Source organism: Chitinophaga pollutisoli (genome assembly GCF_038396755.1).
Classification (GTDB): Bacteria; Bacteroidota; Bacteroidia; order Chitinophagales; family Chitinophagaceae; genus Chitinophaga; species Chitinophaga pollutisoli.
In genome coordinates this window covers 2,132,430-2,363,115 of record NZ_CP149822.1, presented here as the reverse complement: position 1 = coordinate 2,363,115, position 230,686 = coordinate 2,132,430, and the positions used below count along the sequence as shown (strand labels likewise).

The window sequence follows — 230,686 nt, the reverse complement described above, 5'->3', positions numbered from 1 at the left end:
CACCGCCAGCCACACCGAAGATAGCATTGTCGCCTACAGGAATACGACGGTAGGTCAGGTGATGCGCCGGATCACGCAGGAACATTACCAACTCAAACCGATAGACGACGCTTTCTCCGCCTCGGTCTGGAAGAAATTCCTGACCCAGCAGGATGGCGGCAAACTCAATTTCATGCAGGCGGACATCGATCAGCTGCGCCGCTGGGAAAAAGGCCTCGACGACGAGCTGAGAGCCCCGTCCACCCAGTTCTTCCACAAAGCCAACGATCTGCTTATTGTCCGCATGAAGGAGTCCGTGGAGATCTTCAACCGTTTGCTGGCCAGGCCGCTGGATTTCAGCCGTACAGCAACTTACATCGAAAAGCCCGAAGGATATTTCGCCACACAACGCGAGCGCGAACAGGCCTGGGAGCGCTTCCTCAAGCGCCACGTTTTGCAAAACATGGCCGAATTGCAGGCGGCGAACCCGGGGCTGACGAAGCCCGATTCGGAGAAGAAAGCCCGCGCCAAGGTGTTGGCGTGGCTGCAGACGGCCTACGGAAACCTGCTGGGGGTTACCGCGCCGGAGCAGCGTTTCGTTGCGTTTATGAACGTGGTGGTGATGGAAATCGACCCGCATACCAATTTTTACGCGCCGGCCGACAGCAAAGAACGCGACGCCCGCATGACGCAGCGTTATTTCGGCGTGGGGCTGGAATTAACTTCGGAAGACGGGGAGATCCGGGTGAAGCGGCTCCTGGCCGGCGGCGCGGCGGATCGCAGCGGCCTGCTGCGGGAAAACGACCAGATCCTGGGCGTGAGCCCCAATGGCGGCGCTGTGGTGAAGGTGAGCGGGTTGTCAGTGACCGATGTTTCGCGCCTGGTGCGCGGCGATTCGGGGACCGTGCTCACTTTGCTGGTGAAACGTTTGGGGAAGGAAGAAGAAGTGAAGCTCACCCGCCAGGAGATCAAGGATCAGTCCAATGCCGCCAAAAGCGCGTTTATTGAGAAAGACGGCCGGACTTACGGCTACATCCGGCTCCCGGAATTCTACCGCGATTTCAGCCGGCCCGACGGAGCGCAGTGCGCCTTCGACGTGGCGAGGGAAATAGAAAAACTCAAGAAGGAAAATATCAGCGGCATCATGATCGACTTGCGCGGGAACGGCGGCGGGTCGCTGGAGCAGGTCCAGCATATGGCGGGATTGTTTGTGGCGTCGGGGCCCGTGGCGCAGGGGCGCTTCAGGGATCGTGTGCAGAAATTCGACATCACGCCCTGGACCTCGGTGATGTACGACGGTCCGCTCACCGTATTGGTGGATGAAGGCAGCGCTTCCGCTTCGGAGATGTTTTCAGGCGCCATGCAGGATTACGGGCGTGCGGTGGTGATCGGCAGCGTATCCACCTATGGCAAGGGTACGATGCAGGAAACCCGGCCGATGGGTAAGATGGGTAATAGGCAGTTGGGTACACCCAGTATCAGTTACGGGTCCGTGGCCATCACCCTGGGTAAATTTTACCGGATTACGGGCGTGACCACGCAGTTGCAGGGTGTTTCACCGGATGTGGTGGTGCCCGGGAAGACCGAATTCACGAAACAGCGGGAGCAACATTTCCCCACGGCGTTGCAGCCGGACACGATTGCGCCCCTGTACTTCGCGCAATGGAAAGGAGCGGGAGCCTTGCCGGGAGCGATTGCGGCGGCGGCCCGCCGGGTGGAGGCGGATACGGCTTTTGCCGCGTTGCGCACATCCGTGAACTGGTTGGTGGCCCACGGCAACGACGCGAGGCCCCTCCGGTACGAGGATTTCATGAAAACGGAAAACGAAAAACTGCGCCAGGAACGGATCGCGGACCAGGCGGCCAAACTGCCGGCAAACGCCCTGCTGAACGTCAGGCTGCCCGATGCCGGCGCCGCCACCTACGCGTCGGAAACCGCCCGCCGGGAAGAATGGAAAAACGACCTCCGGGCCGACCGCTACCTGTCGCACGCCGCCGATGTACTGAAAGATCTTGCCCGATAAGGATTTCACCGATTTGAAATCAAATTATTAACTATTTTGTGACATACTATGATATGAGAGTAGTTATCGGGTATGAATCAACCAAATTCACAAGATCCGGATTCATTTGAGGCATTGTTCAGGCAGCATTACCCGGCGCTTTGCCGGATCGCTTTCGGGGTAGTGGAAAATGAAGAAACCGCGAAAGACATTGTGCAGGACTTTTTTTATACTGTTGGAAGAAGAAGGAAGTCCTGAAGATCCATTCCGGGTTTGTCCACTACGCCGCCAGGGCGGTAAAAAATGCGTCGCTCAACTTCATCAAACGGGAAGGAAGAATCAAATTCGAATCGCCCATGGAGCTGTCTGCTGCCGCCAGCGGAATTCCGGACGAGACTTATGAAACTGACGATAGTCGTAATGCCGCCCTATGGGCGGCTATTGCGCGTTTACCCAAACAGCGGCGCGCCGTTTTCCTCCTCAGCAACCGCGACGGGCTGAAGTACGCCGACATTGCCGCGCAGCTGGATATTTCGGTCAATACGGTGAAAACACACATCAAACTGGCGTATCAATATTTACGGAAGGAGTGCGGCTGGATGGTGCGGATGATCGGGTTTATATTTTTTTACAAAATAGCCGGCATCGTTCACCCGCTTTTGCAGAACGATTGCCATTATATCAGAAGTGCATGGAAAATCCGGAGAAAAATATCGATTGGGACAAGCTGATTCCAAAGCTGGAGGACCTCGGCAGCGATGCGGAGCCCGGTTTTGCGGAATACAGCGAGGAAGCCCGTCAGCTACGCATGGCGCGCGAAATGCGCGGCAGGCTGAGCGCTGGCGCCCCCGACGATCAATTCCCTGCGGAAGAGGGCTGGCAGCGTTTCCGGGAGAACCTGGAACGGGAGAACGCTGGCCGGAGCAAGGTACGGTGGCTGTATTGGACCGGCGCCGCAGCCGCAGCCGCAATTATCGCGGTGGCCGGGGTACGGTATTATCGACAGGAGAACGCGCCCGGGAAAGTGCCTGTCGCAGTGGCGGAACATCAACCGTCAGGGCAAGTGCAGATCAAATCCTCCAGCGGGAAATCGCTCGTGTTGACGGACAATGCGCAGGAATGGCAACCCGGCAATGGTACATCCGTGAGCGCGGATAAACAAGGGATCGTGTATTCCGAATCGGCGGGAGCCGCCGTTACGATGGACACCCTGGTGGTGCCGCGGGGTAACAAAACCAGGATTCAATTGGCCGACGGAACGGTGGTGTGGATGAACGCCGCATCAAGGCTCATCTATCCTTCCGCCTTTACCGGCCCGAAAAGAGAGATTCAGCTGGAAGGCGAGGCGTACTTCGATGTGGCGCAGGACGCTTCCCATCCCTTGATCGTTACCGCGGAAGGGATCAACGTGGAAGTGCTGGGCACTGAATTCAACATCAATACTTACTCGGATATTGTTTATACGACTTTAGCACAGGGGAAAGTTAAAACTTCCGCCGCCGGCAAATCTTTGCTGATGCAGCCGGGAGACCAGGTGGCGTTCGACCGTGCCGCCGGTGAAATGAACCGCCGTGTACCAGACATGAGAAGTGTAACGGCGTGGAAAGACGGACAGATTTATTTTGAAGACATCCGCCTGGAAGACATCACGAAAACATTAGGCAGGGACTATGACTATCAATTCCGCTTCGAAGACGAAAGCCTCCGGCAGTTGAGCTTTACGCTGGACATGCCAAGGCCCGCAAGCCTGAAAGCGGTACTCGAACAGATAAGCAGGACAGCGGGTGACATCCGCTTCCGTATGGAGGATAACATCGTTTATTTATCCCGGTAACACAGGGGACGCCCTGATTGACCGACATGCTTTATGGATGAACCGCCGTGCGAACGGCGAATCGAAAACCAGTTTTATCAACATGAAATCAAAATCTACATTGCCTTTCGGGGGAAAGGTACGGCGTTTCCGTGCCCGGGTCGTACTGTTGTTTGCGTTGCTGGCGATACCTTTCGCCGGGGTGGCGCAAACGCGATCGGTACTTGACGTGCGGGTGAGTTACAAGGCGGAGAAAACGCCGCTCGCAAAAGCCCTGAAAGATATCCGGGCGCTTACCAACGTGCGTTTCACCTACAATTCCGACGTCATCCGCCGGCAACCGCCGGTAACCGTGGATCTGAAACAGGTGACGCTGGAAGCCCTCCTCAAGCAGGTACTCCAGAAAACGCCGTTGCAATTCGCGGAAGACATGGGCGGCATCATCATCTTCCCCGACGAAGGGGAAAAGCTGAAGCCGGGTCAGAAGTTAAGTTTGCTGTTGCACGGACAGGTGATGTCGGAAGGTGGGCAACCCATCCCCGGCGTTACCATCCGCGCGCAAGAATCCAACCTGGGAACGATCACCCTGGAAGACGGCATGTTTTCCCTCATGGTGTACGATGGGGAGGTGCTGAAGTTCAGCGGTGTAGGCCTTACGACCACTTCCATGCGGGCGCAGCCGGTGTCGAATAACCTGATGATCGTGAAACTGAAATCTTCCACGGAAGAAATGAAGGAAGTGGTGGTGAACGGTTACCAGAAGATCGACGCGCGCATGTCGACTGGTGCAACATTTAAGCTGAACGCGGCGGATATCCTCCAGCCGGGGATGCCTTCGGTGGACCAGATGCTCCAGGGCAAGGTGCCGGGGCTGATGATCATGAATACTTCCGGCAGCGTCAACGCCCGGCCTACCATCCGTATGCGCGGAACGTCCACTTTCGTGGGAAACGCTTCGCCGCTGTGGGTGATCGATGGGATGGTGCGCCCCAGCCCGGTGGGTATTTCGTCCGAAACACTGAATAGCGCCGTGAGCGGGGAATTTAACCTGATCGGTAGCGCCGTGGCGGGATTGAACCCTTACGACATTGAATCCATGACCTTCCTCCGCGACGCCGCGGCGACCTCGATTTACGGCACGCAAGGCGCCAATGGGGTGATCGTGATCACCACCAAAAAGGGAAAGCCCGGACCGTTGCAGGTAACGTATTCCGCCGATATGTCGTTCCAGGCGAAGCCTTCTTACCGGCGGATGAATCTCATGAACTCGGAAGAAAGGGTAACGTTGTCGAGAGAATTGATGGAAGACAAATTGCTTGTCAATAGTTTTTATACCGGCTTTTTGCCGGAAACGTCCTATGAATACCTCGTACAGCAGCTGAATAGCCGGAAGATTTCGGAAGCCGAGTTCAAAGCGGCCGTGCAGGCCAGCGGCGCCAGGAATACCGACTGGTTCGACCTGCTGTTCCAGAACTCTTTCGGGATGACGCACTCCCTCAGCCTCAGCGGCGGCAGCGACAAAGCGACTTTTTACGGTTCAGTGAGCTATGGTAAGAACCAAAGCTCCGCTAAGCTGGACGGGAACCAACGCATCACGGCCGACGTCAAAATGAACGCGAAGATCACCAGGCGGCTGAACGCCAACTTGATGCTGTTGGCCAATTACAACACCCAAACCGGTTACTATAACGGCATCAACCCGCAGAATTATGCGATTCAGACGAGCCGCGTTACTTCTCCGGATGAATGGTATCCCTGGCAAAGCGCCGGGCTGACGACCGGCGCCGCCGGGTTAACGGCCGATCCGATCAAATACAATATCCTCAACGATATCGCCACCACCACGAATACCAGCAGCTCCCGCGGTACTACCATCAACCTGAACCTGACGTACGACTTTGGCGGCGGATGGCGCTTCGAACAAATGGGCAGCGCGATGAGCGACGTGTCGGAAGCATTCAGGGCGGCTTACGAAAACAGCTCTCAGGCTGCGGTGCACCGCGGTTACAACCTCGGCGAAACATACCCCAAGGAGCTGATGGACCTGTCGTACCTGCCACAAGGCGGCCTGGCCAATTTCTCCAACCTGAATTCGCTGGTGTGGAACACCCGCAGTACGCTCTTCTTCACGCGCCGGTTATTCAACAACCGCGACGAGTTCAACTTCTCGCTGGGGACCGAGGCCACGTCCAACAAAGTGACGGGCAGCACCACCCAGGAGCCCGGCTATTTTGAAACGCGCGGCAAAATCTTTGAAGCCTCCGACCGTACCCGCCGCCAGTTCCACAAACTCCAGCTCGACGACCGGCTGAACAACCGGATGAGCATCTACGGTAACGCATTCTACAACTACGACGGCCGGTATACGCTCGGATTCGACATCCGCTCCGACGGCTCCAACCGCTTCGGGCAGTATTCCAACCAGAAATTCCTTCCCAACTATAGCGTCTCCTTCCGCTGGAATGCTTCCAACGAAAAATGGATCCCTGAATCGAAGCTGCTGAGCGGCCTCAATGTTCGTGCTTCTTATGGCACACAAGGGAACGTGGTGACGGAAGTAAGTCCTAATCTGATCGCCCGGTTTGTGCCTTCGGGGCCAAGCGGCAATTCTTTGTCGGGCCGCCCGGATGTGGTGATCGTCACGCTTCCTTATCCTAATCTGAGATGGGAAAAGACCTATCAGTATAACGTTGGCGTGGAAATGAGCCTGTTCGATAAACGCGTGAACCTGCAGGTGGATCACTACGGCCGGAAGAGCGTGGACCTGGTTTCCCAGCGGTCGGTGCCGGTAGAGAACGGTGTGGATTACATGCTGGTTAATTCCGGTTCGCTGCTGAACAGCGGATGGGAAACGGTGGTGAACTTCGTGCCGGTCCGTTCCAAAGGCTGGAATCTCAATTTCACCTTCACCAACAGCTTCAATAAAAACAAAGTAGCGGAACAGGGGTACCAGAACCTATACACCGATTACCTCAACGGAACCGTGAGCCAGCCGGGTGTTGCGGCTGATGCATTCTATTCTTTCGTGTTCAAAGGGTTGAACGGTACTACCGGCCTTCCTGAGTATGACCACATGGACAGCCAGGGCAAAACGGTGACGCCTACGGATTTTCTCGTGTTTTCCGGTCAGAAGTTCCCTAAGTTTCAGGGGACCTTTTCCTCCAGCCTGCGTTATAAAAACCTCATGCTCCGCGGTAGTTTCTATTACGCCCTCGGCGCCCACAAGCGAATGAACGCGATGTATTCCCGCAATAGCGATAACAACGGCATCCCGCGTGCAGGATATAATACGAACAGGGATCTGATTGAACGCTGGCGTAAGCCTGGCGACGAACAGTGGACGATTATTCCCGTCATGCGCGATCTGAAAGCGGGGGAAAGCCAGCGACTTCCCCAGATGGAAGGTTATGGCTCCGCACCGATTATGTCGCAATACAAGATGTACGATTTATCGGATATCAGGGTAGCCAACGCCAGTTTCATGCGCTGCAGAAACCTGAGCCTCAACTACATGGTGCCGCAGTCTGTACTCAAACCTGCCCGGGTGAATGCGCTGACGCTGGGCTTCTCCGTGAACAATGCGTTTACCATCGCTTCGCGGCAGTTACAAGGGCAGGATCCTGAGATCGATGGCGCGGGATCCACCGCATTGCCGATTACCCGTCAATACGCGTTCAGCTTTTCCGCGAATTTCTAATGCATCAATTTTCTGAGATGAAGAAACTTTCAATTGCCATATTAACGATAGCCGTCCTGAGCAGTATTTCCTGTAAGAAATTCCTGGAAGAGCGCTCCCAGTCCGATATCGTACCCACCACCGTAACGGATTTCAGCGATATCCTGTCGACGGGAGGATACCCCAACGGTATCAAAATGATGCCGCAATTATTACTCATGACCGACGATGCGGAGTATTATGCATCGATTGACCCGAGGCCGGGCGACGAAACATTTTACGTCAATTGCCCGGCTTTCCAGTGGCAGCCGGATTTCATCGACGCCTGCCGGCAATCGCTCAGCCCGAATCTCCTTGAATTTGATTCCTGGTCTGTTTTTTACAGTAAGCTGATGCGCGTGAACGTGGTATTGCAGTATATCGACGCGGCGCCCGGCGACGCGAAAGAGCGCGACCGCGTAAAAGGGGAGGCCCTGGCGCTTCGGGCCTGGTATTACTTCCTGCTCGTCAACCTCTACGCACACCCTTACAACGATCCGGCCGTGAGCCCCGCCAAATCGCCGGGAGTTCCCCTGAAGCTGGACGGTAACGTGATCGAAGAAACAATCGCCCGCAATTCAGTAGCGGAAGTGTATGCGCAGATCGGGAAAGACCTGGAGCTTGCGATTACTTTGCTGGAGCGCGACGACCGTATTGGCAGCAAAGTGTTTTTTGACGACGTGGCGGTGCATCTGCTGGCCAGCCGGGTAGCTTTGTACAAAGACGACTGGGAAGCCGTGGTGAAGCACACGGACTATGTGCTGGAGCATCACCCGCAACTGGCGAACCTGAACGCAGGCATTACGACCTCCATCGTGCACCGTGATAACGTGGAAACGATCTGGGCGTACGGGAACCATCGCGTGTCGGACATTGTAGGGTTTGCTGCCGTGGCGGATTTTTCGCATGACCTGGCCAATACTTTTGATGAAAAGGATCTCCGCAGCCAATACTATTACTATTATTTCCCGCCGGAATTCAAACCTTTTATTACGGTGGATTACGGTATCAATAAATATGTGGAGGCGCAGTGGTTCCTCAACTGGCGGAGCTCGGAGGCTTACCTGAACCGGGCGGAAGCGAAGATCCAGTTGTTCCGGAAGAATGGCGACGCGGCCGCGGCGCAGCAGGCGTTGGCGGATCTCAACACCCTTCGCTCGAACCGTTTTGCGCCGGGCGATTTCGTGGCCTGGACGATGGCCTCGGGAGACGAGTTGTTGAAAATGTGCCGCGAAGAGCGCCGCCGCGAGCTGTGTTTCGAAGAAGGGCACCGCTGGTTCGACCTGCGCCGTTACGGCATGCCGGAGATCAGGCACGTGTATGCTTCCGCGCCCGGGAAAACGGAGATCTATGTGCTGAAGGCCCGTGATCCCCAGTACACGCTGCCCATCCCGTTGGAAGTGCTCGAGCGCAACAGGGCTTTGGTACAAAATACTCAAATCTCCGGCGTCCGCAAACCGGAATAAAACAGACATCAATATGCAACATATATTCTACCGATTGATAGCGCCCGCCTGCATCGCCCTGAGCCTCCTCGCCGCATGCAGAAAAGAAGCACAACTGAACCCGCCGCTGCTGCCGGACGCATACCAGCTTCCGCAAGGCAATCAGCCGATTGATGATTCTATCGTCAACTTCAAGAATAAATACGGCACTTATTTCCTTTATAAATTCACGTACTCCGATTTCGCATACGCGCCCACCGGCATGCTCGCCGATACCGCCGCGGAAGGGGATCCCGCGTATCTCAAGGCTGCGTACGATTTCTTCAGGCTGCATTGCCTGGCGTATTACCCGGAAGAGTTCCGCAAGCAAACATTGCCTTTCCGCATTTACCTTTCCGCGGCCGTGGGCGCTAAAGGCCCCGGCGGTACAATTATCGTGAACAAAGGTTTCTCCTGCGCCGCGCGAATGCTGGCCATCGGGTGGGCCAATGCGCAACTGGAAGGATTGCCGGCGGCAGACAAGAAAAAAACCATCGCGGCGATGCACCGCTATTATTTCCACCGCGCCCTGTTAGGTGGAAGCCTGCCCGTACCGAATGACTTCCTGGCGCTGATGCCTTCTACCACGGCAAGCATGACGGAAGCCAACAAGTACCTGCGCGGCATGCTGGAAGTGCAGAACATTGCCAAGGCTGATCCGCTCTGGGATCTCGCGACCTACGTAGAAGCGGTGACCGGCAAAACTACGGAGGAGCTGGAAGCCACCATCCTCAGCCCGCAGGTCGACAAAAACGGGCTCGTCCGCAAGAAATACAATATCGTTTTGAAGCATTTCAGGGACGAACACCAAATCGACCTGGCAGCCATCGGCAATTTGCCCTGATAGGTACCGGCGTCAATTCACCCTTTTTGACATGCTGTGTGCCATTCTATTATAAAACCATTTTGTCGACATGAAGAAATCATTAACAATATTGCTGTTCGCGCTGGGCAGCGGCCTGATCGTTCAGGCAGGGCCGGGCGCGCCGGGTAAAATCCGCATAAGTATAACACCTGGCACGCAAGTGGAAACCAGTTTTGACCTGGCATATCTCACCGATAACGTTTCCGAAAAATCAACGACTGAGTCCGTTCGGCTGCGCCGCGGAGTGGCCATGGCTCCTATCGTACGGAGCCTGGGCACCGGCAGCCAGATCGTTTATATCTGGCGGACGCCCTTCCTGGTGTCTCAGGGCGAAACGCTGGAGGTGACCGTAAACGTAGCGGGTAAAGAAAACCTTTTTAAACCGGTTACGGCTAAGATCAAAGGGAAATCGGATAAAGCCAGTCTTCCCGGTTTTATTGATTCCATCTACCGCTATCAACTGGAAATCACAACGAAGGAAGCTATGGACGCCTGGTTGGAGAAAAACAGCCGCCTGCTCGAAGAAGCCATGCAGGCTGCCGGCGCCAATGCAGACGACCGGGCTGTGTTGCTGGCTTACGCAAGCTATATGAAACTCGCCCGGCGTCTGCCTGTAGTGAAGCATCAACCAGAACTGGCCAAGGATGCCAACTTTTCCAAATGGTTGTTCGGAGATTTTGAAATTTCCAACCCACATTTTTCGAGACTGGCCGATGATAACGTGGTTCCCAATATCACCCGTTTCTGGTGGGAAGGCAGGAAACTCGCTGAACCTGACCTGCGGGAAGAATTCCTGTTCGTGGATCTGATCCGTTTCGCAAAAAGCGAGCGCCTGAAGCAAGAGACCGCTTACAACTGGGTAATCATGGAACTGAAACACAAGAAATTCACCCCCGCGCTGAAAAATGTGTATCCCATGCTCCGCCAGAACCTGAAACCTTCCGCCAGAACAAAAAACATCGATTCCCTTTATCAGGCCTATTCCATCATGGATCGCGGCAAGCCCGCGTACAACTTCGTGATGAAGGACGCATCCGGGAAAGTAGTGCGCCTGTCGGACTACAAAGGCAAAATGATCGTGATGGACTTCTGGGCCGATTGGTGCAAAGGCTGCATCGCCAACCTGCCGGAGTTCAAGAAAATAGCAGGTGCATACAAAGACAGCGCCGATATTGTGTTCCTCACCATCGCCTGGCAAGACCAGGGTACGGAAGATCTCTGGAAAGAACTCTCCACCAAACACAACGTCGCAGGACCGAATAACATGATCCTGATGCGGAATGAAGACAGCAAGGAATACCAGCGCTTCTTCGACGGTTACAAGATCACCGGCGTTCCCCGGTACATCGCTATCGATAAGGAGGGCAACTGGCTTTGCAACCAGCTGTCGTACCCCATGACGGCGATGGCGGAGCAGATCCGGAATTTATATGACGAACAGAAATACGAATAGTGGCCAACCAATTCATACGCATCGCGTTGCTGCTGGCAGCATGTGCGGCAGGGAAGGAAGCGGGGGCGCAACAGGTGCCGGGCGGGTCTTACGATCCGGTGGCGGCATTCGCGCCTTTGCCCCATCCGGCAGCAACAGCCACCCGCGGCGCTTCCGGTAAACCGGGCCCCGCTTACTGGCAAAATCGCGCCGATTACAAAGTGGCCGTGTCCATCGACACGCTTTCCCGCGAGGTGAAAGCGCATTGCGCGATGGCGTATACCAATAACAGTCCGGATACACTTACTTACCTCTGGCTCACGGCCGTGCAGAACCGCTTCCGCAGGGATTCGCGGGAAACGCTGCTGACGCCGCCGAAGGGCAGCCGCTTCGGCATCAACGATCATACCGAAGGCCTGGAGATCGCATCCATAAAAGCCGGCAACAGGAACGCCACGTACAGCCTCACACATAATTACATCCGTGTGGATCTGCCGCAGCCGCTGTTACCCGGCAGGCAGGTAAAACTGGAAACAGATTACAAATTCATCCTTCCCCTCAATGGCTCCGATAACATGGGCGTGCTGAAAACGGCGGCAGGGAGCGTGTTCCAGTATACCGGCGTTTTTCCGCGGGTGTGCGTATACGACGACCTCCGTGGCTGGAACGTTTCCGGCACGCAATACTATGTGGAGTGCGGCAGCACGGAAATGCACTTCACCGCACCAGCGAATATGATCGTCCAGGGAACGGGCCTGTTGCTTAATCCTGAAGACGTGCTCCGGCCGGAAGTCCTCCGGAAATACCGCCAGTCGCTGAAAAGCGATACCGTAATCAGGGTGCGCTCTGCCGGGGAAGCCTTTTCTCCTTCTTCCGCTGCCTCCCTCACCTGGAAGTTCCGGGAACCCAACGCGGGCGACGGTGGATGGTCGGCGTCGGCGTCTTTCAACTGGGAAGGGCTTGCCACCAGGCTAACTAACGGAACCGCCATCCCCACAATGGCGTTGTTCCCGACAGGAAGCAACCGCGAATGGGACACCATCATCCGGGCGATGCCGCGCATGCTGAAAGCGTATTCCGATCAATGGTCCCCTTATCCCTATGCCGCGGCCATTAACATCGCTACCGGCGTTACAGGGCTGGCGTCGCCGGGTGTATCTTTCATCCATTACCAGCATAGCAGTTACGCCGCCAGCGTCTGGATCAAAACCAACCACGAGCTGGGGCATGCCTGGTTTAACCTCATGATCGCCGCAGATAGCCGCCATGGCTGGATGTGCGAAGGGCAGAACACGTTCATCAACCTGGTGAATGCCGCCACATTGAACGGCTCCGTGCCTTTCGACATGCAGACGTCGTTCAGCTGGATGAACATGAAGAAGCCCCACGTTCCCGTGAGCACGCTCTTCGGCAGCGTGCCGCCCGCCGACATGGGCCCGCTGATGTACATGAAGCCCGGCACGGCTTTCCTGCTCCTGCGCAACGAGGTACTGGGGCCCGGGCGCTTCGACCCGGCTTTCCGGGAGTACATGCGCGCATGGGCATTCAAACATCCCGCGCCGCACGATTTCTTCAGAATAATGGAAAACGGTACCGGCGAAGACCTCGCATGGTTCTGGCGCGCCTGGTTCCTGACCGATGCGCGGATGGATCAGGGGATTACCAAAGTGGCGTACGACGGCGATAAGCCCGACAAAGGCGTGCTCATTTCCATTATCAATAAACGGCAAATGCCCATGCCGGTAGATATCCTCGTGCGGGAGTTCAACGGCAAACAGCACCGCGTGAAGCTTCCGGTACAGGTTTGGGAATGGAGCGACGCCCATACACTGAAAGTGCCCACCACGACAGCAGTCGTTTCCGTACAACTCGATCCCGAGTCGCTGCTCCCGGATGCGGACCGTGCCGACAATATCTGGACGGGCAGCGGCACCAAACTGCGCAACGGGCAAATGTCCGCGCAGCAGGTGATTGACCGCTATTTCGACGTTATCGGCGGGAAGCAGAATGCGGAGCGGCTGGGCAGCTTGGTTTTGGAATACCGGTCCTGGGCCCATAGCGAATTTGTGCTCCGGCAGCGTTTTGAAGCAGGGGGAGATTTCTCCTGGATTTCCGGGCTGGAAGTGGAGAAGAACATGACGGCGCTGAAGAAGTTGGAGCAAACCGATTCCCTGCGCTTTGCATTGCTCGGCGCCGGCCAGGCGCTGAACGCCACGCAGCAGGAGCAACTCCGGATATCCGCGATGCTGTTTCCCGAATTGCGGTTTTTCGAAACGGGAAACAAAGTGAAGCTTTCCGATGATTTCCAGCTGATACACGGCATGGAAGCCTACATGGTAACGGTTGTGACGCCATCGGGCAATTCCTGGCGCTTTTACTATGATGCCGCTACCGGCCTGAAAGTAAGGCAGGAATACACCGGCATGATGCCTTCCCTGTTATACTCCAGTAAAGTGCTGGCGGGATATGATTCCGTCTTCGGGGTGAAGATCCCGCGGCAGGTAACGATACAGGCGCCGGGAGAAAGCGAAGAACTATTCGAATTAAAGAACTTTTCAAAATCATAAAAATCAATCGCATGAAACGGATACTGACCGGGATGGCCCTGCTGTCCTGCATAACGGGCTATGCCCAGGAAAAACTGGAGATCACCGCGAAACTCGGCGGGATGAAAGACGGGGAACGCGTGCTTTTCTGGATGCCGCTGGGCGATGTCCGGGATTCCACCTTTGTAAAAGACGGCAGTTTTTCCAAAACGATCAATATGACCGGAGGCGGCACTACTTGCATCATCCACATCGGGGAAGATATGAATGAAGCCAAGGGGATGTTCTTATACGTGGAGCCGGGTAAGCTCAACTTTACCGGCAAAGGCCCCTATTTCGACGACGCCGAAATCACCGGCAGCCCGTTCGTGGAAGAATGGAAGCAGATGGATATGGAGCTTGCCGGTCTCCGCGTAAACGATGCGAAACTATCGGAGCTTGAAGCGGAAGTGGCGGAAGCGATGAGCGTCGGCGACGCGGATGCCAAGCAGGCGATTGAAGCGGAAATGTGGAAATTGAAACAGGCGAATGCGAAAACAGCAATGGACTGGTTGATGCAGCATCCCAATGTCGGCGCCGGTTCCTACCTTGTCAATGTATATCTCAGCGTACTCCCGCGTGCTGAATTCCTGGCTTTTGCAGAGAAACTGGGCCCTAAAGTACGGAATACCCACACCGTAAAATACATGATCGAGCAAAGGACGGGCGCTTCCGTTGAGGTCAACGCAAGTTTAGGCAAAGCCGCTCCTGGTTTTACGCTGGAAGACGTGGACGGAAAGAAATTCAGCCTCTCCGATTTCAAAGGCAAATACGTACTGGTGGATTTCTGGGCAAGCTGGTGCAAACCCTGCCGCGAACAGAATCCCAAACTGGTGGAAATGCACAACAAATTCAAAAGCAAAGGTCTGGAAGTGGTTTCTATTTCCATTGACGACGATCGCGAGAAATGGAAGCAAGCCGTAAAAGAAGATCAGCTCTCCTGGCTGCAGCTCATCGGCGACGCGGGCCGCAACAGCAAAATCATGAAAGATTACAAAGTGATCGGTATTCCTTTGGCCGTACTGATCGACAAAAACGGTAACCTGTTGAAAATCGGTCTCCGTGGAGATAATCTCGAAGCAGAACTCAATGCCTTGATTAAATAGGAAGATGAAAGTAATAATGAGCAATCGCCCTGCCGGTCTCCGGCGGGGCTTTTTTATTCGTTGAAATGATGGTTTGCGAAGCGGATGAATTGTTGCCAGTCGAATTCCGTCATATCATGTTCCCCGGTGCGGTTGTGGTAGCCGAGGATGCCGTCTGTCAGCGCGGCGTCCGGGGGTGGAGGTGTTGCGGGGAGCGTGGATTTTTCTTTGTAAAGGGCAAAAACCATTTCGGCGTTCTTTAATGCGAGGAAAGTGCCGGTAGGATCGGCCCAGAGGTCTTTCGTGGCATTGGTGGCATACACCGGCCGCGGCGCGATGAGGGCGATGAGCATATGCTGGTCCACCGGCAGGTCGTTTTCCTTGTCGTTGTAATTTTTATAGTTGCTGGAAAACCAGTGGGGGAAGACGGAATTGATCCGGCTGATGCGCTCCCCAAATTGCCGGCGCGCCAATGCCGCGCCGGTGTTCCCGGAGCAATTGGTAACACAGATGGCGAAACGTTCATCCTGTGCGGAAGCCCATAGCGATGTCTTCCCGCCGCGGGAGTGCCCTACGAGCACTACTTTTTTAGCATCCACCAACGGTTCCTTTTCGAAATAATCCATCACCCGCGAGGCCCCCCAGGCCCAGGAGCCAATGGCTTTCATCCCGTTCCCCATGCGAAGGTGTTCGGGATACATGCGCAGCACGCCTTCGGAATATTTAGCCTTGTCGTCCGGCGCGAGATCACTCACATGGAACGCCGCTACCGCGTAGCCGCTGTCGATTACCAGTTCCGCCGGCCAGAAAGCGCTCTTCTCTTTGCGGTCGGGATCGGTATTCCTTTTAGGACGGTTGTTGATAAGCAGGAAAACCGGCGCCGGCGCAGCAGCGTTTTTAGGGACAAACATCGTCAGCGCGATGGCTACCGACTGTCCGCCGCGGTACACCCGGATGCGGGTTTCTTTCAGCACGGCCCGTCCACCCATGGCGCCGCCGTCTTCCCGCACGGGTTCGAAGCGGATGCTGTCGAAGTCCTTCGGCATTTGTCCGTACACGTTATTTTCGAACAGCCTGAGAATTTCCGTCCGCCGTGTTCCTTCCCACATCTTCACGTTCTTCACCGGCCTTCGGTTAACGGTAACCAGCGGATGGGGGAGTGAGTAGGCGGGAACGAGCAGCTCGTTGTAATTCTGGGCGAAAGCGGCCGTTCCGGCGAGCATGGCGGTAAGTAAGGTGACTGTTTTCATGGGAAAAAAAGATACGCTAATTTTTAAGACATTTGCATCTTATCCGACCCAAAAAAACAATAACATGCGTATCCGGATGTTCGCCCTGGCGGCCTTGTTGTTCATGACCCTGACCGCTTCCGCGCAGGAGAAACCTTTGCTGCAGTTGTATACCGGCGAAATCGACGGTAAAATCCCCGTTACGCTCTTCCTCGAAGGCGTCCTCGATCCTTGCAACGGGGAATATAAATACCGGGGGATTTATACCTACCAAAAGGATCTCCACCGCGAAAAGTGGCTGCTCCTGGCGGTGGATTACAACGATAAAGGGCAGTATATCATGGTCGAAACCGGCGTGTCCGGCGTCCTGATACTCCAGCACACTGCGTCCGGGTTCTCGGGGACGTGGATTTCGCCCGACGGGAAAACCCTCCGCAAAGTATCCCTCCGCAAACAAGGCGTTCCCGCCGCCAAAGAAGAATTCTACCTCGATGCGCTCGAGCATACGCATTACCGGTACAACGATTGTTAACCCATGCTGGCGAGCAGGTATCCCGCATGCGCCACGAACAGGATAATAGACGCTACCAGCAGTCGTTTGTGCTCCCGTGTAAGATTTACCATCATCACGATGCAAAAGACAAAATAATAAATGCCTGAAAAAATGGCGTAGTACAGATTTGTCAGGTCGTAGTAACCGCCACCGGTGCCATTGTTGCGGGGAATGTCGAGGAAGAGGAAGGCGGCCACAAGCAGTGGCAGCACAAGCAGCAATATTTTGAAAAGTTTCATCAGTCGGCGGTTTTTCGGCATCCGTTCATGAATATACGCTGTATTCATCGGATTGCGGGCGAACCGCCATTATTGCCTTTCATCAATTAACCCTGCAAATGCCGGTGGATTTTATGCAGCTGATGCGTATGCCTGCGCGAATGCACCGTCATGAAAGTAAGCCACTCCTGCCCGGAAAGTGGCCCCCAGTCGGGCATGTCGAAGTCGGTCAGCAGCAGATCGAGATCTTGCTCAGACGCGGCTTGCAGAACGTTTTCCCGGTTTTCTTCCAATGATCGGATCAATTCTTCGCGGTCTTTCGGATGATTGTCGGGAATAATGAATTCCGGGGATTCCATTTTTATATTGAAATCCAGGAAAAGCGAGCGGATAGTTTCATGATGCGCATCCGGCTGGCGGGTCGCCGGCTGGGTATTGCCGCGGAGCAGTTCCGTAACACCGGTTTCCGATTTCAACAGATGTTGTCCCACCTGCCCGGGTGTCCAGCTGCCCGGGAAGGGGACCTGGTTTAGTTGCTCCTGCGAAAAAAGGCGCAAGGCTTCCGTAAGCTCCCGGGTAGACTTGCGAAGATCTTCCATCAAAAATGCTGTAGTCATAACGGCGGATTTGTTGCTACGAAATTAAGCATCCCCGCGCTGCGCCTTCATGTGTGCATGTGACAATATGAGGGTGCTTTTATGACAAGGTTTTCCATTATATCCCGCTTGAAGATTACTTTTCCGGGAAATGGTAAATCAAATTGACTGAATTAATTATATCATATTCAATTAGTTACAATCACTAGACAAAAACTTTCTAAAAATGTTAGGAAGTATTGCATTCATTCTAAATTAATTATTATCTTGAGCTAGATTCTTTCCCTGCATGAAAAAAGACGAGCAATATAAACGTTTGATACTGAGGGAGATTTACTATGCGAATACGTTATCTGCAACAGAGTTGAGCGAACGCATCGGAAAGAGTTTGCCACTGACGATCCGGACGGTGAATCACCTGGTAAAGGAGAACATTCTGGAGCCATCAGGCTACGCTCCCTCCAGCGGAGGACGGCGTCCCATTACATATACCATTAATAAAAAGGCACTTTATATATTGTCTGTTTCCATGGACCAGCTGGTAACGCGCATCTCCATGATGGACCTTACCAACAGCCATGTAGGTGGAATTGTGAAGCACGAACTGCCGCTCAAAAACAATCCCGCCGCGCTCAAAACGCTGGCCGCCATTTTGGTGGACGCCATTGAGAAATCAGGAATTAATCGCAGCCGGATCCTGGGGATCGGTATCGGAATGCCGGGATTCATCGATGGTATCCGTGGAGAAAACTACAGCTTCCCGATGCAGGATGGCACCGAGCAGCAAAGTATCGTGGAGTATTTATCCGCCGCCGCCGGTTTGCCGGTGCACATCGACAACGACTCCAGCCTGATCGCGCTGGCGGAATACCGGTTCGGCAACGCCCGGAAAGCTGCCAACAGCATGGTAGTCAACATCGGATGGGGCGTTGGGTTGGGGATGATCCTCAACGGGTCCCTTTTCAGAGGCAACAACGGGTTTGCCGGGGAGTTCTCCCACATCCCGCTGTTCAATAATAACAAACTCTGCAGCTGCGGAAAGAGCGGCTGCCTCGAAACAGAAACATCCCTGCTCGTGTTGATCGATAAAGCGGTGAAAGGCCTGGCGGACGGGAAAATTTCTTCCCTCCAGGATAACTTCCCGACGGGTGAAATAGAAAAAGATTGCGAGATCATCATGGATGCTGCGGCGCGGGGCGATAAATTCTGTATAGAACTGATCCGCGAAATCGGGTATCACATCGGGCGTGGCGTGGCCATTCTGATCCACCTGCTCAACCCGCGGTCCATCGTGCTCAGCGGTCGCGGCTCGCTGGCAGGCCGGCTCTGGCTCGCGCCGGTGCAGATGGCGCTCAACGAGCATTGCATCCCGCGGCTCGCCACACAAACAGCGGTGGAAGTTTCGGAACTGGGATACGACGCCGAACTGCTCGGCTCCGCCGCCCTCGTCATGGAGAACTACGCTACACCATAGAACCAACCTTCATTCTAATAGCAAATTGAAATACAGTGAACAAGGAAACCGGCCCTTTCTCAGGGTCGGTTTTTTTATGCAAAAATCCCGGTCCGCCTTTCGCAGAGATAATTATCGATCCCGTAAATTTTGTTATTTTTCCCCCATGAGGAAATGGTTATGGATAATGATGGCCTGCTGCCTGGCGGTGCCTGCTTTGGCACAATTCAATGCCGACAGCCTGGCTACCCGGTTGGCTGACAAATCGATGCCCGCCCCCGAACGCATCCGCACCCTGAACCAACTGGCCGCATATTATAATAAGGACTCCACCAACATGGCCCTCGTGTGGGCCAATGAAGCTTACCTCCTCGCGCTGAAAGAAGAAAATACATCCCTGCAGGCCGCGTCCCTCCTGAATTTGTCGGAAGGCTATTTGTATAACGACCAATACGACCAGGCCCTCAATTATGCCTACACCGCCCTCGACCTTGTGCAAACCGACAGCGCCCGCGCCCGGTGCTTCACCCATCTCGGCTGGATTTTCTACGACACGGAGAACGCGCATTTTTCCCAGCAATATCACCAGCAGGCATACGACATTTACCGCCGTCTCGGCGATCCGCGCAGGATCGCCCTGTCGCTGAACGCCCTCGGGCTGGTGTACCTCCAGCAAGACGCGTTCGCCACCGCCCGAAAATATTTCGACAGCACCCTGCAACTCTCCCGCGACAAAGGGCTCGAAGGCATGGTGGCCACCGCGCTCAGCAACCGCGGCATCTGCGAAAACGAATTCGGCCGCTACCCCGAAGCCATCGCCGACTTCACCCAGGCGCTGGCCACCCTCCGGAAAACCGACGGGCTCTCTCATGCCGAAGTGCTCAACCAAATGGCCTATTCCCGCATCATGCTGAAGGAATACCCCCAGGCCCGGGAGCTCCTGGCCCAGGCCCGATCCCTCATCGAAGAAAGCAATTCCAACACCCGCAAAGAAAAGCTACTCGATAATCTGACCAACTCCGTCCTCCTCTACCAACACCTCGGCGAATACAAAACCGCCTTCACCGAGCTACAGGAATACACCCGCGTCCGTAACGAAATCCTGTCCAAAAGCAAAAGCGAAGCCATCTCCGCCCTCAAGCTCAAACGCGAAGCCGAAGAAAACCATGCCCGCATCATCACCCTCGTCGCCCAAAAAGAGCTCCGCGCCTTCCAGCGGAACGCCCTGGCCGCTGGTGTCATCCTCCTGATTATCATCGGTTTGCTCCTCTATTCCAAAATGAGGCAAAAACAGAAAAAAGAAAAGGAACTGGAAGAGGTCCGCCGCGCCCTCATCAAACAGGAACTCGAAGGCGCCCTCCTGGAAAAAGAAGCCCTCAACAACAAACTCGAATTCCGCGACAACGATCTTAAAAACTACGCGCTCTACATCTCCCAGCGCAACGACATGATCCGGCAATTCATCGACGAGCTCATCGCCCTCGATATCCATTCCGACGCCAAAAAAGAAAATATCGCCCGGTTCAATAAAATGGTCAACAAGTTCCAGCACGACCTCGACATTAATAAAGACGCCCAGGACTTCAACCTGTCCGTCAACGAAGTCCACAAGGATTTCTTCTTCAACCTGCTCCGACAATTCCCCAACCTCACCGAAAACGAACGCCGCCTCTGTGCCCAAATCCGGCTCAACCTGTCCATAAAAGACATCGCTTCCCTCAATAATATCTCCGTCAAATCCGTTGAAATGGCCCGCTACCGCCTCCGGAAAGCGTTCAGTCTGGAGCATAAAGACAGCCTGTCTGACTTTTTGAAAAATTTCTAACTTGTTTATTGTCAATTGATTAACTCCCTTGTAGGGGTCTTGTAGAGGTGCCTGTAAGGCACGGATAGAGGCTCCATTTGCCGCTGCGCTGGTTTTTCCGGTCTACTTTACGAATGCATTCCCGGGAACCGTGATTTCACGTTCCGATCGCTGCTCAACCTATGCAAGCGGTTCCCGGGACAACTCCATGTTATTCTTAAAAACTAAAAAACCAAAATGCGTATGTGGAAACTATTCCGAGGGAGCGGACTGTTGCTGGTCCTTTTATTGACCGGATTTGCGGCGATGGCCCAGTCCGGGAAGTCCCTCAAAGGTAAAATTACAGACGTGAAAGGGCAGCCCATCCCCGGGGCGAACGTCGCCGTAAAAGGGACTTCCCAGGGCACGGCCAGCAGCGCCACCGGCGAATTCACCCTCACGGTACCCGCCGATGCCGTGCTGGTGATCTCCGCCATGGGGTTTGCTTCGCAGGAAGTGTCCGTTGCCGGGAAAAACGAGATCAACGTATCGCTTGAAGAAAGCTCCAAAGGCCTCGACGAAGTGGTGGTGGTAGGATATGGCACTCAAAAGAAGGGCGATGTTACCGCGGCCATCTCGACCGTCAACACCAAAAATCTCGAAAAGCAACCCGCCGGCAATATCGGTACCATGCTCCAGGGCCAGGCTGCCGGGGTGATCGTAAGCTCGGGAACCGGCGACCCCGCTGCCAGCCCCAAAGTAATGGTGCGCGGGCTCAACAGCATCAATAACGATAACCCACTGTACGTGGTGGACGGGATCCCGCAAACGTTTATTTACGACGTCAACCCGAACGACATTGAATCGATTTCCGTACTCAAGGATGCATCCGCCGCGACTATTTATGGCGCCCGCGCAGCGGGGGCGTGATCATCATCACCACGAAAAAAGGAAAAAGCGGGGAGCCGAAGATCAATTTCAATTCCTATATTTCCCAGCACAAACTCAATAACAACATCGACCTGCTCGGGAAAACGGCGATGAATAAGGTGGTGAAGGAAGCTTACGCCAACGACGGCACCTCCGCCGCGCCGCCGATTTATGTGCAAGACGATAATAAATACGGCAATTCCGATTGGGTGAACGCCTATACGAAGAAAGGGGTTGAGCAGAAACATGACCTCGATGTTTCCGGCGCGTCCGAGAAATTGTCGTACCGCTTTTCGCTGGGCCACTGGGAGCATTCCGGGAACGTCATCAACTCCGGTTCCAAGCGCGACAACCTTCGTCTCAATACCGAGATCAGGCTGTTGAAAGACCGCCTGAAAATCAGCCCCATCCTTTCCTATACCCGTTTCAATAACAAGAATTTCGGCGATGCAACGGGCGACGGCGATGCCGGTTTCTCCGCCATCATGGACATCTATAGCACGCTGCCGCACAAGCGGATTTACGACCCGGCGTCGCCCAACGGTTACGCCAAACCCGAAGCCGAGCTGCTTTCCGGCAACCCGGTAGGCCAGCGGATGCTGACGACCAGCCGTACCGCCGACGATTACATGCAATTCAACATCGCCGCCGATCTGAAGCTCTGGAAAGGATTCTCCTACAATTTCAGCGCGGGGCGCAACATCACCAACACCTTCAGTTATTCGCAGACGCCGGCATACGACTTTGGCGCGCTGGCGCGGGTGGAAGACCCGAGCCGTTCCGAGATTCGCGGCCGTACGGAGTACCAGGTGTTTACCCACCTGTTGAACTACGACCAGACTTTCGGCAAGCATAACCTGAAGGCCATGTACGGTTTCTCGCGGGAGAAATCCGTTTCCCAGGGCACTTCCGCCGGCGGCAACCACCTTTCCAGCCCGCTGATCGAGGCGTTGTCGGGGTTGATCATTGAAGGGCCCAACGATTACATTCGCGGCAACGGCTGGAATTCTTCCAGCTCGCTGCAATCTTACTTCGGTCGTGTTTCCTATAATTTCGACGATCGTTATTTTCTCCAGGGGAGCCTCCGTCGCGATGGTTCGTCGAGGTTTGGCCCGTTGAACCGTTATGGTACTTTTTACTCGATGTCCGGCGGATGGAACCTGCACAAGGAAAGCTTTTTCAACATTCCGTGGATTTCCGAGCTGAAGCCGCGCATCAGCTACGGCATTGTTGGCAACCAGAACATTCCCAATTTCCAGTATCTCGCAAAAATCTTTATCGCCAATTCCAGCGAATTCCTGAATTATCCGTTCGGCGACTTGCCGGCGCAAAAAGTATACGTAGGCGCTACGGCGGCTTCGCTGGCCAACGCCAACATCAAATGGGAGCAAACGGCTACATTGAACGCCGGTCTTAATTTCAGCTTCCTGGAAGGCGCCATCAGCGGTAGCGTCGACTATTTCCGCAGCCGCACTTCCGACATGCTGGCCGAAACGCCCATCCCTGCTTCTTCCGGTATTACCACCATGCCCCGCACCAACATCGCGGATATGGAAAACAAAGGCTGGGAGCTGACGGCCACTTATCGCAATCCCGGGCAGAAAGGTTTTGTGTGGGACGTAACGTTGAACTTATCGCATAGCAATAACAAGATTATCCGCCTCGGTTATGACGAAGGCATGATCATCGATGGTTTTGTGGATTATTCGAACAGGGCGAGCACGATCACCCGCAAAGGGGAATCACTGGCGTCGTTTTACCTGTTTAAATCGAACGGAATTTTCCGCTCCGCCGAAGAAGTGAATGCGCACGTCAATAAAGAAGGTGATAAACTCCAGCCCCTGGCTGCTCCCGGCGATCTGCGCTTCGAGGATACGAATGGCGACGGCGTTTTGAATGATGATGATAAGGTGATCATGGGCACGGGGCTTCCGAAGCTGGACTACGGGCTTACTTTTAACGCCAGCTGGAAGAATTTCGACCTGATGGTTTTTCTGAATGGTAAACAGGGCCAGAAGATGTACAACGGTGCAAAAATGTTCCTTTACCGTTTCTACCGCTCTGCCGACCTGGTGAATGCCTGGACGCCTGCGAACCCCGGATCCGACATCTACCGCCTGTCCAACGAAGACAAAAACGAAAACCTGCGCGTTTCCGACTACTTCCTGGAAGATGCATCGTTCCTCCGCCTGCGCAACCTTCAACTGGGGTACACCCTGCCGCAGGAGCTGACCAAAAAAGCACTCATCAACCGGCTGCGCATTTACGCCGGCGCTTACAACCTGCTTACGTTTACGAAATACACCGGTTTCGACCCCGATCTGTCCAACACCGGGATCTTCAGCCGCGGGGTAGACCGTGGATATTATCCCATGAGCCGCTCTTTCGTGGCAGGTATTAACGTAGGCTTCTAACCGCAACAAAAAAGTAAATCATGAAACTGAAAATAGCCGCCATCGCCCTTCTTTCCGCCACGCTTTTTACTGCGTGCTCAGACAAGTTCCTGGAGCTGGACGATAAGGAAAACCTCACGGAGAATACATTCTGGGTCACCCGGCAGCACGCGCTGCAGGGCATCACCGCCACGTACGCGGCGCTGCAGGCGTACGACGGTTCCAAATGGACCTGGTTCGAATCCGTGTACACCACGCTCAATTATAAAGGAGACGATATCGACAACAACAAGAACGAACCTTACGGCAAGAATCTCGCCGCATTCCTGAACAGTTCGGATGACGCCGGCGCCTGGAGCCTCTGGGCCACGTGCTATACCGGTATCGCGCGTGCCAACCAGGTAATCGACCAGGTGCCGGGCATCAGCGTGATGACCGAAAAGGAACGGAACGAGATCGTCGGCGAAGCGAAATTCCTCCGCGCATATAACAACTTCCTGCTCGTGAACGGCTTTGAACATGTGCCGCTGGTGATGGTGTTCGAAAAGGACATCACCAAACTCCAGGCACCCCAGGCCGCTTCCGCAGCAGTGTGGGCGCAGATCGAAAAAGACCTGACCGAAGCCGAAGCGGTACTGCCTGACAACTATCCCCCCGCATACGTGGGCCGCGTTACGAAAAACGCCGCCAAAGCCATGCTCGGAAAAGTATACCTCTTCCAGGAGAAATGGCCGCAGGCGGAAGCCAAGTTCCGCGAAATCTATGGCAAATATTCCCTCAACGACAACTACGTCGATAACTTCAATGGCACAAAAGAAAACGGCCCTGAGTCGATATTCGAGATCCAGTGGAGCAGCGACCGTACCGTGTCCGACGAGCGCCATCCCTTCAACTTCGAAGTGCGCCCCGGCGTGCTGGATGGCTGGGAGTTGATGTATCCGTCCGACTGGTTGATCCAGACGCTGAAAAACGACAAAACACCCGCCGGTGGCTACAGCGACCGCGTTTACGGGACCATCTTCTTCGATGATCCGCAGTCGGCCATGTGGGACCTCAACGTGCCCGCCAACCTGGTGCCATACGCCGATGTGAAAGGCACGACGGTACGGCCCGTGTATTTCAATAAGTATGCTTATCCCAACGACCGCAGCGGTGCGTATGTGGGGTATAATATTTCCATTATCCGGTATGCGGATGTGTTGCTCATGCTGGCGGAAGCGGCTAACGAAAATAACAAGACCGCCGAGGCGATCGGCTTTGTGAACGAAGTGCGGGAGCGCAGTCATGCCAAACCTATTGCCGGTTTGGGGAAAGATCAGCTCCGGGAGCATATCCGTCACACGGAGCGGCCGGTGGAGCTGGCCATGGAATGGGGGATCCGCTGGTTCGACCTGATGCGCTGGGCGCGGGGCAACACGGCGAAGCTGAATGTGAAGAACACGCTGGTGCAGCACGGCAAGCCGTCGGCGGCGAACTATGTGGAAGACAAGCACATCCGTTACCCGATACCGTTGAAAGAGATCAGCGTAAACCCGCTGTTGAAGCAAAATAATTTGTATTGATTCTCCGCGCCGGCGCGCACCGCTTGCGGCGCCGGCGCATTTTTTACCATGAGAAAGGATCGTATGAAAATCAGCATTGGATGGCGCATCGGGTTAATTTGCTTCTTTGGGCAGACCGCCGCCGCACAAATGCCGGAAGCCTGGCAGAACCCGGCCGTTCAAACCGAAAACGCCCTGCCGCCGCGCGCTTCGTATATGCCGATGAGCGCCGGAACCGATGGAAAGGCCGCGCCGGATGTTTTGCTGCTCGACGGCATATGGAAATTTCATTTGTCGCCCAATCCCGCCCAACGGCCGCAAGGCTTTTTTGCGGATGATTTCAGCGTGGCGGGATGGAAAGACATCAAAGTGCCGGCGCATTGGCAGACGCAGGGTTTCGACCGGTTCATTTTTACGGACGTGGAATACCCCATTCCGGTGAACCCGCCGTTCCCGCCGGAGCAAGATAATCCCGTGGGGTCGTATCGCCGGAGCTTCCGCGTGCCGGAAAACTGGAAAGGAAAACGCGTAGTGCTGCGATTCGGCGCCGTGAATTCCTTTTTTTATTGCTGGGTAAACGGGAAATACGTTGGGTTGGGGAAAGACAGCAAAACCGCCACTGAATTCGATGTAACGGATTTCCTGCGGAAAGGGGAGAATACCGTCTCGGTGGAAGTATTCCGCTTCAGCGATGCCACATATCTCGAAGGGCAGGACATGTGGAAACTATCCGGCATCGAACGCAGCGTGGAACTGATCGCGCGCCCGAAAGTAGCCGTGCAGGACTATTTTGTGAAATCCCTGCTGGACAGTACCTATCAACACGGCATCTTCCAGCTGGACATTACCATGAACGCCCCGGCCACGGGCGGCCGCCTGGAGGTAAGGCTGACTGATGCGGATGGGAAACCTGTCTTCCAAAGCCATCAACCACTTCAAAAACATACGCTGTACCATTTCCAGGCGAACCTGCGGCACGTAAAAAGCTGGAATGCCGAGCATCCCCATCTTTATACGCTGCGCATTTCCCAGTTCGACCGGAATGGCCGGATGATCGAAAGCATCGCACAGCAAACGGGCTTCCGGACGGTAGAGATCTGCAACGGGTTGCTGCTGGTCAACGGCGAGGCGGTGAAGATCAAAGGCGTGAACCGCCATGAGCACGATATGCACACCGGTAAGGTGATCACGGTGCAAAGCATGGTGGAAGATATCCGGCTGATGAAAATGTACAACATCAACGCAGTGCGCTCCAGTCATTATCCGAATAGTCCGGATTGGTACCGATTGTGTGATGAATACGGGTTGTACGTGGTGGATGAAGCAAACATCGAATGCGACGGGATGTATTTTCATCCCGACAAAACGCTGTCCGATAAGCCGGCCTGGAAGGAAGCTTACCTGCACCGCACCCGCCGGATGTTTGAAGCGAACAAGAACCATCCCTCGATCATCACCTGGAGCCTGGGCAACGAGAGCGGGTTCGGCGAAAATTTCATCGCCACTTATCAATACCTGAAATCAAAAGACGATACCCGTCCCGTGCAATACGAAGCGGCGGAGCGGAATGCGTACACCGATATCGTGTGCCCGATGTATAAGTCCACCAGCGTGATGCTGGAGTATGTGCGCCGGTGGCGCGACAGGCCTTACATACAGTGCGAGTATGCGCATATGATGGGCAACGGCGGCGGCAACCTGCAGGATTACTGGGATTTGATCTATCGCCATCCGCAGTTGCAGGGCGGTTTCATTTGGGATTTTTCGGATCAGGCTTTTAAGAAGAAAGATAAATCGGGAAGGGATATCTGGGCATATGGGCGTGACATGGGGAATGTAGGCGCTACCAGCGATACAAGCTTCTGCGCCGACGGGCTTTTCGCCGCGGACCGCACGCCGCATCCGCAGGCATTTGAATTGAAAAAAGTATTGCAACCGGTGACGTTTGCAGCGGTTCCGATGTCTGCGAATGCCATTGCCGTCACCAACCGGCAGGATTTTACCAACCTCAGTGCCTATGCGCTTTCCTGGTTCGTTGAGCGCAATGGCGAAAGGGTGGCGGATGGAAAACTGGAAAGGCTGGATGTGCCTCCGCACGCCACGCGCATCATTCACCTGCCTTTGCCCGACAGGCAGGAAAGCGGCGAATATTTCCTGACGATTGAAGCACATACAGCGGCCGCCTCGCCACTCGTGCCCGCCGGGCATCGCGCAGCGTGGGAACAATTCCCCTTCAACCCGGCAACTTCCAGCCGCCGGTGCTGTCCGCATCCTCGGTTGTTTTCACGGAAGATGCGCAATCCATTCATTTTACAGGAAAGAACTTCGACATCCGTTTCGATAAAAATAGCGGCTGGCTCACGCAATACACGCTGGGCGGAAAGGAAATACTGCTGTCACCCCTGGAGCCACATTTCTGGCGCGAACCTACGGACAACGACATCGGCAACAGCCAGCAGATGCGCTGCGCCGTCTGGAAAGATGTATTGCATTCCGCCCGGTTGGAATTCATCCGCGTGGAAAAGGATACCGCCGGCAGGAATATCGTGGTTACGCAAATCGCCCTTCCGGCCGTGGATGCGCAATATCACGCCCGGTACCTCGTGCAGCCCGACGGCAGCATCTTGATTTCGGCAGGCATGAAAGCCGGAAAGTCCACCCAGCCCGAGCTTCCCCGATTCGGCATGCGCGTATTGCTGAAAGGGAGTTATGATAACGTTTCCTGGTTCGGCCGCGGGCCTTTCGATAACTACGAAGACCGCAAAACTGCCTCCGCCGTCGGGTTGTACCGCATGAAGGCCGACAGCCTCTTTCATCCGTACCCCCGCGCGCAGGAAAGCGGCTATCGGACGGATGTTCGTCATATTTCTATGACAGATGCCTCAGGCCGGGGGCTTACTGCGCAGGGCCTGCCGCTCATCTGCACGGGTGTGTTGCACTTCGATATGACGCGCCTCGGCTTCGACCGGCATGCTACTGAAAATAACCACGGAGGCTCCATGCAGCGCGAAGACCTTGTCTGGTGGAACATCGATTATAAGCAATCCGGCGTTGGCGGCGACAATTCCTGGGGCGCTACGCCGCATGCGGAGTATATGCTTCCTTACCGCGATTACCAATATTCATTCATCCTTCGACCCGTTGCGCCATGAGACCCATCCTCCTCCTTCTTGCCATAACAGTAATGCAGGGTGCGTTTGCACAGCGCGCCCATTTTTCCGACGTGCTCAACCTCCGGACCGATCCGCCCGCCGGGCGCAGCATCGAGCCCAATGTATTCAGCGACATGGGCGCCTGGCATGCCTACGCTTTGCCGTTGCAGCGGGCAGATTACGGCGCATTTATCGGTCCGCTGCTCATGGATATGAACGGCCGCTGGTTGTCGGACGCCATTTCGCGGCTGAAGGTTTCGGCTGATGGCAGGCAAATGGAATTCACCGGGCACGCAATCCACTATTACCCGGGACTGCTGGAACAATCGTTTGTGTCAGGCAATATTTTCGTCCGGCAGCGGCTGATTTTCGTTTCGGGCAGGGAAGCCCTCCTGCAAACGGATATCCGCAACCGCGGACGGCAGCCGGTTACCTTGAAAATGGAGTACAGCGGCAAGGTGAAAAACGGCCTGGCAGATGCCTCGGGATTGAAAGCTGGTAACTTTTCTATCCTCTGGCCGCAGGCGGATTCCGTGCGGTCCGATAGCTTGCGGTATGCGGCGGTGTGGTCGGCAACGCTCCGGGCAGGTGAAACCTTTTCCCAAACCCAGCGCCACGCCTATGCACCGGATGGCCGCCAGCCCGATGGTCGATACGATTTCAATCAGGAACTTGCACGAAACAAACGCAGATGGGACGGCTATCTGTCGAAGTACTTCTCCGGTACGAAGCGCTTGTCTGAAAAAGAAAAACGCCTCGCCGTGAAATGCATCGTTACGCTGATGACCAACTGGCGCAGCGCTTCGAAAGACATTCTGCACGATGGCGTGTTCCCGTCTGTCAATTACCAGGGATTTTATGGCGTGTGGAGCTGGGACAGCTGGAAACAGGCCGCCGGCATCGCCACTTTTTTCCCTGAATTAGCGAAAAACAATATCCGCAGCATGTTCGATTACCAGGACGAACACGGCATGATCGCCGACTGCATCTACGCCGACAAATCCGAAAACAACTGGCGCGATACCAAACCGCCGCTCGCCGCCTGGGGTGTATGGGAAGTGTTTTGCCGTTCGCGCGATACCGCGTTCGTGCGCGAAATGCTGCCGCGCCTCATTCGTTATCATGAATGGTGGTACAAACACCGGGATCACGACGGCAACGGCTTGTGCGAATACGGTTCCACCGACGGAACGCGCATTGCCGCGGCCTGGGAAAGCGGGATGGATAACGCCGTCCGTTTCGACAGCGCCGTGATGCTGACCCATCACGCCGGCGCCTGGTCGCTGAACCAGGAAAGCGTGGACCTGAACGCTTACCTCTACGCGGAAAAGCAATATTTATCGAAGCTCTGCGCGGTTGCCGGGTTGAAAAATTCGTATGCAGCCGGCGCGAAAACTTTGCAGCAATTAATCGGTAACCGGTTTTACGATGCGCAGGCCGGGTTTTTCAGGGACCGGATGCTGCGATCGCCCGCGCATGTGCCCGTGGATGGTCCTGAAGGATGGATTCCTTTGTGGGCGGGGCTTGCAACACCCGCCCAGGCGGAAGCGGTACAGCACAAAATGGCCGATACTTCCTGTTTCAATACCTATATCCCTTTACCTACACTTTCTTACGCACATCCCGCCTTTGATCCGGGCGACGGCTATTGGCGGGGGCCGGTTTGGCTCGATCAGTTCGCTTTCGGAACGGAAGGGTTGAGGAAATACGGTTACGACACCCTGGCCGCGGCGCTCGAAACGAAGTTGCTGAACGGCGCCGAAGGGTTGTTGCAGGATCAACCGGTTTATGAGAATTATCACCCGCTTTCCGGGAAAGGACTGAATGCCAGGAATTTCAGCTGGTCGGCGGCGCATCTATTAATGATATTGAAAAACAAGTAACGAACATGCAATTCACAGCAAACGAAGTGCAGCAGCTGGTGCAAAAGAACTACCTGCTTGCGGTGGAAGTGGAAACGCTTCAGGGATACGACGAGTATAACTACAAGATTACCGATGCGTCCGGCCGGAAGTTCATCCTTAAAATCACCGGGGAAGAAAAGCCTTATTCTTTTCTCGATGCCCAGCTCCGGCTGCTCGATCACCTCACCGTGAGCCCCGTTGCCTGGAAGTTCCAGCAGATCCTCCGCAACAAGAACCGCCAGGAGCTGACGCCCGTATTCAACAACGGTAAGCAGTACAACGTCCGCATCCTCACCTGGCTCGACGGCGATTGCTGGGTGCACGTCAAAGACAAGCCGGCGGCGTTATATCGGGGATTGGGCACCTTCCTCGGTAAAACCGACGAATCGCTGCAGGATTTCCAGCACGATGCGCTGCACCGGCCGTATGTCTGGGACGTGAATACCGCCGCGGACGCCAACCGCTGGCTGCATTGCATCACCGATCCTGAAAAGCGCCGGCTGGCGGGGTATTTTCTGCTGGCTTTCGAAACGGAAGTGCTGCCAGTGCTCACTTCGCTGCGGCATGCCTGTATTCATAACGATGCCAACGATTACAACGTATTGGTGAAAAACGGGGAAGTCAGTGGTTTGATCGATTTGGGGGATATGGTATATTCCGCGCTGGTCAATAATGTGGCTATCGCCTGCACCTACGCCATGCTGGACACGCCCGATCCCTTGCAGGCCGCGGCCTGGGTGGTGGAAGGGTATCACGCCGCTTATCCGCTCACGGAGCAGGAGGCAGACCTGATCTATTACCTCATCGCTGCGCGCCTCTGCATCAGCGTTACGCAATCAGCCTGGCAGGCGTCCAACGGATCGGTGAACGGGCATCACTTCGTGACGGAACGCCATGCCTGGGACCTGCTGGAAAAACTTATCCGCATCAACCCGCTAAAGGCCGCCGACACCTTCCGGAAATCCTGCGGCATGCCGGCTGTCCTCCAGCCGGATATGGATTACAGCCCCCTGCTGAAAGAGCGCCGTCAGTTCATCGGCCGCAACCTCAGCATCAGTTACAAACAACCGCTGAAAATCGTGAAAGGCGCTTTGCAATACCTCTACGATGAAAAAGGCGGTACTTATATCGATTGTGTGAACAACGTCAGCCATGTGGGCCATTGCCACCCGGTGGTGGTGAAGGCCATGCAGCGCCAGATCGCCACGCTCAACACTAATACCCGTTACCTGAACGATCACCTGGTGGAATTTGCGAAAGCACTCGCCCGCACGCTTCCTTCCCGCCTGAAAGTCTGCTATTTCACCAACTCCGGCAGCGAAGCCAATGATCTCGCCATCAGGATGAGCCGCCATTACACCAAACGGAAAGACGTGATCGTGCTGGATCATGCCTATCACGGCACTTCTACCGTAGCCATCGAAATGAGCCCGTATAAATTTGACGGGAAAGGTGGTTTCGGTCAGATGCCGTACATCCATAAAGCCGATTCCCCGGATTTGTACCGCGGTCCGTATGGCTACGCCGATCCCCGCGCGGGAGAGCGTTATGCGGAAAGCGTGGCGCGGATATTGGCGGAGCATCCCGGGAAAGTGTCGGCGTTCATCTGCGAAACGTTGCTGGGCGTGGGAGGGCAAATCCCCCTGCCGGATAATTACCTCAAAAACGTGTACCGCCTTGTGCGGGAAGCGGGCGGCGTCTGCATCGCGGACGAAGTGCAGGTGGGTTTTGGAAGGGTAGGCGAGCAGTTCTGGGGTTTTGAATTGCAGGATGTGGAACCGGATATCGTGGTGCTGGGTAAGCCCATCGGAAACGGTCACCCGCTGGCGGCGGTGGTGGTCACCGAAGAGATCGCGGATGGTTTCAACAACGGCATGGAATATTTCAACACCTTCGGCGGCAATCCCGTGTCGATGGCTACGGGGCGCGCCGTGCTGGAGGTCATCCAGTCTGAAAACATGCAACAGCATGCGCTGGAAACCGGCAATTTCCTCATGGAAGGCTTGCGCGGGTTGATGGATAAACATCCCGTTATCAGCGATGTGCGCGGGCATGGTTTGTTTGTAGGGGCGGAAATGGTGACAGACAGGGAAACGAAAGAGCCGGCCGTTACCGAGATTAACGCGCTGGTCGAAAAGATGAAGGAACGCGGGTTTTTACTTAGTACCGACGGACCCTTGTATAATGTGCTTAAGATCAAGCCGCCAATGGTGTTCAGTAAACAGAACGCGGCGGATATGGTCCGGCATCTCGACGAAGCCTTAACCGAATTATCACTGTAAATCATTCTTCATGCAAGTTCTCCAACAGATCCTCGGCGGCCTCATGCGCCGTTATAAAGCACGTGTTCCGGATGTGGATAAAGTGATTTCGGCCATGGTCGCCGAAGGCATTATCCGCGAAGCGGGCGAAATCGAAAACGACCACATCGCGTTCCGCACTATGGGCGTACCGCACCTCGGCATCCAGTCGCTCGAAAAGATATTTCTTCACCACGGCTACACCCGCCGCGATTACTATCATTTTACCGAGAAAAAGCTCGACGCATATTGGTACGCGCCTCCCGATCCCGCGTTGCCCCGGATTTTCATCAGTGAGCTGCGGGTGGAGGATTTGTCGCCCGATGTGCAGCGCATCATCCGCAGTTACACCGACGAAGTGACCGCTGATCCCGTCCTTTCCCTGCCGCTCGATGACGTGGAAGCCGTGGATGCATTTTTGCACAGCGGGCTATGGCGCCTCCCTTCCCTGGCGGATTTCAAAGCGCTGGCGAAGGAAAGTGAATATGCTTCCTGGGCGATCTACAACCGGTATTACCTCAATCATTTCACCATCAGCGTCCACAACCTGGCTGCGGGTTACAACAACATCACGGCTTTTAATGAATTCCTGGAAAAGCATGGCCTTATCCTCAACGATTCCGGCGGGAAGTACAAGGAAAGCCCAGACGGTTTGCTGCTGCAAAGCTCCACGGTGGCGGGCATGATCGAAGCGGAATTCGCCGGTGGCGAGCAGATGCGGATCGCCGGTTCTTATGTGGAGTTTGCGGAGCGCAGGGTGCTGCCGGCGTTCACGCAACTTCCGGCGCAGGAAATTACAAGGGCGCACCGGCGCGAGGGGTTTGAGGCCGCCAACGCCAACCGCATTTTCGAGAGCACTTATTCTTCACAAACCAACAAACAGTAATGGACTTTTTACAGGAAACCGGGATCATGGCGCGGCAGTCCGGCGTTAGCACCGGCACGAAATGGCTGGCCGGTGAAGGCGGCGACATCGAATCATTTTCGCCGGTAGACGGCAAGCGCATCGCCAGCGTAACCGCTGCCACATCCGTAGAATACGAGCAGCTCATACGAACGGCCGAGGCCGCATTCCTGCAATGGCGCACCGTTCCGGCGCCGCGCCGTGGCGAAGTGGTGCGCCAGATCGGCGAAGCGCTGCGCGAAAAGAAACAGGCGCTGGGCCGGCTCGTGAGTTATGAAATGGGAAAAAGCCTGCAGGAAGGTTTGGGAGAAGTGCAGGAGATGATCGATATCTGCGATTTCGCCGTGGGCCTTAGCCGCCAGCTATACGGGCTGTCCATGCACAGCGAGCGCCCGCAGCACCGGATGTACGAGCAATGGCACCCGCTGGGGATCGTGGGGATCATTTCCGCGTTCAATTTTCCGGTGGCTGTTTGGAGCTGGAACGCCATGCTCGCATGGGTCTGCGGCAACGTTTGCATCTGGAAGCCCAGCGAAAAGGCGCCGCTGTCGGCCGTAGCCTGCCAGCGAATCGCGGCGGAGGTTTTTGAACGGAATGGCGTCCCCGAGGGTGTAAGCTGCCTGCTGACCGGCGGCCGCGATGCCGGTGCCTGGCTGGCCGAAGACAAACGCATCCCGCTCGTTTCCGCCACGGGCTCCACCGCGATGGGGCAATCCGTTGCCGTGGCCGTAGCCGCGCGGTTCGGCAGGAGCCTCCTGGAACTGGGCGGCAACAACGCCGTCATCGTTTCCCGTCACGCTGATCTCGACATGGCGCTGATCGGTACCGTTTTCGGCGCCGCAGGCACCGCCGGCCAGCGGTGCACCACCACGCGGCGGCTCATCGTCCATAAAGACGTGTACGATGTATTCCGCGATAAACTCATCAAAGCCTACGCTCAACTCCGCATCGGCAACCCGCTCGACGAACGCAACCACGTTGGCCCGCTTATCGATACGCGGGCCGTGCAATCCTACCTGCGCGCGATCGAAGCCTGCAAAGCCCAGGGCGGGCGCTTTGTGGTGGAAGGCGGCGTGATGGAAGGCGCCGGTTTCGAAAGCGGATGTTACGTGAAGCCCTGCATCGCCGAAGTGCAACCCGGCATGCCCATCGTGCAATCGGAAACGTTCGCCCCGATTTTATACCTCATGCCATATGCTTCGCCGGAAGAAGCGATCAAAATACAGAACGGCGTACCACAGGGGCTTTCGTCCGCCATCATGACCCTGAACCTTCGCGAAGCGGAACAATTCCTGTCCGTTTCCGGCAGCGACTGCGGCATCGCCAACGTAAATATCGGGACGAGCGGCGCCGAGATCGGAGGCGCCTTCGGCGGGGAAAAGGAAACGGGTGGCGGCCGCGAGAGCGGCAGCGATGCCTGGAAAGCGTACATGCGCCGCCAGACCAATACCATCAACTTCGGCAGCAGATTGCCGCTCGCGCAGGGAATTCAATTCGATTTGTAAGTATAGATAAGCATCAGCAAGCCTGCGGCCTCTCCGGCCGCGGGCTTTTTTTGTTCAACATCCAGGCAGGATTGGCATGTAACAGCCCCCGAAGCTAACACTTAGGGCAGTACGAAAAGCCGGACCAGCATGTTCGGTTAATGGACGAACCATTCCGCAAAATGACCAACGCTGTTCGTAAGCCGGACCTTTTTTCTAATTTTGCATCCAATCGCAAACACCACAAGCCTTGCGCCATGTAATTGCATTAACATATTGAACCACGCATCCGCGCCCGTTTTCCGGGCGCCGGGAAATCATTTTGTTTAATGTAAATCCTCTAATCATGGCAATATCAACAAAATACGGCCGTACCTATCATTTCCCGTTCTCACCAGGCACCAGCAGCGACGACCGTATCAATTACGATTATTGGGAGCAGCTGTCTGCCATCCCGCAACTGGTGCATACCGAAAAGCTCGACGGGGAGAATAATTGTTTGTCGCGCCTGGGTGTATTCGCCCGGTCGCACGCCGCGCCCACGACTTCGCCGTGGACGGAAGACCTGCGCCGGTTCTGGCAACTGGTAAAGCATGACCTCGGCCCGCTGGAGATTTTCCTGGAAAACCTCTACGCCGTTCATTCCCTCGAATACCGCCGGCTCGATCGTCATTATTATGTATTCGCGGTACGGGAAGAAGGAAGATGGCTGAGCTGGGAAGAAACGCGCTTTTACGCACATATGCTCGACTTGCCAGTGGTGCCGGAAGTGACGTTGCCCGTTATCACCGGCCGCGCCGCATTTGAAAAGGAACTGGTAGCGGCTGCGGGCGGCAGCGGGGCTTTCGGTCCGCACAACGCGGCCACCGGCGCGCCCGCAACGATGGAAGGTATCGTGACGCGCAACGCGGACGGATATCCGGCCGATGCGTTTTCAAAAAATGTATTTAAATATGTAAGGAAAGGGCATGTGCAAACGGACGTTCACTGGACGAGAAACTGGAAGCGCGCCCGCCTCAAACAAGAAGGAGGTAGTTATGTGGACCCTCAGTAACAATAAATCCTGGGAGCATCTCGTGCAGTCGTTCGACTGGGTGCGCGACATGGCGCTCACGCCACAGGATCCGCTGCACCACGCCGAAGGCGACGTGGCCACGCACACCCGAATGGTGCTGGAAGCGATGTGTGCAGAATCGCAATATCAGCAATTGTCCGCGCAGGAGCAGGAGATACTCTGGGCCGCCGCGCTCCTGCACGACGTGGAGAAGCGCAGCACCACGGTTACGGAGCCGGATGGAAGGATTTCCTCGCCCGGCCACGCCCGCAAAGGTGCGCAAACTGCCCGGCAGCTGTTATACGGTGACATCCCAACACCATTCGCCATCCGCCAGCAGGTAACCGCGCTGGTACGCTACCATGGCTTCTCGCTGTGGGCCCTGGAGCGGCCGGACCCTGTGAAAGAGCTGGTGAAAGTGAGCCAGGAAGCGGATACCCGGCTGCTGGCGTTGCTCGCACGCGCCGATGTGCTTGGCCGCATCTGCGCCGACAAAGACGAGATGCTCTACCGCATCGGTTGCTTCGAAGCGCTTTGCCAGGAGCAGCAATGCTGGGGCGTAGCGCGGCCATTCGCAACGCCGCATGCCCGCATGCATTACCTGCTGCATGAAAATGCGCATCCCGATTACGTGCCGTTTGAACAACCGGTAAGCGAAGTGATCCTGATGAGCGGTTTGCCCGGTGCCGGGAAAGATACCTTCATCCGCAGGCATTACCCGGATCTGCCCGTGGTGTCGTTGGACGGGTTGCGGGAAGAAATGGGCGTTTCGCCGACCGATGCTACCGGCAACGGCCAGGTGATACAGGCGGCGAAGGAACGGGCCCGGGTATTTTTGCGGAAAGGGACCCGCTTCGTGTGGAATGCCACCAACGTAACCCGGCAGATGCGCATGCAGTTGCTGGAGCTGTTTTTCACATATAAGGCGCAGGTGCGGATCGTGTACGTAGAAGTGCCGTACCGGCAGCTTTTCCGGCAGAACAGCAGCCGCGAAGCCGTGGTTCCCGCGCCGGTGCTGGAAAAGCTCGCGGCGAAGCTGGAGGTGCCGGCCGCCTGGGAGGCCCATGAAGTGACCTGGATTGCCGCAGATCCGGCTTTTTAACCGCGGGAAGTGTCCGTTTTTGTGACCGGAACGTCCGGTTTTAAAAATGACCGCTCAGCCGAAACCGGTTAACCCGATAGCGATTTTGAAGGCCTGTTGGCCCGGAGGCCCGTCCATTGGACGGGCTTTTTTATTGAAATGCCGTGCTGGTAAGGGTTAGGTTGAAATGTGGCTATGTGTCCGGTCTGTACAAAAACGGACATTTGGCGTGGTTTGGTTTGCCGCTCATCCGCTGATAACTATTCGTTTTAGGAAGATTGGAACCGTTCATACTTTTGGGTCGTCAAACAAACAACAACGTTCATCCCATAAAATTACTAACATGAAAACGATTATCGCACTCATCGCCACCGTCATCATCTCTTTGAATGCCTCCGCCGTTACCCCCGGCGCCGACATGATGTTCAAAACCTCCCTTCGCCTGGCTGCGGAAAAAAGCTGGTACGACGCCGAAGGCAACCTGCTGGCCACTTCCCGCATGATCAACGAAGCGGCGCTGCCCTTCAATGTGATCAAATCACTCATGAAGAAATGCCCCGATTACCAGATCCGCTTCATCCGTGAATTCGAAGCGGAAGGTATCAATACGTATGTGATCACCCTCGAAAACGAAAAAGGCTACAAAGTGGTACGTTGCCTGGATAAAACCCTCACCGTGCTGCAGCAGCTCGAAAAATGCTGATTCGCCATTTTAGACCGATAGCGTTCGTTGCCCGGAAGCCCCTGCTTCCGGGCACGGGCATTTTAAGGACGGGTGGTTTGGAGGCGGAAGGGTTTTTGATTAATTTTATTCCTTGCAGCATCATATTTATTCCTACCAGGACGTAAGCGCCTATTCCAAATCTGTACATGTATGGAAACGCAGGTGACCACCGCCGAGGCGATCAATATCCTCCTCATTTACTGTGAAAAGCTGGGCTGGCCGGTGGATCAGATCATGCAGGATGCCGGTGTGGAACCGGAATCGATGGAAAGCCTCCAGCGCCCGGTGACCCTGGGGGAGCTGTCGCGCTTTTTCGCGTCGGCGGTAAAAATCTCCGGGGATCCTTATATCGGGTTGCACATTGGCGATATCTCGAACCTCGATGCACTGGGGATCGTGGGGCAGCTCTACCGCTACAGCAAAAACATGCGCGAAGGCATGTTCCGCATCCAGCGCTACCTCCCGCTGCTGCACACTGTTTTCAATTTCGATCTCGTGGAATCTCCGGAGCATGCCTGCGTGGTCATGACGCCCCGGCACCACGCGCCCGAAGCCGTTTTCGTAACCCGTCAGTTCATAGAACTCGCCATGGCATATTGCAAGCACGGCACTGAATATGCTTCGCAGGCGGGGCTGAACCCTTACGAAGTGCATTTTGCCTGGGCGCTGACCGCGGAAGAAGAAAAGCACTACGCGGAAATATTCGCTTGCCCCGTTTTCGGTAACCGGGAACAAACGCAGTTGATGTACCGCCCCGCCGATGCCGATTTTCCCAATTTCTTCTACAACCCCGTTTTGCTGAAAGCGTTGGAAGCCGGTGCAGACGCCGGGATGGAACTGGCGCCCTGGAGCAGCAACGACCTCCAGAAAGCATTGCTCATCATGAACGTGGAAGAAAAAGAAAGAAGCCGCATCGCCCGGAGCCTCCACGACGGCGTCTGCGGTACGCTGGCAGCGGTGCGCATGCACCTGGGCGTGCTGCAGGAACAAGTGCCCTCGCTCCAAACGGCCGAATTCCTCCAAACGCTCGCCCTGCTTGACGAAGCCGCCCGCGAAGTCCGCAAAACAGCCCACAGCCTCATGCCGGAAGTGCTGCAACAATACGGCCTCAACTCGGCGCTCGAAACGCATTGTTATAACCTCGCGCCCTGTTGTCCCACGCAAATCCATTTCTACAGCTTCGGCACGCCTTTCCGGTTTGAGCCTGGCGCGGAACTAACCGTATACCGCACCGCTCAGGAGCTGATCCAGAACGCGGTGAAACATGCACAGGCAAACAGCATCATCGTGCAGCTCCAATTCGATGGCGGAGATATTTCGCTGACGATCGAAGACGACGGCATCGGCCTGCCACCCGACCGGCTGCGCCCCGGCTCCGGACTCGATATCCTCCGCCAGAACGTGACCGGCCTCGGCGGAGCCATCGCCTGGGATGGGCGCGAAGGCACCGGAACTTCCGTCTCCGTTACCATTCCTTCCCTTCATTCCATCGTTACGCGGGAGTAGTGCGAATTGTATTATTTTATTATTAATTTGCCGTCAGGCCTTATGAACGATCAACCAAAAGCCTAAAATTTGCGCGCAATCCGGCCCACGTACCGGACTATTTACAGTTTAAACAGGGAGACGCATGACCTGGAAGGAGTCTGATGAAATATTATGGGTAGACGCTCTGCGCAACGACAGCACCGAAGCCTTCGATGCGCTGTACCGCGTGTATTTCCCGTCTGTTTACGCCAACATTTGCCGGCTGGTGCGCGAGCCTTCCGCCGCGCAGGACATTGTACAGGAAGTATTTATCCGCCTTTGGGAAAAACGTGCGCAGCTGAAGCCCGGGCAGACCGCGGGCAACTGGCTCTTCGTGGTCAGCTACAACCGCTCCGTTTCCTGGCTGCGCAAAGATCTCCGCGAAAAATTACAGATTGAAGGTCTGGAAACACTTCCGGATCTGCCAGATCAGGCCGGATTTGATCATACCTCCCTGCAGCTCGACATGCTCGAAAAAGCCATCGAGCAGCTTCCCCCGCAACGCAAAAAAGTATTCCTGCTCTGTAAAGTGCAGGGCCGCACCTATGCCGAAGCGGCGTCCGAACTGCAGATATCCCACTATACCGTGAAGGAGCACATTCAGAAAGCCAGCCAATTCATCCGTGAATATGTGCGGCTGCAGCCGGAATGGCAGGCGCTGGCGCTGGGGGCGCCGTTGCTCACCCATCTGCTGGGATAAAAAAACTTCCTTCTCCAACCCCCTTTTTTCAATTTCCGCGTATTTACTATAAACCTGACCGCTATTGGAGGATCAAGCACAATATCTCCGGGAGCTGCTGGCTAAACCGGACTGGACGGACGACGAGCGCCGCTGGTTGCTGCATTACCTGGAACACACGCCCGCAACGGCACTGAAATCGCTGTTACTGGAAGCTTTCCGGGAAAGAGATATCGCCGTGCCTGATATTGCCCTCCAGGAACGCCTGCTGGCGGGGATTCACGCCCGGATGCAGCCGGTTCAGGAAACCATCGTTACGCCCATGCGCCGTACCAACCGCTGGCGGGTGGCGGCCGCCGTTGGCGGGATGGCGATACTCCTAGGCGGCGGAGCGCTGCTGTTACGCCAGTCGAAATGGCAACCCGAAACCGTTGCGGAAGTGGCGACAGCCAGCAACATCGGACCGAACGGCGATATCGCTCCCGGCGGCAACAAAGCGCAACTCGTGCTGCACAACGGCAAAACCGTGGTGCTCGATCAAACAGCCGACGGCCGGATCGGGGAAGGGAATGTGGAAAAGAAAGACGCCGAACTGTTGTATGATGCGGAAGAAGGCAAAAGCGGAAGCAATATTTTAATCACACCCCGCGGCGGGCAATACCGCGTGCGCCTGGCCGACGGTACAAAGGTCTGGCTCAACGCCGCCAGCCGCCTGGAATATCCGGTGGCCTTCAATGGAAACGAAAGGATGGTCAGCCTCACCGGCGAAGCCTATTTTGAAGTAGCGAGCGATGTACAGCGGCCGTTTTTTGTGATGGTAGACGGGATGAAGGTGCAGGTTCTGGGAACGAAGTTCAACGTCAATGCATATCCTGAAGAAAAACTTTTCACCACCGCCCTGCTCGAAGGCGCTGTTCGTATAACCGGCAGCGGAAAACAAGTGACGCTGAAACCCGGGCAGGAATCGGCTTTCAGCCCGAAATCCGGATCGCTGAAGCAATACGCCGGCGACATGGAAAGCGCCGTGGCCTGGAAGAATGGCATCATCACCTTTAAAAACGACGAGCTTTCGGCCGTAATGCGCGACCTGGGAAGATGGTATGATGTGGATGTAGCATATGAGCCGGGGCTGGACAGCCACATACATGTAACGGGCGCCATGCGGAAACAGGAACACCTGTCGCAGGCGCTGAAAATTCTCGAATTGACGGCCGGCGTCCACTTTGAGGTGGAAGGGCGCACGGTTAAAGTATCCCGATAGAAAATGAAATGGCAGGCCATTGGCCGTTCGGAAGGGACGCCTTCCGGATCGTCCTTGCCATGCCCGTAAGCATACAATAGAATTATTAAACACACAAATGCTGTTATGAAGAAACGCATGAAACCCGCGGCGCATCCCGGTGGCGCGGGCATACGGAGACATAAAGCCCCTCCGGCCCTGCACCTTTTCCTTTTGCTGGCGCTCTTTGCCGGCTTCCCTTCCCATGCCGGCGCCCGCATCCAGGATGTTCCGCTGAACGTGCAGGTGCGCAACGCGGGATTGGAAACGATTTTCAAGATCATCCGCCAGCAAAGCGATTACCTGTTCATTTTTAAAGATGAAAACCTTGCGCGCATCAACACCCGCATCACCCTGCAAATGCAAAACGCATCGATCAGCGAAGTGATGGACAAATGCCTCGACGGCTCGCCGCTCACATACCGCATCGTGGACAAGACGGTGATCCTCATGAGCCGCGACGAGACTGCCAAGGCGGCCGTGAAACTCACGGGCGTGGTCACCGATGCCGACAGCAGGGAACCGCTTCCCGGGGTGTCCGTTGCCGTGAAGGGCGCCGCCGGCGGAACCGTCACGGATGCAAATGGCCGTTTTGCCTTACAGAACGCAGACGTGCCGGCGACGCTGGTGTTCACCTTCATCGGGTATACTTCCAAAACCGTAATGGTAAACGACGATAAACCCGTGCAGATCTTCCTGCAGCGCGAAACCCGCAATATCCAGCAGGTAGTAGTGGTAGGATACGGCACGCAAAAGAAAACGGAGCTTACCGGCTCCATCAGCACCTTCCGGCCGGATGAGCTGAACGCCCGCCCGGTCCTGGGCCCCGACCAGATGCTGCAGGGCCGCATGCCCGGTGTGAATATCTCCTCCTCTTCGGGGATGCCCGGCGCAGGATTGCGCGTGAGCGTCCGCGGAACGGGATCGCTGAGCGCCAGCAACGAACCGCTGTACGTGATCGACGGGGTGCCCATCATTCCGCACGACGCCGGTGTGTTCAATTTCGGCGGCAGGATGAACCCCCTCGCGCAACTGAACCCGCAAGACATCGCGTCCGTCGAAGTGCTGAAAGATGCAGCGTCTGCGGCCATCTACGGCTCCCGCGCCACCAACGGCGTGGTGCTCATCACCACCAAAAACGGCAGGAAAGGCGCCGGGCAGCTGAGCCTCAACGCCTGGGCCGGCATGTCGGAGGTGATGAACCTGCATAAAATCGAAATGGCGGATTCCAAACTCTACCTGGAAGTAGCCAACGAAGCGATCGACAATTACAACAAACAATACGGGTACGAGCCCGGCAACAGCAAATTCATCCAGGGCATCGATCATCCCTACCCGGGCCTGCCCGACACCGACTGGATGGACCTCGTGCTCCGCAAGGCCTGGTCGCAGAACGTGGACCTGTCCGTTTCCGGCGGCAACGATAAAACGACATATTACATCTCCGGCGGTTTCCTCAACCAGCAAGGCACCATCATCTACAACGACCTGAAAAAATACACCGGCCGCATCAACCTCGCCAGCGAGCCCCTCAGCTGGCTGCGCACCGGCGTGAACGTGAGCTTCAGTTATTCCGACAACAACCGTGTGCCCGGCTCCAACCTCGGTTCCACCGTGATGGGCAGGAGCTTGCCGCACCGTCCGTTCGACCGGCCGTACAAGCCCGACGGTTCTTATTACGTAGGTGGCACTTCCGACCTGGTGTACCACAATCCCATCCAGATCCTCAAAGAAGAAGTAGCGCAGCTGCAGAACTACCGGATGATCGGCAACGCCTTCGCAGAGCTGCGCCTTATGCCCGGCCTGACATACAAAACTTCGTTCGGGTCCGATGTGGGCCTCACCAACGATTACGTGTATTACAACGCCAAACATCCTTACGGAACGGGCAACGGCCGCATCGCCGACAACCGCCGCTGGATGACTAATATCCTCCTCGAAAACACCCTGACTTATGGCAAGCGCTTCGGTGAACTGAAGCTCGACGTGCTGGCGGGCCACTCGTTCCAGCGGGTGATGACTTCCACCAGCGGAATCGATGGGAACGGTTTCCCCGCGCCTTCGTTCGACGTGCTGAACGCGGCATCGGTGATCACGAACGCGGGCACCAACCTGTATGGCAACGCCATGGAATCGTATTTCGGGCGCGCCAACCTGGCGTATAAGGAACGTTACCTGTTGGGTGCGTCCATCCGTACCGACGGTTCTTCGCGCTTCTCTCCCAACAACCGCTACGGTTATTTCCCTTCCGTGTCTGCCGGCTGGCAGGTGTCGAAGGAACCCTGGTGGACCCAATCCGGAACCGACCTGAAAGTGCGCATGAGCTACGGTTCCACCGGTAACCAGGAAGGCGTGAGCAACTACGCGTACCAGGCGCTGACCGGCGGCGGGTACAACTACGACGGCAAAAGCGGTATCGCGATCACAGGGTTCGGCAACGAAGCGCTGACCTGGGAAAAAGCCAACCAGCTGGACGCGGGCGTGGAAGTCTCTCTTTGGAAAGGCGCGCTCAGCTTCACGGTGGATTATTTCGTGAAGAACACGACGAATCTCCTGTATAACATGCCCATCCACGCCACATCCGGCTTTACCAGCATCACCAGCAACATCGGATCGATGCGGAACAAGGGCCTGGAACTGGCGCTGAACGGGAATTACAGCTTTGGTGAACTGCAATGGCAATCCGACTTCAACATCTCTTTCATCCGCAACCGCATTACTTCCCTGATCGGCGATAACGACCTGTTGTCGGTAGGTAGCAACCGCGGCCTGCAGGTAGGGAAAGACATCGGCAGCATCTGGGTGTATAAGATGATCGGCATTTTCCAGGACGACAAAGATGTGCCACTGCCGCAATACAACACCGGCGTCCGCGCGGGCGACGTGCATTATGAAGACATCAATGGCGATGGTGTGATCGATATCAACGACCGCCAGGTGGTAGGCAGTTCCAACGCGGATTTCTTCGGGGGCTGGAATAATACATTCCGCTACAAAAACTTCGACCTGACCGTTTTCCTGAATTATACCTACGGAAACGACGTGTACAATACTTCGCGGATCATGGTGGAGAGACTTGGGCAGAACGGGACGAATAATTTCCGGCATGTAGCGGAAGCCCGCTGGACGGGCCCCGGCACAAGCAACACTGTTCCCCGCGCGATCTACAACCAGGCGCAGAATATTGCGAACTCCTCGCGCTGGCTGGAAGACGGCAGTTTTCTGCGTGTAAGGACCGTTTCGCTGGGATACGAGTTGCCGCGCACCTGGCTGCAACGCGCGCATGTGAAGCGTTTGCGCGTGTATGCGCAGGCCGACAACCTCGCGTTGTGGACGAAATATTCCGGCCTCGACCCGGAAGTATCGTCGGACCTGGATCCGCGTTTCATCGGGGAGGATAACCTGGTGCTTCCGCAGCCGCGTTCTTTCAATTTCGGCATCAACCTGCATTTTTAAACCGAAGCAAACATCGTCATGAAAAGAATATTGATACCAGCACTGATCACGGGCAGCCTCATGGTTGCATCCTGCAGCAAACTGCTGGACGTGAAATCGCATTCGGCCGTGGCCACCAACACGCTGTCTGAAGCCGATGTGGAAGCCTTCCTGGTAGGCGTTTACAACCGGGTGCAGAATGCGCCCGGATCCGAGTCGTACATTTCGTTCGATATCGTCGGCGGCAACCTCATCAACTCCGGCGCTACGAGCGACGGGGGGCTTAATACCTTCATCAGCAACGTGCTGCGGCCGGAAAACGGCCTGATGTCCAACGCCTGGAACGGGTATTATGCCTCGCTGTACCAGGTGAATAACCTGTTGGAAACCCTCGCGCGCATCCCGGCTTCCACGCGGAAATCAGAGATCGAAGGCACGGTGCATTTCTTCCGCGGGCTCATTTATTACAACCTCGTCACCCGCTGGGGCGGCGTGCCGGTGCTGGAGCGCAACACGAACGAAAAAGTGTCGCGCAATTCGGAAGCGGAAACCTGGGCGTTCGTTGAAAAAGAATTGGAACTGGCGATAGCCCAGGCGCCGGCGTATGCTACGGGGCAATACTACCGGGTGTCGTCTTCAGCCGCGAAGGCGCTCATGGCGCGTGTGAAGCTCGCGCAGGGGAAGAAAGCGGAAGCCGCAGCGCTGGCGGAGGAAGTGATCGAAAGCGGCTTGTTCGCGCTCGATGCTTTTGAGAAAATTTTCAGGGCTACGGCCAACACCGAAGAGATTTTTTCTTTCAAGAACCTGACCATCGAATCCTCGATTCGCGTGAGCACGCTTTTCTACACCTACGCACACGAAGTGAAAGGGAGCTATGTGTACCGCCCCACCCAGGAAACGATGGATATGTTCACGGCCGACGATAAACGCACCGCCATGTCTGTTGAAACATTTTCCGGGTTGCGGATCATCAACAAATATCCCAGCGGGCAATCGGGCACCGATCCCATCGTGATCGTGCGCCTGGGCGAAATGTACCTGATCAGCGCCGAAGCGCAGGGGATGGCGGGGTTGGACAGGCTTAACGAGCTGCGCGCTTTCCGCGGGCTGGGCCCGGTAAACCCTGTGGGAGAAGCGGCGTATCTCAATGCCGTGTTGCTGGAGCGGAGAAAGGAATTACTGGGCGAAGGGCACCGCTGGTACGACCTCGTGCGCACCGGTAAAGCCGTGTCCGAACTAGGTATTATGGAGCGAGAAGTGAAATACCCCTTGCCCATGAACGAACTGGCACTTAATACCAACCTCGATCAAAACGACGATTACTAATCCTTCAAAACGATTCTATGCTGCTTAAATATAAACTGGTATGGGGATTGACGCTGGTGTACGCATTGCTGATCGGCTGTAAGAAAGACGAAGCCATAGCGCAGGCGCCCTATACAATCAAAAGCCCCCTGACCCAACGCATCCTCGACAGCGCGGGCGTGATGGCGCAGGTTTTCAGCGACACCCTGTTCGAAGTGGCGCCCGGCATTAAGGAAACCGATATCCACTACCTGAGCCGCGAAGGATACTCCATGCGCGCCTTCATCCTCGAGGTGGACGCTAACCACCCGGGCCTCCTGCTGCAGGCGGGGACGCCCTACAACGCCGCAGCCTACGCAATGCAGACCGTGCCCGACATGGCCAAATACATCGAAAAACCCGGATACAAAGTTTTGGCCGGTGTGAACGCGGATTTCTTCAACACCTCCACCGGTGAGCCCCGCGGCATATACGTGCGCGACGGCGTGGTGCTCAAAACCACCTGGGCCAACGCGCGCAGCGCCACGTTTATGGGCGTGCTGAAAAACGGGAAACCCTACATCGGCGACCGGCAGGATTTCCTGGCCGTGCAAAACGACCTGGAAGACGCACTCGGCGGCGGTCCCATGCTGGTCAGGGATAACCAGATCCTCACCCAAACCGATCTTTCCGTGGAGCCCCGCACCGGCATCGGTATGAACGCTCAGGGGAAAATGTACTTCATCGTGGTCGACGGCCGCAGCTTTTATTACTCTAACGGCTGCACCATCACCCAGCTGGGCCAAATGCTGAAAGCCTGCGGTTCCACCATCGCCATCAACGTCGACGGCGGCGGCAGCAGCACTTTCATGATTAAACATCCGCTGGCAGATGTATGGCAGGTGCGCAACCGTCCCAGCGACGGCACCAACCGCGCCGTGGGCAACGCCTGGATGATCATTTCCCAATAACCTGATTCAATTCTGCCAGACATGAAAAAAATTATATCCTGCTTACTGCTGCCGGCTTTCGCTTTGCTGGCGGCATGCGATAAAGACGACGATGCGGAAAAGCCCGTCACGCCCTCCATCATCGCCGTATATCCTTCTTCGGGACATCCGAATATGATCATCACGATCAAGGGTAAAAACTTCAGTACCATCCGTGCCGAAAACACCGTGCAGCTCGGGGGGAAGGCCGCTGTCGTAATTGAAGCGTCGGAAAACGCGTTGCAGGTGGTTTCGCCGGAAGACGGCACCACCGGCCCGGTAACCGTTGCAACGCCGAAAGGCACCGTAACGGGTGGGCTGTTCACTTATCTGCCGCCGCTGGAAGAATACCAGGTGACTACCCTCGCCGGTAGCGGCACCGCCGGTTCGGTGGATGGCCCTGTTGCCGATGCGCTGTTCCGCACGGTGCAAGGCGTGGCCATTGGTAACGATGGCTCCGTGATTGTGACCGACCGCGGCAACAACCGCATCCGCCGGATTACCACCGCCGGTCAGGCCGTTCCCATCGCGGGCGCCACCACGGCCGGTTATGTGAATGCCACCGGGGCCGCGGCGAGGTTCCGCCTGCCCTGGCGCGCCGTGGAAGATGCGCAGGGAAATATTTTCGTGGCCGACCGCGATAACCACGCCATCCGCAAAATCACCCCCGCCGGTGTTGTTAGCACCGTTGCCGGGACAGGCGTTTCCGGATTCGCGGATGGAGATGCCAGTACGGCACAATTCAACCAGCCGCTGGATATCGTGGCAGACGCCGCAGGAAACCTGTATGTTGCAGATAACAATAACCACCGCATCCGCAAAATTTCGGCAGACGGACAAGTGACCACCCTTGCCGGGAACGGAACGCCCGCTTTCGCCAACGGAACAGGCACCGCCGCCCAGTTCCGCAACCCGAGCGGATTGGAAATCGATAAGGACGGGAATCTGCTCATCGCCGACAGGCTCAACCAGCGCATCCGTAAAGTGACGCCGGCGGGAGTGGTAACTACGCTCGCGGGCGATGGCAATTCCGGCTACCTCGACGGCGATGCCGCCGGCGCGCGGTTCGCCGATCCTTACGGCATCACGATCGACGGAGACGGGAATGTGTACGTAGCCGATCTGAACAACCACAAAATCCGGAAGATTTCACCGGACGGGAAAGTGGTGTCCATCGCGGGCGGCGCGCGCGGATTCACGGACGGGCTGGGCGCGGGCGCGCAGCTCAACACGCCGACAGACGTTTGTGTGGACGCGCAGGGCAACGTGTACGTGGCCGACCAGGCAAATCATGCTATCCGTAAACTGACGAAAAAATAGAACCCGATGCCGTCCTTTTCAGGAGGGCAGAAACGAACAGCCCCCGGTGCTTCGCTGCGCCGGGGGCTGTTTTTTTATGAAGGGATCAGAAGTGATCGGGGAGGTAATCGTCGGACAGGATTTTCTTTTCCACCAGCGATTTATGGTACACCGAATACTTGATGTATTTGCGGGTGATGAAGTAGGAGATGGCCGTTACGATCATCAGCGGCACGAACAGTTTGTAGCCCCCGGAAATCTCCGCCAGCAGGAAGATGGCGGTGAGCGGTGCGTGCATCACGCCAGCCAGCACGCCGGCCATGGCGGTGATGATAAAGTTGGGGGTGTTAAGATGGTAAATGCCGGTTACGTTGACAAGATAGGCGAACAGGAACCCCGTAATCCCGCCCGTGATCATCGACGGTGCGAAAACACCGCCGTTGCCGCCGGCGCAGATGGTCAGCACTGCGCAGATCACTTTAAAAGTGATGAGCAAAACCGACATGAGGATCACCGCCCAGATTTCCGTGCTGTACCCTTGCAGGAGCGAGTGGGAAGTGATGGCGGCATAGTTGCCGGCCAGCAGCTGGGTGATGGTGGAGTAACCTTCGCCGTAGAGGCCCGGCAGGAAAAAGATGATGCCGCAAAGCGGGACGCCCGCCATCAGCCAGGTTTTCCAGCTCATTTTGCGTTTGTGGAAAAATCCTTCGATCCATTCCACCATGTGTGTAACGTATACCGATACCATACCGCAGGCGATGCCGAGGCAGATGTAAAACGGGATGGCCTGGATGTTCCAGCTTTCGCTGGCGGTAAAAATAAATTTCCCGGGATAGATCAGTTGGGATACCACGGTGGCCGTGGCGGTGGAGATCAGGAGGGGAATGAAGAAGGGAATGGTAAAATCGAGGAGGAAGATTTCGAGGACGAAGATGATCCCGGCGAACGGGCTGTTGAACACCGCCGCGATACCGCTGGCAGTGCCGCAGGCGAGGAGCAGAACGGTATCTTTTGAAGATAGCCGGAGGTCGCGGCCGGTATTGGAACCGATGGCGGCGCCGGTGGCCACGATGGGTGCTTCCAGGCCCACGCTGCCGCCAAAGCCCGTGGTGAGCGCTGCGGTGAGGATGTGGCCGTAAGTATGCCTTTTTTCGATCCTGCCTTTATTGGCGACGATGTTATGGATAATAAAACCGATCCCCCGGTTCAGCCGTCCCTGGAAAAAACGGGTGAGCAACAGAAAAGAAAGGCCGGTGCCGATCAGCGGGAAGATGGCCGACAGCCAGTTGCTGCCCATCCAGTCGTTCATCGACTCCGCACGGTGCTCGAAAAACGCTACAGACACCTTGAGCGCTACTGCCGCGAGGGCTGCAATCACGCCAACGATGAAACTGATAAGAATTAAAAAATTACGGTGGGAGGTATATTTCGACCTGATATTTCCCAGCTTGACCAATAACCTGTAATACTTGTTTCCGGTTCCTTCCATCCGGCTAAATTAGTAAAACGAAGTTTAATGGTCAGTTTCCGGTCCGGAATTGGACCTTTTCCACGATCACACCGAGCTTTTTTACGCCCGATGCATCGGACCGGAAAGATTTTTCGCCGGTGAAGGAATCATAGAGCTTGGGGTCCCCGGTATTGAGCGCCCTGAACAGGAGGTGAACGCCCTTATTATCGAGCTGGCCGCCGTCGAAGCTCTGGACGGTGCCGCCGTTGGTCCATTCGAAACCATTGATCCGGAAGCCTCTGCCGTTAACTTTCTGCACTTTATCGACAGGGTCGCCGGGTTTGATCCCGAAAGGCGCGCGCCATTTGGCGTTTTCCTGGCCGAAAGTGATGGTTTTGGTGGAATCTTTATAGAAAACCACGGCCATTTCGTTCTCCGTATCCGGGTAAACGACCCAGGCTTTGCCGGCGTCATTGCCGTCGAAGTCGGTGGCGTCGCGGAGTTCCACATTTTGCTTGCCGTAGAGGTCAAGCAGCTGGTCGGGTTTGGTCATCCCGAAAACGAGGCGCACGTCCCAGTTACGGGTATCGGCGGATTCCACGCCGGCGGCGGTAGTGTTGATGGTGGCGGGCGCTCCGGCAGCCTGTTGGGTGGCCTGTGCGGCGGCGGGAGGCGTACCTTCGAGGTTGGCGGCTGTGGCCTGGTTCATATTGGCCGGCGGCGCTACCATAAGCGTGATGGCTTTCGGGATGGCGCCGGATTTGTACAGGGCGCCTTTCTCGTCTATCAGTTCCTTGGCTTCGTTTTTATATTTATTGACCGTATAGGTGGCAATCGGGAAAACATTACCCGACTTGATATCCATCGCGCGGAGGTTGGTAATGAACGTTTGCCGGTCGCAATCGCTGTATTGATAAAGGAATTTCAGGGCAGCGTCAATGGTTGCGGGATCTTTCTTCAGGTCCTGCATCGTTTTGTCGATTTCCAGTCCGCCGGCTCCGGTGCGGCTCATCTGCTCCGTGACAAATACCAGCGCGGGGTCGTTGAGTTTAAGGAAAGTGGCGGCCATTTTGGTGGAAATGTCGTCTATGGCGGATTCCGTCAGCTTTTGGGCGGAGGCGGCAAGGGGCAGGGAGAGAACGAGCAGTAAGAAGAACCGTTTCATGCGGGTAATTTTATATGGCTGTGCGTGTATAACGCATATCATTGTTACTAAATTATGGAAATATCCCTATCGGAGCGCAAAATACATGCCCGTGATTTTTCCCGGATGCGTAAATCAAATTTCCGATCCGATCATCTTCCCCAACTCCCGGGCCATAATTTTACGCCTTCAAAACAGAAGCTTATGTCATCACGTTTTACATGTATGCTGGCCCTGGCGCTTTTTACCGCCATCAATTCCTTCGGCCACGCACTTTGGATAGAAACCAGTCCGGTTGGTAAGAAAGGCCAGGCGCAGGAAGTTAGGGTGTTCTGGGGCGAATTCGCCGATAAGGACATCTCTCCCCTCGACAAATGGTTCTCCGACACCAAATCCTACGCCCTTTCCGTGATCACCCCCGACGGGAAAGTGCTGCCCCTGCAGAGCGCTCCCGGTAAAGATCACTATAAAGCTTTCTTCACCCCGGACCAGGACGGCGCTTATACAGTTGTCATGAAACACGTAGTAAGAGACGTTTACCACGGCAGCCGCCTCGATTACCACTCCAGCGCCGTGGTGCGCGTAGGCGCTTCCGCCCAGCTGGACGCCGCCGCCAACCAGAACGTGCTGAGCGTATATACGGCCCCCAATGCCACCCTGAAAGCCGGACAAAACATTGATTTCTATACGCTTAAAGAACTGAAGCCCGCCGTTGGCCAGGAAGTGGAAGTGATCGCGCCGAACGGCTGGGGCAAGAAGCTCTGGGCCGACAGCACCGGCAAAGCCTCCTTCACGCCCATCTGGCCCGGCCGTTACATGGTAGAAGTTGCCGGTACCAAGGAAGAAAAAGGCGACCACAACGGCAAGGCTTACGAAAAGATCTGGCGTTGTGCAACTTATTGCATAGAAGTAAAATAAATAAGAGCGTCGTACAGATTCCATGTTTGTGCCCCAAACCTCCCGGAATCGCATTCGGGAGGTTTTTTTATTGTCACGATAATGTCAATGATGCTGACATCTTACTGCCATCCTTCGTTCATCCTTCGTCGGTGTTCGTTGGTGGTGCGGGTTTGAGGGCGTTTAAACGAAGGAAGGACGAAGGATGAACGAAGGATGAACGAAGGTTTCGCCTGGATAAGGAGGATTTTGGCTGCTGACATCCTGCTGACATCCTTCAGTGATCCTCCAAGGGTGTCCAATGCTGGCTTAGGTTTGAGGGCGTTTGATTGAAGGATGGTAGAAGGATGGTAGAAGGTTCCCTGAAGCTTTCAATTTCTTGTTCGCGATTCGCGAACAGCGAACGGGGCGCTGATAAAAACGCCGGAGCCTCCAGGCCCCGGCGTTGCTTTTTATAGGATATGATTCGGAACTAACGGAGTAAAGCCGTGGCGCACCACAGCAGGGGAGCCTGCCCGTGCAGGTCGCCCGTGAGGCGCTTGCGGTCCAGGTAATATTGGTGGTCGTTTTTCATGTTAGTGCCTTCGCAGACGTTGCGGATATCCGCGTTTTCGTCGAGGTACGTGATGAGCGAAAGCCAGGCCTTCCGCGCGGCTGGACCGTACGTTTTGGCGTCCAGCCAGCCGTTTTTGACGCCGGTGATCATGGCGAAGGCGAACATCCCCGTGCAGGAGGTCTCTTTCCAGGAATTGGGGTCGTCGACCAGCTGGTGCCACATGCCGTCGACCGATTGGTACTTCAGCAGTGAAGCCATCATGTGGCGGTATGCCTGGAGGATGCGCGGGCGGTTGGGATTGTCTTTCGGGACGGACCGCAGCAGTTCTGCCATGCCGGCGGCCATCCAGCCGTTGCCGCGGCCCCAGAAGAAGGGGGCCGAAGGCGCGTGGTAGAACAGGCCGTTGGGTTGCTGGAGGGAATCGAGATAGAGGATCATTTCGTTGGCGGCGCGGTCGATGTAGGAGCGGTCGCCCGTGGCGCGGGTGGCCTGCGATTGCACCGCGGTGATCATGAACATATCGTCGATCCAGAGGCGCGTTTGCCAGGTGTAACCCTGGCTGTAAAAGCGATGGCTGGCGGGCACCACGCGCTTGCCTTCCGGCGGGCCCCATTGTTTGTCGGCGATGTGTTTGCCGAGCCGGAGGTAGCGGTCTTCTTTCGTTTGGAGGTACAGTTCGAGGGGAACGGATCCGAAGACGGTATAATCCACGTGGTCCGGTATGGGAATGAGGGTGTCCCGAGCACCGAAGAGCGGCTCGAACCGGTTGGCCAGTTGCTGGCGGAGCGGGGTGTTGCCGGTGACCTGCGCGAAGGTGAGCGCGCCGTACCAGGTACAGGTTTCGGGGTAGGTGATGACCCTGGGCGGGAAGGGACGCCCGAAGTTGGTATGCGGCGTGGCGATGAACCGGGCGGCCACTTTGCGGCCGATTTCTTCCGGCGTGGCGCCGGCGGGAAAATTGCGCAGGGCGTTCTTGCCCGACTGCGCCGACAGGCTCGCCGGAAGCAGCAGCAGCGCGGCGAGCCCCTTCAAAAGGCTCATTTTCATAACATGCGGAATTTGAATGCATCACAATGTATGCAAACGTTTGCAATACTGCAAACAGCGGTTGCGTAGAAATACGGTATTTCAGGAATCAGCGGTTGTACTCGTGTTTTTCTTACGGGAGGGGCCTACTTTTGTATCGCTAGTCTGATAACTACTGTTTGTTTTCCCCCAATCCCCTCTGCGAAAGCGCATCTCCCCCGGATGTGCTTTCTTTTTTTATACATCGTCCCTCCGGAATGGATTTAAAACCCGGGTTGCGTATATTGGGTGCGGAACCTTTATCATCTACCATGCGTACACGAATTCTCATCTTCTTCCTGCTGGCTTTCCACGCAGCTTCGGCACAATATTTTAAAAACGGCGACCGTGTCGTTTTTTCCGGCAACAGCATCACCCATAACGGCGATTACTGGCACAACGTGGCCTTGTATTACGCTACCCGCTTCCCCGCGCGAAATGTGCAGTTCTTCAACGGCGGCATCAGCGGCGACGTGGCTTCCGGCATGATCCGCCGCCTGCAAAGCGATATCCTTTCCCATCAACCGACGCATGTGGTGGTGATGATCGGAATGAACGACGTGAACCGCCCGCTGTACGACCCGCGCCGCAGAAATGAGCCGGGCATCCGTGAAAAGCAACAGGAAGCTATCGCAGCCTACAAACGCAACCTCGATAGCCTCGTTAACCTGCTGCTCGCCGCGAAAGTGAATGTCATCCTGCAAACGCCTTCCATTTACGACCAAACTTCCAAAATGGCCAGCACCAATAATTTCGGGGCAAACGACGGCCTGTGGGAATGCGGCGAATTCGTGAAAAGCGTGGCGAAAAAACACAAACTGCCCCTGGTGGATTATTGGGCGATGATGGTGGAAAAAAACAAATTGGCGCAATCCGCTGATTCCACGGCCACGATCGTCGGCAAAGACCGCGTCCATCCCGCCGGGCCGGGGCATCTGCTCATGGGTTGGGAATGGTTGCGAACGATGAAGTCGGAGCCGTTTGTGTCGTACATGGTGATTGATAAAACGACTGCCTCCAGCCAGGAGAAGAGCAAATTCTGCAAGATATCGGACCTGAAGCGCGATAAAAAGGAAATCTCGTTCACGATGCTGGAATCCGCGCTGCCGTTTCCCCTGCGCGCCGACCAGCAAGCCGCGTTGCAACTGGCGCCGGTCATCAACGACATCAGCCGGGAAATGCTGTTCGTGCATTTTATCGAACCGGGCAATTATACCTTATATATTGACGACGAAAAGATCGGTACCTGGTTTTCCGGCGCCCTGGAAAGGGGATTGAACCTCGCCGGGCTAACAGGCACGCCACAATACCGCCAGGCGCTGGAAGTGCAAAAACATATGGCTGAAGCCTGGAAGCTGGAAAAACTCCTCCGCGACATGAAGCTGGTGGAGCACCGTTTTGCCAAAGACCTGGATGCATTTACGGCCAGCCCCGGCGCTTCCGGCCTCGATTCCACCAATATCAAGCGCGTGATCGCCTACCAGAAAAACAAGCCCCGCGAAGCGGAGATCATTAAAGCATTCGCGGAAGCCTCGGTAATCCCGGCGGCATTGCGCACACCGGTTCCCCACCGGTTCAGGCTCGTTAAAGAATAAAGCATTACTCCCTGGCGTCATTCACTTCGATCCAGTATCCGTCGGGATCCTGCAGGTAGATTTGCTGCACGCCGTCGACCCGTTTGGTGACTTTCCCTTTTTCGCCGGCCCAGTTGATGAACGGGATGCCGGCTTTCGCCAGTTTATCGATGAATTGTCCGACGGAGGGCACGCTGAAGCAGATGTGCGAATTGCGGTCGCCGGTGTAGGGCGCCGTGGCCCCTGCGATGAGGTGCAGGTGGCTTTTCGGGCCCACCGAAAACCAGGTGTGCTTGCCGTCGTGGAAGGGCTCGGGAATGGTATCGAGGCCCACCAGGTCGCGGTAGAAAGCTGTGGATTTTTCCAGGTGCTGGACGTAAAGGGCCAGGTGGTTGAGGCTGGCTTTGGTTTTTTGCTGGGCCGAAACAGCCGTAGCGGCGGCGGCGAACAGGCAGGTCAGGAGCGCTTTTTTCATAATGTATACAAGATAAATAATTCTGCGGCACGGGACTTGTAATAGTAAAACGACAGTTTACCTGTTTGGGGTTACCGATTAACAATCAGTGGGTTAGGCGCTGCCTGCCCAAAGGTTGGCAGTGCCTGTTCCGGTTGGTGAAGTGATTGGTAAGACTGTTATCCATAAACCCCATAACCGGCTGCCGGCTTGTCTGGTGGCTGGTTTTCGTCGTTCCTGCCCTTTCTCCCCCTGTTTTTCCTTTTCCTGATGCTTTTTTGTACCTATTTTTGCCGCGTTGATGTTCGAACTGCAAACCACATGAGTACCAACGTACATATTGCGGGTCTTTCCGGTAGTCTCCGGAAAGGCTCATACAACACGGCGCTGCTGCGCGCCGTCCTGGCCAATCTTCCGGCGGGGATGACTTCCGAAATCGTCACATTTGATGAAGTTCCATTATATAACGCCGACCTCGATACGGGGGAGCGGCCGCCTTCGGTGGTAGCGATGCGTGAGGCGCTGGCGCGGGCGGATGCGTTTTTAATCGTGTCCCCCGAGTATAATTATTCGATCCCGGGCGGGTTGAAAAACGCCATCGACTGGGCGAGCCGTGGCACGGATGCGCCTTTGATGCACAAACCGGTAGCCCTGATGGGCGCCACGCCGGGGATGTGGGGAACGGTGCGGATGCAGCTGGCGTTCAAACCTGTTTTCCAATTTCTGGATATGAAACAGATCGCCAAGCCCGAAGTGCTGGTGGCCGCCGCGCCGTCAAAATTCGACGAACAGGGCAACCTGACCGACGAGAAGGTGAAGGAGCTGGCGCACCGGGCGCTGGAAGCGCTCCGCGATCTTACCTTGCAACTCCGCAAATAATTAATGGGGGCAAAAGGCTAATTTCGCCCCTTCAATACTGATAACTGAATATATGTCAAACAGCTTGTATGAATTCGGCATGATCGGCCTGGGGGTAATGGGGCGCAACCTGTTGCTCAACATGGCGGACCATGGATTTGCCGTGATCGGCTTCGACAAGGACACGGAGAAGGCCAAAGCCCTCGAAACCTCCGCCACCGCAGGCACCCGCGTGAAAGGCGTGGTGTCGCTGGAAGAAATGGTAGGGCAATTGCAAAGCCCCCGCAGGATCATGATGCTCGTTCCGGCAGGCAAGCCGGTCGACGAAGTGCTGGAATCGCTGCGCCCGCTCCTGGCGCCCGGCGATATTGTGATCGACGGCGGCAATTCCCATTTCACCGACACCCTTCGCCGGGTGGAGCGCATGAAAGCGGCCGGGTTCCATTTCATGGGCGTGGGCGTGTCCGGCGGCGAGCAAGGCGCGCGCACAGGCCCGAGCATCATGCCGGGTGGCGACAAGGAAGCCTACGACCACGTAAAACCTATGCTGGAAGCCATCGCGGCCAAAGTGAACGGCGAGCCCTGCGTGGCTTACCTGGGCAAGGGCGCCGCCGGCCAGTACGTGAAAATGGTGCATAACGGCATCGAATACGCCATCATGCAGCTGATCAGCGAAAGCTACCGGCTCCTCAAATCCGCCGGCCTCAACAACGACCAGCTCCACGAAGTATATAAAACATGGAATGCAGGAGAGATGCAGTCTTTCCTCCTGGAAATTACCGCCGACATTTTCCTGCAGCCCGACGATAAATCCGGCCAGCGCCTGATCGATGTTATCCTCGACAAGGCCGGCTCCAAAGGCACCGGCAAATGGACTTCCCAGGAAGCCATGGACCTCGCCGTTCCCGTGACCATCATCGACACGGCGGTATCTATGCGCAGCATTTCGGCTTATAAAGACGAAAGGGTGCAGGCATCCAAAGTGTACGCCGAGCCTAAGATTCCCGTTCCCGCGGAAACGAAGCTGTTCATCGACCAGGTGAAAGACGCGCTGCAGTTTGCTACCGTAATGTGTTACGCACAGGGCATGGCCATGCTGCATACCGCTTCCGAAGCACACGATATGCAGATCCCGCTCCCCGAGGCCGTGAAGGTATGGCGTGGCGGATGCATCATCCGTTCGGCCCTGTTGGGCACTTTCTACGAGGCGCTCAAATCCGCCCCGGAAGTTCCCAACCTGTTATTGAACAAAGCGGTGTCCGAAATAGTCAAATCCAAAGAACATAACATGCGCGCCGTGATCGTACAGGCGGCCCAGGCAGGCCTGCCGGCAGCGGGCTTCATGGCCGCCCTGTCGTATTTCGACGCATACCGCTGCGAAGTGCTGCCCACCAACATGGTGCAGGCGCAACGCGATTACTTCGGCGCGCATACTTATCAGCGTATAGACATGCCAGGCAGTTTTCACACCAACTGGCAACACCATTAATCTTTTACTTTTTTATGCAACATCATAAGCGCCCCCCTGCTTCCATCCTCTTCATCTTCGGCGGCAGCGGCGACCTGAACTACCGGAAACTGACACCCGCGCTGTACAACCTTTTCCTCGACGAGTGGATGCCGGATCAGTTCGCCATCGTGGGCATCGGCCGTACGGAATACTCCGACGACAAATACCGCGGCCACCTGCAGGAAGGGCTGGATAAATTTTCGCGCCGCAAAGCGGAAAGCGAGAGCCATTACCAGGAATTCTTCCAGCACGTCAATTACCTGCAGCTGGATGCGGGCGACATCGCGTCGTACCAGCGGATCGCAGATTACGTTTGTAAGAAAGAAGAAGAATGGGGCGTGCATCCCAACGTGATCTTCTACCTCGCCGTGGCGCCCCAGCTGGTGCCGTCCATCGCACAGGAGCTGGGCACGCTCAATCTTTGCAAAGAGAAAAATACCACCCGCATCGTGATCGAAAAACCCTTCGGTCACGACCTCGAAAGCGCGCATGAGCTGAATGACCTGTTGACAGGGCTTTTCGCAGAAGAGCAGATCTTCCGCATCGACCATTACCTCGGTAAGGAAACCGTGCAGAACATCCTGGCGCTCCGCTTCGCCAACGCGCTTTTCGAACCGGTATGGAACCGCCATTACATCGACCACATCCAGATCACCGCCGCCGAAAGCGTGGGGCTGGAAGGCCGCGGCGGTTACTACGAGCATTCCGGCGCACTGCGCGACATGGTGCAGAATCACATTCTGCAGCTCATGTGCATGGTAGCCATGGAGGCGCCCGTTTCCTTCGACGCCAACGAGATCCGTAATAAGAAAGTAGACGTGCTCAACGCCATCCGCCCTATCCGGAAGGAAGACGTGCACGAATACGCCGTGCGTGGGCAATATGGCGCCGGCTGGATGAAAGGGAAGGAGATGACGGGGTACCGTGAGGAAAAGGGGGTGAACCCGCAGTCGGCGACCGAAACTTACGCCGCGGTAAAGTTCTTCATCGACAACTGGCGCTGGCAGGGCGTGCCGTTTTACGTGCGCACCGGCAAGCTGATGCACCAGAAATCCACCCACATCACTATCCAGTTCAAAGACGCGCCTACCTTCGCATTCCCTTCGGAAGCGGCGGAATCCTGGCGCAGCAACCGGCTCACGATCAGTATCCAGCCCGAAATGGACATCCGCATCCGCTTCCAGGCCAAACGCCCGGGGCAAACGATGAGCCTCGACCCGGTGAACATGACCTTCACTTACGACAACAGCGACGATCATACCCCCGAAGCGTATGAGACCCTGCTGCTCGATGTGATGGAAGGCGACGCCACGCTCTTCATGCGCGCCGACCAGGTGGAATCCGCCTGGAAGGTGATCATGCCCATCCTGGAAACCTGGGAGAACCGCCACCCGGTAGACTTCCCGAACTACGTTCCGGACTCCTGGGGCCCCGAAGACGCCGACGCCCTCATCGCCCGCGACGGCCACGCCTGGATCAATCTGCCACCGGAAAAAAATAAAGCATGGAATTACACATCGCCAATAATCCGCAACAGCTCAGTGAAAACCTGGCCGCGTTCCTGACACAGTACATCCAGGAAACGCTGCAGCAAAAGGAAATCTTCACCTTCGTGCTGTCCGGCGGCAACACCCCGAAAAGCCTGTACGCGCTGCTCGCCAAAGAGCCTTACGTGAACATGATCGAGTGGAACCGCGTACATTTCTTCTGGGGGGACGAGCGCGCCGTGCCTTTCGAAGACCCGCGCAACAACGCCCGCATGGCGTACGACGTGCTGCTCGACAAAGTGGGCGCCCTTCCCGAAAATATCCATGTGATGCGGACGGACATCGAGCCGGAAGCATCCGCGAAGGAATACGAAACCATCCTGCACAAATATTTCAAAGGAAAGGAGAACACCTTCGACCTGGTGCTCCTCGGCATGGGCGACGATGGCCATACGTTGTCGCTGTTCCCCGGCCTGCCGATCGTCCAGGAGAAGAAAGCCTGGGCGAAATCCTTTTGGCTGGAAGCGCAGGACATGTACCGCATCACCCTCACCGCTCCCGTTACCAACCTCGCTTCCTGCGTGGTGTTTATGGCTACGGGAGAAGGAAAGGCGCTGACGCTGAAAGCGGTGCTCGACGGCAATCCGGACCCCGACAAATATCCTTCCCAGCTCATCCGCCCCGAAAACGGCCAGTTGCACTGGTTCGTGGACGAAGCGGCGGCGGGAGCCCTGCAGATATAAGGATACCTTACTACTTGCGAATGTGCATTGGAGTGGAATAAAATCTTAACTTCAGTGCACATTTGTAATTTTTAGCCGTTTGAAAATTCTAATCCTGTTCGCCCATCCGGCATTCGAGCGCTCGCGCGTGCATGCCCGGCTCCTGAAGGCGGTGCGCACGCTGCCCGGCATAACGCTGCGCGATCTGTACGAAGAATATCCCGATTTCGACGTGTTGCCCAAACAGGAGCAGCCCATCCTCGAAAAGCACGACCTCATCATCCTGCAACATCCTTTTTATTGGTACAGCGGTCCGGCCCTCCTGAAACAATGGATGGACCTCGTGCTGGAACATGGCTGGGCGTATGGCAAAGACGGCGTTGCGCTGCAGGGGAAATACCTCATGCAGGTGATCTCCACCGGCGGCAATGCGCACGCATACACGGCCGGAGGGCACCACGGCCACGCGGTCTGCGACTTCCTGCTGCCTTACCGGCAAACGGCGGCGTTGTGCCATATGGATTACCTTCCGCCTTACATCGTTCCGGGTTCCGCGCATATCGCCGACGAAGACCTGGCGCGATATGCAGATGGCTTTGTTCAACTGCTGCAAGGGCTTTCTAATAACACGATCGATCTCAAGGCACTGATGCGCCAGCCCGAAGCCAATATGCTGACGGGCCTGCCGGGGCTTTTGCCGGCGCCTCCCCGCTGAACCCAGTAAATCCTACATATGTCGAACGAATCCTTCTTTTATCAGGCACTTGTGTATCTGGCTACGATGGTGGTGTTTGTGCCGCTGGCCAAAAAGCTGAATCTCGGTTCCGTGCTGGGTTACCTGCTCGGCGGGATCATCATCGGTCCTGCCCTGCTGGGGCTGATCGGGCAGAGCGGGCAGGATCTCATGCATTTCGCGGAGTTCGGCGTGGTGATGATGCTGTTTTTGATAGGCATGGAACTGGAGCCCTCCCTTTTATGGAAACTGCGCGCGCCCATCCTGGGGCTCGGCGGGTTGCAGGTAGTGGTGACGGCCATGCTGATCGGCGGGCTGGCCATGGCCTGCGGGCTGCCCTGGAACCAGGCGCTCGTGATCGGGATGATCCTGTCGCTTTCATCTACCGCCATCGTTTTGCAAATATTAACCGAAAAGGGACAAATGGGTTCCGCCGCCGGGCAGAGCGCATTTTCCGTATTGCTGTTCCAGGATATCGCGGTGATCCCCATGCTGGCGATCTTTCCGCTGCTGGCGCCCGCCGGCACAACGTTGACGGCCGAAGAAACCAGCTCGCTGATTGAGCACCAGCCGGCTTGGGTGAAAACGATCGTGGTGCTGGGAGCCGTGCTGGGGCTGGTGATAGGAGGGCGTTACATTGTGAAGCCGGTACTCCACATCGTGGCGCGCACCCGGCTGCGGGAGCTGTTTACCGCTTCGGCGTTGCTCCTGGTGGTTGGGATCGCCGTGCTGATGACGCTGGTGGGGCTGAGCCCGGCGCTGGGCGCTTTCCTGGGCGGCGTGCTGCTCGCCAACAGCGAATACCGGCATGAACTGGAAAGCGATATCGAACCGTTCAAGGGATTGCTGCTGGGTTTGTTCTTCATCGGCGTAGGCGCCACCATCAACTTCGATCTCATCGAAAATTCGCCGTGGATCGTTGCCGGCCTGGTGATTGGGATCATGATCGTGAAATTCATCGTGCTGGCGGGACTTGGCAAGCTCTTCCGGCTCAGCCGCGACCAGAACCTGCTGTTCTCCTTCGCGCTGCCGCAGGTAGGCGAATTCGCTTTTGTACTGTTTTCTTTCTCTGCCGGCGCGAAGCTGCTGCCGCAGCAGTTGGTGGATTTGATGATGGCCGTGGTCGCAATATCGATGGCGCTCACCCCATTGGTAATGCTCGCTTACGAAAAATGGATACAGCCGAAGTTTGAGGGGATGTCAAAAGAAAATGAACGGGAAGATGACAAGATCGATGAGCGTAACGCGGTGATCATCGCCGGGTTCGATCATTTCGGCACGGTGATCGGCCGCTTCCTGCGTGCCAGCGGCGTGCCGGCCACGGTGCTGGACCTGGATTCCGACAGGGTAGACCTCCTCCGCAAGATGGGCCTCAAAGTACATTACGGCGACGCTTCGCGGTTCGAAATGTTGAAGTCGGCCGGGGCGGAACAGGCTGCCATCATCGTGGTGGCCATGGCTACGCCGGAGAAGAACCTGGAAGTGGTGCAGGCCGTGAAGAAACATTTTCCGCACCTCCGCATGCTGGTGCGCGCCGTGGATAATGCCGACGCCTTCGACCTGATGAACGCGGGCGTACTCCATATTTACCGGGAAACCATCGATACCTCGTTGCGCCTGGGCACGGATGTGCTCGAAATGCTGGGGCGCAGAGCGTACCAGTCGCAACGCGCCGCGAGGATGTTCCGCCGGTTCGACGAAAAATCCCTCAAAGGCCTGGCCGCTTTCCGCGACGACAAGCAATACGTGAACGCGGCGAAAGAAAGAATAGAAGAATTGCAGAAAATCATACAGGCAGATGCCTATACGAACATGATGATCCGCGACACCGGGTGGGAGCGCGACAATGCCGAAGAAAGGAACTAATGATGCCCCGGCTGGTTGGCCGGATTGTCTTTCCCTTCTTCTTCCAGCTGCGCCAGCTTCTTCTTGCCATACGCCAGCCGCGTGATCAGCACGTACAATACCGGCACGGTGAAGATCCCCAGCAATGTAGCCGCCAGCATCCCCCCCACCACTGTAAACCCGATATTGGTGCGCGACGCCGCGCCCGCGCCCTGGGAAAATACCAGCGGCAACACGCCAAGAATAAACGCGAACGACGTCATGAGGATCGGCCGGAAACGAAGGGCCACGGCTTCCAGCGTAGCCTGGATCAACGGCATCCCCCTGTCTACACGCTCCTTGCAGAATTCAACGATCAGGATGGCATTCTTGGCGGACAAACCAATCAACGTTATAAGCCCGATCTGGCTATATACGCTATTGGCTTGCCCGGTAAGCCAAAGTGCAAGAATGCTTCCAAACAAGGCTACAGGGACGGCCAGGAGAACCGAAAATGGGACAGACCAACTTTCATATAAGGCAGTTAATAACAGGAATACGAAAAGGATGGACAACATAAAAATGAGGAAACTCTTGTTGCCCGCTTCGATTTCCTGGCGGGATATATTGGACCAGTCGTATCCGAAATTGGCGGGGAGCACTTCCGCAGAAACCTCTTCCATGGCCCGGATCGCGTCGCCGGAAGAAAATCCGGGGTTGCTCGTGCCGCTGATTTCCGCGGAGCGGTACAGGTTGAAGTGGTTGATGACGGGGGCGCCCGCACCCATCTTATAATTGATCAGCGTGCTCAGCGGCACCATCGTGCCGGATGCATTCCGGACATAATAGTATTGCAGCTGGCTGATGTTTTTACGGTAAGCGGTGTCGGCCTGCAGCACCACGCGGAAGCTCCTGCCGAAACGGGTGAAATCATTCACGTACATGCCGCCTAAAAACGTTTGCAGCGCGCTGAACACGTCATTCACGGCCACGCCCATCTGTTTACACCTTTCCCTGTCGACCTCCACATCGTATTCCGGCGTGGAAGCGCTGAAGAAAGCGTACGCCATTTGTATCTCCGGCCGCTTGTTCGCCGCGATCAACACGTTTTGCAGCACCCGCGCAAATTCGGTGATGTCGGTCCCGGAGCGCTGCTCCAAGACATACGAGAACCCGGAAGACGTGCCGAGCCCCCGCAGCGTAGGCGCCGGAATAACCAGCGCCGTGGCTTCCGTGATCTGGGCCAGCTTGCCCTGAATCCTGCCCAGCACCGTTTTCATGTTCTGCCCGTTGGCGTATCGTTCGTCCCAGGGCTTGAGGTTCACGAACCAGGTCGCGGAACTGGGTTTTACCGCGCCGCCGCCGATGAAGTTCATCCCTGTTACTGCCATGTAGTGCTGCACAGCAGGGTCTTCCGACAGGATATGGTTGACATGTTCGGCCAGTTGGCGGGTACGCATGGATGAAGATGCATCCGGCAGGTCAAGCGCCAGGAACATCGCGCCCATGTCTTCCTGCGGTACAAAAGTCGAGGGCACGCGCTTGAACAACAGGAAAGCCGCGCCAAACAGGATGCCCATCAATATCAAAACCAACGCGGTCTGCTTGATCGACCTGCGAACGCCATGGGTGTAGCTTTTCGTGAATTTATCGAACCAGGTGTTGAATTTGTAGTGCAGCTTACCCAGCCCTTTCGATTCTGGATTGAGGTTGGAAGGGCGCATCATCACTGCGCACAACGCCGGCGTAAGGCTGAGCGCCAGGAAAGCGGAGAGGATTACGGAAAAAGCGATCGTCAGTGCGAACTGCTGGTATAGCTTCCCGCTCACGCCGGGGATAAACGCCACGGGCACGAATACCGCCGCGAGGATCAGGCCGATGGCGATCACCGGCGCCGACACTTCTTCCATCGCCTTGAAAGTAGCATCGCGCGGGGTCATGCCATTGGCGTCGATATGATGCTGGACCGCTTCCACCACCACAATGGCGTCGTCCACCACAATCCCGATCGCCAATACAAAGCCGAACAACGTCAGCGTATTGATCGAAAAGCCCAGTAGCTGGAAGAAGATGAACGTTCCGATGAGCGACACCGGGATAACGAGGATGGGAATCAGCGTGGCGCGCCAGCTTTGCAGGAAGATGTACACCACGATCACCACAAGCAGCAGCGCTTCGATAAACGTCTGGATCACTTCGCTGATGGAAATCCGCACGAAGGAAACGGTTTCAAACGGCACCATCCAGTCGATGTCGTCGGGGAATGTTTTTTTCAGCTCCGCCATCCGCGCTTCCACGCGTTCGGCCACGTCGAGGGCGTTGGCGCCGGGTGTGAGGTAGATGCCCATCCCTGTACCGGTTTTGCCGTCGGCCTTTACGTCAATCGCGTAACTGAAGGATCCGAGCTCCTGCCGCGAAATGTCGGACAGGCGCACGAGGGAGCCGGTATTTGGATTGCTGGACACGATGATGTCGCCGAATTCTTCCGCAGTGAGCAGGCGGCCGCGCACTTTCACGGAATATTCGAAAGCCTGGTCTTTATTGGCGGGAGGCGCACCGATGATGCCTGCCGGCGCCTGGGTGTTCTGCTCCTGGATGGCGCCCGCCACCATGGCGGGCGTGAGGCCGAGGTTGGCCATCTTCTCCGGGTCCAGCCAAATGCGCATGGAGTAATCGTTGGAGAAGGCCTGCACGTCGCCCACGCCGTTCACACGAGAAATTTCTGGCTTCAGGTTGATATTGAGGTAGTTGTCGAGGAATGCTTTGGAGTGCGTGCCGTTCGGCGAAAGCAAGGCTACCACCATGAGCATGTCGTTCGAGCGCTTTTTGGTGGTGATGCCCACACGGCGCACGTCGTCAGGTACGCTGGGCGAGGCGATGCTCACGCGGTTTTGCACATCAAGGGTGGAAATGTCGGGATCGGTGCCGATTTCGAATGTGACGGTAATACTCATGGACCCGTCGTTCGCGCTGGCCGATTGCAGGTACATGGCGCCGGGGGTACCGTTTACCTGGTTCTCGATGGGCGTGGTCACCGTTTCTTCCACGGTGGTGGAGTTGGCCCCGATATAACTGGCGCTCACGGATACGGTTGGCGGCGCAATGTCGGGGAGCTGGGCCACCGGCAGATTGATCATGCAGATGAGGCCTACGATCACCATGATGATGGCAATCACGATCGTAGTATTCTTCCTTTCTATGAACGTTTTCGCAATCATGGTGCCTTTTATTTAACATTGACGGTATCGCCGGGGCGTATCTTCTGGAGGCCATCCGTAATCACCTTGTCGCCGGCCTGCAGGCCGCTGTTGATGATCTGCAGGCTGTCGAGCAGGGAACCTTTCTGCACAGGTTTCACTTCCACTACATTTCCAGGGCCGAGGGTGTAGACTTTCACTTCGCTCAGCAGTTCCATGATAGCTTTCGCGGGAATGGCCACCTGCTGTTCGCCGGTTTTGTAATGCATCTGCATCGTGGCGGTCATCCCCGATTTAAGCTGGCCTTTTTTGTTGGGAAACGTAAGCCGCACGCGGAGCGTGCCCGTACGGGGATCCACGGCGTTGTTCACCAGCAGGATTTTTCCCGGTTCGGGATATAATTCGCCGTTGGGGAAAGTGAGGAAATATTGATTTCCGCCATCGCGGCCGCTGACGTCTTTACGGAATTCGTTGTAACGGGTTTGGGGAATGTCGATATCGGCGAAGATGGGATCTTCGTTGACGAGCGTGTTGATAATGGTGGTACCTGCCGTCACCAGGTCACCGATGCGCAGCTGCGCGATGCCGATCTTTCCGGCGATGGGCGCGCGCAAAACGGCATGGCTGATGTCGGTTCCGGTACGGGCGCGCGTGGCGCGGGCTGCGGCGAGCATGGCTTCGGAAGTTTTTACCGCCGTTTCCGCCTGGTCAACCGTTTGTTTGGAAATCGCATCTTTTTTAAGCAGGTTGGAATACCGTTCATAATCGCGTTTCTTCAGCGCAAGGTCCGCCTCCGCCTGGATTACCGCCGCATTGGCTTCGTCGTATGCGGCCTGGCTGCGGCTCTTGTCTACCTCGTAAAGCGCCTGTCCTTTCGAAACGTTACTGCCGTCCTGCGCATGGATTTTCTGGAGGAAGCCGGTCACATCGGATTTGATATCGACCTGCACGTTGCCGGTTAACGAAGCGGGAAAGCTTTCGGTGACGGTGTAGCTGGCGGCCTTCACTTCGAAGACGGAGACGGTGGTTTTGGGCATGGCGCCCCCCGCCATCTGCTGCCGGGCTTGTTTGCCCTTGCAAGCCGCCGCCAGCAGTGGGATCAGCATGATATAAAGGTTCCGGTAAAGTTGCATAACAAGGAGTTTATTCCGCTTTTATTTTACCCATCGCCTGGTCGAGTTTCACTTTACTGATGAGGGTATTGATCAATGCATTGATGTAATCGTTTTGCGCTGTTTTCAGCTCGCTGTCAGCCGAGAGCACGTCGAGGCTCGTGGCCACGCCTTCTTCATACTTCAATACCACCCTGTCGTATATTCCCTGCGTAAGGGCCATATTCTTTTCCTGGGTATTGAGGGAGTTGAGGTTGTTGCGGTAGGAAGTCCACCCTTCCCGCACTTCCAGCTGGATTTGCTGGCCGAGATATTGTAAGTTGTTTTCGCTTTGCTGCAGGGTGAGGGCGAGCTGGCGGGCGGCGTAAATCCTTTCTGTTCCGGAGAAAATGGGCCAGGTAAGGCGGACGCCGAGAGCGGAAGTGCCGAAGCCGGTTTTATACAAATCGCCGAAGTTTTCGGAAAAATAGTTGAAACCGTAATTGACGAATGCGTTGAGGGTAGGAATGATCTGCAGTCTCTTGCTTTTGAGGCTGAGCCGGTCCAGCTCCACCTGCACGCGCTGCATGGCGTATTCGGGCCGGTCGAGGAAGCGGTAGTTAAGGCTATCGGGCATGTCGTCGGTAAACGAACGGATATTTTCCTTCACCGCAACCGGAGAATCGATGGGCATGCCCATCTGGAACTTGAGGACGTCGTAAGTGTAATCCAGCTGCCGCTGGAGATTGGCGCGCTGTGCTTCCACACTGTTGTAAGAGGTCTGGATACGATCCACATCGATGCGCTCGGCCACGCCTTCGTCGTACCGGGCGCGTGTATCCTTGAGGGTTTTACCGAACTGGGCGAGGTTGGTTTCCACCAGCCGGATGCTTTCCTGGCTGACAAGCACATTAAAATAAGCGACGCTAACCTGAACGCGGGTATCGATAGCGGCGCGCTCGTAATCGCGGACGGCCAGTTCGTCGTATACCCTGGCGGCTTTGAGGCCGAGGAAGTAGTCGCTGTTGATGAGGGTTTGTGTCACTTCGCCGGTGATCGCTGAGGAGAATTTGGTGCCGAATTGCACGGGGACTTTATTATTGGGGTCGCCCGTAAAGTCGGGGATGAGAGAGGTCTGGAGTTTCAGGTTATCGGTGAAATTACCGGTGATGTTGGCGTGCGGGAGCAGGTAGCCGCGGGTTTCACGGATCTTTTCTGTAGACATCTGCCGCGACAGCCGGGCGTTGACGACGTTGTTCTGGTTGCGGAGGGCATACTGCACGCATTCTTCCAGCGTGTATGCGGGGCCGGTCGCGCCTCCCTGCTGGGCATGGGTATTTCCGGCAACGGTTGTCAGCACAGCGGTCAAGCAGACCATCCGCCTTATTATGTTCGGGAAACAGCAACTCATACAAGGTATGTATCCGTTTAACAACAGCGGTTACGTTTGTAGAACAATCGTAACGTTAAAAGGTTCAATATGTTAAAAACGGCGCCGGGAATCGTTTATGGAAATAGTAAGGGCGGGGCATCTTCCTGTTAAACGTTATCGCCATGAATACCTCCCAAATGCCTAAACCAGACTTCCTCGACATTCTCTTCAATTCCCGCAATAAAGATTACGGCGCCTACGACCTCCGCCGCAAGTATGACCGCCGCGTCCGCAACGCCGTGGCTGGCATGGCGGGGATTGTCCTCCTCTGCATTGGTGCCTACACATGGGCTTCAAATTCCAAAGCCGCTGAAAATGTGGTGAAGCCCGTCATTTTCGAAGCGCCGGATATGATAGAGGTGCCTCCGGAAGAAAGGAAATTCACGCCCCCGCCGCCCCGCGCCGTGGAGCCCCCGCCGCAAACCGCTTCCGTAAAACATGTGACCGTTAAAGTAGTGGAAGATGATAAAGTGAACCCGGAGGATGAAATGAAAACGATGGACGAATTGAAGGACGTGGCCATCAGCACTAAAGACATTGCAGGCGAACCCGGCGGCGTGGATAACCCATTCGAAAGCGTGCCGGAAGGTACCAGGGTGATCGAAGTGCCGGAGGTGAAGAAGAAAGAGGATTTCCCCACTTTCGTGGAAATAATGCCGGAGTTCCCCGGAGGTGAAAAAGCTATGTACGCGTTTCTCAACGACCACATGCGCTACCCGCACATGGCGTCAGAATCCGGCATCGAAGGGACTGTTTTTGTAAAATTCGTCGTGAATGTAGACGGTTCCATCACCAATGTAGAAACAACCGGCAGAAAAGTGGGCGCGGGTTGCGAAGAAGAGGCGCTCCGCGTGATCCGGAAAATGCCGAAATGGAAAGCCGGCCGCCAGAACGGGCGTAATGTGGCCGTCTGGTTCAATGTTCCCATCCGTTTCAAACTGAACCAATGATCCTTTGAATGTTACCTGGTTTCCCCCGCGCAGCGGCGCTCCCGCCTCCGCCCGGGGGAAACCTTTTATATGGAATAACCGTATATTTGAAGCGGAAATTTCATCCCCTATGCGCCACATCCCCCTGATCGCCATCATATTATCCGCCGCAGCCTGCCAGCAAAACGGCGAAATCAAAACCGGATCGTCTAACAACTCCGCATATACGCTGACGGAAGGTTATCACCTGAACGAGGACAGCGTCCTGCTTTTCACTTCCAGGAAAGATCTTCCCGAAAATGAAGCCGACAGACTTTTTCGTCAGGCGATCGATGTGTACCGCAACCAGGAAAATCCCGCGGCTGCATTGCCGCTCTTTCGTCAATCCATCCTCAAAGCCCCCCGCGCAGCCGCTTTCTTCGAATATGGCAACGCCCTCTCTGAAATGGGTGACGGATCTGCCTCCATGCAAGCCAGACTCAGCGTGGAACAAGCGCTGCAAGCCTATCATATCGCCGACCTGCTGGGATATAAACCCGTTTCCAAATTACTATACAACACCGCCTGCCTGTACGCCAAATCCGGCAAGGAAGACAGCGCCTTCCATTACCTCGTGTCCGCCATCGAATTCGGCTATACAAATACGGCGCAGATCTACAAAGACAGCGACCTCGCCCCGCTGCGCGAAATCCGCTGGCGCTTTGACAACGAGATAACGGCAGCGCTCTCCGGCGCCAGCGATCCCGACCGCCTCCTCTGGAAACTCTTCTCCCACGAATTCCAGCCGCTGGAATTGCCCGTGGTGTTCGATACGAAATTCAGGGAAGACAAATCGTTCAGTAACGTTACCTACGATTTCGAGAAATTCATCCCCGAAATGCGGAACGCCAAATTCTCCCGCGACGTGGGCAGCGAATACTATTACATCGGGAGTGTACAATCCACGCCGCAATTCACCGTACTCACTTACGCCGTGCAGGATGTGATGATGGACGAAGGCGCGCCCTATTGCTATTACCTCGCCAGCTTCGACGCCAACGGCAAGCTGCTCGACAAAATGATCGTAGGCGGTCATCGCATCCTGGATGAGCCTTTCCGGGTGGGGAAGATCACAGGCAATGGCGAAGTGGAAGTGCGCAAATTCGCTGTGCGGTACGAAAAAGACCCCGCGCAGAACGGCTACGCCGAAAATAAAATGGAAGAAATGAATGAAGTGGGGGTGGAATATTTTGCCATCAGTCCGGAAGGCCGCTTCACGCCGAAATCCGTTCCGCTCGCCATGCGGTAAATACCCGTTTCCGGATGAGATACTCCGCCAGCAGGAGGTTCAACGTCCAGCTGAGCCAGGCGATCCAGATGTAAGCCGTGCGCGGAGCAATTTCCAGGCCGAGTGCGGCTATAACGAAAACATAAAACCGGAGCGTGACGGCAGACAGCGTGAGCGCATAACTGCGGGCCATCATGTCTGCATGCTTTTTCCAGTTTTTTTCCGGATATACCACATCGCCATCGCCGTGAAACCGATCCACCAAACGGCCAGCAGTATAAAGCTCACCTGCGCCCAGGCGCCCCCGTTCGCATAATATCCCATCACCAGCCCGCTGGGCCCGCTCAGCGCGATTACCGTTACCACATACACGTATCCCGCCACCCGGTGGACGCCCGGATGCCGCTGCAAAAGATAGCGGCTGAACTGGAACAATCCCGCCACCAGCACTGCCGTGCTCACGAACACATGCAGGTAAAAGCTCCATCGCCAATGGTGTATTTTGTACACCAGCTGTTTGGTGAAAAGGAATTCGATTTGCGGTTCGAAGGACGTGTACGGCAAACTCAGCAGCACCATCAGCCAGGATGCATAGAGGATAAGTATGGCGGCTGCCATTTGGAGGGCCAGCCTCATGGAACAAAATAAAAAGTGAAGCCCTCGCCCGTAATGCTGTCCTCGTCATATCCGTGGGGATTGGTCGAAGTATGCAGGATGAAACGGCCGGTTTTGTTGCCCTGGGGATCGTTCCGCAGCCAGTTGACCAGGAAAGTGTCCTTCGTTCTCGACCAGGTGCCGCGGAGGATTTCCATTTGTCCGGTGGAAATACTGTCGTTGGGATAGTACTCCAGCCGGCATGAACCGTCTATTAGGAACGAAATGCTGCCGGAGTCGCTGGCCATGAAAACTTCGCCTTGCGCGTTGTCGATTCTTTTGAGGGAGAATTTTTTGGAAGAGGCGGAATCCTTGTGCAGCGGGGCCCATATTCCTTCCATGGTTTTCATGTCTTGAGAAAGCCGGACGCTGAAAACGCCGTCGTAGGGATGGTCGCCGGGTTCCTCCAGGCGGAGGCGCCACACATCGCCGTCCTGCGTCATCTCGCCATGTAGGTTGCGCCGCAGGCCTTTGTGCGTATTGTATCCCGCAACGTTTTTGCCGCGGGCGAAATTGATGCTGATGTAAATGGGACTCCCGCCGAAATCGCCGGTAAATACGCCTTTAGGGTCGTTGGACGGCAAAGCCTGGTGGATGATATGGACTTTCCCCGAATCGGCAGGGGTGGATTTGCCGCCGGAGTTGCAGGCGGTTGCCGCGATGCCCGCCAGTAGCAGGGAGCAGATGTATTTCAAAGGGTTGAATTTAGATCGTAAATATACTATTTTTAAACATGCGTCTATTCTCCAAGCCAATGCGCGCCGCCATCCCGGCGCTGCTCCTCATCGCCGGTGCTGCCGCAGCATTCTCCGCCGCGCGCCCTCCACGTTCAAAACCCGTCGTGATCGCCTATGTAGGCGGATTCCGGGGGCTGATCACAGATCCGGAATCCATCTTGGTGGAAAAAATCACGCACATCAACTACGCTTTCGTGGATGTGCAGCACGGTCAGGCCTGGCTCACCAACCTCGCCACAGACACCGTCAACTTCCGGAAGCTCAACGCCCTCAAATCCCGCAATCCCGACCTCAAAATCCTCATCTCCATCGGCGGATGGGCATGGAGCGAAAACTTCTCCGATGCCGTGCTCACCGAAGCCGGGCGCAAACTGTTCGCCCACACCTCGGTGGATATTATCCGCAAATACCAGCTCGACGGCGTGGATATCGACTGGGAATATCCCGGCATCCCCGGGGAAGAGGGCAACGTGTACCGGCCGGAAGACAAGCAAAATTTCACGCTGATGTTCGCCGCCCTCCGCGCTTCGCTCGATACGCTGGAGAAAGAAACCGGCCGCAAATACCTGCTCACCTCGGCCGTAGGCGGCAGCAAAAGCTTCGTGGACAATACGGAAATGGCCAAAGCCGCGCAGTACCAGGATTTCATCAACATCATGTCGTACGATTACAAAACCAATCCCAACGGCATCTCCGGCCATCATACCAACCTTTTCGGTTCCACGGATAACCCGGAAGAATCTTCGGCCCACCGTTCCATCGGGCTTTTCCTCGCGGCGGGCGTACCGGCCGAAAAGATCGTGATGGGCATCGCGTTTTACGGCCGCGGTTGGAAAGTGGCCAGCGATACCGCCCGCGGGCTCAACCGCGCCGCAATCGGCGGGTACCGGGGCGGGGGATATTCTTTCATCAAAGACAGCCTGCCCGCCAAAGGATTTGAACGCCATTGGGATAAACGCGCCAAAGCGCCTTATCTTTGGCATCCCGGCCAGCGCGTCTTTATTTCTTACGACGATGAAGCATCCGTCAAGGAAAAATGCCGCTACGTCCATGCCAACAAACTCGGCGGCGTCATGTTCTGGGAATATTCCAGCGATCCGAAAGGCTATCTGCTGGATGCGATCCATAAAAATCTCCATAAAAAATAAGCACACCGCAGGGCAGGCGATGCCACCCGCGGAAATCCTGATGATATGCGAAACAGACTTACCATTTTATGCCTTTTACTCTCCTGCTGCGCCCTGGCGCAATCGCCGGCATTCCCCGCAAGGGGATTGCAAATGCGTTGGGAAGTAGTGGAAAACGGCTACCAGGGCAAGGCGCAGACCTTGTCGACCTTCACGCTCGTCAATCGTTCGAAGCAGGCGTTGCCCGCCAAAGGCTGGACGATCTACTACAACTTCATCCGCATGGTGTCGCCCGGTGAGGTAGCGCCTGGGATTGAAGCGGCGCACATCAACGGCGACCTGTTCCGGTTGAAGCCAGTGGCTGGTTTCGGAGGATTGAAGCCGGGAGATTCGCTCAAAATCAACATCGTGTCCGTTGCCTGGGTGACGCATTTTACCGACGCGCCCGCCGGCCCCTATATCGTTTGGGACAGCGAGCCCTCGAAAGGCCATGCCATTGAATTCGCGGTAACGCCTTCCACAACGGAGAAACAGCTGCGCCGCACCGCGAAGGATACTAAAGTGCAAACCACGCCCGAAGACGTATATCGCCGCAACGAAGCGCTGTCGCTTTTGCCCGCCGGCCAGCTCCCCCGCATCCTGCCCACGCCGGCGGTGATCCGTGAGGGCGGCGCCACGGTAGTGCTCGACCCGAAAAACGGGATCGTATACGAACCGGTGTTCCGCGCGGAAGCCGATTACCTGTCGTTGCTGATGGCGAAGGTATTCGGGAAACCGGTGCTCACCGCGCAGGGAACCACCGGCAAAGCCGCGGTGCGCCTCGTGAAAGACGCTTCCATCACCGGAAAAGAGGCTTATAAACTGCAGGTGCAGGAAGATGGCATTACCATTTTCGCCTCCACCAATGCCGGCATATTTTACGGTATCCAGTCGCTCCGCCAGCTGCTGCCGCTCACGGCCAAAGGCACGGCAACGCTACCCGCGGTGCAGGTAGAAGATGCGCCCCGCTTCGCTTTCCGCTCTTTCAGCCTCGACGTGGCGCGTAACTTCCACTCCAAAGCGCAGGTGCTGCGGATGTTGGATGTGATGTCCGTTTATAAAGTGAACACCCTTCACCTCCATATGAGCGACGACGAAGGCTGGCGCGTGGAAATCGCGGGATTGCCGGAACTGACGCAGATAGGTGGCCGCCGCGCGCATACGCTGGATGAAATGGAAAGTCTTCAACCCGCGTATGGCTCCGGCCCGGATGCGGGCAATGCCGCCGGTACGGGCTGGTACACCCGCGCGGATTACATTGAAATCCTCCGCTATGCGAAAGCCCGGCATATTAAAGTGATCCCCGAAGTGGAGATGCCCGGCCACGGGCGCGCGGCCATCAAAGCCATGGAGGCCCGCGCGGCTAAGCTCGCCAAAGCCGGCGATCCCAACGCCAACGCATACCGCCTCAGCGACCCGGACGACAAAAGCCAATACCGCTCCGTGCAGGAATGGAAAGATAATGTCATGAATCCCGCCCTTCCATCCACCTACAAATTCATTGAAAAAGTAACCACCGAACTGGCGGCGATGCATGCGGAAGCCGGCGCTCCCCTCGATATCATCCACATGGGCGGCGACGAAACACCCGGCGGCGTATGGGAAAAATCCCCCGCCTGCCAAAAGCTCCTGGCCGAAAGCGCCGAACTGAACCATGTAGACGATCTCTGGATTTATTTCTACGACAAGGTGGCCCAGATCGTTAATAAACAGGGCATGCAGCTGTATGGATGGGAAGAAGCCGGCATGCGCCGCACCCAGCTCGACGGCAACAACGTCATGATCGTTAACCCCGTGTTCGGCAACCGCAATTTCCAGCTGGACGTATGGAATAACGTGATGGGCGGCGGGATGGAAGATCTCAGCTACCGGCTGGCCAACGGCGGGTACAAAGTGGTGTTGTCAGGCGTGGCGAATTATTACTTCGATATGGCCTACCAGCGTGATTATGATGAACCCGGCTTTTACTGGGGCGGTTATGTGGATCTCGATAAACCCTTCTACTTCATTCCCCTCGACCTGTATAAAAACGCCAAAGAAGACGATGCGGGCAACCCGCTGCCGGCTTCCATATTTGTCGGGAAAGACCGGCTGACGGCATACGGCGCTTCCAATATCGTGGGGATCCAGAGCGCGCTGTGGAGCGAAACAGTGAAATCCCCCGAGCGCCTGGAGTATATGGTGCTGCCCAAACTCCTGGGCATGGCGGAACGCGCCTGGGCGCCCGACCCCGCCTGGACCAAAGACCTCGCCGGGTACAACGAAGCGTGGAACAAATTCGCCAATGTGGTGGGCCAGCGCGAAATTCCACGGCTCGCCACCCTCAACGGCGGTTATAACTACCGTATCCCCACGGCCGGCGTGAAAAGCGAAAACGGAAAAGTTTTGGCCAACGTGCAACTTCCCGGACTGATCATTCGTTATACAACCGACGGAAAGGAGCCTTCCGCCAAAAGCCCCGCCTACGGCGGGCCGCTTGAAGCGAAAGGAACACTCCGGTTCAGGGTGTTCGACCAGGCAGGCCGGGGAGGTAGAACCGTGACGGTACAATATTGATATTTAATCATATACTTTCTGTGAAGGAAGGGTACCGGATGGATCGGTGCCCTTCCTTTTTTTAGTGCCGCCGTACATATTGGTTAAAAATTTGTATTGTTGTTCCGGATCAAAAGCAATCATTGAAGCGGTTGGGAAAAATAAATCTATTAGCTGTCCTTAGCTGTTACCTGTTGTTATGTTGCATTCCGCAAAGCGCCATTGCGCAGACGGATACCATCCCGGCCGTCTATAAGAAACGCTGGTTTTCAAAATTCAACGAATACGTGGATTCTTTGAAAAGCAGCCGGTTCCGGGATTCCGTTCTGAAAGACATCTCCCGGCACGATGCTCCGCCGCCCGTAGTGGAGGATACCCGGATGACAAGGTCTGAGCAAGGATTTCTGCCGCATACCGGCCGAACGGTCCGCCGTATCCACTTTCGGAAGGTAAAAGTGTTCGGTCCCCGCAACATCAACGACACGGCTTTTACCACCAGCATGAAGCTCATCCATCTCGCCAATAAGCTGCATTTCGATTCGCAGGAGTGGGCCATCCGGCAGATGTTGTTTTTCCGGAACGGCGATACCGTGAACGCCTATGCCTTCGCCGACAACGAACGTTATCTCCGTAACCGCCCCTTCCTCCAGGACGCCCGCATCATCACCCTCGAAACCGCCAGTCAGGACACGGTCGACGTGCTGGTGATCACCAAAGACGTGTTCGAATACGGCTTTGATCTGCGCGAGCTGGCGCCCAGCGGCGTAGGGGCGAAAATCTCCAACGACAACCTGTTTGGCGCCGCGCAGGGCGTTCAGTTCGGATTCAGGTGGAAGAGCAGTTACTCCCGGCCCTGGGGTACCGAAGCCCGTTATACGAAATACAACCTCCTGGGCAGTTTTATCGATGTCTCGGTCGGTTATACCCATCTCAACACCAATTCGCAGCTCGATACCGGCGTTTACGAAGGATCGTATTTCATCAAGATCGAACGGCCGCTGTACCGGACATCCGCCAAGATCACCGGCGGGCTGTCGCTCGCCAGGAATTTCAGCATCCGCGTCTGGGGCGAGCCGGATTCGCTCTGGCGGGAATATTCGTATAAACTGGTGGACGTATGGACGGGGTACAACTTCCGCAACCGGTTCGGGTCCGACGGGCATTTCGACAACAAACCCAATATCGCGCTGCTGTTCAGGTACAATAACATTGCTTTCGATAAGAGCCCGGTCCAGGATAAATATATCGGGGACCCCTTGTACAACGACCGCCATTATTATCTCGGGCAGATTGCCGTTTTCAAGCAGGACTTCTTTAAAAGCCAGCGGTTTTTCGGTTTCGGGCGAACGGAGGATATTCCCTATGGTTATTCCGCCGCGCTTTCTGTTGGGCGGGAGAACTGGATGGACCGGAAGCGGTTGTACACCGGCATCGAAGGACAGAAATACTGGCCTACGCTGCACAACGGTCTGTTAAGCGTGAAGGCGGGCGTGGGCGGCTTCTGGCAGGGAAGCACTTCCGAAGACCTCGTGATCCATACGAACGTGAGTTATTTCAGCAGGTTGATGACTTTGGGGAAGAAATGGAACTGGCGGGAATTCATCTACCTCGATTATCTCGGCAGCCCCAATAACTATTTTTATCGCCCGCTGAGCCTCAACCGCGACTTCGGGACTGGGTTCTGGGGATGGAGGAGAACAAAGATCAATGGCTATCACCGGTTGCTGATGCGGTCGGAGAGTGTGTTGTACAGTCCCTGGAAGGTATATGGATTCAAGTTTAATTTCATCGGTACAATCGAAGCCGGACAAGTTTCCTACCACAACAATTACCTGTTGAAAAACCCGGTGTATACGGGATTGGGGCTGGCGGTAAGGGTGAAGAATGAAAACCTTTCGCTTAATACCCTGCAATTGAGCGCGGCGTATTATCCGCGTAAAACCCCCGGCATCGGGAATCTCTTTTTCGAAATTACGACTGTTGTCGACTTCCGGTTTGATATCTATGGTTTGAAGGCGCCTGCCTTCCTCCGGTTCCAGTAAATTCTTTCCGCTCATCCCATTATCTGCAAAATGGTAACGTTTGCTTATTGTTTATTCATACTAAACAAATGTATATTTGTTGCAAACGCGGACTATGAACAGACAAGACTTTTTATCCAGCATAGGATTGCTGGCGGGAGGCTCCCTGGCAGGTAACCTCCTCACCGGTGAAGGAACGGAAGCGACAGCTAAAAAAGTGAAGCCCGTCCTCACCGTGGCACACATCACCGATGTGCACATCCGGGAGGGCGACGATGCGCCGGCCCGTTTCAAAAAAGTGCTCCGGAACATTGTGGACCAGCACAAGCCGGACTTTTTCCTCAACACCGGCGATTCCATCCACGACGCTTCCTACGACAACGTGGTGCGCCAGCAGGTAACGGATCAGTGGGCGTTGTGGGATGCATGTGTGAAATCCATCAGCGGGTATGAAATGCACTCCTGCCTCGGCAACCATGATATGTGGTGGAAAGCGCCGTCAAAGGAAGATGAGATGTATGGCAAGGATTACGTGGTGAAAAGATTGGGTACGCCCCATCGCTATTATACCATCCAGAAACAGAACTGGCATTTCTTCATGCTGGATGGCAACAACAAAGGCATTTCGCTCGACGAAGAACAGTTCAGCTGGCTGAAAAGTAAACTGGAAGCCATTCCTGAAGGCGAATTCGCGGTGATGACCTCCCATTATCCGATCCTTGGCACCACACAAGTGCTCGAAGGCGGCGGGCACTCCGATTGCAAAGCGCTGAAAAACCTCTTCTTCAAAACCAACCGCGTCCGACTCTGCCTCAGCGGGCACAATCACCTGTCCGACAATACCATATACAACAATATTACCTACGCCTGCAACGGCGCTATGAGTGGATTCTGGTGGGGGAAGGGAGACAAGGACTCCGCAGGGCCGTACTTCTACCAGGAAACCCCACCCGGATATGCCATCCTGAAACTGTATAAAGACGGTACGCTGGAGAATAAATATTATCCGCACGGATTATAACCGCGTAATAAATCGGCAAGCATAAATAGCAAGGTTTTATTATTTTAACGGGATCAAAACCCTTGTCTATTTATGCTTCGCTATTTAATGATGGCCGTGCTGGCCGGTTTCCACGTTGCTGCCAGCGCACAGATCCGCCTGCCGGACGTGCTTTCCGATAATATGGTCCTCCAGCGCAACGATTCCGCCCTCTTGTGGGGTTGGGCAGCGCCCGGGGAAAAGATCCGAATCAAAGCTTCCTGGAAATCCACCCCGGATTCCGCCGTGGCAACCGGTAATTCCATCTGGAAAGTAAAGATCAGGACCCCCGAAGGCGGCGGCCCTTACACGATCTCCCTCCGCGGCCGCAACACGATCGAGCTGAAAAATATCCTCATCGGGGAAGTATGGATCTGCAGCGGCCAGTCCAATATGGAATGGAGCGGCAACCACGGCCTGCCGGATATCAAAGCCGAACTGGCCACCTGCGCCGACGATCAGCTCCGCTTCTTCCAGGTCCCGAAAATCACTTCCGACCACCCGCAGGACGATGTACCCGGCGTGTGGACCGCCTGCGATTCCAATACCCTCAAGCCTTTCAGCGCCGTGGCGTATTACTTCGGAAAAGAGCTCCGCAAAAAGCTGGGCGTTCCCGTGGCGCTCATCAACTCCAGCTGGGGCGGAACGCCTGCTGAGGTGTGGACGCCGGCCGAGCTGGTGACGGGCGCTCCCGCACTGGCGGCTGCCGCGGCGAAACAGGGCGTGGCCAATTACCGTCCGCACGAGCCCGGGAAAACCTATAACGCCATGATCGCGCCGCTGACCAATTTCCGGATCGCAGGGGCCATCTGGTACCAGGGCGAAAGCAATGCCCACACGGCGAATACCTACCAGCCGTTGATGGAAACCCTGATCGGTTCGTGGCGCAAGGCATGGAACATTGATTTTCCGTTTTATTATGTGCAAATCGCGCCTTTCAAACACGGGCCCGGCACCCTGCGGGGATCACTGCTGCGGGAATCGCAATCCCAAACGCTGTCGTTCCCCAAAACAGGCATGGCTGTTATCACGGATTTGGTGGACGATACCACCAATATCCACCCCATCAACAAGCACGACGTAGGCCTGCGCCTGGCGAAAATCGCGCTGGGCGACCATTACGGCAAAAAGGAAGGCGAATTCCGCAGCCCTGCGTACGACAGAATGGAGAAAAAGAACAACCAGATCGTCCTCCATTTCAAACATGCCGCAAACGGACTGGAGCTGAAGAACGGAAAGGCGAAGGAATGGTACATCGCCGGGGCCGACCGCAAGTTCGTGCCTGCCGACGTGAAGGTGAAAGGCAATACCGTAACGGTTTCTGCGAAAGGGATCGCGGAGCCGGAAGCAGTACGGTTTTCATTTAACAACGCTGCCATCGGCAACATTTTCAGTAAAGAAGGCTTGCCCGTGGATCCATTCCGGACCGACAGCTGGCCCGAACAATAATCAGCCGTAAGGCGGCGGCCCTGCACCGCAATGAACAAAGCAGGAAACGCGGCGTTGATTATGCATATCAACGCCGTTTTTTATGAAACGCATCCTCGTATTGTTCCTGCTGTTCGGCAGCGCAGCCCAGGCGCAGCAGCAACGCTTCCTGACAGGTTTGCTCCAAAAAATGACCCTCGACGAGAAAATCGGCCAGCTGAACCTGCTTACCAGCGATATGGATGTAACCGGTCCATTCATGAAGGAAAATTACAAACAGGATATCCTCAGCGGCGCGTGCGGTGCGATCTTCAACGCATACACGCCGCAGTATACCCGCATGCTGCAGAATATGGCGATGAAGACACGTCTCAAAATCCCGCTGCTCTTCGGTTACGACGTGGTGCACGGGCATAAAACCATCTTCCCCATTCCCCTCGGCGAAGCCTGTACCTGGGATATGGTGCTAATGGAGAAAACGGCGCGCATCGCCGCGGAGGAAGCCAGCGCCGACGGCCTCCACTGGACATACTCCCCGATGGTGGATGTTGCCCGTGACCCGCGCTGGGGGCGCGTTGCGGAAGGTGTGGGAGAAGATACCTGGTTTGGCGAACAGGTGGCGAAGGCGAAAGTGCGCGGCTACCAGGGCAGCGATCTTTCCGCGGACAATACCATCCTCGCCTGCGTGAAACACTTCGCGCTGTATGGCGCGATTGAAGCAGGGCGCGATTACAACACGGTAGACATGAGCCGCCGGCAGATGTACCAGTTCTACCTTCCTCCATACAAAGCCGCCGTGGATGCGGGCGTGGCTTCGGTTATGACGTCGTTTAATGAAGTGGATGGGATTCCTGCAACGGGGAACCACTGGCTGCTGACCGATCTGCTGCGGAAGGAGTGGGGCTTCAAAGGATTTGTGGTAACGGATTACACGTCCATCAACGAAATGATTCCCCATGGCATCGTGAAAAACGAATACGAAGCGGCGGAGCTGGCGCTCAAAGCCGGTGTGGATATGGATATGCAGGGAAGTGTATATGCCACGCAGTTGAAAAAGCTGGTGGAAGCAAAGAAAATCCCCGTGAAACTGATTGATGAGGCCGTCATGCGCATCCTGGAAGCGAAATACAAACTCGGCCTGTTCGACGATCCTTACCGATACTGTGATACCCAGCGCGCGGCCCGTGTCATCATGAATCCTGAATACCTGCAAATAGCGCGGGAAACAGCGCAGAAGAGTATGGTACTGCTGAAGAATGATGGCGTTTTACCCCTCAGAAAGGAACAGAAAGTAGCGCTGATCGGCCCGCTGGGCGATGCGCAGCGTGATATGATCGGGAACTGGTCGGCCGCGGGGGATTATAAGAAATCCGTCACGCTGTTACAGGGATTGAAGGAGGCAGGCGTACAAGTCACTTATGCGCAGGGTGCGCGAATCACGGATGATGCGGCGTTGATGGGAAAACTCGGATTACAGGCCGGTGATGCGGATGCATTATTGAACGCTGCCCTGGAAACGGCACGCGATGCGGATGTGGTGGTACTGGCGCTGGGGGAATCGCAGGGCATGAGCGGCGAAGCCGCCAGCAGATCGGATATCGGTATCCCGGATGCGCAGAGAAGGTTGATGGAGGCCGTGGTGAAGACGGGCAAACCTATCGTGCTGGCGCTCTTCAACGGCCGCCCCATGACCCTGGAATGGGAAAACACCCACGTTCCCGCGATCCTCGAAACCTGGTTCGGCGGCACGCAGGCCGGGCATGCCATCGCGGATGTGCTCCTCGGAAAATACAATCCCTCCGGTAGGCTCACAATGACTTCCCCCGGAATGCGGGCCAGATCCCCATCTACTACAACCGCAAAAACACCGGTCGCCCCATGGATGCCAATAACAAATACACCTCCAAATACCTCGATGTCCCCAACGATCCGCTGTTCCCCTTCGGCTTCGGATTAAGCTACACGACGTTCGCATATGGCCCCGTGCAGCTGAATGCCGCATCCATGGCCATGAATGGTATGATCCGCGCTACCGTCACCATCACCAATACCGGCAACTACGACGGCCACGAAACGGTGCAGCTCTACCTCCGCGACGTCACCGCAAGCGTGAACCGCCCATTGCAGGAACTGCGCGGGTTCAAAAAAATCTTTCTGCGCAAAGGGGAAAAGCAGGAGGTGAACTTCCTTATCTCCACCGCCGACCTCAAATTTTACGACCGCAATATGCAATACGTAGCCGAACCCGGCGAATTCCGGGTGCAGATCGGCCCCAACAGCCGCGATGTACAGGAGGTGGCTTTTGAGCTGAATCCTTGATCAGTACAGTAACTTACGCAGCAGCTCGGGCTGCACGATCCGGATGCGCGTGCCCTGCATCTCGATCAGCTTTTCCGATTTGAAATCGCTGAGCGTGCGGATGAGCGATTCCGTAGCCGTACCCACAAACCGGGCGATATCGTCCCGCGATAGCTCAATGAGCGCATCGGGCTGCTGCTCCAGGTGCAGCTTGTCGTGGATCGCCAGCAGGCCGTTGGCTACGCGCTTGCGAAGCGAATCGTAAGCCAGTTGCAGCAACCGGTCTTCCTTTTCCTTCACTTCCATAGCGATGCGCTTGATGAAAGTGCGCGCCACGCTGATGTCGTTCAGCAATTGTTCCAGGAACACTTCTTTGGGGATTTGCACAAGTTCCGTCTGGTCGAGGGCTTCGGCGTTTTCTTCGTACACATGATCTTCCAGCAGCGGCACATATCCGAAGTAATCGCCGGTGCCGAAGAGGTTGGTGATGTATTCCTTGCCGTCGTCGTTCAGCCGGAAAGCTTTCACCTTGCCGCTTTTCACATAATAGAGGAATTGCGGGTGCTTGCCTTCGCGGTAAACGGATTGCTTCTTGGCATAAGGCACCACGTCGAAGCTGTCGAGATCGAGCTGGAGGAGGCCGGAGGCTTGCCAGTCCTGGAGCATGGAACCGATGGATTGGGTCCGGGCGGCGGCGAATTTTTCCTGGAGGAACTGCTGTTTCTTCAACCGGGTTTCGATGGCTGTGAGCAGTTCCACATCTTCGAAAGGTTTGGTGATATAGTCGTCGGCGCCCATATCCATGCCTTTGCGCCAGTCGCTCCGGTCGGTTTTGGCGGTTACGAAGATGAAGGGGATGTGCTCGGTTTCGGGGTATTTGCGGAGCATGTGCAATACGCCGTAGCCGTCGAGCTCGGGCATCATGATGTCGCAGATGATGAGGTCGGGGCGATGTTCGCGTGCCATTTCGATGGCCTGCTTGCCGTTTTCGGCTTCAAGGGCCCTGTATCCTGCGAGCGTCAGGATTTCCGCTACGTTTTCCCGTATGCCGGGGTGATCGTCTACTACCAGGATCGTCGCTATCATGTTGAAGGAAGGTTTGGAAAATTGATGGAAATGGTGGTGCCTTTGTTGAGTTCGCTTTCCACGCCGATTTCGCCGTGCAGCATGTCTACATACCTTTTCACGATATGCAGCCCCAGCCCGGTGCCCTGAATATTGGTTACGTTGCGGGCGCGGAAGAAACTGCTGAACAGGTACGCTTTATCTTCTTCGGGGATCCCCATGCCCTGGTCCGCCACTTCGGCCAGTATCCGCCCGTCTTCTTCCCGCAGCTTCCACCCGATGGGCGTGCCCGCCGGCGAAAACTTGATGGCGTTGGTGAGGAGATTCACGAAAATATGTTTCATCAAACGCTTGTCGGATATCACTTTCAAATCTTCCTGCACATCGGGTTGCAGGATCTGCCCCGGTTTCAGCAAGCCCTGGACCTCATCCGCCGTTTCCTGGGCAAAGGCCGACAACGAAATGGTTTCCGGGTGGATCTGCACTTTTCCTTCCTCGATACGGCCCAGCGACAGCGTATCTTCCAGCAGTTCGTTCAGGTGGATGACCGACTCGCGGATCTTTCCCACGTGTTTTTCCCTGCGCGGCTGATCGTCGGTATTCGGGTATTTGGCGATGAGCGCGGCGGAGGAAAGGATGGCGCTCAGCGGTGTGCGGAACTCGTGCGAAGCCATCGACACGAACCTGGATTTGATCTCGTTGAGTTCCTTTTCCTTCTCCAATGCGTCTTTCAATTCCGCCTGTGAAGCAGCCAGGTGCGACAGCGCAAGTTCCAGGTTGGCGGTTCTTTTCTCTACTTCCTTTTCCAGCGCCTGGTTCAATTCCTGCATGGTGCGGTACAGCCGTTTGAGAAACAGCACCAGCATGGTGGAACTGATCACGAGGATGAGCGAAAAGAAGTGCTCGATGAATACTTCCGCCAGGTTGGGATTTTTATGGGGCAGGCAGGCAATCACGACCACCAGCACCGTACAGGCGATGCCCATGATCCGCGTAGGCGCGTCCTTCTTGATGAAGATGGTAAGCAGGATGGCCGTGATAAGCCCCCCGTCGAAGAAGTTGTAGTCTGGCCGCCAGACCAGCAGGCACGCGGTCACCAGCATGATGAAGATCGAGATGATGAACGTCTGCCGTTGGCCGAAATGGAACATATTGGTCATTTACGTTAACTGCAAAGATAACATATGCGCGGCGATTGGCAGGCCCAACTGACGAAAGTCAGGTAATTATCAGAGCCCCCGGGCGGAAGTGGTATTTTCCGCGTAGAAAACCCAGTCGTACCGCTCCTTCAGCTCCACGGGCCATAACGTAAACTGGTGCTCCGATGCGATAGTGCCGATGGTCCGCATCCGGCCTTTCAGCTGTACATTTCCCAACGGCAGCAGGAACAACGGCACCTGCATGGCCTGCAGCTGTGCATCCACCGAGCCGGGAAGCGGCGCTGCAAGCGCGTGGCCCGTATCCATCGCCGCGTGGAAGTCGTTTTGCGCGCGGTAAGTGCCAGAACCCGCCAGCATGGCGATGTTCTGGTAGTTTTTTCCATACATCGCATGCAGGTGCGCGCCCATCGGCCGGAAAGTGAACATTGAATCGGCGTACAACCGGCCCAGATGGGAATTATGCGCCCAGAGCATCATTTTCTCCCCCGGATATTGCGCCCCGATCCATTGCACATTGCGGGCCATCATGGAATCCCGGATGTTGAAGGAGCGCGTCCAGTCGGTGGCTTGCAACCGGAACTGGTGCGCCCCGGCCAGGATGTTTTCGACACAAAAGCGGGCCAGCCGCCATTCTTTCTCCGGAACGCCGCCGGAAGCCGCCGGCATGATCCGCAGGATGCTGTCGCAGATGGAAATGATCGGCTCCATGGCTTTGCTGAAAGTAATGGTCGTATCCGCATGGTAGCCCAGCAGGGAATCAAACAAATGCAGCTGGTGGCGGGTGGAGAGACCGGTAAGCTCCTGGTGGAAGTAATGCATCTGCTGGCAATCAAACCCCGTGAAGCGCAGCTTTTTTTCGTGCCGCAGATTGTATTGCCGCATCCAGTAGACGAGGTCCGACAGTTCTTCGACCTGGTAAACGGAATGGAAATGCTCCCGGATGATGGCGATGGGATTGCCTTCGCCCGTTTCGAGGAAATGCTGGATGCGCATGGCGCCGATGGGGTTGTCTTCCATGGCGAATATCGTGAAGCCCATTTCTGCGGCCAGGAATCGGAAAAGGCGGTGCTTCATGCGGAAGAACTCCCGCGTGCCATGCGTGCCTTCTCCGGCGCCGATGATGCCGGCGGAAGTGAATTGTTTTTTGAGGGGAAGGAGGTCCGTGTAATCGCCCGTAGGTTCGGTGGATTGGAGGCGGAAAGGCTGCTGGGCGAATACGTTCGCGCACAGGCAAAGGAGGGCCAGTAACGGCATGGTGATGCGTTTCATGTTGTATGGTTTAATGATGGTGGGGATCGGATCAGATCCCGCGCAGTTCCCGGAAGAGGGCTGTTTGCCTGCGGCTCAGGGGAACGGTGGCGCCGTCGCTCAGCTCCATCAGGAGCAGCTGGGACGGAAGTATCGAAACCGACTGCACGTGTTGCAGGTTCACGATATGTTTTCTGCTGGCGCGGAAGAAATATTGCGGATCTAGTTTGCTTTCGAAGGATTGGAGGCTGCGGGCTAGCAGGGGCGCGTGTTTACCGAAGCGCAGGCGCACGTAATCGTCTGCGGCTTCCAGCAGGCGGATGTCTGATAGGGGGACGAACCAGCAGCGGTCGCCGTCTTTCACGAATATTTTTTCATGGATGGAAAGGTAGCCGGCCGCGGGTGCGATGGGAGGGGTGGCGGGTATCCGCGCGAGTGCTTCCCGCATGCGGTTTTCCGTGACGGGTTTCAGCAGGTAATCCAGCGCGTTGATCTCGAAAGCGCGAATCGCATAGGCGTCGTAAGCCGTGGTAAAGATGACATGGGGCGTGGTGTCAAGCATTTCCAGCAACCGGAACCCATTGCCTTCCGGCATTTCAATATCGAGAAAAAGCAGCTCCGGCCGCAGTTGCGCGATCAGCGCCTGTGCTTCCAGGATGTTGGCGGCTTCTCCTGCGATGACTATCTGCGGAAAGGATTGCAGGACGCCGCGGAGGTCTTTGCGGGCAAGGCGTTCGTCGTCTATGATCAGTGCGGTTATCATGCTGCGGGGATTATGACCGTGGCGCGCACGGTTTGGTCTGAATGATTGGCGATACGGAAAGAAGCATGGGCGCCGTACAGGAGGGACAAGCGCCGGAGGGTGCCGCTGATGCCGAAACCACCGCCGGTAACGGGTTCCGTGATTTGCCCCGTATTTTCTACATGGATGATGAACTGCTTCCCTTCCCGGCCCGCCGAGATGCGGATATTACCGCCGGAACTGCGTTTGGAAATGCCGTGCTTGATCGCGTTTTCCACCAGTGTCTGCAACAACATGGGCGGCATGGTTTGTTGCGCTGTTCCGGCGTCGATGTGATATTCGATGTGTAATCGTTCTTCAAAACGGATTTTCTCAATCGCCAGGTAATGCTTCACCACTTCCAGTTCTCTTTCAAAGGCGATAAGCTGCTGCCGCTCCGAAAGCATCGCGCTGCGCAATACTTCCGCCAGCTCGCCCACGGCCCGTTGCGCACGTTCCGGGTTTTCGGCGATAAGACTGCGGATACTGCTGAGGGAGTTGAAAAGGAAATGCGGGTTGAGGCGCGTTTTGAGATTATCCAGCTCGGCTTGTTTCAGCCGGTTTTCACTTTCCAGCTCCTGCTGCCTGACGCGGCCCTGCGCCACCGCGAAGTAGATCACCACCCATCCCCACACCACCAGGTGCCACACAAACAGCACGAGCGCCAGCACGATCATGATCTGCGCCATGCCCGACAGCCCGTCCCGGTCTTTCAGCCCGTTAGTGGTAAATGCATGCCATCCTCCCGCCTCCCAAACCGATAACGCAGACAAACATCCTACCATCAACACCGTTACACATACCACCGCCAGCCAGAGCTTCGCGAACACCGCGCCGAACCGCATCCTGGCAAGCCCGAACCGCCGGATAAATACATCCAGCAAGTGGGTCCACACAATGCCGTTCACCGCATGGAAATAATAGTCGGGGTCCATAAACACATCCCCCCGCAGCCCGAAACCATCCGTGCGGATGTTGCTCCACAGGTAGGTGAATATTCCCCAGCCCAGGATCTGGGCCGCCCAATACCGGTAGCGTATTTTCATGGGTTCAAATCTAATCGTTCAATAGTAAGGTAGGAAATTCCATCCCCCCAACGGCGGAAATTACCGGCGAACGGCAATGGTGCGGAGTTAAAAAAGAAGCGCCCCGGACCACCGGGGCGCTTACACGATATATCAATACCTTTTTACCGGATCACATACTCCGCTCCCTTCACCGTAGTGAACGAAACCTGCCTGGCCACGTTTTCGGGCTTAGATACGATCTTCCCTTTGGCGGTATACACTGATTTCCCCGCGGGCACCACAACGGCGCAGGTACTGCCTTGCAGCGACCGGATCTTCGCGGTGGTAACCGTTCCGTTTTTCCAGTCCAGGTCCACGGCAAAGCCTCCCCGCGCGCGAAAGCCCTTCAAGCTGCCCTGTTGCCATCCGGCTTCGGAAGGGAGTGCGGGGAGCAACCGGATAACGGACGTATCGCCGTGGCTCTGCAATAACATCTCCGCGATGCCCGCCGTGCCGCCGAAGTTGCCGTCGATCTGGAAGGGCGGGTGGGCGCAGAAAAGATTGGGATAGGTGCCGCCACCGCGGGCATTGGCGGGGTCTACCGGGCGCATCAGCTTGTGGATAAGCGTGAGCGCATGGTCGCCGTCTTGCAGGCGTGCCCAGAAGTTGATCTTCCATGCCAGCGACCATCCGGTGCCGTCGTCGCCGCGCTGGCGAAGGGTTTCGCGCATGGCGGCAGCCAGTTCGGGTGTGTTCCAGGGCGTGATTTTGTCGTAGGGGTGCAGCGCGTAAGCATGCGAAACGTGACGATGATGCGGCTCGCCGTCTTTCCAGTCGTGCAGCCACTCATTGAGGTCTCCGGCTTTGCCGATCTGGTTGGGCGCCAGTTGGGCGCGCACGCTGTCCATTTCTTTCCGCCAGGCCGCGTCGGTATCCAGGATGCGCGCGGCTTCGATGGTAGCGCCGAAGAGCTCGCGGCAGATCTGCATATCAATGGCGGGGCCCATCACGGTACTGGCGCGGGTGCCGTCGGGCATGATGTAACTGTGTTCCGGCGAATTGGAAGGCGCAGTCACCAGCCATCCGTGCTCCGGCTCGCGGATGAGTATGGCGCGCAGGAAATCGGAGGAACCTTTCAACACGGGATAATATTCGCGGAGGAAGGCCGTGTCGCGCGTAAAGCGGAAATGCTCCCAGATATGTTCGCAAAGCCAGGCGCCGCCCGTGAGGGTGGAGCCCCAATCGGCCCCTTCGCCAGGCGAAGTGAAGCCCCAGGGATTGGTGATCACATGGGCCACCCATCCTGGCGCGTTGTAATACGCTTTGGCGGTGCGCGCGCCTTCTTTGGATAACATGCGGATGTAGCGGTGGAGCGGCTCTGCGAGGTCGTCGAGGCCGGTCACAGGCGCCAGCCAGTAATTCATCTGGAGGTTGATGTTGATGTGGTAATCACCGTTCCACGGCGCCTGGTATTCCGGCGCCCAGAGGCCCTGCAGATTGGCGGGGAGATGCCCGGGGCGGGAGGACCCGATCAGCAGATAGCGGCCGTAATTGTAGTATAGCACGGGAAGCTGCGGATCCGGTTCGCCGGCGAAATATTTTGCCAGTCTTTCAGGCGTCGGGAGCAGGCCGTTGGCGCCTGGTGCGGCTGCCAGCGTAAAGGCGCTGCGCTGATATAATTTTTGATGCGCACGCCGTTGGGACTGCTGCAGCGCTGCATAGGAATTTTTGGTTTGCGCTTCGTGCAGGCGGGATTTGACGACAGGCGCAGGATCGGTTCCGCGTTGCCGGAAGTCGGCGTTGTTGTAATCGGTAGCTGCGGTGAAGTAGAGCACGAGTGCGTCCGCGTTGCTGACGGTGATGCTTTCCGCGGAGGCGGTGCGCCGGCCGCCGGTAGGTTGCACCGACAATGCGCCGGCAAATTGCATGCCTGGCTGCCCGTCGTTATTGAGATGGCCTTCCATGAAGATGGTGCCGTTCTCGGTGCGCACGGTGGCTCTTTCGCGGCGGGAGATGGCGGCGGTGAGGGAGATGGCGCCTTTGCGGCTGGCGGTGATGCGGATGGCCAGGAGATTGGCGGGTTGGCTGATCCAGGCTTCCTGCGTATAGGTGACGCCGTTACGCTGCCACGTGGTGGTGGCAGTGGCGGTGGAAAGGTCGAGGCGGCGGCGGTATTGCTGTACGGGGGCGGAAGTATCTTTCCATGTCAGCGTGAGGTCGCCGAAAGTCTGGTAGGATCCGTAAGGGACGTTGGCGCCCGCGCCATGTCCGGAGCCTTTTCCTTTGCAGATGAAATACTGTTGCAGGAGTTGTTGCGCATCTTTGTTGCGCCCGCCGAGGAGTGCTTCCTGGATGCGGGGAAGCACGCGGTAGGCGGTGTCGTTATCCGCTTCCTGCGGGCCGCCCGACCACATGCTGATTTCGTTCAGCACGAATCGGTCGCGGGATGGATGACCGTAAACCAGGGCGCCGAGGGTACCGTTGCCCAGCGGCAGGGCTTCCTGGTAATGCGTGGCGGGCTGGCTGAAGGTTAGCGTTTGGTCGGGTCGCTGTTGTGCGGACGCGGCCAGCGAGGCAACCGTCAGCATCGTAAGTAGAGCGTGGTGCATAATGATTTAAATATAACCTGAAACGGCTGAAAATGCTACGGGAGGATAAACGACAGCCGGAATTGGCTAAAATTTGCGCATAACCCGGTTCTTCGTAAATTACCGGATGCGCGTATTGATTCCATTGTTGTGGGCGCTTGCTTGCTGCAACACACTTCCCGCCCGCAACCAACCCCATGTAATTTCATACATTCCCATCGGCGATTACCGGTACCTGCCGCCCTGCGGCCTGCCTGCTTTCAGCGATACACTGCCGGCTGGCCGGGGTGTGGGGGAGTATATCGTGTTTGTGATGAAAGACAGTATCACGGTCAGCAATTGCCTGGCGGCGGACCATTCCGGGTGGACGGAAAAGTTTCCCATGCGGTATGGAAAGGATTTTTACTGGTCGTGGAGATGAAGCATGCGCCGGGATGGGGGATGGACCTGGGCGTGGAGGAGAAAGACGGACTGCTGCAGCTGCGGTTGCAGCCGGTGAAAGATGGCGCAGGAAAAGATCAGTATATCTGGCATTTCGCGGCGGAAGGGCAGGAGGTGCTGCGGCTGACGAACGGGAGCGGGAGGTTCGCGTATGCAAAAGGGCCGGCCTGGCGGGCAGATCGGCCCTGGGAAGATGTGATCAGGTTAGAGGGACGATAACCGCAGTTGGTTAAGGGGCAGGTGACTGAAAAGAAACCCGCATTGTCTAAGCATCTAAGTAGATCGTATTGATCTAAACCGCGTATAAAAACGAATTCAAAAACATAGTATCGCAGCATCAGTGCCGCCGTATAAAAATTGCAGGCCGGTAACTGGACAGGAACCCGCTCGTGCAATTGATTGTTGGGGCCAGCACTGGCCGGATGTAAAAATGCAGTGGTCAGACGGAGGTAGACGCGATGGCAAAAAGCTACCTTGTTGCCGTAACGTGAATACGACAACAAAATAGCTTTAAGGTGATCACGCTTGAGTTAATTGATTGTTAACCGGCGTGTTGGTGATGAAGCAATAACGCTAAGTCATTTGCATAATGCATAGCAGCAGTACGGGGACGGCCGTGGTAAGTCCGGCGAGCAGTTTGGTGAATTTGATATTAAATCCGCCTTTTTCCCCGTAATAATAGCTTTCCTTGTATCTATCGTATTCGATAGGCGCTCCGAGGTCTTTCATGAGCTTCAGGAACTCATACAAGGTTCTTTCTGAAATCCGGAGGCGTTTGGCCAGCTGGGCGGGCTTGCCGGTGCCTTTGATACGGATCAGGTAGTCGATGGTCTGTAGTCTTTCAAAATAACGCTTTGGCATGGATCAACAGGGGGTTTAAGCTAAATTGTGAATGTTGTTTACGAATGTGTTCTGGACGGAATGGAATGCTTTACTGTGTCTTAAGCTGAAAATAAAAAATCACATCATTCGCGGGCATTTGGTTTAAAAGGTTAACGAATAATACAGTACTGTTTTGCTTCGATAGGATTCTCCCCGAAATTACGGCGCAGCCCTGCATTATTACAGCACCGCGCGAACTATTTGGAAAGGCAACCTCATAAAAGAGGTTGCCTTTGTAATGACTGACTTGGAGCGTAGATCATGCATCAATATTACGTTACGGCCGTTTTTGCCCATGTTAACGCCATGTTATAAATGTGTCATATTTCAAATTTTATTAACAAATAAAATAGCTACCCAAAGGGTAGCTTGTACCTGCCTGCCGGTTGCAGCCCAGGCGCCGGGCGTTCGCGGAAAAATGCTGCTTTGCCGCCCGCCGGATTTTCACGGAAAAGGCGCCAGTTTCATGCAAATCCGCCACAGTAAACGTTCCTGTAAATAGAAAGCCGCCGGCGCCGATGCACCTGCGGTATGCCTGCTTGAGATAAATCAGAGATCCCCCGAGGCAATTGATGAATTCCTTTTTTCAGTAATTGATTTATTACAACATGTTAATACGGTTTAATATTTTTTGATTGTTAACGAAAAGTTAATGAATAACGGCTTAACATCTTGTAGGTTGATTACCCAACGACCAATTTGATGCTACAATGCGCATATTGCACCTTTCTTCATGCAGCGAAGTGTGGCGCATTCCCCCTTCTTCCACTTTTTTCGGCGGAGAATTCAAATTCACCCAATCAATGCCAAAAAACTACCATCCGCCCCAACACCCGCAAACTATCTTGCCCCCCGCAAAAAATAATGATGCTGCCATGAAACGATCTCTCCTTTTCATCCTCCTCTGCGCCGCCGGCCTCTCCGCCAACGCCCAGGAAAAACGGCTGTTCAACGAAACACCCGCACAAAAAGAAAAACGCCTCGCCTGGTGGACCAACGACCGATTCGGCATGTTCATCCACTGGGGCCTGTACGCCCTCCCCGCCCGCCACGAATGGGTACAACAACGCGAACATATTTCTGAAACCGCCTACCGCCAGTACTTCGACCTCTTCAACCCCGACCTCTACAACCCGCGCGAATGGGCCCGCAACGCCAAAGCCGCCGGGATGAAATATGCCGTCATCACCACCAAACACCACGACGGATTCTGCCTCTTCGATTCCAAATACACCGATTACAAAGCCACCAATACACCCGCCAAAAGAGACCTCATCCGCGAATGGGTCGACGCATTCCGCGCAGAAGGCCTCCGCGTCGGATTCTATTATTCGCTCATCGACTGGCACCATCCGCAGTTCACCATCGACGGTACCCATGCCCACCGGCCAGCCACCGACGCCGGATACGACGAGCTCAACAAAAACCGCGACATGAACAAATACCGCACCTACATGCACAACCAGGTGCGCGAACTGCTCTCCAACTACGGACAAATTGATATGCTCTGGCTCGACTTCTCCTACCCCGGAAAACGCGGGAAAGACCACAACGACTGGGGTTCAGTCGATCTTATCAAAATGGTGCGGAAGTTGCAGCCGGGCATCATCGTCAACGACCGGCTCGATCTGAAAGAATATGCCGACGGCGGCGATTTCATCACGCCAGAACAGTTCAAGGTGCCTTCCTGGCCCACGGTCAACGGTCAGCGCGTACCCTGGGAAACCTGCCAAACCTTCTCTGGTTCGTGGGGGTATTACCGTGATGAGAACACCTGGAAAGACAATAAACAACTCCTCGTGCTCCTCGCCGAAACCGTGAGTAAAGGCGGCAACCTCCTCCTCAACGTGGGGCCCACCGCCCGCGGTAAATTCGACGCGCGCGCGCTGAAGGCACTCAACGGCATGGGCGATTGGATGGAATACAACAGCCGCGCGATTTACGGCTGCACGCAGGCGCCCGATTCATTCGCACGCCCGGAGCATAGCCTGCTCACCTACAATCCCACCACCAGACGATTGTACGTCCACCTGCTCGATTATCCCCTGCAGAACTTCACGCTGCCCGGTTACAAGGGAAAAATCAAATATGCGCAGTTCCTGCACGACAACTCAGAAATCAAGATCAGCGCACCTGCCGGCCATTGGATCAAAAGCGAACTAGGCGCCAACGACCTGAACCTGAGCCTGCCCGTGATCAAGCCCGGTGTGGAAATCCCCGTCATCGAGCTGATCCTGGCGGATTAACCCGTAGGTTCTGTATAGATATCTTACCCATATGCCACCCTTATCTTACCTATGTCTTACCCATATCTCACCCTATAAAAGGGGTAAGATATGGGTAAGACATGGGTGTTTTATGGAAGGGATAGATACATTACATCAATCTTGTTACTTTAGCGTACATAAGCGACAAAATAGTTTGAAGCGTCAATCCACACTTATGTTGAAGCCCATTTTCCGCTGTTTCCTCCTGGCACTGGCCGCCGCCGCCGCCGCGAGCTTCGTGCCTGCAGAGCCGCAGCCACCCGCGAAACCCAACGTCATCATTATTTTCATGGACGACATGGGCTATGGCGACCCGGCCTGTTACGGCGGCGGCCCTTATGCCACGCCGAACCTCGACCGGATGGCCGCACGGGGGATGCGGTTCACGCATTTCTATGCCGCGCAGGCCGTTTGTTCCGCTTCGCGGGCGGGGTTGCTCACCGGTTGCTATCCCAATCGCATCGGTATCCACAACGCGCTTAATCCGGACGCCAAAATCGCGCTGAACGGGGAAGAGGAAACCATCGCGGAAATCCTGAAAGACCAGGGTTACAAAACCGGCATGGTGGGCAAATGGCATCTGGGATCGAAAGTACCGTACCTCCCGCTCCAGCACGGTTTCAGCGAGTATCTCGGACTGCCGTACTCCAATGATATGTGGCCGGTGCATTACGACGGCAAACCCTATCCCGAAACCTCTAAAGTTTGGCGCGCCCGCTACCCGCCGTTGCCCCTCATCGAAGGGAACGAAACCCGCCGCATCATCCGCAACCTCGACGACCAGGCGGAGCTCACAGGGATCTACACCGACCGGGCCTGCGAATTCATCCGTAAAAACAAAAAATCGCCCTTCTTCCTGTACATGGCCCACAGCATGCCGCATGTGCCCATCGCCGTGTCGGAAAAGTTCAGGGGGAAGAGCGGAGCCGGCATGTTCGGCGACCTCATGATGGAACTCGACGCCTCCGTGGGCCGCATCCTGCAAACACTGGAAGAAAACGGACTAGATAAGCATACGCTCGTGATTTTTACGAGCGACAACGGCCCATGGCTCAATTACGGTAATCATGCCGGCAATACCGCCGGTCTCCGTGAAGGCAAAGGCTCCAGCTGGGAAGGCGGGCAGCGCGTGCCCTGCATCATGCAATGGCCCGGGAAAATCCCCGCGGGTACCGTTTGCAACAAGGTCGCCGCCGCCATCGATATCCTGCCGACTGTAGCGGCGGTTTGCGGCGCCGATCTGCCCAAAAAGAAGATCGACGGTCTCAGCATCCTGCCATTGCTCAAAAATGAGCCAGGCGCCAACCCGCGTGAACATTTCGTATACTATTACAACGTCAACAACCTGGAAGCCGTGCGCAAAGGGAATTACAAACTCGTATTCCCGCACAGGGCCCGTACTTACCGCCTCAATCCCCCCGGTTACGACGGATTTCCCGCACCCGCGCCCGACGTGCCCACCGAAGGCGGCTTGTACGATCTCAGCATCGATCCCGGCGAAACCACAGACGTCAGCAAAGTATTCCCGCAGGTCGTGAAAGACCTCGAAGCCATCGCAGACAATTATCGCCAATCACTCGGCGACGATCTCCGCAAAATGCCCGGCTCCGAAAGGCGCCCCGCCGCCAAAGTGCAGCCCTGATTTCGCAAACAAGTTTGCTAAAACCCTCCCGGCCGTTGTACCGGGAGGGTTTTTTATTGCCGGAATACTGTTTAACAGGCTGAAATGGCCAACAGCATTGAACATTCAATTCCTGTCGATTGTAATCTATATGCAGTCGTTCTCCTTATTTTTCCCTGTACTGCGCCTGTTTAGCCCTTTCCTTGCCATCCATTTACTGACATTCAAAAACACGTTGATGTATGAAACCAGGCTTACACATGTTTGTCGCGGTACTGCTGTTCTTTTCCTCGGAACTTGCGCAGGCCGCGATAGCCGGTCCGCCGTTCGACCCCGTGAAAGGGACGGTAAAGGACAAGGACGGCAACCCGTTGCCAGGGGTTACCATCCAGATCAAAGGCACCAGCACCGGAACCGTCACCCAGCCTGACGGTACTTACTCCCTGAATGTGGCCGATGCCAATGCAGTGCTGATATTCTCCTACATCGGTTATACGCCGCAGGAAGTGCCGCTGGGCGGCCGTTCGGTGATCGATATCGTACTGGAATCATCGGCCAGTGAGCTGAACCAGGTGGTAGTAGTGGGATACGGCACCCGCCGCAAGCGCGACCTCACGGGTTCTGTCGGGAGCATTTCCGGGGAAGCCATTGCGGCGCAACCTGTCAATACGGCCACCCAGGGCGTGCAGGGCAAGCTGGCGGGCGTGCAGATCGTGAGCTCCGGCGCGCCGGGATCGCAACCGCAGGTGCGCGTGCGCGGTACGGGCAGTATGCTCGCCGGCGCGGAACCTTTGTATGTAGTGGATGGCGTGCTTACCAATGATATCCGCAACATCAATACGGCCGATATCCTCACGATGGATGTGCTGAAAGACGCGTCCGCTTCCGCCATATACGGCGTTCGTGCAGCCAATGGCGTTATCATCATCACCACCAGGCGTGGTAAGGCCGGAAAAATGGAAGTGGCTTACAATATGACGGTAGGCTGGCGCGAAGTGGCCAACCAGGTGAAAATGGCGAATGCTACGCAATACACGGATTATTTGAAAGATGCGGGCCCCAACGTCACCATTCCCGATTACGGTGCCAACAGCGATTGGTACGGCGCCCTGCTGCGCAAGGGTTTCCAGCAAACGCATAACGTGTCGCTTTCCGGCGGCAGCGAAAAATTCCTGTACTATTTCAACGCCGGTTACCTGACCGACGAAGGGATTGTACGGGCCAACAAATACGACCGCTTCACCATCCGCTCCAACAACGAATGGAACATCGCAGACAACCTGAAATTCGTAGCCCAGGTGTCGTACATGCACAACACCACGCAGAACGTAAATCTCGCTGAAGTATACAACAACACTTACCGCGCCGCCCCGGTGATCCCCATCACCCGCGATGGTAAATACGGCAATACTTCCGCGTTCCAGAACGTGGGCAACTCCATCCTATCCATCGATAAAGTAAATGACCGCTACAAGGAAAACCGCCTGCAGGGAACGGGGTACCTGGAATACAGTCCCTGGGAATTCATCAAGCTCCGCAGCAGCATCAGCGCCAACCAGGGTTTCCAGAACCGGCGGCGGTATAATGCGGTGTTCCTGAATGATGAATCTACGTTCCTCGTGGCGGGCGGCAACCAGCAACGGCCGGAGAGCCAGCTCACGATGGTGAAGGAAGAAGGGACGGAATGGATCTGGGATAATACGGCGACGTTCCAGCAGCGCTTCGGCCGCCACGACCTCACGGTGCTGGCGGGCTTTACCTCGCAGCAGTATGAAGGGAATTACCTGGAAGGGTTGCGCAGGAATGTGCCGAACAGTCCGGATATGTGGTACCTCATCGCCGGGGATCCCAATACTTCCACCAACACGGCCGACGGCGACAAGTACGCGCGGCGCTCGTGGCTGGGGCGCGTCAATTACAGCTACGCGGATAAGTACCTGTTGACGGTATCCTTCCGTAACGACGCATCTTCCCGCTTCCCTTCGGATAACCGGAACGGTTATTTCCCTGCGGTGGGCGCGGGATGGGTGGTTTCCGAAGAGCCCTGGATGCCGAAAGATGGCGCACTGAGCTTCCTGAAGCTCCGCGGCAGCTGGGGGCGAATCGGGAACGATAACATCGCTTCCAACCTTTACATTCTCACCGCCAATTCGGGCCTGCTGTACTTCTTCAACGGAACACCCACTTTGGGCACCAACCTCGCCGATATCAAAGACCGCAACCTGAAATGGGAAACCACCGAAGAATATGACTTCGGCCTCGAGTTTGCGTTCCTGGAAAGCAGGTTAACGGGTGAGGTGAATTATTATAACAAAAAAACGAAAGACGCCCTCGTGACCGTGAAAATTCCCGGCCTGCTCGGCGATCCGGATAATGAATACACGACCAATGCCGGTTCGTTCGTTAACCGCGGTTGGGAATTTACGCTGGGATGGAAGGATAATTTGTCGGACGATTTCAGTTACAACATCGGCGGTAATATGACGCTGAACCACAACGAGGTAACGGGCCTGAACCAGGGACAGCCTTTGTTCCGCGGCGGCGTAGGGCAGCAGGGAAATATCACCAAAACCGATAACGGCCAGCCGATTGGCTCCTTCTTTGTGCTGGACGCCATGGGCGTATTCCCCGACCAGGCAGCCATTGATGCGTATGTGGATAAAAACGGGCAGAAGATCCAGCCGAATGCACAGCCCGGTGACCTCCAATACCGCGATGTGGATGGCAACGGGGCCATCAACGACCTAGACCGGATTTATGCGGGATCCTATCAACCCAAATTCTATTACGGCATCAATGCCGGATTTAATTATAAAGGGCTCGATTTCAGCATGGATTTTTATGGCAATGCCGGCAACAAAATCTATAACGGGAAAAAGGCATTCCGCTACGAGGTAACGGATAATATCGAATCGGATTACGCCGACCGCCGGTGGACCGCCAGCCGGCCGTCTGCCACCGATCCGCGCGTCCTGTACGGCAACACGCCCGCATCCACATATTTCGTGGAGTCGGGGAATTTCTTCCGGCTGAACAACCTGACCGTAGGGTATTCGCTGCCGAAGAACGTGCTGGACGCGATCAAAATCGAAAGGGTGCGCGTGTACCTGACGTCGCAGAATCTTTTCACGGTAAAGCGTTTCAGCGGCTTCAGCCCGGAAATGATTTCCAGCAACCCGAAACAAGACGGCTTCCTGAGCTTGCAAAACAGCAGCAGTCCGCTCGAAGCCGGTATCGAACTGAGTCCTTATCCCACCACGCGCACGTATGCGCTGGGGCTGAACATCACCTTCTAAAAACGGCGACATGAAAAAACTGATTTATATACCCGCTATGCTGATCGGATCCATGATCCTGTATGCCGCCTGCGGAAAAAGTTTCCTCGATATTCCGCCGCAGGGGAGGGTGACGGAAGAAGAAATCCGGACCAATCCCACCGCGGCCATCGATCTCGTCAACGGCGTGTACAACGTCATGTGGCTCGGCGGCTTCGGGCCGGATATCCACGGGCTGCAATTCATCACCCTCACGAGCATCTCCAGCGATGATGCCGATAAGGGCAGCACCCCGCAGGATTACGAGCCTGCCCTTCAGATCGATAATTTCACCTTCACCGCCACAAATCCCATCGTCCAGAATTACTGGACGGGGCTGTATCAGGGCATCGCGCGTTGCAACCAGGCGCTCGACAAGCTGCCCCTGAGCCCCTTGCCCGATGCGGATAAAAACCGGCTGATCGGAGAAGTTCGTTTTTTGCGCGGATATTTTTATTTTAACCTGGTGAGGACCTACGGCGGCGTACCTAAACTCGACCGCGTACCCACGCCCGACGAAGCGAATTCAGACGAATTCCAGACGCGCGCTACCGCTGAAGATATCTACCAGCTTATCATCGGCGACCTGCGGTTTGCGGTGGATAACGTACCGTTGAAAGGCGCCACGCAAACGGGGCGCGTGACAAAGGGGGCGGCGCAGATGCTGCTGGGGAAAGTGTACCTGTACCGGAAAGACTGGCAAAACGCGTTCACGCTGTCGCAGGCCGTGGTCACTTCCGGGTTGTATGATACGCTTTCGAATTACGCGGATATCTGGCGGGTGAAAGGCGCTAATTCCATCGAGTCGGTCTTTGAAGTGCAGACAGGAACCAATGCCGCCTGCAACGCCGCCATCGAGTTGTACGCCAACAGCCAGGGCATCCGGGCACGGCGGGGATGGTCGGATTTCGGGTTCGGGTTCAATAACCCGAGTGCTGACCTGGCGGCGGCTTATGAGCCGGGTGACAAGCGCAAAGACGCGACCATCATCACCATTCAGCCAAACGGCACCGTATTGTGGGATGGCTTCCGGGTGCCCAGCCGCGATTCTGTGGAAAACGACCGGTATAATTACAAAGCCTATCACAGCCGCACGCAGGAGATTTACTGCGGGAGCCCAGACAGGACGCCGAAGAACCTCCGGGTGTTGCGGTATGGCGAGTTGCTGCTGCAATATGCGGAAGCTGCGAATGAACTTGGGAACGGCGAAGAGGCGCTGGCCAAACTGAACATCGTGCGCAGGAGGGCGGGCTTGCCGCCGGCAACGAACGGCGGGCAGGCAGACCTCCGCCAGAAGATCTGGAAGGAAAGGAGGGTGGAGCTGGCGATGGAGCATGACCGCTTCTGGGACCTGGTGCGCACCGGCCGCGCCGGACAAGTGTTGCGCGCGCACGGCAAGGCTTTCGTGGATAATAAAAACGAGTTGTTCCCCATTCCGCAGGAACAACGGGTGCTTTCCAATAACCGACTGACGCAAAATCCTGGATATGATTGATATGCTTTGTAAATACGCCGTTTTATGTGTGGCTGCCTTGCTTTTGCCTTTGGCGCTCACGGCGCAGCAGAAAAAAGATCCCCCGGCAGCAGCTGGGGGATACTGCTTTGGTGACGCTGGTCCAGCAGAAAACTTTCGATTACTTCTGGAAGTTCGCCCATCCCGTGTCTGGCCTTGCGCCGGAGCGTACCATTACGCCCGATACCGTAACGATCGGCGGGTCGGGGTTTGGGGTGATGGCCATTCTGGTAGGGATTGAAAGGAAATTCATTACGCGGGAAGAAGGGCTGGACCGGTTGCTGAAGATCGTCAACTTTCTCCTGAAAGCCGACCACTATCACGGCATCTGGCCGCACTGGATGCATGGCGCCACGGGGAAAACGGTGCCCTTCAGCCGCCGCGACGATGGCGGGGATATCGTGGAGTCCGCTTTCATGTGGCAGGGGCTGCTGTGCGTCCGCCAGTATTTTGACCGGGAAGCGCCCAAAGAGCGCGAGCTGCGCGACAAAATCGGCTGGATGTGGAGCGAAACGGAATGGAACTGGTACACACAGGGCGGGCAGGATGTGCTGTATTGGCATTGGTCGCCCAACCAGGGATGGGCCATGAATCACCAGGTACGGGGGTATAATGAATGCCTGATCGCTTATGTGCTGGCGGCTTCTTCTCCCACCTATCCCATCTCGCCGAAAGCTTACCACCAGGGCTGGGCGGTGAATACCCATTTCTATAACGGGAAAGATTATTACGGCATCAAATTGCCGTTGGGATTTCCTTATGGCGGGCCGCTCTTCTTCGCCCATTATTCCTTCCTCGGCCTCGATCCCCGCGGATTGAAGGATCAGTATGCCGATTACTGGGAACAGAACCGTAACCATACCCTCATCAACCGCCAATATTGCATCGACAATCCAAAGAAATTTAAAGGTTACGGGCCGGAATGCTGGGGCCTCACCGCCAGCGACAACCACGAGTTTTACAATGCGCACAGTCCTACAAACGACCTGGGCGTGATTACGCCGACGGCGGCTTTATCTTCATTCCCTTACACCCCGGAATATTCCATGCAGGCGATGCGGCATTTTTATGATAAGCTGGGCGACCGCCTGTGGGGCGAGTACGGGTTTTACGATGCGTTCAACGAAACCACGAACTGGTTTGATTACCAGTACCTGGCCATTGACCAGGGTCCGATCGTGGTGATGATCGAAAACTACCGGAGCGGGCTGCTGTGGAGGCTTTTCATGAGTTGCCCGGAAGTAAAAACGGGTTTGAAAAGATTAGGATTCAGTAGCCCGGCGCTCTGATTGGCGAATCCAGTATCAGCATCCGTTAAAAAAATGCTTTGTATTGTGCAACCGATTGCATAATTTCGGTTCCGGTTTGCAGTGCTGTTTGACAGGATGATTTTTGGGTATGGATGCAAACGTTTGCGTAAACAGCACGTCGTCAGCGTTAACAGTAAATATTTAGTTATATGCCCTGCGGGGCACCGCGTTATGAAAAGTAGTATCATGTACTTTTCCAATCATTTCAAGTTTTCCTGCAGTTCACGGGCGCTACGGTTATGGCCGTATGCCTGTGGACGGGAAAGCAATTTCCGGAGCGAAAAAATGTGAGCAATACCGATATGAAAAGAAGCATGAAAGGCTGGGTGGCTGCATGGCTGTGTTGTTCCGCAACGGTGGCGGTAGCCCAGCAGCAGGATCCCTTATTAAAACTCTGGTACCGCCAGCCCGCGGCCAATTGGAACCAGGCGCTGCCGGTGGGCAACGGGCGCATCGGGGCCATGGTTTTTGGTGGGGTGGAAGAGGAGCAGTTGCAGCTGAACGAGGCGTTTTTATGGAGTGGCGGCCCCGGCGTAGGCAATAATCCCGGCGCCTATAACACGCTGCCGCTGGTGCGCCAGGCGCTCTGGAACGGGGAATACCTCCAAGCGGACTCGCTCAGCCGGCTCATGCTCGGGCCCTATTCCGCCCGGTACCTTACGCTGGGAGGGCTTTTCCTCAAACAAACCAATGCCGGGAAAGCCTCCGGATACGAGCGATCCCTCGACCTCAACACCGCGAAAGCACATGTAAAATATACAGATAACGGGGTGGAATACACGCGTGAAATGTTTGTATCGTACCCCGACCAGCTGCTCGTCATCCGATGGAAGAGCAGCCGCAAGAATGCGCTGGACTTCACCGTGGGCTTCCGTAATCCCATGCGGTCCGCCGTTACCTCCATGAACCGCGACCACCTGGTCATGAAAGGCCAATGCCCTTCGTACGTACCGCACCGGCCGTATGAAAAACGCACCATCGAATACGATCCGGCCAAAGGCATACCATACGAAGTGCATGTGAAAGCGCGGCTCACCGACGGCAAGTCCTTCGCCGACGGCCAGCAGCTGCATATCCAGGGCGCCACGGAAGTGACGCTCCTCGTTTCCATCGGAACGGGTTTTAACGGTCCGTTCAACGATCCCGTCGGAAATGGCCGCCGCGCGGATTCCGCAGCCCTGGCGCCGTTGACGAAGGCTTCGGGGATGACGTTTTCGGCCCTCCTGCAAAGGCACCTCGCCGATTACCAGCCACTCTTCCTTCGCGTGGCGCTCGACTTAGGAAAAGACACTTCTTCCAAAAAACCGACGGACGTGCGGCTGAAAGAATACACCCTCGCCGGCGGGAACCGCGATCCCCAGCTCACCACGCTCCTTTACCAGTTCGGGCGGTATCTTATGATCGCGGGTTCGCGGAAGGGCGGGCCGGCCATGAACCTGCAGGGTATCTGGAACAATAAAATGCAGCCGCCATGGGGCGCTAACTATACCACCAACATCAACACCGAAATGAATTACTGGCCGGCCGAAACGGCTAACCTGTCCGAATGCGCCTCACCACTGTTCGACTTCATCGGGCAACTCGCGGTAAACGGGAAAGAAACGGCGAAAGTGAATTATGGATTGGGCGGCTGGACCGTCCACCATAACGCCGACATCTGGGCCATAACCGCACCTTCCGGTGGCTTCGACTGGCGGGATCCACGGGGTGAGCCGCGCTGGGGCATCTGGCCCATGGCCGGCGCCTGGTTCTGCCGCCACCTCTGGGAGCACTACGCGTATAACAGCGACAGTCTTTTTCTCGCCCAAACCGCCTATCCGCTCATGAAAGGCGCTACTGAATTCATGCTCGGATGGCTGGTAAAAGATAGTGCGGGGCATTGGGTGACCAATCCTTCCACTTCCCCTGAAAATAACTTTTTGGTGAACGGCGCCCGCAAAGGCTCCGTGAGCATCGCTTCCACAATGGATATCGCCATCATCCACGACCTGCTCAACCGCACCGCGCAGGCGGCGGCCTTGCTGGGGCGCGACAAGGAACTGGTTTCGCAGATCCGGCAGAAGCTCAAAAACCTGTACCCGTTCCAGGCGGGCAGGCTCGGGCAATTGCAGGAATGGTACCTCGATTGGGACGATCCCAACGACAAGCACCGCCATCTGTCGCACCTGTACGGCCTCTTCCCGGGTAACGCCATTACTCCGCGAAGGGAGCCGGAACTGGCCGCAGCGGCCAAACGCAGCCTGGAGCTCCGGGGCGATGGCGGCACCGGCTGGTCCAAAGCCTGGAAGATCAACTGGTGGGCGCGGCTGGAAGACGGCGACCACGCCTACACGATGCTCAATAAACAATTGTTCCTCGCCGAAATGGATTCCATCAGCGTGGCAGACAACAGCGGCGGCTCTTACGCCAATCTGTTCGACGCACACCCGCCCTTCCAGATCGACGGCAACTTCGGCGTCACTTCGGGGATCACGGAAATGCTGGTGCAAAGCCACGACGGCGTGATCCATCTGTTGCCCGCGTTACCGTCTGCCTGGCCCAGCGGCAGCGTGAAAGGTTTGAAAGTGAAAGGCGGGATGGAAGTGGATATCACCTGGAAGAACGGGAAATTGAGAACGGCGGTCATCCGTTCGGCAAGAAACGCCGGCGGGCGAATCATCCGGACGAACGAACCCGTCAACATTTCCGCACCCGCCGCCAGCATGGAAAACAGCGGAGGACTGAAGGATTACGGATACGCCGTCAACAAGCGCATTGCCGCGCCGGACAAATTGCCGGAGCTGAGGTTGCCGGTTGTGGAGGACAAAGCCGTGCTTATTCAGAAGGGTAAAACGACGATTATAGCAAAGTGATTGCGCAGCGGTTTTAGCGGGCAACGATGTTTGAGGGGCCGGCAATAGGAAGCCGCATAATATGTAACGATAGCAATTTTTATTATTGAATGAAGAAACTGGTCCTGATATCGATAAGCCTGATGTGCCTGCAAAGCTTGCGGGCGCAGGAGGGCGGCTGGCTGAGGCGCGCATTGGCAGTGCGTTCCGCGCAGATCCAAAAAGACGCGGCGTGGGCCATGCAACAGCAGCCGGTAACGGTAACCGCAGCATCGTGCGACCGCAGTGCCGGCGGGAAGCACGATTTTTATTCCGAGGGCGATTACTGGTGGCCGGACCCGAAGCATCGGGATAGTCCGTATGTGCAGCGCGACGGGCAAACGAACCCTGGCAATTTTGTAGCGCACCGGCAGGCGATGGTGCGGTTCAGCCGGGTGGTGGGAGCCCTGGCGGCGGCGTATGTGGCGGATGGTGATCGGGCGGGGTTGGATCATGCGAAGCGGCATATCCTGGCGTGGTTCGCGGACAGCGCCACGCGGATGGCGCCGCATCTGTTGTACGCCCAGGCGATCAAAGGGAGGGCGACGGGCCGGGGGATCGGTATCATCGATACGATTCATTTGCTGGAGGTGGCGCAGGCATTGCGGATCATGGAAAAGGCCGGCGTGATAAAAGGGCGCGAGTTGGAAGCGGTGCGCCGGTGGTTCAGGGAATATCTGCAGTGGATGACGGAGCATCCTTACGGGAAAGACGAAATGCATGCGAAGAACAACCACGGCACCTGTTGGGTGATGCAGGTAGCGGCGTTCGCTTCGTTTTTGAAGGATACGACATGGCTGCAATTTTGCGAGCGACGGTATAAGGAAGTGCTGCTGCCCGGCCAGATGGCGGAGGATGGCAGTTTTCCGCTGGAGCTGCGACGAACAAAACCTTTTGGTTATGCGTTATTCAACCTGGATGCCATGACCACCATTTGCCAGATCCTGGGCCCGCGCGGCGGGGGGATCTGGAAGTTTGGGGATGCGCAGGGCAAATCGATCGGTAAAGGCATATCCTTTATGTTCCCCTATGTTCAGCAGAAAAGTTTATGGCCGTATGGCAAAGACGTGATGTATTGGGAAGAATGGCCCATGGCGCATCCGTTCCTGTTATTTGCGGCGGCGGTTTACGGGAAGGAGGATTATTTCAGGTTGTGGGAGCGTTTGCCCCATAGCTCGGAAGTGGAGGAAGTTTGGCGCAACCTGCCCGTCCGCAATCCCGAAATATGGATGGTTAATATTTAGGAAAAAGAATTGTATTCACAATAAAGCTATTGAAAAGTTTTACTGTAGACGTGGAATATGATAACGCCGGTCTCGTCTGAGCCGGCATCTTTTTTTGTACAAATGCTGCAGTGTGCGACGCAACGGCGGCTGCACAGCGAAAAAAGCCGGCTTCACCAACTTTTTTATGCTACTTCCATGCAGCCGCGGGCGCGGCAGGGTTCAGGTGCCGGCGGAGTGGTCTTTTCCTTACAAAGATCAGGGGAAATATTTACGTCAGGGTGTACCGTTGACAATAGTGGGATGAAGTTCCACCGCGAGTTTGAAGAGGACGTCGCGAAGGAGCTCCGCGTCTTTTTCTCCGATGATGCCCGTGTAATACGACTGGATCTCCTGTACGGCGCCAAACATGTCGATCATCAGCTGTTTTCCTTTTTCGCTGAGGAAGATCACCGTGGCGCGGTTGTCAGTTTCATGCTTGCGCGTAATGATGTAGCCGATGGCTTCGAGGTTTTTCACCACTTTGCTCATGGCCTGTTTGGTGATGCGGGCCTTTTTCGCCAATTCATTGTTAATCGTTCCTTCAGTAGAGATATTCGCCATGAGTACCATATCCCCGATTTTAAAATCGGCGTACCCGTTCTTTTGTAAATGCTCCGTTAACCTCGCGTCGTAATCCTTTTTAACGATGCTCAAAAGCCGGATCAGCAGTTTTGGGCGAAGTGCAATAATATCAGCCAGTTGCTTGTCTCTGTCAGTTGTAGTCATAATCGTGCGGCCAGTTTTGGATGAATGGCTAAAAATAATCGCCTTTTGTCATACAAAGATAATAAAAATTTAAAAAGGTCAACTTATTTGTCTATTTGGTAAACTCGGTTTACCTTTGGCGCCATTTCTTGAAAAACACACACATCATGGAAACTGCACCCGCAAGCCCCCGCAGGGGCAAAGTTGTGGCGAGACTCATCTTCATCGCCATCCTCCTTACTGGCGCCATTTTCGGCGTTAAACAGTGGCTTTACGCCCGCCACCACGAAACCACCGACAACGCCCAGGTAGAAGGGCACTCCGCTCCCGTGATCGCCCGGGTAGCGGGATATGTAAAAGGGCTCAACGTACAGGATTACGGCAACGTCCACCTGCACGATACGCTCGTTACCATCGACGACGAAGAATACCGCATCGCACTCCGGCAGGCCGAAGCGGACGCGCAGCAGGCATCGGCTGACCTGGCCACCGCCCGCGCCAACCTCGCCAATGCCAACGCCGGCATTACCGTGGCGCAATCCAACGCGCAGGTGGCATTGGTAAAGAAAGACAAATCCTCCGCCGACCTCCGCCGCGACCAGGCGCTGTTCGATGACCAGGCCATCACCAACCGCCAGCTCGACGACACCAAGGCGGCCAGTCTTACTAACGACAAACAGTACCTCGCCGCCCGGGATAACATCACCCTGGCAGCGTCATCCGTTCAGGTAGCGGCTGCGAAGGTCCAGCAGGCGGAGGCGCTCCTCGCCAGCAAACAGGCCGCCGTGGAACAGGCCAAACTGAAACTGGGCTACACGCACGTTACCGCGAACATCGCGGGCCGCATCGGCCGGAAGAACATCGAGCCGGGACAGTTTGTTCAGGCGGGGCAAAGCCTCTTCACCATCGTGGATGAAAACGGGTTTTACATCGTCGCCAACTTCAAGGAAACGCAGCTGGCGCATATCTCCGTAGGTCAGGAAGCTGACATTGAAGTAGACGGCTTCAGCGATCTGCACCTCAAAGGCCATGTTACGGCGATCTCGCGCGCCACCGGGGCTAAATTCTCCCTGCTGCCGCCAGATAACGCCACCGGCAACTTCGTGAAAATCGTTCAGCGTGTTCCTGTTAAAATATCCATTGACAACGCCGACCAATACCTCGACCGCCTCCGCGCCGGCCTGAGCGTGGAAGTGGCTTTAAAATACTAAGGGCATGACAGCGAAACCAAAAGGCCTCGCCAAATGGATCATCGTGGCCACGGTCATCTCCGCCACCATGCTGGAGCTGATCGATACCACGATCGTGAACGTGGCGCTGTCGCAAATCAGCGGCAACCTCGGCGCCACCATTGAGGACGCATCGTGGGTCATTACGGCATACGCCATCGCGAACGTGATCGTGATCCCCATGACCGGGTTCCTTGCTTCCTATTTCGGCCGTAAAAACTATTATCTCACTTCCATTCTCATTTTCACCTTTGCCTCGTACATGTGCGGGCAATCGGGCAGCTTGTGGGAACTGGTAGCCTGGCGATTTCTGCAGGGCGTAGGCGGTGGCGCACTCCTCAGTACCTCGCAGTCGATCCTGTTCGATACGTTCGAGATTTACGAACGGCCCACGGCTTCGGCCATCTTCGGGATGGGCGTGATCATCGGTCCTACCGTAGGGCCCACGCTGGGCGGGATCATCGTGGACAATTTCCATTGGTCGCTCATTTTCGACCTCAACGTTCCCATCGGCATCATCGCGGCGTTCCTCGTTTTCTCGTTCATTGACAAACAGCCGAACGAGTACAACATCAACCGGAAAGCCATTAAAATCGATTACTTCGGCATCCTGTTGCTTTGTATCTGGGTGGGGAGTTTGCAATACATCCTGGAGAAAGGGCAGTCGGAAGACTGGTTTGAAGCCACGCATATCCTGGTGCTTACCGTGGCCGCGGTTGTGGCTTTCATCACGTTTATCTGGTGGGAATTGCGGACGGATGCGCCGGCCGTAAACCTGCACGTGCTCAAAAACCGGACGCTGGCGATCACGACCCTGCTCACGTTTATCATGGGGATGGGGATTTACTGTTCGATGTTCGTCTATCCCGTCTGGATGCAGCGCGTTATGGGCTATACGCCCACGCTGACCGGTGAAAGCCTCTTCCCTGGCGCGATCATGGCCGCGATTATGATGCCCATGGTGGGCAAAGCGATCCAGCGCGGCGTTCCGCCGAAGTATCTCATTACCGCCGGCTTCCTCATGTTCGCGATATTCTGCTTCTGGATGTCGGCCGCCAGTCCCGACGCAGGGGAGATGTTTTTCTTCTGGCCCTTGCTGCTGCGGGGTATCGGCTCCGCCATGCTGAGCGTTCCGCTTACCAACCAGGCCGTGTCGGGTCTTACGCCCCGCGAAATGCCGCAGGGCATCGCCATCAACAACATGCTCCGCCAGCTGGGCGGTTCCTTCGGGATTGCGTTCATGAATACGTACGTCGCGCGCCAGTACCTGGAACACCGCACGCAGCTGTTGCCTTATGTAGGGCCGGATAGCCCCGTGGCCACGGAACGCCTCCAGCAAATGGGCAACGCATTGGCCGCGAAAGGCATGGCCGTGGCGGACGCACATCGCGCGAGCTTATCCATGTTCGACGGGCTGGTCACCAATCAGGCATATATTCTCACTTACCTCGACGCATTCCGCATCGTGGGGATCTTTTTCGTTTGCGTGCTGCCGTTGATGCTGTTCGTGAAGAAAAGAAACCTCAGCGCCGACGCCATGAAGGAAGCGGCGGAACATGCGCATTGATAAAAAACACTCAAGACATGAAAAAAGCACTGATCATCATATTGACCTGCACGGCCGGAAGGGCTTTCGCCCAGTCGGCCCCCGGAGAGCTGAAAAACCTCGTGCAGCAGTCGTTTTCCCATTTCACGCAGATCAAAGCGATGGAAACGCAACAGCGCATCGCGGCCGACCAGACCACGCTCGCCAAAACGAGCCGTCTTCCGGAAGTAAGTGGTACGGCTAATTACAGCCATGTGTACCCCGTTCCCAAGGTGCAACTGCCCGGCAGCGATTTCACTTTCCAGCCAGTACCCTCCGAAAATATCAACGCCGGCATCGAAGCGCGGCAACTGCTGCTCGACTTCGGCAAATCCGGCAGCCAGATCAAAAAATCGGAAGCGCAGGCCGGCCTCCTGGGCGTACAAACCGCCGAAGCCCGCGAAGAGCTGGCGTACCAGGTGGCCAACGTCTATCTCAACATCGCATTTCTGCAGGATAACATCGCCGTGCAGGATGCCAACATCCATCTCCTCGAAGAAACGGAAACCATGGTGGAGAACAAGTTGAAACACGGAGATGCCATCGATCTCGATCTGATCAATACCCGTGTGAAGCTCGAATCATATCGCAATAAGAAGGTCGATTTCACGAATTCCCTGCAAAAGCAACTTGCCGCGCTGGAATATCTCACGGGTGAACCGCTCAAAGATTCCGTGCACTCCGATTTCGCCTGGGCCATTCCGCCCGCCGAAGACTTTGGCCATAACGCCGCCATCCGCACTTCCCTGGAAAAGGAAAAAGTGGCGGAAACCGGCATCGGTATCGCGAAGGCGCAGTACAAGCCTGCGCTGTTTCTGAATGCCGGTACGGGTTTCAAGAATGGATACCTGCCTGAGATCACCACACCGAAATTTAACTATTACGCCGGCGTGAGCCTTTCCGTGCCCATCTATAACGGTAAAAAACTCCGCACGCAGGAACATATCGCTGCCACCGAAGCGGAAATCGCTAAGCTGCATACGCAGGATGTGAAAGAAAGCCTGAAAAAGGAAGCCGCGCAACAGCACGCTGACCTTTCGGCGGGATTGGAAAGGCTGCAAACGGCGGAAGTGCTGCTGCAACAGGCGAACCGCGCCCTTACGCTGGCACAGAGCCGCTATAAGAACGGGGTGATCACTTACCTCGATTTGCAGAACGCACAAACCTCGCTGCTGGAAGCACAGTTGTCTAAAATCCAGTACCAGTACCAGTTATCGCTCGCGGGCCTGGAACTGATGCACCTCAGCGGACAAGAATTTTGGAAACAATAACCACTGTTTCATTGGTTTTGTTTTCGTAGTGTGTGTTTAAACAAAAAGGCCCGGTCTTTCGAAGACCGGGCTACTTTTTATCGCTATAGAATGATATCGGATTATTTCCCTGCGATCCCCATTTCGAGGCCGCGCAGTTCGGCGAGCCCGCGGAGGCGGCCGATGGCGCTGTAACCGGGATTGGTTTTTTTGTGGAGATCGTCCAGCATCTGGTGGCCATGGTCGGGGCGCATGGGGATGGAAACGCCTCTGCGTTTCATCACGGCGAGGATGTTTTTTACCACGCTGTACATATCCACATCGCCTTCGAGGTGGTTGGCTTCGTAGAAGTTGCCCAGTGCGTCGCGCTTCGTGGATCGGAGATGGATGAAGTGGATGTGATCGCCGAGGCGGTCCACCATCCCGGGCAGGTCGTTATCTTCGCGCACGCCGTAGGAGCCGGTGCAGAAGCAAAGCCCGTTGGAAGGCGAAACGATGGTTGCCAGCAGTTCGCGGGCATCCTGTTCAGTGCTCACCACGCGGGGCAGGCCCAGGATGGGATACGGAGGATCATCGGGGTGGATGGCGAGCTTCACGCCCACTTCTTCGGCTACCGGCACGATTTGCTGGAGGAAGTAGAAGAGATGAAGCTTGAGCTTGATGGCGTCGATGTCTTTATATTTATCCAGCGCCTGCTGGAAAAGTTCGAGGGTGAAGCTTTCTTCGGAACCGGGGAGTCCGGCGATGATGTTGCGCTGGAGCAGTGCTTTTTCGTCGGCCGTCATGCTGTCGAATTGTTCCTTGGCACGGGAGATTTCCTCTTCGGGATAATCATTTTCCGCACCGGGCCGTTGCAGCAGGAAGAGGTCGAATGCCATGAACTGGGCTTTGTCGAACCGGAGAGCTTTGGAGCCATCTTCCACGGTGTAAGCCAGGTCGGTGCGGGTCCAGTCGAGCACCGGCATGAAGTTGTAGGTAACAGTATGGATACCGCAAGCCGCGAGGTTGCGGAGCGATTGCTGGTAGTTTTTGATGTAATCTTTGAAGCGGCCGGTTTGCGTTTTGATGTCTTCATGCACGGGCACGCTTTCCACGACAGACCAAACGAGGCCTGCTGCTTCGATTTCCTGTTTGCGCTGCATGATTTCTTCTTTGGTCCATACAGTGCCGTTGGGAATGTGATGGAGTGCAGTAACGATACCTGTGGCGCCGGCTTGCCGGATATCGGAAAGGCTCACCGGATCTTTGGGGCCGAACCACCGCCAGGTCTGTTCCATTCTCAGCATAAACTTGCGATTTTTTTTAGTTTCCCAAAATTAGCATTACGAACCAGATAAGCAAATTATCTGAAAGGAATTTGTCAAACGTTTGCCGGGCCGTGAATGAGAATGACGGCCAGATCCATCACATTGGTGTTGGTGGGGCCGGTGCGGATGTGGGTATGGGTTTGATGGAAATAATGCCAGCTGTCGTTGTTTTCGAGGAAAGGCAGGGGATCAGGCCCCTGTGCCAGGGTTTCCGCGTCGATCACGGCGCCTGCCGCGTCGGTGGGACCGTCGATGCCATCCGTGCCGGCGGCGAGGAAAGTGATGCGGGCCGTATCTTTCAGCAACATGCCCGCCGCCAGCGCCAGTTCCTGGTTGCGCCCGCCCAGGCCGTTGCCCGTTACCTGCACGGTAGACTCTCCCCCGGCCAATAGGCAAGCCGGGAAAGGACCGGTGTAAGCCAGCGCCTGCTCCACCAGCGAGGCGGCTAGCTCGCGGGCCCGTCCGGTAGCGTTGCCGGTAAGAATGGTGGCATGATAGCCCAGCTCCATGGCTTTCTGCGCCGCGGCCTCCAGCGCGATGCGGTTGCTCGCCGCCACCACGTGCGAGGCATGCGGCAGCTCCCCGGGGCGCGCAGTTTCGGAGATAAGCCCCGCCGCGCCTTGCTCCAGGTGCAGCAGGATGCCGGAAGCCACGCGATCGCGGAGCTGGTATTTATCTATGATTCCCAGTGCGTCGGCGAATGTGGTATGGTCGGCCACGGTAGGGCCCGAGCCGATCACCGCCGGGTCGTTGCCGGGAACATCGGAAAGTAAAATGGAATGCACGGTGGCGGGATGGATGGCCCGCGCCAGCTGTCCGCCCTTGATGGCCGACAGATGCTTGCGGACGGTATTCATCTCCGAAATATCCGCGCCGGAATGTAGCAGTAACTGGAACGCCAGCTGCAACTCTTCCATCGAAACACCTTCCGGCACATCGGCCAGCAGTGAGGAGGCGCCGCCGGAAAGCAGGAACACGACGTGGTCTCCGGGCTTCAGGCCCGCCGCCAGCTGCAGCATGGTGGTGCCGGCAATGATGCTGTTGATGTCCGGGACGGGGTGCCCCGCCGTGATCAGTTCCGTTTTTTGTAAGGGGAATTCGTCAGGGGCGTGGCTGGAAACCGCGAAACCGTGGCTCAGCCTGTGCCCCAGTATTTGTTCGGCTTCATAAGCCATGGCTGCGGCGGCTTTGCCGGCGGCCAGCAGAAAGATGCGCCCATCTCCGGGTGGCGGGACAGGCAGGTTCGGCGGAACGAATTTGCGCGGCTGCACTGCGGCAACGGCATGCAGATAAATGGCTTCCGCATCGGAGCGATGGGTTACGCTCATCCGTTGGAGGTTTTGCGCGCGTCTTTCTTGTCCTGCTTGCGATCCATTTTCTTTTCCATATCGCCTTTCTTCTTCAATTCCCAATCATTCCATTTCTTATACTGCGAAGGCGTCAGCACTTCCCGGAAGCGGCGGTTGCGCTCGGTATCCAGTTGCTGGTATACCTGCATGCGCTGGCGGGAGCTGATGGCGGCGTTCTTTTTGGTAGCGTCGCGCTTGCGGGCGATGTCTTCATTGATATCGTAAATGGCTTTGCGCTGTACTTTGGATAGGCCGAGCTCGCGGTAGAGTTTATCACTCATTTTATCGGCCTTGCCTGCAGCGTCCCAGCGGTGGCCGCGGGCCTGCGTTGAATCCTGGGCCTGCGCAGCGACGGTGAAGGCTGCGAGCAGGAGCGTCATGAGCATAATCCTGTTTTTCATATCTGATGCCGTGTTAATACCTGGTGGATACCGCTTAAATAATTTATACTAAAATACTAGGTTCAGCGGATAATCATTTATTAAATTTAACACTTGTAGCTGTATTGTAGCCTGATTGCCGTGCTTTTTCCAGATCTGAACCTGTGCCGGCAACCATATCGTATCAGCCATCATCTAAACGTATCTTAATCAACCTGCCATGAAAGCAACTCAATTTCCTGCCGGTACAAGTTTGCCGGAGCCGGGGAAGCACCATCGCCGCCATTTTATAACGCGGTGGGCCATCGGCGCGGTATGCGGACTGTCGGCTTTGCTGCCGGCCGGCGCCGCGCTGGGCCAGCAGACTTTCCCTGTCAACGGCGTGGCCGAGCCCCGGGAGGGCTGTTACGCCTTCACCCGTGCCACAATCGTTAAAAACGCGAAAACGACGTTGAAAGACGCGACCCTCGTTATCCGCGATGGCAAGATCATCGCAGCGGCACCCGGGGCGGCAGTCCCGAAAGATGCCGTGGTGATCGATTGCCAGGGGAAATTCATCTACCCTTCCTTCATCGAACTCTTTAGCGACTACGGCATGCCTTCCGTAACACGCGGCGGCGGCGGAAGAGGCTCCCAGCAGTTCGTTTCCAACACCAAAGGTGCGTACAACTGGAACCAGTCCGTGAAGCCCGAAGTGAATGCCGTGCAGCTTTTCGGCGCAGATGCGGCCAAAGCGAAGAGCTTGCGGGAACAGGGTTTTGGAGCAGTGCTCACCCACCAGCACGACGGCATCGCCCGCGGCACGGGTGCGCTGGTAACGCTGGCGGCCGACCGGGAGAATAAAACCATCATCCGCGAACGGGCGTCGTCACATTATTCATTCGACAAAGGTTCTTCCTCGCAGGATTACCCCAGTTCCCTCATGGGCGCTATCGCGCTGCTGCGCCAGCAATACCTGGATGCGCAATGGTACAAGGGAAGCCCTTCCGCCGAAGGCGTCAACCTCAGCCTCCAGGCCTGGAACGATCAGCAGAACCTCGTGCAGATCTTCGACGCCAACGAAAAATGGAACGTGCTCCGTGCTGATAAGATCGGCGATGAATTCGGTGTGCAATACGTTATTAAAGCCGGAGGCAACGAATACCAGCGGATGCCGGAAATGCTCGCTACCAAAGCGTCGTTCATCGTGCCACTCAACTTCCCCGCAGCTATGGACGTGGAAGACCCGGCAGACGCGCGCTTTGTTGCGCTCGCTGACATGAAACATTGGGAGCTGGCGCCTTCCAACCCTGCCGCATTCGAAAAGGCTGGCATTACTTTCGCATTGACGGGTGCTGAGGTGAAAGATGCAAAAACTTTCTTCTCCAACCTCCGCAAAGCCATCGAGAACGGACTGTCAGAACAAAAAGCCCTCGAAGCCCTCACCCAAACGCCCGCTTCCATTCTTAAAATTTCCGATAAAGCAGGAACACTTGACGCCGGCAAACTGGCCAACTTCCTCATCACCTCCGGGCCTATTTTCGAAGAGCAAACCGTGCTGTATCAAAACTGGGTGCAAGGAAATAAATACCAGCTGAAAGAAGAAGGCTGGATCGACCTGCGCGGGAAATACAATATCGTGCTGACGTATCCCAACGGTACCGGTACTTACCCGGTGGAAATCAAAGGTTCCGCCGGCGCGCCGTCTATTGTCAATAAAGACACGATCCCGGGCAAGATCGAAGTGGCCGGTCCGCTCGTGACCATCATCGTCAACAATAACAAAGACAACAGCAGCCAGCTCCGCCTCAGTGGCGCGATCCGCTTCATGCAGGGCGCCATGACCACCATGCGGGGTTCCGGTATCGACGATAAGGGCGTTCCCGTGACCTGGGAAGCGGTGCAGACCAGCACGCACATCGCCAAAGCCGATACCGCGAAAAAGAAACCCGCCGCCGCTCCCGGCAAGGTTTATTATCCTTTCGTAGGGTATGGTTTTGAAGAAATGCCGAAGCAGCAGGATATCCTCATCCGCAACGCCACGGTGTGGACGAATGAAAAAGAAGGTAAGATCGAAGGGGCGGACGTACTCATCCGCAACGGCAAGATCGCGCAGGTGGGCAAGGGCCTGAATGCCGGCAGCGCCCGCGTGATTGACGGCACCGGCAAGCACCTCACGCCCGGTATCCTCGACGAGCACTCGCACATCGCCATCAGCCGGGGCGTAAACGAAGGAACGCAGTCCGTTACCTCCGAAGTACGGATCGCCGACGTCGTGAACCCGGATGATGTCAATATCTACCGCCAGCTTTCCGGCGGTGTGACGTCGACGCACCTGCTGCATGGTTCCGCCAATACCATCGGCGGACAGAGCCAGCTGATCAAGTTGCGCTGGGGCGCCAACGCCGAAGACCTGAAGTTCGGGGGAACCGACGGTTTCATCAAGTTCGCGCTGGGTGAAAACGTGAAGCAATCGAACTGGAACCTGCCGGCCCGTGTGCGTTTCCCGCAAACCCGCATGGGGGTGGAACAGGTGCTGGTGGATGCGTTCACCCGCGCGAGGGATTACGAAAAGGCCGGTCCTAACAAGCGCCGCGACCTGGAACTGGACGCACTGGTGGAGATACTAAACAAAAAACGCTTCGTAACCTGCCACTCTTATGTGCAAAGCGAAATCAATATGCTGATGAAAGTGGCCGACCGGTTCAATTTCCGCATCAATACCTTCACCCATATCCTGGAAGGCTATAAAGTAGCCGATAAGATGAAGGAACACGGCGCCGGTGGTTCCACCTTCGCCGACTGGTGGGCGTATAAGATGGAAGTGATCGACGCCATCCCGCAGAACGCAACCATTATGCAGCGTGTGGGCGTTACTACCGCCATCAACTCCGACGACGCAGAGATGGCGCGCCGCCTCAACCAGGAAGCCGCCAAAAGCGTAAAGTACGGGGGGATGGAAGAAGAGCTCGCGCTCAAAATGGTAACCCTTCATCCCGCCCAGCTGTTGCATGTTTCAGAACGGATAGGCAGTATTAAAACCGGGAAAGACGCCGACGTAGTGCTCTGGAGCGATCATCCCCTCAGCATTTACGCCAAGGCGGAACAAACGATCGTGGACGGTATTGTGTACTTTGACCGCGCCCGCGACCTGGAACTGCGTTCGCGCATCGCCGCGGAGCGTAACCGGCTCATCGCCAAAATGATCGGCGAGAAGAAGAAAGGCGGTCCGATGCAGAAAGCGGTGCCTTCCCGCGAGGAGATCTACCATTGCGAAGATCTGCAGGCCGGCCATCAGCACCATATTTTGAACGATGTGGAAGATCATCACCACGAAAACATCCAGTAACATGAAGAAAATATTCCTCTCCATACTCGGACTCACTGCCTGCCTGGCCACGTTGCAAGCGCAGGAAACGGTTTATCCGGCGAAAGCGCAGAAAGGGTTGGTGTTCCTGAAGAATGCCACCATCCACACGGGAGCCGGTCAGATCATCGAACGCGGCACGATCGGGTTCAATAACGGCAAAATCATCGCCGTGGGCGCCAATGTGCCGATCCCGGCCGATGATGTGCGCGTGTTCGATGTGCAGGGTCAGCACATATATCCCGGCCTGATCGTGACGGATAGCAACCTCGGTCTCACGGAAGTAGAAAGCGTACGCGCCACGAACGATTACAGCGAGGTCGGTGATATTAACCCGTCGGTCCGTTCGATTATTTCCTACAACACCGATTCCAAAATTATCAATACTCTGCGTACCAACGGTATTCTGATAGCGCAGATTGTGCCGGAAGGCGGCCTGCTGACGGGTAGTTCTTCGGTGGTGCAGCTCGACGCCTGGAATTGGGAAGATGCAGCGTACAAAACCGACAATGGTATTCATTTCTATATGCCGCGGCTCATGCCCCGTTCTAATCCCTTCGGCGCGGAAGCCCGTGGGCCTGGCAGCGATGCGGTGAAGGCGGCGATGGAAAGAATCGAATCCGTGAAAAGCTTTTTGCGTGAAGCGAAAGCCTATAACGACGGCGGAAAGAAATCGGAAACCAACCTGAAGTACGCATCGGTAAAAGGTCTGTTTGACCGCAGCCAAAAGCTGTTCGTGCATTGCGACCTGATGAAGGAAATGATCATCGCGGCGGATATGGGCCAGGAATTTGGGTTCGACGTGGTGATCGTAGGCGGCACCGACAGCTGGATGATTACCGACGTATTGAAGAAATACGGCATTCCGGTGATTTTATCGCAGCCGCACAGCCTGCCCGTGATGCAGGACGACGACGTGGATCAGCCTTACAAAACGCCGGCGTTGTTGCAGAAAGCCGGTATCCTGTTCAGTATTTCGAACGAGGGTTTCTGGCAGCAGCGGAACCTGCCTTTCAACGCAGGCACAGCTGGCGCATATGGGTTAAGCAAAGAGGAAGCGCTGAGCGCGATCACGCTCAATGCCGCGAAGATCCTGGGTATTTCGGATAAGACGGGTTCGCTGGAAGTGGGCAAGGATGCGAATATCGTGGTGAGCACGGGCGATATTCTGGATATGAAGTCGAGCGTGATCACGCGGGCTTACATCCAGGGGCGCGAGCTGGACCTGACGGACAAACACAAGCAATTGTTTGAGCGTTATAAGCATAAATATGAGTTGCAATAGATTGAATTGCAATGGGTAAGAATAGGGGCCGTCCGCTGAGCGGGCGGCTTTTTTTATGGGTTGAAAATAAGTTTGGGTGCTGCTGACATACCCTTGTCATAACCCGGGTTGAGATTTGTGAAAAAAAGATGAGACAGCAGCTAACAACGGCCCGGCTTTTCGGGATAGCGGAAATTTCGCCGGAGGAGGTGCTCCGCCGGTTGGGGGAGCCCGGGGTGCGGGTGATTGATAATAATCCGTGTGCGTCTTTTAAGCGGCACCATATTCCTGGGGCGCGGCATTTGGATCCGGGGGACTATGGCGCGGGGGATCTGGAATGCGGGAAGGATGATTTGCTTGTTTTTTATTGTACGGATGCTTTGTGCGGAGCGGCGCCGTATGCGGCGAAGCGCGCGCGGAACATGGGTTTTACGCAAGTGTTCGTGATGACGCAGGGGCTGACGGCGTGGTTGCGGAAAGGGTATCCCGTAAAAAAGTTTGAAAAAAGTTTTGTGTTTTCGAAAGTGTTACTTTCAGCGCAAAACTTACAACATGGAACATTATTTAAGCGATGAGGAATTAGCAGCCATTAAACAACAGATGGATGCGCTTGAAAATCAGAAAGAGGCGCTAAGGCAGCGTATATTGAATCATTTTAATTCCCCGCAAGCCAGAAGGGAGCGATGGATAAAATCCGGATTGCTGGACGAAAATGGAAATCCACCCGACTGGTATAGCGATCGTAGCCAGTGGATTACCCGAGCGGAATATTGGCAATTGCAGATGCAATAGCACTTGTTTTGTTAACCCAAATCAATAATAATGAATATCGGGAATTATGCAGTTGGATATCATGGTTGTGATGCCAGGGTAGCTGCAAGATTATTGAATGAACGCGAGGGTATATTCGCGAGCAACCGGGAATTCGAGTGGTTGGGGCATGGAATGTATTTTTGGGAGAATAACCTGAAGCGCGGACTGGACTGGGCGCGCCAAAAATGTGAGAAGAAGCAGATCAATCAACCTGCAGTTGTAGGGGCGCTGCTGGATCTACGTAATTGCTGTGATTTTTCTGATCAGCGCTACCTCGATTTAATTCGAGCATATCATCTTGACATGAAACAAGTTCGAAGTTTTCAAGGACAAGATATGCCGGTGAATTTTGCGCCCACGGGTACTTTGCCAAAAGACATTGTATCGAGGAATCTTGATTGTGGAGTGATCGAACACATGCACACGGTTATGGGATGGTTACACAATTCTGGAGTCCAGGAGCATTTCGCGCACAAAACCCTGCCGTTTGATTCGGTAAGAGGATTGTTTATTGAGGGGCAACCGGTTTTTAATGGATCTGGCATTTATGATAAATCCCATATCCAGATCTGTATCAGAAATTCAGCATGTATCAAGGGGTTCTTCCTGCCTAGGGAAAGAGAAGAGGACATGCGTGATTGGGAAGTTCGCGAAGATCCGGCGGAATACTTGCAAAATTAAAAAACAAAACCCCGGAGCCCTTAAGCCTCCGGGGTCATTATCGTTCCTCTTTCACAAGGAAAATATTTGTTGTCGTTACACAATACGAACGAGGATGTAATTCTTCTTTCCTTTCTGGAATAACATCGTATTGCCCGTCAGCAAAGCAGCCGCCTCGATCTTCACGTCGATCCCTGTCAGTTTGACGCCATTCAGGCTCACGCCGCCACCCTGGATCGTCTTGCGCGCTTCTCCCTTGCTCGGGAAAATTCCCGCGTCCGCCAGGAACGATACCACATCTTTCCCCTCAGCAAGCACCGCTGCCGGCACTTCATATTGCTTCACGCCGGCCATCACTTTCAGCAACTGTTCTTCCGACAACGAACGCAAGGTATCAATTGAAGCATTACCGAAAAGGATTTCCGAAGTTTTGATCGCGAAAGCATATTCCTGCTCGCCATGGATGAACGTCGTCACTTCCTGCGCGAGTTTCTTCTGCAGCAGGCGTTTGCCCGGATCCAGTTTGTGCTCCGCGATGAGGGAGTTGATGGTATTTTCGTCCAGGAAAGTGAAGATGCGGATATAGTTTTCGGCGTCTTCATCGTCCGCGTTCAGCCAGAATTGGTAAAACTCATAAGGCGTAGTTTTGGACGCATCGAGCCAGATATTGCCGCTTTCGGACTTCCCGAATTTGGTGCCGTCTTTCTTTTTGATCAGCGGACAGGTAAAAGCATATCCTTCACCGCCGCCCATCCGGCGCACGAGCTCCGTTCCGGTGACGATATTGCCCCATTGATCGGAGCCACCCATCTGCATCTTACAGTTCTTTGTATTATACAAATGATAGAAATCGTATCCCTGGATCATCTGGTACGAGAATTCCGTGAACGACATCCCGGCGTCGCCGTCGATGCGTTTTTTCACGGAGTCTTTCGCCATCATGTAATTGACGGTGATATGCTTACCCACGTCGCGGATGAAATCCAGGAAAGAGATATTCTTGAACCAGTCGTAGTTGTTCACCATTTCCGCATAATTGGGCTTCGATGTATCGAAGTCCAGGTATCGCTCGAGTTGGGCCTTGATGCTGTTGAGGTTGTGCTGCAACGTGTCGAGGTCGAGCATTTTGCGTTCTTCCGCTTTGAAGGAGGGGTCGCCCACCATGCCGGTAGCGCCGCCAACGAGCGCGAGGGGCTTGTGCCCGGCGCGCTGCAGGTGTTTCAGCAGCATGATGGGAACAAGGTTGCCCACATGCAGCGAGTCCGCCGTAGGGTCGAAGCCCACGTAAGCGGTCGTCATTTCCTTTTCCAGCTGTTCTTCCGTGCCTGGCTTGATATCCTGTATCATACCGCGCCAGCGCAATTCCGATATTAGATTCATGAAATGGTGAAAAATTTTTGCAAAGTTACGTTTATATCGACGATTAACCGTCTTTTTATCACATCCGGGGCCGCCAGGGCAGTTCTTCCACCTGCAGCAGATGCCCCGCATACCGCGCCAAAACGAACAGGTAATCGCTCAGCCGGTTCAGGTATTGCAGTACCAGCGGCGCTACGGGCTGGCCTTCGTCCTGCAGCGCCACACAAAGGCGCTCAGCTCTGCGGCACACGCACCGGGCGATATGGCAGTGTGACACCGCCACATGGCCGCCGGGAAGGATGAAATGCTTCATTTCGGGGAGGATCTCGTCCATTTTATCCATCGCGTCTTCCAGCGTCTTCACGTCTTCCTCGTGGAGGTCGGGCCGTTTCATTTTGGATTCCTTCTCCGGATCGGTGGCCAGCGAGGCGCCAATGGTAAACAGGCGGTCCTGCGACTCGCGCAGCATCGCCCTTACAGCCGGGTCGGTCATATGGTCGTTGACAAGGCCTATCCAGGAGTTGAGCTCATCCACGGTGCCGTACGTCTCGATGCGCAGGTGCCCTTTGGAGACTTTGGTGCCCCCTATGAGGGAGGTCATGCCTTTATCTCCGGTTTTGGTATATATTCTGAATGCCATGTCCAGGGTTTTGGGCGAATGTACTAAAAAAAGCGGCCGCCTTTTGGAGGCAGCCGCTTCAGTATGATAAAGATAGCCGGGCTATTTCGCTACGATTTCTTTAATGGCGTTCATTTTGTCGGATTCCACCACGCCGTCGCGCAGGCGGATGATCCGGCGGGCGTGTTCGGCGATGTCTTCCTCGTGCGTCACCAGTACCACAGTGTTGCCGCCGGCGTGGATTTTACCGAAAATATCCATGATCTCCACGGACGTTTTGGTGTCCAGGTTACCGGTGGGCTCGTCGGCCAGGATAAGGGACGGGTCGTTCACCAGCGCCCGGGCGATGGCTACGCGCTGGCACTGGCCGCCCGACAGCTCGTTGGGTTTGTGTTTATATCGTTCCCCAAGCCCCACTTTTTCCAGCATGGCCCTGGCTTTGTCTTCCCGTTCGCGCTTGCTGATACCGGCGTATATAAGGGGGACCGCCACGTTTTCGAGGGCGGTAAGCCGGGGCATAAGGTTGAACTGCTGGAACACGAAACCGATCTCCTGGTTGCGGATGCGGGCGAGCTCGTTATCCTCCATGCTGCTCACGTCGTGCCCGTTGAGGATGTATTTGCCGGCGGTAGGGGTGTCCAGCGCGCCGAGTATATTCATCAGGGTGGATTTACCGGAGCCGGAAGGCCCCATCAGCGCTACATATTCATTCCGGTTGATATCAATAGTCACGCCTTTCAGCACGGGTAACTCGTTTTTGCCGATGAAATAGCTTTTCCGGATGTCTTCCAGGTGGATAACGGATTGGGTCATATTATTTCTTGATTACTTTGGGAACGCTGAAATATTCGTCGGTATGGACGGGTGCGTTACGGAGACCTTCTTCCCGGGAGATTTCCGGGATTACCGCATCTTCTCTGAAAACATTGACGTCGCGGGTCATATGCAGCAGTGGTTTCACATCCGTCGTGTCCAGTTCGTTCAGTTTCTCCACAAAGGTGATCATCCGCTGGAGGTCCAGGCGGATTTCCTCCCCTTCTTCCTGGCCGATTTCCAGCCTGGACAAGGTTGCCAGTTGCCGGATCAGGGCGTCATTCACTTCCATGTGTTTAAATTAACGATTTAAAGCTAATAAAATGTATTCATATAACCGATAAATGTGATCGGTCGCACAAAAATAGGGATTATTGGGCGGGTTCCGGATGTATCCTTTCCCAAAAGCCTTGTTAAAATTTCTTATTTTGCGGCCCGATATGGCTAAGGAAAAAGAAATCGTAGTGAGCGGCATCCGCTCTACCGGCATTTTGCACCTCGGTAACTATTTTGGTGCCATCCGCAATTATATCCGGATGCAGGAAGAATTCAACTGTTATTTTTTCGTGGCCGACTGGCATGCGCTGACCACCCATCCGGATCCCACCAGCCTCCGCGGCAACGTGTACCGGGTACTGGCGGAAAACATCGCATCCGGCCTTGATCCCGAAAAAGTAACATTGTACGTGCAGAGCGATATCCCCGAGATCGCGGAGCTTTACCTGCTGCTCAATATGATGGCTTATAAAGGTGAACTGGAAAAAGTACCGACCTTCAAGGACAAGGTGCGCCAGAATCCCGACAACGTGAACGCCGGCCTGCTCACGTACCCCGTTCTCATGTCTGCCGACATCCTCATCCACCGCGCCGTGAAAGTGCCCGTGGGCAAAGACCAGGAACAACACCTGGAAATGAGCCGCAACTTCGCGCAGCGCTTCAATAACCGCTATGGCGAACTCTTCCCCGAACCGTACCCGTTCAATTACGGCGACGATCTCGTGCGTATCATGAGCCTCGACGGTAACGGGAAAATGAGCAAAAGCGAGAATGAGAACTCCACGCTCTATCTTAACGACAGCGACGATGCCATCCGCAACAAGATCAAAAAAGCCAAAACAGACAGCGGTCCGCAGGAAGCCAATTCCGCGAAACCCGACTATATCGAAAACCTTTTCACGCTGATGAAACTGGTGTCTGCACCGGATACCGTTCAGTTTTTCGATGCGGCGTTCAATAATTGCAACATCCGCTATGGCGATATGAAGAAGCAGCTGGCGGAAGATATGGTGAATTTCATCCGCCCGATCCGCGAGAAGGCCGAGGCGATCCAGCAGGACCATGAATACCTGCACCGGATCATGCGCCAGGGCGCCGAGAAGTCGCGGGAGTCCGCTGCGGCAACGCTGAAAGAAGCGCGCCGCCTGATGGGCATCAATTTCTATTGATATATTTATCTTGTTGAATCATATCCCCAATGCATGGCAAAGAATAAAGTCAAACATATCGCGGTAGCGGGCAATATCGGCGCCGGAAAAACCACGCTCACCGAGATGCTGTCGAAGCACTATAAATGGATTCCGCAGTTCGAGGACGTGGAGCATAATCCGTACCTGAGCGATTTTTACGATGATATGCCCCGCTGGTCGTTCAATCTGCAGGTGTATTTCCTGCACAGCCGCCTCAAGCAGCTGGTGGATATCCAGCATGGTAAGGAGACAGTGATACAGGACCGCACCATTTATGAAGATGCGCATATTTTCGCGCCCAACCTGTATGAGATGGGGCTGATGACAAAGCGCGACTTCGACAATTATTTCAATTTCTTCGAGACGCTGAAATCGATGGTCAAACCGCCGGATTTGCTGATTTACCTGCAGGCGTCCGTGCCTACGCTGGTAGCGCAGATCCAGAAACGGGGCCGTGAGTATGAAGAAAACATCCGGCTCGACTATCTGAAGCGGCTAAACGAATATTACAACAGCTGGATCGAGAAATATAAGGATGGTCCCTTGCTGATCATCGATGTTGACAAAAATAAGTTCCCTGAAAAGGAAGAAGATCTCGGTGAAATTATTTCCCGTGTAGATTCAGAGCTGTACGGGCTTTTCTAGGATTTCCAATAATAAAAAGTATCTCCGTTGAACGGTCAATCTCCGTTTTTCGGAGATATTTTTTTTGGTGCGGATGCCCGGCTCCATTAGTTTTGAAGTCATTGTTTGATAAACCTGATTTGAGATGACCATTGTTTGCCAGCTTGCCCTGCATTGGGTATTCCTGCAATTATTTACGATACCTCCGATATGGGAGGCCTTCAACGCCTGGAACGAGCCGGGGCGCCTGGCCGCGTTGCGGCGGACTGCCGCGGGGGGTATTCAGAACAGCGATTTCTTATCGACGGGTGGCGTGTGCATGCGCTGACTGCGGCCACTCCCGTGGGAGGTGGGGTAGCGGGTGTGCGGGTATTGCATGCCGGTGTGCGGCGATATGCGGATACGCGTGTACATGTTTTGTATGGTTTGCGTCTGGGAAAAGCGGTGTTGGCTTCGGGGGGATTGGGGTATGGGAAGGATGGACCGGAAGCGGAAATGGGATCGGTCTGGGAAGTGGGAAAATCGTGCCGGTTGGGCGTGCAGTTGCGCATGGGTGCGGAAGGTGCGGGTTATGGGGGGATATCGCTGACATACGGGGTTGGTCTGCCGGTGGAGCTGGAGCTGGCAGCGGGGAAGGAGGCGGGTTATCTATTGTCGGGCAGGGTGCAGCTGATGTATAGGCCGGTGGAACGTTTTGTGTTGGTGGGAGGTTATGCGGCGGGGCCTTTGTTGCCCTACTGCGGCGTGGGCTGGGCGGCCGGATGGTGGAAAATGGGGATAGTCGGGCGTTGGCATCCGTACCTGGGTGTTTCGCCGGGCATCATGATTGGATGGAATGGACGGGAGCATAACTAAAGGCAGAAACTTTGTCTGCGAAGCGAATTGAATAATGATGGAACCGAAGCGGAAAATGCTCCGGATGACGGAGTTGTTTCGAGATTATTTTGATATGTGTAGCGTTTCACGCTGTCTTGTATTGGCCAGGCGTGTGCTTCGCACAGCAGGAGGAGTCACAGCATACATAATCAAATGGATTGGTCTGGAGCATCCGTAACAAAAGCAACATTGTTTGTTAACCAAAAATCAATGCAATGGAACCGAAGCGGAAGCGGGGCGGGTTGGTGGAGTTGTATCGAAATTGTTTGATAAGGATAGTGCTGCCTGCAGTTTGGTGTTGGCCAGGTGTGTGTTTCGCACAGCAGGAGGAGTCACAGCATAACGCCGAATGGCAGGAGCTGCAGGCGGAAACGGATCCGGAAAGTTTTCGCGAGAATGATGAGCAATGGACATTACTGCAGCGTTACCTGCGCCGTCCGCTGGATCTCAATAGTGCATCCGCGGAGGAGTTACAGGAACTGGGACTGCTGCAGCCAGGCCAGATACAACAATTACTTGATCACAGGAAGCGCCTGGGGCCATTGGCCGCAATCTATGAATTGCAAGCCGTGCAAGGGTTTGATCTTCCACTCATCCGGAAGTTGTTGCCTTATGTGATGGCAGGGCATGGATTTGCGGAGCAAGTACCCTTTCGCCGTATCTGGACTGAAGGGCAGCATACCTTGCAATTGCGATATTCCAGGACTTGGGCGGGGCGGGGAGCCTCGTTTTTTCCGGCGCCTGATAAGCCACCAGCATACGCCGGCAGCCTGGATAAAGCGGTGCTGCGTTATCGGTATGCAATGGGCAGGCATGGCGGTTGGGGGCTGGTGCTGGAGAAGGACGCCGGAGAAGCGTGGCTGCGGAAAGGAACGCCGCTTCCTGATCATATCGGATTTCATTGGGCGGTGAGGCGGCCGGGATTACTGAAGTGCCTGGTGGTGGGGGATTATACGATCAATGTAGGACAGGGTCTGATGCAATGGCATGGGATGGCGCCGGGGAAGAGCTCTTCAGTCATGCAATTCAAACGGGAAGGTGAAGCCGCCAGACCGTATGCGGGTGCCGGTGAGTTTTATTTCTACAGGGGGCTTGCAGGTACATTGGCGTTACGGAAATCGGAGCTGACGGCCTGGCTATCGGTTCGTCAGCTGGATGGCAGGTTGAAACTGCTGGATGAGGAAAGTGCCGCAATGGGCGGGACGTTGTTGCCGGCAGGTTATCACAGGACGGCGTCGGAATTGGAGGCCAGAGGGAACGTTCGGCAACATACGGCGGGCGCGATATGGAAGCGCCGGTGGGCAGCGGGGCACGTGGGAGTGAATGTGCAAGGGCATCGGTTTGCTGTTCCATTGCAGCGGGGGACTGCTTTGTACCAGTTGTTCAGGTTTGCGGATGATCGTTTATTGGAAGCAGGTGTGGATCATGCTTTCACGTGGAGGAACGTTCACTTTTTCGGTGAAGTGGTGAGGAGCAGCGCAGGTGGATGGGCATTTATGCAGGGTGGCATGGCGGCATTGTCGCCGGCGATGGATGCAGGATGGGTCTGGCGGTCGGGGGAACCGGGGTTCGCCGGGTTGTACGGTGCGCCGTTTGGTGTTACCGGTACGGCGGCAAATGAGCGGGGGTGCTACGGCGCATTGCAGGTAAAAGTAAAACCCAATTGGTTGTTGTCCGGGTATGTGGATATGTTTGGTTTTCCCTGGTTGCGCTACCGTGTAGGGGCACCTTCGGTGGGATCGGATGTGTTGTTGGCCGTACATTGGAATCCCGCGCGGCATGCCACGGTACACGGAAGTTACAGGTTCATGGAACGAATGCAGGATAAACTTCGGGAGGGGCACAATGTTATATCGCCGGCCAGCTATGGAAGGCACCAATTCCAGTTACGTTGGGAGTTACCTTTGACACCTGCGGTTACCTGGCGTGTGAGAGCGCAAAGCCAGGTATTGGAAAGTGGTCCAGGTTGGATAGCGATGCAGCAATGGAACTGGAGGCAGGGTAGATGGAAGGGGAGTTGGAGTCACGCCTGGTACGATGGGCCACCTGGGGAAGGTATGTATTTGTCGGGGCTCGGATTTCCGGGTGATGGTACCGTCAATCGTTTTAGTGGAACAGGAGGATATGTAAGAATGCAGATCCAGCGATCAATTGCAGAAAGGTGGAATGCGTGGTTCAGTTGGCAGTATGCTGGAAGCCGCACTGTTCCGCAAACGATACAGGAGTGGAGAAACGGGATGCTTCCGGAGGCCAGGAGTACGATTCAACTGCAATTGCAATATGAATGGGGCGAGTGAAAATCGGCTTGTATGGGAGAATCGGTTTTTGTTGTTGCTGAGCTCTAGTCATCCAAATGGCATTCGTTTGAGAAGTGACATTAATCGTGGTGAATAGTCGTTGGATTTCAGGCGTGCAAATGGTATTTGTAGTCGAGTGATATGAGTTGTGGTGAACAGTCGGTGAACTTCAGGCATTCTAAAGGCTTATCGTTATTGCATTCAGGAAAACTGCATTTGTCAATACTTACGTGCTTGCACGTTGATGGATTGTTGAGCATTGGCAATAATGGTTAGTCTAAGTCGTGTCGCGCTGAGGTTGGGTGTTGTATTGCCGTGTAAGGGCATTAACTGATGAATGATTGGGCGAAGTATAGCTTTTACTGGCATCGTGCAATTGTGCAAGGGCTGTCTATACACGATATCATCTGCCTTACTTTGTCGCATGTATAGGAGATAGATTCTGGTGAAATCTAATTTATTTTTCTGTATATGATGTAGCATGTTTGAATAAAAACAGGCAGCGATCATGATTTTTGGGTTGAGTACTTACTGCGTTCAGACTGCGATCCGCCTGCATGTTAAGGCAGTAAACCAAATTGTCTTTTCTGCTGTTATAATTGCGGCCTTTCATGGAAAACGCTATGCGAAAAAGTAATTACGGCGTATATTGCAACGCCTGTTAAAATGCTGGTAAAGCCTTAAAATCATTGATGGTTTAGATTTTGATTGACACCAGTCTGATCATCAATCCGCCGGTTTCTTAGGAAACCGGCTTTTTTTGCCTTCTACACAAATTCTTTTGCGATTTTTTAAAGCGATTTAACCCGATCAAGAAAAGTTTATGGCCCTGTGATGATCAATAACTTATCTAGTGATCGCCGCATATGTGCCGCAGTATACCGTTAATCATCATTAACATAGTTTTAACGGAAAATTTTTGCGGATTCAAAAATCTAGTTATTTTGCGGTTGTCAATCAAAATCTAAATCATCTATGAAAAAGGCTTTACTTTTTCTCGCCATGCTTATGGTGAGTGGTAACCTGGCTTATGCCCAACAACGCCAGATTACCGGTAGGGTAACAGGTGAAGACGGTTCACCCATACCATACGCCTCCATCCAGATCAAAGGCACCACAAAAGGTACCACCGCTGATCAATTTGGGAATTACAAAATTCAGGTCTCGGAAAAAGATGTGCTCCTCATCCGCAGCGTAGGGTATAACACCCTCGAAAAAGCAGTGGGTGCCGCAACCAACTTGCCCGTTATCCTCATCCTCGACTCACGGAGCCTCCAGGAAGTCGTGATTACCACTGCCATGGGCATCCAACGACAGGCGAAATCCGTTGGCTACTCCGTCGGGAAGGTGAAAAGCGCCGACCTCGTAACCGCCAAAGCCACCACCGTAGCCTCGTCCCTCGTGGCCAAAGTGTCCGGCTTGCAGGTCAACACCATCAACAACTCCGCCAACCCCCAAACCCGTATCATCCTCCGCGGCAACCGCTCGCTGACCGGACAAAACCAGGCCCTCATCGTTCTCGATGGCGTGGAAATCCCTAACAGCCAGTTCAACTCTATCAACCCCGAAGACGTGGAAGACGTCAACGTCCTCAAAGGCGCAAACGCTTCCGCCCTCTACGGATCCCGCGCCTCTAACGGCGCCATCGTCATCACCACCAAACGCGCCCAGAAAGGAAAACCCGTAGTGTCGCTCTCCAACTCCACGCAGTTCGAAGAAATCAGCTTCTTCCCTTCGCTGCAGGATAAATTCGGCACCGGCTCCACCAAATCACCCATCCCCGTGTACAACGCGTTCGAAAACCAACAGTATGGCCCCGCCTACGATGGTTCGGAAGTGGAAATCGGGAAACCCCTCGAAGACGGATCCGTCCAGAAAGTGAAATACTCCCCCAACCGCGACCGCTACAACTTCTGGAACACCGGCCTCACGCTGCAAAACAACCTTTCCGTTTCCACCGCCGACGACAAATCCACCTTCTACGCATCCATCCAAAACCAGAAAGTGAACGGCGTCGTACCCAAAGACAAATTCGGCAGAAACGGCCTGCGCGTCAATGCCAGCCGGACATTCGGCAAAGTGACCGCCAGCACCAACATCAGCTACACCCAAAACACCGCCGATATTCACACCAACGGCGGCGGCCTGGAGGAATCCGTGTACTGGATGGTGATGAATACCGCCGCGCACATCCCGCTCACCCGCTATAAAAACTGGAAAACGGACAAGTTCTCCAATCCCAACGGGTACTACAACGAATACTATTACAACCCGTATTTCATCATCGACCAGTTCCGTACCGATTCCAAAACAGACAACCTCATCGGGAATTTCACGCTGTCCTACAAACCGGCGGAATGGCTGTCCCTCATGGGCCGTGTGTCCACATCCACCCAAAATTCCTTCTGGCAGGACCGTGCGGATAAATTCACCTACACGCCTTACACCACCGAAATTTCTTCGAGTAAGGTGAAAGCGGAAATCACCAACGGCTTTTTCCAGGATAACACCGCCAATTACGTGCTCAATCAATACGATTTCATGGCCACCGCGCAGAAGAATTTCAACGATTTCGACTTGCGCGTGGTGCTGGGGAACAACATCCGGCAGGAACGGGGCGGCATGAACTTCATCCGCGCCAACGCACTGGTGAACCCCGGTTTCTTCAACGTCGACAACCGGGTGGGCGAACTGGAAGGCGAAAACGAGAAAACCATCATACGCGAACATTCGCAGTATATCGACGCTTCGCTGGGATACAAGGATTTCGCCTTTATCCACGGTAGCTACCGCCGCGACCACATTTCGCGGCTTTCCAAAAAGAACCGCAATTTCGGATACCCCGGCGTGGATGTGTCGTTCGTGGCGTCTGAAGCATTGCCTTTCCTGAAAGGCAACAGGACCATCAATTACCTGAAACTTTTTGCCGGTTATTCCGAAGTGGGCCAGGCCAACATCGGGCCGCACATGTTGGATGAGATCTATGTCCGTGGCGACGGATTTCCCTTCGGATCTACCGTGGGCTTCACATTGGGTAACACAGCCGTAAGCGACGACCTGCGCCCGGAGCGCGTGAAATCCAAGGAAGCCGGTGTGGAAATGGGATTTATAGATGGAAGGATCAGCCTGCAGTTCACGTACTACGACCAGCTTTCACTGGACCAAACGATCACGGCGGGCCTGTCGAACTCCACGGGATACAGTGGCTACCTCATCAATTCGGGCAAGGTTTCCAACAAAGGCTATGAAATCGATCTGAAATTATTGCCGCTCCGTTCCGCGGATTTCCGTTGGGAAATCGGGCTGAATTATGCCAACCGTGATAATAAAGTGATAGAAATCAGCGCCGACCTTACGGAGCTTGCACTTACCACCGCCGCCGGCAACGCTTATGTGGCCGCAATCCCTGGCCAGCCTTACCCCATGCTGAAGTCGACCGTTTACGAAAAGCATAACGGTAAAATCATCGTTGACGCGGAAACCGGCATGCCAAGCCGCGCCAGTGGTTATTTCCTGGTCGGGAATACCAATCCCCGGCACATCGTAGGTATTAATACCAACTTCCAGTGGAAGAGCCTGCGTTTCACCGCGCTGGCCGAACACCGGAGCGGTTACTCCGTTTACCACGATATCGGTTCGGACCTTGATTTTACAGGCGCCTCGGCCGTCAGCGCTTCCTATAACCGCGAACGGTTCATCTTCCCCAATTCCGTTTACGAATCTCCCGCCGGATCAGGGAAATATGTGGATAACAACAATGTACTGGTGATGGACGGGAACTATGATTTCTGGCCCGAAAGCGCCTACCGTACTTCCATCGGCGAAAACTACGTAACATCCGGCGCCTTCTGGAAACTACGCGAAGTAAGCCTTTCCTACGACTTGCCGGAAAACTTGCTGGCCAGAATCAAATTCATCAAACGGGTATCCGTGGGGCTCACCGGGCGAAATCTCGTAACCTGGCTTCCCAGGTCGAACCAATACACCGACCCGGAATTCAACTTCACCGCCGGCAACGCGGTGGGGATGAACGACTACCGTCAGACGCCGCCTACCCGCATGTACGGTTTCAACGTTTCTGTTAATTTTTAATCCGATCCGATCATGAAGAAAATAACTTTCCAGATATTGTTGAGTGTGGTATTCCTGGCTGTCGGTTGCAAAAAAGACTGGCTGGATGTCAACACCACTCCTAACGACGCCCGCGACGCCACGCCCCAGGCCGTCCTTTCCACGGCGCTCTCCGGCACCGGCAACCTCGTTGTGAATACCTACCAAACCTACGGCGCCTGGACAGTAGGTTATTGGGCCAAAACCAATGTGGTAAGCGGTTACAACACTTACCGCACCTACAACTATACCAGCGCTACCGAACAGGGCATCTGGAATCAGTCGTACAACAACCTCATGGATTATGAATTTGTGGAGAAGAAAGCTCTCGAGCTGAAGAACCATGAGTATTACATCGCGATGGCTAAAATCATGAAGGCCTACGTTTTCCAGCAAGTAGTCGACCAGTATGGAAACATCCCATACGCCCAGGCGCTCAAAGGAAAATCCAACCTCACGCCCACGTACGACGACGCCAAAGTGATCTATGAGGACCTGGTCAAGCAACTCGATGAAGCGCGGAAACTGTTGATAGAAACCAATCCGGACAATACCATTCATGTAGGTGAAGAAGATATCATGTTCCATGGCGATCTCATGAAATGGCGGCAGTTCGCCAACACGGTGAAACTCCGCATCCTCATGCGGCAGTCTTCCGTTCCCGACCGCAAAGCCTACGTCATGCCGCTGCTCACCGCGCTTTCCGCCAATACCGATGGGTTTATCGGGGAAGATGCCGCAGTGAATCCCGGCTACCTGAAAACTGAAGGCAAACAAAATCCTTTCTGGAACCGGTATTATCTCGACGCGGCCGATGGTGAAGCCACGGAACACAAATACGTCGGCCCTACCAAATACGGCATCTCCAAAGTGGATCACGAAAGAGGCGTTGCGATCTTCGGAACGGCTTCCCCGGCCGGCATCGACCTGGGTGACCTGAATCCGCCGAACCATACGCCTTTCGGGCAGGCTACCATCTTCAAAAGCCATAACCAGGACGCGATCCTGTTCCAGCTGTCGGAAGTGAAATTTCTGCAGGCCGAAGCCGTGGAAGTGCTGGGCGTGAATTTCGGAGATGCGCGGATGCTGTATGAAGAAGGTGTCGCTGAAAGTTTCTATTTCATGATGTTGTCTTCCGATATCACGGCAGACTGGTTTGCCGGAACGTATGGGGTGGATCCTACGCGCGCGAATGTGGAAAAGGAACTGGTAGTTCCCTACCTGGAAAGCGAGGAAGTGGATATTGATTGGGATGATTCGCCGAACAAGCTACGCGCTATTCATACCCAAAAGTGGATTTCCATGTATCTCATCAATTCCCTCGAAGCCTGGAACGAGGTCCGCCGCACGGGATTTCCGGTAATTCCCGTGTCGCTGGAAGCGGTTCGTCCAGGCATTTTGCCGGTGAGACTGCTTTATCCGCAAACCGAAGAAGCCTACAATGGCGCAAATGTTTCCAAACAGGGTAAGATCGATCAATTCACCAGTAAACTTTTCTGGGACGTAAACTAAAACTGCCGAACATGAAAAAGACCTTTTCTTTTATAATAGTAGCCACCGTGGCAGGTACGTTCCTGGCCGGTTGCCTCAAGGACGATGATAATTACATCGATTATACCGAAGCGCCTCCCGCCGTTCAATTTCTTTATGCCAAGCACGACGGTACCCGCGTTATCGAGGCATTTGACCTGGCGGCGGAACCGCAAACGATGAACCTCAACGTTTCGCTGGCGTCTAACGGGCCTTTGAGCGGGGCGGCTTCAGCTAAAGTGAACCTCATCGCCAATGCGGCGGAACAGTATAATACGGCGCATGGCACCGAATATGAACAACTTCCGGCTAACACGTATTCCATACCGCAGCATACGGTGTCTATTCCCGCAGGGCAAACGTCGGTGAATTTCCAGGTGAAAATTCAGTCCGATAAAATCGATCTGGCCAAGAAATGGATGATCGGTTTCCAGCTGGCGGATGGAAGCGGGGCTGTTGTGCCGGCCAATTTCGGGAAGATTTTCATCGAAGTTGTGATCAAAAACGACTGGCATGGCACTTACCGTGCGGTGGGTACTTTCCTGCACCCGAGCGCCGGCCCCCGGGCCATCAGCGAAGACAAAGAGCTGATTACCACTGGTCCGCGTTCTGTAATGGCGCCACTGGGCGACCTGGGAGGGGCAAATTATTATATGATTATGACCATCAATGCGGACAATTCGGTAACAATCACTCCGGCGGGCGTAACACCCAATGTGGACCAGAGCTGGGGGCCTAATTTCTACGATCCCGTTAAGAAGGAATTCCACCTGAATTACTCCTATAACGTGGCCGCACCGCGCATTGTGGACGAAGTATTAACCTTCTCTTCGCGGTAACATCTGGTGATGTAGTACATATAATAAAAAAAGAGGTGCTGGAATTGGCACCTCTTTTTCTATTTTTGTACTTCCAAATTCACATATAATGGAAAATCAAGATGAGCAGCAACAGCTGAATATTGAACTGAGCGAGGAAATAGCAGACGGAACGTATGCCAACCTGGCGATTATCACGCATTCTCCGTCAGAGTTTGTGGTGGATTTTATTAATGTGATGCCGGGCCTGCCAAAGGCGAAGGTAAAGTCGAGAATCATTTTGACTCCGCAACACGCCAAGCGCCTCATGAAAGCGCTGGTGGATAATGTGAAAAAATATGAATCCGCTCATGGCACCATTCAGGACCAGGAACCGGTTTCCTTACCGATGAACTTTGGCGGTCCTTCCGCTCAGGCATAACCGAATCAACAGGATGGAGCAGATTTTACCGTATGGGCAACTAAAAACGTTTACCCGCGATGTTTTCCTGAAAATGGGCTGTTCTGCCGGACATGCGGAACTGGCGGCCGTAGTATTATTGTCTGCCGACCTTAGGGGAATTGATTCTCATGGGGTTGCGCGGCTAAGTGGCTATGTGCGCCTTTGGGAAGCCGGCCGCATCAATCCAACACCGGATATCCGGATCGTGCACGAAACGCCGTCGACTGCGGTGGTGGACGGAGACGGAGGGCTTGGCCTGGTGGTGGCGCCTTTTGCTATGCAGGTGGCTATCGATAAAGCGAAGATCGCCGGCACCGGATGGGTGAGCGTCCGCCATTCCAATCACTTCGGAATTGCGGGGTATCACGCCATGATGGCGTTGGAACAGGATATGATCGGCATGGCGATGACCAATGCCAGCCCACTGGTAGCACCTACTTTCGCAACGGAGCGCATGCTGGGTACCAATCCTATCGCTGTAGCCATTCCGGCAGGGGAGCAGCCGCCTTTCGTGGCCGATTTCGCGACTACGACGGCGGCTAATGGAAAATTGGAGATCCTCCAGCGCAAGGAGCTGGAAGCGCCGACCGGGTGGGTTCAGGACAAAGATGGAAACGCGAGCACCAATCCCAACGAGCTGAAGAGCGGCGGCGCGTTGCTGCCCCTCGGCGGCGACCGCGAGCACGGAAGCCACAAAGGCTATTGCCTGGGATCGGTGGTAGATATTTTTTCGGCAGTGCTCTCCGGCGCCAACTACGGCCCCTGGGCGCCTCCGTTCGTCAGCTTCCTCCCTTTGCCGCCAGATCCTGTGGGCAAAGGGCTCGGCCACTTCTTCGGCGCCATGCGCGTCGACGCTTTCCGGCCGGCCGACGATTTTAAGTCGCATATGGATACCTGGATCAACCGCTTCCGTAATGCCAAAACCGTGGAAGGAAAGGAAAAAGTCCTCATTCCCGGAGATCCCGAACGCGAAATGCAGGCCTACAGAATGGATGCAGGCATCCCGCTCCTCGGTCCCGTGATGAAAGACCTCGGCGAAGTAGCGAAAAAATTTGAAATCAATTTTTAAGTAATATATATCACAACAAAATGAAAGTCTTAAAATTTGGCGGAACCTCGGTTGGCAAACCGGAGCGTATGCATTCCGTGGCGCAGTTGATCACAGCAGACGCTGATGCCAAAATCGTGGTACTGTCCGCACTCTCCGGAACTACCAATGCACTTGTCGAAATCGGAACCTCGCTGTCCGAAGGGAAGAAGGCCGAGGCGAAGCAGCAGATCGACAAGCTGGAAAGCCACTACCGTTCCTTTTGTGAGGAACTGGTGAAAACGGAAGCCGGACGGGCCAACGCCAAAGCCATCGTAGACGAGCATTTTGAGTTTCTCAATATCATCCTCCGTATTTCCTTCAACGAAGCGCTGAACAAAGACATCCTCGCCCAGGGCGAACTGCTGTCTACCAAACTTTTCAGCGCATACCTCGGGGAAGCCGGATTCAAATCCGTACTCCTCCCCGCGCTGGAGTTCATGAGCATCGACGAATTCGAAGAGCCTGAAATCCCGCGCATCAAAGTAAAACTCAATCACCTCCTCGAACAGCATAAAGGTGACACCCTTTTCATCACGCAAGGGTACATCTGCCGCAACGCACGCGGAGAAGTGGACAACCTGAAACGTGGCGGCAGCGACTATTCCGCTTCCCTCATCGGCGCAGCCATCCAGGCGAAAGAAGTGCAAATCTGGACCGATATCGACGGTATGCACAACAACGATCCCCGCGTTGTGAAGAAAACTTTCCCGATCGAGCAACTTTCGTTTGACGAAGCCGCCGAGCTGGCGTACTTCGGCGCGAAGATCCTCCATCCCGCATCCATCTGGCCTGCACAGCATTTCAATATTCCCGTGAAACTGCTGAACACCATGCAGCCCGAAGCAAAAGGCACCATCATCACCGAAATGCCCAACGGCAACGGCGTGAAGGCAATCGCGGCGAAAGACGGCATCATCGCCATCAAAATCAAATCCAGCCGCATGCTTCTGGCTTACGGCTTTCTCCGCAAAATCTTCGAAATCTTCGAAAAATACCGCACGCCGATCGATATGATCACCACTTCTGAAGTGGCGGTTTCCATCACCATCGACGATCAGCGCCACCTCGACCAGATTCTGAAGGAACTGCAGCCCTTCGGTACCGTGGAACTGGATCACCATCAGGCCATCGTTTCCATAGTGGGCAACGAAGTAGCTGCTACCCCGTCTATCCTCAAGAAACTGTTCGATTCCCTCAACGAAGTGCCCCTCCGCATGATTTCTTACGGCGGCAGCAGGCACAACATTTCCATCCTCGTTGGTGGTCAGTACAAGGAGAAAACCCTCCAGCTGCTGAACAAAGGCCTTTTCGACCTGGAATAGTTGCGGTAACCGCAAAAACATACAGGCTGAAGCATCATTGCTTCAGCCTTTTTTTATTGAAGCAAATAGCGGAAGAAGACGATCTAAACAGGATTGAGTGTGGCGCGGACGGTCCCGGTTTCTTTCGCTTTATCTTCGAAATAACCGATTTTCCGCATCCGGTATACATCCAGTGAATACACCCCGAACTCCTCGATAACCGTGCCTTCCAGGATGTAGAAACCGCTTTTCATAAACGGAAAACGGCGCAGGCTGTCCGGAAAATGCACCGTGTCCAGGAAATTGCCGTCACGGTCCAGGAAAGTGCCGAAGCACATTGCCTCCTGCTTGATGGTATACACATGCTTGAGTGTGACGAGATATCCCAGCATCGTTACCTGCCGTCCGAGATTTTTCTCCATGTCAGAAACAGAATGGTAAGCACGTTGGTCGTGGTGTAACACTTCAAACGGCGATGATAACGGAAAACCCAGCAACTCGATCTCGTCGAAGGCATCTTCGTGCTCATGGTAAGCCAGCGCTGGCAGCGTCCAGTCGCGGGATGGCTCATGGAAAAGCCCCGGTTTCGCAGGATCTTTTGTCTCTTTCCGCAACAACGCCGCGCTCTTCCACAACAGGTTTTTCTTTGTCTCCTTCGTGAAATGAAACGCCCCCACCCGGATGAGCAATTCCATCTGCGCGGGGGCAGGCTGCGTACGGTTCACGAAATCCTCCATCCCCAGGAACCGCCCGTTCGCCGCCCGTTCTTCCAGTACAGATGCAATCCAGGCCTGCTCCAGCTTCTCCACATGGATGAACCCCACATGCACTTCGTTTCCTTTGATATTGGTGTAATAATCACTTCGGTTGACGCAGGGCGGGTGGATGCGCGCGCCCGTTTTCTTCAACTCCCGGAAATACAATTCCCGGTTGTAAAAACCACCGAAATTATTGATCACCGCCACCATAAACTCCGCCGGGAAATACGTTTTCAGGTACAGGCTCTGGTAACTTTCCACGGCGAAACTCGCGGAGTGCGCTTTCGAAAATGAAAAGTTGGCGAAGCTCGCGATCTGCCGCCACACTTCTTCACTCACCGCCCGCGGCCGCCCCAGCTTTTCGCAGTTGTCGAAAAAAAGATTTCTGATCTTCTCGAAATTTTGCTGCCCGCGGTACTTTCCCGCCATCGCCCGCCGCAAGGTATCGGCATCCGCCAGGTCGAGATTAGCGTAATGATGCGCGACCTTGATCACGTCTTCCTGGTAAACCATCACCCCGTAAGTTTCTCCCAGCAACGTTTTCATGACAGGATGCAGGTATTCGACCTTATCCGGCTGATGGAAGTTCAGCACGTATTGCCGCATCATGCCAGCCTGCGCCACACCCGGACGAATAATCGAGCTCGCGGCCACCAGCGTGATGTAATCGTCGCAGCGCAGCTTGCGCAACAGCTGCCGCATTGCGGGAGATTCGATGTAAAAGCAGCCGATCGTCTGCACGTTTCGAAGAGCGTCGCGAACGCGGACGTCTTTCATAAATGACTTCACATCGTGAATGTCGATATCCACGCCGCGGTTTTCCTTGATGATATCCAGCGAATCGCGGATATGCCCAAGGCCGCGCTGGCTGAGGATGTCGAACTTGTGCAGGCCGATCGCCTCTGCCAGGTGCATGTCGAGCTGCGCGGTGCTCAGCCCTTTTGGTGGCATATGCGTGGCGCAGTATTGATGAATGGGCGCTTCGCTGATGAGCACCCCGCCGGCATGGATGCTCAGGTGATTAGGAAAGCGGTCGAGCATGCGCCCGTAGCGGATGATGCGCTGGTGCACATTGTCTTCCCCGAGCTTCACCTGGTAAGGGTTTTCGAGGATTTTGTCGATTTCCCCTTTCGGCAAACCGTATATTTTTCCCAGCTCGCGGACGATGGCGTTCGTCTGAAAAGTGGCTACCGTTCCCAACAGTGCCGTATGTTCGGAGGTGTACTTCTGAAAGATATAATCGAATATCTCGTCGCGGTCGCGCCACGAAAAATCGATATCGAAATCCGGCGGCGATGTGCGGTGCGGGTTGAGGAACCGCTCGAAATACAAATCCAGCGCGATGGGGTCCACGTTCGTAATCCCCAGGCAATACGCGACGATGGAATTGGCGCCGCTGCCCCGGCCCACATGGAAAAAATCCCGGTGCCGCGCGTACCGCACAATGTCCCAGGTGATGAGAAAATACGCGTTGAAATCCTGCTGGTCAACAATCGCCAGCTCTTTTTCGATCCGCTGCCGCGCTTCCGTATTTTCCATCCCATAGCGGTATTCCATGCCTTCGTAAGCGAGGTCGCGCAGGAGCTGGCGGTCGTTTTCGCGGCTATGAGTAAAGCGTTTTTTATTGAGATGCCCGCCAAATGTGAAATGAATATTGCATTCCTCCATCACCCGCAGGGTGTTGCGGACAATATGCGGGAACGCTTTAAACTGCTCCAGCAGTTGATTAGGCGGCAGGAAACATTCGTCTGTTCCGGCAACCTCCTCCGGGGGCAGCTGGCTGATCAGCAGGTTGTTGTCAACCGCCCGGAGCACCCGGTGCAGCTGTTGCGATGCTTCGTTCTGGAAACTCAATGGCTGTAGAACGACCAGCTTGTCGGCATACCGGCGCGTGTCGGTGCGGAAAAGTTTGTTCAGCTCGCGGGGCCGTACGCCTGCGAGTTCATGTGCGGCCATCGAAGGGAGGGGCTTTGCGCCCCAATTGTAAATAACGAATGTATCGGGGAGATAAGGAGCCTCCGCCGGAAAGGGTTCGCCCGATCGCAGGTGGCATGACAGAAAACGGTTGATTTCCCGCCAGCCATCCGTGCTCCTGGCCAGCAAGATGTACCGGAACACGGCGCCGTTGCGGCATTCCAGCCCGAGGATGGGCTTGATGTCGTGCTGCATGCATTCCTGCACGAACATCCACGCGTCTGTTGTGGCGTTGATGTTGGTGAGCGCCAACGACGTAATGCCGTGCGCCTTCGCGACGGCCACGAGCTCGTCGGTACGAATGGTGCCGTGCCGCAGGCTGAACCAGGATTTGCAATTCAGGTACATGTTAATGCGGATATCTGTGTTTCATAACAAAAGTTGCTTTCCGGAATGGCTGCATCGGCTGCTCGAAATTGCCACCGCTGCTGCTGCCGCGCATCAGGTACTGCCAGCCGAACTGTGATTTGATGCTGTCGATGGCCTGGTAAAGCGAAATCATGTCTTCCGTATCGTCGAACAGGCTGATCTGGTAATTACCCGAAACAAGATGGCTGAAACGAACGCCGATGAGGCGCACCAGCAGGCGGCGGTCATATAGTTTGGTAAATAGTTGTTTAACGTGGTTCAGCAAAACATGGTCACTGGATGAATAGTTGATATTCAGTTGTTTGGTCACCGTTTCGAAATCTGAGTACCGGATCTTGACGGTGACGCAGCCCGTGAGGCGGTTTTGCTGTCGAAGCTCGAAACCGATCTTTTCCGTCATCCTGACCAGTTCGCTATGCATATAGCCCAGGTCGATGGTGTCTTGCGGAAAGGTGGATTCCGTGGAGATGGATTTCTGTTCGTGGAAAGGTACCACCGGCGATTCGTCGATCCCGTTGGCCTTGTTCCATAAGGCAATGCCGTTTTTGCCCATCCAGGCTTCCAGGAGGCCTACGGGAATCTCGCTGAGGGTCTTGACCGTTTCCACACCGCGGCGGCGGAGTTGCGCGGCGGTTTCCTTGCCTACCATGGGAATCTTTTCGACGGGCATGGGTGCCAGGAAGCTTTTTTCGTGACCGAACGGGATGGAAAGCTGGCCGTTGGGCTTGGCTTCGTTGGTGGCGACTTTGGAAATCAGTTTGTTGGACGCGAGGCCGAGGGAAATGGGGAGCTGCGTTTGCTGCATGATTTTCCGGCGGAGCTCGCTGGTCCATTTGAGGGAGCCGAAATATTTGTCCATGCCTGTCAGATCCAGGTAAAATTCATCAATGGAAGATTTTTCATACAAAGGCGCGGAGCCGGCGATGATGTCGGTCACTTCCCGCGAAAAATGGCTGTATTCCTCGAAATCTCCGCCGCGGATGATGGCGTGCGGGCAAAGCCGCAGCGCCATTTTCATGGGCATGGCGGAGTGGATGCCGAAAGTTCGGGCTTCGTAGCTGCAGGCCGCTACCACGGCACGGTCACTCTTCCCGCCTACAAGCAGCGGTTTGCCTTTCAGCGAGCGGTCCTTCAGGCATTCGACCGAAACGAAGAAACAGTCCAGGTCGAAATGAGCGATCGTGCGTTGGCCGTCTAACAGCATAAGATGGGTCTTTATCCAAAACTACTAAAAATATTAGCAAAACTAATTTTGTTAGCAGAATAAAAATAAACTAAACAGATCCGGCGTTTGTTTTAATAGATGAACTAATCCATTTCGTTATGAAGCACACGGATTATGTGAAAGAGTTCCTGCTGCTGGTACTGTTGTTCGGCCCGATGGTGTACCTGGCATTGATTTGGAACGGGCTTCCTGCTGAGATTCCCACCAATTTCAATATCAACGGAGTGGCCGACGGGGTGGTGAACAAACGGGAGTTTCTCCTGCTGATGATATTCCTCTTTTTTACGAATGGCATGCTGTACGCGTTGTTCCGGTATATACCGAAGCGGGAAACCTGGGACGAGGCGCCGGCGGATTTCAGGATGTATATGCGTGAATATTATCGTATCCGTTTCCGGATACACATATACCTGGCGGTGTTTACGGCTGTTGTGATATTCCTGATCAGCCGCAGCAAGGAGATTTTCGTGGAGAAGTGGGTATTTGTGGGCGTGGGTTTGTTGATTACGTCGCTGGGCGTATTCCTCCGCCACCTGAAGCCGAATTATTTCGTTGGGGTGCGGACGCCGTGGACGCTGGCGAGCGATGTGATCTGGACGGAAACGCACCATATGGCGGGGCGGCTCTGGCTGTATGCGGGCATTGTGATTATGGTGGCGGGTATGTTTTTACCGGTGATCAGCGGGGTGTTCCTGTTTATTTTCGCGGGGATGGCGCTGGCGGCGTTGCCTTACATTTATTCTTACCGGTTATTTTATAAGACGCAGGGTTGAACCGTCGGATGGCACGGGAATAATGGCAAGCAAATCCCGGGCATAAAAAAAGTAAGAACGGGGAAACCTGTTCTTACTTTTTTATTATGGTGTATAGACCATTAACGGAGGGACGGGAGCAGCGCTCTGCCGATCTCTTCGCGGCCGGGCCAGGGGATGAGGGCGAGGAGGAAGAGGAAGGCGATGCCGAAGAAGATGAGGGCGAACTTTTGCTTTTTGGCGTCGCCGTCAGCTTTCTTGATTTTGGAACGGCCGATGTGCACGAGTGTGATGGCAACGAGTGCCAGCAGGGTGTGTTCTACGGTGAAAAACCGGAGGGCTTTGTTGCCCATGGCGGCGCCCATGTCCCCGAAAGCGGTTTGGGTGAGGGAGCTGGTGAACATAAGAACGAGGCCTATCAGCAGCTGGATGTCCAGGAAGATCATGAAGAAGAGGCCTGCCTTGGCATCGCCTGGGCCATAGGGCTTTTTACCGGCCACGCCTGCAATGGCGCGGAAAACGGCGATAATGCCGAATGCGAGGATCAGCCAACGCACGTACGAGTGAATGTCTAACAAAGCTTGCATATTGTTTGAGTTTGTCCGGGGCAAAAATAAGCGTTGCCTCACAGATTAAATTTTTTATTACAAAAAATGTTTGCTAATTTTGTTAGCATTGTTGTACTAAATAATTTAGGGATGTCTACTGTTTGCCGAAATCTTAAATATCTGCGCAAGCAAAAGGGCTGGACGCAGCAGGAATTTGCTGACCGCCTCAACATCAAGCGTTCGTTGCTGGGTGCGTATGAGGAGGAGCGTGCAGAGCCACGGACGGAGGTGTTGGAGCAGGTGAGTGATATGTTCCGTGTTTCGATTGACGACTTGTTGCGGCGCGATCTCAGTTCCCAGAAGGAAACTTTCCTGGAGCGGAGGCGCCAGCAGAAATTGGGCGGTACGAACCGTCAGAATGTGGTATTTGTTCCAGTGAAGGCTGCTGCGGGTTACCTGGCGGGCTTCAATGATGAGGAATTCATCGAGGAGCTGAATACATTTACGTTGCCGATGCTGGGTGCGGGTCATTACCGCGCTTTCGAAATCGCGGGGGATTCGATGTTGCCGACGCCTTCGGGGTCAGTGGTGGTTTGCCATAAGGTAGACGGTTGGGAAGATATCCGGAACAACGAGGCCTACATTGTGGTGACGAACCGCGAGGGTATCGTGTACAAACGGGTGCTCAAGAGCAATCGTTCAAAAGCGAAAGTAACCCTGGCTTCCGATAATCCTATGTACGATCCCTATTCTGTGAATATGGAGGAAGTACTGGAGATCTGGCAGGCCGATGCGGTCATCCAGAAGATGGGGCAGCAACACAAAATGAGCGTGAACCATCTCGCCGGCATGGTGAATCAGCTGCAGGAGCAGGTGAGCATGCTAAAGAAGCAGATGAAGAACTAGCATTCGCATTTGTTGTTTATCGCATCGCCGGGCTGTCGCTTAACGCTGCGAGGGCTATGCTGGTGAGTCGTATTCAGTTACGCAGGATATCCTGGTTTGTCGTACTTGATTACGCGGCATATGCTGGAATGTCATATTCAATTACGTCGTATTTGCCGGTAATCCGCAATCAGTTAGGCAGACTACACCGGTATTGCGTATTCAATTACGCTGTATATGCCGGTAGTCCGCATTCAGTTAGGTAGCCTATGCCGGTCATATTTAGTTAGGTCGCTTATACCGGTATTGCGTATTCAATTACGTCGTATATACCGGTAGTCCGCAGTCCGTTAGGCAGCCTATGCCGGTAAACCATATTCAGTTAGGCAGCCTATACCAGTATTGCGTATTCAGTAAGGCCGTGTATCCCGGTAGTCCGCGTTCCGTTAGGCAGCTATGCCGGTATTGCGTATTCAGTCACGTTGTGCAACCGGTAGTCCGCATTCCGTTAGGCAGCCTATACCGGCATTGCGTATTCAGTTACGTCGTGTATCTCGGGAGTCTGCAATCAGTTAGGCAACTTATACCGGTATTGCGTATTCAGTTACGTTGTGTATCCCGGTAGTCCGTAATCAGTTAGGCAACCTATACCGGTATTGCGTACTCAGTTACGTCGCATATGCCGGTAAGCCGTATTCAGTTACGTCGCAAATAGATGTAGCCACATTCAGTTACGTAGCCCATGCCGGTAAACCGAATTCAGTTAGGCTACCTTAGCCGGTTGACCGAATATTACTGCGAGGTTAAGTCGTTTTCCAGGCTAATACAATATTACAATGAACGCGTCCACTAAGTCTTTGACATAGAAGAATGCCATATGTCATATGCAAGGGAACTCATCATTGTTCCAACCCCAAGTTAACCATTGACAATGCCGGAGGTAACTCCGGCTTTTTTGCGCTAATGTGCATGGCTAATCACTCAATTGTTTGCCGGTGTTTTCAGTGATACCCAAGTCTTGCCTGCTTTATATTGATTTCCCCCGTTGCTGCCATTTTAGAATCCGGAGAACAATTTACCTGAATAGCATGCCGGGCGATATCGCATAAAGTTTTAATAACTCCTCACGCCATTCCGGAATTAGCTCTAATTACATAGAAGATATCGCGATGCATTTATTGTGGGACAAACAATTGTATTTTTTAAAGTTTATTGGATAGCTAAGATTTATTCCTTAGCAACCCTATAACGAAAACGACAATAGAATGGCCAATAATGGCCATAGATCGGTTTTCCTGACTTGATTATCGATTGCCAAAACGCACGCAGGCAAATGTAATCTACGATATAAGGATAGAATATAGTGTTAGAATAGGGCCGAATGAGCGGAGCGACGCCAAAAGATTTCACTATACCTTCCACTTGGGTAATGGCATTGTAATCTCTTCGTATATTTATTATTCATTCAAATCCATACCATGACACCCGAATGCATCGTCCCCATTTTCCAGGTAAGCGACCTCCCGGCCGCCATTGCTTTCTATACGAACGTTCTGGGATTTTCCGTGGATTTTGAATTCGGTAGCGTGGTTGGTATCAGCATGGGGGAAATCCAAATCCATCTGTCTGGGTCCGCATCCTCAGGCAATAAGAAAGCCATCGGTGAAGGACACGTATATATTTTTTGCGACGAAGTAGATGATTATTATAACGAAATTATCGCGAAAGGCGCCGGTGTATTCATCCCCCCGGGCGACAGACCCTATGGCGTCAGGGATTTCGCCGTAAAAGACGCGGACGGAAATATCCTTGCATTCGGGAAAAGTACGCACCCCAGGTCCGATGCGTCCCATCACACCCTGTAAACGCCGGTCCCCCCGATCACAAATACCTCCGAAGAAGGATCCGGCTCCACGCAGTAAGTGCCCGTAAACGCACTGAACGCCGGCAATATCGCACCCTCCGGCCCGAAATAAAAACAGGGAAGCCGCAACCGCTGCCTGCCATTCCCCACCATCCAAACTCCGGGATGAATGTGCCCTGACACGGCGTACAATTCTCCGCCATCCGACAATCTGTCCTTCGGGTCGTGCACGAAATACATGCCGCCCAGTGTCAGTGATTCCATCAATGCAACGTCCAGCGAAGCATACACCGCCGGATCCATGATGTCGTGGTTCCCTGTCACCAGCTCGAACCGGATATGCGGAAACTGGTTCCGCCAGATCCGGAAATACTGCACTTCAATGTTCTCCGAACTATGAAACATATCGCCCACCACGATCAACCTTTCCGGGTTGTATTTCGTGATTAGCTGTTGTAACCGGTAAAGATCATCCTGCACAATGTTCGCCGGCACCCCGATCCCCGCTTTCCGGAAATGCGCCGCCTTCCCCACATGCAGGTCCGCCACAATGAGCGCTCGCTCTTCTTCCCAAAATGCCGCCTTCCCGGCGGAAAGCCGCCAGTGATGGCCTTTGCATTCAAATCTTACATCTTCCAATTTTCCAATGATTTACCGGTCTGCGCCGGGAATTATTATTATCGAAACAACGGCCTGCTGCCTTCTAAGCAGCAGCGCTATTGCCACAACGTCATCTTTTTAATCCTGTCTTCGAGTTTCTCGCTCGTCAGTTCTTCCCGCAAACTATCCACTTTGATCGGGAAACAGAATGGTGTCAGCCGCTGCGGGAATGTGATGACGATCTTGCTGTTGCCAATTCTTTCTAGCATATCCCGCAACCGCACCTCTTCCATCTGGTAAAAAAACGCTTCGTTATAAGCCTGCCGAACGAGCATGTTCTGGGCATCATAATCCTCAAACACTTTGAACAACAACGAGGCCGACGACTGCAAATGCCGGTTGGCCTTCGATTTTCCCGGATACCCCTGGAACACGAGCCCCGCTATCACGGATATGTCCCGGAACTTGCGCCGTGCCATCTCCGTGGCGTTTACACTGCTTTGCAAATCGGCCGTCAGGTTTTCGAGGGAGAAAAGTTCGTCTGCATTGGTGTCGTCCACCGGGATGGGCTGGTCGCTCAGCAGCTCGAACCCGTAATCGTTCATGGCGATCGAAAACGTGATGGGATGCCGCCGGCTGATCCGCCAGGCAAGCAACATGGCCATCACCTCATGCACCAGCCGCCCTTCGAATGGATACACAAAAAGATGATATCCGTCTTCCGTCTGTATCTGCTCCATCAGCAATTCGTTTTCCGCCGGAATGTGCGAAAGCAGCTGCTGCAGTTCGAAGAGCGGCTGCAAGATAGCGATTTCCGGTTCGCGGGCCTGCCCTGACATCGCTTCGTGGAACTTCCGGCGGAGCATTTTCCCGAGATTGGCGGACAATGGCATCCTACCCCCGTTCCAGCTGGGCACGATGCTTTTTTTCGATTTGGATTTGCGCACCAGCACCGTCATATCCTTGATCATGACGAACTCCAGGTTATGCCCGCTCAGCCGGAAGCTGTCGCCGGGCGTGAGGCGCGAAATGAAATATTCTTCGATGACGCCGACGTACCCGCCCGCCAGGTACCGCACTTTCAACATGGCGTCGCTCACGATGGTGCCGATATGCAACCGGTGGCGCATGGCCTGTTGCTTGCTGGTGCAGTAATAGCGGTCGCCCACGAGATGAAGCTTGTGGTACTCGTCGTACACCTGCAGCGCTTCGCCGCCGGAAACGAGGAACGCCAGGCACCAGGTCCATTCTTCATCCGTCATCTCCCGGAAACAGAAAGTCGACTGCACCTCCTTTTTGATTTCCTCCGGGTTAAAACCTTCGGACACGCCGAGCGTCATGAGATATTGCAACAGTACGTCGAACGCAAGGATGACAGGCATGCGGCTTTCGATGAGGTTCTCCGCCATGGCGTCTTTCAGCGCCGCGGCTTCTACGAGCTCGAGAGAGTGGGTGGGGAGGAACCAGATCCTGCTGACAGCGTCAGGACGGTGGCCGCTACGCCCGGCGCGCTGCAGGAACCGCGCCACGCCTTTGGGACTGCCCACCTGGATCACCGTGTCCACCGGCCTGAAATCCACGCCGAGGTCGAGGCTGGAGGTGCATACCACCAGTTTGAGCACACCGGTATGCAGTGCTTCTTCCACCCAGATGCGCAGCTCGGCGTCGATGGAACCGTGGTGCAGCGCGATAGCGCCCGCCAGTTCCGGACATTCTTTCAGGATTTGGTGGTACCAGATTTCCGATTGTCCGCGTGTGTTGGTGAAAAGCAGAGTAGTGTTGCTTTCCATGATCACGGGGATCACTTTATGGAGGAGCCGCAGCCCCATATGGCCCGCCCAGGGATATTTTTCGATCTCGTCGGGGAGGATGCTTTCTACTTCGATAGCCTTGCGGACATCTGCGCGAACGATTACCCGTTCGCCAGGCTGGTTGCCCAGCAGCACGTCGAGCGCTTCGTCGAGGTTGCCGATGGTGGCGGAGATGCCCCAGATACGGAGCTCCGGGCGGAGGCCGCGGAGCCGGCTGATGCCCAGTTCGGTCATCACCCCACGCTTGCTCCCGAGCAGTTCATGCCATTCGTCGGCCACGATGGTTTCGAGGTGTTCGAAGCGTTTGGGATATTCTTTCTGCGCGAGCAGGATGTGAAGGGATTCGGGGGTGATGATGAGCACCTCGGGCATGTTGCGCTTCTGTTTCTCGCGGACGGAAACGGGCGTGTCACCGCTGCGGATCCCTACTGCCCAGGGCACGCTCAGCTCGCGGAGCGCTTCTTCCATGGCGCGGCCGATGTCTTTGGCGAGTGCCCGCAACGGCGTGATCCACATGAGGCGGAGGCCATTGCCCGTCCGCCTGCGGTAGTCTTCCGGGTTTTCGTTGATCCAGCGGATCACCGTCCCGAGGAATAAGGAAAAGGTCTTGCCGAAGCCCGTGGGGGCATTCACCAGGCCGGAGCGGCCCTGGAGGTAATGTTCCCATGCTTCTTCCTGGAAGGCGAAGGGAGCCAGTCCTTTCGCTCCCAGCCACTGTTCGATCGCTTGCCAGCCGGGTGTTTGTTTCATCAGACAATGAAATTAGGAAAAATTCCAGCATGGCCTACCTTTGTCATATGCGCGATTTCTTTCGTTTACACGAGAACGGTACCACCGTAAAGCAGGAGCTGCTGGCGGGACTTACCACTTTTTCGACCATGGCGTATATCCTGGCGGTCAACCCCATGATTCTTTCCAAAACGGGTATGGATTTCAACGCCCTGATCACGGCTACCGCCCTGGCCGCCGCCATCGGCACCCTGGTGATGGGGCTCTACGCGAAACTCCCCGTGGGCCTCGCTCCGGGCATGGGCCTCAACGCCTTTTTCGCCTATACCATCGTGCTCGGTATGGGTTACAGCTGGCAGTTTGCGCTTACGGCTGTTTTCCTGGAAGGGATCATCTTCATCTTTCTTTCCCTCTTTCATATCCGCGAAGCGATCATTCATTCCATCCCTGAAAACCTCAAACACGCCATTTCCGTCGGCATCGGCCTCCTCATCGCGCTGATAGGCATGGCCAACGCGGGGATCATCGAAACGGGTATGCGGCATGTGGGCGACGGTAAGCTCGACGGTGTGATCCTCAAAATCGGGCAGATCACCAGCGCAGGACCGCTCATTGCATTGGTGGGCCTCATTGTCAGCGCCGTATTGATGTACAAAAAAGTGAATGCGGCGCTTCTGCTGGGGATCCTCTTCGCTACGCTGGCTGGCATTCCGTTAGGCCTTACCATATGGCCCGACCACGGCATTGTAAGCCTGCCGCCGAGTATTTCACCCATTGCTTTTCAGCTGGAGTTCGATAAGATTTTTACGATGGATATGGTCGTGATCCTGTTTACGTTGCTGATGGTCAATTTGTTCGATACGGTAGGCACGCTCATCGGCTTATGCAATAAAGCCGGCCTGCTCGACGCGCAGGGCCGCATTCCCCGGGCCAAGCAAGCCTTGTTCGCGGATGCGGTGGGCACAACGGCCGGGGCGCTGCTGGGCACCAGCGTGGTAACGGCTTATGTGGAAAGCGCGAGCGGCATCGCTTCTGGCGGGAGGACCGGGTTAACGGCAGTAACGGTGGCGGTGATGTTCCTGCTGGCGTTGTTCTTCGCCCCGCTTTTCGCTATGATCCCCGTCGCGGCAACAGCGCCCGCACTCATTATTGTGGGGATGCTGATGATGGGAGCGGTGGTGAAGATCAACTTTGATGATGTGACGGAGGCGATCCCCGCCTTCCTGGCGATCGTCATGATGCCCTATACCTACAGCATCGCCGAGGGGATCGTTTTCGGGATGCTGTCTTACGTACTGCTGAAAGTTTTTACCGGGAAATACCGCGAGATCAGCCCGGTCATGTACGTGCTGTCGGTACTGTTCGTGTTGAGTTTTATGTTGCAGTGATATGTCGAAAACTGCATGGAAATAAAAAGCCGGTTGATCATCAACCGGCTTTTTGCGTATTATCCGTTGAGGTGAAATCAGGTAAAAAGCAGCCGTACGCCTACGATGAGCAATGCGCCGGCCAGGGCGATCATGATGCCTTTGGGTTTTACTTTGCTGGAAAGCCCCGCGCCCAGTTGGGCGCCCGCTACCACGCCGATGCCGATGGCGAGGGCAGTTTGCCAGCCTTCCCAGAAGCTCCCCTGGATCATGTGCACTACGGTACCCGCCAGCGACATGATCGCGAGAATGAAATGGCTCGTGGCTGTGGCGATGTGGATCGGGAAGTTGAGCACGCTGATCAGCGCGGGCACGTGTATAATGCCGCCGCCAATGCCGAGCAGGCTGCTGATGAAGCCTACGGCGAAGCTGATGAGGATGCCGTACCAGATGTTGAAACGGTACTGATGCTGTTCCCCGCTGCGCTCCGTAAGGTCGCGGTCAACGCATTTGCCTTTGAGGGTTCCTTTGGCATAGGCGCCCTGCCCGGGTTTCAGGAAGAGGAATACGGCGATTACGATGAGCAAACCCCCAAGAATCAGGTTGAAAGTGTGCCGGGAGATGACGCTGGTGGCCATGGCGCCGAGAATCGCGCCGGGCAAAGTAGCCACGGCGAAGATGGCGGCCGACCGGTAATCGATCCGCTTTTTACGGGCGTAGGCCACAGATCCGGAAGTGGCGTTCAGGCAAACAACGGCCAGCGAAATGCTCGTGAGCACGTCAGGCGCCATGTCCGGGTACATGAGCAACAGCAAAGGCATCAAAATAAAGCCGCCGCCGGCCCCGATCAAGGTGCCGAAGGTTCCGATTCCAAATCCGATTAATACGAGCAACAATGCGGCCTGCAGGTCCATCTGTTCTTAAATATTTATCACGTGTGAATAGAAACTCCTATCCGTCCCGCAAACGGTGGAAAGCCAATAATCCGGCAATGGTTGGTACAATTGCATATTCAAATTTGTGGTCATCGAATGATTGGTTCTTTCTCCTTCCGTTTTTACTACGGTTCAGGGATGTTTTGGCGGCAGGTTCAAGCTCCCGCAAACCAAAGGTAGTACATGACTTCAACACATATTCTGTAGACTAAAAGGGTAAAGGAAAGGGTCAGGATTGTTGCGCCAACAGCTGTTTGAGGTCGTCAAGTGTATTGATCTCGGAAACGGGTTTGTCTTTCCGCCAGCGGTGGATGCGGGGGAAGCGGAGCGCGATGCCTGATTTGTGCCGGTTGCTCGCCGCAATGCCTTCGAACGCGATCTCGAATACCAGTTCTGGCGTCACCGTGCGCACAGGCCCGAACTTCTCCACGGAATGTCTTTTTACCCAGTTATCCACCTCGGCGATCTCCGCATCGGTGAGGCCGGAATACGCCTTGGCAAAGGGAACCAGCTGATCGCCGTTGCGCACCGCGAATGTGTAGTCTGTATATAGATTGGATCGCCGTCCATGTCCTTTTTGCGCATACACCATCACCGCATCCACCGTAAACGGATCGATCTTCCATTTCCACCAATCCCCTCGCCGGCGGCCCACTTGGTAGGCGGATGCCGCATTTTTCAACATAATGCCTTCGCTGTTGTTGTCGCGGCTTTGTTCGCGCAGCGCCGCCAATGTTTCCCAATCGCTGAACGCGATGACGGGAGAAAGCTTCAGTGCCGGTTGGTCAACCTCTGCCACGAGGCTTTCCAGCAATTGCCGGCGCTCGCGGAGCGGGGAGGGGCGGATATCCTGCCCCAGCCATTCCATCAGGTCATACGCCAGCAGCACCACCGGCGATTCCTGCAGTTGTTTTTTAGTGAGATTTTTCCGGCCGATGCGGGTTTGCAGGTTTTGAAACGGCAATGGCCGGCGAAGGGCTTCGTCCCAGGCGAGGATTTCTCCGTCGATCACCGTGCCGTCGGGCAGTTTAGCGAGCAGGGAAGCGATTTCCGGGAATTTCTCCGTGATCAGCTCCTCGCCCCTCGACCAAAGAAAAACCTGTCCATTCCGCCGGATCAGCTGCCCCCGGATGCCGTCCCATTTCCATTCCGCCTGCCAATTTTCCGGCGCTCCCAGCACTGCGGGCCCTCCTTCCAGCGCATGCGCCAAAAAGAATGGGTACGGCCGTGAATCATCCGGATTGCTGTGATGATTATGGAGCAGCTGCGGCAGCGTGGTTTCCCGCGGGTTCCAGGTGCCGCTGATCATATGGCTCACCACGGCGCTTTCCATCGAAAAAGCCTTCGCAATGGCATTGACGATCGTGCCCTGGGACACGCCGATCCTGAACCCGCCCGTGATCAGCTTGTTGAATACAAACCGCTCGCCCGGCTGCAATTGCTCCCAGGCACTGCGTATAAAAGCCGATTTCTCCGCTTCCGGCGCCTTTTCCAGCGCGATGAGCGCCTCCATCCAATAATGCAGCGGTTTCCCCGCGTCGCGCTGTTCCGGCGGCGGTAACAGCAACGCGATGGTTTCGCCCAAATCACCCACAGTATGGTAACACTCGTTAAACAGCCATTCCGGCAACCCTGTCACCTCCCGGCACCATAGCCGCATCTGCGCGGAGTTCACCGCGCGCCGGGGCCGCCGCCCGGTGAACAGGGCCAGTACCCAGGCTTTGTCGCGCTCGTCGGCCGTGGAGAAATAGCGGCTGAGCAGCTCCAGCTTTTCGTTGGTCTTGGTGCTGTGCGAAAGGTCTGATATAAGCTGCGAGAATTGATGCATCAGGCGTTGGTTTCAGTGGTTTCCTCCTCGCCGCCGTAAGCCGTGCGCACCACTTCGGCGGGGATGTCGTTTTCTTCCAGGTACCGCGCCAGCACGCTGGTGAAACCGTGCGTTGCAAAAACTTTTTCGGCGCCGGTCGCGCGGATGGTTTGCAGCAATCCCGTCCAGTCGGCATGGTCCGAAATGGCGAAGCCCGCGTCCGCATTCATTCTTCGTGTATTCCCGCGGACCTGCATCCAGCCGCTGCAAACGCCCAGTGAGTAGGGTGCGAATTTTTTCATCCAGGCGGAATCGGACGCTGATGGCGGAGAAATAATGAGATGGTTTTTCATGTCGTTTTTAGGCGTATCCGGAGTGATAAGCTCCACTGGCGGGAGGGGCCATCCCGCCCCCAGCAACACTTCATGCGCATTGTAGATCGCACCGTGGACGAAGAACCGCTTTCCCGTATGCGCCAGGTTGTAAAGCAGCCGTTGCGCCTTCCCCAGGCTGTACGCAACGAGGATACTTTGCTTCCCCGCCGCTTCGTTTTCCCGCATCCAGGCTTCGATATCGTTGAAAATGGCCGTTTGCGGCCGCCAGCGATAGATCGGAAGCCCGAAAGTGCTTTCCGTGATGAAAGTATGGCAGCGCAAAGGCTCGAAAGCGCCGGAAATACCATCGTTTTCCGTTTTGTAATCGCCGCTGGCCACCCAGGTTTGCCCGCCCACCGTCACCTTCACCTGCGCCGACCCGATCATGTGCCCCGCGGGATGAAACGATAACTCCGCACCGCCGATCTTCACCGTCTCCCCCCAACCCGCGCCCTGCACGGAAATTTCCTTCCCTAACCGCAATTGCAGCAGCGGCACGGAATCCCTCGTGCAGAGGTAATGCCGGCTGCCCCAACGGGCATGGTCGGAATGGGCGTGGGTAATCACGGCGCGGTCGGCCGGCTTCCAGGGGTCGATGTAAAAACCGCCCGCCGGACAATAAATACCGCCTTCGGTAAATGTAAGTACGGGTTGCTGCATGGATACTTCCATCTACAACAAAAACCGGTCCGCCGGGTTGGCTGCGGCGGGCACAAAAAAAGACCGGGAGTGCCGGCCTTTTTTATAAAAAATTGTCTTTCAGTTAATTAATAGCGTTCATCTTGAAGTCCGCGCTATCGCCTTTCTGAATGATATATATGTTTTTGTTCTCGAAGTAATCGGGCGTTTCAGCGTTTTCCTGCAAATACACCGGTTGGTAATTGAAGGTGGTGAAGACGCGATTGCCCGGTTTGTTGAGGTCTTTGTTGAAATACAGCCCATCTTGCGTGATGGCATTCGCGAAATACCAAACTGCTTCGAATCCTTTGAACGCCATGTCCGATGGGCGGGATTTATACTTATGGCGGAAAGCGTCCGTCAGGTATTTGCTGTATACGTCAGACTTGTCGTTGTAGTAAGGCGAGGTATAATACAGCGTGATGCCTTCGAATTCGGGTTCTTTGAACTTCATCACGTCCCAGGTGGGCATGCCGAAGATGTGCATCGGGTAAGTGGCGCGCTGGGTGGCCAGTTTGCGGAGGATGCCTTTGGCGCCTGCTTCGTCAAGCGCGGTCACGATCAGTACGTTGGGCCGGTCGGTGAGCAGGTATTGGGAGAGCTGCGATTCAGTGGTCGCGTCGCTCCAGATCACTTCGCGGATACGGGATTTCTTGTCGTAATCCATCTTTTCGAATGCGGACTTGATATGGCCGTAGATCCCAGCTTCAAAGGGCGTGTTGCGGCGGAGGACGAGGATGTTTTTATTGGCGAATCCTTTCTGTACGTAATCTTGCACGGCTTCCACGTGGGAGCGGAGGGTGCTGTTGGTGATGAGGAAGAAGGGGTTGCCGTTGATGCCGCCGTCGTTGGGATAGGTGGCTGATACGAAGTTGATCTCTTTTTGTTTCGCGAAATCGCTCAGGGCTTTGATTTCAGGTGCCGTCACCGATCCGATGATGAGGTCGGTATTATTGAGGCGGCCGTTGCGGATGAGCGTGGCCGGGTCGTTCTGGCGGGCTTTGCTGTCGTACACCTGCACATTGAATTTAGCGCCGAGGCGGGCCAGGGAATCGAGGGCGAGCTGTGCGCCTTCGTAGAATTCGAGGCCGGGGAGTACGTAGCGGGGCATAGTGCGGCCGGGGATCTCCAGGGAAGTGGCGAAAACGGAATCGAGGTAAAGCGGCGCGAAGAGCGCGATGTTGTACACGTCTTTTTTCACATCTCGGGAAAATGCGGGAACATTGAAGGGGACCCGCGCAACGGGTTGCTCTTCAACGGGTTTTTTGGGTTCTTCCTTTTCAGGCTTGCTCAGCGAAGGAGGAGGGCCGTCCGTTTTCTGAGGCGCCTGGCGGAAAATTCCGCAGGCAGAAAGCAGGAGCATGAGCGTCATCGGGACCATCAGCCTGCTCAAAAGATTCGTTCGGTTCATGAGGCCAAATTTGCAAAAATCATTCCATGGATAAAAACAGATACGAATTACAAATGAATAAAATTGTTCATCCGTAATTCGTAACTGCTCATTATTGCGGGAATATTATTCCCATTCTATCGTTGCCGGCGGTTTGGAGCTGATGTCGTACACCACGCGGTTGATACCTTTTACTTTATTGATAATGTCGTTCGAAACCTTGGCGAGGAACTCGTAGGGGAGGTGCGCCCAGTCTGCCGTCATCCCGTCGGTCGACGTTACGGCGCGGAGCGCTACGGTGAACTCGTAGGTACGTTCGTCGCCCATCACACCCACGCTCTGAACGGGGAGGAGGATGGTGCCCGCCTGCCAAACCTGGTTGTACAGGCCCATTTCGCGGAGCAGTTCGATATAGATGGCATCTGCTTCCTGGAGCATGTGCACCTTTTCAGGGGTGATCTCGCCGAGGATGCGGATCGCCAGGCCGGGGCCTGGGAAGGGGTGGCGGGCCAAAAAGATGTCGCTGATGCCGATCTCCTTGCCAACGCGGCGAACCTCATCTTTAAAGAGGAAGCGAAGCGGTTCCACCAGTCCCATGTTCATCTTTTCCGGCAAACCGCCCACGTTGTGGTGCGATTTGATCGTGGCCGAAGGGCCATTAACGGAAACGGACTCGATCACGTCGGGGTAAATGGTACCCTGGCCGAGGAACTTAATGTCTTTCAATTCTTTAGATTCCTGCTGGAACACCTCGATGAAGAGGCGGCCGATGATCTTGCGCTTGGTTTCCGGATCGGAAACGCCTTTCAGCTCCCCGTAGAAAAGATCTTTTGCATTTACGCCTTTCACATTGAGACCCATATGTTTATACGAGTCGAGCACGGTTTCGAACTCATCTTTGCGCAGCAGGCCGTTGTCGACGAACACGCAGTACAGGTTCTGGCCGATGGCTTTATGGATCAGTTCCGCCGCAACGGTGGAGTCTACCCCGCCGCTGAGGGCCATTACCACCTTGCTGTCGCCCACCTGTTCCTTGATACGGGCCACGGTCTCCTGGACGAACGCCGCGGGCGTCCACTCCTGGTGCATGCCGCAGATATGAACGAGGAAGTTGCGGATGATTTGTTTCCCTTCGATGGAGTGCGTTACCTCGGGGTGGAACTGCACGGCATGGATGGGGTTTTTGGCGAGCGTGAGGCTTTTGAAGGCCGCCACGGGAATGTTATCGGTATGAGCGATGGGGGTGAAAACTTCGGGCAGGCGAACGATCGTGTCCGCATGGCTCATCCACACCTGGCTTTTCAGGTTTACGTCGTAGAAGAGGGGCTCTTCCTTGTCGGAGTGTTCCAGGAAAGCGCGGCCGTATTCACGGGTGCTGCTCTTGGCCACTTCGCCGCCGAAAACCTTGGCCATCAGCTGCGCGCCGTAGCAAACGCCGAGTACCGGAACGCGCTCCGCCATGGCGGCGATGTCTACCACCGGGGCCATCGGGTCGTTAACGGAGAAAGGTGAACCGGAAAGAATAATGCCTTTAATACTGTCTTCCCATTCGATGGGCTTGTTACATGGCTGTATTTCACAATAAGTATTCAGTTCCCGGATGCAACGTGCAATCAGTTGCGTATACTGGGATCCGAAATCGAGGATCAGGATCTTTTCTGTCATGGTGGTGCAAAGATAAAGGAATTTCGGACTTCGGATTTTGCTTTCCCACAGATTCGCGCGAAATTGCCGGAAGTACCCTATCTGGAGATTTTATCGTATTTTTCGCCCATACCCTCGTTCTAAATCAACTGCTGTATGAAAATGCAACTCACGCTGATGGCCCTTCTCCTGTGCGCAATGCCATTTATGACGGCATGTGACTCGGTTAGCGGAAGCGGCCGCATAGCCACCGAAAACCGTTCTATACGCCCCTTCGCCCAATTGGAAGTTGCGGGCAGCATGGATGTATATATTACCCAGGGCCGCGGCGGAACCGCCCAGCTCGAAGCAGAAGACAATATTCTTCAGTTCATTGAGTTAATAGAAGAAGGCGACAAGCTCCGGGTTCGATTCCGCAACAATGTCAGCATCCGTACCAATAAAGACGTCAAGGTTTACCTCGCTACCGAGCGCCTGAGCATGGTGGAGGCCGCCGGATCGGGTGATATTAAAATAGAAGGCCATTTCACCAACGATGTGCCTGTGAAACTCAGCATCGCTGGTAGCGGCGACCTGGAAGGCGGCTTCAGCGCTCCTGAAGTCCGGGTGAATATCGCCGGTGCGGGTGATGTGGAAGTAAAAGGCGAAACCCGCGACCTGAGTGTGGACATTGCCGGCAGCGGCAATTGCGACGCCTCCGAACTGCTGTCCGAAACTGCCGACGTGAACATCGCCGGCAGCGGTAACGTAAAACTCCATGCCAGCCGCGCCATTAAAGCCTCGATCATGGGCTCGGGCGATATATATTATAAAGGAGAACCGTCCGTCAATCTCAACAAGATGGGATCGGGCGGCGTCCACAAGCAATAACGAATTGAAAAACTTTTGTATGTTTGCAGATTTTATTGGAACATACGACTGCCGTATATGAGTCAACTTCCGAAGATATTAGTGGTGTACTACACCCAAACGGGCCAGCTGAAGAGAATCATTGATCATGTGTTAGCGCCATTGCAGGGCAAGGCGGAGATACAGTTCGAGGAAATCGCGCCGGTAAAGGATTTTCCTTTTCCCTGGCCCAAACAGGTTTTTTCGATACCATGCCGGAAACCGTGCTGGCCAAACCCCGGGCCATCCAACCCCTGAAAGTTAATCCGGACGAGCATTTCGACCTGGTTTTACTGGCTTATCAGCCCTGGTTCCTGTCGCCTTCGCAACCCGTCGCCGCTTTCCTGCAAAGCGAGGAAGGGAAGCGCCTGCTGAAAGGGAAACCCGTGGTCACCCTGCTCGGCTGCCGCAATATGTGGATCAACGCGCAGGAGAAGGTGAAACGCTATCTCCACGCCGCCGGCGCGCATTTGGCGGGGCATATAGCGCTGGTCGACAAGCATCCCAACCTCGTTTCCCTCATCACGATCCTCCGCTGGGCCACCAAAGGCAAAAAAGATGCGTTTTTCATCTTCCCGCCTGCCGGTGTGCAGGAGAAGGAAATCGTGGAATCGGCCAGGTTTGCGGAGCCAATCGGTAATGCCCTCGGCACGGGGAACTACGGAAACCTGCACCAGGACCTCCTCGCGCTGAACAGCGTGGAAGTGGACCCGGGCCTCATCGTGCTCGAAATGCGCGGTGTGAAACCTTTCCGGTTCTGGGCCAATTATATCAGCAAAGCCGGCGAACCGGGGCATCCAGCCCGCCAGGCCCGCGTTACCATGTACCGCGTGATCCTCCTCGCCGCCATCCCGATCCTGAGCCCGTTTACCACCATCGCAGGATGGTTGCAGCTCACGTTTGGAAAGAAGAAGCTTAACCGCGATGTAACATATTACAAAGGAATACAGCTGCGCGAAAACTGATAAAATTCTATATTTACGGCCGCTTAAACAATTTAACAACCCTGAAATGATTCCGGCGCCCCGGCGCCGTCTCTTCAGATCGACAAAAAAGGACAACTCACTGCGATGAAAGAAGTATATATAACGAGGCTCTCCAAATTTTTGCCGAACGAGCCGGTAGCGAATGAAGAAATGGAAAGCATCCTCGGTATGGTGGATGGTAAACCTTCCCGGGCGAGAAATATCATCCTGGGAAACAACAAGATCAAGACGCGTTATTACGCACAGGACAAAGCAGGCAACAGCACGCACACCAACGCGGAGATGACCGCCAATGCCGTACAGTCACTTTTCGACGATAAATTTCCGATCACCGAAATGCAGCTCCTGGCCTGCGGCACAACCAGCCCCGACCAGATGCTGCCCAACCACGCCGCCATGGTGCACGGCATCCTGAAATGCCAGCCCGTGGAGCTCATCGCCGCCACCGGTGCTTGCGCCGCCGGCATGCAAGCCTTCAAATACGCCTGGATGTCCGTGAAATGCGGCAATACGGCCAACGCTGTGAGCACCGGCTCCGAGAAATTCTCCGCCTGGCTGCTCTCCCGCAACTTCGAACCGGAAACGGAAAACCTGAAAAATCTCACCGAAAATCCCATCATCGCCTTCGAAAAAGACTTCCTCCGCTGGATGCTCTCCGATGGCGCCAGCGCCGCCCTGTTCCAGGACACACCCAACGAAGAAGGGCTCAGCCTGCGGGTAGATTGGGTGGAAATCGCTTCCTACGCCCATGAACTGGAAACCTGCATGTATGCCGGCGCGGTGAAAAATGAAGACGGTTCCACCAAAGGCTGGACCGACATGACGCCGGAAGAGTGGTCCGCCAACAGCGTGTTCTCCTTCAAACAGGATACCCGCCTGCTCGGCAAGAACATCGTGCCTTCCGGTGCTAAAATGTGGAAACAGCTGGTGGAGAAATACAACATCGACATCGACAAGCTCACCTGGTTCCTGCCGCACCTCTCTTCCGAATTCTTCCGTTCGAAGATCGATGAGGAGATTAATCGCGTGGGAGCGTATATCCCGCAGGAGAAATGGTTTACCAACCTCACCCGCGTGGGCAACGTAGGCACGGCTTCCCCGTATTTCATGCTGGAGGAACTGCTGAACCAGGGCAAACTGAAAAAAGGTGATACGATCGTGATGATGGTGCCCGAAAGCGCGCGTTTCTCTTACGCATACGCAGGCATCACCGTCGTTTAACCGCCGCGGTCTGACGATACACAAGCGAATTTCCATGCAGCAGCCGCCGGATAATACCGGTGCCTGCTGCATTTCAAATAATATCAGGGGGCTGATCCCTCATCAAAAAACTGCAACAACATGAAAAAAGATGAAGTTCCGCAGGACGGCGACAACCTGCACCACGGTACGTTCAAGCAACTTTTCTACGCAGTGGACCATCAGGGCGATTACACCACGGCCACCAGCATCGGCTGGGAACCGGAAAACGTAGCGCTCAGCCAGGCCTGGGATGAAGTCGAACAGCGCGTGGCCGACACCAAAGCCAAAGTGGAAGCCGGCGCCCTCAGCCCCATTGCTTATTATATGGAGCGCACACTCCTCGACCTGCCATTGCTGGCCCTCAAGGCCGGGAAGTTCCAGTGGCAGGTGAAGCGGCATATGAAGCCGTCGGTTTTTAAAGGGTTAAGCGATAAGATGACCGAACGCTATGCCGAAATCTTCGGCATCCCCGCCAGTACCCTCCGCAGCGGCGAACTGCTTCCTTTCAAGCGCCCAGCATAATCAACAGACATGACACAATTCAGCCACACGCAAACCGCCCACTGTGAAAGCGGCGTAATATCCAACCTCTTCGGCCATCATGGTCTCCACATCAGCGAGCCCATGGCCTTTGGTATCGGGGCGGGTATTTTTTTCGGCCACCTGCCTTTCGTGAAAGTGAACGGGGTGCCCGGCTCCACCTACCGCATCTGGCCCGGCGCCATCTTCGCCCGCGCCTGTAAAAGGCTCGGCGTGGAAATGGAATCGCACAAGTTCGGCAGTGTCGATAAAGCCATGAAAGCCCTCGACCAGATGATCGACAAGGGCGTTCCGGTGGGCATGCAGTCCAGCGTGTACTATCTTCCCTACTTCCCCGAATCCTACCGTTTCCATTTCAACGCCCATAACCTCGTAGTATATGGAAAAGACGGAGACGACTACCTCGTTTCCGATCCGATCATGGACACCGTTACCCGGATCGATACCGAAAGCCTCATCCGCGCCCGCTTCGCAAAAGGGTTTCCTGCCCCCAAAGGGAAGATGTATTACCCCTTGAACGTTCCGCAGGAAGTGGACTTCAATGAACCCATCAAGGCCGGCATCGCGCAGGCATGCCATTACATGCTCAAAATCCCCGTGCCCATGTTCGGCGTGAAAGGCATCCGCTTCCTCGCCAACCGGGTGAAAGACTACCCCGCTAAAGTGGGCGACCGCCGCGCGGCGCTCTACCTGGGCAATATCATCCGCATGCAGGAAGAAATCGGGACCGGCGGCGCAGGGTTCCGCTTCATGTACGCCGCATTCCTCCAGGAAGCCGGATCTCTCCTTGATAAACCCGAACTGAACGATATCGGCCGCGAGCTCACCATCGTTGGCGACAGCTGGCGTAACTTCGCCGCAAATGCCGGGCGCGTCTGCAAAGCCCGCTCAGCTGACAACGTTTCGTACGGCGAACTGAGCAAAATGCTTGTTCAAATCGCCGGCCAGGAAGAAAATGTATTCCGCCGCTTGTCCACCGTTAAACTCTGAAGATAGCCGACATGAACAGCATTGCCGTGAAGGATCTGCAGAAAACCTACGCAGGAGCACTGGTCCCCAGTCTCTCCGGGCTTTCGTGCGCATTCGCGGAAGGGAAGATCGCCGGCCTCCTGGGGCCAAACGGCGCCGGTAAAACCACGACGATCTCCATCCTTTGCGGACTGGTGGAACCTACCGGCGGTTCCGTCGAAATCCTTGGCATGGCGCAAACACCCGCCAACCGGGAAGCCATCAAAAGGGTTATCGGTGTGGTGCCCCAGCGGATCGCGCTTTACCCGCAGCTCACGGCTTTCGAAAACCTCCGCTACTTTGGGAATCTGTACGGCTTCAGCGGCCGCCCGCTAAAAGATAAAATCATGCACCATCTCGAAGCGTTCGGGCTGGAGAAAGCGGCGCATAAGGAAACCGGGAAGTTTTCTGGCGGGATGAAACGGCGCGCCAACATCATCGCGTCGATCCTCCATGAGCCCAGGCTCCTGGTGCTCGACGAGCCCACGGCCGGGGTAGATGTGCAGTCGCGCAGCATGATCCTGCAGTTCCTGCGGGATTACAACGCGAAAGGAAACAGTGTAATTTATACATCACACCTGCTCGAAGAAGCAGAACAGATATGTGACGAAGTGGCCATCATCGACGAAGGGAAACTGGTGACCCAGGGTACGCCCTCCGGCCTGATCGGCCGCCACGGCCATTGCCGCAACCTGGAAGACGTGTTCCTCCATTACACCGGCCATGCCGTGCGGGATTAAAAAGTATAGCAAACATGTTAAGGATCATCGCCACGATACGCAAAGAATGGTTACTGCTGCGCCGCGACAAAGCGGGGCTGGCGCTGCTGTTCGCCATGCCGCTCGTGCTCATCACCGTGATGGCCCTCATCCAGGACGCGCCTTTCAAAGATTACCAGGAAGTGCAGTTCGATATCCTTACCGTTGATAACGACCATGGCCGGCTGGCGCGGTACGTCCGCGAGGGATTGCAGCAGGGCGGGCAATTCCACGTCATCGATTCCATTGACGGGCAGCCATTGTCGGAAGAACAGGCGAAGGAAATGGTGGCGGAAGGAAAGTATAAGATCAGCATCACCATCCCCAAAGGCGCAACGGCAGAGATCGTCAGTAATGCCAATAAAATTGTAAACGATATTTCGAAAAGAATGGGCCTGCCGTCGCAATTGCCTGTGAAGGCCCTGTCCAACGATTCCCTGGCCGTACAGTTGTATTTCGACCCCGCCGCCAAGAAAGCATTCAAAAGCGCGATCCACCAGGCGTTGGATAATTTTCTCACGCAGGTGGAAACCGATCTGCTGCTGGAGCGAATCCAGCTGCAACTCCGCAGCCGCGACAGCCTTAACCAGGATACTTTCCCCGCCATCCGCCTCAAAGCCGTGGCGCTCCGGGAAACAAGCCTGGGAGAGGGAAAGCAAATTGATGTGATTTCCAATTCTGTACAACACAACGTTCCGGCCTGGAGCATTTTTGCGATGTTCTTCATCGTGATCCCTATTGCGGGGAATATGATCCGGGAGCGGGAAGACGGGAGCCTTGTGCGGATGAAACTCATCCCCGGCAATTTCCTGTCGGTGCTGACGGGCAAACTGTTGTTTTTCGTCGGCATTTGTACCGTACAGTTTTACCTGATGATCCTTGTGGGATTGTACCTGCTGCCGCAGCTGGGATTGCCCAAATTGCAGGTAGGTGTGGACCATGCCGCAGGATTTCTGGTGGCCGCCAGCATCGGTGTAACGGCCACGGCATACGGGATACTGATCGGCACGATTTTCAAGACCCCTAACCAGGCGCTCAATTTCGGTGCGGTGAGCATTGTGATCCTGAGCGCTATCGGCGGCATCTGGATTCCGTTGGAGATCATGCCGGAATCGATGCAGCTGATCGGCCGGTTGTCGCCCCTCAGCTGGGGCCTGGATGCCATCAACGACATTTACTTGCGTAACGGCCATATCCGGTATGTGCTCCCAGATCTGGCGAAGCTGCTGGGATGCGGCGGGGCCATGCTGCTGGTGGCCGCTGTGGTAGAGCAACGCAGGATCGGATAAATAACAATTTTCATAACAGCGGTAAAACAACTAATTTTACCCGCTGGAATACGCCACAGGCGTAAAACCTACAACAACATGGAAGCATTAAAACTGAAACTCAAACAGCAGATTATCGAAGCGCTGAACCTTCAGGATACCAAACCGGAAGACATTGACGACAATGCCCCCCTGTTCGGCGAAGGCCTCGGCCTCGACAGCATCGACTCGCTGGAACTGATGGTGCTGCTGGAAAGAAACTACAAGATCAAAGTGGAAGACCCGCGTGAAGGCCGTAAAATCCTTCAGAGCGTACAATCCATGGCGGAATTCATCATGAGCAAACAGGCGGCCTGATCCGCGGAACCGTATGGCAGAACGTGTGCTGATAACAGGGATGGGTATGGTCTCCGCCATCGGGAATAACGTGGAGGAGAATTTCCGCAGCCTCCGGGCGCAACGGACCGGCATCGGGTATGCGCAATATGTGGATACCATTCATGCGGGCAAGTTACCGGTAGGCGAGGTAAAGTGCAGCTCGGAGGAATTAGCGGAAATGGCCGGTCTGACCGACGCCACCGGCTTCACCCGAACCACGCTCCTCGGGCTGGTGGCCATGCAGGAAGCTTTGTTTTCCGCGGGCATCAACGATGCCCGCGACACTCCCACCGCATTCATCAACGCCTCTACGGTAGGCGGCATGTGCGATACCGAGAAAATTTACTTCGATATCCTCGACCCCGAAAAAGAAGGAACCTTCCTGCAGCTCATCGATACGCTGGACTGCGCGGATTGCACCCAGCGCATCGCCGACCGGGTGGGCTTCACTACATACGTTACCACGATCAGCACCGCATGTTCTTCTTCCGCCAATGCGCTGATGTACGGCGCGCGGCTTATCCGCGCGGGGCTCGTGGAAAGGGCGGTATGCGGCGGAACGGAGGCCCTTACGCGTTTTACCATCAACGGATTCAACTCACTGAAGAATATCGACAAGCGACACTGCATGCCTTTCGATAAAGACCGCAATGGCCTGAACCTCGGAGAAGGCGCGGCATACCTGGTGCTGGAATCGGAAAGTTTCGCGCAGCGCCGCAAGGCAAGGCCCATGGCCGAACTGAGCGGGTGGTGCAATACCAACGAGGCCTTCCACCCCACATCTCCCTCCCCCGAGGGCGACGGCGCGTTTGAGGCCATGCGGAAAGCGCTGGCCATGAGCGGGCGCACGGTGGCGGATGTGCAGTACATCAACGTTCATGGTACGGCAACGTTGAATAACGACGTGTCGGAAGGCCGGGCTTTGGAGCGGCTCTTCGGAGACGACGTTCCTTCGTTCAGTTCCACCAAACCTTTTACCGGTCATACCCTCGCGGCAGCCGGAGCCATAGAGGCCATCTATTCCGTGTTGTCGATCAACCGGCAGATGATATGGCCGAACCTTAATTTTACCGGGCGCATGGAAGAGCTGCGCATCTCGCCGGAAACACGCCTGCTGGAAGCGTCGCCCGTGCAAAACGTGGTGTCCAACTCCTTCGGGTTTGGCGGCAACAATGCATCACTCGTGATCAGTAAGTATGGAAATTAAGTGCTACATACAGGCCAGCGCGGCGATATCCCCGCAACAGAGCTTTGAAGGAAGTTATGAGCCGCAATTCCTGCCGCTCACCGAGCGCAACCTCCTGCGCGTGCAGGAGCCGGGATATGCCGGATTCATTCCGCCTAACAGCCTGCGCCGTATGAGCCGCTTGCTGAAAATGGGGCTCACCACAGCACTTCAGTGCCTGCGCAATGCCAATTCCCCTGTTCCCGGCGCCATCATCACCGGTACGGGTCGCGGCAGCCTGCAAGACACAGAGAAGTTCCTTCACGATATCCGCACGTATGAAGAAACGGCCCTCAACCCCACGCCGTTTATCCAGTCGACCTACAATTCCGTGAACGGACTGATTGCCCTGCAACAGCAATGCACAGATTACAACAATACTTTTGTACACCGCGGCTTCTCCTTCGAACACGCCCTGCTCGACTCGCTGCTGCAAATTCAGGAAGGTGCGGAAAGCGTGCTGACGGGTGGTTTCGATGAAATGACCATCGAGCATTTCTTCATCAAAAGCCGCATCGGTTACTGGAAGTCCGTGCTCACCCAGCCAGCGGAGATGCTCGCGTCCGGTACGCCGGGCGCCATTGCCGGGGAGGGCGCAACGTTCTTCCTGATCGGAACAAACCCGGCGGCAGTTGAGCTGAAAGGGATGCAGATGCTTTATAAGCCGGATGCAGCGCAGGTAACGGAGAGCCTCACACAATTCCTCGTAAAGCATGGTGTTGAAAGCGAAGCCATAGATTTGTTCGTAAGCGGCCGCAGCGGTGATGTGCGATTCGATCATTTTTATGATATCGCCGAAGGATCACTGCCGGCTTCCATTGCGAAGGTACACTTCAAGCAATTTTGCGGGGAATACGATACCGCAGCGGCATTCGGGATGTGGACCGCCACGCAGGAATTACTTTCCGGGCGCCACAAAACAGCCCTCCTGTACAATCATTTCTACGGAGAACAACATACGTTCATCCTCCTGAAACAGCATTAATTTTTGTCTTCTTTTTTTACGGCTATGTTCTCCGAAACGGGTCCAGTAAATGCCTGTTCCGGTGAATACGGGGGGAACCGCGAGTAATGTCGGTAAACCGCCAGGAGCCTGAGAGAATTACATGAAAAAGCCGCATCCGTGAAGGAGCGGCTTTCTTTACAATATGGTGTATATGAACATGCAGCAAACAAACTGGGGTATAGGCAGGGATATTTAAAGCGTACCTAATTTGATTCCGAGATGTGATTCGATTTCAGCGTTTTGTTGGTTGAACCGTGAATCGATGGAGTCGAATCGCTGATTCAACTGTACGAAATTCGCATCGATTTTGTCAAACTTTTTGTCAACCCTTTTTTCCAATGCATCGATGCGATTGTCCAGATAATCGAGTTTATCCGCGGTTTGAGCTCCCAAAATCTTAACCACTGAAGTAAGGTTATGTAATTGCATCCCTTGCGCGGTTACTTCGATAGAAACCTTCTGCAGTTGCTTGCCCTGTGAAGTTACTTCGTCAGAAACCTTCTGCAGTTGCTTGCCCTGTGAAGTTACTTCGTCAGAAACCTTCTGCAGTTGCTTGCCCTGTGAAGTTACTTCGTCAGAAACCTTCTGCAGTTGCTTGCCCTGTGAAGTTACTTCGTCAGAAACCTTCTGCAGTTGCTTGCCCTGTGAAGTTACTTCGTCAGAAACCTTCTGCAGTTGCTTGCCCTGTGAAGTTACTTCGTCAGAAACCTTCTGCAATTGCTTGCCCTGTGAAGTTACTTCGTCGGTAACCTTCTGCAATTGCTTGCCCTGTGAAGTTACTTCGTCGGTAACCTTCTGCAATTGCTTGCCCTGTGAAGTTACTTCGTCAGAAACCTTCTGCAATTGCTTGCCCTGTGAAGTTACTTCGTCAGTAAGCTTCTGCAATTGCTTGCCCTGTGAAGTAACCTTTTCGGAAACTATCTTCAATTGTTTTCCTTGTGAAGTTACCTCGTCAGCAACCTTTATCAGAAGTTGTCCCTGTACTGAAACGGCAGTAAGGATTGCCTGTGATTGTTGTTCCAGCGATGTGATCGTTGCTAACACAGTTTGTGTTTGTTGCTCTGTCATTCATCAATTTTTTGTTGTTATCAATACGGCAATTATATTTTTTTTCTGAATTGAAAAATTTTTCCGCACATACTTTCATCATTTTTCCTGGAAATTATTTTCTACGATTCTCACTATGCGACAAAATAGAACAGCGCCCCTGTGAAGAGGCGCTGCAAACAAGAAACAATTAATTATTCGATCACTTCATCACTCTGAAAACCGGGTACCGCATATATCCCGGTTCGTTCCACGGCGATTGGCGGTAGACGAAATTCAACTGTGCGGAGCCACTCTTGGCAAAGGTGGTATCGCTGGCGCGACGAGCCTCCAATGCCTCCCGCACCTCGGGATGCGCGCGCAGGAATTCCCCCGCCGTATCTTCGAAAACATAAGATGAATACCCTTCTTTCTGACCCAGCACCGCGTCAAAGAAATTCCAGGCGAGGAAAGAATCCGCGCCCCCGGTTCCAGCGTCTCTACCAAATACCGGTTGGCCGCCTGGTTCATAGGAATATAATAATCCCCTTTACGGAACGCGATTTTTTGCATCGAAACGCTCGTCTTCACCCCGGAATGCAGGTAATGTTTCTCGTAAGGCGTGGGCGATGTCCTGAAATCCCGGATCGTATACGTCTCCACTTCGATCGTGGTATCCCGCTCCAGCCGCCGCATGTGCACTTTGTTGCCCTGCAGCAACTCAATTACTGCCCACCAACCCTGCGGAATGACATAGGCCTCCGGCTTCGTCACAAAATTACCCGGCTCAAAGTGATTGAATATCCGGATCTTTTTCTCATAAGGCTTCGTCCTGTCGTAAAAAAGCCTCGGCAAACCCGACACTTCGCTGGGCTTGTAACCCGCTTCGAACCCCTTGAAAGTATACCATTGCGGCTTATTCGTATCGGGTTCCCAGCTCAGGGGGAACCGCTCCTGCGTTTTGACCGCCACTTTAGTCGCCTCCCGCAGGTCCCGGATACGGGCGCTGTTGTCCGACGTGAACCGGATGAAACATTCCATGAGGGCATACGTGGCCTCCACGCGTTGTTTGTAGGGCTTCAACATGTGTGTCTCGGGTACGAAGCCGAAGGTGTGGAAAAGCGTTGTATACCCGCTGGAATACCGGGGACCGTCGGCGAAGGCGGTCCACCCGCTGTCAGGCGTCGGCCCGAAGTGGTTGACGTAGGGGAGCAGGTCGTACCCTTTCTCCTGCATCATCTTATACAGCGCCGGTTCGAAAGTATCGTGCAGGTAGGCGCCCATGGGGCCGCCGAGCTTGCCGTACTGGGTGGAGAGCAAGGTCATGATGTGTTGATAATCAGCGCCGTTGCTCACATGGTTGTCCACAAATACATCGGGGTCGGTGAGGTGGTAGATTTGATGGAAAGTCCGGGCGTTGCGGGAATCCGCTTTGATGAAATCGCGGTTCAGGTCCAGGTTTTGGGCGTTGCCGCGGGAGCCGAAGGCATCGGGGCCGTTCTGGTCGACCCGGTAATATTCCGTGCGGTTGAGTGCGCCGCCGATGTTGTAAATGGGGATGATGGCGAGGGTAACGTTGGCCGGGAGCTTCTTTTTGCCCAGGCAGAGGTCGCGGACGAGCATCATAGTGGCGTCTATGCCGTCGGGCTCGCCGGGGTGAATGCCGTTGTTGATGAGGATGATCCGGCGGTTTTTGCGGCGGAGGCTGGCATAATCGAAGTCGCGGTCGGGGGAAAGGGTGACGAGGTGGAGGGGGAACCCTGCATCGGTGGCTCCGATTTCCCGGATATGGAGTTGCGGGAACCGGTGGACGAGCATCTTCCAGTAGCGGATGCATTCGGCGTAGGTGACGGTTTCGCGTGCCCCGGTGCGTTCGTACTTCGTGGTAAGATCCTGGGCCTCAGCTGTTTGGGTGGTGGCTGACAAGAGGGCCGCCAGCGCGAGGGGGCGCCAGATCCGGTTTAGTTTGTTGAGAATCAATGGTTAAGCGTTTGGTTGTTGAAAGGTGGTGTAAATATACGGGAATAGGGCGATGGGAGGTAGCTGCAATTCGGTCGTGGATAAGGTGATAGTAGGGTAAATGTAAGGGTAAAGCTTGGTTAAAGCTTACATAAAGTATTGATAAAGAAGGGAAAATGCAGGATTGCTGAGCGGGTTCTACTGGTCAGGATATACATTTGATATAGGATTATCCTACAGTAACCCTTCAGTAACCCTTCAGTTAGCCATAGTATGCTATAGCAGGTGGGATGCTGATGGCAGGAGGCCTGGGGGATACTGTTCCACAGTGCCGCCGATCGGAAATGAAAAAAGCCCTTCCCGTATTGCAGGGAAGAGCTGAAATAATATTGTAACGGCCTGATAATTAAGCGAGCGCGTTCACCTTAGAGGCGAGCTTGCTTTTCAGGTTGGCTGCTTTGTTCTTGTGGATAACGTTACGTTTAGCCAGTTTGTCGATCATGGAGATCACTTCCGGAAGATTTTCGGAAGCAGCAGCTTTGTCGGTCAGTTTCTTCAGATCCCGTATGGCATTGCGGGTCGTTTTGCCGTAGTAACGGTTACGCTCATTACGCTTTCTGCTCTGACGTACGTCTTTTTTCGTTGCTTTATGGTTTGCCATTGTATAAATTTCAAGTTTCGGACGGCAAAGGTATGTTTTATCTTTGGATAAACAAAAATAAAACTCAGGATTTCCGAAATTACGCCGGGTTTCCTTGTCCTTCGTCCTGCAAAGATGTTAAAAAAAGTGAAATCCCATCCACTGTTTTCACCCTGTAAATCCGGTAAAAAGCCCATAAAATCCCAAATCTTTAGCGATATTTGCAATCCCGTAACTCATTTTTATTGTTATAGGTTAAAGCAGAATTAAAGACCAAGCTTAAATTCGTTGTAAATGAAGGACTTTTCGTTTGTCACCAACTCGCACCCGGCGTACATAGAATCGCTGTACAACGCGTACCGCGAAGATCCGGCTTCGGTAGACCCGGAGTGGATCAAATTTTTTGAAGGATTCGACTTTGCAGTGAGCAACGCAAACGGGAAAGCAGGCGCCGCAGCCACCGGCACCACCGCTCTGGGAGTTTCGAACGAACAGCTGACCAAAGAACTGGCCGTTTACCGCCTGATCCAGGCCTACCGTAAAAAAGGCCATCTCATCGCCAAAACAAATCCCATCCGGGAAAGAAAAGACCGCCAGGCCAACCTCGACCTCGCACATTTCGGCCTTACCGACGCCGACCTGAAATCCGAATTCTATGCCGGTCAGATCGTAGGCATCGGCAGAGCCCCCTCGAAAAGATCCTTCAGCATGTAAAAGAAATCTATGCCGGCAAAGTAGGCATCGAGTTCACCTATATCAACGACCTGAAGAAAATCGAATGGCTGCAGCGTGAAATGGAAACCACCCTCCGCAAGCCCCTCGCAGCCGGTCAGAAGAAGCGCGTGCTCACGAAACTGAACCAGGGCGTGATGTTCGAGCAATTCCTGCATACCAAGTACATCGGCCAGAAACGCTTCTCCCTCGAAGGCGGCGAAACCACCATCCCCGCACTCGACGCCATGATCAACACCGCCGCGGAATACGGTGTGAAGGAAGCCGTGATCGGCATGGCCCACCGCGGCCGCCTTAACGTGCTCGCCAACATCCTCGGCAAAACTTACGAACAGATATTCTCCGAATTCGAAGGCACCGCCGTACCCGACACCACCATGGGATCGGGAGACGTTAAATACCACCTCGGATTCCGCGCATCCATACAAACGCCGGCCGGCAAGGAAGTGAACGTGCAGCTGACCCCCAACCCCTCCCACCTCGAAGTGGTAGACCCCGTGGTGGTAGGCTTCGCCCGCTCCAAGGCCGATGTCATCTATAACAGCGACTACGACCAGATCCTCCCCATCCTCCTCCATGGCGACGCCGCCATTGCAGGACAGGGCGTGGTATACGAAGTGGCGCAGATGAGCAAGCTCCGCGGGTACTACACCGGCGGCACCATGCACTTCGTTATCAACAACCAGATCGGCTTCACCACCGATTTTGAAGACGCACGCTCTTCCGACTACTGCACCAGCGTAGCCTCCATCGTTCAGGCCCCCGTATTCCACGTAAACGGCGACGATGTGGAAGCCACCGTGAAAGTAGCCGAAATCGCCACCCGATACCGCCAGGAATTCAATTCCGACATTTATATCGATATGGTGTGCTACCGTAAGCACGGGCACAACGAGGGCGACGATCCCAAGTTCACCCAGCCCAAGCTCTACGAAGCCATCGAAAAACACCCCAACCCGCGCGAAATCTATTCCAAAGAACTCATCGCCAACGGCGACGTGGACGCCGCCATCGCGCAGGAAATGGAAAAAGCATTCTGGAAAGACCTCCAGGAGCGCCTCGATAATGTAAAACAGCACCCCCTGCCTTACAAGTACCAGCAACCGGAACTGAAATGGCAGGAACTGCGCAAATCCAGCCCCGAGGATTTCATCAAATCCCCGGATACCGCCATCACCAAAGCCGAACTGGAAAAACTCTTCGCCGATATCATGGCGATCCCCGATGGCTTCAAACAACTCCGCAAAATCGGCAAGCTGCTGACCGACAAACAGAAACTGTTCGCGGAACAGGGGCTGCTCGACTGGTCGTCGGGCGAATTGCTGGCCTATGCGAGCATCCTCAGCGCCGGTAAAGACGTGCGCCTCAGCGGACAGGACGTGAAGCGCGGAACTTTCTCCCACCGCCACGCCGTGCTCCGCAGCGAGGAAACCGACGAAGAATACAGCCGCCTGAGCCGCATCGGCGATAACCAGGGCAAATTCCGCATTTACAATTCCCTGCTGAGCGAGTTCGCCGTGCTGGGCTTCGAATATGGATATTCCATCGCCAACCCCGATTCCCTGACCATCTGGGAAGCGCAGTTCGGCGATTTCATGAACGGCGCGCAAACGCTGATCGACCAGTTCATCACTTCCGCCGAAACCAAATGGCAGAAGCAGAGCGGGCTGGTAATGCTGTTGCCGCATGGGTACGAAGGGCAGGGCCCCGAGCACTCGAGCGCCCGCCTGGAGCGATTCCTGCAGCAATGCGCCGAATACAACATCTTCATCACCAACTGCACCACTTCGGCCAGCTTCTTCCATGCGCTGCGCCGCCAGCTGGCCTTGCCGTTCCGTAAACCGATGATCAACTTCTCACCCAAAGCCAACCTGCGGCACGTACGGAGTTACAGCCCCGTGGCGGATTTCACGCAGGGCGGTTTCAAGGAAGTGCTGGACGATCCGTTCATTACCGAGCCGGCCCGGGTGAAAAAAGTGCTGCTTTGCACCGGCAAGATGTATTTCGACCTGAGCGAGAAACAAATGAAAGAAGACCGCAAGGACGTGGCTGTTGTCCGCCTCGAACAGCTGTACCCGCTGCCTATCCAGCAGCTGGAAGCGATCCAGGCGAAGTACAAGGGCGCCACCTGGTTCTGGGTACAGGAAGAGCCCCTGAACATGGGCGCAGCCGGTTTCCTGCAAATGAACCTCAAACAGTTTAACTACGGCGTCATCTCCCGCAACCCCAGCGCCGCCACGGCAACGGGTTATGGCAAAGTACACGCCCAGGAGCAACAGGAAATCATCGAGACCGCATTTAATATTTAATCAGCAAGTAAAATAAAAAGGGCGCCGCGCTAACCGGAATCCCCTTAATTTTACCCATACATTTTTAACGTTTCATTACGGGAGGGTTATACACATGATCATCGAAGTTAAAATACCTCAGGTAGGAGAATCAATCAGCGAAGTGACCATCGCAAAATGGCTGAAGAAAAACGGCGAATTTGTGAACCAGGACGATATCCTTTGTGAAATGGAGTCTGAAAAGGCCACGCTGGAACTGACCGCCGAAAAATCCGGCGTGCTGAAGATCGTAGCCGCAGAAGGCGAGACCGTTAAGATCGGCGACGTCGCCGCCACCATCGATACCGATGCCGCGGGTGATGCCGCCCCACAGCCAGCCGCCCCTGCAGCTGCCGAAGCGCCTGCCGCTACTCCGGCGCCGGCTCCTGAAGCAGCTCCGGCCGCACCTGCCTCCAACAAAGGCACGATTGATATTAAAGTTCCTACGGTGGGAGAATCTATCAGTGAAGTAACCCTCATCAAATGGCTGAAACAAACCGGCGATTACGTGGAAAGGGATGAAGTGCTCTGCGAGCTCGAATCCGAAAAAGCCACCTTCGAGCTGAACGCCGAGGAAGCCGGTGTGCTGAAAACCGTTGCCAAAGAAGGCGATACGCTCAACATCGGCGATGTTGCCTGCCAGATCGATACATCCGCCGCGCGCCCCGCCGGTAAAGCCCAGCCTGCCGCACAGGCCGCAGCGCCTGCTGCCAAAGCCGCTCCCGCCGCGCAACAGGCGCCCGTGACCTCCATCCCCCCGGATGTAAAGGCCAGCCCCGTTGCCGCCGCCGTGATCGCTGACAAGAAAGTGGACCCCGCCAGCATCAAAGGCTCCGGCGCCCATGGCAAGATCATGAAAGACGACGTGCTCGCCGCCCTCGAAAATCCTGGTGTGGCTCTCGGCAAGGAGCTGTTCTCCCGCACAGACCGTCGCGAGAAAATGAGCAACCTCCGCAAAACCGTATCACGCCGCCTCGTGGAAGCCAAGAACACCACGGCCATGCTCACCACGTTCAACGAAGTGGACATGACCAACATCATGGCCATCCGCGCCAAATACAAAGAAACCTTCAAGAACGCACACGGTGTGAACCTCGGTTTCATGAGCTTCTTCACCAAAGCCGTTTGCTTCGCCCTGCAGGAGTTCCCTGCCGTGAATGCATACATCGACGGGGAAGAAATCATTTACCACGACTATTGCGACGTTTCTATCGCCGTATCCGCCCCCAAAGGGCTCGTGGTACCGGTGATCCGCAACGCCGAAAGCCTCGGTATGGCCGACATCGAGAAGAAAGTGGTGGAACTGGCTACCAAAGCCCGTGACAGCAAACTCACCATGGACGAGATGACCGGCGGTACCTTCACCATCACCAACGGCGGCGTTTTCGGCTCCCTCATGAGCACGCCCATCATCAACATCCCGCAATCCGCCATCCTTGGCATGCACAAGATCCAGGACCGCCCCATGGCCGTAAACGGACAGGTAGTGATCCGCCCCATGATGTACGTAGCCCTCAGCTACGACCACCGCATCATCGACGGCCGCGAATCCGTAAGCTTCCTCGTTCGCGTGAAAGACATGCTGGAAAACCCCGAACAACTCCTGTTCGGCAAGGATCCCGTGAAAGCACTGCTGAAAGTATAATTTACCGTAATAGTATATCGCAAAGGGGCACCCGTAAAGGGTTTGCCCCTTTTTTCATGCATTTCCCCGGAAAATTTAAAAAAAAATTCACCTTCAGGATCACCCTGTTTCACACTTCACGTACCAGTAACATAACAGCGTGGAATACCACGGGAACGACGTGAGATCAACTAAATAAAAAATCTAGGGCGATTACCAGCACTCGTGCGCATAGCATCCAACAGCCGATGAATGTAGTAAATCCGGATTATTTTATACTTTGTACGGCTGAGAAAGACCGTACAAAGCTACTTATGCATCCATCGCGATCAGGAGATACTGTTGCATTCGAGGAACAGTTCAGGATTCACTATGTTTTACTGTGCCGGGCGGCTTATTACATCGTATTGGACCAGGATGCGGCGCGGGATATCGTGCAGGACTTTTTCCTGTATTGCTGGAACAAACGCCACGACATCCAGATCACCCGCGATTTTAAAAGCTATGCCCTGCGATCCGTCAAAAATGCTTCGCTCCGGTACCTGGAAAAATCCGGTAAAGTACAGCTGGCGGAAATCCAGGTGATCGAAGCGATGAGCGAATATTTCCCGGAAGAAGAAAGGGGAGAAGACGATTCCCGGAATGCCGCGCTTTGGGCAGCCGTATCGCGCATGCCGGAACAGCGCCGGAAAGTGTTCCTCATGAGCAACCAGGAAGGGCTTAAATACAAGGATATCGCGGAAACGATGGGTATATCCATCAACACCGTAAAAACACAAATCAAACAAGCTTTACAGTTTTTACGGAAGGAATGTGGCTGGATGATGAAATTGTTAACCCCTTTAATCAGTTGGATCTATGTTGGATAACATCGACGATAAAAATATTGACTGGGATAAGGTAGCGTCCAGGCTGGACGGGGACCTGACCAACCGGGATTTTACGCCGGAGGAATTGCGCCTGCTGGCCGCGGAACGGGAAATGAAAGTGCGCCTGGCGCATCCCGACTTCCCGGTGCAGGACGGATGGCGGCAATTCGGCGCCGTTCGCAATAAGCACCGCATCTTCCGTATTATGCGGCTCGCCGCGGCCGCGGCGGTAGTGCTCGCATTCGCAACGGGCGTCTGGATGATGCAACGCAACCGTCCAACCCCACCACAGTCAGAACAGTTGGCCAACGCAAAGCCCTCGGGCAAGGTGCAATTGAAAATGGGCGACGGCCGCTCCGTGGAGCTGGGCGAAGCAAAACAGACGATCCGGCAGGGCTCAGATGTACAGATCACCGCAGGCGGCACAACGCTGGCCTACACCAGCGGTGCCGCGAAAGGCGCAACCGTGAAAATGGATACGCTGGTGATCCCAAGGGGCCTTCAGTTCACCCTGCAGCTCTCCGACGGTACGAAAGTATGGGCCAACTCCATGACCACGCTCCGTTACCCTGCCGTATTCAACGGCGCCACGCGGGACGTTTATGTGGAAGGGGAAGCGTATTTTGAAGTGAAAGCCAATGCAGCGCAGCCTTTTATCGTGCACGCCGGCGACAACCAGCTGAAAGTGCTGGGAACGGCTTTCAACGTCAATACTTTTGACGTTACCACCACCACACTCACTTCCGGCCGCCTTTTGGTAGCAGCAGGCGGGCAGCAGCGGCAGCTCGAGCCGGGGGAACAAACGGTGTACAGGAACGGAACGCTCGACAAGCAAACGGTCGACACCCAACCCTTCACCGCATGGAAGGACGGCGACCTGCTGTTTTACGATGCTTCGCTGGCGGAAATCACGCGGTACCTGGCGCGCAATTATGATTACGATTTTGAGTTTAACGATACATCACTGGAAAAACTGCGCTTTACGCTCGATATGCCCCGGCCCGCAAGCCTGCAGGTGGCGCTGGATGTGATCGGCAAAGGCCTGGATATCAGCTTCAGTGTACAGGACAACACAGTCCGGGTAAGCAAAAAAGAACAGGCGAAACTTTAGCATAACAGGGGAAGTACCGTCAACCAAAGGAACGGGATGGACTATTAACAAATCTTCATTCTTATATGATGAAACGTAAGGATTTTATCTTTCTCCGGAAAGGCGGGGCGTTGCATGCCCGGTGGTTTACCATGCTGCTGGCGGGCCTCCTGCTGGTCGCGGGGAACGGCTTCGGGCAACAAAAAGACGGGCTCGGTCAGAAAATAACCTATAAAGCCAGCAAGGCCGCACTGAGTGCAGTGTTGAAAGATGTCCGGAAGAAAACCAATGTGCGGTTTTCTTATAACAGCGAACTGGTAGGGCGCCAGCAGCCGGTAACGGTAGATGTGACGGCGGTGCCGTTGCGCGACTTCCTGCAGCAGGTGCTCGGCAGCTGCGGATTGCAGTTTGTGGAGGAAATGGGTGTGGTAATTATTTACGAGAAGAAAGAAGCGCGTACCACAGCCGCGGAGCCCCAGGTGCCGAAGCAGTTATCCGTGCTGCTGCGGGGGCAGGTAACCGACCCCAAGGGCACCCCGCTGCCGGGCGTGAGCATCCGGGGGCTGGCGTCGCGCGAGATGACCACCACCAGCGACGAAGGCATGTTCGTCCTCTTTGCCCAGGATAAAGAAACGGTGAATTTTTCCCTGATGGGGATGAAATCGTTTACCTATAGAGTGGCAAACGCCACCGACCGCTTCCTGACGTTTAAAATGGATACGGTGGTGCGCGAGATACAGGAGGTGGTGATCACCGGCTATCAGAAGATCGACCCCAAACTGGCTACCGGATCGTACACACGGCTCAAGGGATCGGAAGTGCTGCAGCCGGGCGTGGCGAATGTCGGGCAGATGCTCCAGGGAAAAGTGCCGGGGCTGATGGTCATCAATAATTCCGGATCCGTGAACGCGAAACCGAAGATGCGCATCCGTGGCACTTCAACGCTGGTGGGCAATGCATCACCGCTGATCGTAGTAGACGGTATGGTGCGCCCCGACCCCGTGAATATTGAGGCTTCGGTGCTCAACAATCTCCTATCGGCCGATGCCAATGCGAATTACGAACTGATGGGGAACGCGATATCGGGGATCAACGTATTCGATATCGAGAGCCTGACCTTCCTGCGCGATGCCGCCGCTACAGCGATCTATGGCACCCGCGCGGCTAACGGCGTAATCGTGATCACTACCAAACGGGGAAAGGTGGGTCCTATGCAGGTCAATTTCAACACCATCTTTTCGTTCCAGGCCAGGCCCTCCTACAATAACATGCGCATGATGAACTCGAAGGAACGGGTGGAGCTTTCTCGGCAGCTGGAAGCGGATGGCACCGTGTTCGCACCGGCGTATACCGGCTTCCGGGAAACGTATTCGTACGAGGGGCTGCGGTATGCATTGTTTAACAGGAGTATTTCGCAAGCCGAGTTTAACCGGAGAGTTGCGGAACTGGAAACGAACAATACGGATTGGTTTGACGTGCTGTACCGCAATGCGATCGGCAGCCAGAATAGCCTCAGTTTCAGCGGCGGCGCGGGTAAAACTACCTACTACGCGTCTGTAAATTATAACCGCAATAACGGCGCCGCCAGGCTGGACGGCAATACCAGCTATGGCGCGCAGATGTCGGTGCATACCGAGCTGGGCAAGCGTTTGTCGCTGGACCTGACGTTGAACAGCGCTGTCTCCAACGCAACAGGCTACTATGGCACCACGACCAATCCGCAGACGTACGCCCTGCAAACGAGCCGTTCGTTGCGGCCGGATTTGTTTTACCCCATGAGTTCTTATAACAATCTGGCGAAGGCTGATCCGAATTTCCTGAGCAACAGGGGGCAACCGCTGTACTTTAATATGCTCAACGAACTGGAACATTCCGTCAATACCACCAGCACCCGCAGTACGAACCTGAACCTGACGGTAGATTACGCCCTCGGTAAACGTTGGAAATTCCTGCACATGTCCAGCGTCAGCATAGCGGAAGCCAGCGGGTTTTCGGCGTTCGATGAGCACACGTATATGGCGGCGAAGATCAGGTCCTGGAACCTGGGTGAAACGCCCCCTAAAACACTATTCGACCATTCTTCCTTGCCCGCAGGTGGTATCGCCAACGTTAATCAGCAAAGCAGTACAGTTTGGGGGATGCGCAACAGCCTGGACTATTCCGTGCCGTTATTCAATGGCCGCGACCAGCTCAACTTCACGATCGGCAGCGAATTGAACAGTGAGAAGTCGGACGGGCACAGTGTCAAGGAGCCCGGGTATTTTCCGGATCGCGGCAAGACTTTTTTTGCGGGGGAAATGTCCCGCAAGGCGCATGCCCGGTTCTCGCTGTCGGACGGACTCAAGAACACCATTTCGGGTTATGGTACGCTCACCTACAGCCTGATGAACAAGTATATTCTCCGGGGCGATATCCGTACCGACGGTTCTAACCGTTTCGGGCAATACTCCAACGCCAAATTCCTGCCCAATTATAGTGTGTCGGGCCGTTGGAACACGTATGCGGAAGAGTGGTTCCCGGCGGGGAATTTGTTATCCAGCTTCAGCCTGACAGCCTCTTACGGCACCCAGGGCAACGTGGTGAGCGCCGTAGGGCCCAACCTGGTCGCATATTACGAAACAGGGAACGGTTATAATCCGGCGACTTTGGTGCCATATATGCGGATCAAATCCCTGCCGTATCCCGATCTCCGTTGGGAAAAAACAAGGCAGCTGAACATCGGTGTGGATATGGCTTTCTGGAACAACCGGCTGCGCGGAGGATTTAATTATTACTACAAGCATTCCGTGGATGTGATCGACAAGGTGGATATCGACTATGAATATGGGATGGAATACATGTACCGGAATGGCAGTGAATTGTTCAATAAGGGGATGGAACTGGCGCTGAGCATAGATCTCATCAGGAAGCAGGATACCCGGCTCACCTTGTCCATGAACACTTCCCGGAACTTCAACCGCAAAGACCGCGGCAATGCGCGCACCGATATCAATTCATTTCTGAACGGTACCGGCCATTTGCCCGGCAAGCCCATCAGCGGATTCTATTCTTATATCTTCGATGGCCTGAACCCGGTGAACGGTGTACCTATGTTTAAAAATCTGACTGTTACGGAACCTGCCGTCAAGTATTCGGATCCCGGGCAGTATCTCGTGTATTCGGGCCAGATGGAACCCACGCTCACCTTATCCGTTAGCCCGACTTTGCAATACAAATCGTTGAGCATAAGCACGCAGTTCTATGCGGCGATGGGCAATACACGGCGGCTGAACCCTCCGTTCGGGCGTAACTTCGGCCAGAACGGCGTACCCGGTTCCTTTATCAACGTGCCCCGTGATTACATGAACCGCTGGCGCCAGCCGGGCGACGAAGCACAGACGGACATTCCCTCCCTGATCGATAACAGGACCGGGTTTTACTACTTCGTTCCTTACAAAGGCCAGCAAATCGCCGGCCTGGGCTATGCGGCGTACAGGATCGAGCCCCTGAATGCCTACGAGCTTTCTGATTTGCTTACCGGCAACGGCAGCTATCTCCGCTGCAAAACGGTGTCGGCGGGATATCGCATTCCACAGGTGATGGTGCGGAAGATGGGCGTGAAAAACCTGTCGGTCAGCTTTACTGTGAACAATGTGTTCGTTATCGCCAGCAGGGAAATGAAAGGGCAGGACCCGGAAACGGAAGGAGCCGGCACCACCGCACTGCCGTTGACCCGCCAATATGCCTTCGGCCTGAACGCAGGATTTTAAAATATTAATGCAATTATTCTGTATGAAGAAATTGGTTTTGATTGTACTGGGAGCTTGCTGCATGGCATCCTGCAAAAAGTTCCTCAGCGAATATTCCCAATCCGATGTGACGCCTGAAACTACGGAGCATTTCGGAGAGATATTATTTATGGACGCCTATCCGGGCAATGAAGAACCCATGCATAATTTCGCCGTTTTCCTGGATGACGATGTGGAATGCTATTACGGTCCCACGTTGGGCAATACCGGTTTGTCCCGCTACGCGGCGCCTGTTTTTCAGTGGCAGGCGGATTTTTCCGAAAAGGTTTTGCAGCAGGATAACTCGTTTTATTTCAATGCCTGGTTCCTGTATTACAAGCGCATCCTTGGCGCCAATGTGGTGATCCAGTTTATAGACGATGCCGTTGGTCCGCAGAAGGATAAGGACCGGATTAAAGGGGAGGCTTTTGCGCTCAGGGCTTTTTACCATTTCATGCTGGTAAACCTGTATGCCGCACCTTATAACGATTCCACTACCACGCCCGACAGATCTCCCGGCGTTCCGCTCCGCCTGACTTCCGATCTTTCGGATCAGCATATGGAACGGAAGTCGGTGAAGGAAGTATATGTGCAGATTGAGAAGGACCTGGACAGCGCCATTGCGCTGCTGGAAAGGGACCAGACCATTGGCAGGGTAACCCGGATCAACTACCTGGCCGCACGTCACCTGGCCAGCAGGGTATGTTTGTACCAGGAGAAATGGGAAGCAGCGATCGCACATGCGGATGTGGTGATCGCCAGGCATCCCCGGCTGATGGACCTCAACACCTGGGGCGGCATGCCGGTACCGGAAACGAAACCGCTGGCAGGCCCCAATAATGTAGAATCCATCTTCTGCTATGGCACTTCGCTTGAAAAGCTGCCGATATCTTATGGCGTTGCGTATGATCTCTCGCACGACCTGGTAAACAGTTTTGAACCGGGGGATCAACGGGCGTTGGTCGGTTTCTATTATAATCCTCCGGAGACGAGGGAATACTTTGCCGCGGATTTTTCACAGATGAAGGTGCAAAGCAACACGTTGGCAGGAACAGGGGATAGCTACGTCAATTTCAATTCCTGGAGAAGCGCGGAAGCGTATCTCAACCGTGCAGAGGCGCAGATTCAACTGTATAAGAAGAACGGAGATGCGAATGCCGCGGCAAAAGCGCTCCTGGACCTCAATACCCTGCGGGCCTCCCGCATGGACCCGGCCGCATTCGTTAACTGGCCGCTCCAGCCCGCGGATGCACTGCTCCGCATGTGCCGGGAGGAACGCCGCCGGGAGCTGTACCTGGAAGAAATGCACCGCTGGTTCGATCTCCGCAGGTACGGGATGCCGGCCATCTTCCATAAATACCGGCCCGATGCCTTCACCACCGAAACCTACAAACTGGAAAAGCGCGACAGGCAATACATACTGCCCATCCCGAAGGATGTGCTGAACCGGAACCCTGCCCTGCAACAGAACCCGCAAATCACCGGCGACCGCTTGCCGCAATAAGCCTGCTAATGATAAAAAGAAATGTCATGAGATATTACATACTGATACTGGCAGCCACGGTAATTGTGGCCTGCCGGAAAGAAGCGAAACTCACACCTTCCGGACCGGAATCCGTAATGCTGCTGCCACAGGGGAACCACAGCTACGATGATAGTATCATGGCCGCCTACAACAAGTACGCGACCTTTATCCTGTACCGGTTTACCCAGCACGATTACAATTATAACCAGATAGATAAAAAGATCGACAGCGCCTTCAATGCCAACCCGGCGTACATTAGCCCGGTATTGCGTTTCGTGTACGAGAACCTGTTCAACGCCTTGCCGGAGCGCCTCCTGCAAAAGACAATGCCTTACAGGATCCTCCTGGCATCCTATATCGGTGGAAAGCATACCCGGAGTACCATCAACTTCGGCGCCACTTACGCCGCGCTGACCATCGGGTGGGCAGACAGTACTTTCCTGGAACAAAGTACCCCCGCGCAAAAGAACGTCCTGCGCAGGAATTTGATCCGTTTTTACATGGAAAGGGCCTACCGGGCGGGGGGCATCAACGCGCCGGCTGATTTTGTCGCATTGACGCCCCCTGATTACTCAGGCATACAGACCCCCGCAGCGAAAAACCTATACGGCATCATTGAACCCGCGAACAGTTACCTGACATTGGGGACCGATTTCCTGGGATTCATCGAAGCCATCTGTACCCGCTCCAAAACGGATATTGAAAACACGTATTTCAGTCCGGGTGTGGATGTTAAGGGGAATTACAGGTTGAAGTACAATGCCGTTATCAGCTATTTTCAGGCAGAATTCGGGGTGGATCTGCAGGAAGTCGGAAATGCTTTCTGATAACCGCCGGTCAAAAATGTACGCATCCGGATCACCCTTTTTACCGGAACGTGTGCCTTCACAGTGATACGACCTTTTATTACGGCTTAAAATATTGATACATGATAGTGTTTAAAAGAGGTAAACGCCTTTTAATGACAGCGTATGCCCTGGTCGCAACGGTGGCAGCTACGGCCCAAAGCCCGGAAGACCCGAAAGCTGTACCGGCATACCGAAAGGCTGCCATGCATTCCATGCTCGACCGCATCCAGAAAAAGCATTACAACCCCAAATCCATAAACGATTCGTTTTCCGTCGCTGTGTTCGATCGCTTCCTGCATACGTTGGACCCGAACGGCTACATTTTCCTGGAAGCTGATGTAAAGCTGCTGGAGAAATACCGCCTGCAGGTCGACGATCAACTGAACGCTTCGGACCCCACGTTCTTCGAGGCCGCATATGAGATCTACCGCCGCCGTACCGCTGAGGCCGGGGCCGACTACCGGCAGCTGATGGCAGGCCCTTTCAGGTTCGATAAAAAAGAAAAAGTAAAGCATATCCGCAAGAACGATCCCTTCCCTGCCAGCGCCAAAGACCGGAAAGAGTTGTGGCGGAAGCTGCTGAAGTATTACGTGATCCGGAATTATATGGACCTGGCCGTGGCGGCAGACAGCAACGCCGTGAGCAAACCTATCGACCCCGCCATCCTCGCGAAGGCGGAAACGAAAGTGAAAAAGTACTACGATGATTTCTTCACTCAGGCAGCCAGGCAAAAGTCGGGGGAAGAGAAGTTTGAGAACTTTCTGAACGTGGTGGCGATGGAATTCGACGCGCATACCATGTACACGGGGCCGAAAGACCGCACTTTCACCGAAATGCTGAACAAGCGCTTTTTTGGCCTGGGCATCGAGCTGGAGAATCGCGACGGTGAGTATTACGTGAAGCGCCTCATGCAAGGGGGCACCGCGTATTCCAGCGGGCTGGTGAAAGAAAACGACCGCATAGTAGCCATCGCGGACGCGAAGGGAGAACTGCTCAACATCAGTGGCATGTCCAACACGGAAGTGGTGGGCATGATCCGCGGGGAAAAGGGTACATCCGTGAAGATGCAGGTGCAGCAGGCCGGGGAGCAGGCGAGAACAGTAGTGGTGAAGCGGGATGAAGTGATAGATACGGAAAATAAAGCCAAAAGCGCCGTGATCGACAAGAACGGCAAGCGTTACGGATATATCCGTTTCACCGATTTTTATATGGATGCCGCAGGTGATAAAAATAAAGGCGTTGCCGGAGATGTTGGCCGCGAGCTGGCACGGTTGAAAGATGAAGAGGTGGAAGGATTGATCGTGGACCTGCGCAGCAACGGCGGGGGATCGCTGGATGAAGTGGTGCGCATGTGCAACTTTTTCCTCCCGAAAGGCGCCATTTCTTACCTGAGAGGCAAGGAAACGTTGAACCAATACGCCAGCAATGCGGAAACTCCATTCTATAACGGACCGCTGACCGTGCTGGTAGATGAATCGAGCGCTTCGGCGTCGGAGATATTCGCCGCGGCGATCCAGGATTATGGGCGAGGGCTCATTGTAGGAACGAAGACGACCTTCGGAAAAGGCACCGCACAGCAGAACCTCAACATCGGCAAAATGGGCGATGCCAGCAAAGGCATCAAGTCGGAACGCTACGGCAGCCTCCGCGTAACAATGGAGAAATTCTACCGGGCCAACGGCACCTCCACGCAAATGAAAGGCGTGAGCGCCGATGTTGTGTTCCAAAGCCGGATGAGCCTGCAGTCCATCATGGAAACCGATTATCCGAACATTCTTCCCTGCGATACCATCAACCTGCCACCGCTGCAACGCGTTGCGCCCGCCGCTGCTTACACTGCGGTGATCGAAAAAGCGAATGCCCGCATTGCCGCGAACCCCGTTTTTAGCGGAGTGGAAGCAGCTACCCGCACGATGAAAGCCAGCCTGGAACAGCCGGCTGCTTTAGATCTGGAGGGTTTCAGGAAGCACTACCGGCAATGGTATGGCGGCGTCAGGCAAATCCAGGCGCTGCGGAAACTGCCGGAGGGCAAACGGCTGGAAGTAGCGCTCACCACCGACCGCAACATCAATCCCGCCCTGCGCAACGACGCCGACCGCATCCGGATCAATAAACACTGGATCGAAAGCATTGCCGCCGATGTGTACGTCGCGGAAACCATTTCCATCCTGGAAGATATGCTGGCCAACCCCATGAAAGGCGCGGCGGCAAAACAATAGACAATCATCCCCCTTGCGGGTATTATAAATCTGTAGAAAAAGTAATTCACTATGAAGAAAGTATTGACAGGCATGTTATGCGCAAGCAGCCTCGCCGCCCTGGCCCAGGAGAAAGGCGCCCGCTTCAGCAATACGGTGCAGGAACCCATGGCCGTTATTTCCGTGAAGCTGGACCAGGCGCCCAACGATAGCCTGGTGAATCTGTACGAACCCTATTCCGGCGACACCGCCACCGCATACGTGAAGAATCACCAGTTTGAACTGCGCATGCCGATGAAGAAAGGCGGCAGCGTATACATCCTCCAGATTGGTTCGAACCCTACAGAGCAAAACGGCATGGGAACAGTCCTGTACCTGGAAGACGGAAAAATGCAGATCACGGGAAAGGGCGCGGGCTTCAACGATGCGAAGTTTTCCGGTAACCCCTGGGTAAAGGAATGGCAGGAAGTAATGGCCATCACCGACCCCTTCAGCGGGGAAGGCCTCCGCTTCGCGCAGCTGGAAAAGCAATACCACGAAGCCGTTGCCATCGGAGATGAAGATGCCATGAACGTTGCCGCCAAGGATGCGTTGACGGTGGAAAACAGCATGAAGTCCAAACTGAAAACCTGGATGGCCAAACACCCCAACTCCGGCGTGTGCGGCTATATTTTAACCGTGTACTTTACCAAAGAGCAGAAATACATCGACTCGGTGTATGAAACCCTGGGCGACCATGCCAAAGCTTCGCGCATCCTGCAACGCTACAAAAACCCGGGCAAGGTAGACGATGTGCCCCTCCAGATGAAAATGGGAGAAGGCGCGCCCGCCCCGGATATGGGAAGAGTGAAAATCGGTGCCGCCGCCCCTGATTTCACCATCCCCGATCTGGACGGCAATAAAATTTCCCTCTCCGGATTCAAAGGCAAATACGTATTCCTCGATTTCTGGGCCAGCTGGTGCAGCCCGTGCATCGCGCAGATCCCGCATCTCCAGGAAATCAATAACGAATTCAAGGATAAGAACTTCCTGCTAATGGCAATATCCCTGGATTCCAAACAGGAAGGCTGGGAGAAGGCTGTGAAGAAACATGGCCTTGACTGGCTGAACGTTTCCAACCTCAAAGGCTGGGGCGAACCGGTAGCGGGCCTCTATGGCGTACGCTACCTTCCTTCCAACGTGCTGATCGACCCCGCCGGCAATATCGTGGCATACGATCTGTACGGCGACGCGCTGAAAGCGAAACTGAAGGAGCTTATCAAATAATACTATCCCTCCCTGGAAGGCAATGGTGCTTGTTTGCGCTGTTGCCTTTTTCATAAAACCTGATTCCATGAAGAACTGTCTCCAATGCATCCTCCTCCTCATGCTCCCGCTATGCAGCCTGGGCATGGAAGGATTCGTCATCAAGGGAAAAGTAACGGGCGTAAAAAATGGTACAGCTGCTATTGTGAACGATCACCCGGTCCCCGGTGAGCAGCTGGAGCTCGCAGATCCGGTGCGCATCGTTAACGGTGAATTCACCTACTTCGGAAAGCTGGACCGCCCGCGGTTGTTAAAACTGAAAGTCAGCACCCGCATGGTAAACGTATTCCTGGAAAACGCTTACTACGAAATCAACTGCAGCCTCGATTCCCTCCACGGGTCAAAATTGGAAGGCGGAACGCTGAATACCCAATACTGGGATTTTATGAAGGCGCCGCATACCGACATGCAGGCGGATATCAAAGCGGTGATCAAAACCGGCATCGGCCCCTTCCTGGCCAATATGTACACCCGCGACCGGAAAGACGTAGAGGAATTGTATCCCCTCTTAACCGAAGCGGGAAAAAATACCTACGAAGGAAAGGAATACAGGAAAAAGTACGATGGGTTTATCAATAGCGCCGCCGGCAAGTCTTTCCCGAAGCTGAAAATGAACCTGCCAAACGGTCAGCCATTTACAGAGAAGGAAATGGCCGGTAAAGTAGTGGTGTTCGACTTCTGGGCTTCCTGGTGCGCCCCCTGCATTGCGTACATTCCCCAGATGCGGGAACATTACAACCACCTCAAAGGCCTGGATGTACTGATCGTCAGCATTTCTGTGGATGATACGGACGCGGCCTGGCGGAAAGCCATGAAAGCCCACCCGATGGAGTGGACACAGGTATTGTCCGACGGCGGATTTTACAAAGGTGAAGCGAAGCGCCGGTTGAGCATTCCTTCCATACCCTATGTCATCGTGGTGGATAAACAAGGCAATATCGCCGCCACGCTGGATTTTGATCAGAAGAAAGACCTGGAGCAGGTGGTGCTGAAAGCATTGCAACAACAATAGTTCACCGCAACTGTAAATCGAAATGGGGCGGCCTTTTGGGCTGCCCCTTTCTATTTTTCTAAGGTTTTTCCCGCAGGAAAATAGCTTCCCGCCGTCCATTGAACATCTTCAGCGTGTCGCCGGCCAACGTCCACATGGCTGGCTGCTCTGTGAGCACAAACTTATCGGCTTGTGTGAAATACATTTGATACGGCTGTCCCTTTTCCACGATGGCGTTAAGCCCTTTGCCCGATGCCCGGATTTCTATCGTGGTTTTCGGGCTTTGGCGCACGTAAGTACCCGTGTACCGGCGGATCAGGCTGTCGGGGATGGAAGACAGCAGGGGGAACTTTTCGGTATCCTGGAAATCTTTCCATCCATAAACTGTTGAGATGGCGCGCACGATTTCGTCGATGATCAGGTGATTGCTCACATTCGTCATCACCACGAAGCCGTTGCCACCTTCCATGCTGCCCGAATATGTACAGGCGAAGCCCCAGTTTCCACCGTTATGACTGAACCAGCGGCCATCAGCATTGATGAACACGCCGAGTGCGGACTGTTTGTCGAGGTAAGGCGTGAGGCGTTTTGCCGTCATTTCGGGCGACAATACCTTTGCCGATTTTCCGGCTTTCGACAATTGGGTTTCGATGATGTATTTGGCGAGGTCGGAAGGGTTGGTCCACAAGCCGGCGGCGCCTTGTTCGGGGTAGACGTGGTAGTTGCCTTTTACGCGCGAGCCGTCGTTTTCGTAAGCGGTCGCCAGCAGGGAGGCTTTGCCGGCGGGAGGGGGCTGGTTATAGAAGCTCTGTGTCATGCCCATGGGGTTCAGCACTTCCCGCTGGAGGTATTGTTCGTAGGGCTCACCGGTGATGGTGGTAAGGATGAGCTGGGAAACGGTGGTGCCGCCGCCCGAATATTGCATCATTTCACCCGGTGCGGCAAAGGGCTTTACCTCGCTGGTATTTGCCGGCTTTTGGCCCATCAGGATTTGTTCCGTGGTCGGAAGTTTGTCGGTGGTTTCGTACCCGGGGAACCCGTGGATGGTCAGCCCGGCGGTATGGCTAAGCAGGTGCGCCAGCGTGATGGTGCCTTTGCTGGAATCGGGATGCCAGGTTTTGAGATAGGTATTGATGTCTTCGTCGAGTTTGAGCCTGCCGTCCTGCACGAGTTTCAGGATCGCCACGCCATTGAGTGATTTGCTGATGGAAGCCGCCTGGAAGAGGGTTTCGGTGGTAACGGGGCGTTTTTCTTCTTTATCAGCCCATCCGTACCCTTTAGCCCATTCCACTTTATAATCGCGGATCACGGCAATCGTGACGCCCGGTATCTCCAGTGCTTTGAGGCGTTCTTCGATGGAGAAGCGCATGGCTGGCTGGTCTTTGAACTGCACCCAGGGCATGAGGCCGTTCTCGACGCGGCGCTGGTTGTCGCCAGGCGACTGGGCCAGTAACGTTAGGGGAAAGAAAAGACAGATAAGCGGAAACAGTGTTTTCATGTGGCGGGGGATTTTACTTTAAAAATACGGTTTTCGCTACACGCATAGCCGCAGTGTGACGGACTTGATAACCGGGGATTTGAAAATCCGCTTTCGCGGGATAGATTATCTTTGCGCCCATGACGCGATGGGAAAATTACCTCCGGTCGGCCGCGGCCGTGCTGGAAGAATACGATGGCAGCGTGCCGCTGCACCATTTTCTGAAGCAATTCTTCAAAGCCAGGCCTCAAATGGGCAGCCGCGACCGTAAAACGGTACAGCAGCTCGTTTACCGCTATTTCCGCCTGGGCCGCTGGCAAATGGATATGCAGGTGGCAGACCGACTCCTGCTGGCCACTTTCCTTTGCGAAACAGCGCCGGACGCCATGCTGGAAGCCCTCCGTCCCGAATTCTCCTCCCATATGACGGAATCACTGGACGAAAAGCTGGCCGTAGCCGGTCTGACCTGGGATCCGGCCGCTGTGTTCCCCGGCATTGGTCATCTTTCCCCATCCATTCAAAAAGAAGATTTCACCCGCTCGTTCCTGCAGCAGCCGCGGCTGTTCATCCGTGCCCGTCCGGGCCGCAAAGCCGCCCTGCTCAAACAGCTGGAAAAGGCGGGCGTTACCTACGCCACCGCCGGGCCAGACGCCATCGCCTTGCCCAACGGCACCAAAACCGAAGCCATCCTGCCCGAGAAAAACTGGTACGAGATCCAGGACCTCTCTTCACAGGAGACCGGGCTGCGCTTCCATCCCCGGAAGATAGAGTATTGGTGGGATTGCTGCGCCGCCAGCGGGGGCAAATCCATCCTGCTGCACGACCGCCAGCCCGATATCCGGCTGCTCGTGACCGACGTGCGGGCTTCCATCCTGGAAAACCTCCGCCGGCGATTTGCCGAAGCGGGCGTCAGGGAGTACGATTCGCGTGTGGTGGACCTCACGGCCCCGCATCCCGCCACGCAGCTGCCGCATACTTCTTTCAACGGCATCATCCTCGACGCGCCCTGCACCGGTTCCGGCACCTGGGGCCGTACGCCGGAAAACCTTTATTATTTCGACCCGGTGAAGATCGCAGCTTATGCCGCTTTGCAGAAAAAGATCGCCGGGAACGTATCGAAGCTCCTGGCGCCCGGGGGAACGCTGATTTATATTACCTGCTCGGTGTTCCGGGAAGAGAATGAAGACGCGGCGGTATTCCTGGAGCGGGACTGCGGCCTCCGGATCGAAGAAAGTACGGTGGTTGAAGGGTATAGGCGGTTTGCGGATTCGATGTTCGTGACCGTGGCGAGAAGAGACTAATATAAAAGACGAGGCCCCTCCGCGCGGAGGGGCCTCTGACTATATTACGTGATTCGTTTATCTGCGGATGATACCGCCGCCCAGCACGTCGTCGCCTTCATAAAAAACGGCGCTCTGACCGGGGGCGATGCCTTTCACCTGGTCATAAAAATGCACTTTCACGAGGCCGTCTTCCGAATTGTAGAGGATAGCCAGCGTGCCTTTGTCTTTGTAACGCACTTTCACCACCGACTCCATGCCTTCGGGGAGATGGTCGTATTTCACGAGGTTGATGCCGCCCACATTCATTTCGCTGCGGTTCAGTTCCACTTCGTCGCCCAGCACCACGGTATTGGTTTCCGGGATGATTTCAGTGACGAAAATGGGCCGGCCAAGGGCGATGTCGAGGCCCTTGCGCTGTCCGATGGTGTAGAAAGGGTAACCTTTGTGCTTGCCTACGATGGTGCCGTCGGCCAGTACGAAGTTGCCACCATTCACGCGTTCTTCCAGGCCGTCGACCTTGCGTTTCAGGAATCCGCGGTAATCGTTGTCGGGCACGAAGCAGATTTCATAGCTTTCGGCTTTCTTGGCCAGCTCGGGGTAACCGAAGTCGAATGCCATCTGGCGGATTTCGGTTTTGCGGTAGCCGCCGAGGGGGAGGAGGGTGCGTTTGATGACATCCTGATCGAGGCCCCAGAGCACGTAGCTCTGGTCTTTGGTTTCGTCCACCCCTTTGCTGATGATGCCCCTGTCGTTTTCGACGCGGATCCGGCCGTAGTGGCCGGTGGCGATGAAAGCGCAATCCATGGCGTCCGCCCGTTTCATGAGGGCGCGCCACTTGATGTGGGTGTTGCAAAGGACGCAGGGGTTCGGCGTGCGGCCTGCGAGGTACTCGTCCACGAAGTTATTGATGACGAAATCGCCGAATTCGTCGCGTATATCGAGAATGAAGTGCGGGAAACCATGATGCACGGCGGCGGCGCGGGCATCGTTGAAGGAATCCAGGTTGCAGCAGCCGGTCTCTTTCTTGGAGGCCCCGGCGGACGCATAATCCCAGGTCTTCATCGTAATGCCGACCACTTCGTAACCCTGCTCATGCAGCATAAGGGCGGTAACGGTACTGTCGATACCCCCGCTCATGGCTACCAGCACTTTTCCATGCTTGCTCATTTTCCTATCGGTTTAGCGTGCAAAATTACAGAAAATCCCCGGAACGAGGGGGCCGGGCCCATAGATACTGCTGATAGCCCCATAGCCGGACGTGATAAGCCCGATGAAAAAAATTCAATATGAAGGGATTTACAACGATTGATATTAGATTTTTGTCATAATTCTTTAACTAATCGTCAAAAAAGTCGCATCCTAATTTTATATTTATCGGATATTAGCTATGTCATATTATAAATTTTGAATGCATGCTACCTCGTTTGAATAAGGCACACGTTATGAATCACCCGCAATGGGGCGTTACATCCGATTACTTTCAATTACCGGAAAAAATCCTGCAGTTCGGAACCGGCGTACTGCTGCGGGGGCTGGTCGACTACCTGGTTGATAAAGCCAACAAGCAAGGCGTTTTCAACGGCCGTATCGCGATCGTGAAAAGCACCGACGGCGGCGACGCAGGCGCTTTCCACGCCCAGGACGGACTGTTCACCACCCATATTAAAGGCGTTTCCCAGGGGAAACCGGTGGATCAATACCTGGTCAACGCTTCTGTTAGCCGTGTATTGCAATCGAATGCAGATTGGGAGGCGGTGTTGGAAGCGGCCTGTCAGCCCACCATGGAAATTATCGTGTCCAACACCACGGAAGTGGGCATCCAGTATGTGGAAGAGAATATCGCGGCCGGCGTTCCTGCGTCGTTCCCCGGGAAACTCCTGGCCATCCTCTTCGAACGCTACCGCCGGAAACTCCCGGGATTCGTGATCATACCCACCGAACTGGTGGTCGACAACGGGGAACTGCTCCGTTCCATCGTGCTCAAACTGGCGGCTTACAACGGATTGCCGGAAAACTTCATCCAGTGGATCAGCCAGGGCAACCGTTTTTGCAGCTCGCTGGTAGACCGCATCGTGCCCGGCAGGCCCAAGAACCTGTCGGAATGCTGGGAAGAAGCGGGGTACGAAGACGAGCTCTGGATCGATTCTGAGCCTTTCCTCCTCTGGGCCATCGAAGGCGATGCCGGTGTGGCGCAGAAACTGGGATTCCACCAGGCGGACGACCGGATGCTCATCGCACCCACCATCACGCCCTACCGCGAACAAAAGCTCCGCATCCTAAACGGCAGCCACACCGCCGCGGTGACGCTCGGCTACCTTTCCGGGCTTAACACCGTTTACGAATGCATGCAGGACAGCTATATGCGACGTTTCTTCGAAACCGTGGTGAAAGGAGAAATTCTCCCCACACTGGAACACCTTGGTCCGCAGGTAGCCACCTTCGCGACAGACGTGCTCGACCGCTTCGACAATCCTTCCATCGAACATAAACTCATTTCCATCACCTTCCAGCAGAGCAGCAAGATGAATGCGCGCAACGTGCAGACCATCCTCCGCTACCGCGAAAGCAAAGGCCTGCTGCCGGAGATGATGCTGCTGGGTTTCGCCTGCACCCTGCTTTTCCTGCGGCCCGCCCGGGAGAAGGACGGCAAGTACCAGGGCCAGCGCGGCGACCAGTTCTACGATATCACCGACGAAAACGCGGCCGTTTTCGCGGGGCACTGGCAGGGAGCAGCGGCGCCGTCGTATCCCGAAATATCCGCCATGGTGCGGAACATTTGCGGGGACGGGCGCCTTTGGCAAACCGACCTCAACCAGCTGCCCGGTTTCGCCGACACCGTGACGGACCATCTCATCGGCATGATGCAAAACGGCGTTAAGGAATATATCATCCACCATTCCAAGGTTTTATAATCGCATGAAACAATTTCTGTCGGAAGACTTTTTATTACAGACTGAAACGGCCCGGCGCCTGTATTTCGATTACGCGAAAGACATGCCGGTAATCGATTACCATAACCATTTGCCGCCCGACGAGATCGCGTCCGACAAAAAGTTCGCGAACATGACGGAGATCTGGCTGAAGGGCGACCACTATAAATGGCGCGCCATGCGGGCCAACGGTGTGTCCGAAGACCTGATTACCGGTGATGCAGATGATTTCACAAAGTTCCGGGTGTGGGCTGAAACGGTGCCCTTCACCGCGCGGAACCCGCTCTATCACTGGAGCGCGATGGAACTGGCGAATCCTTTCGGTATCCGGGAAACGCTGAACGGCGACAATGCAATGAAGATATATGAAGCCTGCAACGCGCAGTTGCCGCAATATTCCACGCGCAGCCTGTTGCAGCATTTTAATGTGAAGGCCCTATGCACCACCGATGATCCCGCAGACTCGCTGGAACATCACAAAGCTTTGCGGGGCGAGGGGTTCGGCGTCAAGGTACTGCCGACGTTCCGGCCCGATAAAGCGATGGCGGTGGAAGATCCTGCGGCCTTCAAAGCCTACACGGGCAAACTGGGCGCCGCGGCAGGGATTGAAATTGACAGTTATCAATCCCTGATCGATGCACTGAAAAAACGCCACGATTATTTCCATGAAGCCGGCGGCCGCTTGTCGGACCACGGCCTCAATTATTTCATCTATAGCGATTTTACGGATGCTGCGTTGGAACAGGCTTTCCAGCGCGTGTTCTCGGGAAGGCAGCTGGATGCCGCCGCCACAGCGATGTTCAAATCCGCCACGCTGCACTTTGTATGCCAGTGGAACCACGCGAAAGGCTGGGTGCAGCAGTTTCACGTAGGGGCCATCCGGAACAACAACAGCCGTTTACTGCAGCGGCTCGGTGCGGACGCGGGCGTGGATTCCATCGGCGACTGGTCGATGGCCGAGGCCATGAGCCGCTTCTTCGACCGGCTGGATGCGGGCAACCAGCTGGCTAAAACGATCGTCTATAACCTGAACCCCTCCAACAACGAAGTGTTTGCCACAATGGTGGGCAATTTCCAGGACGGAAGCGTAGCCGGGAAGATGCAGTTCGGATCGGGTTGGTGGTTTTTGGATCAGAAAGACGGCATGGAGAAACAGATGAACGCGCTCAGCAACATGGGACTGATCAGCCGTTTCGTAGGCATGCTCACCGATTCGAGGAGCTTCCTGTCGTATAGCCGCCATGAGTATTTCAGGAGAATATTGTGTAATTTGTTCGGCAACGACGTGGAAAACGGAGAATTGCCCGCCGATATTCCCTGGCTGGGCAAAACGGTGCAGAATATATGCTATAACAACGCGCAGGCGTATTTTTCTTTTTAATGCAACCAGTATCAGTCATTACTTTCGGAGAGATATTATTCCGCCTGTCGCCCGATTGGGCCAATCACCGCGCCGCGATGTATGTAGGCGGGGCGGAAGCCAATGTAGCCGCGGCCCTGGGCACCTGGGGCGACAGCGTGGCGTATATCAGCAAAGCCCCCGATAACGGGTTGAGCCGCCAGGCGCTCGCGCAGCTCGAAAGCGCCGGTATCAAAACGGACAGGATGCTATGGGGCGGCGACAGGATAGGGGCGTATTACCTTTCGCAGGGCGCCGACCTGAAGCATGCAGAAGTGGTATACGACCGCAAGTATTCGAGTTTCAGCGAGATACAGCCTGGAACGGTGGATTGGGACGCACTGCTCGACGGCGCCAACTGGTTCCACTGGAGCGCTATTTCGCCGGCACTGAACGCCAACGCAGCGGAGATTTGCCGGGAAGTGCTGGAAGCGGCCACCCGCAAAGGGATGACCATTTCCACCGATCTCAATTACCGCAGCAAGTTATGGCAATACGGCAAAACGCCGCTGGAAGTGATGCCCGCCCTGACGCAGTATTGCCATGTGATCATGGGCAATATCTGGGCGGCCGACATGATGCTGGGCGTGCCTTTGAATAAGGCAGCCGTGGAACCGGATACGAAAGACGGATACCTGCAGGCGGCGCGCGAATCCGCTGCAGCCATTATTGCAAAGTTTCCGAAGTGCGACCGGGTGGCGTTTACGTTCAGGTTTTCGGGAGGCGCCACGCATAACCTGTATTACGCCGTGTATTATACCGGCGGCGAGTTGTTCGTGAGCCGGCAATATGAGACGAATGAAGTGGTGGACCGTGTGGGCAGCGGCGACAGTTTTATGGCGGGGCTGATCCACGGCAATATCCACAACTTCGATCCGCAGGAAATCATCGGCTATGCCGCGGCGTCGGCTTACACGAAGCTTTTCCGGACGGGGGATTTCAACCTCACCCCGCGCGAAACGATTACGCAAATGATGTAACAGATGACAACGCAACCAGATACAATTGTAAAAGCATTTGAAAGCACGAAGGTGATCCCGGTGTTTTACCACGAGGACCCGGAAGTGTGCGCGGAAGTGATGAAAGCCTGTTACGCAGGTGGTATCCGCGTTTTCGAATTTACCAATCGCGGGGAGCAGGCCCGTCAGAATTTTGCGCATCTGCGCGACCTGAAAATAGCTTCCATGCCGGATATGCAGCTGGGCATCGGTACCATCAAGAACGCTGCCGACGCAAAAACTTTCACGGAGATGGGCGCCGACTTCATCGTGTGCCCGGTGACCGATCCTGAAACGGCCGCGTATTGCCATACTGCCGGCATCCTCTGGGTCCCGGGATGCATGACGCCGACGGAGATTTCCGTGGCCGAAAAGAACGGGGCGCTGCTGGTGAAGTTGTTTCCCGGGAGCGCGCTGGGCCCCGATTTCGTGAAAGCGATCAAACCGCTGTTTCCCGGTCTGAAATTCATGCCCACCGGCGGCGTGGAACCGGAAGCCGCCAACCTGAAGGCATGGTTCGGCGCAGGCGTGGTCTGCGTGGGCATGGGTTCCAACCTGATACCAAAAGAAATCCTCGCAAAACGGGATTGGTCAAGCCTTTCCGAGAAAATCAAGCAAACGTTTGCATTATTAAAGTCATTACAGTAATTTGTTCTGTAGTGCTCATCCCTTAAACACTCAACTGATATGAATTCCACTGTAATTGGCCGGTATCGCTGGCGAATTGTTGCATTGCTCTTTTTTGCTACCACGATATGTTATATAGACCGGCAGGTGTTGTCGATGATCTCTACGGACGAAACGTTCCAGAAAGATATCCTGGGCCTTTCTTCCGACCATGTGATGCAGGCATCCGACCATGCGGATTTTAAGAAAGCGTTGGGTAATACCGATGCTGCTTTCAAGCTTGCCTACTCACTGGGTTTCCTCATCGTGGGGTGGTTCCTTGACCGGGTGGGCGTTCGTAAAGGCTTCCCCATCGCATTGGGCTTATGGAGCCTTTCAGGCATGTTGCACGGTTTGGTGAAGAGTGCGGGGGGATTGATCGGTGCGCGGTTTTTACTGGGGATCGGCGAAGCAGGTAACTTCCCGTCAGCCAATAAAACAATATCCGAATGGTTGCCCCGGAAGGAACGATCACAGGCAACCGGTATCATGAACGCAGGAGCCAACATCGGGGTGATCGCCACGGCATTGGCCGTACCAGTGCTAAACCACCACTTCGGCTGGCGGGTATGCTTCATCGTTACCGGTGCTTTGGGCTTTATCCTCATCGCCTTCTGGATAAAAATGTACCGCAAGCCCCGCGAAAGCCAATCCCTCGGCGCCACTGAGCTTGCCCATATTGAAAGCGATATGGAACAGGAGCCCCCGGGGAAAGTGTCCTGGATCAGGCTCTTCGGCTACCGCCAGACCTGGGCTTTCGCCGGTGCTAAATTCCTGACCGACAGCGTTTGGTATTTCTTCCTCACATGGCTCCCGCTATTTTTTGTCCGCAATAACACACTCGATCAAAAGCTGGATATCTCATCCGTAGGATTCACTTTCGTATTCATCTACATCATCTCCGACGTGGGCAGTATCTTCTTTGGATGGTTAACTACCCGGTTTATGAAAAACGGCTGGTCCCTCAACCGCGCCCGCAAAACCACGCTTTTGCTTTGCGGTCTTTGCGCCCTGCCCATCTTCTTCGCGGCTTATACCACCAGCTTCTATGTAGCGGTGCTTATCATTGCGCTGGGGACCGCCGCGCACCAGGGTTTTTCATCCAACATCCTCACCATGCCCGGTGATCTGTTCCCGAAATATGCAGTAGGTTCCGTAACCGGTATCGGCGGTACATTGGGCGGAATCGCAGGTGCCATGATGACCTGGTACGCAGGCCACACCGACAGCTACGTTCCTTTCTTCATCTATGGCAGCACCGCTTATCTCATCGCCACGCTGGTAATCCACCTTTGCGTGCCGAAAATGGAAAGAGCACAATTGGCGTAAACCTTCGTTTTAAAAATACTTTACCACCGGCAGCACAACGACCCCTATCGTTGTGCTGCCTTTTTAACCCCAGCCATTTTTTTCAATTTCATCCTACGCCAGCGGATAAACTAACTTGTTTGTGTTCAGGTAGTATTGAATAATAGGATTTTATGATGCGGGAATCCCCCTTTCCCCGGTGCTTTCCGTCCCGCTTTTTTGTGTAATTTTCTTCCCCGAATAGCATCATATGTCCCTAGTCACCCAGGTAATCCCGAAAGTTACCCTTTCCTGTACCATTTTGTTAATGCTGCTCGTTTGGCCCGGCGACGCCGCCTTTGCCCAACTGAGAGCCGCTTTCACCCCCAGCAAATCCAGCGATTGCGAAAGCCTTATCACCAAATTCAATGACCAGTCCACCGGCAACCCTGTTTCCTGGCAATGGAATTTCGGCAACGGCTCCGGCTCGACCGATAAAAGTCCCAGCGCTTCGTATACCGCACCCGGAACCTACACCGTGAAGCTGACCGTGAAAGATGCCTCCGGCGCCACCAGTACCGCACAGGATGTGGTCACCGTTTGGGCGCTACCCAAACCCGACTTCACCGCCAGTCCCGCCAAAGGTTGCATCCCCTTCGATGTGACTTTTACCGATAAATCCGTCCCCTCCAACGGAACGATTTCCGCATGGTCCTGGGACTTCGGCGACGGCACCACCGGCACGGGTAAAAGTCCCGTGCACAGGTACAACAACGTCCTCAAGGCTGCCGTAACCCTCACAGTCACCAACAGCAACGGCTGCACCGCCTCCAGGGTAATCCCCAACATCGTGGATGCCGGCGCCGCATTGACCGCCAACTTCAACGTTTCCAGCAAGTTCATCTGCACCGCGCCCGGCAATGTAACTATTACCAATGCCTCTTCCGGCCCGGGGACCCTCACGTACAAATGGGATTTCGGTGACGGAAAAACCGCTACCGGCGCCAATCCTGGCACACATACCTACACCGCCAGGGGCATTTATAAAATCAAACTCACCGTTTCCAACGACCGGGGATGCGTGGCCACACACACTTCCGACGATATCAATGTCGCCAATTTTAAAACGGACTTCCAGCTGCCGGCCAGCGTCTGCGAAAATGCCAGCACCACTTTCACCGCCGCCAACTCCCCCCAGGCAGATAACGTAACCTGGAGCGTGGATAAAGGATACATCAGCGGCTGGGGCAGCAGTCCGTACTTCACGCCCGCCGGCGCAGGTACCGTGAAAGTCACCATGACGGCGGAGTACGGCACATGCAGGGAATCCATAACCAAAGACTTCGTCGTGAAACCCGCGCCGCAGGCCGCTTTCACCACCGACCAGGCCGCCATCTGCGACGTGCCCGCCACTGTGAAGCTGACCGACAAGTCCACCGGCGCCACCAGCTGGAACTGGACTTTCGGCAACGGCCAGAGTGCCACGCAGCAAAACCCTACCGCCACTTATAACAGCCTGGGTCACTATTCAATCAGGCTGACGGCGGGTAACGCTTCCGGCTGTACCAGCATTTCAGAGCGATACATCCAGGTGCAGAAGCCGGTGATATACGCGTATTCCAACATCTCCGGCGGATGCGAAGGCATTACGCCCAACTTCAGCGCCTACAGCACCACCGGAGATGTAATCACGAGATATGAGTGGGATTTCGGAGATGGAAGCGCCAAATCCACCGATCCCACGCCCTCCCACACCTACGGCAAAGCCGGCTCCTACAACGTAAAACTTACCTACACAACCGCCAATGGTTGCAAAGGAACAGTCAATCTCTATTCTTACAACAGCATCCAGGTGTATAAAAAACCGAAACCTGACTTCACTTCGCCCCAGGCCCCCCAGGTCTGCGGCAACAACTGGGTACAGTTTATCGGAACAACGGACGTCGGCAGCTCCTTCACCTGGAACTTCGGGAATCAGGGCTATGGCCATTCTCAACGCACGCAACACAGCTTCCGGGAGCCCGGGACCTACGACATAACCCTTACGGTTTCAAATAATGGCTGCGATAGCTCGGTTACCAAAAAAGCATTCATTACAGCTGTGAACCCCTTCCCGCGGTTCAGCCTGAAACCTGTCGATTGCAACAACCGCACAGAGATGAGCTTCGACGATAATTCCATCGGCAACATCACCAGCTGGAAGTGGAGCTGGGGGGATGGAAAGGAAAACACCTACACCACGAAGAACGCCATCGTCAAACACAAATACGACAGAACCGGTGCTTATCTCGTAAAGTTGACCGTTTCCGACGGGACCTGCACCAGCACTGATTCGATGACCATCAGCGTTTATGCGCCCGGCAACCCTGTCATCAACACGGATAAGTCCTCCCTATGCAGCAGTGAAACACTTAAATCCACGCTGCTGAGTATAGATAAGTCGTTATATCCATCGTATTACAACTATTATTGGAGCACTACCAGCGGCGCTTACGCGCAATGGGACAATTACAATTATGATCGGGTACTGTTCCATAACCTTAAACCGGGTATAGACACCATCCGCTTTTTCGCGGTAAACTACCAGGGATGTATTGATTCCAGTAACAAAGTGTTCGTAGACGTGCGCGGCCCTGTGGCAAAGTTTGCAACGCCGCCTGTGCTGGAATGCCGCGGAACGGAATTAACCTTCACCGATGAAACGGATGTCTCGAAAGGCAAACCCATCAAAACCTGGTCCTTCGACTTCGGCGACGGCACGGGCGCCAAAACATTCACGGCGCCTCCCTTCAAATACACGTACAACAGGTCTGGATATTTCTATCCGCAATTAACAGTTACGGACGAAGACGGCTGCCGCAGCACCGTCAGCGGAAGCTATCTCCAGGTGAACGGTCCGAATGCCGGCTTCTCACCAAGCGCCACGCTTATTCCGCCTGGGGGAGACGTGTGGTTCTACAATACCACGAGCGAAACCGGCGGCTACGCGACGTATGAATGGGATTTCGGGGACGGCACCACATCCACCGATCCGCACCCTTCCAAAAACTACCAGGTGAAAGGAACCTACACCGTTAAACTGTTGGTGCGCGACAACAATGGTTGTACCGACAGCATCAAAAAGCAGATAAAGGTTTCGAGCGTGAGCGCGGATTTCTCCTTCACTACATCCTTCGTGAACAATGGCGGCTGCCCGCCGGTGGTGGCGAGGTTCACGAACAAATCGATCAATTACAGCAGTTCGTACTGGGATTTTGGCGATGAGAGTTTTTCAACCCTGGATAATCCTTCCCACACCTACACTTACGCCGGGAAATATAAAGTGAAATTGAAAGTGGTCGGCGACGCGGGTACCGAAGATGAATTTGAGCAGGAAGTGGAAGTGAAAGGCCCATTCGCCACCATCACAACTTCTTCCAACGGCGGATGCCTGACGAAGGAAATCGAATTCAAAGTAGATGCGATGAACGCCGTTAATTTTGCGTGGGATTTTACAGATGGCGTGGTCACGGAAACAACGGACGCCACCATCAAACATACTTTTAAAGAACCGGGCGTGTATAAACCACGCCTCATCCTGTCCGACCAGGCGGGATGCAAAGGTACCGCCTTCCTTAAAGATCCGATCGTGATCGACAAGCTGGATGTGAAGCTGAATACCACGCCGGAATTTATATGTAAAGAAGGATGGATCGCTTTCCAGCCCGAATTCAACAGCTACTCCATCGATGAACTGAAAGAGGAAGCTACCTACAAATGGACCTTCGACGCGGGTATCGCTACCCAGGACGAAGCCACCGCCCATCCAAAGTTCTTCCTGGACCAGCAAAAGGATTATCACTTCTCCCTGACCACCACCACGGCTTACGGCTGTACGCAAACCATGGATAAAACGGTGAAAGTTTTCCCCCGGCCGGTGGCGGATATCAATGGCCCGCTGCAGGCTTGCCAATTCGAGGAAGTGGCATTTAACGGATCCGTCGGCATCGTGAACGACGTAACCTGGAAATGGGAATTCGGGAACGGGAATACCAGCACCGATGAACTGCCCGGCGACCAGTCGTTTAGCGTGGCAGGCCCCTCCAAAGCTGTGCTTATCGTTACGAGCAAAGACGGTTGCAAGGATACATCCACCCACAACATCAGCATCAAGGCGGCGCCGGTGGTGAATGCCGCGTCTGCCTCGCCATTTGTATGCCTTGGCCAAAACACAACGCTCAGCGCAGGCGGCGGCGTCAAATATCAATGGACGCCGGAAGATGGTTTGAGCGACCCGCGATCGGCCACGCCGCAGGCGGCTCCCGCCTTCAGCACGGAATACGCGGTGACCGTGACAGACGCCAACGGCTGCACCAATACCGATAAGGTCAACATCCGCGTGGCCCAGCCATTCCAGATTGCGGCTACGCCGGACACCACGCTTTGCCTCGGTCACCAGCTGCCGCTGTGGGTAACCGGTGCGGATCATTACAAATGGAACGGGGAAGGATTGAATGACGACGAAATTTCCACGCCGCGCGCCAACCTGAAATCCACCGGCACTTATGCCTACCAGGTTACTGGATACGATGGAGACGGATGTTTTACCGACGACGCCACCGTGCTGGTGAACGTGCAGCCTACTCCCACGATTAACGCCGGCCCCGACCGCGTGGTGATGTCAGGCGTACCCGTATTGCTGGGCGGCCCCGGCAGCCAGGATATCATCCGCTGGACCTGGACGCCCAACCATAAACTGGATTGCCCTACTTGTCCCGCCCCGCACGCGCTCCCCGACCTGTCAACGCGTTACATCCTGGAAGTGGAGAACCGTTTCGGTTGCAAAGCGATCGACGATGTGCTCGTGCATGTCACCTGCGACCAGGGCAGCGTGTTTTTCCCGAACGCTATTACACCCAACAAGGACGGCATCAATGAACGTTTCTATCCCAAAGGGCGCGGCATCAAGGAAGTGAAGTGGATGCGGATTTACGACAGATGGGGAGGCCTCGTTTTCGAGAATACGCATTTCCCTATCAACAGTCCCATGGCTGGCTGGGATGGCAGCTGGAAGAACAAGGCTTCGCCTTACGGCACTTATGTATACGCTATCGAAACCGTGTGTGAGGATGGTACGACATTCGTTTTCAGGGGTACGGTAACGGTGATACGATAATTTGGTTTTGCGGAGGCAAAATAAAAGCGGCGGGGCAAATGCTCCGCCGCTTTTATATGCTTACAAACTACTAAACGAACTAAAGGCTCACGCCGCGTTTCCAGGGAATGAAATCGTCCTGGTGGAGGATTTCCGCCTTGGTGATTTCTTCGCCGCTGGCGATACGGATCACGTAATCAAGGATTTCTTCGCCCATTTGTGCAATGGTTTTTTGTCCGCTGATGATAGATCCGGTGTCGATATCGATGATATCTGGCATGCGTTGCGCGAGGCGGGTATTGGTGGCCAGTTTCACGACGGGCGCGATGGGGTTGCCGGTAGGCGTGCCCAGACCGGTGGTGAACAGCACCACGTTGGCGCCGGAACCTACTTCCGCGGAAGTGGATTCCACATCGTTGCCTGGCGTGCAAAGCAGGTTGAGGCCGGGTTTAGTGACGTATTCGGTGTAATCCAGTACGTCGCGGACAGGCGAGGTGCCGCCTTTTTTGGCTGCGCCGGCGGATTTGATGGCATCGGTGATGAGGCCGTCTTTGATATTGCCGGGAGAAGGGTTCATGTAGAACCCCGAGCCCACGGATTGCGCCTGGTTTTCGTAGGCGCGCATGATGGTGATGAATTTGTCGGCCGTAGCTTCATCTTCGCAGCGGTTGATCAGCTCCTGTTCCACACCGCAAAGCTCGGGGAATTCGGAAAGGATGGTGGTGCCGCCGAGTGCTACCAGCAGGTCGGACGTATGGCCGATGGCGGGGTTGGCGGAAATACCGCTGAACCCGTCGGAGCCGCCGCATTCCAGTCCGATCGTGATTTTGGAAAGGGGAGCGGGTTTGCGTTCCAGTTTGTTGGCTTCCACGAGTGCGAGGAAGGTATCGCGGATGGCGTTGCTCAGCATATTGAATTCAGAGCCGCTGGTTTGCTGTTCGTATACGAGTACCGGTTTATTGAAATCCGGGTTCAGTTTTTTGAGGGATTCCTGGAGGATCGACACCTGGGCGTGCTGGCAACCCAGGCTAAGCACGGTGGCGCCGGCCACGTTGGGGTGGTGGATATACCCGGCCAGCAGGGCGCACAGGGCGTCGGAATCCTGACGGGTGCCGCCGCATCCGCCTTCGTGGATGAGGAATTTCACACCGTCGATATTCGGGAAGACGCTGCTGCGCGTGGAAGCCTGTATGTTTTCGGCTGCCTGATAGGTTTTAATAGCGTCGAGATTGCCGCTTTTATAGAGGTTCACCAGGTCGTTCACCTGTTCGTTGTACACTTCCGGGGGCGCGAAGCCGAGCCCTTTCTCGAAAGCGGTTTTAATGACGTTCACGTTCCTGTTTTCACAGAAAACCATAGGAATCACCAGCCAGTAGTTGCGGGTGCCTACCTGCCCGTCGGCCCGGTGGAAGCCATTGAAGGTTTTGTTTTTCCATTTGCTGACATCGGGGGCCTGCCATTGCAGGTTGGCGTCTTTTTCGTGAAAGGCGTCGGCGTCGTGCTGGAGATTTTTGGTGGTGATGGGCTCACCAGGGGCGATGTCCGTCACGGCTTTGCCGACGAGCACGCCGTACATGAGCACGGGGTCGCCGGAATGGAGGGGCCTGAACGGAAATTTATGTTTGGCGGGAACGTTGTGCGACAATTGGATCGAAGTGCCGTTGAAGTCTATCTGCCGGCCAGCCGGGAGATCCTGTAAAGCCACCAGCACATTGTCTTTCGGGTGAATCTGAAGAAAGGTGTTCATGATACGCTAAAATAGACCATTTGAGAAAGCCGCGTTAATACTATCCACTATTTTCATGATTTAATATTAACGCTGATACAAAGTTAACATTTCCTTCCGCCATCCCGCCCAAACTCCCTGTTAATCTTTATGCAAACGTTTGCAGATTTCATTGAACTTATGTAACTTCCCTCCTTGAATCCACGAATTTTTTCATTACAAATTTCGCACACATCTAAAAACATCCTTATTGATGAGCACGCATATCGAAACGAGGTACGCCGCCAGTCCTGCAGAAGCCAAAACCTGGGATACCGCCCAATCGCGTGAAGCCCTGCACATTGCCACGTTGTTTGAAGCCGGCAATATCCGCCTGGTTTACAGTCATTACGACCGTTTCATCACCGGCGGCGCCATGCCCGTTGCCGCCCCGTTGCCGCTGGGATCCCCCGATCCCCTCAAAGCGGAATACTTCCTGGAACGCCGCGAGCTTGGAATCATCAACGTTGGCGGAGCCGGTACCGTAACGGTAGACGGTGAAACCTTTGAACTGGGGAATAAAGACGCGCTCTACATCGGGAAAGGCAAGCGCCAGGTGGTGTTCGCCAGCGCCGATGCCGCAGCGCCCGCGCTGTTCTATCTCAATTCCACCCCCGCGCACGTGACCTATCCCACCCGCCGCGTCACTAAAGCAGATGCGGAAGTGGTAACCCTCGGCGCACAGGAAACCGCCAACCACCGCACGATCAACAAGCTGCTCGTCAATTCCGTTATTCCAACCTGCCAGCTGCAAATGGGCATGACCGAACTCAAGCCCGGCAACACCTGGAACACTATGCCCGCGCACACCCACGACCGACGCATGGAAGTGTATTTCTACTTCGAAGTGCCGCAAGGCCAGGCCGTTTGCCACTTCTGGGGCCAGCCTCAGGAAACCCGCCACATCTGGATGCAAAACAACCAGGCCGTGATTTCACCACCCTGGTCCATCCACTCCGGCGCCGGAACCAGCAGCTACACCTTCATCTGGGGCATGGCCGGCGAAAACCTCGATTACGGCGACATGGATCATTGCGCCATCACCGATTTAAGATAACGCAAGCTTATGCGCAATACATGGAAGAAATGGTGCCTCGCAGGCGCCATCGGCGCGGGTTTGGCCTCGCCCGCCAGCGCCCAGGAAAAACTGTCGGCCGACAGCATTTTTTCCTACATGAAAAAAGTAAACAACTGGCAATTCAAAAACCTGGAGCGCAAAGGCTGGACCTGGCAGAAATGGGACTGGACCAACGGCGCCCTCTACGCCGGCGCCTTCGCTCATGCGGAGATTGCCAACGATCCCGCGAATTTTGAACGGCTGGTGAGAATATCAGCGGATAACGACTGGAATACCGGTCCGCGGCGGCTTTTCGCCGACGATTACTGTGTAGGCCAATTGTACGCCCAGCTCTACCGCATATACGACGAGGAGCCCATGATACGCCGCTGGCGCGCATTGGCCGACAGTATCGGCAGCCTGCCGCACAACGAGCCGCTGGACTGGAAAAACCACGTCCACCTGCGTGAATGGGCCTGGTGCGACGCGCTGTTTATGGGCCCTCCCGCGCTGGCGTATCTTTCCACCGCCACCGGCGACCCTTCGTACCTGGAAACGGCCGTGAAACTTTGGTGGAAAACCTCCGATTTCCTTTACAATAAAGAAGAACGCCTCTATTACCGCGACGCCCGCTATTTCGATAAAAAGGAAAGCAACGGCGCCAGCGTGTTCTGGAGCCGCGGGAATGGTTGGGTGATGGGCGGCCTGGTACGCATGCTCGTCAACATGCCCGCCAATCATCCTTCCCGGCCCGCATTTGAAAAACAATTCAAAGACATGGCCACGCGCCTGGCGGGCCTCCAGCACGCCGATGGCACCTGGCATGCCGCTCTCCTCGATATGGACAGTTATCCCTCGAAGGAAACGAGCGGAACAGGGTTTTTCCTGTATGCTATGGCCTGGGGCGTGAATAATGGCCTGTTGCCGAAAAAGGAATTCAGGACGGTGCTTGTGAAAGCCTGGAACGCTTTGCAAGGCAGCGTACACCCCGACGGGAAGCTGGGATTTGTACAAAAGATCGCAGATTCCCCCGGTAAAACAACCTTCGACGACACGGAAGTGTACGGGGTAGGAGCGTTCCTGCTGGCCGGTTCCGAAATCTTGAAAATGACGCTGGCGGAACAGAAATTCCCCATTACCGTGGAGCTGTATAATCCCGCGGGGGCCGTAGCACACCTGTCCGAACTGGATTACGCCACGGTGGCCGCCAAATGGAAACCCCTGCGCAGAGGCCCTTTCAAAATCCTCAACGCGCTCACCGGTAAAGAAATCCCGTACCAGCTGATCACCGAAGGCGGCAAACAACCCCTCAGTATCCTCGTAGACGCACCCCTGGCGCCCGGCGGCCGCGCGATCCTCACTTTCGCGGAAGGCGTTCCCGCCCCCGTGGAAACAAAGACGTACGGCCGATACATCGCCGAGCGCCTCGATGATTTTGCCTGGGAGAACGACCGCGTGGCCTTCCGCATGTACGGCCGCGCGCTGGAATCCGAACCGAAGCAAAATGCCTATGGCGTAGATTTCTGGAACAAGCGCACCGAAAAAATGATCATCAACAGCTGGTATAAGCGCCCGAATTACCATAAAGACGAAGGGGAAGGCCTCGACCAATACAGCGTAGGCTTCACGCTGGGCGCGGGCGGCATCGCGCCCTACACGGCGGACAGCATCTGGCATTCCCGGAACTACTCCGGCCACCGTATGCTCGACAGCGGCGCGCTGCGCACCACTTTCGAACTGACCTACGACCCCTGGACCGCTGCCGGCAAAACGGTAAGCGTAACCAAGCGCGTTTCGATCGACGCACACAGTCAGCTTTCCCGGATGGAAGCCACATATTCCGCGCCCCTCACCGCGGCGGTGGGCATCGTGAAGCGCAAAGCCCCCGGGACCGAATACTTCCGGGAGCAGGACGGCGTCATGGGATATTGGGAACCGGCCACCGCCAAAGACGGCACCACCGGCATCGGGGTGGTGATGGTAACGCCCGTGAAGGAAATGGCCATGGAAAAAGGGCACCTGCTGTCCATCGTGCCTGCCGCAACCGGGAGCAACAAAGTCGTGTATTATACCGGTGGCGCCTGGGACAAGGCCGGGCGTATCACCAACGCCGGCGAATGGTTCCATTACCTCCGCCAGGAAGCGCAAAAGCTCAGGAAACCCGTACAGGTACGGATTTATTAAATTTGAAAAACAGGCATTATGTCCATATTTGACCAATTCAGCCTCAAAGGCAAAACGGCTCTCGTTACCGGCTGCAAACGCGGGATCGGGAAGGCCATGGCCGTGGCGCTGGCGGAAGCGGGCGCGGACGTTATCGGTGTTTCGGCTTCCCTGGAGCTTTCCGGCAGCGAGGTGGAAAAAGCCGTTACGGATACCGGCAGGAAGTTCAAAGCTTACCAATGCGATTTTGGGAAGCGGGACTCTTTGTATACATTTATTGCGGCAGTCCAGCAGGATTTTCCGGTTATCGACATTTTAGTGAACAACGCCGGCACCATCATGCGCAAACCCGCCGCCGAGCACCCCGATGCGTTTTGGGACGAAGTGATCGCCATCAACCAGACGGCGCAATTCATCCTCACACGGGAGATCGGCAAAAAAATGGTGGAGCGCGGCAGCGGGAAAGTGATTTTTACCGCATCGCTGTTAACTTTCCAGGGTGGCATCAATGTGCCGGGATATGCGGCCAGCAAAGGCGCCGTCGGGCAGTTGACCAAGGCTTTCGCCAACGAATGGGCGGGCCGCGGCGTGAATGTGAACGCCATCGCACCGGGGTATATTTCCACGGATAACACCGCCGCTTTGCGCGCCGACGAGAAGCGCAGCCAGGGCATCCTGGACCGTATCCCCGCCGGGAGATGGGGCGAGCCGGAAGATTTTAAAGGTCCTGTCGTGTTCCTCGCCTCCGGCGCATCCGCCTATATGCACGGAACGGTTATGACGGTAGACGGTGGCTGGATGGGCCGATAAATCAAACAATTGTATGTCCGTACGTTCTGAAAAAACTATCGTGGATATCGCCGAAGAGCTGGGGCTCTCCGTTTCCACCGTTTCCCGCGCACTGAATGATCATCCCAACATCAGCGCCAAAACCAAGGAAAAAGTAAGGAAAATGGCCCGGAAACTGGGCTACCGGCCCAATGCCATGGCGGCAGGGTTGCGGAACAACAAGAGCAGGACTATCGGGCTCATCATCCCGAGGATATCCATGTTCTTCCCCGCGGCCATCACCACCGTGGTGCAGAACAAGCTCCAGGAATATGGTTACCACCTGATCATCTGCCAGAGCAACGACTCCCTTGAGCAGGAACAGCAGCTGGCCAATACGCTGTACTCCGCACGCGTCGATGGTTTGGCCGTTTCCGCCACGCTTTCCACGACGGACTTCTCCCACTTCGATATCTTCAAGCAAAACAACATTCCCGTTGTCTTCTTCGACCGCACACCGCGCGATTACCAGGCGAAAGTGATCAAGGGCGACGATTTCCTGGGGGGCTTCACCGCCACGCAGCACCTCATCGAACAGGGCTGTAAGGACATCGTGCATATTTCCGGCCCGCTTTCCTGCAACCTGTACGTGGAAAGGCTGGCGGGCTATAAAAACGCCCTGCAGCAGCATAAGATCCCGTTTAAGAAGCAACGCGTCTTCTTCCATGAACTGAGCCGGGAAAATGCATTGGCCACTGCGGAGAAGATTTTCGCGCAGCAACCCTACCCGGATGGCGTTTTCGCCACCAACGACACCACGGCCATCACGATCCTCGAATATTGCAGGAAGCACAATATCCGCGTGCCGGAAGACGTGAAGATTGTCGGTTATTCCAACGATCCGCGCACCGAAATCGTGACGCCTTCCATCTCGTCGGTCGACCAGTTCCCCGCCACGATGGGCGAAAGGGTAGTGTCCGCACTGATGGACCTTATCCAGACCCGGCATCCCAACACCTACAGGCACCCTCAGGAGATCGTTCCGATCCAGCTGGTGGCGCGCGAGTCGAGTGCGGGATCGCCGAAAAAGAAAAAATGATCCACTTTATGAAACGACTTGTCTTAGCATTACTCTTATCCACATCCACGGCCGCTTTCGCACAAACGAAAGTGAGCAAAAAGGCCATGAAGGCCCTCGTGAACGAAAGCCTCGCTTTCTCCGCCAGGCAATACAAAGGGATGATGACGGCCGTGCCCGATTCCCTCTTTCCCCGATCCACCAACAAAGACGGCAGCCTTATGACCGCGAAGTACAATTGGTGGACAGCCGGTTTCTACCCCGGTTCCTGCTGGTACCTCTTCGAAGCCACCGGCGACCCCGCTTTCCGCGCGGAAGCCGAAAAGCGCCAGCAGCATTTGTTAGCCAATCAATTCAGGACCAATACCCACGATCTGGGCTTCCTCATGTACTGCAGCTTCGGTAACGACCTCCGGCTCACGAAGGATACAGCCGCCCGCCGCATCCTCCTTACCAGTTCCACATCGCTCATCAAACGGTACAAACCTGCCATCGGCGCCATCCGCAGCTGGGACCACGCCGGGTGGAAGTGCCCCGTGATCATCGATAACATGATGAACCTGGAAATGCTCATGTGGGCGGCGAAGGAAAGCGGCGATAAAAACTTCGCCACCATCGCGGTGAACCACGCGAACACGACCATCAAAAATCATTTCCGCGACGATTACAGCTCTTACCATGTGATCGATTACGACACGGCCACCGGCCAGGTGCTGGCCAAGAAGACGCACCAGGGCCATTCAGATGCGTCGGCCTGGAGCCGCGGGCAGGCCTGGGGTTTGTATGGTTACACCATGATGTACCGCGAAACGAAAGATAAAGCCTACCTCGATCAGGCGCGCCACATCGCGGATTACATGCTCAATCACCCGAACATGCCGGCCGATCTCATTCCTTATTACGATTACGACGCGCCGGAAATTCCGAACGCCATCCGCGACGCATCCGCCGGGGCGGTAATGGCCTCCGCGCTGCTGGAACTGAGCCGTTATGTGGATAAGACGGAATCCAAACGATATTGGAACGCCGGCGCCGACGCGCTGGTGAGCCTCAGCGGCGAAACATACCGCGCAAAGGAAGGTGCAAACAACCACTTCATTCTCATGCATAGCACGGGATCGATGCCGGGGAATTCGGAAATCGATGTACCGCTGTCGTATGCCGACTATTATTATCTCGAAGCGCTGCTCCGCTATAAAATGTGGACCGGCAAATAATATTTATTTCGTTGCCGAAATGCTTTTCAGGACAGGGAATGTAGCCATAGGGGCGCATTCCCTGTCCTGTTTTGTATCGAACTGCCGTCTTTTTTATTTATTTTAGCCATATTCCAATAAAAAAGATATTAACATAAGAAGAGCGTATGGGTCATTTTCCGAATCTGATTGCAGACTTAGCCTTGATTTTGGGTGCGGCGGCGGTTACCACATTAATTTTTAAAGCATTAAAGCAGCCGTTGGTGCTGGGATACCTGATTGCGGGCATCCTGGTGGGGCCGTATTTCCACCTGTTCCCCACGGTTCAGGAGGAAGGCAATATCAAGGTTTGGTCGGAGATCGGGGTGATCTTCCTGCTGTTCAGCCTGGGGCTGGAATTCAGTTTTAAGAAGCTTATGAAAGTGGGCGGTAGCGCGGGGATCACAGCGTTTGTGGAAGTGGCGGTGATGCTCGGGTTCGGTTATGTGGCGGGGCAATTCATGGGATGGAATACGATGGACTCGATCTTCCTTGGCGGTGTTTTGTCCGTTTCCTCTACCACTATCATTATCCGCGCGTTTGAAGAACTGGGTGTGAAAGGCCAGAAGTTCGCGGGGCTTGTATTCGGGATCCTGGTTGTGGAAGACCTCATCGCCATCGTGTTGCTCGTATTGTTGTCCACCCTCGCGGTAAGCCAGCAGTTCGCCGGTACGGAAATGCTCATGGCCGTCGTGAAACTCGTGTTCTTCCTCGTGCTCTGGTTCATCGGTGGTATATTTTTCATCCCGACTTTGTTGAAGAAGACAAAGAAACTGATGAGTGAAGAAACGCTCCTCGTCACTTCCATTGCCTTGTGCCTGCTGATGGTAGTGCTGGCGGTGAAAGTAGGGTTCTCCCCGGCGCTTGGCGCCTTCATCATGGGCTCGATCCTCGCGGAAACCACGCAGGCGGAGAAAATCGAGCATCTTATCAAATCCGTTAAAGACCTTTTCGGCGCCATCTTTTTCGTTTCGATCGGTATGCTGATCGATCCCAAGATGCTGCAGATCTATATCGTTCCGGTGGTGATCATCACGGTGTTGACGCTCGTGGGCAAAACCTTCAGCACCACGCTGGGCGCCGTAATCTCCGGCCAGCCGCTGAAAACCTCCGTGAAAGCCGGTATGAGCCTTGCACAGATCGGGGAGTTCTCGTTTATCATCGCCATCCTCGGCCGTGACCTCAATGTTACGAGTGATTTCCTGTACCCAATTGCCGTGGCTGTATCTGCTGTTACCACGTTTACCACGCCGTACATGATCAAAGTCGCCGATCCCTTCTACAACTGGCTCGACAAATACATACCCCAGAAGTGGAAAGCCTCGCTGGACCGCTACAGTACCGGTGCGCAGACGATTTCGCAAGCCTCCGACTGGCAGGTGCTGTTCAAAGGGTATGTGCTCAATGCCATGGTGTTCTCTGTGATCATCCTGGCGCTGGGGCTCCTGTCTTCCATTTACGTGCTGCCTTTCGTGGATAACCTCATCGGCGGCCAATGGGGCAAGATGGTGACCGCCGCCGTTACATTCCTGGTGATGCTGCCGTTCCTCTGGGCGCTGGCTGTGCGCCAGATACAGCCGAAAGCCTTCGCCAACCTGTGGACGCAAAACAAATACAAAGGCCCGCTAACGCTGTTCCGAAGCATCCGCATCGGCCTGGCGGTGTTCCTGGTGGGCTTCATGCTCGCCCGGTTCTTCTCCTTCACCGTGGCGGCCACGGCCACGGCGCTTATAACCGGCATCTTACTGATCATGAACCGCAGGATCCAGACGTTCTACGACCGCCTGGAAGCACGTTTCCTCTCCAACTACAATGCCCGCGAAACCGCGGAAGCCGCCCGCAGACCGGTACTTGCCCCCTGGGACGCCCACCTGGCCTCCTTCCATGTGCATGCCGACTGGAACGGTGTAGGCCGTACCCTCGAGCAGCTGGGCTTCCGGGAGAAATACGGGATCAATATCGCGGTGATCGAACGGGGCGACCGGCTCATTCCCATCCCGCCCAAAAACGAGCGCCTCTTCCCGGGCGACCGCCTGCAGGTCATCGGGACCGACCAGCAGATCGAAGCGTTCCGCCAGTTCATCGAGCACCACGAACCGCATCAGCAGTTCTCCCGCTCCCAGGTACAGTTGCGCCGCTACGAAGTGCTGGAGGGCTCGGGCGTAAACGGCAAATCCATCCGGGAATCCGGCATCCGTGAAATGGCCCACAGTATGGTGGTGGGCGTGGAAAGAGGAGAGGAGCGCATCCTCAACCCCATTTCCGACATGCGCCTGGAAACCGGCGACGTTGTCTGGATCGTAGGCGATCCCCGCCGTACCACCGCCCTGTTCCGCGTCAAAGGCGAAAAACAGCGCAGCCCGAAAATGTTGTAAATCTTTCCCTGAATTCTATAATGCCCCGCCGGGCGTTCGGTCGGATCTTTGTATCCTCTAAAAGGAAACACACGATGACGACAATGGAACAAACGGTTAAAAAGAGCTTCCCGGTAACCGGCATGAGCTGCGCAGCTTGTGCCGGTTCGGTGGAAAGCATGCTCCAGGCCCAGCCGGACATCATCTCCGCTGCGGTCAACTTCGCCAGCAGTTCCGTGCTGGTCGAATACACTCCGGGCAACGCCCACCCCGATGAATGGAAGAAAGCGATACAGTCGGTAGGCTACGACCTGCTGACCGGCGACAATATGGAAACCGGCCTGGAGGACCACCAGCGCGCACATTACGCTCAATTGAAACAGCGCACCGTCTGGGCCGTTGCCTTTTCAATACCCCTCGTGGTAATCGGGATGTTTTTCATGGACATGCCTTACGGCAACTGGATCATGTGGGCGCTCTCCACACCCGTGGTGCTCGTGCTCGGCCGGCATTTCTTCATCAATGCCTGGAAACAGGCGAAGAACGGTAAAGCCAATATGGACACGCTGGTGGCCCTCAGCACGGGGATCGCCTACGTATTCAGCATTTTCAACACCCTGAACCCCGCCTTCTGGCACAGCCGCGGCCTGCACCCACACGTTTATTTCGAAGCGGCGGCGGTCGTGATCGCCTTTATCCTGCTCGGTAAACTGCTGGAAGAAAGAGCGAAAGCTTCTACGTCTTCCGCCATCAAAAAACTCATGGGCCTGCAACCGAATACCGTTATCCGCATCGGCGAAAACGGCCAGGAATCGGTTGTGGCGCTGTCAGAAGTGCAAGTGGGCGACGTGCTCCTGGTAAAACCGGGAGAACAGGTGCCGGTAGACGGACAGTTGATCGGCGGGAAGTCGTATGTCGACGAAAGCATGATCACCGGCGAGCCGGTGGCCGTAGCGAAGGAGCCGGGGTCGGAAGTGTTCGCCGGCACGCTGAACCAGAAAGGCAGTTTCCGGCTGAAAGCCTCGCAGGTAGGTGGCGCCACGTTGCTGGCGCAGATCATCCGCAAGGTGCAGGAAGCGCAGGGCTCGAAAGCCCCCGTGCAGAAGCTCGTCGACAAAGTCGCCGGGATCTTCGTGCCGGTGGTGATCGGCATCGCCTTGCTGGCCTTCGCCGCCTGGCTTATCTGGGGGGGCGCCAACGGGTTGACGCAGGGCCTCATGGCGCTGGTGACTGTGCTGGTGATCGCATGCCCCTGCGCGCTGGGCCTCGCCACGCCCACGGCTATCATGGTCGGGATGGGCAAAGGCGCGGAAAACGGGATTCTTATCAAAGACGCGGAAAGCCTCGAAAAAGCATATCGCATCCAGGCGCTGATCCTCGATAAAACAGGTACCATCACCGAAGGCAAGCCCGCCGTTACCGGCGAAGCCTGGCTGTCGGAAGAAGACCGCCTCATGTATTCCGGCGCTTTGCTGGCGCTGGAGCGCGAATCCGAGCATCCGCTGGCAGAAGCCGTGGTGAAGCACATGTATGGCATCACACCCGAAAAACTCCAGCAATTCGATAGCATTACCGGCCGCGGAGTGAAAGGGAGGGCCCTGGGCAAGGGGTTCTTCGCCGGCAACCAGCAATTGCTGGAGGAAAACGACATCCGTATCGACGCGCCCCTCAAAGTACAATCCGAAACCTGGCTGAATGCGGCGTACACCGTGATCTGGTTCGCGGATGAACAGAAAGCCCTCGCCGTGATCGCCATCGCGGATACCATCAAGTCCGGCTCCGCCGACGCCATCCGGAAACTGCAGGACATGGGGATCGAAGTATGGATGCTCACCGGCGACAATGCCCGCACCGCCGCCGCAGTGGCCGCCGAAACCGGTATCCGCCACGTCAAGGCGGGCCTCATGCCCGGCGATAAATCCGGGTTCGTGAAAGAACTGCAAAAGCAAGGGAAAGTAGTAGCGATGGTAGGCGACGGGATCAACGACAGCGAAGCCCTGGCGCAGGCAGATGTCAGTATCGCCATGGGCAAGGGTACCGACATTGCGATGGACGTGGCGATGATGACGCTCATTTCTTCCGACCTGCGGCAGATTCCCAAAGCGATCCGCCTGTCGAGGAAAACGGTGCGGACCATCCGCCAGAATCTTTTCTGGGCCTTCATTTACAACGTCATCGGCATCCCGGTGGCCGCGGGCGTCCTCATCCCGGTGATGGACTTCTCGCTCGATCCCATGCTGGCCGGAGCCGCCATGGCGCTCAGTTCTGTATCGGTGGTAAGCAATAGCCTCCGGCTGAAATTATCCAATATTTAATCATTCCATATAAATCTGATAACGATGAAAACGCTCAAATTCAAGACCAATATCAATTGCAGTGGCTGCGTGAAAGGCGTGAGCCCCGCGCTCAACGGCGAAAAGGAAATCGCGCACTGGGAGGTGGATACCAACAATCCGGATAAGATCCTCACGGTGTCGACCAGTACGCTGACGCCGGAAGAAGTGGAAGAAACGGTGAAGAAAGCCGGCTTCAAAGCGGAAAAGATATAACAGAACAACGCAAGCAAAGTGGCAACAGTAAACCGGTGCCGCCTTCGGGCGGCAGCCGGTTTGCTGTTGCCGGATCGCCCCATCATGGCGGATCTCCCGAATCTGCAGCGGGGAACGGGGGCTGGTGGTACCTTTTGGGTCGTGTGGGCGGGAAAGCCGCTTCAGGCAACGGGTACACGCAGGGGCTGGGGGCCGGCGGGCTTCTTCGTATATTTAATAGCATCAAAAACGGGCGTATGAAAGTCATTTATAAGAAACTGGGGCGGGAAAAGGCTTTCGGTCTTTCGGATTACGGCGCTAATACGATTGTGATAGACAGCAGGCTGAAGGGCCGCAAGCACCTGGAAGAGGCCCTGCACGAATCTTTGCACGTTTATTTTCCCGAAAAAAGCGAAACTTTTATCACCAACACCGCGCGGAAGCTCGCCAATATCCTCTGGCGGATGAACTACCGGCGGGTCGATAACTCCGTCGGCATCTAAATTCCCCTCCCCGCGCAGGTTCCGCCGGTAATGCCGGCAGGGATTTGTCATGATTGTAACGCTGTAATTCCCCTTTTTACCTTAATTTCCCGGATGTAAGCTTTAATTGTCAATCTCCCGCCGGAAGGACTTGCCGGCGAAACCGCACGCTAAAAAATGAAAGAACAGAAAGGCCAGGAAATGAAAAGGTTATCCCTGAAAGATGTCGCGCGCATGGCGGGCGTTGCCCCTTCCACCGTGTCGTTCGTGCTGAACGGGAAAGCCCGGCAGATGCGCATCAGCGAAGAACTGGCCGAAAAAGTTATGGCGGTGGTGAAAAAGACCGGGTACCAGCCTCACTCCGTAGCCGTGAACCTGCGTACCGGGCAATCCAAAACCCTCGGCCTCATGGTGGAAAGCATCTCCGGAAGCTTCTTCGCAGCGCTGGCCAGGGTGATTGAATCGGAAGCCGACCGGCACGGTTACCACATCGTGTATTGCAGCACCGAAAACAACGCGCAAAAAGGCGGGGAGCTTATCAGGATGCTGAGCCGCCAGCAGGTGGACGGCTACCTGATCACGCCGGCGGCGGGTATGGAAAAAGACATCCAGCAACTCATCGCCCACAAACGCCCGCTGGTACTGATGGACAGCTACTTCCCCGAAGTGCAGGCGCCGCATGTGCTGATCGATAATTTCGGCGGGGTGAAGCAGGGCATCGAGCACCTGATCGACCGGGGTGCGAAGCAGATTGGTTTCGTGACGGTGGATATGGACCTGGTGCAGATGAAAGAGCGGATGAAAGGCTATAAGGAAACGCTCCGCAGCCATAATATCGCCGTAAAGAATAAACTGGTGCTGGAATTGCCGTATAGTGGTGATAAGGAGGAGTCGTTACGGAAAATCAAGCAATTCATCCAGTCGAATAAATCGATGGATGCTATATTCTTTGCCACGAACTACCTGGGGATTTTAGGCCTGGAAGCTTTCGCAGGCCTGCAGATGAAGATCCCTGACGATATTGCGGTGGTGTGTTTTGACGACCACGATATTTTCCGGTTATACCCGCCCGGCATCACGGTGGTGCAGCAACCGATCGATGAGATCGCCAAGACCGCCATGCAGCTGCTGATGAACCAGCTGGACAAAAGCCAGCGCGCCCTGCGCAAAACACGGCTGGAGCTACCGGGGAAATTTATTAAAAGAGGCTCTTCCTGATTATAGCGCTGGAAAAGCGGCTTAGCCGTCATCCCGTCCTTTGCCTGTACCGGCCGACGCCGGACTGCCAGGCGGAGACGCCTGTCCGTGTCACAAACGAGTGTGTGACAGCAGGGGTAAAATATCGTTACTAAAGGGCTAATAAGGGGGTGCTTTGTATATAAATAGGGGTTAAAGTGGCTATAGTAAAGGGTTTAAGATGCTTTTATATACATTAAATATACATTACCCCCTAAGTAACCCCTAAGTAACTCCTTATTAACCCTACAGTAACCCCTCATTAATGCGGGAGCGCATATTTTCGTAGGCATTCCCATCCCCATCGTTGGCCCACAAGCCATTTTTCCGGCGGAAAATTTCAGATTTCGGTTTTTTCCCCTACATTTATGAATCGCCTCCATACAAGGCCTTTTTTTATGATCTTATGCTAAATCGATTTTGCTTTTAGCAGAAACAATCGGAAAAGGGGCGTGGCGGAGGCGCCGGACATTGTCCGGAAATGTGGAAAACAGGTTAGATACAAAGATGCTGACACCCATCTCCCGCGATCCTGACGGTTGGCTGCCCGAAACGGCCCTGCCGCCCGGATTTCTTCCTGTCCAAAACGGTTTTTACAACCTGTTGCCTATCAGTCGGTTACAAGGATCGGCCTTTTCGTTTAGGCGAACTTTTGGCAGAAACGGGGAGGGAAATTATTTTTGAATGGAAAAGACGCCCGGATATTGATTAGGTTTGGTAAATTTACGACCGCAAATGGCAAAGCCATCTTGCAGTAGACGCCACGCCGGATCATTTTATGCGAGCCGCCGTCTGCCGGTCAGGTTTCATCCGATTCCGGGAATAAGACAGGCCCAAAGGCGTCAAGTGAACAAGTGCTTATCATACAAACAATAAAGAGTAGCATCTAACGGCTGGCCCATTCCTGGGCCGGCCCCCTTTTTTACAAAATCGATTTTGCATTATGAATACATTTCGCTGGTGCCTCGTCGCATTATGTGCAGGCTTGCACGCCAACGCTCAAACCGTACAGAAAGTAACTGACCCCGTGGAATGGGTCAACCCACTCATGGGAACAGATTCCAAAGGAAGCCTGTCCAACGGTAACACCTATCCCGCCATCGCCACCCCCTGGGGCATGAACTTCTGGATGCCGCAAACCAATAAAAACGGTGACGGATGGGCCTACCAGTACAGCGCCGATAAAATCCGCGGTTTCAAACAAACCCATCAGCCTTCCCCCTGGATCAACGACTACGGACAATTCTCCCTCATGCCCGTCACCGGCCGCATGAAATTCACGCAGGACGACCGTGCCAGCTGGTTCTCCCATAAAGCGGAAACCGCCAAACCCTACTATTACTCCGTTTACCTCGCCGACGCCAACGTTACCACCGAAATCGCGCCCACAGAAAGGGCCGCGCAATTCCGTTTCACCTTCCCTAAAACCGACAGCGCATTTATCGTAGTCGACGCCTTCGACCGTGGCAGCTACGTGAAGATCATCCCCGCCGAAAAGAAAATCATCGGTTACTCCACCCGCAACAGTGGCGGCGTTCCCGAGAATTTCAAAAATTATTTCGTGCTCGTGTTCGATAAGCCCTTTGCCCTCGCCCACACCTGGGACGGCAACCGCCTCGCCAAAGACACGCTCGAGCTCCGGGCCGGTCATGCCGGCGCCATCATCGGCTTCGCCACATCCAAAGGCGAAACGGTACACGTAAAAGCCGCTTCTTCCTTCATCTCCCACGAACAAGCCGCCCTCAACCTGCAGCGCGAAGTGGGAAAGGATAACTTCGACGCCACCAAACAAAAAGCCAAACAGGCATGGAATAAAGAACTGGGCCGCATCGCCGTGGAAGGCGGTACCTCCGACCAGGTGCGCACTTTCTACTCCTGCCTCTACCGCACCCTGCTCTTCCCCCGCAAATTTTACGAATACAACGCGCAGAACGAACAGGTGCACTACAGCCCTTACAACGGCAAAGTACTGCCGGGTGTCATGTTCACCGACAATGGATTCTGGGACACCTTCCGCGCCGTATTCCCTTTCTATACCCTCATGTACCCGGAGCTGAACGGCCAGATCATGGAAGGCCTCGCCAATACTTACAAGGAATCCGGCTGGTTGCCCGAGTGGGCCAGCCCCGGGCACCGCGACTGCATGATCGGCTCCAATTCCGCCTCGCTCATCGCCGACAGCTACCTGAAAGGCATCCGCGGATACGATATCGAAACGCTCTACCAGGCCCTGCTGAAGAACTCCGAAAACGAAGGCCCCCTCAGCTCCGTTGGCCGCAAAGGCGTGAAGTATTATAACGAACTGGGTTACGTCCCCTATGACGTCAACGTCAACGAAAACGCCGCGCGCACCCTCGAATACGCGTACGACGATTTCACGATCTACAAACTCGCCATTGCGCTGAAACGCCCTGCTGAAGAGATCGAACGCTTCAAAAAACGCAGCCAGCACTTCCGCAACATCTTTGACCCGGAAACCAAACTGATGCGTGGCAAGAATAAAGACGGCAAATTCCAGGCGCCTTTCAACCCCTTCAAATGGGGCGACGCCTTCACCGAAGGCAACAGCTGGCACTACACCTGGTCCGTTTTCCACGACGTGGAAGGCCTCGCACGCCTCATGGGCGGCCGTCAGCAATTCACGGAGATGCTCGACTCGGTTTTCGTAATGGCGCCGGTATATGACGAAAGCTACTATGGCTCCGTTATCCACGAAATCCGCGAAATGCAGATCGCCAACATGGGCCAGTACGCGCACGGCAACCAGCCCATTCAGCACATGATCTATCTCTACAACTACGCCGGCCAGCCCTGGAAATCACAATACTGGGTGCGCCAGGTGATGGACCGCCTCTACCACGCCGGCCCCGACGGCTATTGCGGCGACGAAGATAACGGCCAGACCTCAGCCTGGTACGTGTTCTCCGCCATGGGATTCTATCCCGTATGCCCCGGCACCGACCAATACGTACTCGGCGCGCCGCTGTTCTCCAAAATGACGGTAACGCTGCAAGACGGTAAGAAATTCGTGATCGAAGCGCCGGGCAACGGCAAATCGAATGTGTATACCCAAAACATTACGCTGAACGGGAAACCCCACAACGCGAACTGGATCAGCCATTCGGCCATCCAGCAGGGCGGATTGATGAAAGTGACGATGGGGGCGAATCCTAACAAACAAAGGGGCACAAACGAGGCTGCTTATCCTTATTCATTTACAACAACTGGAAAATAATCAAGATCCTGGAATAGTAGCAATCAATGCTATTTCATTGTTCACTGTAAATTCTGCATCCCGGTTCTCCGGGATGTTTTTTTTGCCCGTTACTTCACGGGCTTCGCGCTCATGTGGAACACCAGCGTGCCGCCGTTCATGATATCGTTGTGCGTAATGAAGCGGTCGAGCGGGCGCCCGTTCAGTACGGCTTTTTTCACATATACGTTCTTTGCGCCCTGGTTCACCGTTTTCACGCTGAAGGTGCGGCCGTTCTCCAGCCTGATGTCTGCAGATACTACGGTGGGGCTGCCCAGCGCATATTCCGTGGAACCGGGACAAACCGGGTAGAAGCCCAGCGCGGTAAAGAGATACCATGCGCTCATCTGGCCGCAGTCGTCGTTGCCGCCCAACCCGTCCGGCGTTGGCTTGTACATTTTTTCGATGATCATCCTTACGCGTTCCTGCGTTTTCCAGGGCGCGTCCGTCCAGTTGTAGAGATAGGCGGCGTGATGGGCGGGTTCGTTGCCGTGTACGTAATTGCCGATGATGCCTTCGCGGGTGATGTCTTCCGTTTCGGCGAAAAACGCATCGGGCAGGTGCATGGTGAAAAGCGAATCCAGGTGGCCGGTGAATTGTTTTTTACCGCCCATTAATGCAATCATTTCCGCCGGCGCATGTGGTACGTACAGACTGTAATTCCAGGCATTGCCTTCAATATATCCCTGTCCGTGCGTGCTCAATACATCGAATTCCCTGCGGAAAGTCCCATCGCTCATCCGTGGCCGCATGAAGCCGGTGGAAGCGTCGTACACGTTACGGTAGTTTTCGGCGCGTTTGGCAAATTCCGTGAAGAGATCATTGCGGCCGAGTTTTTTCGCTACCTGCGCGATGCACCAGTCATCGTAGGCATATTCCAGCGTTTTGGAGACAGACGAGCTGTTCTTGTCTTCCGGCACATACCCGAGCTGCATGTAATACCCGATGCCGTCGTAGGGTTTGTAACGGGCGGTGGCGGCGCAGGCTTCGAGTGCCTGCATGGCGTCGTACCCTTTTATATTGCCCTTCATGATGGCGTCTGCGATCACCGACACGCTGTGGTACCCGATCATGCACCAGTTTTCGTTGCCCTGGTGGCTCCATACCGGCAGCATTTTATGGACGCTCTGGTTGTAATGTTCCAGCATCGACCTGACCATATCGGCATTGCGGGTGGGTTGGAGGATGTTGAATAGCGGGTGCAGGGCGCGATAGGTGTCCCACAACGAAAAAGTGCTGTAGTTGGTCCAGCCTTCCGCGCGATGGTTGTTCTGGTCGATGCCGCGGTATTGCCCGTCTGCGTCGGCATACGTGGTAGGCCCGAGGTAGGTATGGTAGAGCGCGGTGTAGAAATTCACGAGCCCGTCTTCGTCGGGCATTTCGGCTTTCACTTTGGAAAGTTCGCGATTCCAGGCGTCGCGGCCCTGGCGGCGGACGGCGTCGAAGTCCCAGCCGGGGTTCTCCGCCCGCAGGTTGTTGACCGCGCCTTCGGTGCTCACGGGCGACAAAGCCATCTTAACGGTCACCGCTTCGCCGGGCTGCGCATCGAAGCCGAACCAGGCGCGCAGCTGGCGGCCGGCCATTTCGGGGAAGTTTTCCGTCTGGTTGAACTTGCGCCAGAAGCCCCGGTACACGTCGTTGGCTATGTTCTGGTGGCCGTACCGGCGGATGGGTTTGGAAAAGGTCATGGCGAAATAGAGCGTGCGGGTGCGGGCCCAGCCATTGGTCTGGCGGTACCCGGTAATGAGGGTGTCGTTTTCTACCCGTACAAACGTCCACACATTCTTGTTTGTGTAATTGTAGAGGTTCGCCATAAGGTCGAGGACGATATGCGGGTTGTCGCCTGAGGAAAATGTGTACCGGTGCATGCCGGTGCGGTTGGTGGCGGTGAGCTCTGCGGTGATATGATGGTCGTTGAGCAGTACCTTGTAGTAGGCGGGCTCGGCGGTCTCGTTTTGATGGGAGAACCGGGAGCGGTAGCCGTTCTCGGGATGGTCTGCCGTGCCGGGGTTGAGCTGGACGGGCCCGTTGGCGGGCATGAGGAGGAAATCGCCGAGGTCGGAGTGGCCGGTGCCGCTGAAATGGGTATGGGAGAACCCGGTGATGGTGGGATCGGCATACTGGTAGCCGGCGCAGTAGCGGTAGACGTCGGGGTTGTATTTCCCGTTCATTTCATAAGGAATGGTGTCTGTGTCCGGGCTAAGCTGGACCATGCCGAAAGGGACGGTGGCACCGGGATAGGTGTGTCCCATTTTGGCGGTCCCGATGATGGGCCTGACGTATCGGGCCGGGTCCTGCGCCATGAGGACAGCCGGCGCAAGCAGCGCAAGGCAGGTGGAGAATAAACGCATCTGTATGGAGGAATTGATTAATTCTTTCAAATTTAAATTGTTTTCGCCTGCTTTAATAGTGATGGAATGGAGATGATTCGTTAGATTTCCGTTTGAATTTTTTTTGGCCGATACACCCTGCGGGGATGTAAAATCCATCTATTTATATAAGACCTCTTCGCTTATGGCTGAAAATTTAGATCATATACGGCATTTGTACCTGCAGAAACTGGCGGGTACTACGACCCAAAGTGAGGACGCCGAGCTGGAAGCGGCGATGGCGGATCCTCAGGTCAAAAAGATGTGCGACGAGTTATATGAGTTGTACAATTCGCCTGAAATGATTGAGCTGTTGCGCGAGCGGCCTACCAGCAAGCGGTGGGACGAGCTGGCGGCGCAGGCCCTGGAAGGCGCGGAGCGGTCGGGCCGTACGATCCGGATTTTCCGGTGGGTGGCCGCGGCGTCTGTACTGGCGATGGTGGCTACGGTGATGTATTCCCGGTATTTTTATCATCCGCAGCCCGACATTAAAGAGCTGGCGCGGCTGCAGCCGGAGTTTGTATCCGACGAGGTAACGATCAATATGGCGGGTGGCGAGCGGATTGCGCTGCGGCCCAATTCTTCGCGGCTGGTGGCCAGTGTGAAGGTGTGGATGGGGGAAGACAATACGCTCCGGTACGAGGATCCCTCCGGAACGGCGGACGGCTGGAACCAGCTGGAGGTGCCGCAGCGGCTGGATTGCCGGCTGGTATTGTCTGACGGTACCGAGGTTTGGCTGAATTCTAAAAGTTCCATCCGTTTTCCTTTCACTTTTACCGGCGACAGGCGGGAGGTGGAAGTGAGCGGCGAGGCATATTTCAATGTATCGCCTGATGCGGGCAAACCTTTTGTGGTGCAGACGCCGCAGGGGGAAGTGCAGGTATTGGGAACGACGTTCAACGTGAATACATATGAGCCTGGGAGGGTGGTGACTTCGTTGGTGAGCGGCCGTGTCCGCGCGGTGGGAGAGGGAGGTACGGCGGAGTTGAAGCCGGGGCAGGAAGCCGTGTGGCGGGAGAACGGGGCTTTGGAGGTAATGGCGTTTGACCAGCGGGACAAGCTCTCGTGGATGCAGGGGGTATATTATTTCAAATCAGCTGATTTCCAGGAGATAGCGAAGGCGCTGGAGCGTTGGTATTCGCTGGAACTGGTGGTGGACAGGCCGGAATTGGCGGCATATGCGTTTGATGTGAAGCTGGACAAGAACAAGCCGTTGGAGGAGTTTATGGATGTGCTGCGGGTATCGGAGGGGGTGCGTTACCGGATTGAAGGGAAGAAACTGTATGTATTCTAGTGTATTTCAGGACAATCAGGACCATATATTAATTTTTTCATTATGGAAAATTCATATTTGACGAACAGATTGCAGTTCATCTTCTTGACGGACAACCTGAGTTGGGAGGATTTCGTTCATCGGGCGGGAGAGAATGGGTCGAATTTGCGGGAGGAGTTGTTGGATTTGCTGGATGAGTCGAGCGAGTTGTTATCCCGGATCGGGTACCGTTTGGAGATTGTGAAGGACAGCGAGCATATTCTCTGATTTGTTTGTTAGTAATTCCCTGAGTTAACCATTATATTTGTTTTGCGGGGTGCATGCATGACATGAACCAGGATCCATTGATTAACGCGAGGTTAACAACTCGCTTTTTCTTGCATTCTATTTTTTCACTAAATTGAGTGAAGAAATTTCCGTAATTGCATTTGATTGTACATGGGCTTCTTTTTCCCGGGAATATCGAAGGGAATAAAGGAGCTGATGTATTTTAACAATCTAAAAACGAGATGCGAATTATATGTCGGAAGAATCATTCACGCCACATGAGCCTTCAGATGCAATGCATCAATTGATCTGTGATTTGTTCAGGCAATATCACAGGGCATTGATTACAGAGGCTGCCTATTTGCTGCAGAAGAAAAACCTGGCAGAGGCGGATGACGTGGTGATGGATACATTTGAAGTGATTATCAGGCGCTGCCATCTGGATAAGGTGGAGCCCGAGAAGTATAAAGCATACATATTCAGTGCCGTGCGTAACAATTGTCTCAGTGCGCAGCGGAAAGCGGTGACGGATAAGCGGCGGAAAGACCGGTTCGAGGAAACGGAGCCCAGGTTTGAGACCGGCGAGCAGCTCGAAAGGTGGGATACGCGCCGCGGGTTGCATGATGCGATGCAATCTTTGCCGGGCCAGCAACGGCTGGCGTTTGAAAAGTCGTACCTGGAAGGGAAGCCGCACCGGCAGATCGCTGTGGAAATGGAGTTGAAACCGGAAACCGTGAAAAGCCACATAAAAATCGCGCTAAAGAATTTACGCAATCGCCTCAGGCATTTAAGATAATAGCCCCATGGTAGGGCCTATCAACTACACTAACACGTTAGCATGCTTAGACAAAAGCGAAAATCCTATTTTTGTAAATAGGATTTTTGGTTATTTTATGAGACTAATCCCCGGATTCCTGCATGGCCTATTTCCATGTGAAAAGTACCCCGGAGTTTGCTGCCAGAACGAACGACATACAAACAACCAAAATTTGTAAAGACATTCGCATGGGGAATATTGCAGCGATTCTGGTTTACGGCTTTTTCACTTTCACCCTGTTATTCCGCGTGGCCGGTACGGCCCGCGCCCAGGAGGCTGCCACGCCTCCCCAGCAAACGCTTCCCCAAGAAAAGACGTTTACGCTTTCGGGTACTTACAGCATCGAGGAAATATTCGATTTGATGGACAAGGAAACCGGCATTTACGTCAACCGGTCGAGCAAAGTCATTGATTTCAGCCAGCAGCTCACCGTTCACTTCCGCAATACCCCGGTCGCGGAAGTGATGGACAAGGTATTGGGGAACCAACTGGTCGACTGGACCTATCGCGGGGGCAATATCATCCTGTTCAGGAGCCAGCACCCGGTGCGGCTGAAGAGCGAAGAGCTGCTGATCACGGTATCCGGGATGGTGATGGATAATGACGGGGTTGCGCTGCCGGGGGTAACGATTATGGTGAAAGGGGAGCGGAAGGGCGGGGTGACCAATGGCAACGGCTTTTACAAAATCGAGCGGGTTCACCCGCAATCGACCCTGATTATCAATTCTATCGGGTTCCTCAGCCGCCAGTACCGCCTCGACGGGGAGCGCACCAAGAACTTCATCCTCGAACCCTCCGTAGCCCAGATCGAAGCCGTAGAGGTCACGGCGAACACGGGGTACCAGGTGCTGAAGAAGCGGGAGACACCGGGGGCCGTATCGGTCATAGACAGCGGCTTCATCAACCGGTCGACCAGTTTTAATATTTTGGATCGGCTGGATGGGGCTGCAAGTGGGATGTTATCAATAAGAACGCCGGAATTCGGCCAGTTCATTCCTAAGATGCCTTCGGGTGCTGACATGGGTGTTTATGTGCGGGGGGTTAGTACGTTGTCACTTAACAGGGTAAATCCGAATCCCTTGATTGTTTTGGATAATTTTCCTTATGAAGGTGATATTAAGAATCTCAATGCCAATGACTACTCTGATGTAACGATCCTGAAAGATGCAACCGCCGCAGGAGTTTGGGGCGCGCGAAGCGGAAATGGCGTAATCGTATTAACATCAAAGAAAGGGCAATACAAAGAAAGAATGAAGGTTGATTTTGCAACCAGCCTTACTTTTATCAAGAAACCAAATCTTAGCTACGATCAAAACTATTTAAATGCATTTGATTATATCGAAGTAGAAAGATTCCTTTATGATAAAGGTTATTTTAGTGCAGATCTATCGGATAAAACCTTTTTCCCGATAGTGACGCCGGCAGTGGAGATATTTGACCGAAAGAATAAAGGAGAAATTACCCAGGCAGAGGAAGATCTATTGCTAAGGCAGCTAGGATCAAATGACTGGCGTAATGATATTTCAAAATACGCTTATCGGAATGCTTTGAATCAGCAGTACTCCATCGGGGTGCGGGGTGGTACAAAAGATTACGCATATTATGTTTCATTAAGCCATGACAGGAATCAGTCAAGCATGGCGCGGAATCGAAATGACAGGACAACGATTGTTTCCTCAAATCAATTTAAGCCGTTAAAGAATTTGGAGGTTTCGGCCATGTTGAATTTCAGCCAGCAAAAGATAGATGTGGGCAATGAAGTTTTAACCAAATCGGTACAAATGACCGGCGGAAAGTATAAATATATGTACCCTTATGCTTCCATGTTTGATGCCTCCGGGCAGCCGGCAAGTATCGTAAAAGATTATAGAGCCAGTTTTTCGGATAGTTTATCTAAACTAGGGTTCTTAGACTGGAAATATAGACCCATTGATGAAATATATAACCTTCAAAATACCTTCTCTTTACAGAACTTACTCTTACGCGCTTCAATAAAGTATTCCTTTCTGAAATATTTTAAAGTTGAACTAAATTATCAGAACGAACGGCAAATGATCTTTTCCCAAAAGTATTGGGATGAACAGTCCTATTTTGCTAGAAATCTTATTAATTCCTTTTCAAGTTATAATGCAGCATCACGGACGGTTTCGAGAGCTTTGCCCGTTGGAGGGATAATGGCAATCAGTGATTATGATTGGCGGGCAAACAGTTTCAGGTCGAGTGTGAGTTTCCAGCGAAGATTTAAGTCGCACATCATTAGCACTATAATCGGGGGTGAATTAAGGGAAGTAAATGCCTCTGGATTTGACCGTGAAAGCGTGGGCTATGACAATATAAACGGGATTCCGATTACAAACCTAAACACAAGCTTGAGTTTTCCGTTAACGCCAATAGGAAATGCTACGCTGAATGATAAGTTGAATCTTGGAGGTAGTAACGACGGTATTCTAAACAGATATCTTTCCTACTATGCAATCATCGACTACAACCTGTTGAGAAAGTATGATTTGACCATAATTGGAAGGAAAGATGGGACCAACCTTTTTGGCGCAAGGACAAATGAGCGAATCAAACCATTCTGGTCTTTGGGAGGAGGTTGGCATATCGAGAAGGAGCAATTCTTTAAACTCAATTTCGTGAATTCTCTAAAGTTGAGGGTTTCAATTGGTGAGAATGGGAATATCTATAATGGATCGGCTTACTTAACGGCTACCAGAGGAGTAGATCCATTAACTGGATTACCCAATAGCCTTGTCGCCAACCCGGCAAATGCGGAGCTTAGCTGGGAGAAAGTGAGAATTGCAAACCTGGGGCTGGATTTTTCAATGTTTAAGAACGTTGTTTTTGGCTCGATCGAATTGTTCAGGAAAAGCAATAAGGATTTGGTGCAGCAGGTAGTTTTAGCACCTCAGACAGGCTTTTCAAGTGCGTACTTGAATTCTGCGGCTACGAAGGCGAATGGTTTGGAAGTTACGTTAAATGGAGTATTCAAACTGGGGCAGGTTCGATGGTATTCCAAACTCACTGCAACAAACCTGAAAGACGAATTGGTCGAGTCAACACAGCTTCCCAACCGAAGTAATATTTTCATTAATGATCCCTTTACGCAGATGATTTTGGTAAAGGGCAAGTCTTTGAAAGGTGTTTTTAGTTATAAATGGGCGGGTATTCATCCCCAAACAGGAGATCCTCAGGGTTATTTAGATGGACAGATAAGCAGAGAATATAGCAAAATACTCAATAACTTTCATCCGGATAGCCTGGTGTATCATGGATCAGGCTTTCCGCAATGGTTTGGTAATTGGAGGAACGATTTCAGTTATAAGAACATTCATTTATCGTTTACACTCACATACAAGTTTAAGTATTACTTCAGGCGGCCCAGTGTTGAGTTGAATTATGTGGATATATTGCGAAAAGATGCTCACATGGATTATACAAAAAGATGGACGAAGCCTGGGGATGAATTGTTTACAGAAGTACCCTCTGTTACTTATCCTTCCAATGATTTACGGTCGCAGTTTTATCAAAGATCTGAAGTGCTTGTGGAGCGGGGAGATCACATTAGATTGCAGGATATAAGATTGTCTTACCAATCGAAGCTTAAACAGAAGGGCGTCTTCAAGAGTTATGAACTATTTACATACTGTAATAATATTGGGATTTTATGGAGGGCGAACAGAATGGGGCTAGATCCGGATGTTTCACATATGGGTAATCTGTATCTCATGACGCGTGTTCCAAATTCGTTCTCCGCTTCTGTTGGTGCAATAATGAAATTATAATGCGTATGAAAAGTTTTGTTTACTGCATTTTCGTGACTTTGGGGTGCTTGTTTTTGGGATGCAAAAAAGCAACTGATTGGTTGAATGAGCCTAGATCAAAACAAGACGTAGTGTTTAGTGCAATAGAGGATTACCAAAAGTTACTCAATAACACTTCCGTATTTAACTTAACACTTCCGACTATTGGTCAGGTTGCTAGCGATAATATTATTGTGCGCGATCAATTCATTCAAAATCTTCAAATTGCCGAACGTAATTCGTATTTATGGAATAAGGATATCTTTGAGGGCCGATCATCTGTGGAGTATACGGTTGGATATCAAGCAATCAATTATGCGAATATTGTTCTGTATGGTATTGAAGAAATAGGAAGAAATTCCTTCAATTCTGCAACGTTTGACTATGTGAAAGGACAAGCACATTTCTTTAGATCGTTATTCTATTTTGAATTGGCAAACCTGTTTTGTAAACCGTATTATCATGAAACAGCTGATGTAGATTTAGGTTTGTGTTTACGGACAAGTCCAGATATCAATGAAATTACCAATCGATCTTCCATTTTAGAAACGTATAATTTAATAGTAAGGGATGCACTAATTTCTGCAGAACTTTTACCAGAGACAAATATAATTAAGACACGTCCTTCCAAATGTGCAGCATATTTATTGCTCGCTAGGATTTACTTGAATATGTCTGATTATGAAAATTCGCGGAAATACGCTGAATTATGTTTGAATTTGAATAATTCTCTGCTTGACTTTAACTTGAAGCCAAGTCTAAATCTGCCATATAGATTCCCTGATTACAATGAGCAGAATGCAGAAGTTGTCTTATATGCTCAAGGCAATCTTTATCAAACAATTTTTCCCAGCGACTTCATTTCTTATGGCGTGGTAGACACATCATTATATAATGAATACGAAATAAATGATTTACGGCAGATTTATTTTTATAATCAAATAGATGTTCAAGCAGTTAAATTTAAAGGTGGGTATACAGGAAATGCAAGTAATTTTTGTGGATTAGCAATCAATGAAGCTTATTTAATTAGGGCTGAAAGTAACATTAGATTAGGGAACTTGAATACGGCGCGAAATGATCTGAACAAGCTATTGCGTAATAGGTATAAAGCCGGCACATATGAAGACTATGCCTCAAATAATGCAGACTCGTTATTAAGAAAAGTATTAATTGAAAGGCGGAAAGAACTACCATTTACTGGTAATATTAGGTGGCAAGATCTTAGGAGAATTAATCTTGACCCTAGTCTTGCCACACCGATTTATCGTAAAGTTAACGGAATTCTTATTGAACTACAGCCAAATGACAAGAGATATGTCTACCCAATACCTCAAAATGAAATAAATCTGACTGGTATCACGCAAAATGAACGATAGAAAACTTAATCTTCATATGATGATTGAACAGTACAGTTAGTACTTGAGACTATTTGTCCAACTCCATATGAACCACTAGTACTGAACGTGCAAATATTGTTAAATAAAGTACCGCCACTACATGAAAATGCAGGTGAATTAGCTGCCACGATATACCATGGGTCAGAGATGATTATTCCTGGTTCGCAATAATAAGTTGTAAACCTCAATCCCCCATACGCCTGAACACCACCAACAATCAATGCAATTGCGATTAAGCCAATTTTGAGCTTTTTCATAATAAAACTTTTTTTCTGTGAGAGCAATACGATACTTAGATGTAAATAAATACAAATACAAGAGGCAGTTTCCTGCCGTTGCAAATGCTAGCTGATAAAAAAATTAAAGGGAA

166 protein-coding genes and 3 pseudogenes (1 of these 169 running past the window's edge) are annotated in these 230,686 nt (G+C 54.7%); 124 read left to right on the top strand and 45 right to left on the bottom strand.

Annotated elements, in window-relative coordinates:
• The 9 genes and pseudogenes from WJU16_RS09550 to WJU16_RS09510 all read left to right on the top strand — a co-directional run.
• Positions 1-2,002 carry the 3' portion of a carboxy terminal-processing peptidase gene (locus tag WJU16_RS09550; protein WP_341838091.1) on the top strand. The gene continues 68 nt to the left of window position 1, outside the view, so 2,002 of the gene's 2,070 nt are visible here — the last part of the coding sequence; the start codon falls outside the window, past its left edge; its stop codon occupies positions 2,000-2,002.
• A gap of 215 nt (positions 2,003-2,217) precedes the next feature.
• Positions 2,218-2,712 (top strand): annotated as a pseudogene (locus WJU16_RS09545) (sigma-70 family RNA polymerase sigma factor); the annotation flags it as partial.
• A complete protein-coding gene (locus WJU16_RS09540) occupies positions 2,673-3,815 on the top strand; it encodes a FecR domain-containing protein (protein ID WP_341838090.1) in 1,143 nt (380 codons plus the stop codon). The pseudogene WJU16_RS09545 and the gene WJU16_RS09540, both read left to right, overlap by 40 nt.
• An 82-nt stretch (positions 3,816-3,897) precedes the next feature.
• Entirely contained in the window at positions 3,898-7,491 is a 3,594-nt protein-coding gene (locus WJU16_RS09535) for a SusC/RagA family TonB-linked outer membrane protein (protein WP_341838089.1), read from the top strand.
• Positions 7,492-7,508: 17 nt separating this feature from the next.
• A complete protein-coding gene (locus tag WJU16_RS09530) occupies positions 7,509-8,975 on the top strand; it encodes a RagB/SusD family nutrient uptake outer membrane protein (protein WP_341838088.1) in 1,467 nt (488 codons plus the stop codon).
• A gap of 13 nt (positions 8,976-8,988) precedes the next feature.
• Entirely contained in the window at positions 8,989-9,837 is an 849-nt protein-coding gene (locus WJU16_RS09525; RefSeq protein ID WP_341838087.1) for a hypothetical protein, read from the top strand.
• A 70-nt stretch (positions 9,838-9,907) separates the two neighbouring features.
• Complete coding sequence (locus WJU16_RS09520) at positions 9,908-11,311, top strand: TlpA disulfide reductase family protein (RefSeq protein WP_341838086.1); 1,404 nt, start codon at positions 9,908-9,910, stop codon at positions 11,309-11,311.
• A complete protein-coding gene (locus WJU16_RS09515) occupies positions 11,311-13,857 on the top strand; it encodes a M1 family aminopeptidase (protein ID WP_341838085.1) in 2,547 nt (848 codons plus the stop codon). Before WJU16_RS09520 ends, WJU16_RS09515 begins: the two co-directional genes overlap by 1 nt.
• A gap of 11 nt (positions 13,858-13,868) precedes the next feature.
• Positions 13,869-14,981, top strand: a complete 1,113-nt coding sequence (locus WJU16_RS09510; protein ID WP_341838084.1) for a TlpA disulfide reductase family protein — start codon at positions 13,869-13,871, stop codon at positions 14,979-14,981.
• A 53-nt stretch (positions 14,982-15,034) separates the two neighbouring features.
• Here WJU16_RS09510 and WJU16_RS09505 read toward each other — a convergent pair whose 3' ends face one another.
• Positions 15,035-16,210 carry a hypothetical protein gene (locus WJU16_RS09505; protein ID WP_341838083.1) on the bottom strand — a complete coding sequence of 392 codons (1,176 nt, stop codon included), beginning with the start codon at positions 16,208-16,210 and terminating at the stop codon, positions 15,035-15,037.
• Positions 16,211-16,274: 64 nt separating this feature from the next.
• Here WJU16_RS09505 and WJU16_RS09500 point away from each other — a divergent pair, with 64 nt between their 5' ends.
• Positions 16,275-16,721, top strand: coding sequence for a hypothetical protein (locus WJU16_RS09500; RefSeq protein WP_341838082.1), 447 nt, complete (start codon positions 16,275-16,277; stop codon positions 16,719-16,721).
• On the opposite strand, the gene WJU16_RS09495 is transcribed toward WJU16_RS09500, so the two are convergent.
• Positions 16,718-16,981: a hypothetical protein gene (locus tag WJU16_RS09495; RefSeq protein WP_341838081.1), complete on the bottom strand. Its 264-nt coding sequence runs from the start codon at positions 16,979-16,981 to the stop codon at positions 16,718-16,720. The two genes, WJU16_RS09500 and WJU16_RS09495, sit on opposite strands and share 4 nt — an antisense overlap.
• Before the next feature lie 86 nt (positions 16,982-17,067).
• Positions 17,068-17,577 carry a DinB family protein gene (locus WJU16_RS09490; RefSeq protein ID WP_341838080.1) on the bottom strand — a complete coding sequence of 170 codons (510 nt, stop codon included), beginning with the start codon at positions 17,575-17,577 and terminating at the stop codon, positions 17,068-17,070.
• 268 nt (positions 17,578-17,845) lie between these two features.
• On the opposite strand from WJU16_RS09490, the gene WJU16_RS09485 reads away from it, so the two are divergent.
• The 21 genes and pseudogenes from WJU16_RS09485 (at position 17,846) to WJU16_RS09385 (ending at position 48,772) form a co-directional block, all read left to right on the top strand.
• Positions 17,846-19,030, top strand: coding sequence for an ROK family protein (locus tag WJU16_RS09485; protein ID WP_341838079.1), 1,185 nt, complete (start codon positions 17,846-17,848; stop codon positions 19,028-19,030).
• A 145-nt stretch (positions 19,031-19,175) separates the two neighbouring features.
• Positions 19,176-20,834 (top strand): tetratricopeptide repeat protein, encoded by a 1,659-nt coding sequence (locus WJU16_RS09480; RefSeq protein ID WP_341838078.1) that lies wholly within the window; start codon positions 19,176-19,178, stop codon positions 20,832-20,834.
• 222 nt (positions 20,835-21,056) lie between these two features.
• The gene (locus WJU16_RS09475) at positions 21,057-21,722 is read left to right on the top strand and encodes a TonB-dependent receptor plug domain-containing protein (RefSeq protein ID WP_341838077.1); all 666 of its coding nucleotides are present in this window, start codon (positions 21,057-21,059) and stop codon (positions 21,720-21,722) included.
• The gene (locus WJU16_RS09470) at positions 21,719-24,136 is read left to right on the top strand and encodes a SusC/RagA family TonB-linked outer membrane protein (RefSeq protein WP_341838076.1); all 2,418 of its coding nucleotides are present in this window, start codon (positions 21,719-21,721) and stop codon (positions 24,134-24,136) included. Before WJU16_RS09475 ends, WJU16_RS09470 begins: the two co-directional genes overlap by 4 nt.
• Positions 24,137-24,156: 20 nt before the next feature.
• Positions 24,157-25,677: a RagB/SusD family nutrient uptake outer membrane protein gene (locus WJU16_RS09465; RefSeq protein WP_341838075.1), complete on the top strand. Its 1,521-nt coding sequence runs from the start codon at positions 24,157-24,159 to the stop codon at positions 25,675-25,677.
• Between the two features lie 48 nt (positions 25,678-25,725).
• Positions 25,726-27,879: pseudogene (locus WJU16_RS09460) on the top strand (glycoside hydrolase family 2 TIM barrel-domain containing protein); the annotation flags it as partial.
• On the top strand, positions 27,873-28,808 hold the full coding sequence (locus WJU16_RS09455; RefSeq protein WP_341838074.1) for a beta-galactosidase small subunit: 936 nt from the start codon (positions 27,873-27,875) through the stop codon (positions 28,806-28,808). The pseudogene WJU16_RS09460 and the gene WJU16_RS09455, both read left to right, overlap by 7 nt.
• Positions 28,805-30,691, top strand: a complete 1,887-nt coding sequence (locus WJU16_RS09450; RefSeq protein ID WP_341838073.1) for an MGH1-like glycoside hydrolase domain-containing protein — start codon at positions 28,805-28,807, stop codon at positions 30,689-30,691. The genes WJU16_RS09455 and WJU16_RS09450 overlap by 4 nt, the downstream gene beginning before the upstream one ends.
• A gap of 5 nt (positions 30,692-30,696) precedes the next feature.
• Positions 30,697-32,994 (top strand): aminotransferase class III-fold pyridoxal phosphate-dependent enzyme, encoded by a 2,298-nt coding sequence (locus WJU16_RS09445; RefSeq protein WP_341838072.1) that lies wholly within the window; start codon positions 30,697-30,699, stop codon positions 32,992-32,994.
• A 10-nt stretch (positions 32,995-33,004) separates the two neighbouring features.
• On the top strand, positions 33,005-33,898 hold the full coding sequence (locus WJU16_RS09440; RefSeq protein ID WP_341838071.1) for a DUF1338 domain-containing protein: 894 nt from the start codon (positions 33,005-33,007) through the stop codon (positions 33,896-33,898).
• Positions 33,898-35,421 (top strand): aldehyde dehydrogenase family protein, encoded by a 1,524-nt coding sequence (locus WJU16_RS09435; RefSeq protein WP_341838070.1) that lies wholly within the window; start codon positions 33,898-33,900, stop codon positions 35,419-35,421. The genes WJU16_RS09440 and WJU16_RS09435 overlap by 1 nt, the downstream gene beginning before the upstream one ends.
• 325 nt (positions 35,422-35,746) lie before the next feature.
• A complete protein-coding gene (locus WJU16_RS09430) occupies positions 35,747-36,454 on the top strand; it encodes an RNA ligase family protein (protein WP_341838069.1) in 708 nt (235 codons plus the stop codon).
• Positions 36,438-37,556, top strand: coding sequence for an AAA family ATPase (locus WJU16_RS09425; RefSeq protein WP_341838068.1), 1,119 nt, complete (start codon positions 36,438-36,440; stop codon positions 37,554-37,556). Before WJU16_RS09430 ends, WJU16_RS09425 begins: the two co-directional genes overlap by 17 nt.
• 322 nt (positions 37,557-37,878) lie before the next feature.
• Positions 37,879-38,238 (top strand): hypothetical protein, encoded by a 360-nt coding sequence (locus WJU16_RS09420; protein WP_341838067.1) that lies wholly within the window; start codon positions 37,879-37,881, stop codon positions 38,236-38,238.
• A gap of 171 nt (positions 38,239-38,409) precedes the next feature.
• Positions 38,410-39,765, top strand: coding sequence for an AraC family transcriptional regulator ligand-binding domain-containing protein (locus WJU16_RS09415; RefSeq protein WP_341838066.1), 1,356 nt, complete (start codon positions 38,410-38,412; stop codon positions 39,763-39,765).
• 124 nt (positions 39,766-39,889) lie between these two features.
• A complete protein-coding gene (locus WJU16_RS09410; protein WP_341838065.1) occupies positions 39,890-40,486 on the top strand; it encodes a sigma-70 family RNA polymerase sigma factor in 597 nt (198 codons plus the stop codon).
• A gap of 64 nt (positions 40,487-40,550) precedes the next feature.
• Positions 40,551-41,726: a FecR domain-containing protein gene (locus WJU16_RS09405; protein WP_341838064.1), complete on the top strand. Its 1,176-nt coding sequence runs from the start codon at positions 40,551-40,553 to the stop codon at positions 41,724-41,726.
• A 105-nt stretch (positions 41,727-41,831) separates the two neighbouring features.
• Positions 41,832-45,200, top strand: coding sequence for a TonB-dependent receptor (locus tag WJU16_RS09400; RefSeq protein ID WP_341838063.1), 3,369 nt, complete (start codon positions 41,832-41,834; stop codon positions 45,198-45,200).
• Between the two features lie 18 nt (positions 45,201-45,218).
• Complete coding sequence (locus tag WJU16_RS09395) at positions 45,219-46,505, top strand: RagB/SusD family nutrient uptake outer membrane protein (RefSeq protein WP_341838062.1); 1,287 nt, start codon at positions 45,219-45,221, stop codon at positions 46,503-46,505.
• Positions 46,506-46,522: 17 nt separating this feature from the next.
• The gene (locus WJU16_RS09390) at positions 46,523-47,434 is read left to right on the top strand and encodes a phosphodiester glycosidase family protein (RefSeq protein ID WP_341838061.1); all 912 of its coding nucleotides are present in this window, start codon (positions 46,523-46,525) and stop codon (positions 47,432-47,434) included.
• Positions 47,435-47,455: 21 nt separating this feature from the next.
• Positions 47,456-48,772, top strand: coding sequence for an SMP-30/gluconolactonase/LRE family protein (locus tag WJU16_RS09385; RefSeq protein WP_341838060.1), 1,317 nt, complete (start codon positions 47,456-47,458; stop codon positions 48,770-48,772).
• An 85-nt stretch (positions 48,773-48,857) separates the two neighbouring features.
• Here the strand turns inward: WJU16_RS09385 and WJU16_RS09380 are convergent, their stop codons facing one another.
• Positions 48,858-50,240, bottom strand: coding sequence for a chloride channel protein (locus tag WJU16_RS09380; protein WP_341838059.1), 1,383 nt, complete (start codon positions 50,238-50,240; stop codon positions 48,858-48,860).
• 31 nt (positions 50,241-50,271) lie between these two features.
• Positions 50,272-51,366 carry a hypothetical protein gene (locus WJU16_RS09375; RefSeq protein ID WP_341838058.1) on the bottom strand — a complete coding sequence of 365 codons (1,095 nt, stop codon included), beginning with the start codon at positions 51,364-51,366 and terminating at the stop codon, positions 50,272-50,274.
• A 183-nt stretch (positions 51,367-51,549) separates the two neighbouring features.
• On the opposite strand from WJU16_RS09375, the gene WJU16_RS09370 reads away from it, so the two are divergent.
• Positions 51,550-52,263, top strand: coding sequence for a DUF4198 domain-containing protein (locus tag WJU16_RS09370; protein ID WP_341838057.1), 714 nt, complete (start codon positions 51,550-51,552; stop codon positions 52,261-52,263).
• Positions 52,264-52,714: 451 nt separating this feature from the next.
• Here the strand turns inward: WJU16_RS09370 and WJU16_RS09365 are convergent, their stop codons facing one another.
• Positions 52,715-53,845, bottom strand: coding sequence for a glycoside hydrolase family 88 protein (locus tag WJU16_RS09365; protein ID WP_341838056.1), 1,131 nt, complete (start codon positions 53,843-53,845; stop codon positions 52,715-52,717).
• A gap of 290 nt (positions 53,846-54,135) precedes the next feature.
• Here WJU16_RS09365 and WJU16_RS09360 point away from each other — a divergent pair, with 290 nt between their 5' ends.
• Positions 54,136-55,458: an SGNH/GDSL hydrolase family protein gene (locus WJU16_RS09360; RefSeq protein WP_341838055.1), complete on the top strand. Its 1,323-nt coding sequence runs from the start codon at positions 54,136-54,138 to the stop codon at positions 55,456-55,458.
• Positions 55,459-55,462: 4 nt separating this feature from the next.
• Here the strand turns inward: WJU16_RS09360 and WJU16_RS09355 are convergent, their stop codons facing one another.
• Positions 55,463-55,912, bottom strand: a complete 450-nt coding sequence (locus WJU16_RS09355) for a VOC family protein (RefSeq protein ID WP_341838054.1) — start codon at positions 55,910-55,912, stop codon at positions 55,463-55,465.
• 300 nt (positions 55,913-56,212) lie between these two features.
• Between WJU16_RS09355 and WJU16_RS09350 the strand changes: the two genes are divergently transcribed.
• From WJU16_RS09350 to WJU16_RS09325, 6 genes are all read left to right on the top strand, one after another.
• Entirely contained in the window at positions 56,213-56,770 is a 558-nt protein-coding gene (locus WJU16_RS09350) for an NADPH-dependent FMN reductase (protein ID WP_341838053.1), read from the top strand.
• A 52-nt stretch (positions 56,771-56,822) separates the two neighbouring features.
• Positions 56,823-58,238, top strand: a complete 1,416-nt coding sequence (gndA, locus tag WJU16_RS09345; protein WP_341838052.1) for an NADP-dependent phosphogluconate dehydrogenase — start codon at positions 56,823-56,825, stop codon at positions 58,236-58,238.
• A 14-nt stretch (positions 58,239-58,252) separates the two neighbouring features.
• Positions 58,253-59,824, top strand: coding sequence for a glucose-6-phosphate dehydrogenase (zwf, locus tag WJU16_RS09340; RefSeq protein ID WP_341838051.1), 1,572 nt, complete (start codon positions 58,253-58,255; stop codon positions 59,822-59,824).
• Positions 59,764-60,489 carry a 6-phosphogluconolactonase gene (gene pgl / locus WJU16_RS09335; protein ID WP_341838050.1) on the top strand — a complete coding sequence of 242 codons (726 nt, stop codon included), beginning with the start codon at positions 59,764-59,766 and terminating at the stop codon, positions 60,487-60,489. The genes zwf and pgl overlap by 61 nt, the downstream gene beginning before the upstream one ends.
• 79 nt (positions 60,490-60,568) lie before the next feature.
• The gene (locus WJU16_RS09330; RefSeq protein WP_341838049.1) at positions 60,569-61,183 is read left to right on the top strand and encodes an NAD(P)H-dependent oxidoreductase; all 615 of its coding nucleotides are present in this window, start codon (positions 60,569-60,571) and stop codon (positions 61,181-61,183) included.
• Between the two features lie 18 nt (positions 61,184-61,201).
• Complete coding sequence (locus WJU16_RS09325) at positions 61,202-63,067, top strand: monovalent cation:proton antiporter-2 (CPA2) family protein (protein WP_341838048.1); 1,866 nt, start codon at positions 61,202-61,204, stop codon at positions 63,065-63,067.
• Here WJU16_RS09325 and WJU16_RS09320 read toward each other — a convergent pair.
• From WJU16_RS09320 to WJU16_RS09310, 3 genes are read right to left on the bottom strand one after another with little or no spacing between them, the layout of a single operon-like run.
• Entirely contained in the window at positions 63,064-66,243 is a 3,180-nt protein-coding gene (locus WJU16_RS09320) for a multidrug efflux RND transporter permease subunit (RefSeq protein ID WP_341838047.1), read from the bottom strand. The two genes, WJU16_RS09325 and WJU16_RS09320, sit on opposite strands and share 4 nt — an antisense overlap.
• An 8-nt stretch (positions 66,244-66,251) precedes the next feature.
• Positions 66,252-67,355 (bottom strand): efflux RND transporter periplasmic adaptor subunit, encoded by a 1,104-nt coding sequence (locus tag WJU16_RS09315; RefSeq protein ID WP_341838046.1) that lies wholly within the window; start codon positions 67,353-67,355, stop codon positions 66,252-66,254.
• A gap of 10 nt (positions 67,356-67,365) precedes the next feature.
• Positions 67,366-68,691 (bottom strand): TolC family protein, encoded by a 1,326-nt coding sequence (locus WJU16_RS09310; protein WP_341838045.1) that lies wholly within the window; start codon positions 68,689-68,691, stop codon positions 67,366-67,368.
• 191 nt (positions 68,692-68,882) lie between these two features.
• Here WJU16_RS09310 and WJU16_RS09305 point away from each other — a divergent pair, with 191 nt between their 5' ends.
• Together WJU16_RS09305 and WJU16_RS09300 are read left to right on the top strand one after the other, a co-directional pair.
• Positions 68,883-69,695 (top strand): energy transducer TonB, encoded by an 813-nt coding sequence (locus WJU16_RS09305; RefSeq protein ID WP_341838044.1) that lies wholly within the window; start codon positions 68,883-68,885, stop codon positions 69,693-69,695.
• A 109-nt stretch (positions 69,696-69,804) separates the two neighbouring features.
• Entirely contained in the window at positions 69,805-70,962 is a 1,158-nt protein-coding gene (locus tag WJU16_RS09300; RefSeq protein WP_341838043.1) for a TPR end-of-group domain-containing protein, read from the top strand.
• On the opposite strand, the pseudogene WJU16_RS09295 reads toward WJU16_RS09300, so the two are convergent.
• Together WJU16_RS09295 and WJU16_RS09290 are read right to left on the bottom strand one after the other, a co-directional pair.
• A pseudogene (locus WJU16_RS09295) lies at positions 70,928-71,520 on the bottom strand (DUF2306 domain-containing protein). The gene WJU16_RS09300 and the pseudogene WJU16_RS09295 overlap by 35 nt on opposite strands.
• A 53-nt stretch (positions 71,521-71,573) precedes the next feature.
• Complete coding sequence (locus WJU16_RS09290) at positions 71,574-72,290, bottom strand: hypothetical protein (RefSeq protein WP_341838042.1); 717 nt, start codon at positions 72,288-72,290, stop codon at positions 71,574-71,576.
• 38 nt (positions 72,291-72,328) lie between these two features.
• On the opposite strand from WJU16_RS09290, the gene WJU16_RS09285 reads away from it, so the two are divergent.
• From WJU16_RS09285 to WJU16_RS09255, 7 genes are all read left to right on the top strand, one after another.
• The gene (locus tag WJU16_RS09285; protein WP_341838041.1) at positions 72,329-73,480 is read left to right on the top strand and encodes a glycoside hydrolase family 18 protein; all 1,152 of its coding nucleotides are present in this window, start codon (positions 72,329-72,331) and stop codon (positions 73,478-73,480) included.
• Between the two features lie 45 nt (positions 73,481-73,525).
• Entirely contained in the window at positions 73,526-76,054 is a 2,529-nt protein-coding gene (locus WJU16_RS09280) for a family 20 glycosylhydrolase (RefSeq protein ID WP_341838040.1), read from the top strand.
• A gap of 266 nt (positions 76,055-76,320) precedes the next feature.
• A complete protein-coding gene (locus tag WJU16_RS09275; RefSeq protein ID WP_341838039.1) occupies positions 76,321-78,075 on the top strand; it encodes a hypothetical protein in 1,755 nt (584 codons plus the stop codon).
• A gap of 94 nt (positions 78,076-78,169) precedes the next feature.
• Complete coding sequence (locus WJU16_RS09270; RefSeq protein WP_341838038.1) at positions 78,170-79,075, top strand: metallophosphoesterase; 906 nt, start codon at positions 78,170-78,172, stop codon at positions 79,073-79,075.
• Positions 79,076-79,147: 72 nt separating this feature from the next.
• The gene (locus WJU16_RS09265; protein WP_341838037.1) at positions 79,148-80,542 is read left to right on the top strand and encodes a sialate O-acetylesterase; all 1,395 of its coding nucleotides are present in this window, start codon (positions 79,148-79,150) and stop codon (positions 80,540-80,542) included.
• An 82-nt stretch (positions 80,543-80,624) separates the two neighbouring features.
• The gene (gene bglX / locus WJU16_RS09260) at positions 80,625-82,478 is read left to right on the top strand and encodes a beta-glucosidase BglX (RefSeq protein WP_341838036.1); all 1,854 of its coding nucleotides are present in this window, start codon (positions 80,625-80,627) and stop codon (positions 82,476-82,478) included.
• Positions 82,400-82,840 (top strand): fibronectin type III-like domain-contianing protein, encoded by a 441-nt coding sequence (locus WJU16_RS09255; protein ID WP_341838035.1) that lies wholly within the window; start codon positions 82,400-82,402, stop codon positions 82,838-82,840. Before bglX ends, WJU16_RS09255 begins: the two co-directional genes overlap by 79 nt.
• On the opposite strand, the gene WJU16_RS09250 is transcribed toward WJU16_RS09255, so the two are convergent.
• The 6 genes from WJU16_RS09250 to WJU16_RS09225 form a co-directional block, all read right to left on the bottom strand.
• Complete coding sequence (locus WJU16_RS09250) at positions 82,841-83,905, bottom strand: response regulator (RefSeq protein WP_341838034.1); 1,065 nt, start codon at positions 83,903-83,905, stop codon at positions 82,841-82,843.
• Entirely contained in the window at positions 83,902-85,035 is a 1,134-nt protein-coding gene (locus tag WJU16_RS09245) for a HAMP domain-containing sensor histidine kinase (RefSeq protein ID WP_341838033.1), read from the bottom strand. The genes WJU16_RS09250 and WJU16_RS09245 overlap by 4 nt, the downstream gene beginning before the upstream one ends.
• Before the next feature lie 78 nt (positions 85,036-85,113).
• On the bottom strand, positions 85,114-86,313 hold the full coding sequence (locus WJU16_RS09240) for an erythromycin esterase family protein (protein ID WP_341838032.1): 1,200 nt from the start codon (positions 86,311-86,313) through the stop codon (positions 85,114-85,116).
• A gap of 31 nt (positions 86,314-86,344) precedes the next feature.
• Positions 86,345-87,055, bottom strand: a complete 711-nt coding sequence (locus WJU16_RS09235; protein WP_341838031.1) for a response regulator — start codon at positions 87,053-87,055, stop codon at positions 86,345-86,347.
• A complete protein-coding gene (locus WJU16_RS09230) occupies positions 87,052-88,119 on the bottom strand; it encodes a histidine kinase (RefSeq protein WP_341838030.1) in 1,068 nt (355 codons plus the stop codon). Before WJU16_RS09230 ends, WJU16_RS09235 begins: the two co-directional genes overlap by 4 nt.
• A gap of 143 nt (positions 88,120-88,262) precedes the next feature.
• Positions 88,263-90,689 (bottom strand): glycosyl hydrolase family 95 catalytic domain-containing protein, encoded by a 2,427-nt coding sequence (locus tag WJU16_RS09225; RefSeq protein ID WP_341838029.1) that lies wholly within the window; start codon positions 90,687-90,689, stop codon positions 88,263-88,265.
• A 106-nt stretch (positions 90,690-90,795) separates the two neighbouring features.
• Between WJU16_RS09225 and WJU16_RS09220 the strand changes: the two genes are divergently transcribed.
• Both WJU16_RS09220 and WJU16_RS09215 read left to right on the top strand, forming a co-directional pair.
• On the top strand, positions 90,796-91,089 hold the full coding sequence (locus WJU16_RS09220; protein ID WP_341838028.1) for a hypothetical protein: 294 nt from the start codon (positions 90,796-90,798) through the stop codon (positions 91,087-91,089).
• Positions 91,080-91,328: a hypothetical protein gene (locus WJU16_RS09215; RefSeq protein ID WP_341838027.1), complete on the top strand. Its 249-nt coding sequence runs from the start codon at positions 91,080-91,082 to the stop codon at positions 91,326-91,328. The genes WJU16_RS09220 and WJU16_RS09215 overlap by 10 nt, the downstream gene beginning before the upstream one ends.
• A gap of 354 nt (positions 91,329-91,682) precedes the next feature.
• Here the strand turns inward: WJU16_RS09215 and WJU16_RS09210 are convergent, their stop codons facing one another.
• Positions 91,683-91,970: an HTH domain-containing protein gene (locus WJU16_RS09210; protein ID WP_341838026.1), complete on the bottom strand. Its 288-nt coding sequence runs from the start codon at positions 91,968-91,970 to the stop codon at positions 91,683-91,685.
• A gap of 896 nt (positions 91,971-92,866) precedes the next feature.
• On the opposite strand from WJU16_RS09210, the gene WJU16_RS09205 reads away from it, so the two are divergent.
• The 7 genes from WJU16_RS09205 (at position 92,867) to WJU16_RS09175 (ending at position 106,130) form a co-directional block, all read left to right on the top strand.
• Positions 92,867-94,237: an alpha-L-fucosidase gene (locus WJU16_RS09205; RefSeq protein ID WP_341838025.1), complete on the top strand. Its 1,371-nt coding sequence runs from the start codon at positions 92,867-92,869 to the stop codon at positions 94,235-94,237.
• Positions 94,238-94,433: 196 nt separating this feature from the next.
• A complete protein-coding gene (locus WJU16_RS09200) occupies positions 94,434-95,900 on the top strand; it encodes a sulfatase (protein ID WP_341838024.1) in 1,467 nt (488 codons plus the stop codon).
• Between the two features lie 221 nt (positions 95,901-96,121).
• Positions 96,122-99,175, top strand: a complete 3,054-nt coding sequence (locus WJU16_RS09195; RefSeq protein WP_341838023.1) for a TonB-dependent receptor — start codon at positions 96,122-96,124, stop codon at positions 99,173-99,175.
• A gap of 10 nt (positions 99,176-99,185) precedes the next feature.
• Complete coding sequence (locus tag WJU16_RS09190; protein WP_341838022.1) at positions 99,186-100,688, top strand: RagB/SusD family nutrient uptake outer membrane protein; 1,503 nt, start codon at positions 99,186-99,188, stop codon at positions 100,686-100,688.
• Positions 100,689-100,798: 110 nt separating this feature from the next.
• Positions 100,799-101,995, top strand: coding sequence for a glucoamylase family protein (locus WJU16_RS09185; RefSeq protein WP_341838656.1), 1,197 nt, complete (start codon positions 100,799-100,801; stop codon positions 101,993-101,995).
• A gap of 323 nt (positions 101,996-102,318) precedes the next feature.
• Positions 102,319-104,868, top strand: a complete 2,550-nt coding sequence (locus WJU16_RS09180; protein ID WP_341838021.1) for a glycoside hydrolase family 95 protein — start codon at positions 102,319-102,321, stop codon at positions 104,866-104,868.
• An 89-nt stretch (positions 104,869-104,957) separates the two neighbouring features.
• Entirely contained in the window at positions 104,958-106,130 is a 1,173-nt protein-coding gene (locus tag WJU16_RS09175) for an alginate lyase family protein (protein WP_341838020.1), read from the top strand.
• A 255-nt stretch (positions 106,131-106,385) separates the two neighbouring features.
• On the opposite strand, the gene WJU16_RS09170 is transcribed toward WJU16_RS09175, so the two are convergent.
• Positions 106,386-106,877 (bottom strand): MarR family winged helix-turn-helix transcriptional regulator, encoded by a 492-nt coding sequence (locus WJU16_RS09170; RefSeq protein ID WP_341838019.1) that lies wholly within the window; start codon positions 106,875-106,877, stop codon positions 106,386-106,388.
• 146 nt (positions 106,878-107,023) lie between these two features.
• On the opposite strand from WJU16_RS09170, the gene WJU16_RS09165 reads away from it, so the two are divergent.
• The 3 genes from WJU16_RS09165 to WJU16_RS09155 are packed head-to-tail and all read left to right on the top strand — an operon-like array spanning position 107,024 to position 110,941.
• On the top strand, positions 107,024-108,067 hold the full coding sequence (locus WJU16_RS09165) for an HlyD family secretion protein (protein WP_341838018.1): 1,044 nt from the start codon (positions 107,024-107,026) through the stop codon (positions 108,065-108,067).
• Between the two features lie 4 nt (positions 108,068-108,071).
• Positions 108,072-109,652 (top strand): DHA2 family efflux MFS transporter permease subunit, encoded by a 1,581-nt coding sequence (locus tag WJU16_RS09160; RefSeq protein ID WP_341838017.1) that lies wholly within the window; start codon positions 108,072-108,074, stop codon positions 109,650-109,652.
• Positions 109,653-109,669: 17 nt separating this feature from the next.
• The gene (locus tag WJU16_RS09155) at positions 109,670-110,941 is read left to right on the top strand and encodes a TolC family protein (RefSeq protein ID WP_341838016.1); all 1,272 of its coding nucleotides are present in this window, start codon (positions 109,670-109,672) and stop codon (positions 110,939-110,941) included.
• A 101-nt stretch (positions 110,942-111,042) separates the two neighbouring features.
• On the opposite strand, the gene uxuA is transcribed toward WJU16_RS09155, so the two are convergent.
• The 3 genes from uxuA to WJU16_RS09140 all read right to left on the bottom strand — a co-directional run bounded on the left by uxuA (position 111,043) and on the right by WJU16_RS09140 (position 113,977).
• Positions 111,043-112,206, bottom strand: coding sequence for a mannonate dehydratase (gene uxuA / locus WJU16_RS09150; protein ID WP_341838015.1), 1,164 nt, complete (start codon positions 112,204-112,206; stop codon positions 111,043-111,045).
• 74 nt (positions 112,207-112,280) lie between these two features.
• Positions 112,281-113,555, bottom strand: coding sequence for a DUF4147 domain-containing protein (locus WJU16_RS09145; protein WP_341838014.1), 1,275 nt, complete (start codon positions 113,553-113,555; stop codon positions 112,281-112,283).
• Positions 113,552-113,977 (bottom strand): hypothetical protein, encoded by a 426-nt coding sequence (locus WJU16_RS09140; protein WP_341838013.1) that lies wholly within the window; start codon positions 113,975-113,977, stop codon positions 113,552-113,554. Before WJU16_RS09140 ends, WJU16_RS09145 begins: the two co-directional genes overlap by 4 nt.
• Positions 113,978-114,176: 199 nt before the next feature.
• Here WJU16_RS09140 and WJU16_RS09135 point away from each other — a divergent pair, with 199 nt between their 5' ends.
• The 5 genes from WJU16_RS09135 (at position 114,177) to WJU16_RS09115 (ending at position 120,060) form a co-directional block, all read left to right on the top strand.
• Positions 114,177-117,284 carry an amidohydrolase family protein gene (locus WJU16_RS09135; RefSeq protein ID WP_341838012.1) on the top strand — a complete coding sequence of 1,036 codons (3,108 nt, stop codon included), beginning with the start codon at positions 114,177-114,179 and terminating at the stop codon, positions 117,282-117,284.
• Between the two features lies 1 nt (position 117,285).
• Positions 117,286-118,587 (top strand): amidohydrolase family protein, encoded by a 1,302-nt coding sequence (locus WJU16_RS09130; RefSeq protein ID WP_341838011.1) that lies wholly within the window; start codon positions 117,286-117,288, stop codon positions 118,585-118,587.
• 128 nt (positions 118,588-118,715) lie between these two features.
• Positions 118,716-119,141, top strand: coding sequence for a rhodanese-like domain-containing protein (locus WJU16_RS09125; protein ID WP_341838010.1), 426 nt, complete (start codon positions 118,716-118,718; stop codon positions 119,139-119,141).
• Positions 119,119-119,358 carry a hypothetical protein gene (locus tag WJU16_RS09120; RefSeq protein ID WP_341838009.1) on the top strand — a complete coding sequence of 80 codons (240 nt, stop codon included), beginning with the start codon at positions 119,119-119,121 and terminating at the stop codon, positions 119,356-119,358. Before WJU16_RS09125 ends, WJU16_RS09120 begins: the two co-directional genes overlap by 23 nt.
• A 30-nt stretch (positions 119,359-119,388) precedes the next feature.
• Positions 119,389-120,060 carry a hypothetical protein gene (locus tag WJU16_RS09115; RefSeq protein ID WP_341838008.1) on the top strand — a complete coding sequence of 224 codons (672 nt, stop codon included), beginning with the start codon at positions 119,389-119,391 and terminating at the stop codon, positions 120,058-120,060.
• A 75-nt stretch (positions 120,061-120,135) separates the two neighbouring features.
• Here WJU16_RS09115 and tyrS read toward each other — a convergent pair whose 3' ends face one another.
• From tyrS to gatC, 4 genes are all read right to left on the bottom strand, one after another.
• Positions 120,136-121,419, bottom strand: a complete 1,284-nt coding sequence (tyrS, locus tag WJU16_RS09110; RefSeq protein WP_341838007.1) for a tyrosine--tRNA ligase — start codon at positions 121,417-121,419, stop codon at positions 120,136-120,138.
• A gap of 58 nt (positions 121,420-121,477) precedes the next feature.
• On the bottom strand, positions 121,478-122,038 hold the full coding sequence (locus WJU16_RS09105) for a cob(I)yrinic acid a,c-diamide adenosyltransferase (protein ID WP_341838006.1): 561 nt from the start codon (positions 122,036-122,038) through the stop codon (positions 121,478-121,480).
• Between the two features lie 81 nt (positions 122,039-122,119).
• Positions 122,120-122,830, bottom strand: a complete 711-nt coding sequence (locus tag WJU16_RS09100; RefSeq protein WP_341838005.1) for an ABC transporter ATP-binding protein — start codon at positions 122,828-122,830, stop codon at positions 122,120-122,122.
• A gap of 1 nt (position 122,831) precedes the next feature.
• The gene (gene gatC / locus WJU16_RS09095) at positions 122,832-123,122 is read right to left on the bottom strand and encodes an Asp-tRNA(Asn)/Glu-tRNA(Gln) amidotransferase subunit GatC (protein ID WP_341838004.1); all 291 of its coding nucleotides are present in this window, start codon (positions 123,120-123,122) and stop codon (positions 122,832-122,834) included.
• A 148-nt stretch (positions 123,123-123,270) separates the two neighbouring features.
• On the opposite strand from gatC, the gene trpS reads away from it, so the two are divergent.
• The 11 genes from trpS to WJU16_RS09040 all read left to right on the top strand — a co-directional run bounded on the left by trpS (position 123,271) and on the right by WJU16_RS09040 (position 137,405).
• Complete coding sequence (gene trpS, locus WJU16_RS09090; protein WP_341838003.1) at positions 123,271-124,275, top strand: tryptophan--tRNA ligase; 1,005 nt, start codon at positions 123,271-123,273, stop codon at positions 124,273-124,275.
• A gap of 33 nt (positions 124,276-124,308) precedes the next feature.
• Positions 124,309-124,941, top strand: a complete 633-nt coding sequence (locus WJU16_RS09085) for a deoxynucleoside kinase (protein ID WP_298715488.1) — start codon at positions 124,309-124,311, stop codon at positions 124,939-124,941.
• 124 nt (positions 124,942-125,065) lie between these two features.
• Positions 125,066-125,248: a hypothetical protein gene (locus WJU16_RS09080; protein ID WP_341838002.1), complete on the top strand. Its 183-nt coding sequence runs from the start codon at positions 125,066-125,068 to the stop codon at positions 125,246-125,248.
• The gene (locus WJU16_RS09075) at positions 125,236-125,775 is read left to right on the top strand and encodes a hypothetical protein (RefSeq protein WP_341838001.1); all 540 of its coding nucleotides are present in this window, start codon (positions 125,236-125,238) and stop codon (positions 125,773-125,775) included. The genes WJU16_RS09080 and WJU16_RS09075 overlap by 13 nt, the downstream gene beginning before the upstream one ends.
• Before the next feature lie 236 nt (positions 125,776-126,011).
• Complete coding sequence (locus WJU16_RS09070; RefSeq protein WP_341838000.1) at positions 126,012-128,093, top strand: helix-hairpin-helix domain-containing protein; 2,082 nt, start codon at positions 126,012-126,014, stop codon at positions 128,091-128,093.
• 975 nt (positions 128,094-129,068) lie between these two features.
• A complete protein-coding gene (locus WJU16_RS09065) occupies positions 129,069-132,185 on the top strand; it encodes a SusC/RagA family TonB-linked outer membrane protein (protein WP_341837999.1) in 3,117 nt (1,038 codons plus the stop codon).
• Between the two features lie 12 nt (positions 132,186-132,197).
• Positions 132,198-133,715, top strand: coding sequence for a SusD/RagB family nutrient-binding outer membrane lipoprotein (locus WJU16_RS09060; RefSeq protein ID WP_341837998.1), 1,518 nt, complete (start codon positions 132,198-132,200; stop codon positions 133,713-133,715).
• Between the two features lie 11 nt (positions 133,716-133,726).
• Positions 133,727-134,572, top strand: coding sequence for a BT_3987 domain-containing protein (locus tag WJU16_RS09055; protein WP_341837997.1), 846 nt, complete (start codon positions 133,727-133,729; stop codon positions 134,570-134,572).
• An 88-nt stretch (positions 134,573-134,660) separates the two neighbouring features.
• The gene (locus WJU16_RS09050; protein ID WP_341837996.1) at positions 134,661-134,972 is read left to right on the top strand and encodes a DUF3467 domain-containing protein; all 312 of its coding nucleotides are present in this window, start codon (positions 134,661-134,663) and stop codon (positions 134,970-134,972) included.
• 13 nt (positions 134,973-134,985) lie between these two features.
• Positions 134,986-136,062 carry an Ldh family oxidoreductase gene (locus tag WJU16_RS09045; RefSeq protein WP_341837995.1) on the top strand — a complete coding sequence of 359 codons (1,077 nt, stop codon included), beginning with the start codon at positions 134,986-134,988 and terminating at the stop codon, positions 136,060-136,062.
• A gap of 20 nt (positions 136,063-136,082) precedes the next feature.
• On the top strand, positions 136,083-137,405 hold the full coding sequence (locus WJU16_RS09040) for an aspartate kinase (RefSeq protein ID WP_341837994.1): 1,323 nt from the start codon (positions 136,083-136,085) through the stop codon (positions 137,403-137,405).
• Positions 137,406-137,488: 83 nt separating this feature from the next.
• Here WJU16_RS09040 and WJU16_RS09035 read toward each other — a convergent pair whose 3' ends face one another.
• Together WJU16_RS09035 and dinB are read right to left on the bottom strand one after the other, a co-directional pair.
• Positions 137,489-140,464: a DNA polymerase III subunit alpha gene (locus WJU16_RS09035; RefSeq protein WP_341837993.1), complete on the bottom strand. Its 2,976-nt coding sequence runs from the start codon at positions 140,462-140,464 to the stop codon at positions 137,489-137,491.
• 1 nt (position 140,465) lies between these two features.
• The gene (gene dinB / locus WJU16_RS09030; RefSeq protein WP_341837992.1) at positions 140,466-141,689 is read right to left on the bottom strand and encodes a DNA polymerase IV; all 1,224 of its coding nucleotides are present in this window, start codon (positions 141,687-141,689) and stop codon (positions 140,466-140,468) included.
• Positions 141,690-141,808: 119 nt separating this feature from the next.
• Between dinB and WJU16_RS09025 the strand changes: the two genes are divergently transcribed.
• The gene (locus WJU16_RS09025; RefSeq protein ID WP_341837991.1) at positions 141,809-142,483 is read left to right on the top strand and encodes an SdpI family protein; all 675 of its coding nucleotides are present in this window, start codon (positions 141,809-141,811) and stop codon (positions 142,481-142,483) included.
• 101 nt (positions 142,484-142,584) lie between these two features.
• Here the strand turns inward: WJU16_RS09025 and WJU16_RS09020 are convergent, their stop codons facing one another.
• Positions 142,585-143,049, bottom strand: a complete 465-nt coding sequence (locus WJU16_RS09020) for a hypothetical protein (RefSeq protein WP_341837990.1) — start codon at positions 143,047-143,049, stop codon at positions 142,585-142,587.
• A 111-nt stretch (positions 143,050-143,160) separates the two neighbouring features.
• On the opposite strand from WJU16_RS09020, the gene WJU16_RS09015 reads away from it, so the two are divergent.
• Positions 143,161-143,916 (top strand): XRE family transcriptional regulator, encoded by a 756-nt coding sequence (locus WJU16_RS09015; RefSeq protein WP_298716553.1) that lies wholly within the window; start codon positions 143,161-143,163, stop codon positions 143,914-143,916.
• A gap of 1,457 nt (positions 143,917-145,373) precedes the next feature.
• The gene (locus tag WJU16_RS09010) at positions 145,374-145,760 is read left to right on the top strand and encodes a glyoxalase superfamily protein (RefSeq protein ID WP_341837989.1); all 387 of its coding nucleotides are present in this window, start codon (positions 145,374-145,376) and stop codon (positions 145,758-145,760) included.
• Here WJU16_RS09010 and pdeM read toward each other — a convergent pair.
• Together pdeM and WJU16_RS09000 are read right to left on the bottom strand one after the other, a co-directional pair.
• Complete coding sequence (gene pdeM, locus WJU16_RS09005) at positions 145,748-146,398, bottom strand: ligase-associated DNA damage response endonuclease PdeM (protein ID WP_341837988.1); 651 nt, start codon at positions 146,396-146,398, stop codon at positions 145,748-145,750. The genes WJU16_RS09010 and pdeM overlap by 13 nt on opposite strands.
• Positions 146,399-146,475: 77 nt before the next feature.
• Entirely contained in the window at positions 146,476-148,920 is a 2,445-nt protein-coding gene (locus WJU16_RS09000; RefSeq protein WP_341837987.1) for a ligase-associated DNA damage response DEXH box helicase, read from the bottom strand.
• Between the two features lie 29 nt (positions 148,921-148,949).
• On the opposite strand from WJU16_RS09000, the gene WJU16_RS08995 reads away from it, so the two are divergent.
• Positions 148,950-150,287: an NCS2 family permease gene (locus tag WJU16_RS08995; protein ID WP_341837986.1), complete on the top strand. Its 1,338-nt coding sequence runs from the start codon at positions 148,950-148,952 to the stop codon at positions 150,285-150,287.
• 77 nt (positions 150,288-150,364) lie between these two features.
• Here WJU16_RS08995 and WJU16_RS08990 read toward each other — a convergent pair whose 3' ends face one another.
• The 5 genes from WJU16_RS08990 to guaA all read right to left on the bottom strand — a co-directional run bounded on the left by WJU16_RS08990 (position 150,365) and on the right by guaA (position 157,115).
• Complete coding sequence (locus tag WJU16_RS08990) at positions 150,365-151,180, bottom strand: sulfite exporter TauE/SafE family protein (RefSeq protein WP_341837985.1); 816 nt, start codon at positions 151,178-151,180, stop codon at positions 150,365-150,367.
• Positions 151,181-151,430: 250 nt separating this feature from the next.
• Positions 151,431-153,029: an ATP-dependent DNA ligase gene (locus tag WJU16_RS08985; RefSeq protein ID WP_341837984.1), complete on the bottom strand. Its 1,599-nt coding sequence runs from the start codon at positions 153,027-153,029 to the stop codon at positions 151,431-151,433.
• On the bottom strand, positions 153,029-154,042 hold the full coding sequence (locus WJU16_RS08980) for a ligase-associated DNA damage response exonuclease (protein ID WP_341837983.1): 1,014 nt from the start codon (positions 154,040-154,042) through the stop codon (positions 153,029-153,031). Before WJU16_RS08980 ends, WJU16_RS08985 begins: the two co-directional genes overlap by 1 nt.
• 103 nt (positions 154,043-154,145) lie before the next feature.
• Positions 154,146-155,471, bottom strand: coding sequence for an ABC transporter substrate-binding protein (locus tag WJU16_RS08975; RefSeq protein ID WP_341837982.1), 1,326 nt, complete (start codon positions 155,469-155,471; stop codon positions 154,146-154,148).
• A 105-nt stretch (positions 155,472-155,576) separates the two neighbouring features.
• A complete protein-coding gene (guaA, locus tag WJU16_RS08970; RefSeq protein WP_341837981.1) occupies positions 155,577-157,115 on the bottom strand; it encodes a glutamine-hydrolyzing GMP synthase in 1,539 nt (512 codons plus the stop codon).
• Positions 157,116-157,250: 135 nt separating this feature from the next.
• On the opposite strand from guaA, the gene WJU16_RS08965 reads away from it, so the two are divergent.
• The 10 genes from WJU16_RS08965 to WJU16_RS08920 all read left to right on the top strand — a co-directional run bounded on the left by WJU16_RS08965 (position 157,251) and on the right by WJU16_RS08920 (position 166,372).
• Positions 157,251-157,964: a head GIN domain-containing protein gene (locus WJU16_RS08965; protein WP_341837980.1), complete on the top strand. Its 714-nt coding sequence runs from the start codon at positions 157,251-157,253 to the stop codon at positions 157,962-157,964.
• A 230-nt stretch (positions 157,965-158,194) separates the two neighbouring features.
• Complete coding sequence (locus tag WJU16_RS08960; protein WP_341837979.1) at positions 158,195-158,947, top strand: hypothetical protein; 753 nt, start codon at positions 158,195-158,197, stop codon at positions 158,945-158,947.
• A gap of 105 nt (positions 158,948-159,052) precedes the next feature.
• The gene (locus WJU16_RS08955; RefSeq protein ID WP_341837978.1) at positions 159,053-160,189 is read left to right on the top strand and encodes a beta-ketoacyl-ACP synthase III; all 1,137 of its coding nucleotides are present in this window, start codon (positions 159,053-159,055) and stop codon (positions 160,187-160,189) included.
• 120 nt (positions 160,190-160,309) lie between these two features.
• Positions 160,310-160,732 carry a hypothetical protein gene (locus WJU16_RS08950; RefSeq protein ID WP_341837977.1) on the top strand — a complete coding sequence of 141 codons (423 nt, stop codon included), beginning with the start codon at positions 160,310-160,312 and terminating at the stop codon, positions 160,730-160,732.
• A 9-nt stretch (positions 160,733-160,741) separates the two neighbouring features.
• The gene (locus tag WJU16_RS08945; protein ID WP_341837976.1) at positions 160,742-161,740 is read left to right on the top strand and encodes a BtrH N-terminal domain-containing protein; all 999 of its coding nucleotides are present in this window, start codon (positions 160,742-160,744) and stop codon (positions 161,738-161,740) included.
• An 11-nt stretch (positions 161,741-161,751) separates the two neighbouring features.
• A complete protein-coding gene (locus WJU16_RS08940; protein ID WP_341837975.1) occupies positions 161,752-162,498 on the top strand; it encodes an ABC transporter ATP-binding protein in 747 nt (248 codons plus the stop codon).
• Positions 162,499-162,512: 14 nt separating this feature from the next.
• Positions 162,513-163,805 (top strand): ABC transporter permease, encoded by a 1,293-nt coding sequence (locus WJU16_RS08935; RefSeq protein ID WP_341837974.1) that lies wholly within the window; start codon positions 162,513-162,515, stop codon positions 163,803-163,805.
• Positions 163,806-164,141, top strand: coding sequence for a phosphopantetheine-binding protein (locus tag WJU16_RS08930; protein WP_341838655.1), 336 nt, complete (start codon positions 163,806-163,808; stop codon positions 164,139-164,141).
• Between the two features lie 13 nt (positions 164,142-164,154).
• Positions 164,155-165,369, top strand: a complete 1,215-nt coding sequence (locus WJU16_RS08925) for a beta-ketoacyl-[acyl-carrier-protein] synthase family protein (RefSeq protein ID WP_341837973.1) — start codon at positions 164,155-164,157, stop codon at positions 165,367-165,369.
• Positions 165,359-166,372 carry a beta-ketoacyl synthase chain length factor gene (locus tag WJU16_RS08920; RefSeq protein WP_341837972.1) on the top strand — a complete coding sequence of 338 codons (1,014 nt, stop codon included), beginning with the start codon at positions 165,359-165,361 and terminating at the stop codon, positions 166,370-166,372. The genes WJU16_RS08925 and WJU16_RS08920 overlap by 11 nt, the downstream gene beginning before the upstream one ends.
• A 213-nt stretch (positions 166,373-166,585) precedes the next feature.
• On the opposite strand, the gene WJU16_RS08915 is transcribed toward WJU16_RS08920, so the two are convergent.
• The 3 genes from WJU16_RS08915 to rpsT all read right to left on the bottom strand — a co-directional run bounded on the left by WJU16_RS08915 (position 166,586) and on the right by rpsT (position 170,039).
• Positions 166,586-167,461 (bottom strand): hypothetical protein, encoded by an 876-nt coding sequence (locus WJU16_RS08915; RefSeq protein WP_341837971.1) that lies wholly within the window; start codon positions 167,459-167,461, stop codon positions 166,586-166,588.
• A 255-nt stretch (positions 167,462-167,716) separates the two neighbouring features.
• Complete coding sequence (locus WJU16_RS08910) at positions 167,717-169,399, bottom strand: M14 family metallopeptidase (protein ID WP_341837970.1); 1,683 nt, start codon at positions 169,397-169,399, stop codon at positions 167,717-167,719.
• A gap of 385 nt (positions 169,400-169,784) precedes the next feature.
• Complete coding sequence (rpsT, locus tag WJU16_RS08905; protein WP_341837969.1) at positions 169,785-170,039, bottom strand: 30S ribosomal protein S20; 255 nt, start codon at positions 170,037-170,039, stop codon at positions 169,785-169,787.
• Positions 170,040-170,312: 273 nt separating this feature from the next.
• On the opposite strand from rpsT, the gene WJU16_RS08900 reads away from it, so the two are divergent.
• The 11 genes from WJU16_RS08900 to WJU16_RS08850 all read left to right on the top strand — a co-directional run bounded on the left by WJU16_RS08900 (position 170,313) and on the right by WJU16_RS08850 (position 187,315).
• Entirely contained in the window at positions 170,313-170,732 is a 420-nt protein-coding gene (locus tag WJU16_RS08900; protein ID WP_341837968.1) for a 2-oxoglutarate dehydrogenase E1 subunit family protein, read from the top strand.
• Positions 170,663-173,059: a 2-oxoglutarate dehydrogenase E1 component gene (locus WJU16_RS08895; RefSeq protein WP_341838654.1), complete on the top strand. Its 2,397-nt coding sequence runs from the start codon at positions 170,663-170,665 to the stop codon at positions 173,057-173,059. Before WJU16_RS08900 ends, WJU16_RS08895 begins: the two co-directional genes overlap by 70 nt.
• A gap of 94 nt (positions 173,060-173,153) precedes the next feature.
• Positions 173,154-174,722, top strand: coding sequence for a 2-oxoglutarate dehydrogenase complex dihydrolipoyllysine-residue succinyltransferase (odhB, locus tag WJU16_RS08890; protein WP_341837967.1), 1,569 nt, complete (start codon positions 173,154-173,156; stop codon positions 174,720-174,722).
• A 293-nt stretch (positions 174,723-175,015) separates the two neighbouring features.
• Positions 175,016-175,570, top strand: a complete 555-nt coding sequence (locus WJU16_RS08885; protein WP_341837966.1) for an RNA polymerase sigma-70 factor — start codon at positions 175,016-175,018, stop codon at positions 175,568-175,570.
• Positions 175,560-176,681: a FecR domain-containing protein gene (locus tag WJU16_RS08880; RefSeq protein WP_341837965.1), complete on the top strand. Its 1,122-nt coding sequence runs from the start codon at positions 175,560-175,562 to the stop codon at positions 176,679-176,681. Before WJU16_RS08885 ends, WJU16_RS08880 begins: the two co-directional genes overlap by 11 nt.
• 65 nt (positions 176,682-176,746) lie before the next feature.
• Positions 176,747-180,409 (top strand): SusC/RagA family TonB-linked outer membrane protein, encoded by a 3,663-nt coding sequence (locus tag WJU16_RS08875; protein WP_341837964.1) that lies wholly within the window; start codon positions 176,747-176,749, stop codon positions 180,407-180,409.
• Between the two features lie 22 nt (positions 180,410-180,431).
• A complete protein-coding gene (locus tag WJU16_RS08870) occupies positions 180,432-181,931 on the top strand; it encodes a RagB/SusD family nutrient uptake outer membrane protein (RefSeq protein WP_341837963.1) in 1,500 nt (499 codons plus the stop codon).
• A gap of 26 nt (positions 181,932-181,957) precedes the next feature.
• Complete coding sequence (locus WJU16_RS08865; RefSeq protein ID WP_341837962.1) at positions 181,958-182,779, top strand: hypothetical protein; 822 nt, start codon at positions 181,958-181,960, stop codon at positions 182,777-182,779.
• Positions 182,780-182,913: 134 nt separating this feature from the next.
• Complete coding sequence (locus tag WJU16_RS08860; RefSeq protein WP_341837961.1) at positions 182,914-185,019, top strand: carboxy terminal-processing peptidase; 2,106 nt, start codon at positions 182,914-182,916, stop codon at positions 185,017-185,019.
• Between the two features lie 51 nt (positions 185,020-185,070).
• Positions 185,071-186,264: a TlpA disulfide reductase family protein gene (locus WJU16_RS08855; RefSeq protein ID WP_341837960.1), complete on the top strand. Its 1,194-nt coding sequence runs from the start codon at positions 185,071-185,073 to the stop codon at positions 186,262-186,264.
• 67 nt (positions 186,265-186,331) lie between these two features.
• Positions 186,332-187,315, top strand: coding sequence for a TlpA disulfide reductase family protein (locus WJU16_RS08850; RefSeq protein WP_341837959.1), 984 nt, complete (start codon positions 186,332-186,334; stop codon positions 187,313-187,315).
• 58 nt (positions 187,316-187,373) lie between these two features.
• Here the strand turns inward: WJU16_RS08850 and WJU16_RS08845 are convergent, their stop codons facing one another.
• Positions 187,374-188,792, bottom strand: a complete 1,419-nt coding sequence (locus WJU16_RS08845) for a serine hydrolase domain-containing protein (RefSeq protein ID WP_341837958.1) — start codon at positions 188,790-188,792, stop codon at positions 187,374-187,376.
• Positions 188,793-188,911: 119 nt separating this feature from the next.
• Here WJU16_RS08845 and WJU16_RS08840 point away from each other — a divergent pair, with 119 nt between their 5' ends.
• Positions 188,912-190,072, top strand: a complete 1,161-nt coding sequence (locus WJU16_RS08840; RefSeq protein ID WP_341837957.1) for an Fmu (Sun) domain-containing protein — start codon at positions 188,912-188,914, stop codon at positions 190,070-190,072.
• A 57-nt stretch (positions 190,073-190,129) separates the two neighbouring features.
• On the opposite strand, the gene mnmA is transcribed toward WJU16_RS08840, so the two are convergent.
• On the bottom strand, positions 190,130-191,221 hold the full coding sequence (gene mnmA, locus WJU16_RS08835; RefSeq protein WP_341837956.1) for a tRNA 2-thiouridine(34) synthase MnmA: 1,092 nt from the start codon (positions 191,219-191,221) through the stop codon (positions 190,130-190,132).
• 275 nt (positions 191,222-191,496) lie between these two features.
• On the opposite strand from mnmA, the gene WJU16_RS08830 reads away from it, so the two are divergent.
• The 6 genes from WJU16_RS08830 (at position 191,497) to WJU16_RS08805 (ending at position 202,489) form a co-directional block, all read left to right on the top strand.
• Positions 191,497-192,966, top strand: coding sequence for a tagaturonate reductase (locus WJU16_RS08830; protein ID WP_341837955.1), 1,470 nt, complete (start codon positions 191,497-191,499; stop codon positions 192,964-192,966).
• Between the two features lie 4 nt (positions 192,967-192,970).
• A complete protein-coding gene (uxaC, locus tag WJU16_RS08825) occupies positions 192,971-194,365 on the top strand; it encodes a glucuronate isomerase (protein ID WP_341837954.1) in 1,395 nt (464 codons plus the stop codon).
• A complete protein-coding gene (locus WJU16_RS08820) occupies positions 194,365-195,363 on the top strand; it encodes a sugar kinase (protein ID WP_341837953.1) in 999 nt (332 codons plus the stop codon). Before uxaC ends, WJU16_RS08820 begins: the two co-directional genes overlap by 1 nt.
• A 3-nt stretch (positions 195,364-195,366) precedes the next feature.
• Positions 195,367-196,029 carry a bifunctional 4-hydroxy-2-oxoglutarate aldolase/2-dehydro-3-deoxy-phosphogluconate aldolase gene (gene eda / locus WJU16_RS08815; RefSeq protein ID WP_341837952.1) on the top strand — a complete coding sequence of 221 codons (663 nt, stop codon included), beginning with the start codon at positions 195,367-195,369 and terminating at the stop codon, positions 196,027-196,029.
• Positions 196,030-196,068: 39 nt separating this feature from the next.
• Positions 196,069-197,376, top strand: a complete 1,308-nt coding sequence (locus WJU16_RS08810; protein ID WP_341837951.1) for an MFS transporter — start codon at positions 196,069-196,071, stop codon at positions 197,374-197,376.
• A 229-nt stretch (positions 197,377-197,605) separates the two neighbouring features.
• Positions 197,606-202,489 carry a PKD domain-containing protein gene (locus WJU16_RS08805; protein ID WP_341837950.1) on the top strand — a complete coding sequence of 1,628 codons (4,884 nt, stop codon included), beginning with the start codon at positions 197,606-197,608 and terminating at the stop codon, positions 202,487-202,489.
• Positions 202,490-202,568: 79 nt separating this feature from the next.
• Here WJU16_RS08805 and WJU16_RS08800 read toward each other — a convergent pair whose 3' ends face one another.
• Positions 202,569-204,215 carry an altronate dehydratase family protein gene (locus WJU16_RS08800; protein WP_341837949.1) on the bottom strand — a complete coding sequence of 549 codons (1,647 nt, stop codon included), beginning with the start codon at positions 204,213-204,215 and terminating at the stop codon, positions 202,569-202,571.
• Positions 204,216-204,447: 232 nt separating this feature from the next.
• Between WJU16_RS08800 and kduI the strand changes: the two genes are divergently transcribed.
• From kduI to WJU16_RS08745, 11 genes are all read left to right on the top strand, one after another.
• Positions 204,448-205,290, top strand: a complete 843-nt coding sequence (gene kduI, locus WJU16_RS08795; RefSeq protein ID WP_341837948.1) for a 5-dehydro-4-deoxy-D-glucuronate isomerase — start codon at positions 204,448-204,450, stop codon at positions 205,288-205,290.
• A gap of 9 nt (positions 205,291-205,299) precedes the next feature.
• The gene (locus WJU16_RS08790; protein WP_341837947.1) at positions 205,300-207,474 is read left to right on the top strand and encodes a glycoside hydrolase family 88 protein; all 2,175 of its coding nucleotides are present in this window, start codon (positions 205,300-205,302) and stop codon (positions 207,472-207,474) included.
• A gap of 18 nt (positions 207,475-207,492) precedes the next feature.
• On the top strand, positions 207,493-208,263 hold the full coding sequence (locus WJU16_RS08785) for an SDR family NAD(P)-dependent oxidoreductase (protein ID WP_341837946.1): 771 nt from the start codon (positions 207,493-207,495) through the stop codon (positions 208,261-208,263).
• A gap of 13 nt (positions 208,264-208,276) precedes the next feature.
• On the top strand, positions 208,277-209,320 hold the full coding sequence (locus tag WJU16_RS08780) for a LacI family DNA-binding transcriptional regulator (protein ID WP_341837945.1): 1,044 nt from the start codon (positions 208,277-208,279) through the stop codon (positions 209,318-209,320).
• A gap of 8 nt (positions 209,321-209,328) precedes the next feature.
• Positions 209,329-210,516, top strand: a complete 1,188-nt coding sequence (locus WJU16_RS08775; protein ID WP_341837944.1) for a glucuronyl hydrolase — start codon at positions 209,329-209,331, stop codon at positions 210,514-210,516.
• Positions 210,517-210,662: 146 nt separating this feature from the next.
• Positions 210,663-212,909, top strand: a complete 2,247-nt coding sequence (locus WJU16_RS08770; protein WP_341837943.1) for a cation:proton antiporter — start codon at positions 210,663-210,665, stop codon at positions 212,907-212,909.
• Positions 212,910-212,983: 74 nt separating this feature from the next.
• Positions 212,984-215,203, top strand: a complete 2,220-nt coding sequence (locus tag WJU16_RS08765) for a heavy metal translocating P-type ATPase (protein WP_341837942.1) — start codon at positions 212,984-212,986, stop codon at positions 215,201-215,203.
• A gap of 24 nt (positions 215,204-215,227) precedes the next feature.
• Positions 215,228-215,437, top strand: a complete 210-nt coding sequence (locus tag WJU16_RS08760; RefSeq protein WP_298708437.1) for a heavy-metal-associated domain-containing protein — start codon at positions 215,228-215,230, stop codon at positions 215,435-215,437.
• Positions 215,438-215,673: 236 nt separating this feature from the next.
• Entirely contained in the window at positions 215,674-215,919 is a 246-nt protein-coding gene (locus WJU16_RS08755; RefSeq protein WP_341837941.1) for a hypothetical protein, read from the top strand.
• Positions 215,920-216,075: 156 nt separating this feature from the next.
• Complete coding sequence (locus WJU16_RS08750; protein ID WP_341837940.1) at positions 216,076-217,116, top strand: substrate-binding domain-containing protein; 1,041 nt, start codon at positions 216,076-216,078, stop codon at positions 217,114-217,116.
• Between the two features lie 961 nt (positions 217,117-218,077).
• The gene (locus WJU16_RS08745; protein WP_341837939.1) at positions 218,078-220,369 is read left to right on the top strand and encodes a GH92 family glycosyl hydrolase; all 2,292 of its coding nucleotides are present in this window, start codon (positions 218,078-218,080) and stop codon (positions 220,367-220,369) included.
• An 89-nt stretch (positions 220,370-220,458) separates the two neighbouring features.
• Here the strand turns inward: WJU16_RS08745 and WJU16_RS08740 are convergent, their stop codons facing one another.
• Positions 220,459-222,768 carry a GH92 family glycosyl hydrolase gene (locus WJU16_RS08740; protein WP_341837938.1) on the bottom strand — a complete coding sequence of 770 codons (2,310 nt, stop codon included), beginning with the start codon at positions 222,766-222,768 and terminating at the stop codon, positions 220,459-220,461.
• A 133-nt stretch (positions 222,769-222,901) separates the two neighbouring features.
• On the opposite strand from WJU16_RS08740, the gene WJU16_RS08735 reads away from it, so the two are divergent.
• From WJU16_RS08735 to WJU16_RS08715, 5 genes are all read left to right on the top strand, one after another.
• Positions 222,902-224,050, top strand: coding sequence for a FecR family protein (locus tag WJU16_RS08735; RefSeq protein WP_341837937.1), 1,149 nt, complete (start codon positions 222,902-222,904; stop codon positions 224,048-224,050).
• A 57-nt stretch (positions 224,051-224,107) separates the two neighbouring features.
• A complete protein-coding gene (locus tag WJU16_RS08730; RefSeq protein ID WP_298715057.1) occupies positions 224,108-224,296 on the top strand; it encodes a hypothetical protein in 189 nt (62 codons plus the stop codon).
• A gap of 253 nt (positions 224,297-224,549) precedes the next feature.
• Positions 224,550-225,092: a sigma-70 family RNA polymerase sigma factor gene (locus WJU16_RS08725; protein WP_341837936.1), complete on the top strand. Its 543-nt coding sequence runs from the start codon at positions 224,550-224,552 to the stop codon at positions 225,090-225,092.
• Positions 225,093-225,214: 122 nt separating this feature from the next.
• On the top strand, positions 225,215-228,898 hold the full coding sequence (locus tag WJU16_RS08720; RefSeq protein WP_341837935.1) for a SusC/RagA family TonB-linked outer membrane protein: 3,684 nt from the start codon (positions 225,215-225,217) through the stop codon (positions 228,896-228,898).
• A gap of 5 nt (positions 228,899-228,903) precedes the next feature.
• Entirely contained in the window at positions 228,904-230,295 is a 1,392-nt protein-coding gene (locus WJU16_RS08715) for a RagB/SusD family nutrient uptake outer membrane protein (protein ID WP_341837934.1), read from the top strand.
• A 5-nt stretch (positions 230,296-230,300) separates the two neighbouring features.
• Here WJU16_RS08715 and WJU16_RS08710 read toward each other — a convergent pair whose 3' ends face one another.
• Positions 230,301-230,573: a hypothetical protein gene (locus tag WJU16_RS08710; RefSeq protein WP_341837933.1), complete on the bottom strand. Its 273-nt coding sequence runs from the start codon at positions 230,571-230,573 to the stop codon at positions 230,301-230,303.
• Between the last annotated feature and the right edge of the window lie 113 nt (positions 230,574-230,686).

Coding starts and splice junctions, on each gene's coding strand:
- WJU16_RS08850 (WP_341837959.1), top strand. CDS start 186,332: ATGAAGAACTGTCTCCAATGCATCCTCCTCCTCATGCTCCCGCTATGC.
- WJU16_RS09270 (WP_341838038.1), top strand. CDS start 78,170: ATGAACAGACAAGACTTTTTATCCAGCATAGGATTGCTGGCGGGAGGC.
- WJU16_RS09315 (WP_341838046.1), bottom strand. CDS start 67,355: ATGCAACTTTACCGGAACCTTTATATCATGCTGATCCCACTGCTGGCG.
- odhB (WP_341837967.1), top strand. CDS start 173,154: ATGATCATCGAAGTTAAAATACCTCAGGTAGGAGAATCAATCAGCGAA.
- WJU16_RS09415 (WP_341838066.1), top strand. CDS start 38,410: ATGGAAACGCAGGTGACCACCGCCGAGGCGATCAATATCCTCCTCATT.
- WJU16_RS09485 (WP_341838079.1), top strand. CDS start 17,846: ATGAAAAAAGACGAGCAATATAAACGTTTGATACTGAGGGAGATTTAC.
- WJU16_RS09060 (WP_341837998.1), top strand. CDS start 132,198: ATGAAGAAAATAACTTTCCAGATATTGTTGAGTGTGGTATTCCTGGCT.
- gatC (WP_341838004.1), bottom strand. CDS start 123,122: ATGGAAGTGAATGACGCCCTGATCCGGCAACTGGCAACCTTGTCCAGG.
- WJU16_RS09445 (WP_341838072.1), top strand. CDS start 30,697: ATGCAATTCACAGCAAACGAAGTGCAGCAGCTGGTGCAAAAGAACTAC.
- WJU16_RS09035 (WP_341837993.1), bottom strand. CDS start 140,464: ATGTACCTGAATTGCAAATCCTGGTTCAGCCTGCGGCACGGCACCATT.
- WJU16_RS09210 (WP_341838026.1), bottom strand. CDS start 91,970: ATGCCAAAGCGTTATTTTGAAAGACTACAGACCATCGACTACCTGATC.
- WJU16_RS08805 (WP_341837950.1), top strand. CDS start 197,606: ATGTCCCTAGTCACCCAGGTAATCCCGAAAGTTACCCTTTCCTGTACC.
- WJU16_RS08820 (WP_341837953.1), top strand. CDS start 194,365: ATGCAACCAGTATCAGTCATTACTTTCGGAGAGATATTATTCCGCCTG.
- WJU16_RS09370 (WP_341838057.1), top strand. CDS start 51,550: ATGTCATCACGTTTTACATGTATGCTGGCCCTGGCGCTTTTTACCGCC.
- rpsT (WP_341837969.1), bottom strand. CDS start 170,039: ATGGCAAACCATAAAGCAACGAAAAAAGACGTACGTCAGAGCAGAAAG.
- WJU16_RS08745 (WP_341837939.1), top strand. CDS start 218,078: ATGAATACATTTCGCTGGTGCCTCGTCGCATTATGTGCAGGCTTGCAC.
- WJU16_RS09140 (WP_341838013.1), bottom strand. CDS start 113,977: ATGAAAAACAGGATTATGCTCATGACGCTCCTGCTCGCAGCCTTCACC.
- WJU16_RS08785 (WP_341837946.1), top strand. CDS start 207,493: ATGTCCATATTTGACCAATTCAGCCTCAAAGGCAAAACGGCTCTCGTT.
- WJU16_RS09425 (WP_341838068.1), top strand. CDS start 36,438: ATGTGGACCCTCAGTAACAATAAATCCTGGGAGCATCTCGTGCAGTCG.
- mnmA (WP_341837956.1), bottom strand. CDS start 191,221: ATGAGCAAGCATGGAAAAGTGCTGGTAGCCATGAGCGGGGGTATCGAC.
- WJU16_RS09220 (WP_341838028.1), top strand. CDS start 90,796: ATGCGCGTATTGATTCCATTGTTGTGGGCGCTTGCTTGCTGCAACACA.
- WJU16_RS09200 (WP_341838024.1), top strand. CDS start 94,434: ATGTTGAAGCCCATTTTCCGCTGTTTCCTCCTGGCACTGGCCGCCGCC.
- WJU16_RS09440 (WP_341838071.1), top strand. CDS start 33,005: ATGCAAGTTCTCCAACAGATCCTCGGCGGCCTCATGCGCCGTTATAAA.
- WJU16_RS09000 (WP_341837987.1), bottom strand. CDS start 148,920: ATGAAACAAACACCCGGCTGGCAAGCGATCGAACAGTGGCTGGGAGCG.
- WJU16_RS08760 (WP_298708437.1), top strand. CDS start 215,228: ATGAAAACGCTCAAATTCAAGACCAATATCAATTGCAGTGGCTGCGTG.
- WJU16_RS09475 (WP_341838077.1), top strand. CDS start 21,057: ATGTGGAAACTATTCCGAGGGAGCGGACTGTTGCTGGTCCTTTTATTG.
- WJU16_RS08810 (WP_341837951.1), top strand. CDS start 196,069: ATGAATTCCACTGTAATTGGCCGGTATCGCTGGCGAATTGTTGCATTG.
- WJU16_RS08840 (WP_341837957.1), top strand. CDS start 188,912: ATGACGCGATGGGAAAATTACCTCCGGTCGGCCGCGGCCGTGCTGGAA.
- WJU16_RS09010 (WP_341837989.1), top strand. CDS start 145,374: ATGACACCCGAATGCATCGTCCCCATTTTCCAGGTAAGCGACCTCCCG.
- WJU16_RS09310 (WP_341838045.1), bottom strand. CDS start 68,691: ATGGTCTGCTTGACCGCTGTGCTGACAACCGTTGCCGGAAATACCCAT.
- WJU16_RS09375 (WP_341838058.1), bottom strand. CDS start 51,366: ATGAAACGGTTCTTCTTACTGCTCGTTCTCTCCCTGCCCCTTGCCGCC.
- WJU16_RS09045 (WP_341837995.1), top strand. CDS start 134,986: ATGGAGCAGATTTTACCGTATGGGCAACTAAAAACGTTTACCCGCGAT.
- WJU16_RS09510 (WP_341838084.1), top strand. CDS start 13,869: ATGAAACGGATACTGACCGGGATGGCCCTGCTGTCCTGCATAACGGGC.
- WJU16_RS09225 (WP_341838029.1), bottom strand. CDS start 90,689: ATGCACCACGCTCTACTTACGATGCTGACGGTTGCCTCGCTGGCCGCG.
- WJU16_RS09380 (WP_341838059.1), bottom strand. CDS start 50,240: ATGGAAGGAACCGGAAACAAGTATTACAGGTTATTGGTCAAGCTGGGA.
- WJU16_RS09540 (WP_341838090.1), top strand. CDS start 2,673: ATGGAAAATCCGGAGAAAAATATCGATTGGGACAAGCTGATTCCAAAG.
- WJU16_RS08765 (WP_341837942.1), top strand. CDS start 212,984: ATGACGACAATGGAACAAACGGTTAAAAAGAGCTTCCCGGTAACCGGC.
- WJU16_RS08775 (WP_341837944.1), top strand. CDS start 209,329: ATGAAACGACTTGTCTTAGCATTACTCTTATCCACATCCACGGCCGCT.
- WJU16_RS09100 (WP_341838005.1), bottom strand. CDS start 122,830: ATGACCCAATCCGTTATCCACCTGGAAGACATCCGGAAAAGCTATTTC.
- WJU16_RS09135 (WP_341838012.1), top strand. CDS start 114,177: ATGAAAGCAACTCAATTTCCTGCCGGTACAAGTTTGCCGGAGCCGGGG.
- WJU16_RS09525 (WP_341838087.1), top strand. CDS start 8,989: ATGCAACATATATTCTACCGATTGATAGCGCCCGCCTGCATCGCCCTG.
- WJU16_RS08900 (WP_341837968.1), top strand. CDS start 170,313: ATGAAGGACTTTTCGTTTGTCACCAACTCGCACCCGGCGTACATAGAA.
- WJU16_RS08865 (WP_341837962.1), top strand. CDS start 181,958: ATGAGATATTACATACTGATACTGGCAGCCACGGTAATTGTGGCCTGC.
- WJU16_RS09420 (WP_341838067.1), top strand. CDS start 37,879: ATGAAAACGATTATCGCACTCATCGCCACCGTCATCATCTCTTTGAAT.
- WJU16_RS09265 (WP_341838037.1), top strand. CDS start 79,148: ATGCTTCGCTATTTAATGATGGCCGTGCTGGCCGGTTTCCACGTTGCT.
- WJU16_RS09050 (WP_341837996.1), top strand. CDS start 134,661: ATGGAAAATCAAGATGAGCAGCAACAGCTGAATATTGAACTGAGCGAG.
- WJU16_RS09520 (WP_341838086.1), top strand. CDS start 9,908: ATGAAGAAATCATTAACAATATTGCTGTTCGCGCTGGGCAGCGGCCTG.
- WJU16_RS09155 (WP_341838016.1), top strand. CDS start 109,670: ATGAAAAAAGCACTGATCATCATATTGACCTGCACGGCCGGAAGGGCT.
- WJU16_RS08780 (WP_341837945.1), top strand. CDS start 208,277: ATGTCCGTACGTTCTGAAAAAACTATCGTGGATATCGCCGAAGAGCTG.
- WJU16_RS08735 (WP_341837937.1), top strand. CDS start 222,902: ATGGCTGAAAATTTAGATCATATACGGCATTTGTACCTGCAGAAACTG.
- zwf (WP_341838051.1), top strand. CDS start 58,253: ATGCAACATCATAAGCGCCCCCCTGCTTCCATCCTCTTCATCTTCGGC.
- dinB (WP_341837992.1), bottom strand. CDS start 141,689: ATGCTGTTAGACGGCCAACGCACGATCGCTCATTTCGACCTGGACTGT.
- WJU16_RS08750 (WP_341837940.1), top strand. CDS start 216,076: ATGAAAGAACAGAAAGGCCAGGAAATGAAAAGGTTATCCCTGAAAGAT.
- WJU16_RS09250 (WP_341838034.1), bottom strand. CDS start 83,905: ATGATAGCGACGATCCTGGTAGTAGACGATCACCCCGGCATACGGGAA.
- uxaC (WP_341837954.1), top strand. CDS start 192,971: ATGAAACAATTTCTGTCGGAAGACTTTTTATTACAGACTGAAACGGCC.
- WJU16_RS09395 (WP_341838062.1), top strand. CDS start 45,219: ATGAAAAGAATATTGATACCAGCACTGATCACGGGCAGCCTCATGGTT.
- WJU16_RS08995 (WP_341837986.1), top strand. CDS start 148,950: ATGGCCTACCTTTGTCATATGCGCGATTTCTTTCGTTTACACGAGAAC.
- WJU16_RS09070 (WP_341838000.1), top strand. CDS start 126,012: ATGGAACCGAAGCGGAAGCGGGGCGGGTTGGTGGAGTTGTATCGAAAT.
- WJU16_RS08800 (WP_341837949.1), bottom strand. CDS start 204,215: ATGAACACCTTTCTTCAGATTCACCCGAAAGACAATGTGCTGGTGGCT.
- WJU16_RS09240 (WP_341838032.1), bottom strand. CDS start 86,313: ATGAAACGCATCACCATGCCGTTACTGGCCCTCCTTTGCCTGTGCGCG.
- WJU16_RS09255 (WP_341838035.1), top strand. CDS start 82,400: ATGGATGCCAATAACAAATACACCTCCAAATACCTCGATGTCCCCAAC.
- bglX (WP_341838036.1), top strand. CDS start 80,625: ATGAAACGCATCCTCGTATTGTTCCTGCTGTTCGGCAGCGCAGCCCAG.
- WJU16_RS08770 (WP_341837943.1), top strand. CDS start 210,663: ATGGGTCATTTTCCGAATCTGATTGCAGACTTAGCCTTGATTTTGGGT.
- WJU16_RS09160 (WP_341838017.1), top strand. CDS start 108,072: ATGACAGCGAAACCAAAAGGCCTCGCCAAATGGATCATCGTGGCCACG.
- WJU16_RS09285 (WP_341838041.1), top strand. CDS start 72,329: ATGCGTCTATTCTCCAAGCCAATGCGCGCCGCCATCCCGGCGCTGCTC.
- WJU16_RS09495 (WP_341838081.1), bottom strand. CDS start 16,981: ATGAAACTTTTCAAAATATTGCTGCTTGTGCTGCCACTGCTTGTGGCC.
- WJU16_RS08990 (WP_341837985.1), bottom strand. CDS start 151,180: ATGGACCTGCAGGCCGCATTGTTGCTCGTATTAATCGGATTTGGAATC.
- WJU16_RS09390 (WP_341838061.1), top strand. CDS start 46,523: ATGCTGCTTAAATATAAACTGGTATGGGGATTGACGCTGGTGTACGCA.
- WJU16_RS09165 (WP_341838018.1), top strand. CDS start 107,024: ATGGAAACTGCACCCGCAAGCCCCCGCAGGGGCAAAGTTGTGGCGAGA.
- WJU16_RS09365 (WP_341838056.1), bottom strand. CDS start 53,845: ATGAAAATGAGCCTTTTGAAGGGGCTCGCCGCGCTGCTGCTGCTTCCG.
- WJU16_RS09130 (WP_341838011.1), top strand. CDS start 117,286: ATGAAGAAAATATTCCTCTCCATACTCGGACTCACTGCCTGCCTGGCC.
- WJU16_RS09465 (WP_341838075.1), top strand. CDS start 24,157: ATGAAACTGAAAATAGCCGCCATCGCCCTTCTTTCCGCCACGCTTTTT.
- WJU16_RS08925 (WP_341837973.1), top strand. CDS start 164,155: ATGGCAGAACGTGTGCTGATAACAGGGATGGGTATGGTCTCCGCCATC.
- uxuA (WP_341838015.1), bottom strand. CDS start 112,206: ATGCTGAGAATGGAACAGACCTGGCGGTGGTTCGGCCCCAAAGATCCG.
- WJU16_RS09535 (WP_341838089.1), top strand. CDS start 3,898: ATGAAATCAAAATCTACATTGCCTTTCGGGGGAAAGGTACGGCGTTTC.
- WJU16_RS09500 (WP_341838082.1), top strand. CDS start 16,275: ATGCGTATCCGGATGTTCGCCCTGGCGGCCTTGTTGTTCATGACCCTG.
- WJU16_RS08945 (WP_341837976.1), top strand. CDS start 160,742: ATGACACAATTCAGCCACACGCAAACCGCCCACTGTGAAAGCGGCGTA.
- WJU16_RS08935 (WP_341837974.1), top strand. CDS start 162,513: ATGTTAAGGATCATCGCCACGATACGCAAAGAATGGTTACTGCTGCGC.
- WJU16_RS09325 (WP_341838048.1), top strand. CDS start 61,202: ATGTCGAACGAATCCTTCTTTTATCAGGCACTTGTGTATCTGGCTACG.
- WJU16_RS08755 (WP_341837941.1), top strand. CDS start 215,674: ATGAAAGTCATTTATAAGAAACTGGGGCGGGAAAAGGCTTTCGGTCTT.
- WJU16_RS09085 (WP_298715488.1), top strand. CDS start 124,309: ATGGCAAAGAATAAAGTCAAACATATCGCGGTAGCGGGCAATATCGGC.
- WJU16_RS09235 (WP_341838031.1), bottom strand. CDS start 87,055: ATGATAACCGCACTGATCATAGACGACGAACGCCTTGCCCGCAAAGAC.
- WJU16_RS08965 (WP_341837980.1), top strand. CDS start 157,251: ATGAAAATGCAACTCACGCTGATGGCCCTTCTCCTGTGCGCAATGCCA.
- guaA (WP_341837981.1), bottom strand. CDS start 157,115: ATGACAGAAAAGATCCTGATCCTCGATTTCGGATCCCAGTATACGCAA.
- WJU16_RS08860 (WP_341837961.1), top strand. CDS start 182,914: ATGACAGCGTATGCCCTGGTCGCAACGGTGGCAGCTACGGCCCAAAGC.
- WJU16_RS08845 (WP_341837958.1), bottom strand. CDS start 188,792: ATGAAAACACTGTTTCCGCTTATCTGTCTTTTCTTTCCCCTAACGTTA.
- WJU16_RS09280 (WP_341838040.1), top strand. CDS start 73,526: ATGCGAAACAGACTTACCATTTTATGCCTTTTACTCTCCTGCTGCGCC.
- WJU16_RS09025 (WP_341837991.1), top strand. CDS start 141,809: ATGAAGCACACGGATTATGTGAAAGAGTTCCTGCTGCTGGTACTGTTG.
- WJU16_RS09490 (WP_341838080.1), bottom strand. CDS start 17,577: ATGACTACAGCATTTTTGATGGAAGATCTTCGCAAGTCTACCCGGGAG.
- WJU16_RS08920 (WP_341837972.1), top strand. CDS start 165,359: ATGGAAATTAAGTGCTACATACAGGCCAGCGCGGCGATATCCCCGCAA.
- WJU16_RS08940 (WP_341837975.1), top strand. CDS start 161,752: ATGAACAGCATTGCCGTGAAGGATCTGCAGAAAACCTACGCAGGAGCA.
- WJU16_RS09480 (WP_341838078.1), top strand. CDS start 19,176: ATGAGGAAATGGTTATGGATAATGATGGCCTGCTGCCTGGCGGTGCCT.
- WJU16_RS08725 (WP_341837936.1), top strand. CDS start 224,550: ATGTCGGAAGAATCATTCACGCCACATGAGCCTTCAGATGCAATGCAT.
- WJU16_RS08975 (WP_341837982.1), bottom strand. CDS start 155,471: ATGAACCGAACGAATCTTTTGAGCAGGCTGATGGTCCCGATGACGCTC.
- WJU16_RS09205 (WP_341838025.1), top strand. CDS start 92,867: ATGAAACGATCTCTCCTTTTCATCCTCCTCTGCGCCGCCGGCCTCTCC.
- WJU16_RS09400 (WP_341838063.1), top strand. CDS start 41,832: ATGAAGAAACGCATGAAACCCGCGGCGCATCCCGGTGGCGCGGGCATA.
- WJU16_RS08855 (WP_341837960.1), top strand. CDS start 185,071: ATGAAGAAAGTATTGACAGGCATGTTATGCGCAAGCAGCCTCGCCGCC.
- WJU16_RS08790 (WP_341837947.1), top strand. CDS start 205,300: ATGCGCAATACATGGAAGAAATGGTGCCTCGCAGGCGCCATCGGCGCG.
- WJU16_RS08720 (WP_341837935.1), top strand. CDS start 225,215: ATGGCCTATTTCCATGTGAAAAGTACCCCGGAGTTTGCTGCCAGAACG.
- WJU16_RS09080 (WP_341838002.1), top strand. CDS start 125,066: ATGACCATTGTTTGCCAGCTTGCCCTGCATTGGGTATTCCTGCAATTA.
- WJU16_RS08875 (WP_341837964.1), top strand. CDS start 176,747: ATGATGAAACGTAAGGATTTTATCTTTCTCCGGAAAGGCGGGGCGTTG.
- WJU16_RS09450 (WP_341838073.1), top strand. CDS start 28,805: ATGAGACCCATCCTCCTCCTTCTTGCCATAACAGTAATGCAGGGTGCG.
- WJU16_RS09530 (WP_341838088.1), top strand. CDS start 7,509: ATGAAGAAACTTTCAATTGCCATATTAACGATAGCCGTCCTGAGCAGT.
- WJU16_RS09360 (WP_341838055.1), top strand. CDS start 54,136: ATGCGTACACGAATTCTCATCTTCTTCCTGCTGGCTTTCCACGCAGCT.
- WJU16_RS09320 (WP_341838047.1), bottom strand. CDS start 66,243: ATGATTGCGAAAACGTTCATAGAAAGGAAGAATACTACGATCGTGATT.
- gndA (WP_341838052.1), top strand. CDS start 56,823: ATGTCAAACAGCTTGTATGAATTCGGCATGATCGGCCTGGGGGTAATG.
- WJU16_RS08715 (WP_341837934.1), top strand. CDS start 228,904: ATGAAAAGTTTTGTTTACTGCATTTTCGTGACTTTGGGGTGCTTGTTT.
- eda (WP_341837952.1), top strand. CDS start 195,367: ATGACAACGCAACCAGATACAATTGTAAAAGCATTTGAAAGCACGAAG.
- WJU16_RS08950 (WP_341837977.1), top strand. CDS start 160,310: ATGAAAAAAGATGAAGTTCCGCAGGACGGCGACAACCTGCACCACGGT.
- WJU16_RS08870 (WP_341837963.1), top strand. CDS start 180,432: ATGAAGAAATTGGTTTTGATTGTACTGGGAGCTTGCTGCATGGCATCC.
- WJU16_RS08710 (WP_341837933.1), bottom strand. CDS start 230,573: ATGAAAAAGCTCAAAATTGGCTTAATCGCAATTGCATTGATTGTTGGT.
- WJU16_RS08885 (WP_341837966.1), top strand. CDS start 175,016: ATGCATCCATCGCGATCAGGAGATACTGTTGCATTCGAGGAACAGTTC.
- WJU16_RS09230 (WP_341838030.1), bottom strand. CDS start 88,119: ATGAAAATACGCTACCGGTATTGGGCGGCCCAGATCCTGGGCTGGGGA.
- WJU16_RS08915 (WP_341837971.1), bottom strand. CDS start 167,461: ATGACAGAGCAACAAACACAAACTGTGTTAGCAACGATCACATCGCTG.
- WJU16_RS08880 (WP_341837965.1), top strand. CDS start 175,560: ATGTTGGATAACATCGACGATAAAAATATTGACTGGGATAAGGTAGCG.
- WJU16_RS09385 (WP_341838060.1), top strand. CDS start 47,456: ATGAAAAAAATTATATCCTGCTTACTGCTGCCGGCTTTCGCTTTGCTG.
- WJU16_RS09435 (WP_341838070.1), top strand. CDS start 33,898: ATGGACTTTTTACAGGAAACCGGGATCATGGCGCGGCAGTCCGGCGTT.
- WJU16_RS09175 (WP_341838020.1), top strand. CDS start 104,958: ATGAAGAAACTGGTCCTGATATCGATAAGCCTGATGTGCCTGCAAAGC.
- WJU16_RS09040 (WP_341837994.1), top strand. CDS start 136,083: ATGAAAGTCTTAAAATTTGGCGGAACCTCGGTTGGCAAACCGGAGCGT.
- WJU16_RS08960 (WP_341837979.1), top strand. CDS start 158,195: ATGCCGGAAACCGTGCTGGCCAAACCCCGGGCCATCCAACCCCTGAAA.
- WJU16_RS08980 (WP_341837983.1), bottom strand. CDS start 154,042: ATGCAGCAACCCGTACTTACATTTACCGAAGGCGGTATTTATTGTCCG.
- WJU16_RS09195 (WP_341838023.1), top strand. CDS start 96,122: ATGAAACCAGGCTTACACATGTTTGTCGCGGTACTGCTGTTCTTTTCC.
- WJU16_RS08830 (WP_341837955.1), top strand. CDS start 191,497: ATGAATCACCCGCAATGGGGCGTTACATCCGATTACTTTCAATTACCG.
- WJU16_RS09170 (WP_341838019.1), bottom strand. CDS start 106,877: ATGACTACAACTGACAGAGACAAGCAACTGGCTGATATTATTGCACTT.
- WJU16_RS09190 (WP_341838022.1), top strand. CDS start 99,186: ATGAAAAAACTGATTTATATACCCGCTATGCTGATCGGATCCATGATC.
- pgl (WP_341838050.1), top strand. CDS start 59,764: ATGGAATTACACATCGCCAATAATCCGCAACAGCTCAGTGAAAACCTG.
- WJU16_RS09065 (WP_341837999.1), top strand. CDS start 129,069: ATGAAAAAGGCTTTACTTTTTCTCGCCATGCTTATGGTGAGTGGTAAC.
- WJU16_RS09125 (WP_341838010.1), top strand. CDS start 118,716: ATGAGACAGCAGCTAACAACGGCCCGGCTTTTCGGGATAGCGGAAATT.
- WJU16_RS09505 (WP_341838083.1), bottom strand. CDS start 16,210: ATGAAAACAGTCACCTTACTTACCGCCATGCTCGCCGGAACGGCCGCT.
- WJU16_RS09410 (WP_341838065.1), top strand. CDS start 39,890: ATGACCTGGAAGGAGTCTGATGAAATATTATGGGTAGACGCTCTGCGC.
- WJU16_RS09245 (WP_341838033.1), bottom strand. CDS start 85,035: ATGTTCCATTTCGGCCAACGGCAGACGTTCATCATCTCGATCTTCATC.
- WJU16_RS09300 (WP_341838043.1), top strand. CDS start 69,805: ATGCGCCACATCCCCCTGATCGCCATCATATTATCCGCCGCAGCCTGC.
- WJU16_RS09115 (WP_341838008.1), top strand. CDS start 119,389: ATGAATATCGGGAATTATGCAGTTGGATATCATGGTTGTGATGCCAGG.
- WJU16_RS09120 (WP_341838009.1), top strand. CDS start 119,119: ATGGAACATTATTTAAGCGATGAGGAATTAGCAGCCATTAAACAACAG.
- WJU16_RS08985 (WP_341837984.1), bottom strand. CDS start 153,029: ATGCATCAATTCTCGCAGCTTATATCAGACCTTTCGCACAGCACCAAG.
- tyrS (WP_341838007.1), bottom strand. CDS start 121,419: ATGAATCTAATATCGGAATTGCGCTGGCGCGGTATGATACAGGATATC.
- WJU16_RS09105 (WP_341838006.1), bottom strand. CDS start 122,038: ATGGCATTCAGAATATATACCAAAACCGGAGATAAAGGCATGACCTCC.
- WJU16_RS09015 (WP_298716553.1), top strand. CDS start 143,161: ATGTCTACTGTTTGCCGAAATCTTAAATATCTGCGCAAGCAAAAGGGC.
- WJU16_RS09055 (WP_341837997.1), top strand. CDS start 133,727: ATGAAAAAGACCTTTTCTTTTATAATAGTAGCCACCGTGGCAGGTACG.
- WJU16_RS09145 (WP_341838014.1), bottom strand. CDS start 113,555: ATGAGCGTAACCCATCGCTCCGATGCGGAAGCCATTTATCTGCATGCC.
- WJU16_RS09430 (WP_341838069.1), top strand. CDS start 35,747: ATGGCAATATCAACAAAATACGGCCGTACCTATCATTTCCCGTTCTCA.
- WJU16_RS09020 (WP_341837990.1), bottom strand. CDS start 143,049: ATGCAAGCTTTGTTAGACATTCACTCGTACGTGCGTTGGCTGATCCTC.
- trpS (WP_341838003.1), top strand. CDS start 123,271: ATGGCTAAGGAAAAAGAAATCGTAGTGAGCGGCATCCGCTCTACCGGC.
- WJU16_RS09355 (WP_341838054.1), bottom strand. CDS start 55,912: ATGAAAAAAGCGCTCCTGACCTGCCTGTTCGCCGCCGCCGCTACGGCT.
- WJU16_RS09305 (WP_341838044.1), top strand. CDS start 68,883: ATGCCTAAACCAGACTTCCTCGACATTCTCTTCAATTCCCGCAATAAA.
- WJU16_RS09180 (WP_341838021.1), top strand. CDS start 102,319: ATGAAAAGAAGCATGAAAGGCTGGGTGGCTGCATGGCTGTGTTGTTCC.
- kduI (WP_341837948.1), top strand. CDS start 204,448: ATGAGCACGCATATCGAAACGAGGTACGCCGCCAGTCCTGCAGAAGCC.
- WJU16_RS08955 (WP_341837978.1), top strand. CDS start 159,053: ATGAAAGAAGTATATATAACGAGGCTCTCCAAATTTTTGCCGAACGAG.
- WJU16_RS09350 (WP_341838053.1), top strand. CDS start 56,213: ATGAGTACCAACGTACATATTGCGGGTCTTTCCGGTAGTCTCCGGAAA.